The sequence below is a fragment of the Caulobacter sp. RHG1 genome, assembly GCF_013181195.1.
In the GTDB taxonomy this organism is placed as follows: Bacteria; Pseudomonadota; Alphaproteobacteria; order Caulobacterales; family Caulobacteraceae; genus Caulobacter.
Map to the genome: position 1 here is coordinate 1 of NZ_SMZP01000009.1, position 230,686 is coordinate 230,686.

164 protein-coding genes (1 of these 164 cut by a window edge) are annotated in these 230,686 nt (G+C 67.4%); 93 read left to right on the forward strand and 71 right to left on the reverse strand.

The window, feature by feature from the left end:
* Both E1H18_RS26545 and E1H18_RS27420 read left to right on the forward strand, forming a co-directional pair.
* A partial coding sequence (locus tag E1H18_RS26545) for a hypothetical protein (RefSeq protein WP_206679115.1) occupies positions 1–198 on the forward strand: 198 nt, incomplete at its 5' end.
* Between the two features lie 188 nt (positions 199–386).
* A complete protein-coding gene (locus E1H18_RS27420; RefSeq protein ID WP_206679116.1) occupies positions 387–5,249 on the forward strand; it encodes a hypothetical protein in 4,863 nt (1,620 codons plus the stop codon).
* A gap of 76 nt (positions 5,250–5,325) precedes the next feature.
* On the opposite strand, the gene E1H18_RS22075 is transcribed toward E1H18_RS27420, so the two are convergent.
* On the reverse strand, positions 5,326–5,781 hold the full coding sequence (locus tag E1H18_RS22075; protein WP_172272854.1) for an Lrp/AsnC family transcriptional regulator: 456 nt from the start codon (positions 5,779–5,781) through the stop codon (positions 5,326–5,328).
* A 135-nt stretch (positions 5,782–5,916) separates the two neighbouring features.
* Between E1H18_RS22075 and alr the strand changes: the two genes are divergently transcribed.
* From alr to E1H18_RS22135, 12 genes are all read left to right on the forward strand, one after another.
* Positions 5,917–7,083 carry an alanine racemase gene (gene alr, locus E1H18_RS22080; protein ID WP_206679117.1) on the forward strand — a complete coding sequence of 389 codons (1,167 nt, stop codon included), beginning with the start codon at positions 5,917–5,919 and terminating at the stop codon, positions 7,081–7,083.
* On the forward strand, positions 7,080–8,336 hold the full coding sequence (locus tag E1H18_RS22085) for a D-amino acid dehydrogenase (RefSeq protein ID WP_172272860.1): 1,257 nt from the start codon (positions 7,080–7,082) through the stop codon (positions 8,334–8,336). Before alr ends, E1H18_RS22085 begins: the two co-directional genes overlap by 4 nt.
* Before the next feature lie 32 nt (positions 8,337–8,368).
* On the forward strand, positions 8,369–8,716 hold the full coding sequence (locus E1H18_RS22090; protein ID WP_172272863.1) for a RidA family protein: 348 nt from the start codon (positions 8,369–8,371) through the stop codon (positions 8,714–8,716).
* Positions 8,717–8,897: 181 nt separating this feature from the next.
* Entirely contained in the window at positions 8,898–11,246 is a 2,349-nt protein-coding gene (locus E1H18_RS22095; protein ID WP_172272866.1) for a prolyl oligopeptidase family serine peptidase, read from the forward strand.
* 36 nt (positions 11,247–11,282) lie between these two features.
* A complete protein-coding gene (locus E1H18_RS22100; protein WP_172272869.1) occupies positions 11,283–13,448 on the forward strand; it encodes a CocE/NonD family hydrolase in 2,166 nt (721 codons plus the stop codon).
* 331 nt (positions 13,449–13,779) lie between these two features.
* Positions 13,780–15,891, forward strand: coding sequence for a TonB-dependent siderophore receptor (locus tag E1H18_RS22105; protein ID WP_172272872.1), 2,112 nt, complete (start codon positions 13,780–13,782; stop codon positions 15,889–15,891).
* Positions 15,892–16,059: 168 nt separating this feature from the next.
* Positions 16,060–17,070 carry a dipeptide epimerase gene (locus tag E1H18_RS22110; RefSeq protein WP_241736153.1) on the forward strand — a complete coding sequence of 337 codons (1,011 nt, stop codon included), beginning with the start codon at positions 16,060–16,062 and terminating at the stop codon, positions 17,068–17,070.
* Positions 17,067–18,374 (forward strand): peptide MFS transporter, encoded by a 1,308-nt coding sequence (locus E1H18_RS22115; RefSeq protein ID WP_172272875.1) that lies wholly within the window; start codon positions 17,067–17,069, stop codon positions 18,372–18,374. Before E1H18_RS22110 ends, E1H18_RS22115 begins: the two co-directional genes overlap by 4 nt.
* Complete coding sequence (locus E1H18_RS22120; RefSeq protein WP_172272878.1) at positions 18,371–19,954, forward strand: serine hydrolase; 1,584 nt, start codon at positions 18,371–18,373, stop codon at positions 19,952–19,954. Before E1H18_RS22115 ends, E1H18_RS22120 begins: the two co-directional genes overlap by 4 nt.
* Positions 19,955–20,159: 205 nt before the next feature.
* Complete coding sequence (locus tag E1H18_RS27425; protein ID WP_172272881.1) at positions 20,160–23,405, forward strand: amidohydrolase family protein; 3,246 nt, start codon at positions 20,160–20,162, stop codon at positions 23,403–23,405.
* A gap of 311 nt (positions 23,406–23,716) precedes the next feature.
* The gene (locus tag E1H18_RS22130) at positions 23,717–26,299 is read left to right on the forward strand and encodes a TonB-dependent siderophore receptor (RefSeq protein ID WP_172272884.1); all 2,583 of its coding nucleotides are present in this window, start codon (positions 23,717–23,719) and stop codon (positions 26,297–26,299) included.
* Positions 26,300–26,438: 139 nt separating this feature from the next.
* Positions 26,439–27,716 carry a D-serine ammonia-lyase gene (locus tag E1H18_RS22135; RefSeq protein WP_172272887.1) on the forward strand — a complete coding sequence of 426 codons (1,278 nt, stop codon included), beginning with the start codon at positions 26,439–26,441 and terminating at the stop codon, positions 27,714–27,716.
* A 13-nt stretch (positions 27,717–27,729) separates the two neighbouring features.
* Here the strand turns inward: E1H18_RS22135 and E1H18_RS22140 are convergent, their stop codons facing one another.
* Genes E1H18_RS22140 through E1H18_RS22150 form a run of 3 tightly spaced genes read right to left on the reverse strand, consistent with a single transcriptional unit; the run spans position 27,730 to position 30,778 of the window.
* Entirely contained in the window at positions 27,730–28,221 is a 492-nt protein-coding gene (locus E1H18_RS22140; protein WP_172272890.1) for an Lrp/AsnC family transcriptional regulator, read from the reverse strand.
* Positions 28,222–28,244: 23 nt separating this feature from the next.
* The gene (locus tag E1H18_RS22145) at positions 28,245–29,426 is read right to left on the reverse strand and encodes a Xaa-Pro peptidase family protein (protein WP_172272893.1); all 1,182 of its coding nucleotides are present in this window, start codon (positions 29,424–29,426) and stop codon (positions 28,245–28,247) included.
* Positions 29,423–30,778: a peptide MFS transporter gene (locus E1H18_RS22150; protein WP_172272896.1), complete on the reverse strand. Its 1,356-nt coding sequence runs from the start codon at positions 30,776–30,778 to the stop codon at positions 29,423–29,425. The genes E1H18_RS22145 and E1H18_RS22150 overlap by 4 nt, the downstream gene beginning before the upstream one ends.
* Before the next feature lie 113 nt (positions 30,779–30,891).
* On the opposite strand from E1H18_RS22150, the gene E1H18_RS22155 reads away from it, so the two are divergent.
* From E1H18_RS22155 to E1H18_RS22165, 3 genes are read left to right on the forward strand one after another with little or no spacing between them, the layout of a single operon-like run.
* On the forward strand, positions 30,892–32,460 hold the full coding sequence (locus E1H18_RS22155) for an NAD-dependent succinate-semialdehyde dehydrogenase (RefSeq protein ID WP_172272899.1): 1,569 nt from the start codon (positions 30,892–30,894) through the stop codon (positions 32,458–32,460).
* Positions 32,461–32,465: 5 nt separating this feature from the next.
* Complete coding sequence (locus E1H18_RS22160) at positions 32,466–33,869, forward strand: aminotransferase (protein WP_194248151.1); 1,404 nt, start codon at positions 32,466–32,468, stop codon at positions 33,867–33,869.
* A 9-nt stretch (positions 33,870–33,878) separates the two neighbouring features.
* On the forward strand, positions 33,879–35,009 hold the full coding sequence (locus tag E1H18_RS22165; RefSeq protein ID WP_172272902.1) for an alanine racemase: 1,131 nt from the start codon (positions 33,879–33,881) through the stop codon (positions 35,007–35,009).
* Positions 35,010–35,056: 47 nt separating this feature from the next.
* Here the strand turns inward: E1H18_RS22165 and E1H18_RS22170 are convergent, their stop codons facing one another.
* The 9 genes from E1H18_RS22170 to E1H18_RS22210 form a co-directional block, all read right to left on the reverse strand.
* Positions 35,057–36,013, reverse strand: a complete 957-nt coding sequence (locus tag E1H18_RS22170) for an ornithine cyclodeaminase family protein (protein ID WP_206679119.1) — start codon at positions 36,011–36,013, stop codon at positions 35,057–35,059.
* A complete protein-coding gene (locus E1H18_RS22175; protein WP_172272905.1) occupies positions 36,010–37,107 on the reverse strand; it encodes a DUF2817 domain-containing protein in 1,098 nt (365 codons plus the stop codon). The genes E1H18_RS22170 and E1H18_RS22175 overlap by 4 nt, the downstream gene beginning before the upstream one ends.
* Positions 37,108–37,283: 176 nt before the next feature.
* On the reverse strand, positions 37,284–38,504 hold the full coding sequence (locus E1H18_RS22180; protein WP_172272908.1) for a PepSY domain-containing protein: 1,221 nt from the start codon (positions 38,502–38,504) through the stop codon (positions 37,284–37,286).
* A 3-nt stretch (positions 38,505–38,507) separates the two neighbouring features.
* Positions 38,508–40,613 (reverse strand): TonB-dependent siderophore receptor, encoded by a 2,106-nt coding sequence (locus E1H18_RS22185; protein WP_172272911.1) that lies wholly within the window; start codon positions 40,611–40,613, stop codon positions 38,508–38,510.
* A gap of 122 nt (positions 40,614–40,735) precedes the next feature.
* Positions 40,736–41,893: a glycosyltransferase gene (locus E1H18_RS22190; RefSeq protein ID WP_172272914.1), complete on the reverse strand. Its 1,158-nt coding sequence runs from the start codon at positions 41,891–41,893 to the stop codon at positions 40,736–40,738.
* Between the two features lies 1 nt (position 41,894).
* Positions 41,895–42,998 (reverse strand): glycosyltransferase family 4 protein, encoded by a 1,104-nt coding sequence (locus tag E1H18_RS22195; RefSeq protein ID WP_172272917.1) that lies wholly within the window; start codon positions 42,996–42,998, stop codon positions 41,895–41,897.
* Between the two features lies 1 nt (position 42,999).
* Positions 43,000–44,322, reverse strand: a complete 1,323-nt coding sequence (locus E1H18_RS22200) for a lipopolysaccharide biosynthesis protein (RefSeq protein ID WP_172273639.1) — start codon at positions 44,320–44,322, stop codon at positions 43,000–43,002.
* Positions 44,315–45,517: a hypothetical protein gene (locus E1H18_RS22205; protein ID WP_172272920.1), complete on the reverse strand. Its 1,203-nt coding sequence runs from the start codon at positions 45,515–45,517 to the stop codon at positions 44,315–44,317. Before E1H18_RS22205 ends, E1H18_RS22200 begins: the two co-directional genes overlap by 8 nt.
* Positions 45,518–45,598: 81 nt before the next feature.
* On the reverse strand, positions 45,599–46,507 hold the full coding sequence (locus E1H18_RS22210) for a formyl transferase (RefSeq protein WP_172272924.1): 909 nt from the start codon (positions 46,505–46,507) through the stop codon (positions 45,599–45,601).
* Between the two features lie 135 nt (positions 46,508–46,642).
* Here E1H18_RS22210 and E1H18_RS22215 point away from each other — a divergent pair, with 135 nt between their 5' ends.
* Positions 46,643–47,557: a DUF4861 family protein gene (locus E1H18_RS22215; RefSeq protein WP_370526572.1), complete on the forward strand. Its 915-nt coding sequence runs from the start codon at positions 46,643–46,645 to the stop codon at positions 47,555–47,557.
* On the opposite strand, the gene E1H18_RS22220 is transcribed toward E1H18_RS22215, so the two are convergent.
* Positions 47,554–50,001 (reverse strand): glycoside hydrolase family 3 N-terminal domain-containing protein, encoded by a 2,448-nt coding sequence (locus E1H18_RS22220; protein ID WP_172272930.1) that lies wholly within the window; start codon positions 49,999–50,001, stop codon positions 47,554–47,556. The genes E1H18_RS22215 and E1H18_RS22220 overlap by 4 nt on opposite strands.
* A 141-nt stretch (positions 50,002–50,142) precedes the next feature.
* Here E1H18_RS22220 and E1H18_RS22225 point away from each other — a divergent pair, with 141 nt between their 5' ends.
* A complete protein-coding gene (locus E1H18_RS22225; RefSeq protein ID WP_172272932.1) occupies positions 50,143–51,297 on the forward strand; it encodes a glycoside hydrolase family 105 protein in 1,155 nt (384 codons plus the stop codon).
* Positions 51,294–52,559, forward strand: a complete 1,266-nt coding sequence (locus tag E1H18_RS22230; RefSeq protein ID WP_172272934.1) for an alginate lyase family protein — start codon at positions 51,294–51,296, stop codon at positions 52,557–52,559. Before E1H18_RS22225 ends, E1H18_RS22230 begins: the two co-directional genes overlap by 4 nt.
* Before the next feature lie 99 nt (positions 52,560–52,658).
* Here the strand turns inward: E1H18_RS22230 and E1H18_RS22235 are convergent, their stop codons facing one another.
* Positions 52,659–53,726, reverse strand: coding sequence for an alginate lyase family protein (locus E1H18_RS22235; protein WP_172272936.1), 1,068 nt, complete (start codon positions 53,724–53,726; stop codon positions 52,659–52,661).
* Between the two features lie 178 nt (positions 53,727–53,904).
* Here E1H18_RS22235 and E1H18_RS22240 point away from each other — a divergent pair, with 178 nt between their 5' ends.
* The 16 genes from E1H18_RS22240 to E1H18_RS22315 all read left to right on the forward strand — a co-directional run bounded on the left by E1H18_RS22240 (position 53,905) and on the right by E1H18_RS22315 (position 81,738).
* Complete coding sequence (locus tag E1H18_RS22240; RefSeq protein WP_172272938.1) at positions 53,905–57,000, forward strand: TonB-dependent receptor; 3,096 nt, start codon at positions 53,905–53,907, stop codon at positions 56,998–57,000.
* A 156-nt stretch (positions 57,001–57,156) separates the two neighbouring features.
* On the forward strand, positions 57,157–59,859 hold the full coding sequence (locus tag E1H18_RS22245) for a TonB-dependent receptor (protein WP_172272940.1): 2,703 nt from the start codon (positions 57,157–57,159) through the stop codon (positions 59,857–59,859).
* Between the two features lie 90 nt (positions 59,860–59,949).
* Positions 59,950–60,480 carry an RNA polymerase sigma factor gene (locus E1H18_RS22250; protein WP_172272942.1) on the forward strand — a complete coding sequence of 177 codons (531 nt, stop codon included), beginning with the start codon at positions 59,950–59,952 and terminating at the stop codon, positions 60,478–60,480.
* 3 nt (positions 60,481–60,483) lie between these two features.
* On the forward strand, positions 60,484–61,455 hold the full coding sequence (locus tag E1H18_RS22255) for a FecR domain-containing protein (protein WP_172272944.1): 972 nt from the start codon (positions 60,484–60,486) through the stop codon (positions 61,453–61,455).
* 98 nt (positions 61,456–61,553) lie between these two features.
* Complete coding sequence (locus E1H18_RS22260; RefSeq protein ID WP_172272946.1) at positions 61,554–63,392, forward strand: hypothetical protein; 1,839 nt, start codon at positions 61,554–61,556, stop codon at positions 63,390–63,392.
* Between the two features lie 48 nt (positions 63,393–63,440).
* Entirely contained in the window at positions 63,441–66,254 is a 2,814-nt protein-coding gene (locus tag E1H18_RS22265) for a TonB-dependent receptor (protein ID WP_172272949.1), read from the forward strand.
* A gap of 181 nt (positions 66,255–66,435) precedes the next feature.
* Entirely contained in the window at positions 66,436–67,593 is a 1,158-nt protein-coding gene (locus E1H18_RS22270) for an alginate lyase family protein (protein WP_172272952.1), read from the forward strand.
* A complete protein-coding gene (locus tag E1H18_RS22275; RefSeq protein ID WP_172272955.1) occupies positions 67,586–68,701 on the forward strand; it encodes an aldose epimerase family protein in 1,116 nt (371 codons plus the stop codon). The genes E1H18_RS22270 and E1H18_RS22275 overlap by 8 nt, the downstream gene beginning before the upstream one ends.
* A gap of 130 nt (positions 68,702–68,831) precedes the next feature.
* Positions 68,832–69,770 (forward strand): alpha/beta hydrolase, encoded by a 939-nt coding sequence (locus tag E1H18_RS22280; protein ID WP_172272958.1) that lies wholly within the window; start codon positions 68,832–68,834, stop codon positions 69,768–69,770.
* Positions 69,771–69,919: 149 nt separating this feature from the next.
* The gene (locus tag E1H18_RS22285; protein ID WP_172272960.1) at positions 69,920–72,700 is read left to right on the forward strand and encodes a TonB-dependent receptor; all 2,781 of its coding nucleotides are present in this window, start codon (positions 69,920–69,922) and stop codon (positions 72,698–72,700) included.
* Between the two features lie 131 nt (positions 72,701–72,831).
* Complete coding sequence (locus E1H18_RS22290; protein WP_370526574.1) at positions 72,832–73,425, forward strand: RNA polymerase sigma factor; 594 nt, start codon at positions 72,832–72,834, stop codon at positions 73,423–73,425.
* An 87-nt stretch (positions 73,426–73,512) separates the two neighbouring features.
* On the forward strand, positions 73,513–74,508 hold the full coding sequence (locus E1H18_RS22295; protein WP_172272964.1) for a FecR domain-containing protein: 996 nt from the start codon (positions 73,513–73,515) through the stop codon (positions 74,506–74,508).
* 104 nt (positions 74,509–74,612) lie between these two features.
* Entirely contained in the window at positions 74,613–77,561 is a 2,949-nt protein-coding gene (locus E1H18_RS22300; RefSeq protein WP_370526575.1) for a TonB-dependent receptor, read from the forward strand.
* A 64-nt stretch (positions 77,562–77,625) separates the two neighbouring features.
* Positions 77,626–78,180, forward strand: coding sequence for an RNA polymerase sigma factor (locus E1H18_RS22305; RefSeq protein ID WP_172272966.1), 555 nt, complete (start codon positions 77,626–77,628; stop codon positions 78,178–78,180).
* Positions 78,180–79,121, forward strand: coding sequence for a FecR domain-containing protein (locus E1H18_RS22310; protein WP_172272968.1), 942 nt, complete (start codon positions 78,180–78,182; stop codon positions 79,119–79,121). The genes E1H18_RS22305 and E1H18_RS22310 overlap by 1 nt, the downstream gene beginning before the upstream one ends.
* A gap of 118 nt (positions 79,122–79,239) precedes the next feature.
* Positions 79,240–81,738 (forward strand): TonB-dependent receptor, encoded by a 2,499-nt coding sequence (locus E1H18_RS22315; RefSeq protein ID WP_206679120.1) that lies wholly within the window; start codon positions 79,240–79,242, stop codon positions 81,736–81,738.
* Between the two features lie 90 nt (positions 81,739–81,828).
* Here E1H18_RS22315 and E1H18_RS22320 read toward each other — a convergent pair whose 3' ends face one another.
* A complete protein-coding gene (locus E1H18_RS22320) occupies positions 81,829–84,603 on the reverse strand; it encodes a TonB-dependent receptor (protein ID WP_172272970.1) in 2,775 nt (924 codons plus the stop codon).
* A 142-nt stretch (positions 84,604–84,745) separates the two neighbouring features.
* Entirely contained in the window at positions 84,746–86,137 is a 1,392-nt protein-coding gene (locus E1H18_RS22325; RefSeq protein WP_172272972.1) for a metallophosphoesterase family protein, read from the reverse strand.
* A gap of 288 nt (positions 86,138–86,425) precedes the next feature.
* Between E1H18_RS22325 and E1H18_RS22330 the strand changes: the two genes are divergently transcribed.
* The 6 genes from E1H18_RS22330 to mnhG are packed head-to-tail and all read left to right on the forward strand — an operon-like array spanning position 86,426 to position 92,345.
* Positions 86,426–89,308: a monovalent cation/H+ antiporter subunit A gene (locus tag E1H18_RS22330; RefSeq protein WP_241736154.1), complete on the forward strand. Its 2,883-nt coding sequence runs from the start codon at positions 86,426–86,428 to the stop codon at positions 89,306–89,308.
* Entirely contained in the window at positions 89,305–89,649 is a 345-nt protein-coding gene (locus E1H18_RS22335) for a Na+/H+ antiporter subunit C (protein WP_172272977.1), read from the forward strand. The genes E1H18_RS22330 and E1H18_RS22335 overlap by 4 nt, the downstream gene beginning before the upstream one ends.
* Positions 89,646–91,238 carry a monovalent cation/H+ antiporter subunit D gene (locus E1H18_RS22340; RefSeq protein WP_172272980.1) on the forward strand — a complete coding sequence of 531 codons (1,593 nt, stop codon included), beginning with the start codon at positions 89,646–89,648 and terminating at the stop codon, positions 91,236–91,238. The genes E1H18_RS22335 and E1H18_RS22340 overlap by 4 nt, the downstream gene beginning before the upstream one ends.
* Positions 91,235–91,726, forward strand: coding sequence for a Na+/H+ antiporter subunit E (locus E1H18_RS22345; protein WP_194248152.1), 492 nt, complete (start codon positions 91,235–91,237; stop codon positions 91,724–91,726). The genes E1H18_RS22340 and E1H18_RS22345 overlap by 4 nt, the downstream gene beginning before the upstream one ends.
* Positions 91,723–92,004 carry a K+/H+ antiporter subunit F gene (locus E1H18_RS22350; protein WP_172272983.1) on the forward strand — a complete coding sequence of 94 codons (282 nt, stop codon included), beginning with the start codon at positions 91,723–91,725 and terminating at the stop codon, positions 92,002–92,004. Before E1H18_RS22345 ends, E1H18_RS22350 begins: the two co-directional genes overlap by 4 nt.
* Positions 92,001–92,345, forward strand: coding sequence for a monovalent cation/H(+) antiporter subunit G (gene mnhG / locus E1H18_RS22355; RefSeq protein WP_172272986.1), 345 nt, complete (start codon positions 92,001–92,003; stop codon positions 92,343–92,345). The genes E1H18_RS22350 and mnhG overlap by 4 nt, the downstream gene beginning before the upstream one ends.
* Positions 92,346–92,358: 13 nt before the next feature.
* On the opposite strand, the gene E1H18_RS22360 is transcribed toward mnhG, so the two are convergent.
* Positions 92,359–93,057, reverse strand: coding sequence for a hypothetical protein (locus E1H18_RS22360; protein ID WP_206679121.1), 699 nt, complete (start codon positions 93,055–93,057; stop codon positions 92,359–92,361).
* A 107-nt stretch (positions 93,058–93,164) separates the two neighbouring features.
* On the opposite strand from E1H18_RS22360, the gene E1H18_RS22365 reads away from it, so the two are divergent.
* The 8 genes from E1H18_RS22365 (at position 93,165) to E1H18_RS22400 (ending at position 106,726) form a co-directional block, all read left to right on the forward strand.
* Positions 93,165–93,845 (forward strand): response regulator transcription factor, encoded by a 681-nt coding sequence (locus E1H18_RS22365; RefSeq protein WP_172272989.1) that lies wholly within the window; start codon positions 93,165–93,167, stop codon positions 93,843–93,845.
* Positions 93,842–95,182, forward strand: coding sequence for an ATP-binding protein (locus tag E1H18_RS22370; protein ID WP_172272992.1), 1,341 nt, complete (start codon positions 93,842–93,844; stop codon positions 95,180–95,182). The genes E1H18_RS22365 and E1H18_RS22370 overlap by 4 nt, the downstream gene beginning before the upstream one ends.
* A 109-nt stretch (positions 95,183–95,291) precedes the next feature.
* A complete protein-coding gene (locus E1H18_RS22375) occupies positions 95,292–95,861 on the forward strand; it encodes an RNA polymerase sigma factor (protein WP_172272995.1) in 570 nt (189 codons plus the stop codon).
* Position 95,862: 1 nt separating this feature from the next.
* Positions 95,863–96,828, forward strand: coding sequence for a FecR domain-containing protein (locus E1H18_RS26975; protein ID WP_172272998.1), 966 nt, complete (start codon positions 95,863–95,865; stop codon positions 96,826–96,828).
* 103 nt (positions 96,829–96,931) lie between these two features.
* A complete protein-coding gene (locus tag E1H18_RS22385) occupies positions 96,932–100,213 on the forward strand; it encodes a TonB-dependent receptor (RefSeq protein WP_370526576.1) in 3,282 nt (1,093 codons plus the stop codon).
* A 321-nt stretch (positions 100,214–100,534) separates the two neighbouring features.
* Positions 100,535–101,590: a purine nucleoside permease gene (locus E1H18_RS22390; protein WP_172273001.1), complete on the forward strand. Its 1,056-nt coding sequence runs from the start codon at positions 100,535–100,537 to the stop codon at positions 101,588–101,590.
* A gap of 215 nt (positions 101,591–101,805) precedes the next feature.
* Positions 101,806–105,048, forward strand: a complete 3,243-nt coding sequence (locus E1H18_RS22395; RefSeq protein WP_172273004.1) for a TonB-dependent receptor — start codon at positions 101,806–101,808, stop codon at positions 105,046–105,048.
* A gap of 64 nt (positions 105,049–105,112) precedes the next feature.
* A complete protein-coding gene (locus E1H18_RS22400) occupies positions 105,113–106,726 on the forward strand; it encodes an adenosine deaminase (RefSeq protein ID WP_241736155.1) in 1,614 nt (537 codons plus the stop codon).
* Between the two features lie 21 nt (positions 106,727–106,747).
* Here the strand turns inward: E1H18_RS22400 and E1H18_RS22405 are convergent, their stop codons facing one another.
* Complete coding sequence (locus E1H18_RS22405) at positions 106,748–108,106, reverse strand: NCS2 family permease (protein ID WP_172273007.1); 1,359 nt, start codon at positions 108,104–108,106, stop codon at positions 106,748–106,750.
* Positions 108,107–108,278: 172 nt separating this feature from the next.
* Here E1H18_RS22405 and E1H18_RS22410 point away from each other — a divergent pair, with 172 nt between their 5' ends.
* Positions 108,279–109,259 (forward strand): hypothetical protein, encoded by a 981-nt coding sequence (locus tag E1H18_RS22410; protein WP_172273010.1) that lies wholly within the window; start codon positions 108,279–108,281, stop codon positions 109,257–109,259.
* 2 nt (positions 109,260–109,261) lie between these two features.
* On the opposite strand, the gene E1H18_RS22415 is transcribed toward E1H18_RS22410, so the two are convergent.
* Both E1H18_RS22415 and E1H18_RS22420 read right to left on the reverse strand, forming a co-directional pair.
* Positions 109,262–110,389: a PepSY domain-containing protein gene (locus E1H18_RS22415; protein WP_172273013.1), complete on the reverse strand. Its 1,128-nt coding sequence runs from the start codon at positions 110,387–110,389 to the stop codon at positions 109,262–109,264.
* Positions 110,389–112,569: a TonB-dependent receptor gene (locus E1H18_RS22420; RefSeq protein WP_172273016.1), complete on the reverse strand. Its 2,181-nt coding sequence runs from the start codon at positions 112,567–112,569 to the stop codon at positions 110,389–110,391. The genes E1H18_RS22415 and E1H18_RS22420 overlap by 1 nt, the downstream gene beginning before the upstream one ends.
* Positions 112,570–112,757: 188 nt before the next feature.
* Here E1H18_RS22420 and E1H18_RS22425 point away from each other — a divergent pair, with 188 nt between their 5' ends.
* Positions 112,758–114,809, forward strand: coding sequence for a carbon starvation CstA family protein (locus E1H18_RS22425; RefSeq protein WP_172273019.1), 2,052 nt, complete (start codon positions 112,758–112,760; stop codon positions 114,807–114,809).
* Complete coding sequence (locus tag E1H18_RS22430) at positions 114,802–115,026, forward strand: CstA-like transporter-associated (seleno)protein (protein ID WP_172273022.1); 225 nt, start codon at positions 114,802–114,804, stop codon at positions 115,024–115,026. The genes E1H18_RS22425 and E1H18_RS22430 overlap by 8 nt, the downstream gene beginning before the upstream one ends.
* Before the next feature lie 4 nt (positions 115,027–115,030).
* On the opposite strand, the gene E1H18_RS22435 is transcribed toward E1H18_RS22430, so the two are convergent.
* Positions 115,031–115,663, reverse strand: coding sequence for a YitT family protein (locus E1H18_RS22435; RefSeq protein WP_172273025.1), 633 nt, complete (start codon positions 115,661–115,663; stop codon positions 115,031–115,033).
* A 106-nt stretch (positions 115,664–115,769) separates the two neighbouring features.
* Positions 115,770–119,168, reverse strand: a complete 3,399-nt coding sequence (locus E1H18_RS22440; protein ID WP_172273028.1) for a TonB-dependent receptor domain-containing protein — start codon at positions 119,166–119,168, stop codon at positions 115,770–115,772.
* Between the two features lie 411 nt (positions 119,169–119,579).
* Between E1H18_RS22440 and fucP the strand changes: the two genes are divergently transcribed.
* From fucP to E1H18_RS22490, 10 genes are all read left to right on the forward strand, one after another.
* A complete protein-coding gene (gene fucP / locus E1H18_RS22445; protein WP_241736156.1) occupies positions 119,580–120,842 on the forward strand; it encodes an L-fucose:H+ symporter permease in 1,263 nt (420 codons plus the stop codon).
* 5 nt (positions 120,843–120,847) lie between these two features.
* Positions 120,848–121,861: a zinc-binding alcohol dehydrogenase family protein gene (locus E1H18_RS22450; protein ID WP_206679123.1), complete on the forward strand. Its 1,014-nt coding sequence runs from the start codon at positions 120,848–120,850 to the stop codon at positions 121,859–121,861.
* Entirely contained in the window at positions 121,855–122,676 is an 822-nt protein-coding gene (locus tag E1H18_RS22455) for an amidohydrolase (RefSeq protein WP_172273033.1), read from the forward strand. The genes E1H18_RS22450 and E1H18_RS22455 overlap by 7 nt, the downstream gene beginning before the upstream one ends.
* Before the next feature lie 5 nt (positions 122,677–122,681).
* A complete protein-coding gene (locus E1H18_RS22460; RefSeq protein ID WP_172273036.1) occupies positions 122,682–123,449 on the forward strand; it encodes an IclR family transcriptional regulator in 768 nt (255 codons plus the stop codon).
* Positions 123,450–123,555: 106 nt separating this feature from the next.
* A complete protein-coding gene (locus E1H18_RS22465; RefSeq protein ID WP_172273039.1) occupies positions 123,556–124,551 on the forward strand; it encodes an aldo/keto reductase in 996 nt (331 codons plus the stop codon).
* Positions 124,548–124,841 carry a UxaA family hydrolase gene (locus E1H18_RS22470; RefSeq protein WP_172273042.1) on the forward strand — a complete coding sequence of 98 codons (294 nt, stop codon included), beginning with the start codon at positions 124,548–124,550 and terminating at the stop codon, positions 124,839–124,841. The genes E1H18_RS22465 and E1H18_RS22470 overlap by 4 nt, the downstream gene beginning before the upstream one ends.
* Complete coding sequence (locus E1H18_RS22475; protein WP_172273045.1) at positions 124,838–126,043, forward strand: UxaA family hydrolase; 1,206 nt, start codon at positions 124,838–124,840, stop codon at positions 126,041–126,043. The genes E1H18_RS22470 and E1H18_RS22475 overlap by 4 nt, the downstream gene beginning before the upstream one ends.
* Before the next feature lie 11 nt (positions 126,044–126,054).
* A complete protein-coding gene (locus tag E1H18_RS22480) occupies positions 126,055–126,783 on the forward strand; it encodes an SDR family oxidoreductase (RefSeq protein ID WP_172273048.1) in 729 nt (242 codons plus the stop codon).
* 28 nt (positions 126,784–126,811) lie between these two features.
* A complete protein-coding gene (locus E1H18_RS22485) occupies positions 126,812–127,663 on the forward strand; it encodes a fumarylacetoacetate hydrolase family protein (RefSeq protein WP_172273051.1) in 852 nt (283 codons plus the stop codon).
* A 22-nt stretch (positions 127,664–127,685) separates the two neighbouring features.
* Entirely contained in the window at positions 127,686–130,037 is a 2,352-nt protein-coding gene (locus tag E1H18_RS22490) for a glycoside hydrolase N-terminal domain-containing protein (protein WP_172273054.1), read from the forward strand.
* 43 nt (positions 130,038–130,080) lie between these two features.
* On the opposite strand, the gene phoA is transcribed toward E1H18_RS22490, so the two are convergent.
* Complete coding sequence (gene phoA / locus E1H18_RS22495) at positions 130,081–131,469, reverse strand: alkaline phosphatase (protein ID WP_172273057.1); 1,389 nt, start codon at positions 131,467–131,469, stop codon at positions 130,081–130,083.
* 82 nt (positions 131,470–131,551) lie between these two features.
* Positions 131,552–132,646 (reverse strand): sensor histidine kinase, encoded by a 1,095-nt coding sequence (locus tag E1H18_RS22500; protein WP_172273060.1) that lies wholly within the window; start codon positions 132,644–132,646, stop codon positions 131,552–131,554.
* A 287-nt stretch (positions 132,647–132,933) separates the two neighbouring features.
* Here E1H18_RS22500 and E1H18_RS27430 point away from each other — a divergent pair, with 287 nt between their 5' ends.
* The 3 genes from E1H18_RS27430 (at position 132,934) to E1H18_RS22515 (ending at position 134,478) form a co-directional block, all read left to right on the forward strand.
* The gene (locus tag E1H18_RS27430) at positions 132,934–133,587 is read left to right on the forward strand and encodes a Crp/Fnr family transcriptional regulator (protein ID WP_172273063.1); all 654 of its coding nucleotides are present in this window, start codon (positions 132,934–132,936) and stop codon (positions 133,585–133,587) included.
* Between the two features lie 72 nt (positions 133,588–133,659).
* Positions 133,660–134,031, forward strand: coding sequence for a response regulator (locus E1H18_RS22510; RefSeq protein ID WP_172273066.1), 372 nt, complete (start codon positions 133,660–133,662; stop codon positions 134,029–134,031).
* Between the two features lie 63 nt (positions 134,032–134,094).
* A complete protein-coding gene (locus tag E1H18_RS22515) occupies positions 134,095–134,478 on the forward strand; it encodes a response regulator (RefSeq protein WP_172273069.1) in 384 nt (127 codons plus the stop codon).
* Here E1H18_RS22515 and E1H18_RS22520 read toward each other — a convergent pair.
* The 8 genes from E1H18_RS22520 to E1H18_RS22555 form a co-directional block, all read right to left on the reverse strand.
* Positions 134,475–135,209 (reverse strand): Crp/Fnr family transcriptional regulator, encoded by a 735-nt coding sequence (locus tag E1H18_RS22520; protein ID WP_172273072.1) that lies wholly within the window; start codon positions 135,207–135,209, stop codon positions 134,475–134,477. The two genes, E1H18_RS22515 and E1H18_RS22520, sit on opposite strands and share 4 nt — an antisense overlap.
* 43 nt (positions 135,210–135,252) lie before the next feature.
* Positions 135,253–136,281, reverse strand: a complete 1,029-nt coding sequence (locus E1H18_RS22525) for a phosphatidylinositol-specific phospholipase C domain-containing protein (RefSeq protein WP_172273075.1) — start codon at positions 136,279–136,281, stop codon at positions 135,253–135,255.
* Between the two features lie 95 nt (positions 136,282–136,376).
* Complete coding sequence (locus E1H18_RS22530; RefSeq protein WP_172273078.1) at positions 136,377–139,013, reverse strand: TonB-dependent receptor; 2,637 nt, start codon at positions 139,011–139,013, stop codon at positions 136,377–136,379.
* A 127-nt stretch (positions 139,014–139,140) separates the two neighbouring features.
* Positions 139,141–140,127 (reverse strand): FecR family protein, encoded by a 987-nt coding sequence (locus E1H18_RS22535; protein WP_172273081.1) that lies wholly within the window; start codon positions 140,125–140,127, stop codon positions 139,141–139,143.
* On the reverse strand, positions 140,117–140,707 hold the full coding sequence (locus E1H18_RS22540; RefSeq protein WP_172273084.1) for an RNA polymerase sigma factor: 591 nt from the start codon (positions 140,705–140,707) through the stop codon (positions 140,117–140,119). Before E1H18_RS22540 ends, E1H18_RS22535 begins: the two co-directional genes overlap by 11 nt.
* Complete coding sequence (locus tag E1H18_RS22545) at positions 140,695–143,535, reverse strand: TonB-dependent receptor (RefSeq protein WP_172273087.1); 2,841 nt, start codon at positions 143,533–143,535, stop codon at positions 140,695–140,697. Before E1H18_RS22545 ends, E1H18_RS22540 begins: the two co-directional genes overlap by 13 nt.
* A gap of 263 nt (positions 143,536–143,798) precedes the next feature.
* Positions 143,799–144,824 carry a helix-turn-helix domain-containing protein gene (locus E1H18_RS22550; protein WP_172273090.1) on the reverse strand — a complete coding sequence of 342 codons (1,026 nt, stop codon included), beginning with the start codon at positions 144,822–144,824 and terminating at the stop codon, positions 143,799–143,801.
* A 207-nt stretch (positions 144,825–145,031) separates the two neighbouring features.
* A complete protein-coding gene (locus E1H18_RS22555) occupies positions 145,032–145,820 on the reverse strand; it encodes an IclR family transcriptional regulator (RefSeq protein ID WP_172273093.1) in 789 nt (262 codons plus the stop codon).
* A 500-nt stretch (positions 145,821–146,320) separates the two neighbouring features.
* Between E1H18_RS22555 and E1H18_RS22560 the strand changes: the two genes are divergently transcribed.
* On the forward strand, positions 146,321–149,380 hold the full coding sequence (locus tag E1H18_RS22560) for a TonB-dependent siderophore receptor (protein WP_172273096.1): 3,060 nt from the start codon (positions 146,321–146,323) through the stop codon (positions 149,378–149,380).
* 59 nt (positions 149,381–149,439) lie between these two features.
* The gene (ggt, locus tag E1H18_RS22565) at positions 149,440–151,224 is read left to right on the forward strand and encodes a gamma-glutamyltransferase (protein WP_172273099.1); all 1,785 of its coding nucleotides are present in this window, start codon (positions 149,440–149,442) and stop codon (positions 151,222–151,224) included.
* 41 nt (positions 151,225–151,265) lie between these two features.
* On the opposite strand, the gene E1H18_RS22570 is transcribed toward ggt, so the two are convergent.
* The gene (locus tag E1H18_RS22570) at positions 151,266–152,192 is read right to left on the reverse strand and encodes a LysR substrate-binding domain-containing protein (RefSeq protein WP_172273102.1); all 927 of its coding nucleotides are present in this window, start codon (positions 152,190–152,192) and stop codon (positions 151,266–151,268) included.
* Positions 152,193–152,572: 380 nt separating this feature from the next.
* Here E1H18_RS22570 and E1H18_RS22575 point away from each other — a divergent pair, with 380 nt between their 5' ends.
* The 5 genes from E1H18_RS22575 (at position 152,573) to E1H18_RS22595 (ending at position 159,337) form a co-directional block, all read left to right on the forward strand.
* The gene (locus E1H18_RS22575; RefSeq protein WP_172273105.1) at positions 152,573–153,892 is read left to right on the forward strand and encodes an MFS transporter; all 1,320 of its coding nucleotides are present in this window, start codon (positions 152,573–152,575) and stop codon (positions 153,890–153,892) included.
* A 22-nt stretch (positions 153,893–153,914) separates the two neighbouring features.
* Positions 153,915–156,425 carry a zinc-dependent metalloprotease gene (locus E1H18_RS22580; protein ID WP_172273108.1) on the forward strand — a complete coding sequence of 837 codons (2,511 nt, stop codon included), beginning with the start codon at positions 153,915–153,917 and terminating at the stop codon, positions 156,423–156,425.
* Positions 156,422–156,964: a RidA family protein gene (locus E1H18_RS22585; protein ID WP_172273111.1), complete on the forward strand. Its 543-nt coding sequence runs from the start codon at positions 156,422–156,424 to the stop codon at positions 156,962–156,964. Before E1H18_RS22580 ends, E1H18_RS22585 begins: the two co-directional genes overlap by 4 nt.
* Before the next feature lie 70 nt (positions 156,965–157,034).
* Positions 157,035–158,822 carry a CIA30 family protein gene (locus tag E1H18_RS22590; RefSeq protein ID WP_172273114.1) on the forward strand — a complete coding sequence of 596 codons (1,788 nt, stop codon included), beginning with the start codon at positions 157,035–157,037 and terminating at the stop codon, positions 158,820–158,822.
* Between the two features lie 170 nt (positions 158,823–158,992).
* On the forward strand, positions 158,993–159,337 hold the full coding sequence (locus tag E1H18_RS22595; protein WP_172273117.1) for a hypothetical protein: 345 nt from the start codon (positions 158,993–158,995) through the stop codon (positions 159,335–159,337).
* Here the strand turns inward: E1H18_RS22595 and E1H18_RS22600 are convergent.
* From E1H18_RS22600 to cyoA, 5 genes are read right to left on the reverse strand one after another with little or no spacing between them, the layout of a single operon-like run.
* Positions 159,334–160,032, reverse strand: coding sequence for an SURF1 family protein (locus E1H18_RS22600; protein ID WP_172273120.1), 699 nt, complete (start codon positions 160,030–160,032; stop codon positions 159,334–159,336). The two genes, E1H18_RS22595 and E1H18_RS22600, sit on opposite strands and share 4 nt — an antisense overlap.
* A 13-nt stretch (positions 160,033–160,045) precedes the next feature.
* Positions 160,046–160,429, reverse strand: a complete 384-nt coding sequence (cyoD, locus tag E1H18_RS22605; protein WP_172273123.1) for a cytochrome o ubiquinol oxidase subunit IV — start codon at positions 160,427–160,429, stop codon at positions 160,046–160,048.
* Positions 160,426–161,064 (reverse strand): cytochrome o ubiquinol oxidase subunit III, encoded by a 639-nt coding sequence (gene cyoC, locus E1H18_RS22610; RefSeq protein ID WP_172273126.1) that lies wholly within the window; start codon positions 161,062–161,064, stop codon positions 160,426–160,428. The genes cyoD and cyoC overlap by 4 nt, the downstream gene beginning before the upstream one ends.
* A gap of 1 nt (position 161,065) precedes the next feature.
* A complete protein-coding gene (gene cyoB / locus E1H18_RS22615; RefSeq protein ID WP_172273129.1) occupies positions 161,066–163,066 on the reverse strand; it encodes a cytochrome o ubiquinol oxidase subunit I in 2,001 nt (666 codons plus the stop codon).
* Positions 163,067–163,070: 4 nt separating this feature from the next.
* On the reverse strand, positions 163,071–164,204 hold the full coding sequence (gene cyoA / locus E1H18_RS22620; RefSeq protein ID WP_172273133.1) for a ubiquinol oxidase subunit II: 1,134 nt from the start codon (positions 164,202–164,204) through the stop codon (positions 163,071–163,073).
* Between the two features lie 133 nt (positions 164,205–164,337).
* Here cyoA and E1H18_RS22625 point away from each other — a divergent pair, with 133 nt between their 5' ends.
* Positions 164,338–165,669: an MFS transporter gene (locus tag E1H18_RS22625; RefSeq protein WP_172273136.1), complete on the forward strand. Its 1,332-nt coding sequence runs from the start codon at positions 164,338–164,340 to the stop codon at positions 165,667–165,669.
* Between the two features lie 4 nt (positions 165,670–165,673).
* Here the strand turns inward: E1H18_RS22625 and E1H18_RS22630 are convergent, their stop codons facing one another.
* A complete protein-coding gene (locus E1H18_RS22630; protein WP_172273139.1) occupies positions 165,674–166,144 on the reverse strand; it encodes a PAS-domain containing protein in 471 nt (156 codons plus the stop codon).
* Between the two features lie 202 nt (positions 166,145–166,346).
* On the opposite strand from E1H18_RS22630, the gene E1H18_RS22635 reads away from it, so the two are divergent.
* Positions 166,347–166,793 carry a pseudoazurin gene (locus E1H18_RS22635; protein WP_172273142.1) on the forward strand — a complete coding sequence of 149 codons (447 nt, stop codon included), beginning with the start codon at positions 166,347–166,349 and terminating at the stop codon, positions 166,791–166,793.
* On the opposite strand, the gene E1H18_RS22640 is transcribed toward E1H18_RS22635, so the two are convergent.
* Positions 166,790–167,539 carry a 3'-5' exonuclease gene (locus E1H18_RS22640; RefSeq protein ID WP_172273145.1) on the reverse strand — a complete coding sequence of 250 codons (750 nt, stop codon included), beginning with the start codon at positions 167,537–167,539 and terminating at the stop codon, positions 166,790–166,792. The genes E1H18_RS22635 and E1H18_RS22640 overlap by 4 nt on opposite strands.
* 219 nt (positions 167,540–167,758) lie before the next feature.
* Here E1H18_RS22640 and E1H18_RS22645 point away from each other — a divergent pair, with 219 nt between their 5' ends.
* The 7 genes from E1H18_RS22645 to E1H18_RS22675 all read left to right on the forward strand — a co-directional run bounded on the left by E1H18_RS22645 (position 167,759) and on the right by E1H18_RS22675 (position 177,505).
* Complete coding sequence (locus tag E1H18_RS22645; RefSeq protein ID WP_194248154.1) at positions 167,759–168,664, forward strand: iron-containing redox enzyme family protein; 906 nt, start codon at positions 167,759–167,761, stop codon at positions 168,662–168,664.
* Positions 168,665–168,947: 283 nt separating this feature from the next.
* The gene (gene kdpA, locus E1H18_RS22650) at positions 168,948–170,660 is read left to right on the forward strand and encodes a potassium-transporting ATPase subunit KdpA (protein ID WP_172273151.1); all 1,713 of its coding nucleotides are present in this window, start codon (positions 168,948–168,950) and stop codon (positions 170,658–170,660) included.
* A gap of 11 nt (positions 170,661–170,671) precedes the next feature.
* The gene (gene kdpB, locus E1H18_RS22655) at positions 170,672–172,708 is read left to right on the forward strand and encodes a potassium-transporting ATPase subunit KdpB (protein WP_172273154.1); all 2,037 of its coding nucleotides are present in this window, start codon (positions 170,672–170,674) and stop codon (positions 172,706–172,708) included.
* A gap of 35 nt (positions 172,709–172,743) precedes the next feature.
* Positions 172,744–173,538, forward strand: a complete 795-nt coding sequence (locus tag E1H18_RS22660) for a transporter (RefSeq protein WP_172273157.1) — start codon at positions 172,744–172,746, stop codon at positions 173,536–173,538.
* Positions 173,539–173,550: 12 nt separating this feature from the next.
* On the forward strand, positions 173,551–174,129 hold the full coding sequence (gene kdpC, locus E1H18_RS22665) for a potassium-transporting ATPase subunit KdpC (protein ID WP_172273160.1): 579 nt from the start codon (positions 173,551–173,553) through the stop codon (positions 174,127–174,129).
* A gap of 5 nt (positions 174,130–174,134) precedes the next feature.
* On the forward strand, positions 174,135–176,801 hold the full coding sequence (locus tag E1H18_RS22670; protein WP_172273163.1) for a sensor histidine kinase KdpD: 2,667 nt from the start codon (positions 174,135–174,137) through the stop codon (positions 176,799–176,801).
* 8 nt (positions 176,802–176,809) lie between these two features.
* On the forward strand, positions 176,810–177,505 hold the full coding sequence (locus tag E1H18_RS22675; protein WP_172273166.1) for a winged helix-turn-helix domain-containing protein: 696 nt from the start codon (positions 176,810–176,812) through the stop codon (positions 177,503–177,505).
* On the opposite strand, the gene E1H18_RS22680 is transcribed toward E1H18_RS22675, so the two are convergent.
* Both E1H18_RS22680 and E1H18_RS22685 read right to left on the reverse strand, forming a co-directional pair.
* A complete protein-coding gene (locus tag E1H18_RS22680; RefSeq protein ID WP_172273169.1) occupies positions 177,484–178,416 on the reverse strand; it encodes a nucleoside hydrolase in 933 nt (310 codons plus the stop codon). The genes E1H18_RS22675 and E1H18_RS22680 overlap by 22 nt on opposite strands.
* Positions 178,413–179,069, reverse strand: a complete 657-nt coding sequence (locus tag E1H18_RS22685; RefSeq protein WP_172273172.1) for a phosphoribosylanthranilate isomerase — start codon at positions 179,067–179,069, stop codon at positions 178,413–178,415. The genes E1H18_RS22680 and E1H18_RS22685 overlap by 4 nt, the downstream gene beginning before the upstream one ends.
* Before the next feature lie 81 nt (positions 179,070–179,150).
* Here E1H18_RS22685 and E1H18_RS22690 point away from each other — a divergent pair, with 81 nt between their 5' ends.
* Entirely contained in the window at positions 179,151–179,987 is an 837-nt protein-coding gene (locus tag E1H18_RS22690) for a carbohydrate kinase family protein (RefSeq protein WP_172273175.1), read from the forward strand.
* Here the strand turns inward: E1H18_RS22690 and E1H18_RS22695 are convergent.
* Complete coding sequence (locus E1H18_RS22695) at positions 179,974–181,230, reverse strand: NupC/NupG family nucleoside CNT transporter (RefSeq protein ID WP_172273178.1); 1,257 nt, start codon at positions 181,228–181,230, stop codon at positions 179,974–179,976. The two genes, E1H18_RS22690 and E1H18_RS22695, sit on opposite strands and share 14 nt — an antisense overlap.
* A 281-nt stretch (positions 181,231–181,511) precedes the next feature.
* Here E1H18_RS22695 and E1H18_RS22700 point away from each other — a divergent pair, with 281 nt between their 5' ends.
* The 3 genes from E1H18_RS22700 to E1H18_RS22710 all read left to right on the forward strand — a co-directional run bounded on the left by E1H18_RS22700 (position 181,512) and on the right by E1H18_RS22710 (position 186,013).
* The gene (locus tag E1H18_RS22700; protein ID WP_172273181.1) at positions 181,512–183,866 is read left to right on the forward strand and encodes a TonB-dependent receptor; all 2,355 of its coding nucleotides are present in this window, start codon (positions 181,512–181,514) and stop codon (positions 183,864–183,866) included.
* A 69-nt stretch (positions 183,867–183,935) separates the two neighbouring features.
* Entirely contained in the window at positions 183,936–184,949 is a 1,014-nt protein-coding gene (locus E1H18_RS22705) for a LacI family DNA-binding transcriptional regulator (RefSeq protein ID WP_172273184.1), read from the forward strand.
* Positions 184,946–186,013: an esterase-like activity of phytase family protein gene (locus tag E1H18_RS22710; RefSeq protein WP_370526577.1), complete on the forward strand. Its 1,068-nt coding sequence runs from the start codon at positions 184,946–184,948 to the stop codon at positions 186,011–186,013. The genes E1H18_RS22705 and E1H18_RS22710 overlap by 4 nt, the downstream gene beginning before the upstream one ends.
* Here E1H18_RS22710 and E1H18_RS22715 read toward each other — a convergent pair.
* Complete coding sequence (locus E1H18_RS22715; RefSeq protein WP_172273187.1) at positions 186,010–186,885, reverse strand: oxidoreductase; 876 nt, start codon at positions 186,883–186,885, stop codon at positions 186,010–186,012. The genes E1H18_RS22710 and E1H18_RS22715 overlap by 4 nt on opposite strands.
* A 143-nt stretch (positions 186,886–187,028) precedes the next feature.
* Here E1H18_RS22715 and E1H18_RS22720 point away from each other — a divergent pair, with 143 nt between their 5' ends.
* The gene (locus E1H18_RS22720) at positions 187,029–187,904 is read left to right on the forward strand and encodes an AraC family transcriptional regulator (protein ID WP_172273190.1); all 876 of its coding nucleotides are present in this window, start codon (positions 187,029–187,031) and stop codon (positions 187,902–187,904) included.
* On the opposite strand, the gene E1H18_RS22725 is transcribed toward E1H18_RS22720, so the two are convergent.
* Both E1H18_RS22725 and E1H18_RS22730 read right to left on the reverse strand, forming a co-directional pair.
* Positions 187,901–189,490 carry an MFS transporter gene (locus tag E1H18_RS22725; protein ID WP_172273193.1) on the reverse strand — a complete coding sequence of 530 codons (1,590 nt, stop codon included), beginning with the start codon at positions 189,488–189,490 and terminating at the stop codon, positions 187,901–187,903. The two genes, E1H18_RS22720 and E1H18_RS22725, sit on opposite strands and share 4 nt — an antisense overlap.
* A 49-nt stretch (positions 189,491–189,539) precedes the next feature.
* On the reverse strand, positions 189,540–191,408 hold the full coding sequence (locus tag E1H18_RS22730) for an amidohydrolase (protein ID WP_172273196.1): 1,869 nt from the start codon (positions 191,406–191,408) through the stop codon (positions 189,540–189,542).
* Between the two features lie 262 nt (positions 191,409–191,670).
* Between E1H18_RS22730 and E1H18_RS22735 the strand changes: the two genes are divergently transcribed.
* The gene (locus E1H18_RS22735) at positions 191,671–194,055 is read left to right on the forward strand and encodes a TonB-dependent receptor (protein ID WP_172273199.1); all 2,385 of its coding nucleotides are present in this window, start codon (positions 191,671–191,673) and stop codon (positions 194,053–194,055) included.
* 41 nt (positions 194,056–194,096) lie between these two features.
* Here the strand turns inward: E1H18_RS22735 and E1H18_RS22740 are convergent, their stop codons facing one another.
* Entirely contained in the window at positions 194,097–195,536 is a 1,440-nt protein-coding gene (locus tag E1H18_RS22740; protein WP_172273202.1) for a nucleoside hydrolase-like domain-containing protein, read from the reverse strand.
* A 174-nt stretch (positions 195,537–195,710) separates the two neighbouring features.
* On the opposite strand from E1H18_RS22740, the gene E1H18_RS22745 reads away from it, so the two are divergent.
* Positions 195,711–196,580 carry a rhamnogalacturonan acetylesterase gene (locus E1H18_RS22745; protein WP_172273205.1) on the forward strand — a complete coding sequence of 290 codons (870 nt, stop codon included), beginning with the start codon at positions 195,711–195,713 and terminating at the stop codon, positions 196,578–196,580.
* Between the two features lie 10 nt (positions 196,581–196,590).
* On the opposite strand, the gene manD is transcribed toward E1H18_RS22745, so the two are convergent.
* From manD to E1H18_RS22760, 3 genes are all read right to left on the reverse strand, one after another.
* Positions 196,591–197,799, reverse strand: coding sequence for a D-mannonate dehydratase ManD (gene manD / locus E1H18_RS22750; protein ID WP_172273208.1), 1,209 nt, complete (start codon positions 197,797–197,799; stop codon positions 196,591–196,593).
* Between the two features lie 91 nt (positions 197,800–197,890).
* Positions 197,891–198,259, reverse strand: a complete 369-nt coding sequence (locus E1H18_RS22755; RefSeq protein WP_172273211.1) for a hypothetical protein — start codon at positions 198,257–198,259, stop codon at positions 197,891–197,893.
* Between the two features lie 147 nt (positions 198,260–198,406).
* Positions 198,407–201,190, reverse strand: coding sequence for a TonB-dependent receptor (locus tag E1H18_RS22760; protein ID WP_172273214.1), 2,784 nt, complete (start codon positions 201,188–201,190; stop codon positions 198,407–198,409).
* A gap of 370 nt (positions 201,191–201,560) precedes the next feature.
* On the opposite strand from E1H18_RS22760, the gene E1H18_RS22765 reads away from it, so the two are divergent.
* From E1H18_RS22765 to E1H18_RS22775, 3 genes are read left to right on the forward strand one after another with little or no spacing between them, the layout of a single operon-like run.
* Complete coding sequence (locus E1H18_RS22765) at positions 201,561–202,877, forward strand: MFS transporter (RefSeq protein ID WP_172273217.1); 1,317 nt, start codon at positions 201,561–201,563, stop codon at positions 202,875–202,877.
* 2 nt (positions 202,878–202,879) lie between these two features.
* The gene (locus E1H18_RS22770; RefSeq protein WP_172273220.1) at positions 202,880–204,727 is read left to right on the forward strand and encodes a hypothetical protein; all 1,848 of its coding nucleotides are present in this window, start codon (positions 202,880–202,882) and stop codon (positions 204,725–204,727) included.
* Between the two features lie 16 nt (positions 204,728–204,743).
* Entirely contained in the window at positions 204,744–206,252 is a 1,509-nt protein-coding gene (locus E1H18_RS22775) for a nitrous oxide reductase family maturation protein NosD (RefSeq protein ID WP_172273223.1), read from the forward strand.
* Here E1H18_RS22775 and E1H18_RS22780 read toward each other — a convergent pair.
* The 14 genes from E1H18_RS22780 to E1H18_RS22845 all read right to left on the reverse strand — a co-directional run bounded on the left by E1H18_RS22780 (position 206,249) and on the right by E1H18_RS22845 (position 222,297).
* Complete coding sequence (locus tag E1H18_RS22780; RefSeq protein WP_172273226.1) at positions 206,249–207,814, reverse strand: carboxylesterase/lipase family protein; 1,566 nt, start codon at positions 207,812–207,814, stop codon at positions 206,249–206,251. The genes E1H18_RS22775 and E1H18_RS22780 overlap by 4 nt on opposite strands.
* 57 nt (positions 207,815–207,871) lie before the next feature.
* Positions 207,872–208,879 (reverse strand): LysR substrate-binding domain-containing protein, encoded by a 1,008-nt coding sequence (locus E1H18_RS22785; protein WP_241736158.1) that lies wholly within the window; start codon positions 208,877–208,879, stop codon positions 207,872–207,874.
* Complete coding sequence (locus E1H18_RS22790; RefSeq protein WP_172273229.1) at positions 208,876–210,450, reverse strand: aldehyde dehydrogenase family protein; 1,575 nt, start codon at positions 210,448–210,450, stop codon at positions 208,876–208,878. Before E1H18_RS22790 ends, E1H18_RS22785 begins: the two co-directional genes overlap by 4 nt.
* Positions 210,434–211,378, reverse strand: coding sequence for a 5-dehydro-4-deoxyglucarate dehydratase (kdgD, locus tag E1H18_RS22795; RefSeq protein ID WP_172273232.1), 945 nt, complete (start codon positions 211,376–211,378; stop codon positions 210,434–210,436). The genes E1H18_RS22790 and kdgD overlap by 17 nt, the downstream gene beginning before the upstream one ends.
* Positions 211,379–211,551: 173 nt before the next feature.
* Positions 211,552–212,913: a DUF1501 domain-containing protein gene (locus tag E1H18_RS22800; protein ID WP_172273235.1), complete on the reverse strand. Its 1,362-nt coding sequence runs from the start codon at positions 212,911–212,913 to the stop codon at positions 211,552–211,554.
* A gap of 8 nt (positions 212,914–212,921) precedes the next feature.
* Entirely contained in the window at positions 212,922–214,643 is a 1,722-nt protein-coding gene (locus tag E1H18_RS22805) for a DUF1800 family protein (protein ID WP_172273238.1), read from the reverse strand.
* A gap of 79 nt (positions 214,644–214,722) precedes the next feature.
* Positions 214,723–215,706 (reverse strand): P-type DNA transfer ATPase VirB11, encoded by a 984-nt coding sequence (gene virB11 / locus E1H18_RS22810; protein ID WP_172273241.1) that lies wholly within the window; start codon positions 215,704–215,706, stop codon positions 214,723–214,725.
* A complete protein-coding gene (gene virB10 / locus E1H18_RS22815; protein ID WP_172273244.1) occupies positions 215,703–216,806 on the reverse strand; it encodes a type IV secretion system protein VirB10 in 1,104 nt (367 codons plus the stop codon). Before virB10 ends, virB11 begins: the two co-directional genes overlap by 4 nt.
* A complete protein-coding gene (locus tag E1H18_RS22820) occupies positions 216,803–217,546 on the reverse strand; it encodes a TrbG/VirB9 family P-type conjugative transfer protein (protein ID WP_172273247.1) in 744 nt (247 codons plus the stop codon). The genes virB10 and E1H18_RS22820 overlap by 4 nt, the downstream gene beginning before the upstream one ends.
* Positions 217,543–218,721 (reverse strand): type IV secretion system protein, encoded by a 1,179-nt coding sequence (locus E1H18_RS22825; RefSeq protein WP_172273250.1) that lies wholly within the window; start codon positions 218,719–218,721, stop codon positions 217,543–217,545. Before E1H18_RS22825 ends, E1H18_RS22820 begins: the two co-directional genes overlap by 4 nt.
* 2 nt (positions 218,722–218,723) lie before the next feature.
* Positions 218,724–221,096 carry a VirB4 family type IV secretion/conjugal transfer ATPase gene (locus tag E1H18_RS22830; protein WP_172273252.1) on the reverse strand — a complete coding sequence of 791 codons (2,373 nt, stop codon included), beginning with the start codon at positions 221,094–221,096 and terminating at the stop codon, positions 218,724–218,726.
* Positions 221,075–221,362, reverse strand: coding sequence for a type IV secretion system protein VirB3 (locus tag E1H18_RS22835; protein WP_172273254.1), 288 nt, complete (start codon positions 221,360–221,362; stop codon positions 221,075–221,077). The genes E1H18_RS22830 and E1H18_RS22835 overlap by 22 nt, the downstream gene beginning before the upstream one ends.
* A 3-nt stretch (positions 221,363–221,365) precedes the next feature.
* Entirely contained in the window at positions 221,366–221,686 is a 321-nt protein-coding gene (locus E1H18_RS22840) for a TrbC/VirB2 family protein (RefSeq protein WP_172273256.1), read from the reverse strand.
* Complete coding sequence (locus E1H18_RS22845) at positions 221,686–222,297, reverse strand: lytic transglycosylase domain-containing protein (protein WP_172273258.1); 612 nt, start codon at positions 222,295–222,297, stop codon at positions 221,686–221,688. The genes E1H18_RS22840 and E1H18_RS22845 overlap by 1 nt, the downstream gene beginning before the upstream one ends.
* A gap of 546 nt (positions 222,298–222,843) precedes the next feature.
* Here E1H18_RS22845 and E1H18_RS22850 point away from each other — a divergent pair.
* Complete coding sequence (locus E1H18_RS22850) at positions 222,844–223,362, forward strand: MarR family winged helix-turn-helix transcriptional regulator (RefSeq protein ID WP_172273260.1); 519 nt, start codon at positions 222,844–222,846, stop codon at positions 223,360–223,362.
* A 327-nt stretch (positions 223,363–223,689) separates the two neighbouring features.
* On the opposite strand, the gene E1H18_RS22855 is transcribed toward E1H18_RS22850, so the two are convergent.
* The 6 genes from E1H18_RS22855 to E1H18_RS22880 all read right to left on the reverse strand — a co-directional run.
* A complete protein-coding gene (locus tag E1H18_RS22855) occupies positions 223,690–223,872 on the reverse strand; it encodes a hypothetical protein (RefSeq protein WP_172273262.1) in 183 nt (60 codons plus the stop codon).
* Positions 223,869–225,014 (reverse strand): PepSY domain-containing protein, encoded by a 1,146-nt coding sequence (locus E1H18_RS22860; RefSeq protein WP_172273264.1) that lies wholly within the window; start codon positions 225,012–225,014, stop codon positions 223,869–223,871. The genes E1H18_RS22855 and E1H18_RS22860 overlap by 4 nt, the downstream gene beginning before the upstream one ends.
* A 114-nt stretch (positions 225,015–225,128) precedes the next feature.
* Complete coding sequence (locus E1H18_RS22865) at positions 225,129–226,076, reverse strand: UDP-glucuronic acid decarboxylase family protein (RefSeq protein WP_172273266.1); 948 nt, start codon at positions 226,074–226,076, stop codon at positions 225,129–225,131.
* 82 nt (positions 226,077–226,158) lie between these two features.
* The gene (locus E1H18_RS22870; RefSeq protein WP_172273268.1) at positions 226,159–228,441 is read right to left on the reverse strand and encodes an acyl-CoA dehydrogenase; all 2,283 of its coding nucleotides are present in this window, start codon (positions 228,439–228,441) and stop codon (positions 226,159–226,161) included.
* Between the two features lie 80 nt (positions 228,442–228,521).
* Entirely contained in the window at positions 228,522–230,099 is a 1,578-nt protein-coding gene (locus tag E1H18_RS22875) for an MFS transporter (protein WP_172273271.1), read from the reverse strand.
* An 83-nt stretch (positions 230,100–230,182) separates the two neighbouring features.
* Positions 230,183–230,686, reverse strand: partial view of a glycoside hydrolase family 88 protein gene (locus E1H18_RS22880; protein WP_172273273.1) — the end only. The gene runs 606 nt beyond the window's last position; the window shows 504 of its 1,110 coding nt (coding positions 607–1,110); its start codon lies beyond the right edge, outside the window; the stop codon is at positions 230,183–230,185.

Sequence of the window (230,686 nt, forward strand, 5' to 3'; positions counted from 1 at the left end):
GCGGCGGGAGCGGCGAGTTCGCCGGCGGCGGCGGCGGCGGCGGCGGCGGCATCGCTGGCGTGGGCGGCGGCAATGGCGGCGCTGGCGGATATGATTTGGCTAGCTACTCCGGCCATTCAGGAGGCGGTGGCGCGGGTGGTGCGGGAGGCGACTACCAAGGTGGGGCCAAGCACGCAGGGCGCGGCGGAACAGCACTAGGCGCTGGCGGCGCTGGCGGCGCAGCCGCAGGATACGCCAGCGGTGGCGCAGGCGGCACGGCTGGCAATGGTGCGATCTCGATCGGCGGCGGCGGCGGTGGGGCGGCCTTCTCTGACAAAGGCGCAGCGGGAGGCTCGGCGGTTGGGGGTATCTATAACACTGGAACCCTCACCGTTCTAAGCTCCACGGTGTCGGGCAATGTCGGCGGCGGCGGCGGCGGCGGCGCGGGCGGCTTCGGCTCTGGCTATGGCGCTGGCGGCGCTGGGGGCCGAGGCGTCGGCGGCATCTGGAACACCGCGGGCGCGACGCTGAACCTTGATGCGTCCAGCAACAGCGCCATGAGCAACAATGTCGGCGGCGGCGGCTCGGGCGGCAACGGCAATGGGGGCAACGGTGCGACCGGCGGCTCCAGCACCAATATCTACAATCTGGGCACGCTGAACGTGCTGACGTCCGCGACGATCACGTCCGCGCCGGACGTCACGGTCGCGGGTGGGACGACCTATACCGTCCGGATCACCTACGCCGCCGGGAGCGGTACGGTGGCCAGCAGTTCCATCGGGACGAACGACATCACCCTGGGCGGTCAGGCCGCGACAGGCTTTTCGATCTTCTCGGGCGCGGACGCCGCCACCACCGTCGTGGACTACACCTTCGCCGCGCCGGGCGGCAGCTTTGACGCAAGCGACAACGGCACGCTAGCTCTCGCCTTGGGCGCAGGTCCGGTGACCAGCTCCGGCGGGACCGCCGTCGCCTCGCTCACCACCGGGGCGGCCGACGCCAATGTGCAGGTCAAGATCAACGGCGCCCCGACAGGCTCGGTGACGATCGGCGGGACGGCCACGCAGGGCCAGACCCTGACCGCCAGCAACACCCTGGCCGACGCCAACGGCCTGGGCTCGATCAGCTACCAATGGAAGGCAGACGGCGCGAATATCGCCGGCGCCACCAGCTCGACCCATGTTCTGGCCCAGGCTCAGGTCGGCAAGGTCATCACCGTCACGGCCAGCTATACCGACGGCATCGGCACGGCCGAGAGCGTCACCTCCAACGGCACCGCCGCCGTGGCCAACGTCAACGACGCGCCGACCGGCTCGGTGACGATCTCGGGGACGGTCACGCAGGGCCAGACCCTGACGGCCGCCAACACCCTGGCCGACGCCGATGGTCTTGGGGCCATCAGCTATCAGTGGAAGGCCGATGGCGCGGACATCGCCGGCGCGACCAATTCCACCCTGGTCCTGGCCCAGGCCCAGGTGGGCAAGGCCATCACCGTTGTGGCCAGCTATACCGACGGCGGCGGGGCCGCCGAAAGCGTGGCGTCCGGCGCGACCGGCACGGTGGCCAACGTCAATGACGCGCCGACGGGTTCGGTGACGATCAGCGGCGCGGCGACCCAGGGGCAGACCCTGACGGCGGCCAATACTCTGGCCGACGCCGACGGCCTGGGGGCGATCAGCTATCAGTGGAAAGCCGACGGGACGAATATCGCCGGCGCCACCGGCTCGACCCTTGTGCTGGCCGAGGCGCAGGTGGGCAAGGCCATCACCGTCGTCGCCAGCTACACCGACGGCGGCGGGGCCGCCGAAAGCGTGGCGTCCGGCGCGACCGGGACAGTGGCCAACGTCAATGATGCGCCGACGGGTTCGGTGACGATCAACGGCACGGCGACGCAGGGCCAGACCCTGACGGCGGTCAGCACGGTGGCCGACGCCGACGGACTGGGCGTGTTCAGCTATCAGTGGAAGGCAGACGGCGCGAACATCGCCGGCGCCACCGCCTCGACCTTCGTGGTCGGCCAGGCCCAGGTCGGCAAGGCGATCACGGTCGTCGCCAGCTATACCGACGGCCATGGCGCCGCCGAGAGCGTGACGTCCACCGCGACGGGAACGGTGGCAAATCTCAATGACGCGCCGACGGGTTCGGTGACGATCAGCGGCGCGGCGACGCAAGGCCAGACCTTGACGGCCGCCAACACTCTGGCCGACGCCGATGGCCTGGGAACCATCAGCTATCAGTGGAAGGCGGGCGGCGTGAACATCGTCGGCGCGACCAGTTCCACCCTCGTGTTGAGCGAGGCCGAGGTCGGCAAGGCGATCACGGTCGTGGCCAGCTACACCGATGGCTTCAACACCCTCGAAAGCGTGACCTCCACCGCCACCGGCGTCATCGCCAACGTCAACGACGCCCCGACCGGCGCTGTCTTGATCTCGGGCTCGCCGAAGGAAGGCCAGACCCTGACGGCCAGCGACACCTTGGCCGACGCCGATGGTCTGGGAGCCATCACGTACCAGTGGAAGGCCGATGGGACGAACATCGCCGGCGCTACCGGTGCGTCTTACAGTCTGACCGCCACCGAGCTTGGCAAGACGATCACGGTCGTGGCCAGCTATACCGATGGGCACGGCGCAACCGAAAGCGTGACATCGACTGCGACCAGCGCGGTGACCATCGCCAACAACGCCCCGACCGGTTCGGTGACGTTTAGCGGTACCGCGACGCAGGGCCAGACCCTGACGGCCGCCAACACTCTGGCTGACGCCGATGGGCTTGGGGCGATCAGCTATCAGTGGAAAGCCGACGGGACGAGTATCGCCGGCGCAACCGGCTCGACCTTCGTGCTCGCCGAGGCGCAGGTGGGCAAAACCATCACCGTCGTCGCCAGCTATGTCGACGGGCTTGGCGTGACCGAGAGCGTTTCTTCGGGCGGCGGCAGCAAGGTCGCCAACGTCAATGACGCGCCGACGGGGTCGGTGACGGTCACCGGCACGGTGGCCCAGGGCCAGACTCTGACGGCCGCCAACACCCTGGCCGACCTGGATGGTCTGGGCGCGATCACCTATCAGTGGCAGGCTGGCGGCGTCGACATCGCCGGCGCCAGCGGCTCGACCCTCGTCCTGACGGAAGGTCAGGTCGGCAAGGCGATCACCGTGGTGGCCAGCTACACCGATGGCCACGGGATGGCCGAAAGCGTCACGTCGGGCGCGACCTCGACAGTGGCCAACGTCAATGACGCCCCGACAGGTTCGGTGACGATCAGCGGCGCCGTCGCCCAGGGGCAGACCCTGACGGCGGCCAACACCCTGGCCGACGCCGATGGTCTTGGAGCCATCACCTATCAATGGAAGGCCGACGGGGTCGCCATCAATGGCGCGACCAGCGCCAGCCTTGTCCTGGCCCAGGGGCAGGTCGGCAAGATCATCACCGTGGAGGCCTCCTACGTCGATGGTCACGGAACGACCGAGACGATGGTCTCAACCGCGACCGCCACGATCACCAATATCAACGATCTGCCCACAGGCGCCGTCACCATCGGGGGGTCAGCTGTCGAGGGGCAGACCCTGACGGCGACCAACACCCTGGCTGATGCCGATGGTCTTGGAGCGATCAGCTACCAATGGCTGGCCGATGGCAAGGCGATCGCCGGTGCGACCACGGCGAGCTACGCTCTGACCTCGACGGATCTTGGCAAGGTCATCACCCTGACCGCCAGCTACACCGACGGCTTCGGTGCGACCGAGAGCGTTACGTCGACCGCGACTAGCGCGGTCGCATCGCCTCCGCCACCGCCGACCACAACCCCGCCGCAGACCAGTACTGTCGATGGCGTTCAACTGCAGACCTCGACCGTCACAAATGCCGACGGCAGCACCTCGACCCAGGTCGTCATTCCTGTGGTCCAGACCAACCGGCCAGAGCTCACCGGCAACCCGTCGCTGGCCGACATCCCGATCACATCGTCAGGCGTGAACGGCATGGTGGTGCAGGTTCCGACCGGCGTTGGCATGACCGTCAGCGGTCCGGCTCAATCGAGCACCGGCGCTCTCTCGCTGACCGACCTGATCCGCGAGACCCGGGCGCATACGGTCGCGGGTTCGACCGACCAGGCCAACCTCACGGGGGCTGGCGGCGGCTGGCTTTCGACCCTGCCGACGGACACGCCGATCGACGTCAGGTCGATCACTCCGACCTTCACGGCGCCTGATCAGCCCGCCACGATCAATCTCGTGGGCTCGACGTCTCGCGTCGAGGCCTTGGTGATCGACCTGTCGGGCGCGCCGACCAATACCCAGCTGACGCTGAACGACATCGACTACGCGGTGATCATTGGCAACGTGACCGTTACGGGCGGGGCGGGGGCCAATGTGGTCTATGCCGACAGCGGCTCCCAGACCATCATCCTGGGCGCGGACGATGATGAACTGCACGGCGGCGGCGGCGACGACATCATCGGTTCGAAGGGCGGCAACGACAAGCTCTACGGCGACGAGGGAAACGACACCCTGTTTGGCGGCGAGGGCGATGATCTGATGGATGGGGGCGTGGGCCAGGACACGGCGCTGTTGGCCGGTGTGCGCTCGGACTACTACTTCTTCCATGGCGCCGAGGGCTTGAGAACCGCCAGCTTCGAGGGGACGGACACCTACCGCAACATCGAGACCCTCAAGATGTCCAACGGCGAGATCGTGACGGATTTCGCCAAGTTGGTGGCGGGGACGACCTCGGTGGCGGTGATGTCCTATGCCTTCTTCACGGGCAAGACGCCGACCGGCCTGGGCCTGCAGTATCTGCTGCACGCGCCCGACAGCATGAACGCAACCGACCTTGGCGACGCCTACTACGCCAAGTTCAACACCGAGAACCGTTACATCAACTTCGCCGTCAACCTGGCCTCGGCCAAGGGCGAGGCTCACGCAGGCTTCGTCAAGGCCTACGGCGCCCTGACGATGGAGCAGACGGTGTCCAAGGCCTATGCGGAGATCTTCGGCTTTACGCCCAATCAAGCGAAGATCGACATCATCCTCCAGGACAAGGTTGGTGACGGCGGTATCACCCGGCAGAGCTTCTTCGAGGCGGTCGGCGGGTCCATGGATGGGGCCAAGGCGGCCCTGATCGGCTGGCTGTTGGCGATGGCCGTGATCGAGAATACGGGCCGTTACGCTGATGCAAACAACGCCTTCCTGACGGACTTCACCGATGGCGACGCCAAACTGAACGTCGACCTCGTCGGCGTCTATGGCGATGGCCACGCCTGGGCGGGTCTCGCCTAGGCGTTGTCCGGATACGGATGAGCAGAGTCAGCTGGCGCATTCTCGCGCGCCGGCTGACTCCCAAGTCCTGTGGGATCTAGTTGGAGCTGGCGACCAGGACGCTCCTGATCGCGAAGCTGGAATTGATACGGGCGACCCCGGGCAGGCGAGAGAGGATCTCTTTGTGGATCCGCTCATAAGCCGCGGTGCTCGAAGCGGTGGCGCGCAGGATGTAGTCGGCGTCGCCGGTCATCAGGAAGCACTCGGCGATCTCCGGGTGCATCCGCACGGCCTGTTCGAAACGGTTCAGGTAGTCCTCGGTCTGCTTGTCGAGCGTGATGCGAACGATGGCCACGACGCCGTCGTCGGCCACCGCCTCAGAGACTATGGCGGCATAGCCCCGGATAGCCCCCGTTTCCTCGAGAGCCTTCACGCGACGCAGGCACGCTGAAGCCGAGAGACCAATCTGGGCGGCGAGTTCGTTGTTGGGCATTCGCCCATTGACCCGCAGCAGGCCGATGATCTTCCGGTCGAGCATATCCAGGTTCAGCATTTTGTTCGGCCTCTGCTGCACATCATTTCGATGCGTAGCTTATTATGGAGGAATCTGCGGCCAATAGGTCATTCATTCGAACCATATTTTCCTACGGTCATGGTCGAATTCAGCCATGCTGAGGATCGATGCCGAATGACCCACGCGCCTTCCCGAGACATGGCCGGCGGTCTGCTGACCATCGATCTTGCGGCCTTGACGGCCAACTATCTCGACCTCGCCCGACGCGTCTCGCCGAGCAGGACCGCGGCAGTGGTCAAGGCAGACGCCTATGGCCTGGGCGCGTCGTGCGTTGCGTCCGCTCTTGAAGGCGCGGGCTGCCAAGACTTCTTCGTGGCCCATCTCGAAGAAGCCTTAGCCCTCAAATCTGTGCTTTCGCCGAACGTGCGCCTTTACGTACTCAACGGCCTACAGCCCGGCGCCGAAGCGGCCTGCGCGAAGGCCAGCGTCATCCCCGTCCTGAACGGTCTGGACCAAGCCTGGCGCTGGCGTGATCTGGCCATGTCGCTGGGGGCGCCGTTGCCGGCCGCCATCCAGATTGACAGCGGCATGGCTCGGCTGGGCCTCTCGGCAGCGGATCTGGATACGCTGTTGGCCGACGCCGCGTTCTTCAGCCAAATCTCGCTGATGCTGGTGATGAGCCACTTGGCCTGTTCCGACGAGCCGGAGGCGCCCAGCAACGAGGCTCAGCAGGCGTTCTTCGCGCGTCAGGCCGACCGGTTGCCGCCCGCGCCGCGGTCCCTGGCCAATTCAGGCGGGATCTTCCTGGGCGCCGCGCATCACGCAGACCTCGTTCGGCCGGGCGTCAGCCTCTATGGCGTCGCCCCCAATGACGCGCCCAACCCGATGCGCGCGGTGGTGCGGCTCGACGCGAAGGTGATCCAGGTTCGCGACATCGCCGCCGGCGACCGGGTCGGCTACGGCCTGACCTATGCGCGTGAAGCGCCGGGCCGCATCGCCACCATCGCCGTGGGATATGCCGACGGCTGGCCGCGCCATCTCAGCAATGCGGGCGCGGCCTACTCTCACGGCGTCCGCCTGCCGATCGCGGGCCGGGTCTCGATGGACAGCATCACCCTGGATGTCTCGGCGCTGGCCGGACAGGGACTGGACCTGAAGCTGGGCGACCTCGTCGAACTGCTCGGGCCGCACCAGACGCTTGAGGACGTCGCCCGGGCCGCCGGGACCATTCCGTATGAAATCCTGACCGGCCTCGGCCGCCGCTACCACCGGACCTATGTGGAGGACACCACCATGTCGCAGCTCTCCGTAACGCCGCGCCAAGCGACCGTGTTCTCATGAGGGTCGCTGTTCTCGGCGGGGGCGTCGTCGGCGTCACGACGGCCTACTCTCTGGCCCAGGCCGGTCACGAGGTGGTGGTCGTCGATCGCCAGTCCGGCCCGGCGCTGGAAACCAGCTTCGGCAACGCGGGCGAGATTTCCCCAGGCTACGCCTCCCCATGGGCCGCGCCAGGCATCCCCCAGAAAGCCATCAAGTGGCTGATGATGCGGCATGCGCCGCTGATCCTGCGCCCGGCGCTGGACGGCGAGATGCTGTCCTGGCTTTTCTCGATGTTGAGCAACTGCACGGCCAGCCGCTACGCGCTCAACAAGGGCCGGATGGTCCGTCTGGCCGAGTACAGCCGCGATCGCCTGATCGCGCTGCGCGCCGCGACCGGTATTGCCTATGATGAGCGGATGCAGGGCACCCTGCAGCTGTTTCGCACGCAATATCAGCTCGATGGGATCGGCAAGGACATCGAGGTGTTGCGCGCCGGCGGCGTGCCGTTCGAGGTGCTGGACCGCGCCGGCTGCATCGCCGCCGAGCCGGGACTAGCCCATGCGGACGACGATTTCGTCGGGGGGCTGCGGCTGCCTAATGACGAGACCGGCGACTGCTTCAAGTTCACCAACGCCCTGGCCAAGCGGGCCGAGACGCTGGGCGTGGAGTTCCAGTTCGACACTACCGTCGAAGCGATCGAGGCTGATGGCCGGGCCATCACCAGCGTGCGGACCTCTCGCGGCCCGCTGACCGCCGACGCGTATGTCGTGGCGATGGGCAGCTTCTCGGCCAGGCTGGTTCGCCCGCTGGGCCTGCAGCTGCCGGTCTATCCGGTGAAGGGCTATTCGATTACCGCGCCGATCATAGATCCCGAGCGCGCGCCGGTTTCCACCCTGCTGGACGAGACTTACAAGGTCGCCATCACCCGGCTGGGTGATCGGATCCGCGTGGGCGGCATGGCCGAAATCTCCGGCTACAATAATGACCTGCCCGAGCGCCGTCGCGCGACCTTGAGGCGCTCGGTCGGCAGCCTGTTCCCCGGCGCGAGCGATCTGGACGCGGCGACCTTCTGGTCGGGCCTGCGACCGATGACGCCCGACAGCACGCCCGTGATCGGCCCGACGGCGATCGGCAATCTCTATCTCAACACCGGCCACGGCACCCTGGGCTGGACCATGGCCTGCGGTTCGGCCCAGGTGCTCAGCGACATCGTCAGCCGCCGGACGCCGGCGATCGAGACCGCCGACCTTTCGATCGCGCGCTACGGCCGCTAGAGCCTTCATCCCCTCAACAGAAGAGACCTTCCATGACCATCACCCGTCTGCATTCCGGCCCGCGCATGAGCCAGGCCGTCATCCACGGCGACACCGTCTACCTGGCCGGCCAGGTCGGTGCGCCGGGCAAGAGCGTCACCGAACAGACCCAGACGATTCTGGGCCAGATCGACGCCCTGCTGGCCGAGACCGGCAGCGCCAAGTCGAAGGTTCTGTCGGCGACGATCTGGCTGGCCGACATGGCCGACTTCGCCGAAATGAACGCCGTCTGGGACGCTTGGGTCGGCGGCCAGGACGCGCCCGCCCGCGCCACCGGCGAGGCCAAGCTGGCGACCCCGGACTACAAGGTCGAGATCATCATCGTCGCCGCGCGCGACTGACGCCCAAGCGACGTCGGCGCGAGTGCGCCGACGTCGTCACGACGCCTTTCGTTCGATTTCGCGGACATGCGATAACGGCGAAGGTTGTTCGGTTTGGAGAGCGTCGCGCGAAAGTCCTTTCCGCCGACGCGGTTGAAGATCGACGTTCTGGGGGCTTCGACGCCTGATGAGGAATTCGATCATGTCATCGACCGCCAAGCGCTCGTGTTTGACCGGCGTCGCCGCCCTGGCTCTGGGCCTGGCCCTTTCCACCGCGCACGCCGCTGAGCCTTCGCCCACCGCCCTGTTTCCGCCGGGCTGGGACGCGCGCCTGGCCAAGGCCGAGCGCCTGCTGGGTCCGGTCATCCGCCGCGAGTTGGGCGATGTTCCCGTTCAGCGCCGTTTTGACCCCGGCAATCGGCCCATGCTCGATCCGCTGGTCACGCCCGTCTGGGCGGCGGATGGTCAGACGTTCTTCTATTGGGCGCAGGATCGGTCGCTGAAGCACGCCAAGCCGCTGGCGGGCCGTCAGGAGGTTCTGGCCGACAAGGCGCGGATCGCGGAGATTCTCAAGCAGGCCGGTGCGCCGGACGCGGCAAAGGTTTCGCCGGAAGTCGTCCTGGTCACCGGCGCGCCGGTGCTGGACTTCACGCTGGGCGGCAAGATTTGGCGCGTGGACGTCGCCGCCGGAACCGCCAAGCCGCTGGAGGCCAAGCTCTCGACGGTCGAAGGGCTGGCGCTGTCGCGTGACGGTCAGGCCGCCGCCTTCGTGCGCGACCACGACCTCTATGTGCGCTCGCCCGAGGGCATCGAGCGGCGGATCACCCAGGACGCCGACCTCTGGTACAGCTTCGACCCGCGTTTCGCGCGCAGCAATCCCGTCAACAAGGTCAAGCCGGGTCCCGCGGGGCGACCCAATGTCGTCTGGTTGCCGGGTGCGGGCCACCGGCTGCTGGTCGAGCGCTGGGATTTCCGCAAGGTCGGCTCCAACTGGATGATCGACTCCCTCGCCAAGCCTCGGCCCAAGCTGTTCGAGCAGCGCATCGCCGTTCCGGGTGAGACGGAGCTTCCACGTCCCGAGTTCTGGATCGTCGACGCCGACACCGGCGTCTCGCGACGGATAGACGCCGGCGCATGGGCGTTCATGGGCAACATGGATGTCGGCGGCGGCGGCTACTTCCCGGCGCCGGATGGCCGCAGCCTGCTGTTCAACCGCATGACCCGCGACTATGGCGTCGTCGAACTGGTGTCGCTCGATCTGGCGACCGGCGCCGAGCGCGTGCTGGTGCGGGAGACCAATCCCAACGGCTCCAGCATTCGCTACCCGATCGCGACCTTCATCGAGCAGGGCAGGGCGGTGCTTTGGAAGTCCGATCGCAGCGGCCGGACTCAGTTCTGGCGCGTGGACCTGGCCACCGGCGCCGCGCGTCAGGTGACCAAGGGCGATTTCAGCGTCGAGCAGGTTCTCCACGCCGACGACAGGACCGGCAGGCTCTACTTCTCGGCCTATGGCGACGGTGAGGGCGGGGAGGCCGACTATCCCCACACCTGGAGCGCGGACATGCGCACGGGCAAGGCCCGCCGGTTGGACGAGGCCGACACCGCGCACGTCGCCAACTTCGCGCCAAAGGGCGGCTACTTCCTCGACACATCTAGCCGGGTCGACCGCGCGCCACACGCCTACGTGCGGTCGGCGGCGGACGGCAAGGTTCTGCTGGATCTCGGCGCGGCCGACATTGCTCCGCTGGCCAAGCTGGGCTGGCGCGCGCCCGAGCGGGTCAACGTCAAGGGCGCGGACGGCAAGACCGATATTTATGGCGTCATGTGGAAGCCGACCGACTTCGACCCGGCGCGCAAGTATCCGGTCGTCGTGCAGGTCTATCCCGGTCCCTATTCGGAAGGTTTCCCGGTGGGCTTCGCGCCGCACCAGCCCAATACCGCCTTGTCCGAGATGGGCTTCGTGGTCGTGCGGCTGGGCCAGCGTGGTGGCTCGCCGGTCCGCGATCCGACCTATGCGCGCTACTCCAGAACCCAGGGCAGCGTTCGCGACTATCCCCTGGCCGACAACCGCGCCGCGCTGATCGCCCTGGGCGCGGACCGTCCCTACATGGACCTGGGCCGCGTCGGGATCATCGGCGAGTCCGGCGGGGGCTTCATGACCGTCGCGGCCATGCTGGCCTATCCCGAATTCTACAAGGTCGGCGTCGCCGCGGCGGGCAACCACGACAACCTGATCTACGAGATGAACTCCAGCGAGTTCTACTGGGGCACGCCCGGCAAGCCGGGCAGCGCGTCCTACGACACCGTGGCGTCGCAAGCGACCAAGCTGTCGGGCGCTCTGCTGCTGGTGCATGGCGACCAAGACGACGACGTCACCCTGTCCAGCTCCGTCCGGCTGATCGACGCGCTGAACCGGGCGGGCAAGCGCTACGACTTCCTCCTGTTGCCGGGGGCTTCCCACTTCAACTTCGAACCCGCGACCTCGGAATACTACCGTCGGCGGATGTGGGGCTTCCTGGTCGAAAATCTCAAGCCGGACGTCAGGCCCTAGTCTGGACGTTCGCAAGTCAATCGAAAGCATCATCCCATGAGACGATACCTCTTCGGACTGACGGTGGCGCTGCTGGGCCTGACGGGTCTGAGCGCCTCGGCGCTGGCCCAGTCGCCTGCCAGCCCCGCGCCGTCGAAGCCGGATGGCTTCGGCAAGCCACAAGCCGTCAGCGGCACGCCCTATAGCCGCTATCAGCGCCAGTCGGTCTATGTGCCGGTCAAGGACGGCACGCGACTGGCCGTCGACATCTTCCGGCCGATGACCGAGGCGGGCGTCGAGGACAAGCCGCTGCCGGTTATCTTCTACTATGCGCGCTACTGGCGCGCGCGGCAGTTGCCGGACGGTTCGGTGGTCACCGACCTGGGCGTGCTGGGCAAGGGCCAGACGGTCGGTCAGCTGACGCCGCGTGACGGCAGCGGACGCCTGCTGTTCTGGGACACCGGCCGGGAGTCGTTCCCCGAGATCATGCGCCACGGCTATATCTTCGTGCGGGCTGAGGGCCGTGGCACCGGGGCGTCGGAAGGCTTCCGGATCGCCGACTACACGCAGGAAGAACGGCGCGACGGCGCCGACCTGATCGCCTGGATCGCCGCCCAACCCTGGAGCAATGGCAAGGTGGGTATGGCCGGTGGCTCGTACCCCGGCATTACCCAGATCGCCGTGGCCGCCGAAGCGCCGCCGGCCCTGAAGGCGATCTTCCCGGCCGCACCGACCCTCGACTTCTATCGCCTGGGTTCGGCCGGCGTCGGCGCCCTGCACAAGGGCATCATCGGGTTCCAGGCGGCCCAGGCCAAGAGCGACGGCCTGGACGTCACCAAGCCCGTCACCGGCAAGGTCGTCCCCGTGGACGCCGACCCTACCGGCGAGCAACTGCGCGAGATCCTCCGCCTGCGGGTCGAGAAGACGCCGCCAGACGTGCTGCTGCGCGCCCTCAAGGACCTCAGCCCTGACTTCGCCGCGACGGTGCAGGACCTGACCTCCAGCTGGAAGCTCAAGACGGTGGCCGAGGCGCGCGCCACCTTCATGGACGTCGACAAGTTCATCGCCGCCCAGCGCAACAATCCCGAAGCTCAGGCCAAGGCCTTGGCAGGCCTGTCGCTGGACCGTGACGCGCCGATCTACTCGTCGCTCGACACCCCCGGCATGTCGTCGCCGCATCTGCTGCTGCCAGCGCTGAACAAGGTCCAGATCCCGGCCTATGTCTGGTCGGGCTGGTACGACATGGATACGGTGGGAACGACGCAGCTCTACAGAAATCTGAAGGGTCCCAAGAAGCTGACCCTGGGTCCGTGGAGCCATGGCCCCAACGAGGACAACGGCACGCAGAAGAGCCCGCTGATCTTCGCCGAGGCGCGCTCGCGCGAGCTGATGACAGCCGAGGCCATCCGTTGGTTCGACTACTGGCTGAAGGGCGTGGACAATGGCGTGATGTCCGATCCCGCCATCCACTACGGCTATGCCGGCGATCGCGATCTCACCTGGAAGACGGCCGACGCCTGGCCAGCGCCGGGCGTGGAGCAGAAGCGCTTCTACCTGTCCGCCGCCCGCAGCGGTACGGTTGCGTCGGTCAATGACGGCGTCCTGGCGGCATCGGCCGTCAAGCGCGGCGAGGTAGCCTTCACGGTGGACTATCACGCCACCATGGGCGCTCAGACCCGCTATCACGACAGCTTCAGCGGCGCGCGGGAGATGGCCTATCCAGACCTGACGGCTCACGCCCGCAACAACCTGGCCTTCACGACCGCGCCCCTGGCCGAGGATCTGGTCATCTCCGGCCACCCGATTGTGGACGTCACGGCGCAATCGACGGCGGCGGATGGCGATCTGTTCTTCTATCTCGAAGACGTGGGTCCCGATGGCGTGAGCTATGTCACCGAGGCCGTGGTGCGGGCCTCGCACCGCACTCAGGGCGCCGCTCCCTACGACGTCGGCGGTTTGCCGTTCTCTGACTCTCGCAAGGCCGCGGTGGCTGCCACCGCGCCGTTCAATGCTGCGCCTGCGCGTCTGGTCGCCGACTTCCAGCCGACGGCCTATCGCTTCAAGGCGGGGCATCGGATCCGCCTGGTGGTGACAGGCGCGGATGCGGACAACTACATCACCCCGCCGGTACTGCCCGAGCCCAGCATCCGGCTAAGCCTGGGTGGGACAACGGCCGCTTCCATCACGCTGCCTGTGCTGACGTCGAGCCCGGCGCGTCCCTGAAGTCTACAGAGTTGATAATTCAGAAGCCTCGACCAGAAATGGTCGGGGCTTTTCTATTGAAGCCCTGCGTTGAAATGTGACGCCCTGACGCAGATCCTTCACGCATCTTATAAGAAAAGGAAATATCTCGCCGCAAACAGCGTCCCGATCCGCAGCAACTTCCAAGTTGCGTCCCTAAGGTTTGATCTGCGCCATGTCTTGTCCGTCAGCCGGGGGGCTGAGCAAGTTGGCGTCGCGCATGGGGGGAGGGCGTATGAAACTTGCAGTTTGCGAGGGCCTTCCGACGTCTCCTTCAGCGCGGCTTTCCGTCCCCTTATTGCCGGAGAAGTTTATGCGCAGCCTTTTGCTATACGGCGTTGCGGCCGTCGCTCTTTGTCCGGCCATGGCTTTCGCCGCCGACGCGGGCCAAGCCGACGCCAGCCAAAATGAAGTCGACGCCCTGGTCGTGACGACGCGGGTCAACAACAAGGTCGCCGTCGGCAAGTCCGACGCCCTGCTGATCGAGACCCCTCAATCGGTCTCGGTCGTCGACGCCTCGTTCATCGAGACCATCAACACCAAGACCATCAGCGAAAGCTTGGGCTACACGCCTGGCCTGATCACGCAGTCGGCTAGCTTCGCGCGCGCTGCAGACAACGTCTATCTGCGTGGCTTCGCCGTGAACACGGCCGATGGCAGCATTCTTCTCGACGGCCTCAAGCCTCAGTCCTCGACGTACGGCGGCGGCATCGAGCCCTATGCGCTGGAACGTCTGGAGGTGCTACGCGGCGCCACTTCGGTGCTCTACGGCCAGCTCGGCCCGGGCGGCGTCATCAACGGAGTCAGCAAGCGGCCCTCCTTCTCGAAGTTCGGTGAGGTGCGCGCCCAGTACGGTAGCTTCAACCGCAAGGAACTGGCCGCCGACTACACCGGGCCGCTCTCCGACACGGTCGCCTTCCGCATCACCGGCCTGATCCGCGATTCAGACACCGACGTCGACTACATCAAGGATGACAAGCGCTTCCTGGCGTCTGCCGTGACCTGGAATCCGGGCGACGCGACCTCTCTGACGCTGCTGGGCAGCTATCAGGAGATCAACATGAACTTCGCCGCGCCGCTCAGCGTGCAACTGGTCACGGGCGCTGGCCTCCCGCGCGGTCCCATCGCCCGCGACCTTTTCGTGGGCGAGCCGGGCTTTGACCACTACGACGCCAAGCAGTGGACTTTCGGCTATCGCGCCAGCCACCGCTTCTCGGATGCGCTCAGCGTCGAGCACGCGCTGCGCTACTACGAGGGCAAGCTTGATTGGGATTATCTGCAGGTCGGCGCGGTCACGGCGGCCGGTGATCTGGCCCGCACGGTCAGCTATCGCCGCGAAAAGACCTCGGCGCTCTCGACCGACACCCGGGTCAAGTACGACCTGACCATCGGTCGTCTCAAGCATGAACTGCTGGGCGGCCTGGACGTCTATGTGCCGGTTTTCCGGAACGACCGCTTCCAGAACGGCTCGGTGACGCCGATCAACATCTACAATCCCGTCTATGGCGCCGTACCCGTCGTCGACATGCGCCAGAGCCGCAATCGCGGCACCGACGTGCGCGGTCGCCAGGTCGGCCTGTACTTCCAGGATCAGGTGCATATCGACGACAAGTGGATCGTCGTGCTGGGCGGCCGCCAGGACTGGAGCCGCAACCGCACGGGCATTCGCGCCACGAATGCCGAGGTCGAGCAGAAGGACGACGCGTTCACCTGGCGCGCCGGTCTGGTCTACAAGGCCGACAGCGGCTTGGCGCCGTATGCCAGCTATTCGCAGTCGTTCGCGCCGCAGATCGGGACGGACTTCAACGGCGCCGCTTTCGTGCCTAGCCAGGGCGAGCAGTTCGAGGCCGGGGTTCGCTATCAAAAGCCAGGCTCCAAGCTGCTGCTCAGCGCGGCGGTCTATCAGCTGACCCAGACCAACGTCCTGACCACCGACACGACGCCTGGCCGCCCTGCCGGCTTCAGCGTCCAGACCGGTGAAGTGCGGGTTCGCGGCGTCGAGGCCGAGGCCCAGGCCCAGGTCGCGCCGGGCTTGAACCTGTTGCTGGCCTATGCCTGGTTCGATCCCGAGATCACCAAGTCGAACATCGCCGCCGAACTGGGGCAGCGTCCGACCTTCGTGCCCAAGCAGACCCTCTCGGTGTTCGCCGACTACAAGTTGGCGTCGATCGGTCTGCCTGACGTGAAGCTGGGTCTCGGCGCGCGCTACACGGGCTCCAGCAACATCATCGGCGCCACCTTCGACAACAAGGACTACACCTTGGTCGACGGCCTGATCGAATGGTCGCCGGGGCCCTGGCGCGTGGCGTTCAACGCGCGGAACCTGCTGGACAAGAAGTACGCGGGCTGTCTGTCGGCCGGCGTCAACGCGTGCCGCTATGGCGATCCTCAGCAGTTCGCTCTGACGGTCGGCTACCGCTACTAGCCTATCCGACCAACCGGCCGTCGAGCGCGGTCGGTTGGTCGAAAGCGCCGTGGGACCTTTCGTGGCCCGGCGCCATGAGCGCGCATTATTCGGCCCTCGCCTTGAGGGCGGCAAGGCTTCCCGGACGGGGCTGGCGATGGTGGTCCCGTCAACTCAGAGGGTCGCCCGTTGCCTGCTTCCGTTCCGCCTCGCCTGTCGATGCTGCTCACCATCGAGCGCTGGCCGCTGACCACCCCGTTCCGCATCACGGGCTATACCTTCCATGATCTCGAAGTCGTCGTCGTCACTCTGAGCGACGGCGAGCACGTGGGGCGCGGCGAGGCGACCGGCGTCTATTATCTGGACGACATGCCTGCAGGCGTCGTCTCGCGCCTGGAGAGCCTGCGGTCCACGATCGAGGCAGGGCTGGATCGTGAGATGCTGTCGCACCTCCTGCCGGCGGGCGCCGCGCGCAACGCCATCGACTGCGCCCTGTGGGATCTGGAAGCCAAGCGCGCCGGCGTTCCGGTCTGGCGCCTGGCGGGGCTGGAGCCGCCGCGCAAGCTGCTGACGACCTACACGATCGGCATCGACGCGCCGGAGGTCATGGCGCAGCAGGCGGTTACGTTCTCGCAGGCGCGCGCGCTCAAGTTGAAGCTGACGGGTGATGGCCAGGACGCCGAGCGCGTCGCGGCGGTGCGAGGGGCGCGGCCGGATGTCTGGCTGGCCGTGGACGCCAACCAGGGCTTCACACCGACAAGCCTCGCGGCCTTGACCCCGGCCTTGGTGGCCGCTCGCGTCGAACTTCTGGAGCAACCTTTCCCCCGGGGGCAAGACGCCCTGCTGGATGGACTTTGCTCGACGATCCCTGTCGCAGCCGACGAGAGCGTCCAGCATACGGGTGATGTCGCCGCGATGGCGGGGCGGGCCCATGTGATCAACATCAAGCTCGACAAGTGCGGGGGCCTGACCGAGGGCCTGGCCATGGCGGCCGAGGCCCGGCGGCTCGGCTTCCAGATCATGGTCGGCAACATGCTGGGCACGGGTCTGGGCATGGCGCCGGCCTTCGTGCTGGGCCAGCTGTGCGACGTCGTCGATCTGGACGGTCCGCTGCTGCTGGCGGCCGATCGCGCGGATAGCGCGATCTATGAGGACGGGTACCTGACCTGTCCGCCGACCCTGTGGGGCTCGCCCGTATGAGGGCGTCGGAGAAGACCTGGTTTGGTCAGCCGCGCGGCCTGACCATTCTGTTCCTGACCGAGACCTGGGAGAAGTTCTCGTTCTACGGAATGCGTGCGCTGCTGGTCTATTACATGACCCGCCAGCTGATGATGGAGCAGCAACACGCTTCGCTGGTCTACGGGCTCTACACGGCCTTCATCTATCTGACGCCGGTCTTGGGCGGTGTAATTGCCGACCGCTGGCTGGGGCGGCGCAAGGCCGTGATCATCGGCGGTTCGATCATGGCCCTGGGTCATTTCATGATGGCCTTCGAGGGCCTGTTCTATCCGGCGCTCGGCGTGATCGCCCTGGGCAACGGCCTCTTCCTGCCAAGCCTGCCTGGCCAAATCGGCAGCCTGTTCGCGGCCGACGATCCTAGGCGGGGCTCGGCCTACAACGTCTACTATGTCGGCATCAATCTTGGAGCATTCCTTGCCCCGCTGATCTGCGGCGCGCTGGGCGAGATCTATGGCTGGCACTGGGGCTTTGGCGCAGCGGGCGTGGGCATGCTGGTCGGGCTTTGCATCTATCTCGCGGGCCAGCGCTATCTGCCGCAGGAGACCTTGCGCGAAGCGGATCGCACGCCAACCACGGCGGCGTCTGCCGAGCAGGGTCTGAAGCAAAGATTCCTGCTGCTGGCCGGCGTCGGCCTCGCCGTCGTGGTGTTCCGCATCGCCTATGAGCAGACCGGCAACACCCTGGCGCTGTGGATCAACACCAGCGTCGATCGTCGTCTGGCCGGTGACTGGTCGATCCCCGCCACCTGGTTCCAGTCGCTCAACCCCATGCTGGTGTTTCTGCTGACGCCGCCCTTGGTGGCGTTCTGGATCCGAGCTGCTCGGCGAGGCCGCGAGCCGTCGCCTCTGCGCAAGATGGCGTCTGGGGCGTGCGTGGTCGCCATCGCCTATCTGATGCTGGCGGCCTTGAGCGTCTGGGCCGATGGCGCGGGCGCGCAGGTCAGCTGGATGTGGCTGGCCCTGTTCTTCTTCGTGTTCACCGCAGGCGAACTCTACATCCTGCCGGTGGGGCTGGGCCTGTTCGGCAGAATGGCGCCGCCCCGGATGGCCGCCACCCTGATCGCCGCCTGGTTCTCGGCCGCGTTCGCCGGGAACTTGCTTGCCGGCGTAGCCGGCACGGCTTGGGCGCGGATCAGCCATGGCCAGTTCTTCGCCCTGATGGCGGGCGCGACGCTCGTGGCCGGCGGGCTGCTGCTCCTTCTGGATCGACCGATGCGACGCCTCGACCCGTCCTTAACCCAAGCCCCTGCGGAGACTCGTCCATGACCTTAGCGCCGCTCTTACGCGGGGCCGCTTCGGCGCTCGCCTTGACCCTGGCGATGGCGGGAGCGGCTCTGGCCGACCCGCCTGCGGGCTTCGACGCGCGCGCCAAGGCGGTGCTGCGCGCCTCAGGCACGCCGGGCATGTCGATCGCCATTGTCGAGGGCGGCAAGACGACACTGCTGCAAGGCTATGGCGTACGGCGACTGGACCGCCCGGACACCGTGGGCGCCGACACGATCTTTCCGATCGCGTCGGTCAGCAAGGCGTTCACCGCGGCCGCCCTGGCCATCCTCGTCGATGAAGGAAAGCTGGCCTGGGACGACAAGGTGATCGATCGCCTGCCGGGCTTCCAGATGTACGATCCCTGGGTGTCGCGCGAGATCACGGTGCGCGACCTGCTTGTCCATCGCAGCGGCCTAGGCCTGGGCGCCGGCGATCTGCTGTTCTGGCCCCGGTCCACGCGCAGCCGGGCCGATACCGTTCAGGCGCTCAGGCATCTGAAGCCCGCAACCAGTTTCCGCAGCGGCTATGCCTATGACAACGTTCTGTACATCACGGCGGGCCAGCTGATCGAGGCGGTCAGCGGCCAGACCTGGGAGGCCTTCGTGCGCGATCGAATCCTGGCGCCGTCCGGCATGAAGACCGCCGTTACCGAGCCTTCCGGACGCTTCGCCAACCCCGATCGGGCGACGCCGCACGCCAGGCTGGACGGCGCCATCCGCGGTCTCGGGCGCATGGAAGCGCTGGACGAAAAGGATGTGCTCAGCGCCAACGCCGCGCCGGCGGGCGGGGTGGTGGCCAGCGCTCGGGACATGAGCCGGTGGATCGCCCTGCAGTTGGCGGGCGGCGCGCTGCCGGGCGGTGAAAGGCGCCTGTTCAGCACCCAGGCCTCGCAGCAGATGTGGACGCCCCAGACCCTGATGCCGCGCGAACCCAGAAGCGCGCCGGCTGGCGCGGTTCCGTTGTTCTCGACCTATGCGCTGGGCTGGAAGGTGATCGACTACAAGAGCCAGCGGGTTGTCTGGCACACCGGCGGCATCATGGGCTTCCGGTCGATCGCCGTGTTGCTTCCGGACAAGGACGTCGGCTTTTCCATCCTCACCAATGCCGAGGACACCGCGCTGATCATGGGGCTGATGTACGAGTTGCTCGACCACTATATCGATCCCGTTGGCGGCAAGACGGACTGGCCCGCGGCGTGGTCGGCGTTGACCTCGGCGAAGGCTCAGGCCGCGGCGAAGATCGTCGCTCAAGGGCGGCCGGATGGCGCCAGAGCGCCGCTACCGGCAAGAGCCTATGTCGGGGCCTACAGCGATCCATGGTTCGGGCGGATCACCATCACCGAGCGTGGCGGCCGCTTGATGATCGATTTTCCGCAGAATCCGGGCATGTCGGGAGAACTCGAACCCTGGTCGCGAGACACCTTCCGGACGGCTTGGATCGACAAGAGCTTCGAGCCCGCACTTGTCAGCTTTGCGTTTGGTGCGGACGGCAAGGTGGCGCGCATCACGCTGAAGGCGGCCTCGCCGCGGGCCGATTTCAGCTATGACTATCAGGACCTGGACTTCACGCCTGCACCTTGAACCAGGCCGTCTTCGGACGGTTTCAGACCAGATTGGGCGTTCGCCTATCGTTGTTCGAAAGAAGATTTCTTCGCTGATCCTCGGCCTGGAAGCCATCCGTGCGCGGGCGCCCGACTATCGTGGGTGACCCGCGAGCGGTTGGAGCGAAAGACCAGGCATGACCCTTGTTTCCATCCGTCCCCCGCGGCGCAAAACGAAGAGCTTGGTGGCCGCATCATTGCTGGCGTTGCTGACCGCCACGTCCGCGGGCGCTCAACAGCCCTGGGATACGACGGCGCCGCGCGGCGCGGTGAGGGAGCTGGATTTCACCGTCTCCGAGGGGACCGGGATGTCGGTGGACATCTCGCCTGACGGTCAGTGGCTGCTGTTCGACCTGCTGGCCCACGTCTACCGCGTGCCGATCGCAGGGGGCGCAGCGCAGGTCCTGTCCCAGGACAGCGGCGTCGCGCTCAACTACCACCCGCGCTATGCGCCGGACGGCAAGTCGATCGTCTTCATCTCCGACCGGGGAGGACAGGCCAATCTCTGGGTGATGGATGCCGACGGCGGCGCACCGCGCCCGCTCCTGGAGAGCTCGGACAGCACCTTCACCGAGCCCACCTGGAGCGCGGACGGCCAGGCGGTGTTCGCCGTCCGACAATATCCGCATGCCTTGGGGACTTGGACGCGGACCAATCGAATCTGGCGCGTTCCCATCAACGGCGATCCGCCCAAGGAACTGCTGGGGACGGACAGCGACCTGGTGTTTGCGCCCACCGCCTCGCCGGACGGCCGATACCTCTATTATCACCGTAGCTCCGCGCCGGTGACCGCCGATGGCTATTTCAAGACGGCGACCGACCACCAGATCCGGCGGTTGGACCTGCAGAGCGGCCGCGACGAGCCCTTCGATGAAAGCGCTCAGCGGCGCTATTATCACCGCGAGCCCTTCTCGGACTTCGCACCGCGTCTCTCTCCGGACGGCAAGGTCATGGCCTTTGAGCGTCGCATCCCCGGAGGCGTGACCGAGCACGGCGGGGTCAAGCTAGATCAGCAAACCGGGCTTTGGTTGAGAAACCTGGCGACCGGCGAAGAGACGCTGGCCATCGACCGCCTGGCGCCCGACCAGCTGGAAACCCACACGCTGTATCAGATCAGGCTGGCGCCCGGTTACGCCTGGGCCAAGGACGCCGCCTCGATCGTCTATTCCGAAGGCGGCAAGCTGAGACGCGCCTGGCTTGGCGATGGGCGGGTGGAGACCATTCCGTTTACAGCTCAGGTGAAGCGGACGATCTCCGAAAGGGTCAAGCCGCAGCTTCGCATCTCTGACGGACCGCTACAGGTGCGGTCGCCGCGCTGGCCATCCTGGTCGCCCGACGGCAGTTCGGTGGTGTTCGAGGCCGCCGGCAGCCTGTGGCGCAAGAACGCTGGTGACGCCACGTCCAGCCGATGGGGCAAGCCCGACGCGCGGTTCGGCGCACAGTCGGTCGAGCTGTCGCCCGCCTGGTCCCCCGATGGCCGCTGGATCGCGTTCACGACCTGGAGCGACGAGATCGGGGGCCATGTCTGGAAGGCTCCGGCGGCCGGCGGACGTCCGATCCAGCTGACCTCGCTTGCAGGCGAGTACCTCAATCCATCCTGGAGCCCGGATGGGCGGGCCATCGTCGTCGCCAAAGGGACCGGCGCGGGCCTGCGAGGCGAAGGCGTCGGTGTCGGGGGCTGGAATGACCTGATCGTTTTGCCAGCCATAGGGGGCGAGGCGCGCAGCCTGGTCCGGGTCACGACTGATGATGGGTTCTCACGACCAACCTTCGGCCAGGACGGGCGGGTCTATTTCACGGCGCGCGCCGACGCGTCAGACAGGGTGATCGACCGCAGGACTGGCGCGGTGCTGCGGTCGGTTTCGGCCTCGGGCGGCGACGCCAGCACCCATGCCGGCCTTCCGGGCGGAACCAAGGCGGTGATCTCGCCGGATGGCCGCCGTCTGGCTTTCGAGGCCGGCGAGAACATGTTCGTAGCCGAGCTGGATCTGAAAGCGACGACCCCGCCCTACGTCGCCGCCAATGATAGTCGCAGCACGACGCGTCGCCTGACCTCGAAGGGCGGCGGCTTCGCCACTTGGACCGGGGCTGGCAAGCTCGCCTATCTCCAGGGACCGGCGCTGAAACGGTTCGATCCTGCTTCGGGCCAGACCGACAGCCAGGCGATCGGCCTGGAGATCGACCGGGATCCGCCCAAGGGTGACATCGCGCTGACCAATGCGCGCATCCTGACGATGGATGGCCGCAAGGTGATCGAGAACGGCGCGATCCTGGTGCGTGGCCAGCGCATCGTCGCGGTCGGCGACGTCCCTCTGGCCGGCGTGTCAAAGGTGATCGACTTGAAGGGCAAGACGGTCATGCCCGGCCTGATCGACGTCCACGCCCATCATATCAGCGGCTACGACCACGAGATCATTCCGCAGCATCGAGCGCGGTCGGCCAACTATCTCGCTTATGGCGTCACGACCGTCTTCGACCCGGCCGCGCCTTCATTCTCGGTGTTCTCCGTCGCCGAGCAGACTGCGGCCGGCAAGCTTCTGGGGCCCCGACTGTTCAGCACGGGCACGCCCATGTACGGGGCCGGCGCGCTGGTGTTGAAGGACGAGGCGTTCGCAGACGATACGGCTGCCCGGCTTGCCGGGATCGGCGCGATCGGACTGAAGCAATACTACCAGCCGCGTCGCTCGCAGCGGCAGTGGGCCACCCAGGCCGCGCGCGATCACGGTGGGCTGCTGGTCACGGGCGAGGGCATGGACCTGGCCTATGACCTGGGCATGATCATGGACGGCCAGACGGCCTGGGAGCATCCGCTGCTCGACCTTCCGCTGTACGACGACGTGGTGCAGTTCGTGGCGCGCTCGGGCACGCAGTACAATCCCGAATTGATCACGCCAGGGCAGGGGCTGTACCTGATCGAGTACTTTATGGCGGAGGCGGATCTGTCCTCGGACCGCAAGCAGCAGCTGTGGGTGCCGTGGAAGGACCTTTATCGCAAGGGCAACTTCACGCGCCGCCCGCTGTCGCAATATTCGGCGATCCTGTCCGTCCAGGGCGTCAAGGACATCGTCCGCGCGGGCGGCAAGGTCGGCGTCGGCGGTCATGGCCAAGATCAGGGCCTGGGGACGCATCGGGAAATCTGGACGTTCGGTCAGGCGCTGACGCCGATCGAGGCGCTGGAGGCCGCGACGATCGTCAATGCGCGCTATCTGGGCTTCGAGCGTGATCTCGGCTCGATCACGCCAGGCAAGATCGCCGACCTGCTGATCCTGGACGCCGATCCGCTGAGCAACCTGCGCAACACCCTGTCCGTGCGCCAAGTGATGACCGGTGGGCGCCTCTATGACGCCGAGACGCTGGATCAAGTCTGGCCCAAGGCGCAGCCCTATGGTCCTCGGCGGTGGATGATAGCGCCTTCACACCTGAAGAAATGAGGGTTTGGGCGGCGATCGGGCGGCGCGATTTCTTGTGCGAAATCCACGCGATATCCCGCAGTTCAAACGCTGAAAACTTGAGCGCCGGCGCCTCTGAGAGCGCAATCTGCACCGCTCGCGAAATGAAGGAAATTCTTCAAATTCGCGGAGGATATAAGAAATTTCCCCCGGTTTTCCGACGCTCAAGGCGGACAGTCGCCTGTTTCCGGCTCGCTAGCATCTACCTCGCACGGACCGTTTCGCCCAAGCGAACCGCCTGATCCGGCGCCCGCGTAGCCAGCAGGCTCGAGGAACGATTAATGAGGGGAACGATGAAAAAGTGGCTCGGCGGCGCCAGCGCCGCGGCCCTGTGCCTGGGAGTTTTTCCAGCACAGGCCCAAACCCAAAACGATAGCAGTACGGTCGAAGAGGTCGTCGTCACGGGGTCCAACATCGCCACCGGCGGCAAGCTGGTCACCAACGCGACGCCCGTCGATGTGATCAGCGAGCGGACCGTCAAGGCGACCTCGGGCGAAGCCATCTCGACCTTGCTGAGGTCGCAACCGATCGCGACCGGGGCCTCGCTGGCGCCCACCAACAACGAGTACACCGGCGGGGGTTCGTCGGTGAACCTGCGCGGGCTCGGCGCCGTCTACACGCTTGTTCTGCTCAATGGTCAACGCTTTGGCGGCGAGGACATCCCCGACTTGGACGCCGTGCCGGCCGAGGCTGTGCAGAGCATCGAAATCCTGAAGAACGGCGCGTCGGCCATCTTCGGCTCGGACGCCATCGCCGGGGTCGTGAACATCAAGCTCAAGGAGCGCTTCGAGGGCGTTCAGGCGTTTGCGTCCTACGGCAACACCACCGACGGCGACGCCAGCTACAAGCGCGTGGGGATGCTGTTCGGGACCCATACCGACAAGCTAGACTTCGTCGGTAGTCTGGCGTTCCACGAGCGCAACGGCATGGTCAAGGCCGACCGCGAACTGACCGCCAGCCGCGACTATCGCGCCTTTGGCGGCACGGATCGTCGGAGCACCTCGGTGACGACGCCAAACCGCCTGACGGTCCGCGGCGTCAACTACACGATCGACACCTCGCGCTTCCAGCCCGGCCAGACCGGAACCTCGCCCAGTGACTATGTCCTGCGCACGCAGGCGACCGCGGTCTCGACGAACGAAGAGGGGACCTTCCCGCCCCAGAAGGGTTTCTCCGGCCACTGGTCGGCGAAATACGATCTGCTGGGTGATCGCCTGGTGCTGTTCAGCGACGGCTATTTCAGCACCCGCGACCAGAAGTTCGTCGCCCTGGACTCGCCGATCGTCAACGTCGTGGTGCCCGCCAACAACCCCTACAACCCGTTCGGCGTGTCGGTTGCTGCGGTCTACAAGTTCGGCCCCAACGAATTTGGTCCGATCACCGAATATTTCGACACCACGAACCTGCGCGGGACCGTGGGCCTTAAGGGCAAGGTCGGCGACTTCACCTATGAGGGCGGCTACATCCGCTATCAGAAGACCGTCAAGGAACACTACGTCAACGACATCTCGCTGGCCTTGGCCCAGGCCGCTGCGAACCGGACCGACGCGACGGCCTTCAACCCCTTCGGCTACTACGCCAACAGCGCTGCTCAGCTGGCTGGCCTGAGCCCGACGAGCAACTACGAGCTCAAGAACGAGGTCTCGACCCTCTACGCCAAGATGACGGGTTCGCTGTTCAGTCTGCCGGCCGGTCGGGTGCGGTTCGCCGCCGGCGCCGAGTATCGCGAGATCGATTACACCGCGACCTACGACGCGGGGTGGCGCAACACGGTCTACTGGTGGAACGGCGGCGGGCGCACCGATCAGAAGCGTTCGCGCGATAACAAGACGGTGTTCGGCGAGGTTTACGTGCCGATCATCTCCAACACCTCGTCGAAGGGCCTGAGCTCTCTCGAGGCGACCGGGGCGATCCGCTACGAGAACTACAGCGACTTTGGCGGCGCCACGGTCAAGCAGGCCAGCGTTCGCGCGGGCTTCCTGGAGGAAAGCCTCTATGTCCGCGCCTCGTGGGCGGAGTCGTTCCGCGCGCCGTCGCTGGCTCAACTCTATGCGGCGCAGTCGCGTAACACCGAACCGGGCGGCTTCTTCTACGACCCTGTGCGCGGCGGCAATCTGCCGGTCGACCGCATCGTCGGCGGCAACACCGCCCTGAAGCCGGAGCTGGGCGAGTCGTACAATGTCGGCGTGGTCTATCTCCCGACCTTCGTCGATCGTCTGTCGGTGAGCCTCGACTACTGGAAGGTTCAGATTACCGACCTGATCGCCGCCCCCGATGGCCAGGCCCTGCTCAACGGGACGTCGCCCAGCGGTACGATCACGCGTGATCCTGTGACCCGCTACCCCACCCTGGACCTGCGTCTGTCGAACGGTGGCGATCGCACCGCTCAAGGCGTCGATCTGGGTGTCAGCTACGGGCTACCGGAGACCCCAATCGGTCAGTTCACGCTGAACCTCAACGCCACCTACACCTTCGAGTTCGAGGACAAGGCGGGGGCGATCGTCGTTGACCGTCTGGACAACTACAGCGCCGTCTTCGGCCCCATCCCGAAATGGCGTTGGGTCGGCGGCGCGCTCTGGAGCCACGGCGCGGTCGATGCCGCGGCGTTCGTCCGCTACACCGGCAGCTACAAGGACATCCTGCCCGGCGTGGTCAGCCGACGCGTGGGCGACTATGTCACCGCCGATCTCCAGGCCGGCTACACGTTCGCCGAGGATGCGCCCGGCCTTCTGAACGGCCTGCGGGTGTATGGCGGCGCCGAGAACGTCTTCGACGCCAAGCTGCCCTTCGTCGCTTCGTCCACCGATGGCTGGGACCGCTTCCTGGCGGACTATCGTGGTCGCTACCTCTACTTCGGGGTCTCCAAGACGTTCTAGCATCGAGCCCTCTGTCCCGATCTCGGGGCAGGGGGCAAGCCGGCCACCGGCGCCGTTCTTGGGCGGCGCTGGTGAAGGTTGTTCGGTTTAAGGCTGCTTCTTCGAAACACTTCCCGCGTCAGGCCTGCAAAATGGCCTCATGGGATCTCAAGCCAAGCAGACCAAAGTAGACGATCAAGCAGCGTTGCTCTTTGCTCGCCTGCGGGCCGGAGCGTCGACGGTGTGGCTCAACCCCGCAGTCTCCGCACTGAACGTCACCCAATCCGATCGCGACGAAATTCAGTGCGCGGCCGAACGCTTCGCGCGCTTCGAGCCCTTGTTGCGCAAGCTGTTTCCCGGCCAAGGCTGGGATGGCCGGATCGTCTCCGGCCTGGCGCCCTACGCCGATCCGCCGGCCGATATGGCCGACACCTGGATCAAGTGTGATCATGCTCTGCCGATGACGGGCTCGATCAAGGCCCGCGGCGGCGTCCACGAACTACTCTGCTATGTCGAGAAGATCGCGCGTGACGAGGCGTTGCTGGCGCCTGGCGAGCCGATCGAAGCCCTTCTGGAGCCGCAGGCTCAGGCCGTGCTCAACCTGCATTCGGTCGCCGTCGCCAGCACGGGCAATCTCGGCTTCAGCATCGGCCTTGTCGCTCGGGCTCTGGGTCTGAACGCCGAAATCCACATGTCGATCGACGCCAAGGAATGGAAGAAGGAGCGCCTGCGCGCCCTGGACGCCAAGGTCATCGAGCACGAGTGCCACTACACTGAAACCGTAGCCCGGGCCCGCGTCGCATCGACCGGCGGCCAGCGGGTCCACTTCATCGATGACGAGCAGTCGCGGGACCTCTTCTTCGGCTATGCCGTGGCGGCGCAGGAGGTGGCGGATCAGCTGGCCGAACGCGACCTGACGCCCAGCCTTGAACGGCCGCTGGTCGTCTACCTGCCCTGTGGTGTGGGCGGCGCTCCGGGCGGGGTGCTGTTTGGTCTGAAAGCCCTGTTCGGCGCGGCCGTGGTCGGCGTGTTCGTCGAGCCTACTCAATCGGCCAGCATGTTCGCCGCCCTGGCCTTGGGCGGGAGAGAGACGGTGTCGATCCATGAGATCGGCCTGGACAACGACACGATCGCCGATGGTCTGGCCGTGCCGCGCGTTTCCAGCTTCGTGCTGGAGAAGGTCGGGCAGGCGATCGACGCCGTCGTGGCTGTGCCGGACGCCGACATGCTGATCTGGATGCGTCACGCGCACCACGCCAACGGCTTGCGCCTGGAGCCTTCGGCGGCGGCCGCCTTGGCGGCGATGGAGCCGTTCAAAGCCCAGGGGCTGGGCTCTCCATCGCTGGCCGAGCGACTGCCCCAGGCTGTCCATCTGGTCTGGGCGACGGGCGGCTCTGCGCTGCCCGACGAGGAGTTCTACAAGGCGATCGCAGACTAAAGCCGAAAGCCCGTCAGAGCACCGGCTGTCGCGCTTTCTGGGAGAGGTAACTGGCCGCCATGGGCTCCTCCTTTGTCTTGCGCATGACGATGTAGGACGAGAACTGGCTCATCTTGCCGAACGCCTCCATCAGGCCGTCCATGATCGCCAGATAGTCGGTCATGTCTCGCGCGACGACCTTCAGCATGTAGTCGAACTGACCGGCGACGAACAGGCACTCGACCACCTCAGGCGTGGCGCCGACGATCTGCTCGAAGCGGGTCGCCTCATGCTGCCGATGCGATTCCAGCGTCACGCAGGCGACGACAGTGACGAAAGAACCGATGGCCTTATGGTCGAAGTGGGCGGTGTAACGCTGCAGGACCTTCTGCTGCTCCAACCGCTTGACGCGATTGAAGCAGGCGCTTTCCGAGAGGCCGACATCCAGCGCCAGGCGCGCATTGGTGATCCGCCCGTCCTTCTGAAGGATGTCGAGGATCTTCAGGTCGAAACTGTCAATCTGCATGGCAGGCCCCTTCGGTTGCCGGATCAGTCGATCACGAACAGTCGGCGCTCGAACTTGCAAAGCGTGTCGGAGCCGGTCGCGGTGATCACGAACGGCTCGGTGATGACGATGGACGCCGTCTCCTGCCAGACCGCCGGCATCAGGTGGAAGGTCATGCCTTCCTCCAGCACCGTCCTGTCCTCTGGACGCAAGCTGACGTTCAACTCGCCGATCGTGGGCGGATAGGCGATGCCGATGCCGTAGCCGCAGCGCGCGGCCTTGTGCACGCCGTGGCGGCCGGCGGCCTTCTGCCAGGCGTCTTCGACATCGGCGGCCGTTGCGCCAGGCTTGGCGGCCTCAAGCGCGGCTTCGATCCCGTCAAGGGCGGCCTTCTCGAGGTCGACCAGCGCCTGGGGCGGCTTGCCCAGGAACACGGTGCGGGCCAGCGGCGTGTGATAGCGATGACGAGCAGCCACGAGCTCGAAGTTGGCTTGGCCGCCGCGCTCATAGGGCGCGTCGGTCCAGGACAGGTGGGGGGTGTCGACACGGTCGCCGGTGGGCATGAACGGCGGTGAGGCGGCGTACTGGCCGCCGTACTCCGCCGTGCCGCGCATCAGACTGCGATAGATTTCTGCCGCCACGTCGCATTGGCGCACACCGGGGCGGGTGTGATCGACGGCCGTGCGCATGGCGCTTTCGACGATCTTGGCGCCTTGCCGCATCAGGGCCACCTCGGCCGGCGACTTCTTGGAGCGGATCCAGTTCACCAGCAGACTGGCGTCGACCAGAGTGGCGTTGGGCAGCGACGTTTCCAGAACTTGCTGGGTCTTGGCCGTCAGGTAGTAGCTCTGCAGCTCCGTGCCGATGCGGCCCTTGTCCAGTCCGCGTTCGGCCAGGAAGGCCGCCAGGAACTGGGCGGGGTGGCGCTCTGCCGACTGCACATAGGTGTCGGGATAGGTGTGGATGTCCTCGTCTTGCAGCCACGTCGTCAGGCGCGCGCCCCGGGCGTCCATCTGGCGACCCAGCCAGATGGGGCGGCCGGTGTCGGCGGTGACGATCAGGTACTGCTGGACGTAGAACGACCAGGCCTCATAGCCGCTGACATAATAGAAATTACACGGGTCGCTGAGGATAAGGAGATCCAGCTTCTGTTCCGCCATGGCCAGGCGCACCCGGGCGAGACGGGCTTCGAACTCCGCGGTTTCGAAAGTCGGCGACGGGTTCATGCGGCGGATCCTTCTGGGCTCTGGACGGCGGCGCGCAGGGCCGCCGAGCGGGCTCGGATGATGAACAACAGGGCGGCCGCAACGAGCAGGCCGGTCTGGATGAGGGTGAAGTAGGAAGCTAGGCCCAGGCGGTCGGCGTAGACGCCCAGGAAGCCGGCCAGGTAGTTCCCGATGCCGACAGTCACGTACCAGACGCCGATCAGCAGGCCCGTCAGGCGCGGTGGCGCCAGGCGGCTGATGGTCGAAATCTGCGGCGGCCAGATCAGCACGTCGCCGATCGAGAAGCACAGATAGCCGGCGACGATCCACCAGGCGCTGTGCAGGCCCGTGACGGCGTGAGCGCTCTGCGCCACCGCACCTTGGAAGAACGCGTAGCCGATGGCCAGGGCCACGAGGGCGCCGATCTGCTTCAGATAGGGGTCGATGCGAATGGACCGCGCGGCCAGCCGCGTCAGCAGGATCTCAAAGATCGGAGCCAGGATCACGAAGCCGATGGTGCTGACCGTCAGGAACACCGACGCCGGCAACTCGACGCCGCCGATCGTGCGATCCGTTGTGGACTTTACCATCAGGGTCAGGACGCCGGCCTTCTGGTAGAAGGCTGTGGCATAGACGGCGGTGAAGGCGGTCAGCAGCAGGATGGCGGGCAGGGCAAGCGGAGGGCGGGTCGCCTCGGACGCGGTCTGGGCGCTGGCCGCCGTGGGCTTGAGGCCGATATCGCCTAGCAGGGGCGGCGCCTTCAGCGTGTAGAGAACCAGGCCCGCACCCATGCCCAAGGCCGAAACCAGGAAGCCCCAGCGGAAACCGATCATCTCGCCCAGGGCGCCGGCCAGTAGGGTGCCAGCGACCGAGCCCATCCAGATGCACATCAGGAAGATGGTGTAGCCCGCCGTGCGCGGATACTCGGGCTGGCGGTCATAAATCCGCCCGACCAGGGTCGAGATCGCGGGCTTCAGTAGTCCGGTGCCGACGATGATCGCGCCGAGGCCCAGGAACAGCAGGGCGCTGGCCAGGGTGTCCTGCAGCCCCCAGGTCATGATGAAGAGGGTGAGGTTGCCTAGGAATATGCCGAATCCGCCCAGCAGCACGCCCTTGCGCTCGCCTAGCCAACGATCGGCCAACCAGCCGCCGGCGGCGGGAAGGCAGAAGGCCAGGCCGGCGAAGATTCCGTAGGCTTGCAGAGCCTGATCGCGGCTCCAGCCCAGTCCGCCATCGGCCGATGCGCTGCTCAGGAACAGCACAAGCAGGGCCACCATGCCGTAATAGGAGAAGCGCTCCCAGAACTCGGCGGCGGCCACGAGGTAGACCCCGGCCGGTTGTTTCCACAGGCTCGTTGATGGTGTGCGCGTCATGTTTCCTCGCGGCCTGCAAAGCTAGGCCTAGCGCATGATCCCGCTGCGCGCCCGCAATGTCCGCCGTTCGGTGCGTCCTTCACGAAAGAATCTTCTGCGACGGATTGTGCGGAATGAGCCAGGCCCTGGTTTGGGTTTGCGGGGATCAATCTGAAGGGGTTTCTGAAAAAACGCTCAATCGCAGAAGATCGCTTCGTATGCCGTGCGGCGGCTGGAAGTCTTGCGGCGTGCGCCTGCCTAGCCTTGTGGCGAAAGGCGGGATCATGTTGCCATCTACTCTCCAGCAGGCGTCTCAGAAGGATTATGCGGCGACCTTCGCCGTGCATGATCCTGCGACCGGAAGCCAGATCGGGTTCGCACCGGATCAGACTCTGGCCGACGCGGACGAAGCGGTCGCCAGGGCCGCGGCGGCGTTTCCGGCCTGGAGCGCTCGACTGGCCTCGGAGCGAGCGGCGTACCTGCGTCGCTGGCGCGACGCCCTGGCCGCGCAGGCCGACACTCTCGCCGAACTGATCACCCAGGAGCAGGGCAAGCCGCTGGCCGAGGCGCGCGGCGAAGTCGCCTACGGACTGGGCTTCGTCGAGTGGTTCGCGCAGGAAGCCGTGCGCGTGAACGGGTCAATCATCGCCAGCCATCTGCCAGGGTCACGCCTGATGGCGACGCCGGCGCCGCTGGGCGTGGCGGTGGCGATCACGCCGTGGAATTTCCCCCTCGCGATGATCCTGCGAAAGGCCGCAGCAGCCCTTGCCGCAGGATGCACGGTCGTCGTCAAGCCGTCGCCCGAAACGCCCCTGACCGCGTTAGCCATTGCCGAGGCGGCGCAGGAGGCTGAGTTTCCCGACGGCGTTTACGCCACGCTGACCGGCGCCTCGCCGGTGCTGGGCGAGCGCCTCGTCGCTCACCCCCTGGTGCGGGCGGTGAGTTTCACCGGATCGACGGTGGTTGGGCGCCGCATTCTGCGCGACGCTGCCCCGACCGTGAAGCGGGTGCTGCTGGAGCTGGGCGGGCACGCGCCCTTCATTGTCTTCGAAGACGCCGACATGGACGCGGCCGTCGCCGACTGCGTCGGCGCCAAGTTCGTGACGTCCGGCCAGGACTGCCTGGCGGCCAATCGCATCTTCGTCCACCGAAGCGTGCACGATGCGTTCGTCGACAAGCTGGTGACGGCGACCGCCGCGCTCAAGGTCGGACCGGGAACCGACCCCACCGTCGATCTTGGGCCGATGATCCATGCCGGCCAGGCGCAGGTCTGCGCCGACCAGGTCGAGGACGCCGTCGCCAAGGGCGCGGTCGTCCGGTTCCAGGGCTATTGCCCCGAAGGCGAGGCCTATTTCGCGCCCGTCATCCTGGATGGCGTGCGTGAAGACATGCGGATCTTCCACGAAGAAACCTTCGGCCCCGTCGCGCCGGTCATCATCTTCGACGACGAGGACGAGGTGATCCGGCGGGCCAACGACAGCGTCTATGGCCTGGCGGCCTACATCCAGACCGCCGATCTGGCCCGCGCCCTGCGAGTCCAGCAGCAGCTCGACTACGGCATGGTCGCAGTCAACACCGATCGCATGACCGGACCGCCGGTGCCCTTCGGCGGCCGGCGTCAGTCAGGCCTTGGCCGGGAAGGCGCCCAGCAGGGCCTGCTGGACTTCACCGACATCAAATATCTCTGCCTCCATCAAAGGTGAACGCCTTGACCTTCGACTCCGAAATCGCCCCGCTTCGCAACCAGAGCCTCGAGCAACTGGACCGCGCCTCGCTCATCCATCCCTTCACCAATCTGCGAGCTTACGCGGCTGGCGACGCCGGCGATCCGCGCATCGTCACGGGCGGCAAGGGCGCCTGGATCCGCGATCAGAACGGACGCGAGATCCTGGACGCCTTCGCCGGGCTCTATTGCGTCAATGTCGGCTATGGGCGCACCGAGATCGCCGACGCGATCGCCGAGCAGGCCCATAAGCTGGCCTACTATCACGCCTATGCCGGCTCCTCGAACGAGCCAGCGATCCGCCTGGCCGACAAGATGCTGTCGATGGCGCCAGCCGGCATGCAGCGGGTGTATTTCGGCCTGTCGGGATCGGACGCCAACGAGACCCAGGTCAAGCTGGTCTGGTACTACAACAACGTCCTGGGGCGACCCGAGAAGAAGAAGATCATCTCGCGTCGGCGCGGCTATCATGGCGGTACGATCATTTCGGGCGCGCTCACCGGCCTGAACGTCTATCACGCGGGCTTCGACCTGCCGTACGGCCCCATCCGCCACACCACCGCGCCTCACCACTATTGGGAAGCCGAAGCGGGCATGAGCGAACAAGAGTTTTCGGTGCGATGCGCCGAGGACCTTGAGCGCATGATCCTGGAGGAAGGCCCCGACACTGTGGCCGCTTTCATCGGCGAGCCGGTGCTGGGCACTGGCGGCATCGTCCCGCCGCCGGCCGGCTACTGGGAAGCGATCCAGGCGGTGCTGCACAAATACGACATCCTGCTGATCGCCGACGAAGTGGTCACCGGCTTTGGCCGGATCGGCGCCAATTTCGGATCGGACGTCTATGGCATCCGGCCCGACCTGATCACCGTCGCCAAGGGCCTGACCAGCGCCTACCTGCCGCTGTCGGCGGTCATCGTCGGCGAGCGGGTGTGGGAAGTTCTGCAGAAGGGTCAGGATCACTATGGTCCGTTCTCGCACGGCTACACCTACTCGGCGCATCCAGTTTGCGCCGCGGCCGGCCTGGCCAACCTCGAGCTGATCGAGCGCGAAGACATCATGGGCAATGTGCAGTCGGTGGGACCTTACCTGCTGGAGTCGTTGCGCGCCGCCTTCGCCCATCATCCTAAGGTGGGTGAAGTGCGCGGCGTGGGCATGCTGGCGGCCATCGAGTTCGTCGATGACAAGGACCGCAAGGTCCGGTTCGATCCGGCCGAAAAGATTGGCGCGCGCGTCTCGGCGGCCTGCGCCGAGCGGGGCCTGTTGGCTCGCGGCATGCCCGGCGGCGATATCCTCGGTTTCGCCCCGCCGCTGGTGCTGACGCGCGACGACGTCGATACGATCGTCGCGCGCGTGGGCGGCGCCCTGGCCACCGTGTTTCCGAACGCCTAGGTCTGGACGATGAGCGAAAGCCTGACGCAACTGGATACGCCGTGCCTGATCCTGGATCAGGCGCGGCTGGACCGAAACCTGGCCCGCATGCGGCAGCAACTCGCGACCTGGCCGCAGGTGGTGTTTCGTCCGCATATGAAGACCGCCAAGTGTGTCGAAGTCGCGCGGCGGGCTTTGCCGGCTGGCGGCCCGATCATCGTATCGACCCTGCACGAGGCCGAGTACTTCTTCGATCACGGCTTCGACGACATTCTGTATGGCGTTGGTCTGGCTATCGACAAGCTGCCGCGCATCGCCCGCCTGGCGGCGCGATCGGCTCGGCTGACCGTGATCCTCGACAATGTCGTCACCGCCCAGGCCCTAGGCGACTTCGTCCGTGAAAGCTGCTTGTCGATCAGGGCGCTGATCGAGATCGACACCGACGGTCATCGTAGCGGAGTCACGCCAGAGGCCGAGGCGCTGCTGGCGATCGGTCAGGTACTGCAAGCAGCGGGCATCCTGCATGGCGTCCTCACTCATGCGGGCGAGAGCTACAACGCTCGCAGTGAGCCCGAGCTGCACGCCTTCGCCGAGCTCGAGCGGTCGGGCGCCGTCCGCGCCGCCGAGCGGCTGCGCGAGGCGGGCCTGTCCGCCCCTGTGGTCAGCGTCGGCTCGACGCCGACCGCCTTGTTCGCCCAGGACCTTGCCGGCGTCACCGAGGTGCGGGCTGGCGTGTTCATGTTCCAGGACCTGGTGATGGCCGGGGTCGGCGTCTGCACGCCCGACGACCTGGCGTTGTCGGTGCTGACGACGGTGATCGGTCATCAGGCGGAAAAGGGCTGGGTGATCACCGACGCCGGCTGGATGGCGCTGTCGCGCGATCGCGGCACTGAACGCCAGCCGGTCGATCAAGGCTATGGCCTGGTCTGTGACATCGGGGGACGGCGGATCGGCGAGCTGATCGTGATCTCGGCCAACCAGGAACATGGGGTCATCGCCGACCGTCTCGGCGCGCCGATCAGTCCGGACGACTTTCCGGTCGGCACGCGCCTGCGCATCCTGCCCAATCACGCCTGCGCCACTGGCGCCCAGCACGCCAGCTATGTCGTGCTGGAAGATGGCGTGGTCATCGATCGATGGGCCCGCGAGCGGGGCTGGTGACAAAGCCGCCTCGCGCCGTCCCAACGGCGGCGCGAGGCGGGCTTTTCCTAGATCTCGAAGGTCTGGATCAGCTTGGCGTCGATCGCCTTGCGCATCGCCAACTGCGCCATGGCCAGGTCCTGTAGACCCAGGCCGGTGCCGTCGAACAGGGTGATGTCCTGATCCGACACCCGTCCTGGCGCTTGGCCCAGAATGACGTCCCCCAAGGTGGTCAGCCCGCTCTCATGATCCGGAGCGCGCTGGCATTCGCCCAGCGTCCGCGCCTGGACGATCGAGTCCGCGAACAAGCTCGCCATCGCCAGAAGTTCGGCTGGCGTTTCGCCCTTGCCGGCGGTGTCGGCGCCCATGCAGGCAAAGTGGGTTCCGGGCTTGACCGCGCTGACATCGAACAACGGCGTGGTGGCGCCAGTGATCGTGACGACGACATCGCTGGCCTTGACCAGGCCGTTGCTGGACGTGGCGACTTCCGCGCCGTTACCGATCGCAGCAGCCAGTTGAGCGGCGGCTTCGGGCGTGCGGTTCCACACCAGCACGCGGTCGAAGCGGCGAACAGCCAGAGCGGCCTTTGCGTGCCACAGGGCCTGTCCGCCAGCGCCGATGACGCCCAGAACCTTTGCGTCGCTGCGTGCCAGCACGTCGATCGACAAAGCCGCCGAGGCTGCGGTGCGCAAGGCGGTGATCACGTTGCCGCCGACCAGGGCGACAGGCTCGCCCGTCCGTGGGTTGGTCAGCACGACGGTCGATTGATGGCGCGCCATGCCAAGCTCGGTGTTGCCGGGCCAGTAGCCGCCGATCTTCAGGCCCAGCAGGTCATCGGCGCGATTGACGCCGGATTTGACGCCATAGACGCTGTTGGCGATGCCGGGGCGCTCGCGCACGACCGGGAAGTTGTCGGCGTCGCCCGCCGCCATCTGGGAGAACAGGCTGCGCATGCAGTCCAGGGCGTCCGCCGCGGTCAGCAGCTTTTCACAGGTCTTGTCGGAGACGAGCGTTACGTGGCTCAAGACATCACTTCCTTCATTCCGTTCAAGGCCTGGCGGGCTATCTGGCGGGTGCGAAACAGCACCATCTCCTTCCACTCCTGAAACTCGGGGTAGAACTGTCGCCGCATGGCCAGGCGCGCGGCGCGGCCGATCTCGCTGTCGGGCTCGCCGTCGCCATAGGCGTGGTGCCAGTGATCCAGGCGGTAGGCCGCGCGACTGGCTTCTTGGTCGAAGGTGCCGAACTCCAGGCAGATATAGACGTACCGCCCATCGCCCCTCAGGCGCTCCCAGAACAGCTGAAGCGAGCCATTGATCGGCACGGAGAACGAGGTGCCAAGCGCAGGGAAGGTGAGGGAAGGGCCGAACATGCCGACCGCGAGCGCGTGGCTCGCGGTGTCGGGTTCGTTCTCGGATTGAGCTTCGCCGTATCCAAAGGGACCAAGGCCGGTATGGATGTCGATCACGGTGACGAAGCGGCGGTCGGCCAAGCCGAAGTCGCGGGCGATGGCTTCGAGTGTCCGGCTAGCCGCCGCGGGACCAAAACCACCGAAGAACATGCCCCTGGGATCGACATATTGGCCGCTCTTGCGCGCGACTTGGAAGGCCAACTCCCCGACCTTGGCGCGGTAGGCGGCCAAGGCCTCTTCAGCACTCGCCAAGGCCTCTGGCGCCAAGGTCTTGGGAAGGAGGTGAGCAGCTATGGCCTCGTAGCCGGGATTGGCCGGTATGCCCTTGTCAAAGTCGACGAAGTTCCGGTTGAGGTCGCAGCCTTCCTCGGTCACCCGACGATCCCAGGCGAAGCCATAGGGGTTCACCGCGTGTACGAGCAGCAGGGCTTGGTCCTTGTCTAGGTCGCATGCCAACATGAGGTCCAACTGCGCGCCAGAGCCGCAGTAACCCTCGACTCCATGCACGCCGGATAGCACCACGAGGACGTCCTGGGCGTCTTTCGGACCAATCCACGCCACGTCGGTCGACAGCGCTTCGCCGGCCGGGCCGACAGCATTGCTGGGATAGCTTCGGCTGCCTGACTGGGCGGCGAGGCGAAAGTCGGCCCGCGCGGTTGCGTAGCTGTCGGGGAAGCAAGCCGCTGCCGCTTGAATGATGTCCGTCATGATGTCGCTGCGTCTGCCAAGGCGTCGCCTATCATAGGCAGACATAGGGGTATGGCGTCGCCCGTGATGTCTTCACAGCGAAAGGACCCGCCGCAACGACGCAGGTCTGGACGTAGCTTCTTTCGCATGGAGCTGAGAGGCGACGCATCCGGGCAAAGCGATATCGCCGGTCTAGTTCACCCGGCCAGGATGGCCGGCGTTAGCCAGAGAGCGATGATCAGGAGCGCCAAGGCGGGAATGGACCACCAGGACACGCCTCGGATCGCTACGCTCCAGGCCGACCGAGAGCCAGCCTGGGCGGGCTGTAAGCGTGTGGCGTAGATCATTACGCCGGTGACCGAGAGCGCGGTCAGCCCCGCGCCAAACACAAACCAGATCAGCTTTGTGGCCAGGCCGCCAAACGTGCCGAAGTGCAGGGGGTCGGCCATCTCGGCTATCCGCTGGTGGGCGCTCAATTGATCGCCGACCACCTTCAAGGTCACGGCGTTTGAGACCGGATCGACAAAGACCGCGTTGGCTTTCTCGGTGACAAGGGTCGTACCCGCCTCGCCCTGGAAACCGACCGCCTTCATGCCGGGGAACGGAAACAGCACGCGGCTGACCGTCAGCTCTGGATAGGCGGTCGCGGCGCGGGCGGCCAGCCGGTCGAGATCCGCGCCCGACGGCTGGGGCAGGGCGATCTTGCGCTCGGCCTTGCTGACGGTCTGCAACGGCAGGGTTGGCGGGGCTGAGGCCCCGAGCAACTCGACCAGGTACCAGAGGCTGGTGACGACCACGAGGGCCACGAACCACAGGCTCCAGACCCCGAACAGCCGATGCAGGTCGCCGCTAGTTTTGCGCAGGGTCCCGCCGCGCGGACGCTTGAAGAAGCCCTTCCAGAACTTCTTGTAGGTGACGAGGCCAGTGATCAGCGAGGTCAGCAGCACGAAGGCCAGGCTGGTGACCAGCGGGATGCCGATCGCCACCGGCAGCATCAGCCGCCGGTGGAAGTCGCGCAGGAACCGCTCGATGCTGCCGAAGCCCGCCACGCGATTGACCTCGCCGGTGGCCGGGTCGAGCAGCACGCGCCTGCGGTGACCGTCGGCCGCCTTGATCACCACCGTGGTGGCGAACCAGGGATCGGGACCGCGCTCCATCAGGTCGATGCGACCGCCAGGCACGGCGTTCAGCGCATTGTCGGCCAGGGTTCCCCAACTGGCGCTCTGGCCTGCTGCGGGCGAGGCCCGCAGAGCCGGGTCGGCCAGCCAGTCCAGTTCGTTGGCGACGACGGCCAGGGTTCCCGACAGGCAGATGATCGCCATGAACAGGGACAGTTTCAGTCCCAGCCAGGCGTGCACCCGCCACCAGCGCGACCGCGCCTTGGGCGCGCGCGCCGTCCCCGTCGTCGTCGCTTTCATCGGCTAGAAGCGATAGCCGGCGGTGAAGGCGAACTGCTGCGGATCGCCATAGCGGCAGGCGTTGACGCCGCCGGCCAGGCAGGCCGTGTATTTCTTGTCCAGCAGGTTGCGGGCGTTCAGCGCGAAGCGGTAAGGCCCTGGCGTCCATTCGACCAAGGCGTCGACCAGCGTGTAGGCCTTGTTGTCGAAGGTCGCGCCGACGATGTTGCTGGCGCCGATATAGCGCGCGCCTGCGCCGATCTTGACGTCCGACAGGCCCAGCCCGGCCAGGCGATAGTCGGCGAACACCGACAGGGTTTGACGCGGCACGAAGGTCGGGCGCTGGCCCTGCTCGCCCACGGTGTTCGAGCGGGTAATCTCCGGATCGAACCAGGCATAGGCCACCAGCAGGTTCAGGTCCTTGGCGACTTCGGCTTGGGCCTCGGCCTCGACGCCCCGGGTGCGGATCTCGCCAGTCTGGACGCTGAAGCCGGCGGGGCGGCCGGGCGTGTTGTCAGGGGTCAGGACGTTGGTCTGGGTCAGCTGATAGACCGCCGCGCTGAGCAGCAGCTTGGAGCCTGGCTTCTGGTAGCGCAGACCCGCCTCGATCTGCTCACCCCGGCTGGGCACGAAGCTCTCACCGGCGAAGTCCGAGCCGATCTGCGGCGCGAACGAGCGGGCATAGCTGGCATAGGGCGCCAGGCCGTTGTCGCCGACATGCACGACGCCGGCGCGCCAGGTGAAGGCGTCGTTTTTCTGCTCGGTGTCGACGCCGGTGGCGCGCACGTGGGTGCGGTTACGGCTCCAGTCCTGACGGCCGCCCAGCACCACGATCCACTTGTCGTAGCGGATCTGGTCCTGGAAATAGACGCCGACCTGACGGCTGCGGACGTCGGCGCCGCGGTTGCGGCTCTGGCGGTTGTCCACGACCGGAACCGCGCCATAGACGGGGTTGTAGATGTTGATCGGCGTGATCGTGCCGTTCTGGAAGCGATCGTTGCGATAGGTCGGCACGTAGACGTCGACGCCGGCCATCAGCTCATGCGTCAGGGCGTCGGCGTTCAGTTCGTACTTCACGCGGGTGTCGGTCGACAGGGCCGTGGTCTTCTCGCGGCGATAGCTGATGGTGCGGGTCAGATCGCCCGCGGCGGTCACCGCGCCGACCTGCAGGTAGTCCCAGTCCAGCTTGCCCTCGTAGTAGCGCAGGCTGTGCTCCAGCTTGAGGCCTTCAGAGAAATTGTGATTGAAGCGGTAGCCCAGGGTCCACTGGTCGGCGTCGTAGCGGTCGAAGCCGGGCTCGCCGACGAAGCGATCTCGAGCGATCGCGCCGCGCGGCAGGCCGGCGCCCGTGACCAACTGCACGCTGAGCGGGGCGGCGAAGTTCATGCGGATTTCCTGGTAGCTGCCCAGCAGCGTCAGGTCGGTGTCGGCGTCGATCTTCCAGGTCAAAGCCGGCGCGAAGAAGCGCTTGTCGTCCTTGATGTGGTCGACGTCGGTGTTGGAGCCGCGGACCAAGCCAGTCAGGCGCACGGCGACGCGGTCATTGATCGCGCCGGTGTAGTCGGCGGCCAGTTCCTTGCGCTCGAAGCTGCCGTACTGGGCGCGGATCTCGCCCGAGCGGGCAAACGAGGGACGCTTGCTGACGGCGTTGATCACGCCGCCCGGGCCGAGCTGCCCGTACAGCACCGAGTTGGCGCCGCGCAGCACTTCCAGGCGCTCCAGGGCGTAGGGCTCGATACCACCGCCATAGGTCGCGGCCTGGGGTTTGAGGCCGTCCAGCAGGATGCTGCCGTCGGCGGTGTTCACCGGGAAGCCGCGCAGATAGACGTTGTCGGCCGAGCGGGCGAAGCTGGCCGACTGGGTGACAAGACCGGGCGTGTAGCCCAGGCTTTCACTGATGGTCTTGGTGTTGACGGTCTCGATGAACGAAGCGTCGACGACGGACACCGATTGCGGCGTCTCGATCAGCAACGCGTCGGCCTTGCCGACGGCGACCCGATTGTTGACACGAGCGGTGACGACCAACTGGCCGACCACGGTATCGGCTTCTAGGGGAGCGATCTCGGCGGCGGAGACAACGGCGGGGCACAGGGCGGCGATCGCCGCGCCCAGAAGCAACAGGGTACGCATAACATTCCTTTGTTTGCGGCTCTGTTACTGAGAGGCGTTATTATTTGCAAGATCGTGTGGCCGTTTCGGCATTGGCCGACCTGACGTGCTGGCTATGTTGCGTTCCGATGAGATCCAGGACCTCAGGGGCGGACGGGCGCGGTCTCGAGCGGCTGCTGAAGCGGCTGGGGGGCTTGGTTCGCCTGGCGGACGGCGGCTCGGCGAGCCTGAACCGTTCCGAAGAGCTCCAGATAGGCCGAGGCGACCTGAGAGGTCCGATAGCCTTGAACGGCCTGGGACAGGCGCTGCGGATCGGGTGACGGCGTATTCAGTTGCGCCTCGAGCGCCTGGGCCATGCCCTGGATGTCACCGGGCGACACGACGCGGCCATGGGCGGGTGTCCAGAGCAGGTCCTTGACCGCAGGCGTGCAGGCGGTGGCGACCACGGGGCGGCCGCGGCCCAGGGCCTCGACGATCACTGCGCCGAAGCCCTCGTGCCACGAACTGAGCAGCAGCAGTCGCGCCCGGTCGAGCCAGGGGCGAATATCGGGCGCATAGCCGGCGAACTCGACACGATCCCGGACGCCGAGATCGATAGCCAAGGTCTCCAACTCGGCGCGCAGCGGACCGTCCCCGACGAAGGCCAGGCGCGCCTCCGGATCCTGGATCTGCGCAAAGGCCTTCAAGGCGACATCGTAACCCTTCTCAGGGGCCAGGCGGCCCGCCGCAACGATGAGCTTGCCTGAGGCGATGCGGAGCGGATCGACGGCGTCGTCCAGGGCGGGGAGGGGGATGGCCGTCGCGATGGCGCGGCCCAGCAGGCCGTCGATCTCAGGCAGGGTTTGCGGTGACAGCGTCACCATCGCGTCGGCGTCGCGCAGCCGACGGCGGGCGCCGACCTCGAACGCCCACTGCTTCAGGCCGCGCCGGCCGTGGCGGAAGATCGGCGAACTGACCTGGGCCACGATCGCGGGACGGGCGTTCCCGAGGGTTTTGGCGACGGACCGCGCGAGCGACCAATGGAAGTTTCCAGGCACGAACAGCACGTCGGCTGGGTGGAGGCGCAAGTGCTCGGCGACGGCCTCGCCCAACCGGAGGCGTGATCCCACACCGCGTGGAATGGGCGGAAAGCACTCGATCAGGTCGATCGCCGCCGACACGTGACCCGACTGGGCTCCGGTCGCCGATCCACAGAGGAGGGTGACCTGATGGCCCGCCTTGGCCCAGGCGTCGGCGAGGCGCAGGGCGACGCGTTCGGTGCCGCCCAGTGGCAAGTCGTGAAGGACGACGAGAATCCGCATGTCAGGCCATCGCTCGCAAGCGTTGTACGATCGCCGCGCCCCGCGCCACGAACTGCTCTGACCCGAAGCGCGTCTGGGTGCGGGACCGAGCGGCCTGACCCATGCGCGCCAGGCGCTCCGGATCGCTCAGCGCTTCAGCGAGGGCGGCGGCGAGGGCGGTCGCATCGCCCGGAGGCGCCAGGAAGCCGGTTTCGCCCGCGACGATGCTGTAGGGCAACTCGCCGACCGCCGAGGCCAGCACCGGCAGTCCCGCCTGCATCGCCTCATGGGCGGCGACGCACAGGCCCTCCGATCGCGAGGGCTGCAGATAGAGATGCAGGTCGGCCAGAAAGCGCGGCGGCGCGGCGCAGAAGCCGACCAAATGAACATTGTGCAGGCCGGCCGCGGTCTTCTGGGCCTGCAGCCGCTCCATTTCCGCGCCGTCGCCGGCGATCCGCACTTCGAACGGCGCGGGCGGCGAGAAGCCGTCGCGCTTGAGCTGGGCCAGGGCGTCGAGCAGGACGTCGTAACCCTTGACCGGATGCAGACGGCCCAGGGCGCCCAGCCGCAGGGTTTCGCCCTGTCGCCAGGCTGTGGCTTGCGGGGCCTGGGCGTCCATCGCGAAGATCGGCCAGCAGATCAGGCGGTCCGGCGCCGGCGCGATGCGCTCGGCGGTCAGGGCTGTGACGCTCTCGGAATCGCCGATCCACAGCGCCGAGGCCGAGCGCCGCCAGCGTAGCAACGCGCGGTTGGCGGGCTTCAGGAAGGCGGCGTGCTGCCAGCTGACCACCGGCGTGTTCAGCCAGCCGCCGACGATCTGGCCCATCAGGGTGGCGCGCGTCAGGGAGGTCCAGACGACGTCGGGCTTCCAGGTCTTGAGCTGGGCATGCAGCCACCGCAGGGCGGCGACCTGCTGCTTCTCGCCGAATGGACAGACCCGCACGTCGAGACCGGCGGCCTCCATGGCGGGAAGACCGCGGCCGTCCCGGCGCCCCAGGGCGAAGACCGCGATCTCGGCGCCGGCCTGGCGCAGGACTGCGGCGATGGCGGGCACAGGCGACTGGGCGCCGCCGCCTTCCACGGAATTGATCACATAGGCGATGCGGAGATCTGGCTTGGCGAGCATGTCAGGCGGTCCTGGGCGCGGGCGCGGCGGCCGACGGGGCCTGAAGGGCCAGGGCGAGGGCCAGCAGGCTCATGGTCAGCACGGCTTGAGCGACGATACAGGGACCGATGGCGGCCTCGCCCCAGGCCGGTAGGGCGACCAGCAGCATGACCACCAGGCCGAGGCTGGCGGCCAGATTCATGCCGGCCGACAGGCTGGGCCGGCCCAGGGCGGTCAGGGCGGCGCTGAGCGGCGGCGCGCACAGCAGCAGGGTGCGGGCGATGGCCAGCCACAGCATCAGCCCGCCGGCCGCGGCGAAGCCGTCGCCGCCGATCAGCCTGGCAAGGTCGTTGCCGAACAGGCCAAACAGCGCGCAGACCGGGACGGCCACGAGCATGGTCACGGCGCTGACGCGGGCGATCGTCGAAATGACCTGGGCCGTCTGGCCGCGGGCCGCCAGCTTGGCCAGCTCGGCAAAGGCGGCCTGGCCCAGGCTCTGGGCGGGTTGGGCGATGACCGTGGTCGCCCTTTGGGCGATGGCGAACAGGCCCGCGATCGCCGGACCGCCCAGCCAGCCGATCGCCAGCGGCGTCAGGCGTGCGGCGAGGTCGGCGAAGGTCACATCGGCATTGGCGCCCAGCATGAAGCGCAGCAGACCTGGGTTCTCTGCGCGCACGCCGCGAAGGCCGGTCTGCAAGGTCAGGACGCGCAGCGAGCGCGGCGCGGTCGCCAGGGCCATGATCCACATGACCGCCCATTCCAGCACCGCTGCAGCGAGCCAGGCCCACAGGAAGCCGACGAGGCCCCAGCCGCCGGCCCAGACCGCGACAGCGCCGATCAGACGGGCGACGGCGGGGACCAGGCTGTGGGCGCCGAGCAGGTCGAAGCGTCCGGTCACCTGCAGGTAGCCCGCCGCGGTGGCGCGCACAGAGGCCAGCACGGCCAGGCTGTAGGGCAGGCTCAGCGCGATGGCGCGCGGCGACCACCCGAGCTTGGCGCCGATCCAGGGAGCCAGCAGCGCCGCGACGACGACGGCGACGACGCCGCAGGCCAGCTCCAGCACGGCGGCGAACTTCAGAAGGCGCGCCAGCCGCTGTTCGTCGCCGGCCAGCAGGGCTTGGGCGCCATAGCGTACGACGGCGTGCCAGCCGGGGAACTCGATGATCCCGCCAACGGCCAGCACATAGGTATGGACCAGGACGAGGATCCCGTAGTCCGTCGGCCCCAGGGCGCGAGCGGCCAGGGCGATGTAGACGAGGCTGACGACCCCGGCCCCGGCCTTGCCGCTCAGCAGACGCAGCGTATTGCCGAAGATGCCGCGCAGCGCGCCGCGATCCTTAGCCATAGGCGACACGGGCGAACTCGGTCAGCGGTTGCAACAGCGGAGCGGTCAGGCCGGCGAACGCCGCCACGGCCCGCGCCGCCCGCCGCGCCGAGGGTTCGTCCGTCAGGTCGAAGCTGTTCTCGAACAGCTCTTGCTGCACATGGCGATAGCCCGTCGCGTGATCGGCCGAGGCCGTCTCCAGCGCTTGGCCCAACTGGTCGACGCCCTCGATCACCCGGCCCATCCGCCAGTGGCCGAAGTTCTTGTCGTCCTGCCAGTCATGGCCCTGGGGGTTGAGGAAGATGCAGGGGCGCGAGCGCAGCAGGAACTCGTAGACCTGGCTGCTGGCGTCGCCCAGATAGATGTCCGCCGCCTGGGTGTAGGCCATGGTGGTCGAGGCGCGGCTGCCCAGGTCGATATGGATGTTCGGCGCGTTCAGGTGGCGCGCCTCCATCTTGCCCGGACGATCGATGCGCAGCTTGTCGATGCTGATCGTGAACGGCCGCTCGAACAGCATGACGTGTGGCGCGAAGATCAACTGGTACTCGGGATGGTCCACGAACCAGTCCAGCACCTGGCGACCGGCCGTGAACCACGACGACAGGTGCGGCGAGACGTGCGGATTGTAGAGCACCAGCGGTCGGCCGTCGTTGGGCAACGGACGGGGCGGGGCGGCCGGGGCCAGATCGAACTTCGGATAGCCGACGACCGAGATCGCGTCGGGGCGTACGCCGGTGTCGCTGATCAGGCGCTCGCGGATCTTGGGGCCGGAGACCAGCACGTGGTCGAAGAGGGCGCTGGCGGGATCAAAGCCGACGGCCCGGTCGCCCGCGCCGTGGCGGGTGTGCACGATCTTCAGATGATCCAGGCCAAAGCGGGTCTTGAGGATCAGCGAGGTCTTCTCGGCGACCACCAGCACGTCGACCGTGCGGAAGAAGTCTAGGTTGTCGCGGTAGAACAGCAGCTTGCCGGCGGGCAGCAGGCGCTCCAGCATCTGGTTCGCCAACTGGCTGGACCGGCGCGTGAGGCCCAGCTCCACGACCGGCAGGCCCGGTCGGCCGCCGCTCAACCGGGTCACCTCGGCGGTGAGCCGCGGGTTCGAGGTGGCGATGACCACCTCGGCGTCGAGATTGGCGTCCACCATCGCCAGAGCGATCGGCAGGCTGTGCGCCACCTGATGGACTTGGTCGTGATTGAAGAGGAAACAGATCCGCATATGAGAGTGACGCCGCCGATCGACGACCACCCTACACGTTCTTTAAAGTCCTGCTGCGGCGCCTGGTCGCAGATAATATTCCTATAAAGAACGCCTCGCGGCCCGGAGGCGCAGCTTGCGGGCGATGTCGATCGCCAAGCCTTGCGGCGAGGCCTTGATCCACTTGGCGTCGAACAAGGTGACGGGCCCGCAGGCGGCAAGGGTGTGGCGTCCGCCGGTGTAACGACCGGGCGCCGTCGGCCCCTGCAGGATCGGCGAAGCCGAGGCCTCGAAGCGGTCGGGCGTCAGCACGTCGACCACCAGCAGGCGCAGGTCGCCGCCATAGGTGCGGGTGCAGTCCTGAACGGGCAGATGCAGGCGGCCCTCATGCACGAAGGGCGTGCCGCCGGGGCGGCTGCTGGCCAGGTCGATCCGCACGGGATTGCCGGCATGGGGCGTCCAGGGGCCTTGCAGGCTTTCGGCGTAGGCCAGATGCAGCTTGCCCTGCTTGTCGGCTTGCGTCCCGTCCGGCGAATAGGCGCACCACCAGCGGCCCTCCCACTGGAAGAAGGTCGGATCGATGGCTGGCGTGTCGAAGGCGATCGTCGTCACGGGCTCCCAAACGTCCGGAAAGCGCTTGGCCCGATAGAGGGTGAAGGTCCCTGAGCGGAAGGCCTCGGGCGTCATCCAGGTCTCGCCCTCGGCCTCGAACACGACTGGATAGGACAGGTGCCAGGGCTCGCGGATCACCGTGCTGCGGCTGACCGGGCGGAAGTCGGCGTCCAGCTCCAGATGGTCGATGATCCCGTGGCGGGTGCGATAGTCGTAGGCCTCGGCGAACAGGTGCAGACGGCCGTCGCGCCACAGGCCGAAAGGATCAGCCAGGAAGGCGTAGGACGGCTCTTCCGGCAACCAGCGCACGGGGGCCTTGTGCAGGCCGCCGGCGGCGGCGACCGCTTGGATCGGGCTCTCGATGACGCCAATCCGCCAGATGTCGGAAAACAGGGGCATGTCCTGCGCTAGCGCAATGCGCAGGGGATTTTCAAGGCGAATGCGTGGCGACCTCCTTTGGTCTGAAATTGGCTAGACCAGTTTGGCCTCGCGTTGTACCGGTCAGATATCCGGACGTGCTGAATGGAGAGCTCGGTGCTCAAGCGGCTTTCTCTCGCGGGGATCCTCGCGCTGTCCATGGCGTCGGCTCAGGCCCAGGATCATGGCTCCCCAACGCCGCTGACCAAGCCGGACGCCGAGGGGCAAAAGCCCCGCGCGACGGTGGTGCTGGCGCCATATCGCTTCAACGACATCCTGTGGGAAAACGACCGCACCGCCCACCGGATCTACAGCCGCGACCTGGAGAAGAACGAGCCGCCGTCGACTTCAGGCATCGACGCCTGGGGCAAGAGCGAGCGCTGGCCCTATATGGACCGCCAGCTGAAGACCGGCGACCAGCATGCCAACCACGGCGAAGGGCTGGACTTTTATGATGTCGGTACGGGCCGCGGGTCTGGCGGACTGGGCGTCTGGGCCGACAACAAGCTGTGGACCTCGCGCAACTGGGCCGACTGGAAGGTGATCCAGAACGGTCCGGAGGTGGCCAAGTTCAGCGTCGACTACGCGCCCTGGCCCGTGGACGTCGACCGCAAGGTCTGGGAGACGCGGACCTTCACCTTGCCGCTGGGGACGAACTTCACGCGCATGGTCTCGACGATCAGCTCGGACAAGCCCGGGACGCTGGTGGTCGGGATCGGCATCTCCAAGCGCAAGCGGGCCAGCGGCTCGGGTGTGTTCCGCAAGGATCTGGCCCCCGGCCGCGTCACCTTCTGGGAGCCGGCCGACCCGACCAAGGGCTCCATGGCCATCGCCCTGATGGTCGATCCGGCGTCGGTGGTCGAGGTGCGCCAGGACTTCGACAACTACCTGATCCTGATCAAGGTCGAGGCCGGCAAGCCGTTCGTCTACTACATGGGCGCGGCCTGGGACAAAGGCCTCGACTTCCACACCGCCGCCGAATGGGACGCCTATGTGACGTCCCAAAAGCCTGACTTCGACCCCAGTCGCTAGCAGCTGGGAGGCTGCTGGGCGGGGGCCAGGCGGATGTCTTCCAGCGTCAGTGACAGCGGGCCGTTCGTGGTCAGCTTGAACGGTTCGCCGACGGCGCTCAGGTCCGCGCCGGCCTTGGCCAGGCAGGTGAGGGCGATTTCCGTCGTCTTCCAGGCGCCAACCTCCGTCAGGGGAAGGGCGACGCCGCCGCCGCCCAGGCCGAAGGTCGCCGCGTTCGCTGCGGGGGCGTCGAGACGATAGCGGACGCGCAGCGCCAGCCCTTGCTGGGCCTGCGCCGTCAGGCTGACGGCCTTGCCCGACAGCGAAACCTGACCCGCGCCAGCGAACACCAGCGATCGCCCCGACTCCTGCGCCGAGCCGTCGACCACGGCGTAGCGCGAACCGCCGCTCGGCGTGGCAGCCTGGCGCGACTGGCCGGCGCGAACCGTGCCGCTGGCGTCCTTCAGGCTCAGCGACCAGGGCGGGATGATCCGGCCGTCGGCCAGGAACCGCTCGACGCCACCGGCCAGCACGCCGGAGACCTCGGCCAGCTGAGCGACTTGCGCCGGTTGTTTGTAGGAGAGGCCATAGCCATAGGCGAACTGCGGATCGTAGCCGGCCTGGCCGATGTTCAGCGGGCCCTGGACAGCGGTCTTGGGCCAGGAGAACGACAGCTTGCCGGTGAAGTCGTGGCGCGGCTTGCCGTCCTTTCCGGCCACGAGCACGTCGGCGACGCCGCCGCCTTCCGTCCCCGGCAGCCAGGCGGCCACGAAGGCGTCTGCGGTGTTGATCTCGGGGTTGGTCCACAGCGGCCGGCCCGACAGGAACACCGCGACAGTCGGCACGCCCTTGGCTTTCAGAGCTCGCATGAGTGCCAGGGGCTGTTCAGGGACGAAGTCCAGGTTGTCGATATCGCCTTGGAACTCGGCATAGGGCGTCTCGCCGAACACCACGACGGCGACGTCCGGCTTGTCGGTGAAAGCGCCGTCCGGGCTGAGCACGGCCGAGCCGCCGGCGGCGGTCGCGGCGTCGCGCAGGCCGGCCCAGATCGACTGGCCCTGCTTGAAGTCGGCATTGGTCGTGCCCGTGCCCTGCCACGAGATGGTCCAGCCGCCCGAGGCCTGGCCGATGTCATCGGCGGCCGCGCCGGCCACCAGGATCTTTGCGCCGGGCTTCAGCGGCAGCACGCCGCCATTGTTCTTCAGGAGAACCAAGGACTCGCGCACGGCTTCTCGCGCCAGGGCGCGGTGCTCGGGCGAGGCGATGACCTTGAAGTCGCCCTCAGCGGCGGGACGCTTGGCCTCAAACAGGCCGGTCTTGACCTTGACGCGCAGGATGCGGGTCACGGCCTCGTCCAGGCGCGCCATGGGGATCTCGCCCGACTTCACCTGGGCCAGGGTGTTGGCGTAGAGGCCCTTCCAGCTGTCGGGGGCCATGTACATGTCGAGCCCGGCGTTCATGGCCAGGGCGCAGCTTTCCTTGCTACAGCCCGGCAGCTGGCCGTGCGCGTTCCAGTCGCCGACCGTGAAGCCGGTGAAGCCCAGCGGGCCGCGGAGGACATCCGTCAGCAGGCTCTTGTTGCCGGTGTGCTTTTCGCCGTTCCAGCTGGAGAACGAGGCCATGATCGTCAGGACGCCGGTGTCGATGGCCTCGCGATAGCCCGACAGGTGGACGTCGATCAGTTCGCGCTCGCCGCCTTTGTAGTCGCCCTGGTCCAGCCCGGCCTCGGTGCCGCCGTCGGCGAGAAAGTGCTTGGCCGAGCCGGCGATGTGGCCGTTGGCGAGGTGTCCGGTCGTCAGCTTGCCCTGCAGGCCCTCGGTCATCGGGCCGGCATAGCGACGGGCGATGTCGGGGCTTTCGGCGTAGCCTTCGTAGGTGCGGCCCCAGCGGTCGTCGCGCGGCACGGCCAGGGTGGGGCCGAAGGTCCAGTCGGCGCCGGTGGCGGCCACTTCCAGAGCGGTGGCGCGGCCGATGCGTCGGATCAGGTCGGGATCGTGCGCCGCGCCCAGGCCGATATTGTGCGGAAACAGCGTCGCCCCGACCAGGTTGTTGTGGCCGTGCACGGCGTCGATGCCGAACATCAGCGGGACGCGCGCGCCGGGGCGCTCGGACGCCGCTTGGCGGAAGCCGCGAACAGCCTCCAGCCACTTGGCGGCGTCACCGCGTTCGTCGCCGAACGGACCCGAACTGCCCCCGGCCAGCAGCGAGCCCAGCGGGTAGGTCAGCAGGTCTTCGGGTTTGATGTAGGTGATGTCGGCCTGGATGGTCTGGCCGACCTTCTCCTCGACGCTCATGCGCTTGAGGAGATCGGCGACGAAGGCCTCGGTCCTGGCGTCGGTCAGCGCCTTGGGGCTGGCGGCCTTGGGCCAGTTCGTCGGCTGGGCCTGGCTCGAAGCGGCGACCGCTGGTGCGGCCGCCAGGATCGCGGTGGCGCACAAACCCGCGGCGAGTTCGAACCGGACCATAAGCACTCTCCCTAACGCTGTTCTTTCGGCCTCGTTAGCGGAGGAAGCGCATCGTGGCCAGACCAATTTGAAATGACTTCGAAATGGCTTGACCAAATTTGGTCGACCGTTAGTGATGGTCCCAAATCGTGGGAGGTTTCGATGCAACGACGCAGCGGCGGCGCAGCCCTGGCGCTTGTTCTTTTGGCCGCGACGGCGCCGTTCGGGAGCGCCCAGGCCGCGCCCGCGGCCGCCGCCCGGGCTGCCTCGCCGCTGGCCGTAGCGCGTCCGGTGGCCGACTGGCAGTTGGCCCACATGGACCGCTTCGACTACGTCAGCAGCTTCCGGCATCACACAGAGGCGCCGCGCGACTGGATCCAGGCGACCTTCTATATCGGCCTGTCCGACTTCGCCGACGCCACCAAGGATCCGCGCTACGCCGCCGCCCTGCAGGCCCACGGGGCCAAGGAGGGCTGGGGCTTCGACGGCCGGCCGCGCCACGCCGACGCTGACGTCACTGGCCAGGTCTGGCTGTGGACGGCCGCACGATCGGGCAACCGCAAGCAGTTGGCCCCGATCACCCAGCGCTTCGACGCCGTGCTCGCCGCGCCGTCGACGGTGTCGATGGACTTCGGGCCCAAGCCCCCGCAAGGCGGCGACCCCTACTGCCAGGCCCGATGGTGCTGGAGCGACGCCCTGTTCATGGCTCCGGCCGCCTGGGTCGGGCTGTCGAAGGCCACCGGCGATCCCCGCTACCTGGCGCACGCTGACCGCGAGTTCTGGGTCACGACCGACGCGCTCTATGATCCGGTCGAGCACCTCTATTTCCGCGACAGCCGCTTCATCGAACGCCGCGACGCCGGCGGCCGCAAGATCTTCTGGGGACGCGGCAACGGCTGGGTGTTCGGCGGCCTGGTGCGCATCCTGTCGGCCTTGCCGGCTGACCATCCCAGCCGTCCACGTTACGAGGCGCTGTTCAAGGACATGGCCGCCAAGCTGATCACCCTGCAGGGCGCGCAAGGCTATTGGCCGGTCTCGCTGCTGGAGCCGCAGGACATCCCCGAGACCAGCGGTACGGGCTTCTTCGTCTATGGCCTGGCCTGGGGGATCAACAACGGCCTCTTGCCCGCCAAGACCTACAAGCCGGCGACGGTGAAGGGCTGGGACGCCCTGCAGCGCGCCGTCGGTCCTGACGGCAAGTTGGGCTGGGTGCAGCAGGTCGGCGTCGCGCCGGACAAGGTCGCTGCGACCGACACCCAGCTCTACGGCGTCGGCGCGTTCCTGATGGCCGCGACCCAGATGGAAAAGCTCAAGTGAAAGCAGCCTATGCTTTGACAGCCGTCCTGGCCGCCGTGGCGTTCGTGGCGCCGGCGAAGGCCGCCGAGCCCGGTCCGCAATGTGTCGGCGCTCAGGGCTATGCGGCCAGCTTCGGTGAGCGGCGCACGTTCCGCTGGCGGCCGGAATGGCTGGCGGCCAGCAAGGCCCAGCGCACCGATACGCCGGCCTACACAGCGCTGATCAAGCGGGCCGACGCGGCGTTGACCGGTCCCGTCTACACCGTCACCGACAAGCTGCGCACGCCGCCGAGCGGCGACAAGCACGACTACATCAGCATGGGCCCGTACTGGTGGCCCGACCCGGCCAAGCCGAACGGTGAGCCCTATGTGCGGCGCGACGGTCAGGTCAATCCGGAGCGCAACACCAGCGCCTTCGACGTCACGTCGCTGGAAGCGATGAGCGGGGCGGTCGAGGCGCTGTCGCTGGCCTACTACTTCACCGACGACCCGCGCTACGCCGACAAGGCCGCTCAGCTCCTGCGGGTGTGGTTCCTTGATCCCGCTACGCGGATGAACCCCAACGCCCGCTTCGCCCAGGGCGTGCCGGGCCGCACGCCAGGCCGCGCCGAAGGCGTGTTGGACACCTTCCGCCTGTTGCGCGTGGTCGAGAGTGTTGGCGTGCTGTCGCCGTCCAAGACGCTGTCGGCCGCCGACCAGGCTGGACTGGAGCGCTGGTTCGCCGACTACGCCCGGTGGATGCAGACCAGCCCGACCGGCCGCGAGGAGCGGGCGGCCACGAACAACCACGGCAGCTGGTACGACTATCAGCTGGCGACCTTCGCCCTGTTCGCGCGCGACGACGCCTTGGCGCGCAAGGTCATCTCGGAGGTCGGCAAGACGCGGATCGCGCCTCAGGTCGCGCCCGACGGCGGCCTGCCCGAAGAGCTGAAGCGCACCCGCGCGCTGCACTACAGCTATTTCGCGCTGGAGCCGCTGGTCGGCCTGGCGGACCTGGGTCGCTGCGTCGGCGTCGACGTCTGGGGCTATCAGACCAAGGACGGGCGGGGCCTGCGCAAGGCCATGAGCTTCTTGGCCCCCTATGTCGGACGCGAAGCCAGCTTCCCGCACAAAGAGATCAATCCGGCCGGAGCGGCGGGGGAGGGCGCGCCGCTGTTCACCCTGGCGGCGCGCGCCTATGGCGACGCCGGCTTGGCCAAGGCCGCCGCGGTCTCGGCCGCCGCCAGTCCCACCGCGCTCGATCGGCTGCTGATCGCGCCTTACGAGCCCAAAGAGCGCTTCTGAAATCTGTCGATCAAACCGGGCGATGCGTATCCTTCGCCCACCCTCCCGTATCGATGGAACGGGCGGCTGGATCCTCCTCCAGCCGCCCAATTTTTTGCGTCAGCGGGTCGCGGCGAACAGGGTCAGCCAGGCCGGCGGCGACTTGGTCGTGGCGCTCGACACCGCCTTCAGCACCGGTGCGTAGCGCGCGTCCAGCTGCGTCGCCAGGGCGAAGGTCTGGACGCCGTTCGACCGATCCCAGGGATGAGGCTGGTACTCCTTCTGCCCGGCCGCCGCGCGCTGGGCGTCGAAGGCGATCTTGGAGCGGGCGAACTCCTGGTGGGTCTTCTCGCCTAGCGCATAGGGCGCCAGCCAGTCCAGCGCGCCCGGCAGGCTGGAACCCGCGGCGCTCTTGCGGCTGAACCAGTCCTGGCCGTGCGCCTTGGCCGTAAGGGCGGCCATCATCAGTGGGTCCAGGTCGTAAGTGACGTAGTGCAGGGCGTCGCGCTCGTGGAAGTCGAACACCGTGCCGTCGGGATTGATGTTGGCGCCGATCTGCCGGTCATAGGCGTCGCGGGCCCTTGTGATCAGCTTGGCGTCTCCGGTCAGGAAGGCGGCCATGGTCGCCAGCTTGACGCGGTGGCTTTGCCAATTGGTCTCAGGCTTGTCGCGTGGTTTGTCCATCGCGTCCAGATAGCCCTCGGCCATGGCGCGGGCGAAGCGCTGGATCTTCTCGCGTCCGGCCGGCGACATTTCCGAACAGGTCAGGTCACAGGCCATCACGACCTGGTCGAAATGGGTCTCGTCGATTGGGTTGAGCGAGATCTTGTAGACATCCGCCCACGCAGTGAGGAAGCGCTCGGCCGACTCGAGATAGCGGCGCTCGCCGGTCATCCGGTAGGCCAGAGCCAGGTTCAGCATGATCGGCAGGTCCTCGCGGGCCTTGGTGCTGATCTCGCGAATACCCTTTCCGGGTAGGGTGCCTTCGGTGTGAACCACAGGCAGCGGGCCGGGTTGACGGGCAAGGCCAGCCTGGGCGCGGCGCACGATCTCGACCGCCGCAGGGCGGTCGCTGAGGCCGGGCAGGGCGGTGGTGAAGCGCTCGTCCAGAAGCGCGAAATCCTGGGCGTGAGCGGTGTTTGCGAGCGCCAGCGCAAAGGCCGCGCTGGCGAGAAGATATCTGACCATCTGAAAAGCCTCCTCCGTGCGTGGTCGCTTCGTTTTGAGACGCGCGCCCACATTATGGTCTGACCATATAGCGATGGTCACAAAGATTGGCATTACCAATTCTTGACAACGTTGGACAGTCGTCAGATACGTCATCCCAAGGGAGCCGCAAAAGCGCACCCAGGGAGGGAATTTTCAGATGATCCAAGATCGTAGACTCGTGCGCCGCGCCACGCTGCTGGCGTCCTGCGCCGTTCTGGCCGTGAGCGCGTCGGCGCAGGCGCGTCAGACCCAGCCGACCGCGCCCGCCGAAACCGAGACCGTCGACGCGGTCGTCGTCACCGGCTTCCGTCAGGCCTATGCCAACGCCATCGCCACCAAGCGCGACACCCTGCAGATCTCGGATGGCATCTCGTCCGACGGCCTGGGCCGCTTTCCCGACCTGAACGTCGGCGAGGCCATCCAGCGCATCCCGGGCATCCAGATCAACCGCGAGGCCGACAGCCGCAACGCCACGATCAGCCTGCGCGGCCTGCCGGGCACCTTCGCCCGCACCACCCTGAACGGCGGCGCTTTCGCCGACCCGATCCTGAACGGCTCGACCCCGCTGGGCGCCTTCAACTCGGACATCTTCTCGTCGATCAACGTGATCAAGTCGCCGATGTCGACCGACTTGGCCGGCGGCCTGTCGGGCAATATCGACCTGCGCATCGCGCCGGCGCTGCAGCGCAAGGACGGCGGCTTCGCCAAGGTTTCGTACGAATACAACGACCTTGGAAACCTGGGCAGCCCGCTGGCCTCGATCGGCTACAACAAGCACCTGACCGACGACTTCGCCGTGTTCGGCGTGGTGGCCTGGAAGGACGAGAAGTTCCGCCGCGACTCGATCACGGTGAACTCGTGGGCCAACCGCCTGGGCTCGATCCAGGTCGGCAATCAGGCGACGCCGGGCAACAACCCGACCTATGACGCGCTGATCGCCCAGTATCCGGGCGGGGTCTACTATCCCAGCCAGACCCGCCAGCTGGTCAAGTTCAATCGCGGCACCACCCTGTCGGCGGCGACCGGCTTCGAATGGCGTATGAACGAGAACTGGAAGTTCGGCGCCAACGGCTTCATCACCAAGCGCAAGCTGGACGAGGCGACCAACAACCTCCTCTACATCGACGCCGGCGGCGGGCAGGGATCCAACACCGCCCTGACGGCGACCTCCGCCGTGGCCGTGATCAGCAATATCGGCACGCCCTTCGTGGTGAAGACGCCGAATGGCGATCGCGCCTACATCAACAAGTTCTCGGCCGCCAACATCAACACCTTCGACTCGATCCGCTCGGAGCCGGCCACCAACCAGACCTGGGCGATCAACCCGACCGTGGAGTTCAAGAACGACGACTGGCGCGCCACCGCCAACCTGACCGTCTCGCGCGCCAAGGCGATGGCCAACCAGATCGAGTTCGACATCGTCCAGAATCCGTACCGCAACTTGGGTGCGGGCGGGCTGAACGGCATCACCACCTCGGTCAATCTGGGCGGCACGGACCTGTCGAACTACACGGCGGTCCTCAACACCCCGCGCGCTACCCACCTGCCGACGGGCGGCTTCACGATCCCGGCCGCGGCCAACGCCGCCACCCAGGCCGGCGCCCAGATGCCCGGTCAGGCCGCCAACGTTCCGGCCGACCGCTTCGGCGTCACCGGCACCAACGGCCAGGCCGACAACAAGCTGGATTCGCTGCAACTGGACCTGGAGCGCTCGTTCGCCGAGAACCCGTTCCTGACCAGCTTCCAGTTCGGCGGCCGGATCGAGCGCGGCGAGTTCACCTCGACCGGTTCGCGTAACACCTCGCTGGGCTCGCAGACCCAGAACATCACCCCGGCCATGGCCTCGCAGCTGTCCTATGCGCGCGACTTCTTCGGCGGCAAGGCGAGCGGCGCGACGTCCAACTGGATGGGCGTCAATGTCGACGAGATCCTGAAGGTGCTGACGCCGATCAACACCAACCCGCGCTCGGCGACCAATCCCAACGGCCTGCCCGATCAGTTCACCCTTGGCGCGCCTGGGGTGTTCCTGACCCCCTACGGCTTCATCAATAACTACTGGGACGGCAACTACTGGAACAACAACTTCAGCACCCGCAACGACGTCTATTCGCTGTACCTGACGGCGAAGTTCAAGGCCGATGTGCTGAGCATCCCCGTGCGCGGCGCCGCGGGCGTCCGCTACGAGTATACCAAGAACGACATCACGGCCCTGGACTGCAAGAACTGCTCGGCTGCGACCTCGGTGGTGGCCGGTCCCATCAACCACAGCCTGAGCACCCGCAAGACCGGCCAGAACTACGACTACTGGCTGCCGTCGCTGATCGTCGCCGCCGATCTGCGCGATGACCTGGTCCTGCGCTTTGCGGCCTATTCGACCTATGTCCGCCCGCAGCCGCGCGACAACGTGCCGACCTCGTTCGTGCAGACGCCGATCGACCTGACCCCGCCGGTCGACCCGATCTACACGGTCACCATCGGCGCCACCGACATCAAGCCCTACACCTCGGACTCGTTCGACGCCTCGCTGGAATGGTACAACCGGCCCGGCGGCCTGGTCTCGCTGGCGGCCTATCGCAAGAAGATCGACGGCTATATCGGCCCGATCACCGACCAGTCGGTGCTGTGCCCGTCCAGCGGCGTGATCCCCGGCCTGGACGTCGCCCTGGGCACGCTGACCATCGACAACTCGGCCGGCACGCCGCGCTGCATGAGCTCCAACCAGTTCATCGGCGCTGGCGGGGTGCTGAAGAACGCCCAAGTCAATATCAGCGGCCGCACCAACCAGAACCCGATGACCGTCACGGGCCTGGAGTTCAACATCCAGCAGAACCTCGACTTCCTGCCGGGCTTCTGGAAGGGCTTCGGCGGCGCTTTCAACTACTCGCGCACAAAGATCGAGGGTACGGATACGGCGGGCAACAAGATCACCCTGCCCAGCGTGTCGAAGAACAATATCAACCTGATCGGCTACTACGAGGCCAAGTGGGGCGGCGTGCGCCTGGTCTACAACTGGCGCGACAAGTACGACCTGGCCGCCGGTAACTCGTTCGTCGGCGACGCCCGCACCGTCAAGGCGCGCAGCCAGCTGGACGCCTCGGCCTCGTTTAACGTGACCAAGGACCTCACCGTCTCGCTCGACGCCTTCAACCTGACCGACGCCACCCGCTCGGAATATGAGAACGACCCGATGCTGCCCCGCCGCATCGACTACGACGGCCGCACCTACCAGGTAACCGTCCGGGCCAAGTTCTAGCGCTTCGTTCCCCCGAAGGCCTCGCGGCCCAGGCGCTTCCTGCGCGCCTGGGCCGTGATTTTTTTGAGGAGCAAACCGGCCAGCGCGTCGTAAGGAAAAGGATCGTCATTTCCGATGACGCGCACAGCGGCCGAAGAGCCGCGAGGGGAGGTGAAGATGTATCGGCGCACCGCTCCAGGTCGCCGCGTTGACTACTGCGCTTTGGCGCTTTCGAGCCTCTGCGTCCTTGCGCCGGTAAGCGCTGTCTCCCAGACGATTTCCCGTCCTGTCGCTCCGCGTATCCTCGACCAGGACGCCTCCAGCCTGACCCTGGCGCTACAGCGGCTGAGCCAGTCTACGGGCGCGCAACTGCTCTACGGTCCCGATCTCGTCGCGGGTCAGTCCGCGCCGGCCCTGAGGGGGCGGATGGGCGTGGAACGGGCGCTGACCCAGCTGCTATCTCGCACCGACCTGGCCTTCCGCCGGACGCCGTCCGGTGTGTTCGTGATCTATCGCATGCGGCCGGCCGCGCGCGTCGCTCACGACGCCCCGGCCGTTCGCCAAGCGCCGTTGAGTGAACCGGTCGTAGGCCTCGAAGCTGTTGTGATCACCTCGGGTAAGCGCCTGGAGACGCTGGGCCGCTCCGATGCGTCTGTGCAGGCGCTGTCGGGCCAGATGATGGACCGCACCGGCGTGCGTGACTTCGAGGATCTGGCCAAGCTGGCTCCGTCGCTGACCATCTCCAAAACTACCCAGCCGGGCAACAACAGCATCAATATCCGCGGCGTAGGGACCTATTCCTACTCGATCGGCACCGAGCCCAGCGTGGTGGTGGTGGTCGACGACGTGCCCCAGGCCTTCCAGGCCATGGCGTTTTCGGCCTTGGCCGACGTGCAGCAGGTCGAGATCCTTCGCGGTCCGCAGAGCACCCTGTTTGGCAAGTCCTCGGCGGCGGGTGTCATCTACATCACGACCAAGCCGGCCAGCGACGTGTTAGGCGTCCAGGCCGAGGCCCTGATCACCAACGACCACGAGGAGCGGATGCAGGCGGCCGTCACGGGGCCGATCAGCGACACCCTGAAGTTCCGCGCCGTCGCCGCCTACAGCCGATACCGCGGCACGGTGTTCAACCTGGCGACCCGTCGCTGGCTCAATGGCCAGTCGGACGTCAATCTGCGGGCCAAGCTGGTCTGGACCCCGGGGGATGACTGGACGGTGTCGGTCTCGCCCCACCTGACCCGCACCCTCTCATCGTGCTGCGTTGGAGCCGACACCTATATCTCGGCCAACGCCACCCTGACCCGGGCCGAGCTGAACCGCGAGGCGGTGCTGCGGGGCATCGTACCGGGGCCGGACAACCGAGAAGCCCGCTACAACATCAACGCCCGCGGCAATTCCACCGATGTCGGCGTCAATGTCCGCACCGTTGGTTCGGTCGGCTCCTGGCGGCTGACCTCGATCACGGCCGTGGACCGCTACACGCTCTACGATCGCCAGGACACCGACGCCACCGATCTGGACTACAGCCTGCTGGACCCGCGGCTGCCGCGCGGCGGCTCGGCCAACGGCGGCGATTTTCTCATCCGGGCCGAGAGTCAGGAGGTGCGGCTGAACAGTCCCTCTGGCGGGCGCTGGGACTATGTTGGCGGGCTCTATCTGGGCCGGACGCGGTCGGAGCGCTACTTCGTGCGCGGCTCCGATACGCTGGGCGACTACAACGGCCTGCCGGCGCTGCCGACCACCAACAGCACGCTCTATTCGCGCTATTTCGCCCGGACGACCTTGCGCACCTTCGCCGCGTTCGGTCAGGGCAGCTATGCGGTCAACGATCGGCTCTCGATCCTGTCGGGCCTGCGGCTGGCCCACGAGCGGATCGCTTATCGCTTCGACGACCTGGGCGCGGGCGTCACCTATGGCGCGCCGGCCTGCTCGCGCATGACGCCCTCGGTGGCCATCGAGACCTGCCATGCCGACACCGCGCTGAGCGGCCGGATCGGCCTGCAGGGCAAGGTCTCGCCAGGCCTGACCGCCTATGCGACCTACTCGACGGGCTACAAGGGCAGGGCTTACGACCTGACCAGCAGCCTGACCATGCGCACGCCGTTGGCCAGCGGTCCCTATGCCGGCCTTCCGGCCGCCGACGTCGTGGCCGCTCAGCAGCCGATCGCTTCAGAAACGGTGGGAAGCTACGAGGCCGGGCTGCGGGCGATCTCGACCGATCGCAATCTGAGCTGGAACCTCACCGTCTATCAGGAGCGCTTCAACGGCTTCCAGGCCCAGAGCCGCGACGACGCCATCGGCCTCAATGTGCTCAATAGCATCGGCAGCATGCGCGCCGAGGGCGTGGAGAGCGAGTTCAGCGCCCGCCTGACCCCGCGCCTGACCCTCGCCGGCGCAGCCAACTACAACCGGGCGATCATGCGCGATTTCGCCAACGCCGCCTGCTACTTCGGCCAGAGCGCAGCGCAGGGCTGCGTGGGCGGACGTCAGGACCTGTCGGGCAAGACCTTGTTCAATGCGCCGCGCTGGTCGCTGAACCTCAACGCCTTTTACCAGCGGCCGCTGGCCGGTGACCGGCGGCTGGAGATCAATGCTGGTTATCGCTGGCGCTCACGCGTGGTCTACGGGCTGCTGCAGGACCCGGCGTCGCGCGACCAACCCCAGGGCGTGCTGGACGTTTCGGCTGCGGTCGGAGGGCCGGGCTGGCGGGTGACGGGCTTCGTCGACAACGTCCTGGACCAGCGCATCGCCCTGACGCGCGGTCGCGACGTGCAGTGGAACCTGATCGGCGCCGATGGCCGTCCCGCCCAGGCCACGCACTGGAAGCCCTCGCGCGACAGCGGCCGCCACCTGGGCCTGCGCCTGGCGGTGGACTACTGACGTGTGGTTTTCTTTGAGGGTCGGTCGGGGTAGCGCGTCGGAACGGAAGAGCGGACGAGAGAGCCGTCTTAGGGAGGTACCGGTCTAGGCATGGTCGCGCAGCCCAAACTCGATCCGCGCGAGCACGCCTTCTTCGAGCGCCTGTCGGCAGCCTATCGTGGCCCGCTGATCGCCTATTTCGAGCGCCGCGTGCGCTCGCGCGAGGAGGCTGAGGACCTGACGCAGGAGGTGTTCCTGCGCCTGGTGCGGCGACCGGAGGGCGCGGACCTCGACAATCCCGAGGCCTTCGTCTTCAGCACGGCGGTCAATCTGCTGCGCGACCGGATGCGGCGGGACAAGACCTTCCGCAGCCACCTGAGCGAGACCGAGCACCGGCAGGAACGCTTTGAGGGTATTTCGCCCGAGCGCGTCTTACAGGATAGGCAGGCGCTGCAGACAGTGATGCAGCGGCTGAACCAGCTGGACGAGCGGACCCGCGACGCCTTCATCCTGCACCGGCTGGAGGGCTGGAAGCACGCCGAGATCGCCCGCGCTTTCGGTGTGTCCGTCAGCTCGGTCGAGAAGTACATCATCAAGGCCCTGGCGCACCTGATGCGGTCGCCCGGTCCCTACAAGAGCTGAGCCGTGTCGAACCCGTTGCAACAGTCCCTGATCGACGAAGCCGCCGCCGGCTGGGCCGCGCGGCGTCTCGGCGGCGACGCCGTGGACGAGGCGGGCTTCACGCGCTGGCTGGACGAGAACCTGGCCCATGCCGAAGCCTATGACCGCGCCGAGGCCGCCTGGCGGCTGATCGGGGAGGGGGCTGGGACTTCCGAGCTTCTGGCCGCGCGCCGTGACGCCCTGGCCCGCGCGCGACGGCCCAAGGTCACACGCTTCGACCGGCGTCTGGTCGCGGCTGGCCTGATCGCCGCCGTGGCTGCGCCGACCGCCTGGTGGCTTGGCCGGCGCGGCGAAGAGGACCAGCTGATCCAGACCGCGCTGGGCGAGCAGCGCACCCTGACCCTGGCCGACGGCAGCCGCGTGACCCTGGACGCCCTGACGGTCATGCGGGTTCGCTACACGCCCGGCCTGCGCTCGGTCGATCTGGTCGCCGGCCGCGCCTATTTCGAGGTGGCCAAGGACGCGTCCCGGCCGATGCGGGTCCGCGCCGGCCCGCGCACGGTCACCGCCCTGGGCACGGCCTTCTCGGTTCGCCGCGAGCCGCGCGAGACCATCGTGGTCCTGGCCGAGGGCAAGGTGTCGGTCAGCAATCACGAAAGCGCTGCGACCCTGGCGGTGATGCGCCCCGGCCAGACCATGGTGCTGGGCGACGGTCTCGCTGTGAGCGCGCCGGTCGCCGCCGATCTCGACCACGCCCTGGCCTGGCGGCGCGGGCAGGTGGTGCTGGACAATGTCGCCCTGGCCGACGCGGCCGCCGAGATGAACCACTACTCGACCCTGCAGGTGGTGGTCGCCGACGCTCGCCTGCGTGGCCTTCGGGTCAGCGGCACCTTCAACGCCGGCGACAGCGCCGCCTTCGTCGAGGCCGTGCAGTCCTACTTCCCCGTGCGGGTCGAGAAGACCGCCACCAGCGTCGAGCTGCACGCTGCGCGATAAAATGCGGGGCGCCTGAAAAAACTTTTGAGGAGGTCGCCGGCCAGCGCGTCGGAACGGTCAAGAGCAAGGTCGAAACGACCATCTCGGGAGGATCGTTCTTGAAGCTGACACCGGTTACTGCGCTTTCGAGCCTCATCCTGCTGGGCCTGGCCGGTCCGAGCCTTGCCGCTCAAACCGCGCCCATCCCCGCCTTCGACGCCACGGTCCGCGACCGCATCCAGCCCCAGACCGAGCAGCTGCTGATCAAGCTGGTCAAGGACGGCCGCAAGCTGGAGCTGGACGGCACCCCGGTGTTCAACGGCAGCGACAAGTTCCTGCCCGGCAAGATCGCCCTGGGCCTGGTGGACTATCTGATCGCCCTGCCGGCCGACGATCCGCGCCTGCCCAAATACCTGGCCGACTTCCGCAAGATCGCCAAGCTGACCGCCGACGACGCCAACGACAGCTGGGGCGCCTACTACTACCTGTCGGCCCTGAACAAGCTGCGCGAGGCCGGTCGCCTGAAGGAGGCCGTCGATCCGCTGACCCTGGCGAAGCTGCGCGTGCGGCTGGACTGGCGGATGTTCGTCGACGTCGACACCTATGCGCTGATCGACCACCCCAACAACTACTACTGCGTGGCCTTCGCCATGGCCCGCCTGCGCGCCACCATGGGCTGGGATGACGGGGCGCCCGCCGAGAAGCTCTACGCCAAGATCGCCGAGCACTACGACCTCTATTCGGGCCAGTACGGCTTCGCCGACGAGACCGACGGCGACGGGCGCTTCGACCGCTATAGCGTCCTGTTGGCCGGCGAGATCGCCCAGCGCTACATCGAGACCGGCGGCAAGCCGCCGGCCGAGACCCTGGCCTGGCTGCGCAAGTCGGCAGACGTCATGCTGATGCGCCTGGACGCGCAAGGGCGCGGCTTCGAGTACGGCCGCAGCATCGGTCCCTACGGCGAGACGGCGATCATCGAGACCCTGACCGCCGCGGCGGTGCTGGACCTGCTGACGCCGCAGCAGAAGGATCTGGCCTATGCCTACGCGGCCCGCGCCGCCCAGCGCTATGTCGAGTTCTGGCAGGACCCCAAGACCGGTTCGGTGAACCTGTGGGACGGCGGCCGCCGCACCGACGACTATCGCGGCAAGTTCCGGATCCTGGGCGAGAACCTCTCGCTGGCCCACCAATATGCCTACACCAGCGCCCACTGGGCGCGGATGGGCTATGCGAACAAGGCCCCGGCCGCCGACTGGGCCAAGGGCCTCGCCACCCTGCCGCGCCGCCAGGTCACCTGGTTCGCCAAGGGAAAGTACGACCGCCTGCTGGTCAGCACCCGCGACGGCGAGCGGATGATCAGCCTGCCGGTGATCAATGGCGGCGCCAGCCAGCACATGCACAATCCGTACTTCCCGATCCCGTTCTCGCCGGGAATGCTGGAAGCCTCGCCCGACGGCGTCGCCCCGTTCCTGACCCCGCGCCTGACGCTGGACGACGGCGCGCAGCTGATGCCGCTGGCCTACATCAAGGACGTCAAGGTCGACGCCAAGGGCGCGCGCACCACCGTCTCCTGGCGCCAGGACGAACTGGACCGGATGGGTGACCGCGCGCCCGTCGCCGACGCCCGGGTCTCGGTCGCCACGACCTACGTCCTCGAGCCCGGCCGGATCACCCGCACCGACGTCTTCACCCCGGCCAAGGGCGTGACCGTCAAGGACGTCGAGCTGCAGCTGGGCTCGTTCTCCACCGGCGCCACTCAGGCCGGCGGCGTAACCACCTTCGCCGACGGCGCGGTGCGCCGCTTCGCCGTCGAGGGGATCAAGGCCTGCGCGGCCAGCGCGCCGGGCGAAGACAAGGAATACCGCGCCGCGACCGGGGCCATGGCGACCAAGGTCGTCTGCCAAGGCGCGCCGGCCGCCGGTCCGTTCAAGATCACCTGGCGGATCGACTACCGCTGAGGCGGAAACCATCAACAAAAACAAAGATAAGTAAGAGGGGAAGAGCCTATGAAGTCCCAATTCTATCGCGGCCTGCTGCTGTCGGCGGCCATCATCCTGCCGGCCCACGCCTGGGCCCAGACCGCGGCGCCGCAGGCCGAGGAGGCCGCCGTCGACGAGATCGTCGTCACCTCGGCCCGCGCCACCCAGCGCAGCTCGATCGAAACCAAGCGCACCGCCAGCGTCATCGTCGACGGCATCGTCAACGATGAGATCGGCGCTCTGCCCGACAACTCCGTGGCCGATACGCTGGAGCGCATCACCGGCGTCACCGCCGACCGCTTCAAGGGCAACGCCAACGAGCTGTCCGTCCGCGGTCTTGGCCCGACGCTCAGCTTCTCGACCTTCAATGGCCGCGAGGTCTCGACCGCCGGTCCCGACCGCTCGGTGGCCTTCCAGCAGTTCCCGTCGGAGCTGGTCAACGGCGTGCTGGTCTACAAGTCGCAACAAGCCGACTTCCTCGAAGGCGGCCTCGCTGGCGTCATCGAGCTGAAGTCGATCCGCCCGATCGACTACGGCAAGCGCCGCATCCAGATGGAAGTCCGCGGCGCCTACCTGCCCAAGGACGCCGACATCCGCGGCCGCAACGGCCTGGGGTATCGCGGCAACATCTCCTACACCGACAGCTGGGACACCAAGCTGGGCGAGATGGGGGTGAGCCTGGGCTACCAGCGCCTGGATCAGGCCACGCCCGAAGACTACTACATCACCAACTCGGCCTTCGTGCCGTGCACCACCTATGCCGCAGCCCCGGGTACGGCGACGGCCAACTGCTCGAACGCGACGACCGCGCCGGCCGGCTCGACCGTCGGCCCGCGGTACTTCGCCACCAGCGCCCGCACCTTCCAGGCCAAGGTCACCGACGAAGTTCGCGAAGCGGTGATGGGCACCTTCCAGTGGAAGCCCACGCCGAACCTCGACATCAGCCTGGACGGCCAATACTCGACCCGCAACAGCGGCGAACGCCGCAACCAGCTGGCCATCACCGAGGGCCTGCGCGGCATCCAGCCGCTGCTGGTCGGCGACGGCGGCGACTACAGCAACGGCGCCCTGATGCGCTACAGCGGCAACTCCAACCTCGAGATCCAGCTGGAGAACCGCCAGCGTAACGAGAAGTACATCGGTGGCGGCGGCGCGGTGACCTGGACGCCCACCGAGCGCCTGACGGTCAGCGGCGACCTGTCATACTCGCAGTCGCACCGCACCGAGCTGCAGAAGGCCACCAACATGCGCTCGGCCAACCGCGTGGCCTATACGCTGGACGCGACGGGCGACGAGGTCCCGTCGGTGACCTTCAGCAATTTCGACGTCAACGATGCGTCGAACTTCCTGATCGCCACGCCGACCAACAACAGCAACTACGCGCGCTATCGTCAGGTCACCGACCGCTTCGACAAGATCGGCGCCGTGCGGGCGGACGTGACCTACGAGCTGGGCGACGGCTTCTTCCAGAGCGTCAAGTTCGGTGGCCGCCTGTCGGATCACCGCCGCACCCAGGACGCCAACAACAACGCCGACGTGAACCTGCCGGTCGCCTATGACGGCCGCACGCCGGCCCAGCTGGTCGCCGCCGCCAACGCCAACTGCCGCACGCCGTTCGTCAACAGCAACTTCATGGACGGCAAGGGCAATGTCCGCTCGTGGGCGCTGTTCGACAACGACTGCCTGTTCCGCACCTATACCGGCCGCGACAGCAACCCGCTGCCGGCCAACGCCCCGGGTCCGGAAGACTCCAACATCCGTGAGCGGATCAGCACCGCCTATGTGATGACCAACTTCCGCACCCAGCTGGGCGACACGCCGGTCTCGGGTAACGCGGGGGTTCGCTATGTGCGCACCCGCGTGCTGTCGAAGGGCTTCCGCGGCGAGGTCACCGTGACGCCGTCGACCGGCGGCTCGGCCGCCATCGTGATCCGCACCCCGGGCACCCCGCTTGAGGAGATCGAGGGCACGGGCGGCTACGAGTACTTCCTGCCCAGCGCCAACGTCGCCTTCGACCTCAGCGACGTGATCAAGCTGCGCCTGGCCGCGTACAAGGGCCTGTCGCGCTCGGGCATCGAGGACTTCAACGTCGGCATCACCCCGGTCGCCGACGCCAACGGCACCACGGTCGAGTCCGTCCTGGTCAACAGCACCACCGGCAACCCGAACCTCAAGCCGATCCGCGGATGGAATCTGGACGCCTCGCTGGAGTTCTACGTCAATCGCGACACCTCCTTCGCCGTGGCCACCTATTACAAGCGGCTGAAGGGGGCCGCGTTCGACGCCCGCGAGCCGCTGCCGACCACGATCATCGCCAACGGCCAGCCGGTGACCTTCAACGCCATCGCCCCGGCCAACGACCCGAACACGCGCGAGCTGTACGGCATCGAGTTCAGCGGCAACCACGCTTTCACCTACCTGCCGGGTCTGCTGAGCGGGTTCGGGGTTTCGGGCAGCCTGGCGATCACCGAGGCCGACTTCGAGTTCGCCGATCCGTCGACGGTCGGTCCCTACGTCGATCCGGCCAACCTGATCGGCCTGTCGAAGTATACGGGCAACGGCTCGGTCTACTGGGAGAACGACAAACTCTCGCTGCGGGCCTCGTACCGCTACCGTTCGAACTACTTCAAGCCCAACAGCGGCTCGAACCGCAGCGTCAAGGGCTCGGGCTTCCTGAACCTGTCGGCGACCTACGACCTGACCAAGCAGGTCCAGCTGAAGCTGCAGGCTCTGAACGTCACCAACACCCGGGACATCATGTTCAAGCCCGGCGAAGACTCCATCACCGAGGTCAGCGACAACGGCTCGCAGATCTATTTCGGCGTCCGGATGCGCTTCTGATCTGACCCCCTCATCGGCGCGATCTAATCTTCGTTCCCATCGCGCCGACACTGTCCCGCCGCCGAACGCGGTCCGTTAGTTTGACAGATGCGCCGTCCCTCCCGGCGGCGCATCTGATCACGGATGTTCCCGCGCAGGCGGGGCGCGGGATTTCTTTATTCGCCCGCTCAGGAGCCGTTTCATGAATCGACGCGACTTCTGTCTGGGGACGGCCGGTGTCGTCGGGGCCTTCGGGACCTCGGCGCAGGCTTTGGATCTGGCCGCCATCGACCGCGGCCGGATCCTGAAGGCCGCCGATCGCTATCTGGCCGAGCGCCCGGTGACGATCACGGCCTTCGCGGCCGAGCGTAGTCCAGCCGGCCCTCACGACTACTATTCCGAGGCCGACTACTGGTGGCCCAACTCCGCCCATCCGGCCGGGCCCTATGTCCGCAAGGACGGCTTCTCCAATCCCGACAAGTTCACCGCCCACCGGGACGCGGTGATCCGCCTGGGCGTCCAGCTGCCGGCCTTGGCGGCGGCCTACCAAGTAACCGGACAGGCCCACTACGCCGAGCATGCCGAGAAGCATCTGCAGGCGTGGTTCGTCTCGCCTAAGACCAAAATGAACCCGCACCTGGAGCACGCCCAGGCGATCATCGGCGTGAACACGGGGCGCGGGATCGGGGTCATCGACACTCTCCACCTGGTCGAGGTCGCCCGCGCCGTTTCCGTGCTCAGGGCCGCGCGGCCCAAGGCGGCGGTCTATGCCCCGACCGTGGCGTGGTTCGACGCCTACCTGACCTGGATGACCACCTCGGCCAAGGGGATCGACGAACGAAACCAGAAGAACAACCACGGCAGTTGCTGGGCCCTGCAGGCCGCCGAATTCGCCAAGCTGACGCACCGCCCGGTCGAGCTGGACGTGGCGCGGGGCCGGATTAAGGCGCTGGTCCCCGGCCAGATCGCCGCCGACGGGTCCCAGCCCCTGGAGCTGGCCCGCACCAAGCCCTACGGCTACTGCCTGTTCAACCTGGACGTCCTGGCGGCCTGCGCTCACGTGCTTTCCACGCCGGGCGACGATCTCTGGACCTTCAAGGGGCAGACCGGCGGATCGATCGCAGATGCGCTGGCCTGGATGGCGCCGTTCATCGCCGACAAGACGACTTGGCCCAGGCCGCCCGACGTCGAGGCTTGGGACGGTTGGCCTGTTCGTCAGCCCAGTCTGCTGTTCGGCGGCCTGGCCTTGGGGCGAACGGATTATCTGGATCTGTGGAAACGTCTGGACCCGGACCCGACCGACGCCGAGATTGTCCGCAATTATCCGCTTCGCCAGCCGGTGCTCTGGATCGATGCTTAAGCTCGCCGTGCTGTTGCTGTCCGTTGCAGGGCTGGCCCAGGCCGCCGAGGTTCGACGTGAGCCGTTTGGTGAGACGAAGGCCGGCGTCGCCGTCGTCAGGACGGTTCTGCGCAACGACCTGGGCATGACCGTCGCGGCCATCGACTTCGGCGCGACCCTGACGGCGATCAGGACGCCGGATCGCCAGGGCCGGTTCGCCAACGTCGTGCTGAACCGGCCCGATATCGCCGCCTACGAGACCAACCAGCGTCGCTACGGCGCGGTGGTCGGGCGCTATGCCGGCCGGATCACCGACGCGCGCTTCACCCTGGACGGGACGACCCACCAGCTTGAGGCCGGCCGCAACAACATGACCCTGCACGGGGGGGCGAACGGCTACGACAAGCGCGTCTGGAGCAGCAGTCTCGTCTCCGATCGCCGCTCGGTCGGCGTCCGCTATCGTCTGCTCAGCCCGGCCGGCGACCAGGGCTTTCCGGGCGCGGTCGAGCTGACTGTGACTTACCGCCTGATGCGCCAGGCCAATGAACTTCGCATCGAATATGAGGCTCGCACCGACGCGCCCACGGTGATCAACCCGACCAACCACGCCTTCTTCAACCTAGCCGGGGCGGGGCAGGGGACCGTGGCCGACCATCGTGTCCAAATCGACGCCGCTCGCTACGCCGAGGTCGACGCCCGCAAGGCCCCGACGGGGGCGTTGCCCTCGGTGGCCGGCACGGTGCTGGACTTCCGTACGCCCCGCCGGGTGGGCGACGTGCTGAAGCTGGACGACCGGCTGCTGGCTTCGTCGAACGGCTTCGATCACAGCCTGGTGCTGGCCGACGCCGCCACGCCGGCGCCCAGGCTGGCCGGCTGGATCGAGGACCCGTCCAGCGGTCGCCGCATGACCATCCTGACCACCGAACCCTCGGTGCAGTTCAACACCGGCAACGGCTTCGATGGCGGCGAGACAGGCTCGGAGGGCGTGGCCTATCCCCGCTATGCCGGCCTGGCCTTCGAAACGCAGCACCTGCCAGACAGCCCCAACCAGCCAACATTCCCCACGACGGTGCTGCGGCCGGAGAAACCGTTCCGCTCGATCACGGTGCTTCGCTTCACGGGAAGATGAAGGTAGGCGGGCGACAACCCCGGTCGACGGTATTATGTGGACCGCCGTCCCGGCGCTCGTTTTCCTGAGGTGGTCTTTGCAAGCGCGTAAGGTTGGCCTGGCTTTAGCGCAGGCCCTCTCACTGTTCGTCTTGAGCGCCGGCAGCGCGGCGTCCGCCCAGAGCGGGGCATCGGCGCCGTTTACGGTCGAGCGGGTGCTTGGCGAGATGCGCAGCGCGGGCATCGCCGTCTCGGTCCCGACCGATCCGCCCGCCGGCGCGATCCAAGCTCGCGAGGACCTGGAATACCTGAGACGCGGCGACGACGTCCTCCGCCTGGACGTCTATCGTCCCAGCGCGGCGGGACCGCGGCCCGCAGTGCTGATCCTGCACGGCGGGGGCTGGGAGTCCGGCTCGCGCCAGATGGAAAGAAATCTGGCCAAGGCCTTGGCCGCCCGGGGCTTTGTCGCCATTCCGGTCAGCTATCGCCTGGGCGCGGCCGGACGTTTCCCCGGCGCGGTTCATGATGTGAAGGCGGCCGTGCGCTGGGTGCGCGCCAACGCCAAGACGTTCGGCGTCGACCCTGAGTTCATCGCCATCGCCGGCGGCTCGGCCGGCGGGCATCTGGCTGCCTTGGTCGGGGCCAGCAATGGTGTGGCGGCGCTTGAGGACAGCCCGAGGTTCGAAGCCAAGGCCAGCGCCGTGCAGGCCATGGTCGATATCGATGGCGCGGCCAGCTTTCCCGACGCGGCCCTGATCGCCCAGGAACAGAAGCGGCAGGGCGCGACCTCGCGGTTCCTGGGCGGCAACTATGTCGAGCGCCGCGAGACCTGGTTCGCCGCTTCGCCCCTGACCTATGTCGGCCCTGCCAGCGCGCCGTCGCTGTTCTTCGCCACCAACGGCAAGTCGCCCATCCTGCCTGGACGGCCTGAGATGGCCGCGCGCCTGCAGGCTCTGGGCCTGGTCGCCGAGATCCACGATCTGCCGCCGGGTACGCCGCACCCGTTCTGGCTGCTCGAGCCCTGGTTCACGCCGCTGGTCGACCAGATCGCGACCTTCCTGGACGCCCGCTATCAGGCGACCAAGCCCTAGGGCGCGGGCTTCGCCGGGCGTGAAGTTTTGATGAAATCAGACATTCCCCGCTGAGGCCCCTTGGGGCCGCGTCGTTGAGGGCGTCGGGGGCGTGGGTTGGACAGCATGTCCAATGACCCCGCCGTCGCCACAAAGACCAGGGGATAGCGATGATCGAACTGAACACGAAGGGCCGCCGCGCGCGCCATACGGCCTGGCTGATGACCAGCTGCGCCGCCGTCGGCCTGTTCGCCGCCACGGGCGCCCACGCCCAGGCCGCCGCGCCGCAAGACGCGTCGATCGAAGAGATCGTCGTCACCGGCAGCTATCGCCGCAGCCTGCAGAAGGCCGTGGACATGAAGCGCGAAACGACCGGCTTCTCGGACTCGATCGTCGCCACCGACGTCGCCAACTTCCCGGAACAGAACCTGGCCGAAGCGCTGCAGCGCATGCCGGGCGTCACCATCGAGCGTAACAAGGGCCTGGGCGGCCGCGTCAGCGTCCGGGGCCTGCCCAGCGAGTACACCTTCGTCAGCATCAACAACCTGGGCACGGCCACGGCCTCGAGCGGCGGCGGCCGTGACGTCGAGTTCGACATCTTCGCCTCGGAAGTGATCCAGCAGGTCACCGTCCAAAAGTCGCCGCGCGCGTCGGACGAAGAAGGCGGCATCGCCGGCTCGGTGTTCATCTCGACGGCCCGTCCGTTCGACTACAGCGGCCGCAAGCTGGTCGCCTCGGCCGAGGGCGCGTACAACTCGATCTCGAAGAAGAGCGACCCGAAGGTCTCGTTCCTGGCCAGCGACACCTGGGGTGACTGGGGCGGCCTGGTGTCGTTCTCGGCCGCGCGCCGCACCAACCGCACCGACAGTAACTCGGGCATCAACTTCCGTCCGGCGTTCCGCTTCCTGGAAGCCGGCGGGACGCGCGCTTCCCAGGCCGTCTCCGTACTGGCGCGCGACGCCGGCGTCGTCGTCACCGACGTCCGCAACCGCGACCAGACCGGCCGCATCATCTTCCAGGACAAGGTCGGCGACCGCGCCTATCTGAACACCCAGGACCAGTGGGGCGGCACGGCCTCGCTGCAGTACAAGCCGTCGGCGAACTTCGACATCGCTTTCGACGCCATGGTCGGCGGTTTCGACAACACCGAGGACGAGTATGACGCGGCGGCCTATTCGGCTTCCAGCCGCAGCACGTTCGAGACCATCCACAGCTACGACAAGGAAACCCTGTCGGAGTACGGCATCGTCGTTCTGCGCGACGTCTCCTACACCGCCACCCAGCACGAAATGCTGAGCAAGGAGCGGATCAGCAAGACCGACTACGCCCAGTTCGGCACCGAGTTCAACTGGCGTGGCGACAGCTGGACCCTGCATGGTCTGGCCGGCTATTCGGGCGCCGAGAAGACCATCGACTTCTCCAACCTCAAGCACGTGGCCTACGCCCCGTCGCGCACCCGCTGGACGGAAAAGGGCGGCGAGACCGTCAAGAGCGCCAACCCGGCCTCGATCGACATGTACAACAGCCCCGCCTCGTACCTGTTCGAGGCCTATGAGACCAACGTCGAGAAGATCAAGGACGACAAGTACGCGGCCCAGCTGGACTTCACCAAGGAGTTCTCGCTGAGCTTCTTCCCGGCCCTGAAGGCCGTGCAGGTCGGCGCCCGCTACACCGATCGGTCGAAGGAGCGTCAGTACGGCGCCCTGAACATCCAGGGCCCCAGCGCCGGCAGCTCCGCCTGGCTCAACACCCGCAAGATGTCCGACAGCCCGCTGACGCCGATCGACCAACTGGTGCCGGGCGGCAAGTACAGCATCCGCGACATCACCTGGAGCCAGATCTCCAACGAGTACGCGCGCGAGACCTTCCGCTACGCCGGTTTCTCGACGCCGTTCACGCCGGGCGACTACTATGAGGTATCGGAAGAGGTGAAGAGCCTCTACGCCATGGCCGATCTGGGCTTCGACGTCGGCCCCGTGCCGGTGGCGATCAACGGCGGCGTCCGTTACGTGGACACCTCGGTGACCTCGTCGGGCTACCACCAGATCCAGACCCCGACCGGCGGCACGACCTACACCCCCGAACCGGTGTCCAGCGACGGCAGCTACAACAAGCTGCTGCCCAGCGTGAACTTCACCGCCGAACTGACCGACAGCATCGTGCTGCGCGGCGCCGCGTCGAAGACCCTGATGCGTCCGGGCCTGACGGACCTGGCCTACAAGCGCACGGCCAGCTGGAACTCGTTCCGCTTCACGGACGGCAACCCGAACCTGAAGCCGATCTTCGCCGAGCAGTGGGAAATCGGTCTCGAGAAGTACCTGCCGGAAGGCGGTCTGCTGGCGGTCTCGTACTTCAACAAGAAGCTGGAGGGCGTGATCCGCCAGGCCCTGACGGGTACGGTGCCGAACGTCACCAAGTACAACGCCAATGGCACGATCGACGGCGTCTACGACTTCGACGTCTATCAGCCGATCAACGTTGCCGGGACCAGCAAGGCCACGGGCTTCGAAATGGTGGCGATCGTGCCGTTCGGCCTGTTCTGGGAGCCGGCCAAGGGCTTCGGGATTAACGCCAACTACACGATCCTGGACAGCTCGCTGAACGGTGCGTCGCTGCTCAACGTGCCGATGTCGCTCCCGGGCCTGGCCGACAAGGCCTACAACGTCACCCTGTTCTACGAGAACGCCAAGTTCCAGGCTCGCGTCTCGTACAATCACAAGGGCAAGTACGTCGAAAGCATCGGCTACGAAATGTATCCGGTCTGGCGTAGCGGCTACGGCCAGGCCGATATCTCGGTCAGCTACAACATCAACGACAACGTCCAGGTCAGCCTCGAGGGCATCAATGTCACCGACGCGCGGACCAAGGGCTACACGATGGATCCGTCGTTCCCGGTGATGGACGAGAAGTCGGGCCGTCGTTTCAGCCTGGGCCTGCGCCTGAACTTCTAATCCGTAAACTGACGTCAGGACGGTCGGCGAACGCCGGCCGTCCTGTTCTTTTCGGTCGTCCAGCAGTCGCCCAGAAAAAGTGTCATGCTTTTGGGCGATGGCTGCGACCCATGAAGGCGAAGAGGAATCTGGTGCCAGGTCCAAGCTTGGGCGCGCGGCTTCAATCTCCGGCCGCGGGCGCGTTCGGCGTTCCCGAGCGCGCGGAGAAGGGCGGGGTCGCCACGCGCCCCGACGCCTTGGCGGCTGTTCTGCGTCGCGACCTGATCGCCTATCTCCAGCGCCGCGACCGGGCAGGAGAGGTCGAGGACGTCGTCCAGGAAGCCTTCGTGCGGTTTCATCGTGCGGGCCACGATCTGGCGGCGCCGGACGCGCGGCCGTTGTTGTTCGTCATCGCGCGAAACCTGCAACTCGATGGCTGGAAATCCGGCCGACGGGAGAAGACGCGTCGCAGCGTCGACGACATTCACGATCTGGACGCCGGCCCACGCGCGATCGCCAGTGAAACGCCTTCCGCCGATCAGCGCCTGATCGGCCGTCAGGATCTGGCCGCCGCCGCCGCCGTCATCCGCGCTCTGCCGCCGAAGACGCGCGACGCCTTCCTGCTGCACCGGTTCGAAGCCAATACCTATCGCCAGATCGCCGACCGCCTGGGCGTGTCGGTTAGCATGGTCGAGAAACACATCGCTGAAGCGCTGCGCCAGCTGAAGAAAACGCGACATGACTGAGGTGTCGCGTCCCTGGATCGTTGTGGCTTTTGAGACGGCCGGCGACGATGCGCCAAGCCGTCGGACGCAAGAGGATTTCCGCCGCCTATGCTTGGCCGCCTGACCGCCATGATCGCTGCCCGGCCGAAGACGGCTGAGGCCTGGCTGGCGCGTATGGGCCGACCGGGCGTGAGCGCGCGCGACCAGGCCGCGTTCCTGGAATGGCTGGAAGCCGACGTGGATCATCTGCGTCAGTACGAGGCGGCCAAGGCTGATCAGGCGGCCCTCGAAAGCCTGCGCGGCGACTTCATCACGGACATTGCACGCCTGCGCCGACGCGAGCGTTCGGGGAGCTCCACGCGTCGCCTGGTGATGGCGGGCGGATTGGCCGCCACGGCCGCCGCCGTCGCCATCGTCGCCCTGACCCCGACCTTAGGGCCCGCGCCGGTCGAGCAGTTTTACGAGAGCGCGCCGGGGCAGGTCATCGATGTGGCGCTGGACGACGGTTCTCGCGTGACCCTGGATGCGAACTCTGCCGTCCGTGTCGCCTTTGCCGACGACGTGCGGCGGGTGACGCTGGAGCGCGGCGCGGCCTATTTCGATGTGGCCCACGACGCCAGCCATCCCTTCCAGGTCAGCATCGGCGACCGGCAGGTGATCGTCACAGGCACACGGTTCGTGACCGCCCTGACCGGCGACGGCGCCCAGGTCTCGCTGCTCCAGGGGCGGGTCCTGGTCGGTCGCCGTGATGTCGCCGAGAAGGCCGCGCTGGACGGCGCCCTGGTCCTGTCGCCGGGCGAGCGCGCAGTCTTCCGCCCTGGGCAGCCAGGCATCGAGAAAGCGGTCGCGGACGTGGAGACGACGACGGCGTGGCGTCGTCGCAAGCTGGTGTTCCGCAATGCGCCGCTGACCGATGTCGTCGTCGCCGCTGCGCGTTACTCCGATGCGCCGCTGGTAGTGGCCGACCCCAGTCTCTCGCGCATCAAGGTCACCGCGGTCCTGCCGCTGGAAGGCGAGGGGGCCTTGGCAGATCGCATGGCGGCCCTGCTGCCGGTGCGCACCGAGCGCACCGCGGACGGCCGCGTCCTGATCCGCGCCGAGTAGGCCTGCATCGCAGAGCTGTCACGCCTCCGCGCTAAGGGGGACACGGATCGTCTCGTCGGGGCCTGTCGTCCTTGAAACCGCCTGCTGCATCGCCGCCCGCCGGCGTGCGACGTAGCCTATGGGGCGTCGCCGCCCTGGCGCTTGCCTTGGCGGTTGCGCCAGAGACCTGGTCGCAGTCGTTCAGCGCACGGGTGCAACGCTTCGACATCCCCGCGCAGGACGCGTCCTCGGCGCTGCTGGAACTTTGCCTGCAGGCCGACTGCGAGCTGGCCTTCGTTCCGCAGGCCAGCCATCCCGCGCGGACGCAGGCGGTTCGCGGCCAGATGACCTGGCGCGAGGCGCTGGCGCGGATGCTGGAGGGAAGCGGGCTTCATCACCGGTTCGTCGGCGTGCGCGGCGTGCGGGTCTGGACCGCGCCACACACAGCGAAGTCGCCGCGACCGCCGCCGCCACCCGAGCCGGTCGAGGTCGAGGCGGTCGAAGTCGTCGGTCGCCCGTCACGTCAGATCGCGGAATCTCTGCGCCGAAAGCGCGCCGCGGACGTCATTTCCGATGGCGTCTCCACCGAGCAGATCGGCGGGCTCCCCGCCGCCAATCTGGCCGAGGCCCTGCAGCGCGTCCCTGGCGTCGCCATCGAACATGAGGTCGGCGAAGGCCAGTTCGTCAGCGTGCGCGGCCTGGGACCGCTGTTCCAGTCCGTGACCTTGAACGGCGCGCCGGTGGCCTTCAACGAGAACATCCGCAATTCGACCCAGAGCGGCCGGCAGTTTCGCTTTCGGGCGCTGTCGGTGGATCTGTTGGCGGGCGCGCGCCTGGCCAAGTCCGCCACAGCCGACATGATCGACGGCGGCATCGGAGCCAATATCGACATCGAGACCGCGGGGGGGCTGGATGGGGATCCGTTCGGTTCGATCCGCGTCGGCGGCGACGTCGAGGTGCGAACCGGTGGCTTTGGGCCCGATGTCTCCTTCGCCGGCCGGGTCGTCTCGGCCGATGGCGACAAGGGCGTAGTGGCCGGCTTCTCGCAGGAGGAGCGGTTTGTCCGCTATGACCGTTTCCAGACGATGCGGTTCGGCAAGATCGACGTTGGAGGCGTCTCTCTGGTCGCGCCCAACGATATCCGGACCACGGTCGAAAGCGAGGATCGCCGTCGTCGCAGCGCCTTCATCGGCACCGACTGGCGGGTGTCGCCGGACCTGCGACTGGACTTCGACGGCCTGGTCTCGACCTTTGACAACACCATCCGCGAAGACCGGCTGGTCTACAGCCTGGGTCCGCGCCTGATCGCATCGGACGCGGATCTGCGCATCGAAGATGGGGTGGTCGTCGCCGCACGGGTCACGAACGGCCGCATCGACAACAACACCGAGTTCTCGGACCAGTCACACCTGAACTTCGCCGCCTCGCTGGGCGCGGAGTTGCGCACAGGCGACTGGACGCTGACGCCGCGCCTCAGCGTCTCTAGCGCCTATTCGGTGCTGGACACGCCGTTGCTGCGCCTGTCGGCCCAGTCCCCGGAAGGCGTGGCGTATGCGTTCGACCTGGCCGATGCGGTCGACAGTCGCAAGGCGTCGCGGCTGACCACGGCCTTTGACCTGCAGGATCCGTCTCGTCTGACCCTGGCGCAGCTGAACCTACGGGCCGTGGACTCGCGCGATGACGACGTCACCGCGTTCTTCAATGCTCGCCGTGCGGTCGATCGCCATTGGGGTTGGCTGCACGTCTCGGCGCTGCGCTTGGGCGGTCAATTCAGCGATCGCAGCCGCGACTACCAGCGGCGCGACCGTCGCGCAGCGCCGCGTTCTGCAAATCTCAGTGTCTCCGACATCTATCGCGAGAAGACCGCCGGCAATGTCTTCGCCGACGTCGTGCGCGCCCGTTCGGCGCCTTGGGTCACGGCCGACTACGATCGCCTGCGTTCGGCCTTCGTCGTGCCGGGCGAACGGGATGGCGTCGTTCTCACGCCCGACGATCTGTCACCGACTGGCTCTGATCTGCAGAACTCCTATCGGGTCGGCGAGCAGGTCAGGGCGATCTATGCCCGTCTGGACTTCGACGGTCGCGCGCCGGCCTGGCCGTTCTCCGGCAATGTGGGCCTGCGGCAGGTCCAGACCCGGACCCATGTGGAAGGCGCACGGCTGGAGTTCGTTGGCGGCGCCGGCGTGATCAAGCCGGTGGCGTTCGCCGGCGTGCACGACGTTTTGCTGCCCAGCTTCAACATCGCCTTCGAGACGGCCGACGACGCGATCCTGCGCATGGCCGCCTCGCGCACGATCACGCGGCCCTCGCTCGCCGATCTGCGGGCGTCGACCGTGCCGGCCAGCATCCTGGTGTCGGCGATCTACAACTACGGTCAGGCGGCTGTGGATCGTCCCGAGCCCGGCGTCATCTTCAGCGGCGTGGGCGGCAACCCGGCCTTGACGCCGTATGTCTCCGACAATCTGGATCTGTCCTACGAAGTCACCCGCCGCCGCTTCAGCTACAGCCTGGCGGTGTTCCACAAGACCATCCACGACTTCATCCAGATGGTCGACGCGCCCGAGACCCTGACCTTCGAGACCCTGAGCGGCCCGCCGGTCTCGACGCAGGTGCTGATGGCGCGACCGCAGAACCTTGGCCGGGCGAACGTCGATGGGGCCGAGCTCGGCGTGCACCGCCGCCTGACCGATGACGTCGGCGTCTGGGCCAACCTGACCTGGACGCACAGCCGGGTGGATGGCAAGCGGCTGACGGGGGTGTCGGATCTGGCCTGGTCGATCAGCCCGTACCTGGAGCGGGGACCCTTCACGCTCAACGTCTCGTGGTCCTGGCGATCGGCGTTCCGATCGGAGGCGGACATGCAGGGCGGGGGCGTCTCGGATTTCACGATCGGGTCGGCGGGCTATCTGGACGCCCAGGCCAGCTACGATTTGAGCGAGCATGCCCAGCTGGTGGTTTCAGGTTCGAACCTGACCAACACCCACGATCTGGCCTATGAGGGCTCGAAGGCGCGCCTGCTGCAGATCGGCTCCTCGGGTCGCTGGTTCTCGGTCCGGTTGAACTGGCGCTGGTAGCGGCTTCGTCGCCGTAGCTGGGCCGTCACACGCTTGTCGTCGCACGGTGGCATTCGGCCGCGCCATGTCCTTGCCTGCCTATGATCATGGCGCGACGCGCGAGTCGGCAAACGCGACGGGCGCGGAGCGTTTCGAGGCCCTGACCCGGCGCCTGCGCATTCCGCTGCTGCGCTACTTCACGCGGCGAACGGGCTCTCAGCCCGACAGCGAGGAGCTGGTGCAGGACTTGTTCCTGCGCCTGCTGCGCCGTCCCGGCCTGATGGCCCTGGAGAGTGTCGATGGCTACGTCTTCGAGGCTGCGGCGAACCTGCTGCGCGACAAGGTGCGCCGCGAGCGGACGCGGCCGATGCTGAGCGCCGTGGGACTGGACAGGATCGATCTGGCCGACGACCTGCCGGGCGCTGAAGACGTAATCGGCGGGCGGCAGAGCCTAGAACGCATCGAGGTGGCGTTGAAGTCGCTGTCGCCGCGGGCGCGGACCATCGTCATCCTTCGCCGCTTCGAGGATATGAGCCACGCCCAGATCGCGGCCCGACTGAACATCTCGGTCAGCGCCGTCGAGAAACACCTGGTGCGGTCGATGGCCGTGCTGCGCAACGCGCTGCGGGAGCAGGGCTGATGGCGCGCTTTCATGACGACGAGGCCGCCCGGTGGTTCGCCAAGGCCGACCGCGGGCCCATGTCAGCCGACGATCGGCGGGAGTTTCTGGAATGGCTCGACGAACCTGAGAACGCCGACGCCTATCAGGAGACCGCCGACGCCTGGTCGACCCTCGGCGCCGCCAAACGCGCTGACGGGCTGATGGCGATGCGCGCAGCGGCTTTGCGCGAGGCTTCTGGCGTCAGTCGCCGGCGAGCGATCTTCGGCTTGGCCGGCGCCGCCGCGGCGGCCGGGGCAGGGGGCGCAGCGCTGATGATGGCCAGCGCGGCCGGCGCCACGATCCGCACTGGCGCGGGCGAGCGCCTGACCGCGCCCTTGCCTGACGGATCCAGCGTGACGCTGGCGCCGCTGTCGACCGTGCGCGTTCAGTACGACGATGCGCGCCGCCGCGTGCGGCTGATCGAGGGGCAGGCCTATTTCGATGCGCGCTCGGCCCCCGAGCGGCCGTTCCAGGTCATGGTGGGTGATCAGCGCGCTCAAGGCAGCGGCGGTCGTTTCCAGGTCACCAAGCAGGGCGAGACCGCGCAGATCCTGATCGAGGACGGCGCATTGGATGTCGTCGCCGCCAAGGCCGCCGCGAGCCATCGATTGACGACAGGGCAGATGATCTCCGGTCCGGCCGGCGCCCAGCAGGTGGCGGCCGCCGACCTCGACGAGCTGACTGCCTGGCGTGACGGGCGACTAGTGTTCAGCGACGCGCCATTGCCGCAGGTCGCCGCGGCGTTCAATCGCTACTCCAGCGACCGGTTATCTTTGGCCTCGAGCTCGCAGCTGGATGGCATCCGCATCTCCGGATCGTTTCGCTACGACGGCACGCGCGAGTTTGCTCAGGCCCTGCGCGCGGGCTTCGGCCTGCGGGTTCGCCAAGTGGACGAGACGACGTGGGAGATCGCCGCCTGACATCGCCAGGGCGCTCGGCGTTCGATGAAATTTTCACGACAGGATGAGGCTTTCGGCGACGGCGAAGTTCCTGGGGATGATCGGTCGACGGGGGCCGGCGAATGTCTAGGACATCACGATGACGAACCGAGTTTCCCACGCCGCTGGTCTTCGACGCGGTTTGATGGCCTGCTGCGCCATCGCTGTTCTCAGCGCTGCCGCGCCGGCCCTGGCTCAGGAAGGCGCCGCGCCGCCGGTGGCCTTCACCGTCTCGGCCCAGCCGCTGGAACTGGCCCTGCCGGCCTTCGCCAAGCAGGCCGACGTGCAGCTGCTGTATGCGTCGGGCCTGGTGAAAGGCAAACGCGCCAACGCCGTGGTCGGCACGCGCGCGCCGGCCGAAGCCCTGCGTGACCTGTTGGCCGGTTCGGGCCTGAAGGCGACGGCCACCGGGCCGCGCACCTTCCTGATCTCGGTGCAGGAAAATCCGGTCGTCAGCGAACTCGACGAAGTCGTCGTCACCGCTCAGAAGCGCGTCGCCCGCATCGAGGACGTCCCGCTGGCCGTGACGGTCGTCGACGGCGCCGACGCCCAGCGTCGCGGCATTACCAGTGTCACCGACCTGGTCGACCAGGTTGCCGGCGTCTCGGTCAACTACGCGTTTGGCGGCACCAACTACGGCCTGATCAGCATCCGCGGCATCGGCGGCGCCGACGACTACAAGCCCAACGGCAACCCCTCGGTCGCCATGCATGTCGACGGCGTCTACCAGACCTCGAACGCCTATCTGGGCATGCCGCTGTTCGATCTGGACCGCATCGAGGTGCTGAAAGGTCCGCAGGGCACGCTGTACGGCCGCAACACGACCGCCGGCGTCATCAACGCCATCACCCGCGGCCCCACCAAGACCGTCGAAGGCTCGGGCCGCATCGAGTACGGCAGCTACGACTATACCGAGATGGAAGCCTCGGTCGGCGGCCCGATCAGCGACACCGCCGGCGTGCGCCTGGCCGTGCTGGCCCAGAGCGGCGGCGGTTTCATGGACGGGGCAGGGGCGGGTCTGCTGGCCGGCTTCCGTCCGTCGGTGCGCGGCGTCGTCCAGACCCAGGTCCCGGCCCTGGCCGATCCTGGCCGCCGCAAGGGCTTTGGCGATAAGGACCTGTTCGCCGGCCGCGCCACCTTCGACGTCCAGATGGCCGAGCAGTCGGACCTGACCATCAAGCTGTTCGGCAGCCGTGACCGTGGCGACACCCGCCAGTACGACCGTATCGCTCGCTCGCTGGACGCCACCGTCGCCAACGCTGGTGAGAACGCCGACCCGTTCGAATTCTACTCGACCGGCTATCCGACCCACAGCATCGACATCTATGGCGGCTCGGCGACCTTCAGCCACAAGGTGCGTGAGAACCTGAACTTCACCGCCGTCGGCGGCTGGCAGGGCAGCAAGCGCTCGGTGAAGGGCAATGGCGACGGCTCGCCTTATCCGGCATCGTATTTCGACGCCGACGAGAAGCTAAGCCAATCGTCGCTGGAACTGCGCCTGGCCGACGACACCGGCGGCAAGGTCGACTGGATCGTCGGCGCCTTCTACGTCACCGACGACGTCAAGTTCGACACCAACTGGATCAGCTATTCGGCGCTGACCATGTACGACAACCTGCACCGCCAGGAGCGCAAGAGCTTCGCCCTGTTCGGCCAGGCCGACTATCACCTGACCGAGCGCCTGCAGGTCTCGGGTGGCCTGCGCTACACCCGCGACGACGCTCACTATGTCGGCCGTAACGTCGACCACAATCCCTGGGGCATCAGCACCTTCACGACCACCTTCGCCACCACCAACCCGTTCGCGTGGGACGAAAAGTTCGAGGACGACAACGTCTCGGGCCGCCTGACCGTGAAGTACGACGTCACGCCCAGCCTGAACGTCTTCGTCTCGGCCGGCACCGGCTATCGCGGCGGCGGCTTTGACGGCACCTCGATCTTCACCGTCGCCGAGACCAAGCCGTTCGCCTCGGAAACCGTGCGCGCCTACGAGGCCGGCCTGCGCTGGACGACGCCGCGCCTGCGCCTGTCGCTGGACGCCTTCGACTATCGCTTTAGCGAGCTGCAGGCCACGACGCGCCTGGCCAACGACACCAACGGCCGCGCCAATGTCGGCAAGGCCAGCAGCAAGGGCATCGAGGTCGCGCTTAGCGCCCAACTGCTGCGCACCGAGCGCCAGCAGCTGACCTTCGACGTCAACGCCGCTTGGCTGGACACCGAGGTGCTGTCGTTCACCTCGAACCGCGTGGCCGAGGTGCTGCAGACGGTCGGCGACCCGCTGCCGGGCGCGCCGGACGTCTCGGCGACGGCTTCGCTGAACCACAGCGTCGTGCTGCAACCGGGTTGGGAGCTGCGCTCGCGCTTGGGCGTCACCCACCATGGCGAGGAATCGAACCGTCTGAACGCCACGCCGGGCAACACGGCCAAGGCCTACACCCTGGTCAACGCCCGTCTGGACCTGGCGACCCCGTCGAACTGGACGCTGTACGCCTATGGCCGCAACATCACCGACGAGGTCTATTTCCCCGAGCTGAACGGAGCTGCCCGTCTGGTCGGCGCGCCAGCCACCTATGGCGTCGGCGCCCGTTTCGACTTCTGACCATGAGAAAAGCGATCCGGTCCTTGCGGGCCGGATCGCTCGATTTCGACAGGTTTTCGGCCGCGCCCGCATCGGGCGCGGCCGATTTCGTTAGAACGTCGCCTTGACCCCGAACTTGCCGGTCCAGGAGTATTCTTCGTACTGCAGCAGGCGGTCGCCCTTCGGGCCACGCTGGTAGGCCACATAGGGCTCGTCGCCCATGTTGACGAGGTCGGCGAAGACCTGGACCGACTTACTGACGCGGTACTTGGCCGACAGGTCGTACTGCAGGTGGTCCTTCACGTAGCGATCCTTCTCGGCGCTGGAGCCCAGTTCGTCGAGATAGAGATCGCGGTAAGTGGCCGACAGGCGGATGCTGATCGGACCCTTCTCGTAGCCGACCATGGCGTTGAAGGTGTTCTTCGACGAGGCCGGCAGCGGGATGGTCCGGCCCAGGATGTCACCCTCGGCGTCGGTGTAGGTGTAGTTGAAGCCGAGCAGGGCGCCGCTGAGCAGACCCGGCAGCGAGGTCAGGGCCTGCTGGTAGTTGAACTCGAAGCCCTTGATGGTGGCCTCGTCGCCGTTGATGGGGCGGACGACCTGATTGTAGACAACGCCGTTGAAGGCGTAGTCCTCGTACTCGGCGTCGACGATGAAGTTCTTGACCTTCTTGTAGAACAGGCCGCCCGAGAGCACCGCTTCCTTGGCGAAGTACCATTCCGTCGACAGGTCCAGGTTCCACGCGTCGTAGGGCTTGAGGTCCGGATTGCCGAACTCGCCTTCGTTGTCTTCGACGATGAAGCGCGGGGCCATCTTGCCGATGCCCGGACGCACCACGCTGCGGAACACGCCGGCGCGCACCAACAGGTTCGGCTGGGCTTCGTAGCGCAGGGTCGCGCTGGGCAGCCAGTCGGTGTAGTCGCGCTTGAAGCTGTTGGGCGTGACGATGACGTCGTCGCCATCGACCTCGACGAAGTTGCCGCTCAGACGGTTGCGGGTGTGCTCGACGCGCAGACCAGCCACGGCGCGCAGCGGACCGGCGTGGTAGCGGCCCAGCATGTAGCCGGCCAGGATGTCTTCGTGGACCCGGTAGTCGGTCACGGCGGACTCGTACACCGTGTCGAAGTCGCTTTGCTCCAGCTTGCCGGCGTTGGTTTTCAGGAAATCGGCGACCGCGGTCTTGCCGACCACCGGCGAGATGTCGGCCAAGCCGTAGTCCTGTTGGCCTTGGACGTTGGCCAGGGTGAACGTGCCGTCATAGCCGTCGTAGTAGTCGATCTCGAGGTTGTTGGTCTTCTCGCGCAGGCGGGCCTTGCCGCCGAACTGGATCTCGCCGCTGGCGCCGTCCCAGGCGAAGGCGCGACGGGCGTCGAACTTGAACGTCGCCTCCTCGTCGCGCGACTCCGACAGGCTGGTCTGCTCCAGGCGGTAGAACGCGTAGCGCGAGGCGTCCAGGAAGTTGGCCTGGCCGGTGGTCACGGCGTAGCGCGGCTTTTCCATGTCGCTGTAGTCGAAATTGACGTTCAGCGAATTGCCCGTGAAGCGCTGGCGGAAGCGGGCCGGGTCGATCGAGCCGGCTTCCTTCTCGCGCGCCGCCGAGAAGGCGGCCGAGTAGTCGAAGCGCCAGGCGCCGGCGTCGGTGCGGCCGCCCAGGGCGACCGAGCGGATGGTCTGGCTCTCGAAGCGGTCCTTCACGTCGCGGATGACGGTGATGCGGCCGTCGGCCGAACGGAAGTTGGCCGAGGTCGCCGTGCCGCTGACCGGGTCGCCTTCCATTTCGAAGATGGTGCGACGGCGGTATTCATGGTCGTCGAACTGGCTGGCCAGCAGGCGCAGATACAGGGTGGTGTCGTCGGTCGCGCGATAGTCGAACGACAGCGAGCCGCCCAGGCGTTTACGGGTGACGTCGTAGTCGCGATACTCGAGTGTCTTGGCCGAGACGATGCCGGCGTCCGACTCTTCCCAGTCGTCCATCTCGACATTGTCGGTCGCGAAGGTGCGCTTGTAGTACGACAGGCCGCCGGCCACGCCCAGGCGATCCCCGATCGTGCGCGAGAAGTCGACCGAGCCCTTCGGCGTCGTCTTGCCGGTCATGTCGTTGTAGGAGCCCTCGGCCGAGACGGCGAAGAACGGCTTGCGGCGATCGAAGGCGCTGGTGGTGTTGATCTCGATCGAGGCGCCGATGGTGTCGGCGTCCATGTCGGCGGTCAGCGTCTTCTTGATCTCGATCGACTCGATCAGTTCCGACGGAATGACGTCGAGAGCCACCGAGCGGACGTCGGCCTCGGGCGAGGGAACGCGCACGCCGTTGATCGAGGCGGCGTTCAGGTTCGGGTCCAGGCCGCGGACGGCCACGAAGCGGCCTTCGCCCTGGTCGTTCAGGACGTTGACGCCGGGCGCGCGGCGCACGGCTTCAGCCACGTTCTGGTCGGGGAACTGACCCATGGCGTCACGGGTCAGAACGCTTTGGATGCCTTCGCCGGCGCGTTGACGCGAGATGGCGCTGGCCAGGTTGGCGCGCTGGCCCACGACCAGCAGAGTGTCGACCGCGTCGCCCGCGGGGCTCAGCGAGACGGTGATGCGGGTGTCGGCCTGGCCGACCGTCACGGACGTCTCGGTGGTGGCCGCGCCGGTATAGCGGGTGCGCAGGGTGTAGTTGCCGGCGGGCAGGTCGGCGAAGCGGAAGCCGCCATCCGACTCCGTCTGGGCGACGCGGCCCAGCTCGACGATCGACACTTCGGCGGCCTGCAGGGCGCGCGTGCCGGTGGAATCGATGACACGGCCCGACAGGGTGGCGGCCATGGCCAGGGCGGCCAGGGACCAGGTCCCGATGACGGTGGAGCCCAGAAGCAGAGCGCGCTTCGAAGCGGTGAGTTTGGTCGGCATGAGCAGTGCCCCCATTTGACTGAAACGATGGGGGCGGGTCGTGCAGAGATTTTGCGACAGCGCTGCTACAGCATTATAACGAAATTATATCGAGCGCTGAGGCGTGGCGCCGACACCTCACCGGGTGGCGGCGCCCTCCGACCTACTTCTCGCGACCCAGGCAGCGACCGCCGTCCGGCCCCTTGTCGCCATCGCACATGCGGATCGGCGGCAGCGCGTCGGTCTCGGTCAGGCGATTGCGACCGTCCGCGCCGCGCTTCAGCTCGAAGGCGTCGTAGAGGCGGCCCGTAGCCGTGTGGGCCTCGAAGCGCAGCTTGTCCTTTTCGACCGAGATCACCTGATAGAGCTGGGTGTCGGCGGCCACCCGATCGGGCTGGAACGGGGCGCGGTCGTTCAGGGCGTACATCTTGGTCCCGGTCACCGAGACGACATAAACCGGTCCTTGGGCCTCGCCGGCCTTGTGGCGGCGGGCGGCGTCGGTCTTGCCCAGCACGCTGGTCAGGCGCGAATAGCAGTGGTCGTGACCCTGCAGGACCAGATCGACCTTGTGGCGTTCGAAGACCGGAACCCAGGCGGCTTTCAAGGCCTCGGTGTCCTGCGGGCGGGCGCAGGTGTAGATCGGCTGGTGGAAGACCACCACGCGCCACAGCGAGCCCGGCGCGGCCAGGGCGGCGTCGGCCCAGCGGGTCTGGGCCTCCAGCGTGCCCAGGTTCAGGGCCGAGGTGCCGTCCAGCACCACGAAGCGGACGCCCTGGTAGTCGACGGCGTAGGTGGTCGCGCCAGCGCCGGGCGCGCCATTGCCCGGCAGGTTGAACTGCAGCGGGAAGTGCGGACCCAGCTGGTAGACTTCCTTGCCGTCGGGGCCGACGGCGTCGACATACTCGTGGTTCCCGGTCGCGGGCAGCTGCGGAATGCTGGCGAAGTTGAAGCCGCCGGCCTGGGTCCACTCGCCCCACTCATCGTCGTGGATCATGTCGTCGCGCTGGGCCACCAGATCGCCGGCGTGCAGCATCAGGGCGGGGGCGGCGGTCGACAGATAGGCCTGACGGATCACCCGCGCGCCATGGCTGAGGATGCCGTTCTGGGTGTCGCCCAGATAAAGGAAGCTGAACGGGCGGAACTGCGCCGCGGCGGTCTTGAACTGCAGCCACTCGCCCCAGCCGGCCGCGCCCTTGACGCGGTAGGCATAGACGGTGTCGGGCTCCAGGCCCGTGAAGCGGATCTGGTGGTACAGCGCCGCGCCGTTGTCGGTGTCGATGCGCTTGGAGACGCCCGAGACCGTTTTCGCCTGATCGACCAGGCTGGGACCGTCCAGGCCCTTGAGGATCTGCGCTTCGGTAGTGGTTTGCGCCAGGTCCGTCCGGAAGGCCACGGCCATCTCGCGGGCTGCATCCGCGCCGGGCGTCAGCACGACGCGGTCGGCCAGATTGCGCGCGGCATAGGGCGCGCCGGGCGAGTGGGGAGGCGGCGTCGTCGCGGCGGTGGTGCAGAGGGCGACGGCGAGCAGGGCGCCCAGCTTGAGCGGAAGTTTCATCGTATAGACCTGTGGGCGGCTGCGGGACGGATGGACTGGACCCGGCCGATGGCAGAGTTGTGCGAAGGTTTGACGACGGCCTTCCGGAGCGCCGTGCGCGTCGCGTAGACCGCGGTTTTGGCGGCTCGGATCGCCATCATGTGAAGCCGCTGGCATGTTTTGTCACTTTGATGTGCGGGACCGGCATCTATTCTGGCCATGGAACCTAATGGGCGTGGCTTCGCTCAACTGTATCTCGTGGCGGGGGCTGCCGATCGTTTGTCTTCAAATCTGCTCATACTCCTGATCTTGGCCGCGCCGTTCCTGGGCGCGGCGATCGCGGCCGGCCTTCCGCGCCACGCCCGCACCTCGGCGGCCATTCTCTCGTGGATCGTGGCCCTGGTCTGTCTGGTCAGCCTGGGCGCGCTGTGGCCGATGTTCGCCGACGGCGAGATCCTGCGGCTGGAGATTCCCTGGCTGCCATCGCTGGGCGTGGATCTGGTGCTGCGGCTGGATGGGCTGTCGTGGATCTTCTGCGCCCTGATCCTGGGGATCGGCGCCTTGGTCGTGCTGTACGCACGCTACTACATGTCGCCCAAGGACCCGGTGCCGCGGTTCTTCTCGTTCCTGCTGGCCTTCATGGGCGCGATGCAGGGCGTGGTGCTGTCGGGCAACCTGATCCAGCTGGCCGTCTTCTGGGAGCTGACCAGCCTCTTTTCCTTCCTGCTGATCGGCTACTGGCACCAGAACCCCGCCGCGCGTGAAGGCGCGCGGATGGCGCTGACGGTCACGGCCCTGGGCGGCCTGGCCCTACTGGTCGGCATGATCCTGCTGGGCGCGATCGTCGGCAGCTACGACCTGGACGTCGTCCTGGCCGCCAAGGACCAGATCCTGGCCGATCCGCGCTACGTCCCTGCGCTGGGCCTGATCCTGCTGGGGGCCCTGACCAAGAGCGCGCAGTTCCCGTTCCACTTCTGGCTGCCGCGCGCCATGGCCGCCCCGACGCCGGTCAGCGCCTATCTGCACTCTGCCACCATGGTGAAGGCGGGGATCTTCCTCCTGTTGCGCATGTGGCCGATCTTCGGCCAGACCGACACATGGTACTTCGTCGTCGGCGGGGCCGGCGTGGCGACACTGCTGCTGGGCGCCTGGTGCGCCATCTTCCAGCATGATCTCAAGGGCTTGCTGGCCTATTCGACCATCAGCCATCTGGGCCTGATCACCCTGCTACTGGGCCTGGGTTCGCCGCTGGGGGCGGTGGCGGCGATCTTCCACACGATCAACCACGCGACCTTCAAGGCGTCGCTGTTCATGGCCGCCGGCATCATCGACCACGAGGCCGGCACTCGCGACATGCGCAAGCTGAGCGGTCTTTATCGCTACATGCCCATCACCGGGACCCTGGCCATCGTCGCGGCTGCGGCCATGGCCGGCGTGCCGCTGCTGAACGGCTTCCTGTCCAAGGAGATGTTCCTGGCCGAGGTGGTCTCGGGCGGCAACGGCCATGCGCTGAACAGCGCCCTGCCGGTGTTGGCCACCTTGGCCAGCGCGTTCGGCGTGCTCTATTCGCTGCGCTTCATCCTGGCGACCTTCTTTGGCCCGCCGCCCACCTTGCTGGACCGCACGCCGCACGAGCCGCCGGGCTGGATGCGGCGGCCGGTCGAGATCCTAGTGGCGCTGTGCCTGCTGGTCGGCGTCGCGCCGGCCCTGACCGTTGGTCCGTTCCTGCGCAGCGCCGTGATCTCGGTAGCGGGGCCAAACCCGCCTTACTACAGCCTCGCGCTCTGGCACGGCTTCAACATCCCCTTGTTGCTTAGCGTTCTGGCTCTGTGCGGTGGGGGCGTGCTGTACCTCGTCTTCGGCAAAGCGCTGGCAGCCAACACGCGCGGCGGGCTGCTGCATCTGCGTCGCCTGAATGGCGGCTATCTGTTCGAAAAGGCGATGACCGGCATCGTCAAGGGCGCCCGCTGGGTCGAGCGGGTCCTGGGTGCGGATCGCATGCAGCCCCAGCTGCGGGCGGTGGTGCTGGTCGCGCTGCTGGCCGGCGCCGCGGCGGCCGTGGCCGGCGGCCTGCCGATCACGCCGGACTGGTCCGCGCCCGCACCTTCGGACTACGCCTTCGCTGGCCTGTGGCTGGTCGGCGGCGGTTGCGCCGTCGCCGCGGCCTGGCAGGCCAAGTATCACCGCCTGGCCGCCGTCGTGCTGATGGGCGGGGCCGGGCTGGTCAGCTGTCTGTCCTTCGTCTGGCTGTCGGCCCCCGACCTGGCCATCACCCAGCTGCTGGTCGAGGTGGTCACGACCGTCCTCCTGCTGCTGGGTCTGCGCTGGCTGCCCAAGCGCCTGGAAGAGATGAAGGTCTCCGACGCCGAGCAACGCCGCTCGCGTCGCCGCCGTCAGGTCGACCTGGTCATAGCCGTCGTCTGCGGCCTGGCCCTGGCGATCGTGGCCTATGCCGTGATGACCCGGCCGATGGTCGAGGGCATTTCGCGCTTCTTCGTCGAGCGCGCCTACAGCGAGGGCGGCGGGCGAAATGTCGTCAATGTCATCCTGGTGGACTTCCGCGCCTTCGACACCTTCGGCGAGATCACGGTGCTGGGCATCGTCGGCCTGACTGTTCTGGCTCTGCTGCGCCGCTTCAGGCCCGCCGACGACAGCCTGGCTGCTCCGAACCAGAGGCAGGCCCAGGAACACGCTTTGGCCGACGGACCCACGCCCGGCGACGCCCTGCGCGACACCCTGCTGATTCCGCGCGTTGTCATGCGGTGGATGTTCCCGTTCGTCATCGTCCTGGCGGTGCACCTCTTCCTGCGCGGGCACGACCTGCCGGGCGGGGGTTTCGCGGCCGGCGTGGCGCTGTCGATCGCGGTGCTGCTGCAGTACATGGCCTCGGGCGCGCGCTGGGTGGAAGAGCGGCTGCTGCTGCGGCCCATCCTGTGGATCGGCCTGGGCCTGATCATCGCCGCCGGCTGTGGTCTGGCGGCCGTGGGCTTCAACCGGCCGTTCCTGACCTCGGCCTTCCAGTATGTGCATCTGCCGGTGCTGGGTAAGACGCCGCTGGCCAGTGCGGTCATCTTCGACCTGGGCGTAGTGCTGCTGGTCGTCGGCGCGACCGTTCTGATGCTGGTCGCCCTGGCGCATCAGTCGCTGCGCCGCGCCAAGCGCGATGAAGACGCGGCGGAGGAGGGCGCATGACCGAAATCGTCTTGGCCATCGCCATCGGCGTGCTCTCGACGGCCGGGATCTGGCTGCTGCTGCGCCCGCGGACCTTCCAGGTGATCATGGGGCTGTCGCTGCTGTCCTACGCGGTGAACCTGTTCATCTTCGCAATGGGCCGGCTGCGCTCGGGCGCGCCGCCGGTGACGTCCTCGGGTCTTGCGCGGCCGGAGCTGTATGATGACCCTACGCCCCAGGCTTTGGTGCTGACGGCGATCGTCATCAGCTTCGCCCTGACGGCGCTGTTCCTGGTCGTGCTGCTGGCCGCGCGGGGCGCGACGGGCAGCGACCATGTCGACGGACGGGAGCCGGCCGAATGATCGCCTGGGACGTCCATCTGATCATCCTGCCGATCCTGCTGCCGATGGTCATGGCCGCGGTCATGCTGCTGTTCGACGAGCGTCGCCGACGGCTGAAGAGCGTGATCAGCCTGACCGCCATGGCCGCGATCCTGATCGTCGCCCTGATCCTGCTGTACGAGTGCCTGACCGGCGCGGCCGACGGCGGCGACACCGCGCGAGTCTATCATCTGGGCGACTGGGCCGCGCCCTATGGCATCGTGCTGGTCGCCGACCGGCTGTCGACCATGATGGTGGCCCTCACGAGCGTGCTGGGCGCAGGCGTCCTGGCCTTCGCCCTGGCCCGATGGGACCGGGCGGGACCCCGTTTCCATGCGCTGTTCCTGTTCCTGATCATGGGCATCAACGGCGCCTTCCTGACCGGCGACCTCTTCAACCTGTTCGTCTTCTTCGAGATCATGCTGGCCGCCTCCTATGGCCTGGCGCTGCATGGGTCGGGCGAAGAGCGGATCCGGGCGGGCCTGACCTATATCGCCATCAATCTGACGGCCTCGCTGCTGTTCCTGATCGGGGTGTCGGTGATCTATGGCGTGACCGGCACGCTGAACATGGCCGACTTGGCGCTGAAGGTTCGCGTCATCGCCGAGACCGATCGCGGCCTGCTGCACGTCGGCGCCGCCGTGCTGGGCACGGCTTTCCTGATCAAGTGCGCGGCCTGGCCGCTAGGCTTCTGGCTGGCGCCCACCTATACGGCGGCCAGTGCGCCGGCGGCGGCGATCTTCGCCATGCTGTCCAAGGTCGGGGTCTATGTGCTGCTGCGCCTGTCGCTGCTGGCGTTCGGCGACCAGGCGGCTGGCTCGGCGCATTTTGGCCAGGGCTGGCTGCTGGCGGCAGGTCTGGCGACGCTGGCCTTCGGCACGCTGGGCATCATCGCCGCGCGGGACCTGGCGCGTGCAGCGGCCTATGCCGTCATGGTTTCGTCGGGCACCGTGCTGGCGGCGGCGGGCGTGGGTCATCCGGCCGTACTGGGCGGGGCGCTGTTCTACCTGATTGGCTCGACCCTGGCCTGCGGGGCGCTCTTCCTGCTGGCCGAGGTGCTGCAGCGTGGCGTCGACTCCGGCGCGCAGCGCGAGCGGGCCGTATTCGACGACGAGTATCGTGATCCGTTCGACGATGACGAGCGCAACGAGCCTGGCCTCGTCATCCCCGCAGCCGTCGCGGCCCTGGGCGGGGCGTTGCTGATCTGCACCCTGATGGTCGCGGGCCTGCCGCCGCTGTCGGGCTTCATCGGAAAACTGGCCATGCTCGATGGCCTGGCCAATGCTCTTGATCCGGCCAGCATCGCGGTGATGGTCGCCCTGTCGATCTCCAGCCTGGGCGGGCTGATCGGTCTGACGCGCCTGGGTGTGAAGGCCCTGTGGGCGCGGGACGAGGACGCCCCTGAACTGGTGGTCGGCGCGGCTGAACTGGCCGGCATGGGCGGTCTGCTGGCGGCCTGCGTGCTGCTGGCCATCTTCGGCGGCATGGGTCTGATCTATGCCGAGCACACCGCCGAATGGCTGGGCCGGCCGGACGCCTACATCGAGGCCGTATTGGGAGCGTCGCGATGATCCGGGCGCTGTTTCCCCATCCCATCCTGGCGGCGGGCGTCTTCGCGACCTCCGTGCTGCTGAGTGGGGCGTTCAACCCGCCGTCGATCGCCCTGGCCGCTCTGCTGGCCGTGCTGGCGCCGCAGGTGATGCGCGCCCTGGACCTGCAGCGGGTCCGCGTCCGCGCGCCGTTGGCGATCCTGCAATTGGCCGGACTCGTGGCGGTCGACGTGCTGCGCTCGAACTGGGCGGTGGCGACGATCATCCTGGCGGGCCGCAAGCGCGAACGGACGTCGGGCTTCATCCATGTGCCGCTGGACCTGAAGGACCGCTACGCCCTGGCGGTGCTGGCCGTCATCCTGACCGCCACGCCCGGCACCCTGTGGGTCGAGTACGACAGCGCCTCGGGTCGCCTGCTGCTGCACGTCCTCGACCTCGTGGACGAGGAGGCGTGGGTCCACCTGATCAAGGATCGTTACGAGCGCCGGCTGCGGGAGATCTTCGAATGAGCCAGACGATTTTGGCCTGGAGCCTGCTGGTCGCCCAAGCGCTGCTGGTGGTGGCGATGGCCCTGGCCGCCTGGCGCGTCGTGCGAGGCCCGCGCGCCCAGGACCGCGTGCTGGGCATGGACACTCTCTATCTGAACGGCATGCTGCTGCTGCTGGTCTTCGGCGTGCGCACCGCGGACACGGTCTATTTCTACGCCGCCCTGATCATCGGCATGCTGGGCTTCACCGCCACGGTGGCCCTGGCCAAGTTCCTGATGCGCGGCGAGGTGATCGAATGACCGCCAATCTGCCGACCTGGGCCGCCGTCGTCGTAGGTCTGCTGATCCTGGCTGGCGCGGCGCTGTCGCTGCTGGGCGCGGTCGGTCTCTGCACCTTCAAGACCTTCTACGAGCGCGTCCACGCCCCGACCCTGGGCGCGACCCTGGGCATGGGGCTGATCGTCATCGGCTCGATCCTGTTCTTCACGATCGTAGAGGGGCGGTTCATGCCGCGCGAACTGCTGATCGGGGTCTTCCTGACGGTGACGACGCCGGTGACCCTGATCCTGCTGGCGCGCGCGGCCCTGTTCCGCGACCGGACCGAACCGCAAGAGAAGCAGGGCGCCGCGCCGCCGCCCTAGAGCCACGATGCCCTTAGAACTCCTTGATCAGGCGCAGGCCGACGCGCGGGCGCCAGGCCTCGCCCGTGGCCTTCACCGCGCCCAGGCCGGCCTGGACATTGACGCCTGGGCCCAGGCGCTGGTGGATCTGCGGCATCAGCAAGGTCGTACGGTCCGGGCCGGTGCGCAGATTGTATTCCAGCCCCAGGATCGTGGCCTCCGACGCCTCGAAGAAGGTCGTGTGGTTGAAGATGAAGGCCCGGTCGCCGGGATGCTTCACCGTCACGTCGCCGACCCCGATCATGGTCATGGTGCTGAACCGCTCGCCGAAGCGATGGCCGACCAGGTAGAGGGCGGTGTTTTCCCAACGACCGGTATGGCGGTTGTAGAGGCCCAGATACTGGACGCCGTGCACGCCGCGGCCGTTGTTGAACGATCCAAAGGTCCCCTGCAGGCCCATCTTGTAGTCGGTGACCTTCATATCCTCCATTGGCAGCTCGAACTCGATGGCGAAGCCGTCGGCGAAGGCGACCTCGATCTCCGGGGCCCACTCGACGCCGCGATGACCCGACAGGTTCTGCTGGGCCAGGGCGTTGACCTCCAGTTCGCCGCGGCGCGCGCCCAGCGGCCGGACCATGTCGAACACCATCGGCTCGGGGATGTGCGGTGCGGCGTCGGCGTGGGCGGCCAGCGGCGTCAGGGTCACGAGGAGAGCGAGGAGGGCTATGCGCATGGGAAGCGGGATCCGGTCTGCGCCCGGCGCGTCATGTCGGCCCGGGCTTGTCTGCGCCCGGCAAGGCCCCGCCTGAGATTACGGCGTCCTTACAAGGAGGGACGGGCGTGCGGCTGCTGATCGTCGAGGACCATGACGAGCTGGCCGAACTGATCGTCGGCCGCCTGGCCGACGCCGGCTTTCCCAGCGACCGCGTGGCCAGCGCTGAGGATGCGCGCCTGCTGATCGAGGCTGGCGACCATGGCGGCATGTTGCTGGACTTGGGGTTGCCCGATGGCGACGGCCTGGACCTGCTGGAGTGGACGCGCCAGCGGGACGCCAACCTGCCGGTGCTGATCCTGACCGCCCGCTCGTCGATCGGCGACCGGGTGGCGGGGTTGAACGCCGGGGCCGACGATTATCTGGCCAAGCCGTTCGCCACTGATGAGCTGATCGCCCGCGTCCGGGCCTTGATGCGCAGGGCAGGGGCCAATGCCGGCGCGGCCCTGGCTTGCGGACGGCTGACCTACGACCCGGCCGGTCGGGTGGCGCAGATCGCCCAGACCCCGCTGATCCTGTCGCGGCGCGAGACTCAGCTGCTGGAACTGTTGCTGCGTCATCGCGACAAGGCCGTGCGCAAACGCCAGATCGAGACGTTGTTCTTCGGCTTGGGCGAGGAGTTCTCGTCCAACGCCGTGGAGGTGGGCGTCCACCGGTTGCGCCGGCGCCTGGAGCAACTGGCGGCGGGCGTCGAGATCGTCACCCTTCGCGGCGTGGGCTATCTGCTGCGGGAGGAAGTCGCCGCATGATGATCCGGGCGCGCTCGATCCTGTCGCGGGTGCTGCTGCTGCATGCCCTGGCGACCCTGGTGACGGCCTTGGTCGTAGCCGCCGGGGTGTGGCTGCTGCTGGAGACCACTAGCGAGCGCCTGCAGCGCCAGATCCTGTCGGCCTATGCGGAGACGTTGCAGGGCGGGCTGCGCGCCGCACCGGACGGCTGGATGGTGACCGACGCGGCCCATCCGGCGCTGCACGGCGGCGGCGACAGCTTCACGTTCGGCCTGCTGCAAGGCGAGCGGCTGGCGCCCATTGGCGATCTGGCTGCTCCCCCGCCGTTGCGGCGCGTGCCGGCCGACGGCGGCCCGGCCTTCTTCGAGCGCGTGCAAGGCTCGAAGCTCTACTCGGGGCTCAGCGTGCCGGTGATGGGGCGCGAGGATCTTCGGATCGTCGTGATCCAGAACCTGGACCACCCGGACGTCATCTTCGACGATGTGGTCACCCAGGTGCTGATCATCGGCGCGGGGCTGATCCTGCTGCTGCTGACCCTGCAACTGGCCATCGACATCTGGATCGTGCGCCGCACCCTGGCGCCCGTGCGCAAGGTCTCCGACGCCGTGGCCGCCATCCATCCGACGGCGCTGGAGGAACGGGCCGACGTCAGCGCGCTGCCGGCCGAGGTGCTGCCGCTGGGCCAGGCGTTCAACAGCGCCCTGGACCGGGTGACCGAAGCCTATCGCATCGAGCGCGACTTCGCCGCCGACGCCGCCCACGAACTGCGTACGCCTTTGTCGTTGCTGCAACTGCGCGCCGAGGAGGCGGCTGATCCGGTGCTGCGAGGCCGGCTGCTGACCCAGATCAGTCATGTCCGCGGCATCGTCGAGCGCCTGCTGCTGATCGCCGAGTTGGACGCTCACGCGCCCGATCCCGCCGCCCAGGTCGACCTGCGCCAGGTCGCCGAGGAGCAAGTCGTGGCCATCGTGTCGCTGGCCCTGTCGAAGGGCCAGTCGATCTCCGTCACGGGCCTGGAGCGCGCCGTCGTCGCTGGCGACGGCGAGCGGGTGGGACGGGCGCTGGCGGCCCTGTTGGAGAATGCGGTGCGGCACACGCCTGCTGGCGCGGCGATCGAGGTTCAGGTCGAGGCCTTTGCGGTCCATGTCCGCGACGACGGTCCGGGGATTGGTCCGACCGACGAGCGCGAGCTCTTCCGCCGGTTCTGGCGCAGCGACCGACGCAGCGGCGACGGATCGGGTCTGGGCCTGTCGATCGCCGAGCAGATCATGCGTCAGATGGGCGGATCGGTCAGGGTGAAGCGGGGAGATCCGGGCGTCACCTTCACCCTGGCGTTCCCGGAAGCCGGCGCCGGCTAGAAAATCTGACACGAACCGACCCTAGAAGCGCCGCCACGCGAGCTCGACCGCGCGGTGTTTCCGGACCGATGTCAGATCTGATTCCAACTTCGACCCGCGTCGGTCTCGGATGACGTTGCGCGCGGATCCCGCCGTGGTGGCTTGGGTCGGGCGGCACGTGCTGCCTTACGAGGCCAAGGTGCGTTCGGCCCTGTCGCGGGCCCGTGTGCCCGAATCGGACATCGACGACCTGCTGCAGGAAGCCTACTGCCGCCTGTGCTCCCTGCGCTCGATCGAGCATGTCGAGAACCCGGAAGGCTATCTTTTCCGCACCGTTCGCAATGTGCTGAACGCCCAGATCCGCCGCCGGCGCATCGTGCGGATCGACTTCGTCAACGCCATGGACCTGCTGGCCCACGCCGATCAGCGGCCGAGCCCGGAAGAGGAAACCAGCTACCGTCGCTATCTCGCGCTGGTGCGCGAGGCCATGACCGCCTTGCCCGAGCGCTGCCGCAGAATCCTGGAGATGCGCAAGATCGAGGGCCTCTCGCAGCGTGAGATCGCCCGCCGGATCGATGTCAGCGAGAGCATCGTCGAAAACGAGGGCGCGAAGGGTTTGCGGTTGATCGCCAAGGCCCTTCGCGACAAACACGGCGAGGACGCGCCCGAGATCCAGTGGCGCAGGCAGGCTAGAGACTAGGGTGAAGCGGCAGACCGCGCAGGAGATCGAGGCTGACGCCCTGGACTGGGTGATGGCCCTGGATCGCAGCAACGACGCTCGTTCGCAGCGGCGGCTGGACGCCTGGCTGGCCGGTGACACGCGCCGTCAGGGCGCCTTCCTGAAGGCGCAGGCGATGTGGGCGACCCTGGGCGAGGAGGCTTCCGGAGCCGAGGTCACGCCGCTGTTTCCTGCCGCCACGCCTCGTAGAGCGCGACGCGGCATCGACCGGCGGACCGCCATGGTCGGCGGCGGTCTGGCGGCCAGCCTTGCCGCCGCGATCGGTTTCGTCCTGAGCCCCCAGGTCTATCGCACCGAGAAGGGCGAGCAGCGGGCCATGCCGCTGGAGGATGGCTCGACCATCCGCATCAACACCGACAGCGCGCTGAGCGTGGCCCTGACCCGCGAACGGCGCAGGATCCGGCTGAAGGACGGCGAGGCCTGGTTCAAGGTCGCCCACGACAAGGCCCGGCCGTTTATGGTCGAGGCCGGCGGCGTGGCCGTCCGGGCCACCGGCACGGCCTTCGCGGTGCGGCGGGCCGAGAACGGCGTCGACGTGCTGGTCACCGAGGGCTCCGTCGACGTCTGGAGCCTCGACGCGCCGGATCGCAAGGTGGCGCTGAAGGCGGGGCAGAGCCTGTTCGTCGCCAATGCCGCGCCGGCCCCTGACAAGGCCCGCATCCTGGACGACGCCGGCGAGGTGCGCCGCAAGCTGGCCTGGCGCGACGGTCGCATCGAGCTGGATGGCGAGACCCTGGGCTTCGCCGCCGCCGAGTTCAACCGCTACAACCGCCTGCAGCTGCGGGTGACCGGCGACGCCCTGGCCGGCGAGCGCCTGTACGGCGTGTTCAGCGTCGACGACCCCGAAGCCTTTGCGCGGGCGGCGCAGGTCAGCCTGCAGGCCTCGGTCCAGCGGCCTTCGTCCGACGAAATCGCCATCTCCCGCTGACCTTCTGAAAAAAAGTTTGCGGCCCGCGTAAGGAAAATCGAGGGCCGGACATCCTTGGGTCAGGCGCCTGGACGGACGGCGCCGACCAACAGGGGATCTCTTCGTGAAATCGTTCTTCATGGCTGGCGTTGCGCCGGTCGCCATCGTCGCCTTCATGGCGGCGACGCCCGCCCTCGCGCAGGACGTTCGCTTCGACGTGCCGGCCCAGCCCGCCGCGTCGGGCGTCGCCGCCTTCGCCAAGCAGGCCGACATCCAGCTGATCATCTCGGCCCGCGACGCCGAAGGCCGCCGGACGAACGCCGTCACCGGGACCTTCACTGTACAGTCCGGCCTTCAGCGCCTGCTGGCTGGCGCTGGCCTGACCACGCGGATGATCGACGCCCGCACCTTCGCCGTCGTGGCCGAAGAGGGCGTGATCCGCACCGCCTCCGCCGAGCCCGAGATGGTCGAGACCGTGGTCGTCACCGGCTCGCGCATCGCCCGCACCGGCTTTGACGCCTCAACCCCGGTCAGCGTGCTTAGCGCCGAGGACTTTCGCATCTCCGGCACGACCAATGTCGAGGAGCTGCTGAACGACTCGCCGCAGTTCGTGCCGTCTACCAATGGCGGCGCCTATGGCAATGTGGTGCCCGGCGGTTCGGCCGACTTGAACCTGCGCGGCTTTGGCGCGTCGCGGAACCTGGTGCTGGTCAACGGCCGCCGCTTCACGGTCAACGGGCCCGAACTGGTCACCGACATCAACACGATCCCGTCGTCGCTGATCAAGCGGACCGAGATCGTCACCGGCGGGTCGTCGGCCGTCTATGGTTCTGATGCGATCACCGGCGTGGTCAACTTCATCACCCGCGACGACATCGACGGGATCGAGCTGAACGCCCAGGCCAGCTTTGACAGCCCGACCCGCACCCCGACCTACAATGTCGACCTCTCGGGCGGCCGCAAGTTCGCCGACGGCCGCGGGCAGGTCATCGCCTCGCTGAACTATCTGGATCGCGGCGCCATGACCCGGGCCGAGCGCGGCGACTTCGCTCCGCAGTGGATGGTTAATGGCTGCGTCACCGCCGCCAGCTGGCGCAAGAACGGGGTGGGCACGCCCATGACCGTTCCGGCCGGCTCCAATTGTCGCGCGGCCGGCGGCCTGCCGGGCCTGATCGCCAGCGGCAGCGGCGACATCCCCAACGGCCGCTTCACCGGCGTGCCGCTGCCCGGCTCGACGGCCTCGAACGCGGCGCTGAACGCGGCCCTGACGGCGGCGGGCCTGGGCGGGCTGGGCTCGCGCGGCTTCACCTTCAACGACGCGGGCAGCACCGTCCGCCCGGCGCTGACGCCGCAGGACGACTACAACCTGCAGCCCGACAACTACCTGATCGTCCCGCAGCAGCGGGTGATGTTCAATTCCTTCGCCCACTACGACCTGAACGATCGCGCGACGGTCTATGGCGAGGTCCATTTCAGCCGCAACAAGGTCGACCAGCAGCTGGCCCCGTCCAGCATCAGCGGTCCGTTCCTGTTCAACATCAACAACCCCAACCTGTCGTCGGAGATGCGCGAGGTCCTTCGTCAGCTTGATCTGAAGGAGACGAGCGCAACCACTGTGGTCACCGGCCCGACCTCGATGGTCAACCGTCCGGGCGACGGCCTGGCGGCCCTGAGCATCGCCCGTCGCCTGCTGGAAGTCGGCGTGCGTCGCAACATGACCAAGCGCGACGTCTTTCGCGGCGTGGTCGGCGTGAAGGGCGACCTGCCCGACGCCTCGACCTCGTTCCTGACCAACCTGTCCTACGACCTCTATTACAGCTACGCCGACACCCAGCAGACCGACACCCAAGCCGGCAACGTCTCGCGCAGCCGCTTCCAGGCGGGCCTGCTGTCGGCCAATGGCGCCGCGCCGCTGCTGAACATCTTCGGCCAGAACCTGTCCCAGGCGGGCGTCGACTCGATCATCATCGCCTCGACCACCAACGAGGTCGAAACCCGCCAGCAGGTGGCCGCCGCCAACCTGTCGGGCGAGGCCTTCCGCCTGCCGGCCGGCCCGGTCGGCTTCTCGCTGGGCGCGGAGTGGCGCAAGTCGTTCGCCGGCGTCTCGCCCGACGCCAACCTGGTGAACGGCGACGTCGTGGGCTTCAATCCCGGCCTGCCGTCCAGCGGCTCGATCACCGCCAAGGAGATCTACGGCGAGGTGCGCGCCCCGCTGTTGGCCGATCTGCCGCTGGTCCAGAACCTGACCGCCAACGCCGCTTTTCGCTATTCGGACTATAGCCTGAAGGGCATCGGCGGGGTCTGGACCTATCTGGGCGGCCTGGAGTGGCGCGTGAACCCGGACGTCGCCCTGCGCGGCCAGTTCCAGCGCGCCGTCCGCGCCCCCAATGTCGGTGAGCTCTATGCCGGTCTGTCGACCAGCAGCAGCGCCGCCGTCGACCCGTGCTCGAACCGTCAGCCGGTCGCGGCCCGCACCGCCGCCGTCCGCGCGCTCTGCATTGCCATGGGCGTGCCGGAAGGTCAGGTGTTTGGCGCCGGCGTTCAGCCCAACGAGACCATCACCGCCGTCTATGGCGGCAGCGATCAGGTCGGCGTCGAGGAGTCCGACACCAAGACCTTCGGCGTGGTGCTGACGCCGCGCATCGTTCCAAACCTGGCGGTCAGCGTCGACTATTTCGATATCGAGCTGAAGGGCGCCATCGCGCCCCTGGGCGGCGGCCTGAACAACACCCTGAACCTCTGCTACAACATCGTGCAGAACCAGAGCAGCGAGTTCTGCCAGGCCATCGCCCGCAACCCGCTGACGGGCGAGATCAGCAATCCCTATTACGTGCAGATCCGCTCGGCCAACACGGGCGCACTGAAGACCTCTGGCGTCGATTTCGCGGCTCGCTATCGTTTCGGCATGGACTGGGGCTTCGACGGCGCGAGCCGCTTCGAGGTGGCCAGTAACTGGACCTGGACCAAGGAGCTGGTCTCGACCCCGGTGCAGGCCTTCCCGAACGTGCAGAACAACTGCGCCGGCGCCTATGGCACCACCTGCGGCGAGCCGGTCCCGCGCCTGAAGGGCGTCACCCGCCTGACCTGGAGCAGCGGCCCGCTGACCCTCAGCCTGCGCGGTCGCTACATCGGCAAGGTCACGGTCGACACCTACGTGCTGCCCAGCCGCTCGGGCCTGCCGACGCCGGACCTGGCCGACCTGACCAACCCGGTGCTCAAGGCGCGCGGCTATCTCGACCTGTCGGGCGCCTGGGACGTCAGCAAGGCCCTGCGCCTGTCGGGCGGGATCGACAACCTGCTGAACAGCGATCCGCCGATCGTCGCCAACCCGCGGGCCAACACCTATCCGACCACCTATGACGCGCTGGGCATGCGCTTCTATCTGGGCGCCTCGATGAGGTTCTGACGGCGAGGGCGGCCGCGGCGTATCTCCCCCTCGCACCGCGGCCGTCCGATCCATCCAGGGGTTGTAGAACGTTTCCAGGCTTGGTGTTGAGGCGAGTCTGATTCTTCTGCGGGCGTCGCTCCGGGACGCCGCTGTATGCAGCAGGCGCAGGCGCCGCCTGCCCAGTCCAAGGTCACCACGAAGTAAGAGTTTATTTCACTTCCCTGCTTGCTTGACCCTGCTTCGGTCGAAGCCTTTGCATCCCATCAGGACACGCCATTGCGACGTCCGGGGGGCCGCGCTCGTGAGTGTTCACGCGGCCGAGTAGGGGAGTGAGTGAGCATGTTGAACCTGTCCGCCTGGACGCGCCGGTCGTTGCTGGCTGCGGCGTTCGCGGGAGTCGCGGCGACGTCCGCGCTCGCACAGGCCCCGGCCGCTCCTGCGCCTGCGCCCGCCACGGCGGCAGCGCCCATTCCGATCCGCGTCGTGGTCGTCACGGCCTACGCCCTGGAAGACAAGGCCTGGATGGCGCAGGCGCCGCAGAAGCTGGATTTCCCCAATGGCGTCGCGCCGTTGGGCTATGATCCGGCCAAGGGCGTCCTGATCCTGCGCACGGGCGTGGGCACCAACCACGCCGCCATCACCACCTTCGCTTTGGGCGCGGACCCGCGTTTCGACCTCTCCAAGGCCTACTGGGTCATCGCCGCTATCGCCGGGGTAAACCCGGACGAGGCTTCGCCCGGCTCGGCCGCGTGGATCGGCAACGTGATCGACGTCGACTTCGGCAAGTGGGTCGATCCGCGCGAAGCGCCGCCGGAATGGGTGGGCGGCTATCCGCCGTTCGAGCCGCCGCGCGCCGACCGGCCCAGCAGCGTCTACTATCCGCTCAACATCGGCCTCCGCGACTGGGCGTTCAACCTGACCAAGGACACGCCGCTGCCGGACACCGAGGCGCTGAAGACCGCCCGCGCGCCGTTTTCAAGCTTCCCGAACGGCTCCAAGCCGCCGTTCGTGCTGACCGGCGATGAAATCTCGGCCCAGGCCTACTGGCACGGCGCGATGCTGACCAAGCGCTACGCCAAGCTCACCACCGACTACAGCGGCGGCAAGAGCCGGTTCATCATGACCGCCATGGAAGACACCGGCGTAGCCAACGCCCTGCGTCGTCTGACGGCCGTCGGCAAGGCCGACTACGACCGCCTGGTCGTGTTGCGCACGGCCAGCAACTATTCGCAGCAGGCCCCAGGCGAGAGCCCGGTCGACAGCATGAACCGTCCCTATGCCGGGGTCGGCGACGCCGCCGCCTACGCCGCCCATGTGGTGGCCGGCAAGGTGGTCAACGAGCTCTCGGGCAACTGGGCCGTCTATCGCGACAAGATTCCCGGCGCCGGGAAGTGAAGACCTGAAACGGCGGACCGGCCTTCACGCCGGTTCAGCCGCGAGGACGCGCAACGGCGTCCCGACCGTTGGGGGAAGCAACCGGAGACTCTGACCTCGTGGCTTGCCGCGCGCCTCGTCGCGCGTGGACGCAGCCTGGGGCGCAGTAGGCGTAACGGCTTCAGTTCGGTGTGGCTCGGGGGGACCGCAGGCGCACCACCATCCAGGGGACCCAGATGCGACACCTATATGCTGCAAGCGCCATTGCGCTTGCCCTGTCAGCCACCGCGACGGCGGTGGTCGCTCAAGAAACGACTTCCTCGATCCGCGGCTCGGTCAGCGCGGCCGGCGCGTCCGCCGTCGGCGCCAGCATCAGCGCGGTGCACGAGCCGTCCGGCACGACCGCCAGCGCCACCACCAACAGCGCCGGCGCCTTCAACCTGACCGGTCTGCGTCCCGGTGGTCCGTACACGGTTACGGTGACCGCGCCCGGCTTTGCGCCGGTGACCTCGCAAAACCTCTTCCTGACGGTCGGCCAACCCTACAACCTGCCGATCGCCATCGGCGAAAGCCAGGTCGACGAGCTGGTGGTCACAGCCAGCCGCGCCGAGCGCTCAGGTCCGATGGTTTCGGTGTTCGACCGCGACAGCATCGCCAGCGTCGCCTCGGTTTCGCGCGACATCCGCGACATTGCCCGCCGCGACCCGTTCGCTTCGTTCAACCCCAGCACGCGTGGCGTCTCGATCGCCGGTCAGAACGGCCGCACCAACCGCTTCTCGGTCGATGGCGTGCGCTTCTCGGACAACTTCGGCCTGAACCAGGGCGGCCTGCCCAGCGCCCGGGGCCCGATCCCGCTGGACGCCGTCGAGCAGTTGTCGGTCAAGATCGCGCCCTACGACATCTCGGAAGGCGACTTCCAGGGCGGTTCGATCAACGTCGTCCTGCGCTCGGGCGGCAACAAGTTCACCGGCGCCGCCGGCTACACCTATTCCGACGACAGCCTGATGGGGACCAAGTCGAAGGGCAGTTCCTTCTCGCAGGAGATGACGTCGAAGACCTATAACGGCTTCATCTCGGGCCCGATCATCAAGGACAAGCTGTTCTTCGCGTTCGCCTACGAGAAGCTGAACGAGACGGTCCCTGCGGTGTTCGGCGCGCCCGGCACCGGCAACGCCGTGCCCAACCTGACCCAGTCCCAGATCGACCAGGTCAGCTCGATCGCCAAGAGCGTCTACGGCTACGACACGCTGGGCGTGGCCACCAGCCGTCCTGAAATGGACAAGAAGTGGACGCTGAAGCTCGACTGGAACATCAACGACAATCACCGCCTGTCGTACTCGACCATCCAGAACAAGGGCGAGACGGTCGCGCTCAGCGGCGGCAGCTCGTCGATCACGTCGCCGGGCCTGGGCCTGGCGTCCTACGCCACCCACGAACCCGAGCGGGTCGAGACCCACGCGCTGCAGCTGAACTCGACCTGGTCGAACGCCTTCAGCACCGAACTGCGGGTCAATTATCGCGACTCGATGAAAGCCCCGATCTCGTTCGGCTCGCCGGGCTACAGCGACATCACCGTCTGTCTGGATCCGACCTCGGTCGGCTCGCTGAACCAGTGCACTCAGACCGGAACGCCGCGCCTGGTGTTCGGCACGGAGGCCTTCAGCCACGCCGACATCGTCGGCCAGAAGCAGTACGGCGCCGAGTTCGTCGCCCGCTACAATCTCGGCGACCACGCCTTCAAGCTGCACGCGGCGTACAGCAAGCTGAAGATCACCAACACCTTCGTGGCCAATTCGCTGGGCACCTACTACTTCGACTCCGTCGCCGACTTCCAGGCGCGCCAGGCGGGCCAGCTGCTCTATCAGTACTCGATCACCGGCTCGCTCGCGGATGTCAGCGCCAGCTTCAACTACGACCAGATCACCTTCGGTCTGCAGGATAGCTACGACATCTCGCCGGAGCTGAACGTCACAGCCGGCGTCCGCTTCGACGGCTACAAGATGGACGACCAGGCGCCGCTGAAGCAGTCGTTCGTCAACCGCTACGGCTTTGCCAACAACGCCAATATCGACGGCAACCTGGTGGTCCAGCCGCGCGTGGGCCTGACCTGGCGCCCGACCGACCGTCTGACGGTTCGCAGTGGCCTGGGCCTGTTCAACGGCGGCTCGCCGGACGTCTTCGTCGGCAACAGCTTCTCGGCGGCCGGGGTGTTCACCAACACCATCACCGTCGGTCGCGCGGTCGGCGGCACCGGCTGCACCATTCCGGCCACCGTGGCCAATGCCGCGGCGATCTGCAACGCGGCGCTGAACAACGTCCAGGGCAACAAGATCGACCCGCTCGTTCTGAGCTATCTGCAAACCAACACCGCGGCCCTGGCTGCGTCGCCGACCTCGTTCATGTCGCCGACCTTCAAGCTGCCGGCGCAGTGGAAGGCCAATCTGTCGCTCGACTACATGGCCGACTTTGGTGAGCGCCTCGGCGACGGCTGGCGCTTCGGGGCTGACCTGTTCTACGGCCAGACCGACAGCGCGGCCTACTACATCGATCAGCGCCTGACCCAGGTCGGCACGGCCCCGGACGGTCGTCCGATCTATGCCGACACCTACACCAACACGGCCAACAGCGACCTGGCCATGAAGTACACCGACAGGGGCAAGTCGCTGATCGCTGTCGCCCGCGCCAGCAAGTCGTTCGACTTCGGCCTGGATACCGGCATCAGCTACACCTACTCGGACGTGAAGTCCCTGTCGGACATGGGCAGCTACGCCTCGGGCGGTTCGACCGCCAGCGGCACCTATGGCGGCCAGCCGATGTTCGACCCGAACAATCCCGCCTACGGCCGGTCGAGCTATGAAGTGCGCGACAACTGGAAGTTCAATATCGACTACAGCCACGCGTTCTTCGGCGACTACAAGACCAGCTTCAACCTGTTCGGCGAGCTGCGCTCGGGTTCGCCCTACAGCCTGACGATGAACACCACGGCGTCCAACAGCCGCTCGACCCTGTTCGGCACGACCGGCGGCACCAACCGCTACCTGCTGTATGTGCCGGACGTCTCCAGCATGACCGCCGACTCCAAGGTCACCTATGCGTCGACCGCGGTGTACGAGGCCTTCCGCGCCTTCGTGCAGGGCAACGATCTGGCCCAGGGCGTGATCGGCAAGAACACCGAAAAGTCGCCGGACTACTTCAAGGTCGATCTGCACATCGAACAGGAACTGCCGGTGCCGCTGCTGCCCTCGGCTCGCTTCAAGCTGTTCGGCGATGTCGAAAACGTCCTCAACCTGATCAACAGCGACTGGGGTTCGTACCGGACCTACAACCCGCTGACCTCGGTGGTGAACGTCGCCTGCGCTCAGCAGGTCGGCAGCAACTGCAACCAGTACTCCTACACCGCCTTCACGGCCCCGACCCTGCAGGCCAACGCTCAACTGGGCGTCTGGCGGATGCGTCTGGGCGCTCGCTTCGAGTTCTGATTGGTATAGCTTAAGCAACGGCCTCGGCGTTCGCGCCGAGGCCGTTTTCATATGGGGGAAGCGCATGACGTCTGCATCGAAGATGGACGCACACAAGATCACTCTGGCGGCGCTGTTCGCCGCGACCTGCCTGGCGTCGGGCGCGCCGGCCTTGGCCCAGACGGCGCCGGATCCCGCGCTGGACGCGGTCTTCGCCAAGGCCGCGGCTTCGCCGCCGCTGCTGCGCCTCCTGCTGACCAAGCTGCCCAAGGGCGCGGACCTGCATAACCACGCGGGCGGCGGCACCTATGCCGAGGACTTCATCGCCTGGTCCGCGGCGGCGGGCGGCTGCTTCTCCAAGACGACCCAATCCCTGGTCGCCGCGCCTTGCGGCGCCGACGGCAACGCCGATCTGGTGGTGCTGAAGGGCCTGCCTGAACGCGACCCCGACCTCTACAGCGACATTGTCGACGCGCTCTCCACGCGTCGGTTCGAGCAAGGCGTGGGCGAGCCGGAAATCTCCGGCCACCGCCGGTTCTTCCGCACCTTTGGCCGTTCGGGCCGGGGCGGGGGCGAAGACAAGGGCGTGCGCATCCAGGCCGAGGCCCTGCGCCAGGCCGCGCTCGACAACACTCTTTATCTGGAGCTGATGGCCGGCTCGAGCGCCTCGCGCGCGGTGATCGAAGCGTCGGCCGCGATCCCGTGGACCGACCCATGGGTCCAGACGAGCGACGGCTCGCCGCCTCAGCGCCTGGATGCGAAGATCCTGCAGGCGCGCCTGGACCAGCTGAAGCCGGTGATCGCCAAGGCTACGCCGGCCGCGACCGTCGGCGCCGACGCCAACGACAAGGCCATCGCCGCTCTCAATCGCTGCGGCACGGCCAAACCGGAGGCCGCTTGTGACGTCACCCTGCGCTATCTGCTGTCGATTTCGCGCCAGCGCCCGCCCGAGGTGGTGTTCGGCCAGATGGCCGCCGCGTTCGCCCTGGTGAAGGCCGATCCGCGCTATGTCGGCATCAACATCCTGGAGCCCGAGGACGGTCCGGTGTCGGTGCGCGACTACCGTCTGCATATGCGCCTGTTCGCCTTCTTCAAGACGCTCTATCCGGACGTGCCCCTGACCTTGCACGCAGGCGAGCTGGCCATGGGCCTGACCCCGCCGCGCGATCTGCGCTTCCACATCACCGAAGCGGTCGAGATCGCCGGCGCCAAGCGCATCGGTCACGGCGTGGCGGTCGCCTACGAGGACGACGCCGACAAACTGCTGGCGCGCATGGCCAAGGACAAGATCGCCGTCGAGATCAACCTGACCAGCAACGACGTCATCCTGGGCGTGAAGGGCAAGGACCATCCGCTGCCGCTGTACATGGCGGCCGGCGTGCCGGTGACCCTGTCGACCGATGATCTGGGCGTCTCGCGCAGCGACCTGACGCACGAGTACATGCGCGCCGTCCTGGAGCAGGGCGTCAGCTACGGCCAGCTCAAGCAGATGTCGCGCAACAGCCTGACCTACTCGTTCCTGCAGGGCGCCAGCCTGTGGGATGGCCCGTGCGCCAGGCTGAACGCTTCGACGCCGACCGCGCCCTGCGATGCGGTGCTGAAGGCCAGCCCCAAGGCGCGCGATCAATGGCGCCTGGAGCGGGCCTTCGACAGCTTCGAGGCCGAAATGAAGGCCATCGTCCCGAAGCTTGCCCCGTAGGGCTTTGAGTGGCGGCGGGCCTCAGCCCGCCGCCATCCAGACGAAGCGGGCCACGAACAGGCCGGCCAGCACGAACAGCAGCCAGTCGCCGCGCTTGGCCTGGCCGCGCACGATCTTCAGCGCCGCGAAGGCGGTGATGCCGAACGCCAGCCCGTTGGCGATCGAGAAGGTGAGGGGGATGATGATCAGCGTCAGGAACGCCGGCACGGCCATATAGGCGTCGTCCCAGTCGACCTCGGCCAGCGGGGCCATCATCAGGCCGCCGACGATGATCAGGGCCGGGGCGGTGGCCGCCGCCGGGGCCAGCTGAGCGTAGGGCGCGACGAACACCGCCAGCAGGAACAGGATGCCGGTCACCACCGAGGCCAAACCCGTGCGACCGCCGGCCTGTACGCCCGCGGCGCTTTCGACATAGCTTGTCACGGTGCTGGTGCCGGCCATGGCGCCGACCATGGTGGCCACCGAGTCGGTGGTCAGGATCTTGTTCAGGCCAGGGATCTTGCCGGCCGCGTCGACCAGGCCGGCGCGCTTGGTCACCGCCACCAAGGTGCCGATGTTGTCGAAGATGTCGACGAACAGGAAGACGAAGATGATCTCGATCAGGCCCAGGCCGTGCCCGCCGCCGAAGCCCAGGGCCCCGGCGATGTCCAGCTTGAACGCCGTCTCGGTCAGGGCCGTCAGGCTGTAGGGCTGGGGCGTGAAGTGCACCTGGCCGCACAGCCAGGCCACGATGCTGGTGACGACGATGCCGATCAGCAGCGCGCCCTTCACCCGCCAGGCGCTGAGGCCGGCGATGACGAGAAGGCCGAGCAGGGCCAGGGCGGGGCCGGGCTGCTTGAGATCGCCGATGGCTACGAAGGTCGCCGGGTTGGCGACCACGATGCCGGCGTTCTTCAGGCCGATAAAGGCGATGAACAGGCCGATGCCGCCGGCGACGGCGGCGAACAGGTGCACGGGAATGGCGGCGATGATCATCTGCCGAATGCCGGCCACGGTCAGCAGCAGGAAGATCACGCCCGACAGGAAGACGCAGCCCAGGCCGACCTGCCAGGGCACGCCCATCTGCAGCACGACGGTGTAGGTGAAGTAGGCGTTCAGACCCATGCCGGGCGCCAGGGCTAGGGGCACGTTGGCCACCAGGCCCATGGCCAGGGTGGCGAAGCCGGCGGCGATGCAGGTGGCCACAGCCACGGCGGCGACCGGCAGGCCCGCGTCCGACAGGATCGCCGGGTTGACCATGATGATATAGGCCATGGCGATGAAGGTCGTCGCCCCGGCCAGGATCTCGGTGCGCACCGTCGAGCCGCGCGCGCTGATCCCGAAATGACGGTCCAGCGCTGCCGTCTTTGCTGGCGCGCCCGGCGCCGTCTCACCACTCATGGCTATTCCCGATCCTTCACCGTGCCCCCGAGGAGGGCGCCGGTACGCCAATAACAGGGCAATTCACGGCAGATGCGCCGCTGGCCCGCGAAGAGGCGCGCGTCTCGGCGACGGGCGGCGGCCTTCGTGGCTAGACACATAGCCGTGTCGCGATGGCGTGGGGTTTTGCATAATGAAGCTGTTACTTACTGGCCTGCGATCGGCGGCCGATGCTGAAAGCGTTGGCGCGGTTCGCTCATCCCGCGGGCGCCTTGCCGGTCTGGCCCTGAAGCTCGCCGCCGGCATCGGCTTGGCCAGCGTGTTGGCGGCGGCCTCGGCGGCCTCGGCCCAGGTCGTGGCGACACCGCCGTGCAAGGCGACGATCGCTGTCATCGGCGGCACCTATCTGAACGACGCGCTGCTGAACTCCAGCTATCTCGGCGCGAAGTTCCGCATCCAGACGCCGGTCGGCGAGTCGCCCGAGATCGTCTGCGGCAAAGCCAATGGCGTCGACTTCTACTATGTTCACGGCCACGGTCAGGGCCGCTGGGTCGAGACCTGGACGGCGCTCTACAAGATGGGCGTCAAGGAAGCGATCGGCGGCGCGACGGCCGGCGGCATCAATCCCGAGATGAAGACCGGCGACTTCGTCGTGCCCAGCGACTTCATCGACTTCAATATCTCGCGCCCGCGCGGCCTGCCCAAGAGCATCTTCCCTGCTGGCGAGACCATCCTGCCGCGCTACGTGCCGGCGACCGATCCGCTGCTGGACGACATCCTGCTGGACGAGACCCGCAAGCGCCTGACCGGCGACGCGACCCGCAAGGTTCACAAGGGCGGGGTGGTGATCCAGGCGGCTGGCGGCCGCTTCGAGACCCCGGCCGAGATCCGCTTCTTCAAGCAGATCGGCGGCGACATGGTGACCATGAACGTAGGCTCGGAGATGTCCTACGCCCGTATGGTCGGCATCAACTACGCCAGCCTGGTGGTGATCTCGAACCCGGCCGAGGGCTTGGGAGAGTGGAAGTTCGAGGACCTGACCACGATCTACCGCGCGCTGAACAAGGTCTCGCTGGACGTGGTGATCGCCGCCTTGCCGCGCATCGCCGGCCTGGCCGGAAAGCCCCGGGTCGGCGACGCGCTTCGGGTGCATCCGGAGATGACCAGCAAGTAGCCTCAGGCCGTCTTGCCGGCGGCGGGCAGGGGTGTTGATTTGCCCTTGGTCGCCGCCTTCTTCTTGCGCTTGGGCAGGCCGCTGGGATTGCCCCAGAAGGTCACCACGGCCAGCGTGCCCAGCAGGGTCAGGGCCAGGCCCGACACCGTCATCACCAGGCGATAGGGCAGGCCGCCGACCTTGGCCGCATGCAGCGGGAAGTCGGCGTTGGTGATCCGCGAGCCCAGGGGCAGGGTCTGGGCGTCGCGGGTGGCGACCATGCGGCCGTCGGCGGGATCGAACCAGGCCATGGTCCGACCATTGGGCAGCCACTCTGCCTGTTGGCGCAGGCGCATCGAGATCAGCCCGCCCGCCTTGGCCGGTGGGGTGATGATCCGCACCTCGGCGCCGGGATAGCGGGCCTGGGCCGCGCCGATGATCTTGGCCCAGTCCAGGTTCTTGGCCGGCTTGCCGCCCTTGATCTTGGGCGCCGCCGAGGCCTTGGCCATCTCCGACGGCGCGGTGAACGGCGCGCGCAAGGCTTGCGAGAACCATTTCAGGTCCATGGTCGCGCCGGTGGTCAGGGAAATGATCAGCAGCGGCGCGACCAGCACGCCCAGGTCGCGGTGATGATGAACGATCGCCGCCCGCTTCATCATCCGCGGCCAGGCGCGCAGGTGGAACATCCGCCGGGTCGGCCACCACAGGATCAGGCCGGTGACGACGAAGGCGAGACCCGCCAGGCCCGCGATGCCGCCGATGGTCTTGCCCGTGTCGCCGGCGAACAGGTGGTGGTGAAAGTCGAGCAGCCAGACCTCGGGCCGCGCCCACTTGGACGTCCAGGCCATAACGATCGCGCCGTCCTGGTCGGTATAGGCGGCGCGTTCGCTGTCCTTGTAGCTGAGCCTGTGCAGCCCCTGGTCGGCGGACGCCAGCACGATCGAGCGCGGACGGTCTTGCGCGGCGAAGACCCGCGTCGCCGCCGCCGCCAGGCTGGCGGTGTCCTGCCGCTGGGCGTCGGCGGCATGGGGCACGGTGGCGCGCAGGAAGGCGTCCTCGTGCACCAGCAGCGCGCCGGTGAAGCCCAGGATCGCCAGCAGGAGGCCGATCAGGCCCCCCGTCCAGCGGTGCAGCAGGCGCAGGGTCTTCATCAGAAGCGCGTTTCCCAGCCCAGGGTCGCGGTGCGGCCGCGGCCGGCGTAGAACTTGTCGCGCGCGGGCAAGGTCGTGTCCGAGTGGTAGGTGATGTACTGCTTGTCCAGCAGGTTCTGGACGCCCAGCGACAGCGCCCCGACCGGCAGTTCGTACCGCACGAAGGCGTCGGCGACCGTGTAGCCGTTGAAATCGTCCTTCACCGTCGCGGTCTGCATGTTGCGCGACATGTACTTCTGCACCTGCAGGCGCAGGGCCCACTTGCCGGTCTGGTAGTCGGCGGCCAGGTTCAGGCGGTCGGGCGAGATGTTGGCGCCGTCCAGATCGGTGTCCATCTTGCCGTCGCGGTTGGTGTCGGTCTGGCCGCGCAGACGGGCATAGCCGGTCGAGACATCCAGGCCGGGCACGGGCGTGCGGGCCCGCACATTGACCTCAAGGCCCTCGATGGCCACGCCCTGGCGCTGGACGTCGAAGATGCCGCTGGCGTTGCGGACCAGGAACTGGCCGTACTTCGACTTCGACCAGAAGTAGGCCACGCTGGCGTCGAACGGGCCGCGCTTGAACTCGGCGCCGATCTCGCGGTTGTTGGACACGATCGGCTCGATCGCCACGTAGGTGTCGACGTCCTGGTTGGGGATGTTGATGCCGCGCAGGATCCGGCCCACGTCTGGCACCGTGTAGCCCTCGGCATAGCTGGCATAGGCGCGCAGGCCCTTGGCCGGCTCGAACACTACGCCGCCATTGACCAGGGTGGCCTTGAATTCGGGCGAGCCGCCGCCGACCTGGCGCGAGCCGTAGGAGGCCAGGGTGGTGAAGTCGTCGACCTTCAGCTTGACGTTCTCGAAGCGCACGCCGCCGGCCAGGCGCAGCTTGCCGTCCAGCAGGGCGTAGTTGCCCTGGATGAACGGGGCCAGGCTCTGGAACTTGGTCGGGGGCACCCAGGCGCGGCCCGTGGCGGTCAGCAACTGGGCGGTGGTGTCGGTCAGGGCGTCCAGGCCGGCGGTGGCGACCAAGCCCTCGATCCCCGGCACGGCGCGCTCATAGCTCATCCGCGCGCCCAGCTTGCGCGAGCGGTTGGCGGACTGGTCGAACAGCGTGCCGATCGGCGCGATGCTGGCGTCCTGGAAGGTGGCGCTGATGTCGCCGCCGAAGGTGTCTCGCGTGCGGTTGAAGAACAGCTGGGCGTTCAGCACGCCGCCGTAGAGGTCGTCATTGACCAGCGACGCCGACAGCGTCTCGACGCGGTTGGCGGCCGGGTCGCCGGGGACCTCGCCGCGGAAGGACGTGGTGGGCAGGCGCGCGGCGATGTTGGCGTCCGTGGGCAGGATCGCGCTGGCCGGCGTGCGCCCGGCGACCGGGGCGGTGATGTAGTCGCCGTCGCCCTTCAGCTCGAAGCGGCTGCCGACCACGTCCAGGCGGGTGCTGGGGCTGAGCTGCCAGCCCACGCGGGCGAACAGCGACAGGGTCTTGGAGTCCTGGACGTCGCCTTGGGCGGTGTCCATGCCGATGCGGCGGCCGTTGCCGTCATAGAAGGCGCCGCGGGTCTCATAGGCGACGCCGGCGGTGGCGTCGAACGCACCGCCGCGCCAGCCGACCAGGCCGGCGACCTTGCCGCCCACCGAGTCGCCCAGGTCGTCGCCGCCGCTGGCCTGGATGAGGGTGCGGCCCGAGACGCCGTCCTGCTTGGGCGGGCCGACCGTCACCTGGTTGACGACGCCGCCGGTGGCGCCGATGCCCTGCAGGGCGTTGGAGCCGTAGATCAGCTCCACGCGGTCGATGAAGAAGGCGTCGATCGTGTAGCCGTCGCGCGAGCCGTCGCGGATCGGCGTCGACTGCGGGATGCCGTTGATGGCGTACAGCGGCGAGCGGCCGCGCAGGCTCTCGCCCGCGCCCGACAGCTTCTGGCGCGTGGGCGAGAACGACGGCGACAGGGTCGAGACGGCGTCGATGATCGAGCCGCTGATCGCTACCTGTTGGTTGAGGGTGGCGTTGTCGACGACGTCCACGGTCAGGGGCAGGGCGCTGGCCGGCAGGATGGTGCGAGCGGCGGTGACCACGACCTGATCGACATCGCTTTCCTGGCCGCGGGTCTGGGCGGCGGCGGCCTGGGCGAGCGCCGCGAGGCTGAGGCCGGCGAGGCAAGCCAGCCGAAGGCGGGTGTGGGAAACTTGCTTGGTCATGACGCCCTCGGAACGGCCTGGATTCAAATGTCGCCGCCGTATGCTGTGATTGCGACTGATTTGCAATATTGAGAAACGCTCATTTGCTGGCCGTGACTTTGAAGCCACGCCTTCCCGGAAGCGGGCAAAACTCTTTAAGAACCTTCGGAGCGCGTCGCGGCCGGCGCGCATCGGGAGGATCCGCGATCGTGGGCAAGGCTAGGACGTATCTGGTGTTCGGGGCGCTGGCTCTGATCGGGGCGGTCTCGTTCGGCGTCGTCGCGCTCAATCGCGGCGAAAGCGTCAACGCCATCTGGTTGGTGACCGCCGCGCTCTGCACCTATGTGGTCGCCTATCGGTTCTATGCCCGCTTCATCGCGACCAAGGTTCTGCGCCTGGACGCCTTACGGCCGACGCCGGCGGTGCGCCGCGACGATGGCCTGGACTATGTGCCGACGCCCCGCAACGTGCTGTTTGGTCACCACTTCGCCGCCATCGCCGGGGCGGGGCCGCTGGTCGGTCCGGTGCTGGCCGCCCAGATGGGCTATCTGCCCGGCGTGATCTGGATCCTGGTCGGGGCGGTGGTCGCCGGCGCCGTGCAGGACATGATGGTCCTCTTCATGTCCACCCGTCGCGATGGCAAGTCGCTGGGCGACATGATCCGCAACGAGATGGGCCCGATCCCCGGCGTCATCGCCCAGATCGGCGTGCTGATGATCATGGTCATCATTCTGGCCGTGCTGGCCCTGGTGGTGGTCAAGGCGCTGGCCGAGAGCCCCTGGGGCGCGTTCACCGTCGCCGCCACCATCCCGATCGCCATCTTCATGGGCCTCTACACCCGCTACCTGCGGCCGGGCCGGGTAGGGGAGGTTTCGCTGATCGGCGTCGTCCTGCTGGTGCTGGCGATCATCGGCGGCGGCCATGTGGCGACGCACCCGACCTTGGGTCCGGCCTTCACCCTCACGGGCCCGACTCTGGCGGTGGCGATGATGGCCTATGGCTTCGTCGCCTCGGTGATCCCGGTGTGGCTGCTGCTGGCCCCGCGAGATTACCTGTCGACCTTCCTGAAGATCGGCGCGATCGCCGGCCTGGCGGTCGGCATCCTGATCGTTCGCCCGCACATCCAGATGCCGGCCGTGACGCCGTTCATCGATGGGACGGGCCCGGTGTTCGCCGGCGCGCTGTTCCCGTTCCTGTTCATCACCATCGCCTGTGGCGCGGTTTCGGGCTTCCACGCCCTGATCTCCTCGGGCACCACGCCCAAGCTGCTGGAGAACGAGAGCCAGATCCCGCTGATCGGCTACGGCGCCATGCTGTGCGAGAGCTTCGTGGCCGTCATGGCCCTGATCGCCGCCACGGTGCTGGATCCGGCGGTCTATTTCTCGATGAACAGCCCGGTCGCGGTGATCGGCAAGGACGCCGCCAGCGCTGCGGCCGCCGTCGCCCAGTGGGGCTTCCACATCATGCCGGGAGAGTTGGAGCAGATCGCCCGCGACGTCGGCGAGCACTCCATCCTGTCGCGGGCCGGCGGCGCGCCGACCCTGGCGGTGGGCATGGCTCACATCCTGTCATCGGTGATCGGCGGCAAGGCGATGATGGCCTTCTGGTACCACTTCGCCATCCTGTTCGAGGCGCTGTTCATCCTGACAACGGTCGACGCCGGCACTCGCGTTTGCCGCTTTATGGTTCAGGACCTGCTGGGTCTGGCCGTGCCGAAGATGCGCGAGACCCAGTCCTGGACCGCCAATGTCGCGGCCACGGCCCTGACGGTCGGTCTTTGGGGCTATTTCCTCTACACCGGCGTGGTCGATCCGCTGGGCGGCATCAACAGCCTGTGGCCGCTGTTCGGCATCGCCAACCAGATGCTGGCGGCGGTGGCGCTGATCCTGGGGACGGTCGTGCTCTTCAAGATGAAGCAACAGCGCTACGCCTGGGTCACCGCTGTGCCGACGGTGTGGCTGCTGATCTGCACCCTGACCGCGGGTCTGCAGAAGCTGTTTCATCCGGACGTTCGCGTCGGCTTCCTGGCCCATGCGCGCCAGTACCAGGCGGCCCTGAGCGACGATCGCGTCCTGGGTCCGGCCAAGACGGCGGCTGACATGCACCGGGTCATCGTCAACGATTATGTCAATTCGGCGCTGACGGCGGGCTTCCTGTTCGTGGTGGTGGTCGTGACGCTGTACGGCGTCGGCGCCTGCCTAAAGGCCCTGCGCGCCGACGGTCCGACGGTGCGCGAGATCCCTGAGGCGGCCCATGCGTGACGACCTCTTCTGCCGTTGCCGGGATGTGGCGATCTCGTGGGGCAAGACGGCGCAGCGGACGGCCAATCTGATGATCGGCCAGCCCGACTACGACGCCTATGTCCGCCATGCCGCCAGCCGCCATCCCGATGATCCGCCGATGGACCGCACCGCCTTCTTCCGCTTGCACGAGGCCCGGCGGTTCGGCGCAGGGGGCGGCGGCTTCCGCTGCTGTTGAGATCTCAGCGCGAGCGGCCCAGATAACGGCCGGGACGATGGTTCAGGGCGATGACCAAGTTCAGCACCAGCGCGCCCAGCGCCGACAGGGCGACCTTGGTTGGCGACAACAGCAGCAGGCCTGAGGCCAGGATCAGGGCGTCGATCGACAGCTGCACATAGCCGGCCCGTAGACCGAAGCGTTCCTGGAGCATCTGCGCCAGGATGCCGACCCCGCCCAGGGTGGTGTGGTGGCGGAACAGCGCCAGCATTCCCAGGCCAGACAGCAGGCCGCCAGCCACGGCGGCGAAGGCCGGATCGACGTTGCTGAAGGTGATGTAGTCGCCCAGGTGATTGGTCATCCACGACAGCAGGGCGACGGCGACGAGGGTGTTCACGCAGATCCGCCAGTCGCGTCTGACCAGGGCCAGCAGATAGAATGGCGCATTGAGGGCGAAGAAGGCGGCGCCGAACGAAACGGGCGTCGCGTAGCTGAGCAGCAAGGCCAGCCCGGCCATGCCGCCGGTCATGATCCCCGCACTGGCCAGCATCTTGACCCCGATCGCGACGGCCAGGGCGCCGGTGAACAGCGCCTGGAGGTCCTCGACCCAGGTGTGGCGGTGAGTTGGGGCGGGCGAGTCGAGGGCGGCTGCGGTCATGGCTCTGGCCCAACACCACGATGGCGCGGCGGGCCATGATCTCGCGCAAAAAAAGCGACGCCGGAGAGAGGTGTCCGGCGCCGCGAAGGAAGGGAAAAGAAGTCGACTAGAAGCGGTAGCGAACCCCGACCCGATAGTTCGGGCCGCTGCCGCCGTACGACTGGATGACCGGGTCGGTGTAGGCGGTGCGTTCAGACATCTGGTCGGTCAGGTTGAGCGCCTCGAACGTGATGCTCATCTGCTTGATCGGCGAGTACCGCATCGAGAAGTCGACATTGGTCGTCGCCTTGGAGCCGCCGAACTCGTTGATCAGCGGGCCGTCGCACGCCGTGCCGTTGGCCTGCAGGCCTGGATCGCAGTTGCCGGCGCTGAGCGGGTACGTCGTGTAGTAGGCGTCGCGCTGAGCGACCGAAGCGCGGGCGCTGAACTTTTCGGTCTCGTAGTAGATCGTGAAGTTCATGCCCTTGGGCGAGGCGCCCAGCCACGGGCCGGAACCATAGGTCGGGGCCTTGGTGACCACGCCGCTGCCGGCCGTGACCGAGCCCGGGTCCAGGATGTAGGTCAGCTTGGTGTCCAATTTCGTCATGTTGAACTGGACGCCCAGGTTCTTGAAGTACCAGGGCAGGAACTTCAGATCCTGCTGGAAATTGAATTCCCAGCCTTGCAGGTAGCCGCCCGGCGCGTCACGGACCTGGCGGGCCAGCATCGGGCTGTCGGCGTCGATATAGGCGCGGCGGAAGACGTCGGCCCCGGTCTCGCCCGGGAACTGCAGCTTCAGCTGGGCGATGGCGTCCGCGTCCAGGAAGTTCGACAGCGGCGCTTCGAAGAAGACCGTCTGCGGGAAGCTGTCGATGTCCTTGCGGAAGAAGCCCAGGCTGAGCAGGCCGCCTTCGGTGAAGTACCATTCAGCGGCGACGTCATAGGCCTTGCCGCGGAACGGCGAGAGCTTGGTGTTGCCGACGGTGAGCGTGCCGCCTGTGACGGCGCCGTCGCCGGGGACGCTGACGCCGGTGATGGCCGGCGACAGGTTGCCCAGCAGAGGCCGGGCCATGACCTTGGCCGCTGCGAAACGGATATAGAGGTTGTCGTAGGCTTCCCAGGTCAGGTTCGCCGACGGCAGGGTGTCGGTATAGCTGTTCTCGCCGGTGATGCGGCGACCCGCGGTGGTCTCGCCGACGGCGAAGACGTCGGTCTGGGCCTGACGGACGCCCAGGTTGCCGAACAGGCGACGGCCGCCCCAGACATTATAGTCGAAGCCGAACTGGACGTAGTAGGACAGGTTTTTCTCATCGACCTCGAACGAGGCTGAGCGGTTGCGCTTTCGCGTGATGCGGAAGTCGCCGTACTTGTTGATGCAGTTGCAGTCGAAGCCGAACGCGCGGCTGAAGGCGTCCAGGTTCGGCGTGAAGAAGCTCGAGGTGGTCCCGGCCGGCACGTCCAGCCCCTGGCCGAACTCGATGACTTGGCCCAGCGAGGCGATCGAGACCTTGGCTTCCTTCTCGGTCGGGTTCAGCAGGTCGTTGTTGCGCTCGTACTGGTCGGTCGAGAAGCCGAACTCGCGCTTGGTGATGCCGCCCTTGATGGTCCAGTGATCGTCAAGCTCGTAGGTCAGGTCGATCTTGCCGCCCTTGTAGTCGTTGGTCGTGGTGCGCTGATAGTGACGCATCCCCGAGAAGCCCTTGACGATGCTCCATTTGTTGGGATCTGCGGCATTGAAGCCAGCGTCGAACTTGGGCATGCCGGTCGCGCCGCGCTCGTCGAAGACGAACGGTTCGGCCGCGTCCATGTAGTTGAACTCGACCAGGGTGCCGACATTGCGGTTCTCGGACCGCGAGGCGCCGACCGAAAACACGCCGCGCAGCTTGTTGCTGAACTCGTGGGTGACCTCGGTCGAGACCTGGCGGAAGTCGGTGGTGTAGGCGCCGCGGTCGGCGGCGGAGCGCCAGTCGACATTGCCCAGCTTCAGATATTCGGCGTTCTGGCCGACGACGTCGGCGTCCAGAACCTTCACGGCCGGGCGGCCGATCAGCTGGCCACGGAAGGGCAGGCCGGATGCCGGACCCAGGTAACCGGGCGAGGCCGGGTTGGTGTAATACTCGTAGGCGTCCAGGTTGTTGGCGTTGAAGCTGTAGGTATAGCCGGGCAGCGGCGTCGCGCCGTTCATCGCCTGGCCGCAGTCGGTGCCGGGGTTCAGATCGGTCTCGTCGGCAAACGTGCAGGTCCCAGGATAAAGGCCGCGGCGCTGGGCGTCGGTCAGGGCCGAGCCGCCCGGGGCGGCCGCGGTTGGGACGTTGGCGCCATACTGATAGGCGGCGTTGGTGTTGTTGCGGTTCAGGCCGACCGGCGAGAGCTGGTAGTTGATGCTGTCGCTTTCGAACCGCGAATAGAGGCCGTCGATGGTGACGCGCGTGCGCGGGCTGATCTCGAACTGCACCGCGGCGGTCAGTCCCAGGCGCTCGGTCTCGACATTGCGCTGGCTCAGCGAGGGCAGGGCGGGGAAGCGGACCAGCGAGTTGTTGCAGCCGGGGCTGGTCGGGGTCAGGCCAGCGACCGGCGCGGTCGCGCACCCAGGATAGAGCTTGGCATAGGCGGCCGGGTCCGAACCGGTCATCGCCGCATAGGCGGCCGGGTTGGCCAGCGGATTGTAGTAGTTGGCCGGATTGGCTTTGTAGGCGTCCAGGGCCGAGCCCGTCAGCGTCGTCGGGATCAGGGCGCTGAATACCGTGCCGGTCGGGGCCGCGAAGCCGGCGCGGCCGGGCAGTTCGTCACCGGCCCAGGTGCTGCCGCGATAGACATAGTCCGACGAGCCGGTGCCGCGAGCGTAGCTGTCGTCCTCGGAGCTGCGCTTGGCGTAGGCGGCCGAAGCCAGCACGCCCAGCTTGCCGTCGAACCAGCGCTTGGAGGCCAGGCCCGTGATGCGCGGGCTGTGCTTCTTGCCGTTGCGGTAATAGGAATCCTCGGCCGAGAAGGCCAGGGCGCTATCCTTGTAGTCGAACGGCCGGCCGGTGATCAGGTCGACGGTGGCGCCCAGCGAGCCTTCGTCGGCGTCGGCCGAGGAAGACTTGCGCACGCGGACGGAGCTGAAGAGCTCGGAGGCGAAGGCGTTGAAGTCGAAGGCGCGCGAACGGTTCGGGCTGCCGCCGGCGTCGTTGGCTGCGCCCGTCGACAGGGCTTCCATGTTGTTGATGCGAACGCGGCTGAAGTCGCCGGACAGGCCCCGGACGCTGATCGTGCGGCCCTCGCCGTTGTCGCGGTCGATCGAGATGCCGGGCAGGCGCTGCAGCGACTCCGCCAGGTTCGAGTCGGGGAAGTCGGCCATGTCCTCCGCGTTGATCGCATCCATGATCACGTCGGCGTTCTTCTTGATGTTCAGGGCGCTGCGCAGCGAGGCGCGATAGCCCGTCACGACCACTTCGCTGACGGTCTGGTCGGAAGAAGAACTGGTTTGGGCGGCGGCCAGGCCTGGCGCCGCGGCGGTCATCGCCGCCAGTGAAATGCCGGCCATCAGGCCGCGCGCAGTTAGAGTCCTGGCGTTCCTCAACGTTTCTCTCCCCCAAGTGTGGCAGCCACTCTTTGTTGGCTGCCTTCTATTTTTACATGTGAAGCATGGTGCGCTAGTGATGCGCAAGGGAAAATGGTTGCGGTACCAAAATTCGCCCTGGTTTCGCCGTTTTCAAGCGATTGCCGGAGGAGCTTTCTCAGGTCTCCAGGCTCGTCTCATTCGAATGTGGAAGGGAGTTCACATGCGAACTGAAATGCGTGTGGCTGAACGGGATTTCGCTCGGCAGATTTTGATTTTCATATTTGACGCAAAAATTCATATGTGATGTTTCTCGTCGCAACGCTCCGGGTGAGAGCGATGTCGGAGGAGGCGCTCATGGCCAAAGGTGAGAGTTCGCGAACGGGGGCAGCGCCGTTGGTTTTGGTTGTGGCGCTGTTCTTCCTGTGGGGCGTCGCCAACAACCTGAACGACGTGCTGATCCCGCACCTGAAGAAGGCGTTCTTCCTGACCGACCTGCAGTCGGGCCTGGTGCAGTCGGCCTTCTATTTGGGCTACTTTTTCCTGGCCCTGCCGGCCGGCTTGCTGATGCGCCGCCATGGCTACAAGGCCGCCGTCATCGTCGGCCTGATCCTGTTCGGGGCGGGCGCGCTGCTGTTCTGGCCGGCGGCCGAGCTGCGCCGCTACGAACTGTTCCTCAGCGCGCTCTTCGTCATCGCCTCGGGTCTGGCGTTCCTGGAGACCTCGGCCAATCCGCTGATCACCGTGCTGGGCGACCCGGCCAAGGCCGAGCAGCGTCTGAACCTGGCCCAGGCCTTTAATCCGTTGGGCGCGATCACCGCCGTCATCGTCGGCGGTCAGTTCATCCTGTCAGGCGTGGAGCCGACCAAGGCGCAGTTCGCGGCCATGAGCCCAGCCCAGCTGTCGGCCTTCCAGGCGGCGGAGGCCAAGTCGACCCAGCTGCCGTACCTGATCATCGCCGGCGTCGTGCTGCTGTGGGTGGTGCTGGTCGCGATCACCAAATTCCCGCCCCAGGCCAATCGCCCGACCGAAGAGGATCGCCGCGACGAGCAGGTCGACCGCCCGATCCTGGGCCTGTTCCAGCGTCCGCGCTTTCTGTTCGGCGTGCTGGCCCAGTTCTTCTATGTCGGCGCCCAGGTCGGCGTGTGGAGCTACATGATCCGCTACGGCCAGGACCAGGTCCCGGGCATGGGCGAGAAAACCGCTGCGGCCTATCTGTCGTGGTCGCTGGTCGGCTTCATGGCCGGGCGCTTCGCCGGCGCGGCGTTGATGAGCCGGGTCGATCCGTCGCGCCTGATGGCCGGCTTCGCAGCGGCCAATGTGGTCCTGACCCTGGTCGCCGCCGTGGTCGGCGGACACACGGGTCTGCTGGCCCTGGCCGCGACCAGCTTCTTCATGTCGATCATGTTCCCGACCATTTTCGCCAGCTCGCTGAAGGGCCTGGGCCCGCTGACCAAGACCGGCTCGTCGTTCCTGGTCATGGCCATCATCGGCGGCGCGGTGCTGACCGCCGTCATGGGCGCCATCTCGGACGCCAGCGCCATCCGCTTTGCGGTGCTGGTTCCTTGTTTCTGCTTCGCCGTCGTCGGCCTCTTCGGGATCACCGCCCGCAAGAACGAGACGACCGCCCACGACGCCGTCCTGGCGGGAGGTCACTAAAGCTCATGATGGATGTCCTGGTCTGCGCCGCGCCCGGTGAACTGAAGATCGAGCGCCGCGATGCGCCCCAGCCCGGACCGGGCGAGGTGCTGCTGCGCGTCCGTCGGGTCGGGATCTGCGGCACCGACATGCACATCTATCGCGGCACCCAACCGTTCCTGAGCTATCCGCGTGTCATGGGCCACGAGCTGTCGGGCGAAGTGGTCTCCGCGCCGGCCGGCAGCGGCCTGGCGGCGGGCGACCACGCCTATGTCATGCCCTATCTGTCGTGCGGGACCTGCGCGGCCTGCGCCAAGGGCAAGCCCAACTGCTGCATGAACATCCGCGTGCTGGGCGTGCACATGGATGGCGGTCTCTGCGAGTTTCTCACCGTGCCCAAGGGTTTCGTGCGCAAGGTCGAGGGCGTGGACCTGGACGAGGCGGCCATGGTCGAGTTCCTGGCCATCGGCGCCCACGCCGTGCGCCGCGCGAACATCGAGCCGGGCCAGTCTGCGCTGGTGGTGGGGGCGGGGCCGATCGGTATCGCCGCGACCTTGTTCGCCAAGCTGGCCGGCGCTGCTGTGACCGTGCTGGACGCCCGCGCCGACCGCCTGGACTTCTGCCGCGACCACCTGGGCGCCGACCACGTGGTGACGCTGTCGGACGAGACGCCGGCCGCGCTGTCGGTCCTGACCGGCGGAGACTTCTATGACCTGGTGTTCGACGCCACCGGCAGTCCCGCGGCCATGCAGAAGGGCTTTTCCTATGTCGGCCACGGCGGGACCTATGTGCTGATATCAGTGGTGTCAGCCGATATCGCCTTCTCGGATCCGGAGTTCCACAGGCGCGAGATGTCGCTGTTGGCCAGCCGCAACGCCACACTGGAGGACTTCGACGTCGTGCTGGCCGCGATCCGCGCCGGCCAGGTGCCGACCGCGGCGCTGAATACGCATCAGGCTTCCCTGCACGATCTGCCGGCCGCTCTGCCAGGCTGGATGGAGCCGTCGGCGGGGGTCATCAAGGCGATCGTCTCTTGCTGATCGACGCCCACTGTCATGTCTGGCGGATCGGCCAGAACGACCACGAGTGGCCGACGCCGGACCTGCCGGCCATCCATCGCGATTTCGACCTGGACGACCTGGTTCGGGTCGGCGCCGAAGTCGGCCTGACCGGTGCGGTGCTTGTGCAATCCCAGCCCAGCCAGCGTGACACCGAGTGGCTGTTGGAGATCGCCGCCGACCATCCGCTGGCGCTGGGCGTCGTCGGATGGACCGACATCGCCTCGGCCGATGCGGTCGAGCGGATCGCCGCGCTGGCCGCCAATCCATGTCTGAAAGGTCTGCGGCCGATGCTGCAGGATCTGGCCGACGACTGGGTCCTGGAGTCGCGCCTGGAGCCAGCCCTGGCGGCCATGGTCGCCGCCGACCTCTCGTTCGACGCCCTGGTCCGACCTCGCCATCTGCCCAGCCTGCTGGAACTGGTCCGCCGCTGGCCGGACCTGCGTGTCGTCATCGACCACGGCGCCAAGCCGGACATCGGGGCAGGGCGCCTTGACCCTTGGCGCGAGCAGATCGCCGCGCTGGCTGCCGCGCCTGGCGTGCACTGCAAGCTCTCGGGCCTGCTGACCGAAGCCGGCGAGACGCCGACCGCTGAAGCTTTGGCACCGTTCGTCGCTCATCTGCTGGAGGCCTTCGGAGCGGATCGGCTGATGTGGGGCAGCGATTGGCCGGTGCTGAGCCTGGCCAGTGACTATCGCGGCTGGCAGGCCATGGCTGACGCCTTTGCAGCGCCTCTGGATCCGACGGGCCGGCGCGCGCTGTTTGGCGAGACGGCCAAGCGATTCTATCGTTTATAGGGGCCATGTCCGAGACCCGCGCCAAGAAGCGAGAATACCGTGCTCCCGCCCTGGAAAAGGGGCTGGATGTCCTGGAGCTTCTGGCCGCCAACCGTAGCGGCCTGACCCTGGCGCAGATTTCCAACGCCCTGGACCGCTCGTCCAGCGAGCTGTTTCGCATGGTGCAGGTGCTGGAGGCGCGCGGCTATGTCGGGCGCGCGGCCGACGAGGATGGCCTGGTCCTGACCAACAAGCTGTTCGCTCTGGGCATGACCCGTGCGCCGGCCAAGGATCTGCTGGAAGCGGCGTTGCCGATCATGCGCGGCGCCTGCCAGCAGATCGGTCAGTCGTGCCATCTGGCCGTGGCCAGTGGCGACCAGATGGTGGTCGTGGCCCGCATCGAGGCCCCGGGCGACCTGGGCTTCTCGGTTCGGGTCGGCTACCGCCGCAAGATCGTCGAGGCCACCTCGGGCTTGGTGCTGTACGCCTTCCAGCCCGAGGCCGTGCGTCAACGCTGGGCCAAGGAGCTGAAGCCCTCCGTCAGTGCCGCAGTCTGGAAAACCTTCGAGGCCGCCGCGGGCAAGGCGCGGTTCGACGGCTTCGTCCGGGGCGACAGCTTCGTGACCAAGGCCGTGGTCGACTTCTCGGTGCCCGTGCATGGCCCGGACGGCGTGGCCGCAGCCCTGACCTGTCCCTATCTCGACAACGTCTCGGCCATCGCGACCTCTGACACCGTGTCGATCCTGCAGCGCGCCGCCGCCGAGATCACCGCCGAGATCCGCCCGACCGCCTGATCGCATAACATTGAAACGCGCTGAAGCGATTGACTTGTCGCGCCCGAGGTGTGATTTCACCAGCAAGATAGATTTTATAAATAAACGGGGTGGAGCGTCTCGCAGCATGAAGGTCAGTCCCCAGCGCAAGGAAGGCCTCTCTCGTCTGCCGCCGCTCGGATTCGGCGGCGCGGCGATCGGCAATCTGTACGCGGCGACGACCGATGCGGCCGCCCGCGCGGTGGTCGAGGCCGCCCTGGCCGCCGGCGTCTGCTATTTCGACACAGCCCCGCACTACGGCTTCGGCCTCAGCGAGACGCGGCTGGGGGATGCCCTGGCCGGCCGCGAGGTGGCCATTTCCACCAAGGTCGGCCGTCGCCTGGAGCCGACCAATTCCGGCGATCGCGAGCGTCATGGTTTCGTCGACGCGGCGCCTTTCGAGCCAGTGTTCGACTACACGCGCGACGGCGTGCTGCGATCGTTCGAGGCCAGCCTGCGCCGCCTCAAGCGCGACCGTGTTGACGTGCTGCTTGCCCACGACCTTGGCCGCGAGACCCACGGCGATGACCACGCGCGCCACATGCGCGACTTCCTCGAAGGCGGCTATCGAGCCATGCGCGAGCTGCGTGGCGCCGGCGTCGTGGGCGCCATCGGCCTGGGGGTCAACGAGCAGGCGGTCTGCGAGGAAGTCCTGGATCACGCAGACGTCGATGTGTTCCTGCTGGCCGGTCGCTACACGCTGCTGGAACAGGCGCCGCTGGATGGTCTGCTGCCGCGCTGCGTCGAGCGTGGCGTGAAGTTGATCGTCGGTGGGCCGTTCAATTCCGGCGCTCTGGTCGAGACTGGCCGGGCGCTGCACTACAACTATGGTCCGGCATCGGACGAAATCATCGCGCGGGTAGAGCGCTTGCGTCAGGTCTGCGCCGCTCACAGCGTGCCGCTAGCCGCTGCGGCTCTGCAGTTTCCGCTGGCCCATCCGGCCGTGATCAGCGTCATTCCCGGACTGGGCTCGGCTCAGCAGGTCGTCGACGCGGCGGCCTGGATGGCGGCTCCGATCCCCGCCGCCCTGTGGGATGATCTCCGCAGCGAAGGCCTGCTGCGCGAGGACGCGCCGACCCCATGAACCTTGTCCTGCTCCATCCTGACGACAACATCCTGGTCGTGGCCATGCCCGTGAGGGCCGGTCAGGCCCTGGCCATCGACGGTGCGACCGTCATGGCTTCTGGCGAGGTCGCGGTCGGCCACAAGGTCGCCCGCCGCGCCCTGGCCGCCGGCGACAAGGTCCTGAAGTACGGTGCGCCGATCGGCTCGATGACCGCTGCGGCCGCGCCCGGCGAGCACGTCCACATGCACAACATGAAGAGCGACTACATCGCCAGCCACACGCGCCAAGCGACGGGTGAGGGCCAATGAGCATCCAAGGCTTCCTGCGCGCAGACGGCCGCAAGGGCATCCGCAACGTCGTGGCCGTGGCCTATCTGGTCGAGTGCGCCCACCACGTGGCCCGCACCATCGTGACCAGGAGCGACGATCCAGACGTCCACCTGATCGGCTTTCCGGGGTGCTACCCCAATGCCTACGCCCTGAAGGTCATGCAGGCGATCGGCACGCATCCCAACATCGGCGCGGTGCTGCTGGTGTCGCTAGGCTGCGAGAGCTTCAACCGCGAGGCCCTGCGCGCCACGATCGCCGCCAGCGGCCGGCCCGTGGAGACCCTGGTCATCCAGGAGAGCGGCGGCACGGCAGAGACCATCCGCAAGGGCGTCGAGGCTGTGGCCCGCCTGAAGGCCGTGGCTGACCAGACGGCGCGCGTGCCGATGGACGTCTCGGAGCTGGTCATCGGCACGATCTGCGGCGGCTCGGACGGCACCTCGGGCATCACCGCCAACCCCGCCGTGGGCCGGGCCTTCGATCGTCTGGGTGCGGCTGGCGCGGCCTGCGTCTTCGAAGAGACGGGCGAACTGGTCGGCTGCGAAAAGATCATGGCCGATCGCGCCATCACGCCGGAGCTGGGCGAGGCGCTGGAAGCCAGCGTCCGCAAGGCCGAGGCTTACTACACCGTCATGGGCTACGGCAGCTTCGCGCCGGGCAACGCCGAGGGCGGCCTGACGACCCAGGAAGAAAAGTCGATGGGAGCCTATTCCAAGTCGGGCTCGGCGCCGATCGTCGGCATCCTCAAGCCGGGCGACCAGCCGCCGACCGGCGGGCTCTACCTGCTGGACGTCGTGCCCGACGGCGAGGTGCGCTTCGGCTTCCCCAACATCTCCGACAACGCCGAGATCGTCGAGTTGATCGCCTGCGGGGCGCACATGACCCTGTTCACCACCGGGCGCGGCTCGGTGGTTGGCTCCGCCGTCTCGCCGGTGATCAAGGTCTGCGCCAACCCCGAGACCTATCGCAAGCTGTCGGGGGACATGGACATCGACGCCGGTCGGATCATGGAAGGCCGCGGTACGCTGAACGAGATCGGCGACGAGATCTTCGACCTGGTGCTGGACGTGGCCGCTGGCCAGCGAACGGTGTCCGAGGCGCTGGGCCACCAGGAATTCATCCTCACCTACAAGGCCTTCGACCCGATCGGTCCGGCCTGCCTGCCGCTGCGGCGCGCGAGTTAAGGGGCGTATCCATGGGAAGACTGACGGGAAAGACCGCGCTGGTGACGGCGGCGGGGCAGGGCATCGGCAAGGCCAGCGCTGAGCTGTTCGCCCGCGAAGGCGCGCGGGTCATCGCCACCGACCTCAACGGGGAACTGCTGAACAGCGTCGAGGGATGCGAAGGTCGCCGCCTGGACGTGCTGGACCCGGACGCCATCACCGCCCTGGCCGCCGAGCTGGGCGCGATCGACGTGCTGTTCAACTGCGCCGGCTACGTTCATTCCGGGACGATCCTGGACTGCGACGAAAAGGCCTGGGCGTTCTCCAACGACCTGAACGTCACCGCCCAGTACCGCGCCATCCGCGCTTTCCTGCCGGCCATGCTGGAGGCCGGCGGCGGCTCGATCATCAACATGGCCTCGGTGGCCAGCTCGATCAAAGGCGTGCCCGGCCGTTTCGCCTATGGCGCCACGAAGGCTGCGGTGATCGGCCTGACCAAGGGCGTGGCCGCCGACTTCGTGGCCCAGGGGATCCGCTGCAACGCCATTTGCCCTGGCACGGTCGACACGCCTTCGCTGAACCAGCGCCTGGCCGACACCGGCGATTACCAAGCCGCCCACAAGGCCTTCACCGCCCGCCAGCCGATGGGCCGCCTGGGCAAGCCGGAAGAGCTGGCCCAGCTGGCGCTCTATCTGGCCAGCGACGAGTCGGCCTTCACCACGGGCCAGATCCACATCATCGACGGCGGCTGGATCAACTGATCCGCGCGCGACTTTCGGGACAGGTTTCATGAAACTGCTTCGCTACGGCCCCGTGGGCCAGGAAAAGCCCGGCCTGCTGGACGACGACGGCGTCGTGCGTGACCTGTCGGGCGTCATCGACGACGTCGCCGGCGGCGCGCTGTCGCCCGAAGGTCTGGAACGCCTAGCGGCGCTTGATCCTGCCAGCCTGCCCAAGGTCGAAGAGCCCGGCCGCATCGGTCCCTGCGTGGGGCGCGTGGGCAAGTTCATCTGCATCGGCCTCAACTATGCCGACCACGCCGCCGAGAGCGGCCTGCCGGTGCCGGTCGAGCCGGTGATCTTCACCAAGGCCACCAGCGCCATCGTCGGTCCGGACGATGATGTCATCCAGCCGATCGGCTCGACCAAGCTGGACTGGGAAGTCGAGCTGGGCGTCGTGATCGGGACCGAGGCCCGCTATGTCTCGGAGGAGCAGGCGCTGGAGCACGTAGCCGGCTATTGTGTGGTCAACGACGTCTCCGAGCGGGCCTTCCAGATCGACGGTACTGGCACCTGGGACAAGGGCAAGGGCTGCGACACCTTCGGTCCGATCGGCCCGTGGCTGGTGACGAAGGACGAGGTTGGCGACGCCGGGAACCTCTCGATGTGGCTGAAGGTCAATGGCCAGACGTTCCAGAACGGCTCGACCAAGACCATGGTGTTCGGTCCGGCCTTCCTGGTCTCGTACGTCTCGCGGTTCATGAGCCTGCAGCCCGGCGACATCATCTCGACCGGAACTCCGCCCGGCGTCGGCATGGGCCAGAAGCCGCCGCGCTATCTCGTCCCTGGCGACGTGATGGAACTGGGCATCGAGACGCTCGGCGCTCAGCGCCAGACCGTCGTCGTCGAGACCCGCGTCTAAACTGAAACTTGGAGGGCTGCCTATGAAGGCGACACGTAGAAGCCTGTTGGCCATTGCCGGCCTGGCTGGGGCGAGCATGACGGGCGCGCGCGGCGCGATGGCGGCGACGGGCAAGACCTCGCCGCAGCGGCTCTGGTACCGCCAGCCGGCCAAAGAATGGGTCGAGGCCCTGCCTGTCGGCTCGGGCAAGCTGGGCGCGATGGTGTACGGCGGCGTCGCGGCCGAACGTCTCCAGCTAAACGAGGACACCCTGTGGGCGGGCGGTCCGTACGAGCCGATCAATCCGGAAGCCAACGGCGCGCTGCCGGAGATTCGCCGACTGATCAATGAAGGTCAGTACGAGAAGGCTACTGAACTGGCCGACGCCAAGTTCATGGCGCTGCCCAAGCGCCAGCAGTCGTACCAGACCATCGGCGATCTGAAGCTGGACTTCCCGGGCCTGGCCGAGGCTGGCGCCGACTATGTCCGCGACCTGGACCTGGACGGCGCGATCGCCACGACCGTCTTTACGGCCGGCGGCGTGCGCTATCGCCGCGAGGTGATCGCCAGCGCCCCGGACGGCGTGATCGCCGTGCGCCTGACCGCCAGCCGCAAGGGCGCGATCACGGTTGATCTCTCCTTCGCCAGCCCGCTGAAGTCCAAGCCGGTCGCCTCGGTCGAGGGAAACCAGTTGGTCTTCACAGGCGTCAACGAAGCCTCGCAAGGCATCGAGGCCAAGCTGAAGTTCGAGACCCGTGTCGACGTCCGCGCCAAGGGCGGCTCGGTCAGCGGGCAGGGCGGTGTACTGTCGGTGAAGGGCGCCGACGAGGTGGTGTTGCTGCTCGCCGCCGCCACCAGCTATCGCCGCTATGACGACGTATCGGGCGATCCCGTCGCGCTGAACAAGGCGACCCTGGGCAAGCTTTCCGCCAAGCCTTGGGCCAAGATCCTGGCCGACCATCAGGCCGATCACCGCGCCCTGTTCCGCCGGGTCACCGTCGACTTTGGCCGCACCCGCGCCGACCTGTTGCCGACTGACGAGCGGATCAAGCAGTCGCCGACCACCGACGACCCGTCGCTGGCGTCGCTGTACTTCCAGTTCGCCCGCTACCTGCTGATCGCCTGTTCGCGTCCGGGCAGCCAGCCGGCAAACCTGCAGGGGATCTGGAACGAGAAGACCTTCGCCCCGTGGGGCGGCAAGTACACGATCAACATCAATACCGAGATGAACTACTGGCCGGCTGAGCCGACCAGCCTGCCCGAACTGGTCGAGCCGCTGATCGCTCTGGTCCAGGACATCGCAGAAACCGGCGCGCGCATGGCCAAGGCCATGTACGGCGCACGCGGCTGGGTCACGCACCACAACACCGACCTGTGGCGCGCCATGGGCCCGATCGACGGCGCCAAGTTTGGCGTCTGGCCGACCGGCGGCGCCTGGCTCTGCAAGCACGTCTGGGACCACTACGACTACAACCGCGACAAGGCCTATCTGGCCAGGGTCTATCCGCTGATGAAGGGCTCGGCGCGGTTCTTCCTCGACACCCTGGTGGTCGATCCCAAGTTCGGCGTGCTGGTCACCAATCCGTCGATCTCACCCGAGAACAATCACGGCCATGGCTCGTCCCTGGTCGCCGGCCCGACCATGGACCAGGCGATCATCCGCGACCTGTTCGACAACTGCCTGAAGGCCGAGGCCGTGCTCGGCGCCGACGCGGCCTTCGTGGCTGAGGTCAAGGCGGCGCGCGACAAGCTGGCCCCCTACAAGATCGGCAAGGATGGCCAGCTGCAGGAGTGGCAGGAGGACTGGGACGCCGACGCCAATGACCTGAAGCATCGTCACGTCTCGCACCTGTACGGCCTGTTCCCGTCCGACCAAGTCTCGGTCGACACCACGCCGAAGCTGGCCGCCGCCGCCAAGAAGACCTTGATCACGCGCGGCGATCTCTCGACCGGTTGGGCCATCGCTTGGCGGCTGAACCTGTGGTCGCGCCTGGGCGATGGCGACCATGCGCACGGCATTCTGAAGCTGTTGCTGGGTCCCGAGCGGACCTATCCGAACATGTTCGACGCCCACCCGCCGTTCCAGATCGACGGCAACTTCGGGGGCGCGTCGGGCATGACCGAGATGGTCATGCAAAGCCGCAACGACCGCATCTATCTGCTCCCGGCCCTGCCGTCGGCCTGGCCGACCGGCCACATCACGGGGCTGCGGGCGCGCGGCGCCATCGGTGTCGACGTGCGTTGGGCGGGCGGCAAGCTGACCGAGGCGGTGCTGACCGCAAAGGCTGACGGTCGCCACACGGTGGTGCTGGCTGGCTCGACGCTGGATCTCGATGTGAAGGCGGGCCAGCGTGTCCGTCTCGTGGCGCGCAACGGCGTCCTGACGCGGGCCTGACGCGGAAGGTGCGGCGGTCTTGTCCGCCGCACCAAGCTCTTCCTCAGCGCAGGCTGAGGGCGTCGCGGATGATGTAGAACAGGTCGGTCTGGTCGATCAGGCCCTGCACGCGCTCGGCGCTGGGGCCGTAGGCGGCGATGCGCAGCTGCGTGCCGGTATGGCCCTGCGAACCGCTCTCGGCAGTGGCGTAGTTCACGCCCATGACCGCGCCGTCCTTGGTGTTCAGCGCCAGGGTCAGGCCCGGCGACGTCGCCTTCGGATCGATGATCTGGCTGGTGTGGGCATGGTCGGCCGTGACGATCACCAGGGTGTCGCCGTGCTTGCGGGCGAAGGCCAGGGCCACCTGCACGGCCTCGTCCAGGTCGACCGTCTCGCCGATCTGGCCGCAGGGGTTGGCGGCGTGATCTTCCTTGTCGATCGAGGCGCCTTCGACCTGCAGGAAGAAGCCCTTCTGACCGGGTTGCAGCAGGTCGATGGCCTTCTGGGTCATGGCCGCCAGGGTCGGAGTCTCGGGACCGCGCGCGGCGTTGACGGCGCAGGTCACCGGCGCCTGGTCCAGATTACCGCGACGCAGCGCCTTGGGACCTTCCCAGCGCACGGGCATGTTGTTGTCGGCGAACAGGCCGATCAGCGGCGCCTTCTGGTTGGCGGCGGTGACGGCGGCCAGCTCGCTGGCGTTGGCGACCAGGCGGAAGCCGCGGGCCTTGGCCTGGTCGTTCAGGGTCTTGCCCTTCCACTCGCCCGCCGTGGTGGTCTCGGCGAACGGGGCGGAACCGCCGCCCAGGGCGACGTCGGGGCGCAGGTTCAGCAGCTGTTCCGAGATGGAACCAGCGCCGCCGTTCTCCAGCGCGTTCTCGGCGCACAGCTTGCTGGTCGCCACGGGACCAAAGCAGCCCCGGTGAACGACGTGCGAGATCTGGGCGCCGGGCGTGGCGTCCTGGATCGCGGCGGTCGAGACAACGCCGGTGGCCAGGCCCTTCTTCTTCGACAGCTCCAGCAGAGTGGGCTGGGCCTTGCGGCGGATGTCGACGCCCAGAGCGCCGTTGTAGGACTTCACGCCGGACGACCACGCCGTGGCCGAGGCCGCCGAGTCGGTGACATAGGCCGGCTTACCGGTCTTGGCGTCGAGCGAATAGTGCGTGTACTGACCGGTCATCGGCAGGGCGTCGATGCCCTCGAAATAGCCGGCGGCGCCGCGGGCGTAGTTGCGGGCCAGGGTGATCTCGGAATCGCCCATGCCGTCGCCGATCAGCAGGATGACGTTGCGGGCCGGCTTGGCCGAGGCGGGCGGGGCGTCGGGCAGGCGACGCGCGCCGCCGGGCTGGCTCAGGTCGCCCTTGGCTTCGCGAACCACCGTGGGGGCGATCGCGGTCGAGGGTTGAGGCGCGGCGGCGAGGCCGGCGGCGAGAGCGACAAGCGACAGGCCGAGCATGGGAAGATCCGTTACAGCGTCAGGAGGATGCCGACGCTCTAGTGGCCTCATGCGACAGATCGGTGACGCGCAAGGCGCGGCTCTAGCCGGCGTCGGTCTGCAGAACGCTACGCATGGGGATCAGCGGGAAGGCGATCTCGCAATGCACGCCGCCAGGGGCGAAGGTCAGGGCCCCCGCACCCATGAGTTCATAAGGGACGCGCTGCTCGATCAGCACGGCCCCAAAGCCCGTCCGGCGTGGCGCTGCGGCGGCGATCTTCACGCCGGCCTCGCGCCATTCGAAGCGGAGCCAGTTGGTCCCGTCGCGCGGCGCGATGGTCCAGCCGATGTCGATCCGGCCCTGGCTGTCGGAAAGCGCGCCGTACTTGGTGGCGTTGGTGGCCAGCTCGTGCACGGCCAGGGTCATCACCTCGGCGGCCTTGGGCGGCAGCAGGATCTCGGGACCTTCGATGGTGATGCGCTGGTCGTCCGCCACCTGGGCCAGCAACTCGTCGCGAACGAGACCTTCCAGGTCGACGCCAGCGCCAGGGCTGCGGGTCAGCAGCACCTGTGTGCGGGCCAGCGCCGCCAGTCGGCCGTCGAGATGAGCCGACAGGTCTTCGACCGTCTCGCTGGTTTCAGCCGTGCGGCTGACGATGGAGCGGATGACGGCCAGAATGTTGCGCACCCGGTGCTGCAGCTCGGCGACCATCAGGTTGCGGGCCTGGCCGGCCCGAATGCGTTCGGTCGTCTCGAGCAGGATCAGAAAGACCCCGAAGACCTGGCCGGCCTCGTCGCGCACAGGCGAACAGGAGAGGGTGAAACAGCCATCTTCGACCGCGCCGTCTCGGCGGAAGGGTAGAGGGTGGTCTTCGAACGTCACAGTCGCACCGCTTCGTACGCTGTCCAGCGCTGGAGCCAGAGCAGCCCTTGCGGGCTCGAGCGCGCCCAGGCCAGCGTGGCCCAGGTCGTCGCGTTCGATCAGCAGCGCATCATAGGCGTCGTTGTAAAGGGTGGTGGCCTGCGGTCCGGCCCACAGGACGGCGGGAAAGCCGCAGCCCAGCATGACGTCTACCGCCGTCTTCAGGCTCTGCGGCCACGCCTGCGCAGGCCCCAGGGCCGTAGCGTTCCAGTCGAAGGCGCGGATACGTTGCGCCATGCCGCCGGACGAGACCCGTTCGCCGCTGTGATCGCGCATCGCTTCCTTTCCAACGCCACTGTGTCGGAAGCCCGACGCAAAATGCGCTGGGCGTTCGTAGGCGATAACGCGAAGCTTGGAAATCGCCACGTTCCACCGAACGTTTCAGGATGAACGCGCGTTTCGTCCTAACGACGCGTCGAGCCTATCAGATGATAAAGACCAGCACGGGGCTCGCTGCTAGGGACGAAGCGAGCCATGACGATATTCACTGTACGGCCAGATTCGGACGGAGCGAGCGCTCCATGTTAGGCGCCCCTGCGCATCGGGCGGTCGAGAAGGCGTATGTGCGCCGACTCAAACGTTTCGGTCCGCTGCAGGATGACGACCTGACGGCGCTGGAGGCGCGTCTGGGCCGTATCGAGGCCTATCCCGCCGGCAAGGATCTGGACCTGGTCGGCTCGCCGCCGATGTTCCTGCTGTCCGGCTGGGCCTGTCTGGCGCATTCGCTACGCGACGGTCGTCGGCAAATTCTGGCCTTCCTGCTGCCGGGCGACGGCATCGGGTTCGATCTCCTGACCCGATCGCAGCGTTCGGTCGAGGCCCTGGCCCTGACGCCGTTGAAGATGCGCCATGCCCAGCCCGGCTTCACCGTCGGGACCGAGCGCCTGGGGCGGGTGTTCGCCGGAGCAGCGGCGGCGCAGCAGGGGCGGATGATCGACCAGATGGTTCGCCTGGGTCGCCAGACCGCCTACGAGCGCATGGCTCACCTGCTGCTGGAGCTGCACGGACGTCTGGCGGAGATCGGCGAAACGCGGGGCGACAGCTTCCATCTGCCGATCAAGCAAGAGATCCTGGCTGACTCCCTCGGGCTCAGCCTGGTGCACGTCAATCGGACATTGCAGCAGATGCGCCGTGACCAGTTGATCGACATGCGCGGCGCTCAGATGACGCTGCTGGACCGCGCCGCTCTGGAAGCAGCCTCCGACCAGAGTTCTTAGAGAATAACATAGGTTATTTGGCGCTCTCGGCGGCTCTCCTATGCCTGACCCTCGTATCTTGAGGGGCGTAGCATGGCGGATGTGCTGAGGGGGGTGGCGGTGCTGATCGTCGAGGACGAGTTCTATCTCGCCGATGATCTGGCGGCCGCCCTGGTCGGCGTCGGCGCCAAGGTGCTGGGGCCGTTCGGACGGGTCGAGGATGCTCGCCGACTGATTGAGGGGGGCGAGGCTGTGGACCTGGCGATCCTGGATGTCGATCTGGCTGGCGATCGCGTGTTCCCCGTTGCCGACTTGTTGCGCGAACGCAAAGCGCCTTTCCTGTTCGCGACCGGCTACGATCCCGAGATCATTCCAGGCCGCTTTGTCGGCGTGCCCCGGCTGGAGAAGCCGGTCACCGCGGCGACGGTCATCAGTCTGCTGGAGGCGCTGCAGGGCGCGCGTTGATGGAAACAGCGTCCTCCCGAAGCGTTCTGGCTTGGGACTGCAGCCGTCAAGGAGGGCTGCCCGATGCCCGCAGCGACGAAGACAGAGCGCCAAAATCTAGCCGGACGACGCATTCTCGTCGTCGAGGACGACTTTTTCCTGGCCAGTGACGCGGCGCGTGCGCTGCGCGAGGCTGGGGCGCAGATCGTGGGCCCCATCCCCCGGTCGGCGCCCGCGCTGGACGTCTTGGCGCGAGATGGCGTCGATGCGGCCGTCGTCGATATCAATCTGGGTGATGGCCCGTCGTTCGAACTGGCGGACGCGCTGAAGCGTCACGGCGTGCCGTTCGTCTTCGTCACGGGTTACGACGAGATCCTGATCCCCGAGCGCCTGGCCGATGTCGTCACCGTGCTGAAGCCAGCCGACATGAAGGCGGTGGTCCTGGCCGTCGCAGGACTGCTCGACTAGATTCGCTCCTTGTGCAGTCGCAGATAGTCGGGATCGAACTCGGCCAACTGGGCCAGGCGTTCCCAATCCAAAATCTCGACATGCTGGTCGCGCCAGACGATCAGGTCGCGGCGGCGCAGCGCCTGCAGGGTGCGGTTGGCATGGACTACCGAGAAGCCCAGCGCCTCGCCAAGTTCCTGTTGGGTCAGCGGCAGGTCCATCTGCCGGTCGCGCGCCAGATCCACGGCTTCCAGGCGGACATAGAGTTCGCAGATCAGCCGCGCCAGGCGGGCGGGGGCGTTCTGTCGGCCCAGCGCCAGAAGCCACTGCCGATGGATCGCCGCGTCGACGACGGTCTCCAGCCATAGCAGGCGAGTCAGATGCGGATGGCGCTCGGTCAGCCGCTTCAGCTGTTCGTGCGGGACATCCAGGACGCGGCAGTCCGAAAAGGCGTGCACCCCGTGATCCAGCCGCTTCATGACGAAGCCGTGCAGGTCGATGAAGTCGCCCGGCACGCCGATTTCGGTAAACTGCCGCGCGCCGCTGACCAGGGCCGAGTAGCGCCCGCACAGGCCGGAGATCAGCAGGGAGCTGACCTGCACCCGCGCCGCCAGGCCGATGATACTCTGGCCGGCGTGGATGTCGCGCAGGCGGCCCGAGAGGCCCAGCAGGGCCTCGCGCTCGACCTCGGAGAGATCGTCCCGGCGCTCGAGCTTGCGGATGAAGGGAGCCATCTGGTTGTCGGCGGTCATGCGCAAACGACGCCGTGGCCCAGGTTAGGTTCCCGATTTTCGTTCAGGGCTTTGGCGCGAACCACGGCGGGCGAACGACAAACTTCAGACCCAAAGGGTCTGGCGCGCCGGGGTAGTAGTCGGTGCTGATCACCTGGGCGCCGGAGCGTACGGCGACGTCCAGGCGGTTCAGGTCGTGCGCGCGCGCCTCGGCAGTGTTGGCGTCGCTACGGGTGCGGACCAGGAAGCCCCGAGCGACCAGCGCCTTGATCCGGGCCTCCTCCGGCTGAGGGTCCTGAATATTGAAGACCGCCGCCTCGGCCTCGGTCTCGGCATAGAGGCCGAACATGACGCGGCCCTTCAGCGACGGATGGCCCGCGCGATAGGCGTCGGCGATGCGGGGATTGGAGTCGAGCACCAGCAGCACCTTGCCGCGCGCGTCGTCCTGCGTGGGCCAGCCGCCTGCCAGGACGCCGTCACGCAAAGTGGCGCGCGCGCCTCGAACATCGTCGGGCGTGATGAGGTGGTCGCGACCGAAGGCCTTCAGCGCGTCGGCGTCGACGCCAGCGAGGTCGGTTTCCGAATAGAGCGGCGGATCGGGAATGGCCGGGTTGTTGAACGGTTCTTCCTTGGTGTTGACGAAGATCACCAGCGGCTGGTGGTCCGGATGGGCCTTGGACCAGCTGGCGACCTCGGAAAAGCAGTCGGACAGGCGCAGGCACAGGGTGCGGGCGTCGACGACCGGGGCGTGCAGAACCTTGGCGCCGGGCTGGCGCATGATCGCCATCTTGGCTGCGTCGCTGGCATAGGGCGCGGCATAGAGGCCGCCCTGGGTGTCGGCGTAGGGATCGAATTCCAGCTGGCGAACGCCGAGATCGAGTTGGGTGGTGATCGAAGGATGGCCGTACTCGACGCCCCGCGAATGCTCTGCGCCCATCACCTGGCGCTGATGGGCGAGGGCGGCAGGGTCGAGGTCGGGTCGATAGCTGTTGTGCGAGCCCAGCCAGCGCAGGGCGTTGATCTTCGGCGCGTCGGCGGCTTCGGCGGCGAAGGCCAGCGTCGACAGGGCGGCGGCGAGTATCAGCTTGCGCATGGCGACCTCGTGGACAGGAAAAAGGCGCGGGCCGGATCCGACCGGCCCGCGCAAGGCGACGCCCCTCTATCGCGAGAGGGCGTTCGGGGATGGGGTTAGAACTTGCCGCGGAGCGTCAGCGAGACCGTGCGGCCCCAGTGATAGGTCTCCATCGGCTGGTCCTTGGTCTTGCCGTAGTGACGACGGATCTCGTTGCTCAGGTTCGAGCCCTCCAGCGTCAGGCCGTATTGCGGCGTGATCTGGTAGGAGAGCGAGCCGTCCAGCGAGCCGTAGGCGTTGACGTAGGATTGGGCGGTGGTGGTGCTGCCGATCGAGGCCAGGTAGCGCGAGCGCCAGAACCAGCCGAGGCGGGCGCTGATCGGGCCCTTCTCGTAGTAGCCGACCAGATTGTAGCTGGTCTTGGACAGGCCCACGAGGTCGTCCTTGATCTGGCGGTTGCCGGCGAAGTAGTTCGCCTTGCTGTCCACCAGGGTGACCGAGGCTTGCACGCCCAGACCGTCCAGCAGACCGGGCAGGAACGAGAGCGACTGGTTGTAGGCCGCCTCGAAGCCACGCACCTCGGCGTCGCCGCCGTTGACGTTGGACGACAGCAGAACGTCGCCGCGGCCCGGCACCTGGATGGTGACGTTCTGAGCGGTGATGTAGTCGTCCATCTTCTTGACGAAGATCGCGCCGGTCACCGCCGTGGTCGGGGCCGGGTACCATTCCAGCGACACGTCATACTGATCGGCCAGGAACGGATTCAGGTCCGGGTTGCCGCCCGATGCCGTTGGCGAGTCGCGAGAAACGCTGATGCGCGGGGCGCTGTCGGTGACGTTCGGGCGGTTGACGACGCGCGAGGCGGCGAAGCGGGCGATCAGGTCGTCGCGCAGGTCGACCTTCACGTTCAGGCTGGGTAGCCAGTTCTCGTAGGTCTTCAGATAGCCGACGGGCACCGGGGTCGAGCCGCTGGTCAGCGTGCCGCTGGCCAGTTGCTTGGTCTCCGAATAGCGGACGCCCAGGTTGCCGCTGACGGGCACGACCAGGTCGAACTTGAAGTCGCCGCGCACATAGGCGCTGCGGATCTTCTGGTCGACGATGAACGAGTTGCGCAGATCGGCCGCCGACCAAGGCTGGGCCGCGACCGCCGGGGTGTACAGGCGATTGTAGTAGGCGTCGCGCGTCGGCGTGACCCAGGTGCGCGGAGTGGCGCCATCGAAGTCCTTCAGGAAGCCGGAATAGGGCATGGGTTCGTAGAAGGTCGAACCCAGCGTCGTCAGCGGCACGTTGAGGATGTCGTTCAGCACCCAGTCGCGACGCAGGTAGTTGCGGTTCATGTTGTGCTGTTCGACGCCGGCCGAGATCTTGGTCAGCCAGCTGGAGAAGACGCGCGAACCGTCCAGGCGAAGGGTCTCGTCGGTGTCGCGCGAGTCCTTCCAGGTGTAGTCGAAGGCCTGGCCGACATAGGCGGCCGGGTTGTTGTAGTCGACCGGCGTGGTCAGCTGGGGGATCTTGTTGAAACCGCGCGAGAAATCGTAGGTCAGCGGCGCGAAGAAGGCGATCCGGTTGCGGGTGGTGGCCTTGCCGTCCGGGTGATAGCTGCGGGCGCGCGAGAAGCCGTATTCCAGGTTGAACGCCCAGGCCCCGGGGGTCCAGGCCTGCTTGACGCCGAAGATCGCCAGGTCGTGGCGGTTGAGGCTGGTTTCGCGCGAGCCCATCCAGCGCACGTTGTTGATGGTGCCGACCACGACCGTGTCACCGACGACCTTCTGGCTGCCGGCCACGAAGCTGGGGACGGCGAAGGTGCTGTCGTCCGGATAGATGTCGAGGCCGAACTCGTCGTAGTCGACGTCCAGGCGGGTGATCAGCAGGTCGACGTCGGTCTGGAAGTCGCCATTGGGCTTCCACTGGCCCGAGATGGCGCCCGAATACAGCTTGCGCTTCTCGGTCTCGACCGTCGGACGCGTGCGCGTGGGCGTGTAGAGGCCCGCGCCCAGCACCGAGGTGAAGCGGTTGAGATTCCAGCCGCTCTGATACAGGCGGTCGGTGCGGTTGTGGCGCTGGTCGTACAGACCCGAGGCCAGCAGGCCCAGGGTGTTGTCGGCGCTGGTCCAGCTGACCAGGCCCGAGGCCGACGGATCGGCCTTCTTGCGCACGTCGTTATAGGTCTCGCGCACCGAGAAGGCGGCCTTGTCGCCCAGATCCAGCGGCTTGAAGGTCTTGATGTTGATGTTGCCGCCCAGGGCGCCTTCGTCCATGTCGGCCGTCGGGCTCTTCACGACCTCAATCTGCGAGATCAGCTCAGCGGGCAGCACCTCGAAGCGGAACTGACGGCCACGGGCGCCGCCGTTCTCGATCAGCTCGTTGACCGCGATCGAGCGGCCGTTCAGCTCGGTGTACTGAAACTGTGGACCCAGGCCGCGGACGCTGACGTACAGGCCCTGGCCGCGCTGGCGGTCGATGGTGACGCCGGTGACCAGCTGCAGCGCCTCGGCGGCGTTGCGGGTCGGAAACTTGCCGATATCCTCGGCATTGACCGCGTCGAGCGCATAGTCGGCCGAGCGCTTCAGCTGGGCGGCGGCCTGCAGGCTCTTGCCGTACGAGGTGATGACGACCGCGTCGACGGCGTCGGCCGGCTCGGCGGCCGGCGGCATGGCGTCAGCGGCCTGGACTTGACCCGCGCCGAGGGCGGCGAAGGCGAGGATGGCGACGGCGCCCGCGCAGCGCGCGGACGGGAACTTCGAGCTGGACATCTATCCCCCGATCTCTGTTTGCCCGCAGGGAGGCGCGGGTCAGGGCAGAAGAACGGGAGCGCGCATGCGCGCCCTCAGTCGGGCATCGGTGAAATATTTGCGACGATCCTGTTGAAAAGTCTCGATTTTATCCGTGTCGGGAAGATCTCTCGCGCGGGGAAATCTCCAGGTCGCCCGTCGGTGAAACCCATGCGCGGACGGGGAGAAGCGCTTCCAGGGCCGCGCCGACATCGCTCATCCGCTCGACGCTCAGCGAGCCTGACAGGCGAAGGCCGCTCAGGCTGGGATCGGTAAGGTCGACGCGCCGTCCAGCCGCCCGCGACAGGCGTTCGGCGGCTTCGCCGAGGCTGGCGTCGCTGAGCACCACGCGGCCGCTGGTCCAGGCACCGTCATTGCCGACATCGGCCGTTTCGGTCTCGCCGCCGACGCCCGCTGCGCCGACATAACGCTGGCCGGGCTTCAGCAGCACATTGGCCGCGCCGGCTTGACTGACTCGCAAGGAGCCTTCGACCAGAGACACGGTCAGGCGTTCGCCGGCGGCCACGTTGAAGCGGGTGCCCAGCACCGTCAGGGCCCGACCAGAGGCGGCGACCTGGAACGGTCGGTTGGCGTCGTGGGCGACGTCGAAGAAGCCGTCCCCGGCCTCGAGCGTCACGTCGCGTGCGCCGCGGGTGAACCGCGTCTTCAGCTTGCCGCCGGGGCTGAGCACCACGTGGCTGCCGTCCGCCAAGGTCAGGCGGGCCGGCGCATGGGCGGGGGCGGCATAGGTCTCGGTCTGCGGCAAGGCCGTCATCGTCACGCCGACCGCAACGGCTGCGGCGGCGAGCGCCAGACCTGCGATCAGGGGGCGACGCCCCGAGGCGCGCGCAGTCGGCGGGTCCATCCGGGCCTCGCGACGGACGCTCTTGCGCAGGGCGCGCACGGTCGGATCCTCAGCGGCTAGGCCCATGGCCAGCCAGACCTCGCGGGTGCGGGCGACCTCTTCGCGGGCTTCGGGCGAGCGGGCTTCCCAAGCGTCGAGTTCGGCCTGCTCGGCCGGGGTCAGGTCGCGGGTCAGGCTGGCGCTGAGCAGGCGGCGGGGATCGGGGGCGGAGTCGTCCAGGCTAGGCGTCATGCGGGGTCTCGATGGCGTCGCGCAGGCGGGCCAGGGCGTTCATCATGTGTTTCTCGACGGCGCTGACCGACAGGTTCAGGCGCGCGGCGGCTTCGGCTTGGGTGAGGTTTTCGAAGCGGCACAGTACGAAGACCGAGCGCGCGTTCGGGTGCAGGTCGTCCAGGGCCGCGATCAGCTTCTGCAGCCGCTCACGGCCGGCGAGGGCGGCCTCGGCGGTGGGCTCGTCGGCGGGCAGGGCGGGATCGACCTCGACATGGCGCTCGCGCTTGCGGGCGCGCTGGTGGCGCTCGTGATCGATCAGGGCGTTGGAGGCCACCGTGAACACCAGCCCGTCCGGGTTGCCCCAGTGCAGGCGCGAGAACCGCTGCGACAGCCGCATGAAGACCTCCTGCGTCAGGTCCTCGGCGTCTTCAATGCCGACCGACCGGCGCTGGAAGAAGCGCAGCAAAGGGCGGCGATAGCGCGACACCAGCGCCTCGAAGCGCGGCGCGTCCAGCGGCGGATTGGCCTCGACCGGGTCGCTGGGCCCGTCTGGCGGATCGACGCGCGTTCCCGCGCCCAGGAAGGTCAGAACGCCCATCTCATCCTCGCGGACAGGTAACGGCCCCAGCTGTGGATTTCCATCGGCTGGTCCCGGCTTTCGCCAAAACTGTAGCGGCGGGCGTCCGTCAGATTGACGCCCTCCAGGGAAAAGGTCGAGCGGCGGTCTAGCCGCCAGGATGCCGCGCCGTCCAGCGATCCGAACGCCGTGGCCGTCGTCGGGGCGGTCACCGAGTTGCCGATTGAGGTCAGGTATGGGCCTCGCCAGTTGTAGCCCACCCGGATCGAGCCGCGGCCTTTCTCGTAGAAGACCAGCGCGCTGTAGGTGGATTTCGAAAGGCCCATCAGGGCGTTGCGGATCACCCGGTCGCCGGCGAAGTAGTTGGCTTGGCTGCGCACCAGGGTCGCGGCGCCCTGGACGCCGAAGCCGTCGAACGGCGCGGGCAGGTCGCTGAAGACGCGGCTGAAGGTCAGCTCCAATCCTTGCAGCCGCGCCTGCCCGCCATTGACGTTGGTCGACAGCAGGATCTGGCCGCGGCCGGGCACCTCGATGAAGGTGTTCTGGGCGGTGATGTAGTCGTCCAGGCGTCGGTCGAAGACGGCGAGGGTCAGGGCTCCGCCTGTCGGGAAATACCACTCGGCCGAGACGTCCAGCTGGGTGGCCAGGAACGGCCGCAGCTCGGGATTGCCGCCGTTGCCCGTCGGGGTGTCGCGAGCGATGGAGATGCGTGGCGCGCTGTCGACGACGTTGGGCCGGCTGATCACCCGCGAGGCGCCCAGGCGCAGGTGCAGGTTATCGGCCAGGGCGATCTTGAGGTTGGCGCTGGGCAGCCAGTCGCCATAGGCGTTGCGCCATTCGGCAGGCAGAGGCTCCGAGCCGCTGGACATCACGCCGCTGGAGACCTGGCGGGTGGCGGCGTAGCGCAGGCCCAGATTGCCATCGATCGGCCGGCCGAACGCCTCGGCCCGATAGTCGAGCCGGACATAGGCCGAGCGGATCTTCTCCTCGACGACGAAGGAGTTGCGCAGGTCGGCGGCCGTGGGCGGGCGCGCAGCGACTTCGGATGTGTAGAGCAGATCGTAGAAGGCGCGTGCGTTCGGCGCGACCCAGCCGCGGGGCAGAGCGGAGTCCACGCCGGTCAGGAAGTCCGAGAAGGGTGTCGATCCGTAGGCTGATGACCCCAGGCTGGTCAGCGGCCGGCCTGTCAGGGTTTCCAACGTCCAGTCGCGGCGTCGGTAATCGCGACCGCGGCGATGCCCGCTGACGCCCAGCCGCAGGTCGAACGCGCCGAGCGGACGGCGCAGGTCGAGCGTGGCGATCTCGTCGACGTCGCGGGAGTCCTTGGAGGTGTAGTCGAACGACTGGCCCACGAAGTTGGCGGGGTCGGCGTAGTCGAGAGTGGTGCGCAGGTCAGGCCCGCCGGACAGGCCGTGGCCAAAGTCGTACTGGAGCGGCGCGAAGAAGGCGACGCGGGCCCGGACCGTGGCCTTGTTGTCCGGATGATAGCTGCGGGCGCGGGAGTAGCCATAGTCGCCGTCCAGCGTCCATGGGCCCGTCGTCCAGCGGCCGTGTAGGCCCAGGGCCACCAGGTCGTGCCGGTTCAGACTGATCTCGTGCGAGGCCATCCAGCGGACATTGTCGATGGTTCCAGCCTGAACCGTCTTGCCTTTGACTACCTGCGTGCCGGGCACGAAGCGCGAGAACGAAACGGACGGATCGTCGGGATGGATATCCAGGCCGTACTCGTCGTAATGGGCGTCCAGGCGGGTGGCCAGAAGGTCGAAGTCCAGGCTCAGGGCGGACGTCGGTCGCCACTGCAGCGTGAAGTCGCCAGACGCCATGCGGCGGTCTTCCAGCTCGACGGTCGGCCGCGTGCGCGTTGGGGTGTAGAGGCCCGGGCCCAGCACCGCGGCGAAGCGGTCGAGATTCCAGCCGGTGTTATAGAGGCGATCGTTGCGCACCCGCCGTCGTTCGACGACGCCGCCGATCAGGACGCCCAGGCGGCCGCTGTCGTCGACCCAGCTCCAGACGCCCGACACCGACGGATCGGTCCCGCCCATGCGACCGTTGGACAGGCGCGCCGACAGCACCGAGCGTCGGCCACGATCCAGTGGTTTGAAGGTGCGCACGTCGATATCGCCGCCGAGGGCGCCTTCGTCCATGTCGGCGGTGGTGGTCTTGATGACCTCGATCTGGTCGACGACGTCGGCGGGCAGCACTTCGAAACGGAATTGCCGGCCCCGGAAGCCGCCGTTCTCGATCAGGTCGTTCAGGGCCACGGGCCGACCGTTCAGCAGAACATTCTGGAACTGCGGTCCCAGGCCCCGGACGCTGACATAGAGGCCTACGCCCCGGTGGCGTTCAAGGCTGACGCCAGGGGCCAGCTGCAGCGCCTCGGCGGCGTTGCCAGCGGGCAGGCGGGCAATGTCCTCGGCGCTGACGGCGTCCAGCGAATAGCTGGCCAGGCGCTTGGCGGTAAGCGAGCGGTCGAGGCTGGCGGCGTAGGTGGTGATAGTGACCGCATCGAGTTCGACCGGACCTGGGTCGACGGCAGGCAAGGCGCGCGGGATGGGTGAGGCGGACGTCCTGCCTGACTCCAGCACGAAGACGCCATGGCGGACTTCGCGCACGGTCGCGCCGACCTCGGCCAGCAGCCACTCGATCGCTATCCGGGGCGAGACATCGCGAGGGAGCGCCCGACCAGACTTTCCGGCGACCAGCTCAGGCGAATAGATGATCTGGATATTCCGCTGCGCCGCCAGCCGCGTCAGGCTTTCAGCGAGACTGACGCGCGAAGACGCGGACGCTTCCGGCGCGACAGCCAGGAGAGCGACCCCGATCGCACAGGCGTGGAAACAGGACGGCATGCCTGGCGTAGAGGCCCAAGGCTGAAACTGGCGGTTCCCTTAGCGGTCCGTCATGACAGTTGGGCGACAACGATCGACGCGCCGGGTCGCATGGCGTGTTCAGGTGATGTTTTGCGGGGAGAGTGCCGGCAGCCCCCCCGAGGACGCCGCCGGCTAGTTGCTCGCCGGTGGGGTGGCGAGAGGCCGGGAACCTACGGCGTGACATCCATGCCGTGCAATCCTGTTCGCGCCTGAAGGGCGGGGAAAACGATTTCGGACCCAAATTAGAGGCTGCGGACCCACGCCCACACGTCGTCAGGGCGCTCCAGCGCCGACAGACCCTCCTTGCGGGCCGACTCACCGACTCGGCGCAGGCGGCCCGGCGTAACCCCGAAACGGCCACGGAAGGCTCGGCTGAAGTGGGCGTCTGAGCGGAAGCCGTGACGATAGGCGATCTCGCCGAGGGTCTGCTGCTCGGCGCGGTCCTGCAGGATGGCGTCGAACGCCTGATCGAGCCGCCGACCCTGGATGAAGGCGCTGATGCCGCCCACCGGTGCGAAGACCTTGTAGACAAGGCTGCGCGAGACGCCGAGGTGTTCGCGTACGGCTTCCGGAGCTAGGTCCGGATCGGCGAGGCGCCGCTCGATATACTGGCGGCCCATGGCCAGCAGCATTTTCTCGACTGGGCGGGCGTCGTCGCGCGCCGCTTCACAGCGGCTGAGGATCGCACCCCCCAGCAGGCTAACCGCAGCCTTGGCGCCGACGGCCGCATCGACGGAGGTCATATCCTCAATGGTGTCCCACAGGGTTCGTAGATGCGCCGCCAAGAGGCGTCCGCTCCCGAGGCGGTCGGAGATCACCAGGCCGTGGAAATCCATGTCGACGGCCTGCGGATCGAGCAGGGCGCGCGGCAGGATCATGTAGAGCGTGCGGTAGGGCGTGGTGGTCACGCTGAACGGCCGAACCATATCGACAACCCGGATCGCGCCATCCTCGCTGCTGACGGTCCGGCCATCGTAGTCGCCGCGCCATTCGCTGCCGTCCAGATCGAGGACGAGCATGATGGTGTCGCTGCCGTCCCCGACGATCTGTGGGAGCCTGCGCTCGAAGCGTTGAGCCACGCCCGCGCATTGGGCGAAGACGACGCCGCCCAGATTGTAGCCTTCCAGACGATTATAGAAGGCGTCCTCGGGCGAGAGCAGGGTGATGTCGAAGAGGTGGGCGCAGGCCTTGCGATATTGTTCGGCCGCGTCGGCCTGCTCGGCGGCGTCCAGAAGCCAGAGATCCTTGCGAAGCCGACTATTCGACACGGGGCGCTCACCACTCCTGCAGCCAAGCCCTGTGGATAGCAGCTGTGGACCGGCGAGCAATAGAATGTGGACCGCCGGTCAATGACAGAGCTGGCGGCGAGCGCGAAAAGAAAGCTTGCCCCGTGCGCCGGTGGGGTTGCCCTTCGGGTTGCTGGGCGCGCGATGTGTGGCCGTCGAGTCCCCGCCGGATTCGACGGTCCGGCAGCCTCAGGCGCTCTTGGCCAGGAATGGGGGCTCCAAGCGGAGAGCTTGGCCAAGAGCGTTCGCAGCGCTCACCACAGCCTTGATCACTCGCTCGCGCTTCTCGTCGAAGCGACTCGTCACGCAGCCGATATCCAGGGCGGCGATTGCTCGGCCTTCGGCGTCCAGCACCGGCGCGGCGACCCCGGTGCCGCCCAAGGCGAATTCCTCGGTCACAACGCAATAGCCCTGGTCGCGGACGTCGCCGACGATCCTCAGCAGTTCGGTCTTGTCGGTCACCGTATGGCGTGTGAGGGGCGCAAGCGGCTCCTCGCCCAGCAGTCGCGGCCAATCGCGTTCGGGTTGGTGTGAGACCAGCACCCGTCCGATGGCCGAGCAGTAGAAGGGGATCGGCCGTTCGATGTTGGTGGCGTAGCGGACCTCGAGGTCCGCTACGATCTGGGCCAGCGCTCGGGCGTGCCCTGGAGAGCCGTACCCGCCGAGGATGACCGTTTCGCCCAGGCTGAGCATCAGCTCTTCCATGATCGGCCTGGCGGCCGCCAGCAGGCGGCCATGCGGTGCGATCTTCCAGCCGAAGACGCCGGTCCGGTACTCCGTGGACAGGGTGTAGCGATCGCTGATCGGATCGCGCTCCACATAGCCTCTGTTCACCAGGGTGCGCAGCAGCATCAGGGTACTGCTTTTGGGGACGTTCAGGCGCTGCGTCGCCTCGCGGAGCAGCACCCCGTGATCCGCCTCGGCGATCAGCTCGATCAGTTCGAGTACGCGTGCGGCCGAAGGAACATTTGCAGTCATGGCTCGAACGGCGTTCCGATGATTGAAAGTGTCGATAGACGATCTCCAGCGCCGTCGGCATGAAGCTGCGACTCTGGAAGTAAAGATGGCGGTGTCGACGGTCTGTTACGCGGAACTGTCACGGACGCAGGGGCGCTGCTGACCGCTGATATCCGACCTAACACTGCATGGCGCGAGACTGAAAACGAAATTTGTTCGTGATATCGACAAGTCTATCGCGTGGATCGGCCTCTCAAGGCGCGTGCTTGAAATCCATTTTGGGTTCAACCCGCAATAGAATTATTGCCGAGATCCCCAAATTTCCTGATCGACGCCGCTTCTGCAGCCGTATTCGCCGCGCGCGTGTCCTGAAAATGATCAGCTTCGGCCTGACCATTACCCTGCATTGTTGAAAGGTCCACGAACCGTTGTTGGACGTGCAGCGGTTTCCCTGCCCACACTCCGAACATCGGGCGGAAACTCAATCCGCCGGAGGGGTAAAGTAGAGCAGGGGATAAGATATGAGTAGCACGTGGTCGCGTAGTCGCGCCGCCATGCTTGCGACGAGCGCGCTGTGCGCCGTCGCCGGTTTCGCTTCCATGGCGCAGGCCCAGGAAGCCTCGCCCGAGACCTCGGTCGAGGAAATTGTCGTCGTCGGTTCGCAGATCAAGGGCGCCAAGGTCACCGCGGCTCTGCCGGTCACGCTGGTCGGCGCCGAGCAGATCGCCGCCGCCGCCGCCGGGTCGGGCGACGAACTGTTCCGGACCATCCCGCAAGCCGGCAACGTCCAATTCAACTCCAGCTTCCTGCCGGGTTCCAGCAATTCGGCCCGCGGCGACGTCAACTCGATCAGCCTGCGCAACCTGGGCACCGGCAACACCCTGGTGCTGCTGAACGGTCGCCGCACGGTCGTTCACCCCACCACCCAGGCCGAGTCCCTGGTGCCGGTGTTCACCTACAACACCAACGCCATTCCGGTGGCCGGTCTGCAGCGCGTCGAAGTGCTGCGTGACGGCGCTGCGGCCATCTACGGCTCGGACGCCGTGGCGGGCGTCATCAACACAGTGCTGCGCGAGGATTACAACGGCGGTCAGATCGAGGCCCAGTACGGCTTCGCCGAAGGCACCAGCATGAAGGAAGGCCGTCTGACCGGCCTGTTCGGTCGCGACTTCAAAGAAGGTCGCGGCAACTTCACGATGTTTGCCTCGACCGAGCGCCGAGCCGCGCTGCTGGATTCGGATCAGGACTACACCGCCTTCGCCGACAAGCGTCCGCTGTTCGCCGGCACCGAGTTCGAGACCGCCACCAGCCTGGACGGCCGCAGCACCTCATCGCCGTGGGGCCAGTTCACCGCCCGCAACACGACGACGGCCATCCGCTCGAACGGCGTGGCGGTCACTGGCGCGACCGGCATCTTCAAGATCGTGCCGACCGCCAACGGCTGCGGCATCACGCTCAGCCCGGGCCTCTGCATCACCAGCGGCGCGCTGAACACCACCACCGATCGTAACCTCCGCCAGGAATCTGCGGCGGTGAAGACCTACACGGTGCCGGAAGTCGAACGGTACAACTTCTTCGGCACGGCCCACTACGACCTGACCGACGACGTCACCTTCTTCTCGGAGCTCGGCTACTACCGCGCCAAGACCCACGGGCTGCAAGGGCCGAGCGCCGTGGCGACCTCGGGCTCGATCACCATTCCGACGACGGGTTACTACAACCCGTTCGGCGCCGCCGTCCTGCCCAACGGTCAGGCCAACCCGAACCGCCTGCCGGGCCTGAACATCTCGGCCGCCGGCGTCCCGGTGACGATCAACACCTACGGCTTGGTCGATGTCGGCGCCACGCCCGTCGACGTGACCAACGACCAGTACCGCGTCCTGGGCGGCCTGCGCGGCCAGCGCTGGGGCTGGAACTGGGAGAGCGCCGCGCTCTACTCCGCCGCTCAGGTGAAGGACGAGTCGGTGGCCGTCAGCGCGACCAAGCTGCAGGCGGCGCTGTCGCTGAGCACGCCGGACGCCTACAACCCGTTCAATGGCGGCAATCTGGCCGGCCTGAGCTACGGCGACGGCACGCCCTCGAACAGCGCCACCCTGGCCAGCCTGACGGTTCCGATCCTCCGGAAGAACAAGACCACCTTGGCCCTGTGGGACTTCAAGGTGAACCGTCCCGACCTGATCCACCTGTGGGGCGGCAACGACCTGGGCGTCGCCGTGGGCGTAGAGGTTCGCAAGGAAACCTATCGCGACGACCGCGACTCCCGCATCGACGGCACCATCGTCTACACCGACGCGGTGACCGGTACGGTGACGGGTTCGGACATCCCCGGCACCAGCACCTCGCCCGACGTCTACGGCAAGCGCACGGTCATGTCGGCCTTCGCCGAGCTGGCCATTCCGCTGGTCTCGCCGGAAATGAACATCCCGCTGGTCAACCGCCTGGAACTGCAGGTCGCCGGCCGCGCCGAGGACTATGACGACGTCGGCAGCGTCGCCAAGCCGAAGATCGCCGGCGCCTGGGACATCATCCCCGGCATCCGTCTGCGGGGGTCGTACTCGGAAGGCTTCCGCGCTCCGAACCTGGAACAGATCAACGTCACCCAGGTCAGCCGCAGCAACACCCGCACCGACTACATCTTCTGCGAGGCCGATCTGCGCGCCGGCCGGATCACCAGCTTCAACGCCTGTGCGCGCGGCAAAGCCACGCGGGCCGTGCGGGCCGGTAACCCCGACCTGAAGCCGGAAACCTCGACCAGCCTGTCCTACGGCTTCGTGTTCGAGCCGCAGTTCATCCCCTCGCGCTTTGGCCGTGCGACCCTCACGGTCGACGTCTGGAAGATCAAGCAGCAGGGCATCATCGGCGTCTTCGGTGAAGGCAACGGCGTCATCCTCGACTACTTCCTGCGCACTCAGGGCAGCTCGAACCCCAAGGTTCACCGCGCTGCGCCGACGCCGGAAGAGATCGCGGCCTTCGCCGGCACCGGCCTCACCGCCGTCGGTGAAGTGCTCTATGTCGACGACCAGTACGTCAACCAGCTGCCGCAGGTGGCTCAAGGCGTGGATATCGGCTTCCAGTACCGCCTGAACACCGAGCGCTTCGGCGACTTCTCGTTCAGCGCCGACGCCGCCCGCATCGACAAGCTGTATCAGCAGCCCACGCCGCAGATCCAGGAACTGCTGGCGGCTCGCGCCTCGGGCAAGATCAACGCCAACACCGTGATCACCGGCGCGTCCGACATCGTCGGCCAGAACGGCACCCCCGAGTGGCGCTGGTCGGGCACCCTGACCTGGAAGAAGGGCAGCTTCAGCGCCGACTGGTTCGCCAGCTATGTGGGCTCGTTCTACAACACCGGCCTGACCTACTCGGCGACCGGCGAGTTCTATGACGTGCCCTCGACCACGTTCCACAACGTGGCGGTCAACTACGCCTTCGAGGATGGCCGCCTGGCCGGCACCCGCTTGCGGGTCGGCGCGCGGAACGTCTTCGACAAGGATCCGCCGCTGACGCCGGGCGGCTATACGGGTTCGGTCTACAACCCCTATGCCCGTTACTGGTACTTCAACATCCGGAAGACCTTCTAACTGTCGTAACCACGGCGCCGTCCCCTACCAGAAGGGGGCGGCGCCGATCGGGGAGCACCATGCGTAAATCGACTCTGCTGGGCCGCTCGGCCCTGTTGCGCGCCGTCCTTGCCGGCGCGCTTGTCACGTCCAGCCTGGCGCCGCCGTCGCTGGCCTTTGCCTTCCAACAGGAAGAAGCCACCGCACCGGCGCTCGCCCAGACCGGCGGCGACCTGATCGGCTACGGCTCGATCCACCATCCCACGATCGGTCGTGACGGCATGGTCGTGAGCCAGAGCAAGATCGCCTCGAAGATCGGCGCGGACATCCTGGCCAAAGGCGGCAACGCCGTCGACGCGGCCGTGGCCGTGGGCATCGCCGAGACCCTGACCCTGCCGCGCGCCGGCAATCTGGGCGGCGGCGGCTACATGCTGGTCTATGACGCCGCCTCCAAGAAGACGGTCGCCATCGAGTACTATGGTCAGGCCCCGCTGGCGGTGAAGCCCGACTTCCTGCTGAACGACAAGGGCCGGGTCGACGGCGAAAAGGTTCAGTCCTTCAAGGGCGTGACCGTGCCCGGCACCGTCGCGGGCCTCTACGAGGCGCACAAGCGTTTCGGCAAGCTGCCCTGGGCCGATCTCGTCCAGCCCGCCATCGACCTGGCTCTGAACGGCCTGGTGATGAGCGACGACGAGGCCGACGCCCTGTCCAAGCGCAAGACGGCGATGTCCAAGGATCCGAACGGCGCGCTCAAGGTGTTCTTCAAGCCGGACGGTTCGCCCTACGGCCCGGGCGAGGTCTACAAGAACCCCGACCTGGCCTGGACCCTGCAGCAGATCCAGGCGCGCGGCGCGGACGGCTTCTACAAGGGCCCCGTGGCCGACAAGCTGGTGGCCGGGATCAAGGCCGGCGGCGGCATCATCAGCCTGAAGGACCTGGCGTCCTACAAGGCCAATGTGCTGGAGCCGATCTGGTCGGACTATCGCGGCTACAAGATCGCCTACATGCCGCCGACCTCGGCCGCGTCCAGCGTCGCCGAGGCCATGAACATCCTCGAGCACTTCCCGATGGACAAGCTGGGGGCCGGCAACGTCGCCACCATGCACGTGATCGCTGAAGCCCTGAAGATCGTCACGGTCGACCGGCGCTATTCCGGCGGCGGGCCGCAGTGGAAGACGCCCGCCAAGGGCATTGCCAGCAAGGCCTTCGCGCAAGAGCGCGCCAAGCTGATCTCGATGGACAAGTCACTGGACTCCAAGTCGCTGCCGGGCCTGGATCCGCATCCCTACGAGAGCCCGGACACGACGCACTATTCGATCGCCGACAAGGACGGGAACGTGGTGTCCAACACCTACACCCTGACCGCGTCGTTCGGGGCGCACGTCGTCGCGCCGGGCACGGGCTTCCTGCTCAACAACTCGCTGGGCAATTTCGACTGGAACCCCAAGCCGACCAGCCTGGGCAACAAGATCGAGCCGGGCAAACGCGCCCAGTCGACGATCTCGCCGATCATCGTGTTCAAGGACGACAAGCCCTGGGTGGCCACCGGCACGCCCGGCGGCGGCACCATCATCGGCACCATGGTGCAGGTGCTGGTCAACCTGATCGACTACAAGCTGAACATGGCCGAGGCCGCCCAGCGCCCGCGGATCTATCAGGCGGGTGTCGACGGGCCGCTGCAGATCGAGGAGTCGATCCCCGAGGATCTGGTCGCAGGCCTGGAGGCCAAGGGCCACAAGGTCGAGCGCTCGCAGATCATCGGCAGCACCCAGTCGATCATGATCGGACCGGACGGCAAGACGTTCTATGGCGCAGCCGACACCCGGCGGCCGGACTCGGCCGCGATCGGGGTCAAGCAGTACTAAGCGAATGGAGGGGGCCGCCGCGAGGCGGCCCTTTTCTCTTTCTAGGCGGTGGCGCGACGGCGGAACGGCAGCGGCTCGGCTTCCGCCTCGAACTCGGCGCCGGGCAGGCACTTCAGGAACATTTCGGCGGCCAGGCTGAGCTTGCGCTCGGAATGGCGAAGCACGCGGAAGTTTCGGCGTGGCAGGTTCACCGCCCGCACCAGAGCGCCTGACGCCAACGCCTCGCGCGCCACCAGGTCGGAGAGGGCGCTGGGACCCAGGCCCGCCACCACGGCCGACAGGATCGCCTCGTTGGTCGGCAGTTCCAGGCGTACGTCCAGCTTCTTCACGTCGGCGCCGAGACCGCGCAGGGCGCGTTCAAACTCCGAGCGCGTCGCCGAGCCTTCTTCGCGCAGAACCCAGCCGCCGCGCACCAGCTCTTCCGGGCGGGGAGGGCGATGCGCCCAGGCGTGGTCGGGTCGCACCAGGATACAAAGTTGGTCGCCCTCGACATCGACACCATCCAGGTCTGGGTCGACGTGCGGGGCGGCGACGAAGCCGATGTCGGCCGCGCCATCCAGGACCATGCGGGCGGCTTCCTCGGTATTGGCGATGTGCAGGTCGATGCTGAGGTGGGGGAAGCGGTTGCTGAACTCGCCGATCACCCGGGGCAGCCAATAGTTGCCGATGGTCTGGCTGGCGTAGATCGTCACCGTGCCGCGACGCAGGTTCGACATGTCCATCAGCGTGCGCTGGGCTTCGCGCACCTGGTTCAGGATCTTGCGCGCCTCGTCCAGGAAAGCCCGTCCGGCTACGGACAGCTCGATGCGTCGGCCGACCCGGTCGAACAACGCTGTGCCGTAGGTGTTCTCCAGGGCGCCGATGGAGGCGCTGACGCCGGATTGCGTGATGTGCAGCGCTTCTGCGGCGCGCGTCATGTTCAGTCGTTCAGCGACGCAGACGAAGATCCTCAGCTGCTCCAGTGTCATAGTGAAACCCCGCTTTTTCCCGCGAAGCCAACTTAGGCACAACGAACAGCCGTTCAGCAAAGAAAATGTCGTTCAGCGTATAGAACGCCTGGCGATGTTGCCGGTACCATCGACCGGCGCCCACCTTGGGGCAATTTATGCCGTTTTGGGTTTCCCTGCGTCGACCTGCGTGCGCCCTGGTGGCTGCGATGCGGCCGTTGGGGGTAGGTCATACCGACTCGCGTCGCGGTGTCCGACCAATTGGGACATCGGCGATCATGAGGTGAGCTTGTAGAAGTAAAAGGCGCGCCTTGTGAATATTTGTGGGTTGCTAGACTGTTGATGGCCAAGTCGTGTTCGGTCATCATCTTTGTATTGGTGGCGTGGGGCTTTCGGGGCGAATGGCGTTGGATTGTGTCGAGCGCCTGTCGCCCGGGGCGGAGCGTGTCGCGCTCGGCCCGGCGACGCGCCGGCGCGCGATCACCGCCTGTCTGGCCGGTAACCTGTTCGAGATCTTCGACTTCGGGGTCTACGGCTATTTCGCCGTCCAGATCGGGCGGGCGGTGTTTCCGTCCGCGGACCCGATTGCTTCTGTGCTGGCCAGTTTCGCCACCTACGGCGTCGGCTTCCTGATGCGGCCCATCGGGGCGATGGTGATCGGCAGCTATGGCGACCGCCACGGCCGCAAGGCGGCGCTGGCGCTGACCATCACACTGATGGCGATCGCCACGGGCCTGACCGGCCTGATCCCGACCTATGCCCAGGCTGGTCTCTGGGCGCCGATCATGTTGCTGCTCTGCCGACTGGTGCAGGGGTTCTCGACAGGCGGCGAGTGGGGCGGGGCGACCACCTTCCTGATCGAGCATGCGCCGCCCGGCCGTCGCGGTTTCTACGGCAGCCTGCAGCAGGTCAGCACGGGTCTGGCCCAAATCCTCTCGATCGGCTCGGCCTTGCTGCTCAACAGCATCCTCGGCGCGGAGGATCTGCAGGCCTGGGGCTGGCGGCTGCCGTTCCTGCTGGGCTTCGTGCTGGCCCCGATCGGTTACTACCTGCGCGCTCGCGTCGAAGAGTCGCCCGAGTTCGCGGCCGTTTCGCGGAGCAAGCGCGTCGCCTCAGCGCCGCTGCGCAGCGCGCTGACCGTCCATCGCGGCGCGGTGCTGACCTGTTTCGGCCTGACCATGATCTGGACGGTGTCCAGCTATGTCTTCATCACCTTCATGCCGACCTTCGCGGTTCACACGTTGGGCATGCAGCCCTCCACCGCGCTGGCGGGGACCATCTGCGCTGTGCTGGTCAATGTCGTCGTCATCCCGTGGGCGGGCTTGGCCTATGACCGCTGGGGCGGCCGTCGCCTGCTGATCGCTGCGGCGGCGGGTTTCGCCCTATTGAGCGTGCCGCTGTTCGCCTTCCTGGCCCATGAGAAGAGCCTGGCCGCCCTGGCGCTGGTCGCCGTCGTCGCCGGCGTATTCTACGGCATCTACAACGGCGCCGCGCCGGCTCTGCTGTGCACGCTGTTCCCGACGGCTGTCCGCTATACGGCGCTGTCGGTCGGCTACAACGGCGCGGTGATGGTCTTCGGCGGCTTCGCGCCCTTTGTTTCCACCGTCCTCGTTCGAGAAACCGGCCTGGCGATCGCCCCCAGCTTCTACGTCGCGCTCTGCGCGGCGGTGAGTCTGGGCGTGCTGACCTGGCCGCGCGGGCGAGGGGCCTTTGTCCACTAGAATGCAATCGAGGGGATCTTTCATGCGGCGTTCGCTCAAGCGCCAGAGCCTGGTCTACGCAGCCGCGATCGCGGCGCTGGCTCTGACATCCTCGGTCCTGCCGTCGGCTTCCTACGCAGCCGACTGGGCGCAGACCGCCGCCGGGGCCGCCCAGCCGCGCGAGGGCCTGCTGCGGACCTTCGTCGACGCCAAGACCGGCAAGGTCTTCGTCCAGGTGCCGCCGGCCGGCGCCGATGGCGTCTCGCTGCGCGTGATCTACCAGGCGAGCCTGGCCTCCGGCCTGGGCTCGACCTCGCTAGGTCTGGACCGCGCCGCCACCGGCCGCGCCCAACTGCTGGCCTTCCGCCGCGCCGGCAAGAAGGTGGTCATCCAGGCCGAGAATCCAGAGTTCCGGGCCAACGGCACCGGCGAGTTGGAAGCGGGCGCGGTGCGCAGCTCGTTCGCGGTCTCCAACCTTTGGAGCGGCGACGCGATCGCCGAGGGCCCGGATGGCGCGGCTCTGGTCGACATCACCAGCTTCCTGACACAGGACACACTGGACGTCGCCGGTCGGATCCGCATGCGCAAGCAAGGCGTCTATCGGCCCGCCGCCAACCTGACCTATGTCGACGCCCCGCGCAGCGGCGTCTTCCCGACCAATCTGGAGTTCGAGGCGGTCCAGACCTTCACCGCCGACGATCCCGGCGCCGAGGTCCGCGCCATCGCGCCGGACGCCCGCTCGATCACCCTGACGGTGCACCACTCGTTCGTGAAGCTGCCCGAGGCTGGCTTCGAGACGCGCCGCTTTGACCCCCGCACCGGCACCTCCGTGCAGGTGCCGGTCGTCGACTTCGCCGCCCCGCTGGACTCGTCGATCGTCTACCGCCTGGCCCGCCGCTTCCGTCTCGAGAAGACCGATCCGAACGCCGCCCGCTCGCGGGTCAAGAAACCGATCGTCTTCTATGTCGACCGCGCTGCGCCGGAGCCGATCCGCACCGCCCTGGTCGAAGGCGCCAACTGGTGGGGGCAGGCGTTCGACGCTGCCGGCTTCATCGACGGCTTCAAGGTCGAGGTGCTGCCCGAGGGCGCCGATCCGATGGACGCCCGCTACAACGTCATCTTCTGGATCAATCGCCAGACCCGCGGCTGGTCCACAGGGCAGACCATCGTCGATCCCCGCACCGGCGAGATCGTCCGTGGCGTGGTGCAGCTGGAATCCCTTCGCGTCCGCCAGGACAAGATGATCTTCGAGGGCCTGCTGGGCGCGGCGGGAACCGGCAAGGGCGGGGTCAACGATCCGGTGCAGATCGCCCTGCAGCGGATCCGCCAGCTGGGCATGCACGAGACCGGCCACGCGCTGGGCTTCTCGCACAACTTCGCCGGCTCGACCTTCGGCCGGGCCTCGACGCTCGATTATCCGGCGCCGCTGATCCACGTGAAGGGCGACAAGCTCGACTTCAGCGACGCCTATGTCAAAGGCGCGGGCGCGTGGGACAAGTTCACGGTCAAGTGGCTCTACAGCCAGTTTCCGACCGGAACCGACACCGCCAAGGCGCTGGACGGGATCGCCCGCGAGGTCGCCAGCCAGGGCATGATGTTTATCGCTGACGACGAGCATCCGGCCAGCACCCAGTGGGACAATGGCGCCGACCCGGTCGACGGTCTGAAGGACACCCTGGCGGTGCGCAAGATCGCCCTGTCGCGCTTTGGCCTTGGCAATATCGCCCCCGGCGCGCCGGTCTCGGACCTGCGCCGGGTGTTCGTGCCGATCTATCTGTTCCACCGCTACCAGATCGACGCGGCCGTGAAGCAGGTCGGCGGCGTCGACTTCAGCTATGCGGTGAACGGGGAGGGGCGCGAGAAGGCCAAGGTCATCGACGTCGCCGCTCAGCGTCGCGCCTTGAAGGCCGTGCTGGAAACCCTGGATCCGGCGCTGCTGGACACGCCGGACGACCTGGTGGCCCTGCTGTCCCAGGCCGCCTCGGGCACGAGCGACCGCCAGTTCGAGATCGAGCTGTTCGATACGCTGGGCGGACCGGTGTTCGATCCCGTCGGCGTGGCCGTCGTGGCCTCAGACATGGCTCTGCGCCAGTTGGTCGAGGCCCCGCGCCTCAACCGGGTGCAGGAGCAGGCCCGTCGCGATGCTGGCCAGCTGACCGTCAGCGAACTGCTGGACGCCCTGTTCGCCCAGGTCCAGGCCAAGCCCAGCGAGTCCGTGCGCTTCGCCGAAATCCGTCGTCGCCAGCAGGCGCGGCTGATCGGCGATCTGGTCGACACCCTTGGCGACAAGACGCTGTCGCCGACCGTGGTCGCGGCGATCGAGGCCAAGCTGGCCGACACCGGCAAGGGCTTGGCGTCTGGCGCCAGCGCCTATGACCGCTACCTGGCGCGGCTGCTGGCCGACGGCGATCGCGAGGCCATGGCGCGCTTCGCCTCCGACCAGGCGCCGGCGCCCAAAACCCCGCCCGGCAGCCCGATCGAGGACTGCTGGTTCTGCGCCCCATCCGACCAGACCCGCGCCGCCGCGCTGCAAGCCACGGAGTTCACGCGATGATCGCCTCTCGTCGAAACGCCCTCGTCGTTCTGGGTGGGGCCGCATTGTCGGTCAGCAGCCTGAGCTCGGCGCGGGCAGACGCTGTTGCGGCGCTGAAGGCCCAGGGCCTGGACCTGCCAAAGGTCGCCGTCCCGATCGGCAGCTATGCGCCATTCGTGCGGCATGGCGATCTGGTCTTCGTCTCGGGTCAGCTGCCGCTGAAGGACGGAAGTCTGATCGCCAAGGGCCGCGTGCCCGTCGAAGTCAGTCTCGAGCAGGCCCAGGCCGCGGCGCGCCAATGCGCGCTGAACGTGCTGGGCGCGGCGGCGGCGGCGGTTGGCGGCGACCTGGAGAAGATCGCCGGTTGCTTGAAGCTGACCGGCTTCGTCGCCTGCGATCCCGGCTTTACCGATCACCCCAAGGTGGTCAACGGCGCCTCGGATCTGATCAAGGCGGTGCTGGGCGACCGTGGGCAGCACGCCCGCGCCGCCGTCGGCGTCGCCTCTTTGCCCATGGGCGCGCCCGTCGAGGTCGAGGCCATTTTCAGCGTCCGGATTTAGCGCCGTCGTTCGTCGTCATGAGGTGAGCCGTCGAACGGCTCGCCCAGTTTCACTCTAGGAGTACGCTCGCATGTCCGCATCTATCCTGCGCATCCTGGCCGGAGGCGTCGCGGTCGCCGCGCTCTCGACCTCGCTGGCCATGGCCCAGACCAAGCCGCTGGCGATCACCAACGCCGAGATCTTCGACGCCACGGGCGCTGCGCCCTATCGCGGGACGCTGGTGGTCAAGGATGGCCGCATCGTCGCCGTCGGCGCCAAGGTGAAGGCGCCCAAGGGCGCGACCGTGATCGACGCGGCCGGCAAGGCCGTGGTCCCGGGCTTCATCGACGTCCACACGCACTGGACGCCCAGCGGCGCGCCGGCCGTCACGCCGAAGATCGCCGACGCCTACCTCGCGGCGGGCATCACCACGGTCAACGACTTCCACCAGCAGCCGGAGTCGTTCGAGCCGCGCCGCCGCTGGCTGTCGACCCTGACCGCGCCGCACGTCAACTTCGTCGCTCGCATGAGCACGCCGGGTGGTCATGGCGCCGACTGGGCCGACGAGAACACCACCCGCTGGGTCGACACGCCCGAGAGCGCTCGCCTGGCCGTCGACGAGATCGCCAAATACAAGCCCGACGCCATCAAGGCCTTCCATGACGGCTGGCGCTACGGCGCTATGGCCGACAATACCAGCATGGATCCCTGGACACTGAAGGCCCTGACCGAGACGGCGCACAAGCACGGTCTCAAGGTGCTGACCCATACGGTGACCGTTGAGCGCGGCGCGGCTGCGGCCGATAGCGGTGTCGACGTCATTGCCCATAGCCTGCAGGACAAGCCGCTGGACGCGGCTACGGTCGCCAAGATCAAGGCCTCGGGCCTGTTCTACGCTCCGACCCTGGCCGTGTACGAGCCGGTCAAGCCGGGTCAGAAGCCGCCGGCCGATCCCGACAGCCCGCGCGCCAGGCAGTCCCAGTTGAAGTTCGGCTACGCCCTGGGCAACACCAAGGCCCTGTTCGACGCCGGCGTGCCGGTGGCCCTGGGCACCGACGCCGGCATGCCGGGCACGCCGCACGGCCCGTCCAGCCTGCGCGAGATGGAGCTGCTGGTGCAGGCCGGCCTGACGCCCAGCCAGGCGCTGATCGCCGGCTCTGCCATCAGCGCCAAGGCCATGAACCTGCTGGCCGATCGCGGCACCCTGGAGGCCGGCAAGCGCGCCGACTTCGTGCTGGTGTCGGGCAAGCCCTGGGAAACGATCACCGACGTGCGCCGCATAGACCGCGTGTTCCTGGACGGCCAGGCGGTGTTCGGTCCCGGTTCGGTTCGCAAACCTGCCAATGACCGCATGACCATGACGGCTCTGAAGGCCAAGGCCCTGATCGACGACTTCGAAGGCGCGGTGGGCCGCACCAGCCTCGACACCAAGCGGCTGGACGATTTCGACGGCGGTCACGACCGCAGCCTGGAGGTCTCGCAGGTGATCGAGCGCGAAGGCGGCGGCAAGGTGCTGAGCGTCGGCGCGCGCATGGCCAGCAAGACCGACGCTTCGGCCGGCGTGCTGCTGCCGCTGAGCCGCGGCTCGGTCGAGCCGGTCGACGCCACGGCGTTCAAGGGCGTGAAGCTGGCCGTGCGCGGCGACGGCGGTCCGTATCAGGTGACCATCCGCAGCGTGGGCGGTCTGTTCCGCGCCGAGGTCGAGGCCGGTTCTGCCTGGAAGACCGTCGAGCTGCCGTTCTCGGCCTTTAAGCCGGTGACGATGCGCGGCCAGACCCCGACCTTGACCGGTGCGGATCTATTGGAGGTCGGCGTAGACGGCGAACGCGCCGCCCGCGCCAAGCTGTGGTTCGAACTGGATGACGTGACCTTCTACTAGGCGGCTTCGGGCCGGGGAGGGCGGACGCTTTTCTCGGCCCGGTTCGCCCCCTGTGGAGCCCGACTTCGATCTGTGAACAAAATCGGAACCTGGGCTTGCGCCTTCGGCCCTTCGAACGCTAAATCCGTCGCTCTGCGGTGTCGGGCTGCGGATCTGTTCTGGGGCGTATCGTGTCGCGTATCGAGGGGACTTTCGTCGAGTTGGCGCTGGAGATCGGCCTGGCCGAAACCATCGCCGAGACGCTGCGCGATATCGACCGCGCCATGGCCGACCTGCCGGCCGACGCCGGCGGTACGCGCTGGCTAAAGCGCCTGCAGGAGCAGAAGACCAGCCTGCGCAATCCGACTCTGAGGACAACGGCCGCCCTGGTGGTGGCCATGTGCGTCAAGGACACGGCCCTGACGCCACGCATCCGTCGCGCCTTCGCCGACCTGATCGAGCGCCATCCGGAACTGGCCTGGTTCTACACACAGCTGCCGGCAGCCTCGGCCGAGCCGTTGCGCCGCGCGAGTTAGGCCTTCTTCGGCCGCAGCGCCAGCGCCACGCCCAGCAGTGACAGTCCGCACAGGGCGAGCCAGGTCAGGGCATAGACCAGGTGGCTGTTGCGGAAGGCGATCACCGTCAGTCCGCCGACCGGGAAGTCGCCCGGCTTGGGATCGGCTTCGGCGTCGATGAAGAACGGAGCGACCTCTTCCGTGAGGCCATGGGCCTTGGCGATCATCACGACGTCGCGCGAGTACCAGCGGTCCAAGGTCGGCTTGTTGGAGCGCAGGAAGCCGCCACGCGGTTCGCTCATCCGCATCAGGCCGGTGATGGTCACGTGTTCGCCGGGAATGCAGCGCGTGCGGGTGGCCGGATCGCGCCACTGCGGCGGCACGAAGCCGCGATTGATCATGATCAGGCCCTGCTTCGTGCGCAGGGGCGTCATCAGCCAGTAGCCGGGGCCAAGTTCGGTGACGGCCTGCACCAGGGTCTCCTGCTCATGCAGGAACTCGCCGTCCACGCGGACGCGACGGTACTCGTCGTCGCGGGCGTTGACCTTGCTCCAGGCGCTGGGCGGAGGCGGCGCGACGGGGCGCGCATGGACCCGGGCGTCGACGCGGGCGATCAGGTCCAGCTTCCAGGCCCGGCGCTCGACCTGCCAGGCTCCCAGCGCGCCGAAGACGAGCGCCAGAAGCAGGCAGCCGAACGCTAGCCACCACTTGTTCAAGACGCTCTCTTGCTCAAGGCGCCGGCGGCGCGCTCGCCGGGTTCATCGGCATCATCATGTTGCTGTTGAGGTGGAACATGATCCACAGCGAGCCGCTGATCACGATCGCCACGATGACGATGGTGAAGATCAGGGCCATCAGCGTCCAGCCGCCTTCGGACTTGGTGTTGATGTGCAGGAAGAAGATCGTGTGGACCACGATCTGGATGAAGGCCAGGGCGACCACGATCGCCGCCGTGGTCTGGGCGTTGGCGATCGCGCCGCTCATGACCAGCCAGAAGGGCAGGGCCGTCAGCACCGCCGACAGCGCGAAGCCGATCAGGTAGCCGCGGCGCGTGCCGTGGCTATGGCCGTCGTCGTGCGGATGATCGTCGTGTGGTGTGTCGTGGGCGCTCATCGCAGCACTCCCAGCAGATAGACGAACGTGAAGACGCCGATCCAGACGACGTCCAGCAGATGCCAGAACATGCCAAGGCACACGAGGCGGCGGCGGTTGTCGGCGTTCAGGCCGCGCTGGCCGACCTGGACCAGCATGACCACCAGCCAGATCAGGCCGAAGGTCACGTGAAGGCCGTGGGTGCCGACCAGGGTGAAGAAGGCCGACAGGAAGGCGCTGGTCTGTGGTGTGGCGCCTTCATGGATCAGGGATGTGAACTCGTAGAGCTCCACCCCGATGAAGGCCGCGCCCAAGAGGCCGGTGATCGCCAGCCAGATCTGGGTGGCGCGCTGGTTGCCCGCCTCCATGTCGATCATGGCCATGCCGTAGGTGATCGACGAGAATAGCAGGAAGGCCGTGTTCAGGGCCACCAGCGGCAGCTCGAACAGTTCGCCCGGACCCGGACCGCCGGCATAGCTGGTGGAGAGCACCCCATACGTCGCGAACAGCGTCGCGAAGATGAGGGCGTCGCTCATCAGGTAGATCCAGAAGCCCAGCAACGTGCTGCCGCCGCTGGCGGCATGGTGATGCCCGGATTCCTCGACCAGGTAGAAGGTTGGCGAGGTTTCGGCCTTGTCGGTGGAGGGAGTGGCCATCTTACGCTTTCTCCGCCAGCAGGCGCGAACGCTGGTCCTCGGTGTCGGTCACCACGTCGGCGGCGATGTAGTAGTCGCGGTCGTAGTTGAACGTGTGGGCGATGCTGAACGCCACCAGGGCCACGAAGCTGACGATCGCCAGCCACCAGATGTACCAGACCATGGCGAAGCCCATGACCATGGCCAGGCCCGACAGGATCACCCCCATGCCGGTGTTGCGCGGCATGTGGATGGGCTGGAAGCCGGCGGTCGGCCGCTGCGCCGCGCGATCCTTCATGTCGTACCAGGCGTCCAGATCATGGACGACGGGCGTGAACGCGAAGTTGTAGTTCGGCGGCGGGGACGAGGTGGCCCACTCCAGCGTCCGGCCATCCCAGGGATCGCCGGTGGTGTCGCGCAGCTTGTCGCGGTTCTTGATGCTGACGGCGATCTGGATGACGAAGGCCACGATGCCGACGCCGATGATCAGCGCGCCGATGGCGGCGAGCACGAACCACGGCTGCAGGCTGGGGTCGTCGAAGTGGCGAACCCGGCGCGTGGTGCCCATCAGGCCGACCACGTAGATCGGCGTCCAGGCCAGCCAGTAGCCGACGACCCAGCCCCAGAACGAGACCTTGCCCCAGAACGGATCCAGCTTGAAGCCGAAGGCCTTGGGGAACCAGTAGGTCATGCCGGCGAACAGGCCGAACACCACGCCGCCGATGATGACGTTGTGGAAGTGGGCGACCAGGAACAGCGAGTTGTGCAGCACGAAGTCGGCCGGCGGAACGGCCAGCAGCACGCCGGTCATGCCGCCCACGACGAAGGTCAGCATGAACGCCACGACCCACATCATCGGCAGCTCGTAGCGGATGTTGCCGCGATACATCGTGAACAGCCAATTGAAGATCTTGGCCCCGGTCGGGATCGAGATCACCATCGTGGCGATGCCGAAGAACGAGTTCACGCTGGCGCCCGAACCCATGGTGAAGAAGTGGTGCAGCCAGACCAGGTACGACAGGATGGTGATGACCACCGTGGCGTAGACCATCGACGAATAGCCGAACAGACGCTTGCCCGAGAAGGTCGAGGTGATCTCCGAATAGATCCCAAAGACCGGCAGGACCAGCACATAGACCTCTGGGTGACCCCAGATCCACACCAGGTTCCAATACATCATCGGGTTGCCGCCGAGATCATTGGTGAAGAAGTTCATGCCCAGATAACGATCCAGCATCAACAGGGCGAAGGCGCCGGTCAGCACGGGGAAGATGGCGATGGCCAGGACGTTGCTGCACAGCGCCGTCCAGACGAACACCGGCATCTTCATCATGGTCATGCCGGGCGCGCGCATCTTCAGGATGGTCGCGACCATGTTGATGGCCGAGAGCGTCGTGCCCACGCCCGCGATCTGCAGGGCCCATAGATAGTAGTCGGGTCCTGTGTCGGGACTGTTCTGCAGGTTGGCGACGGGGACGTAGTTCAGCCAGCCGGCGCGCGAGAACTCGCCGACGAACAGCGAGATCATCACCAGGATGGCGCCGGCCGCCGTCAGCCAGAAGCTGAAGTTGTTGAGGAACGGGAAGGCCACGTCGCGCGCGCCGATCTGCAGCGGCATGACGTAGTTGATCAGGCCGACCACCAGCGGGATGGCCACGAAGAAGATCATGATCGTCCCGTGGGCCGTGAAGATCTGATCGTAGTGGTGGGCGTTGAGGTAGCCCTCGTTGGCCCCGAAGGCGATGGCCTGCTGCAGGCGCATCATGACGGCGTCGGCGAAGCCGCGCAGCAGCATGATGATGCCCAGGATCATGTACATGATCCCGATCTTCTTGTGGTCCACCGTGGTGAACCACTCGGTCCAGAGATAGCCCCACAGCTTGTACTTGGTCACCGCGGCCAGGATGCCCAGGCCCAGCAGCACCACGACGGCGAAGGTGACGAGCAGGATCGGCTCGTGGATCGGGAAGGATTCCCAGGACAGCCGTCCGAAAATGGTTTTCGCGAGGGTCTGATCGAACATTGGCTTAGGCTCCGATCGATCCATCGCGCGCCAAGGCGGGCGAGATAGAAGATATGTCGCGGTTCTTCGGCGAAGCGGGCGCCTGGTTGCCCGGCGGCTTGGGATCACGCGGCTTGGTCACGTTCGTGCCCGGCGCGATCTCGTGCGGCTCCTTGAACACCGCGCCCTCGGGCGGGGCGCCGTGCTGGTGCTCGCCGCCACGCGGCGGGACCAGGCCGTGCTGCTTGCCGTCATGCTTCATCGTCGCGCTCATGCAGGTGGTGCCCGGCGTGATGCAGCGGTTGACGATGCGGCTGAAGATGCCGGCCTCGACGCTGCCGTAGCGCGCGACGGGGACCTTCTCGCTGGGCTTTTCCAGCGCCAGGTATTGTGGGGTCTGCAGGGTCTTGGTGCTGGCCTTGGTCTCGCCGATCCAGCGGTCGAAGCTGGCCTGGTCGACGCCGTGCAGCTTGAAGCGCATGTCCGAGAAGCCCGCGCCGCTGTAGTTGGCCGAGAAGCCCTCGTACTCGCCCGGCTTGTTCAGCACCGCGTGCAGCGTGCTCTGCATGCCCGGCATCGCGTAGATCATGCCGGCCAGGGTGGGCGCATAGAAGGTGTTCATCATGTTGGTCGAGGTGATGTCGAACCGCACCTGGCGATCGACCGGCAGCACCAGTTCGTTGACCGTCGCCACGCCTTGCTCGGGGTAGATGAACAGCCACTTCCAATCCAGGGCCACGACCTGCACCCGCAGCGGCGCGACGTTGCGATCGATCGGCTTCTCGGCCGAGATCCGGTCCAGCGGGCGGAAGGGGTCCAGAAGGTGGGTGCTGGACCAGGTCAGGGCGCCCAGGGCGATGATGATCAGCAACGGCGCCGACCAGATCACCAGCTCCAGCGAGGTCGAGTGATGGAACTGCTTGTCGTAGGTCCCGTCACCACCTTTGCGGTAGCGCCAGGCGAAGACGACGATCAAGATCATCACCGGGACGATGATGAGCAGCATCAGTCCCGTTGAAATGTAGATCAGATTACGCTGTTGCAGCGCGATGTCCCCAGCAGGGTCCAACACAGCCCGTTCGCATCCCGACAAGAGAACGAGAAGCGCGATTGGGATAACGCGGGCATGTCGCCCAAGACCTGGGAAGCTTAAGCGCATGAGGGGACCAACAGGCTGCTCATTCCGGCTGCTTTCAGAGTTGTACAATCTTTTCGCTAGCGCAATATGTAGCGATCAATCGGACCGGTGGATTGCACGATCCGCGCCTTGAGCCAACCCCAGGACGTGACGCATGACTGACTCGATCGCCGCCTCGAACTCGACTCAGCTCGAGCGCGACGCCCGGCTGGTGACCGCTGACGACCACCGCGTCGCCCCCGGAGAGATCGCTATTGGCGTGATTATCGGGCGTACGAGCGAGTTCTTCGACTTCTTCGTCTATGCCCTTGCGTCGGTCCTCGTGTTCCCGGCCGTGGTGTTCCCTTACGTAGACGCGGTGACGGGTACGCTGTTCTCGTTTGCGGTCTTTGCCCTGGCTTTCATCGGTCGTCCTTTCGGGACGCTGCTGTTCACCGCCATCGACCGCAAGCACGGACGAGGCGTGAAGCTGACGATCGCCCTGTTCCTGTTGGGCGGCTCGACCATGGCGCTGGCGCTGTTGCCGGGCTTCGAGACGATCGGCGCGTGGTCGGCTGTTCTGCTCGCGGTGTTCCGCTTCAGCCAGGGCATCGCATTGGGCGGCGCCTGGGATGGCCTGCCGTCATTGCTTTCGCTCAATGCGCCCAAGGATCGCCGCGGCTGGTACGCGATGATCCCGCAGTTGGGCGCGCCGCTGGGCCTCTTGGTCGCCACCGGCCTGTTCGCCTATTTCATCTCGATCCTGTCGCCGGCCGACTTCCTGTCGTGGGGCTGGCGCTATCCGTTCTTCGTGGCTCTGGCCATCAACGTCGTCGCTCTGTTCGCCCGCCTGCGCCTGGTGGCGACGCCGGAGTTCGAGCGCCTGTTCGAGAGCCAGGAACTGCAGCCGTCGCCGCCGTTCAAGACCGTGGCGGTCGAGTGGCGCACGATCGCTCTGGGCGCTCTGGCCCCGCTGGCCAGCTTTGCGCTGTTCCATCTGGTTACCGTGTTCCCGCTGTCGTGGGTGACCCTGCGCGCGGGCGAGGAGCCGATCCGCTTCCTAGCCATCGAGGCCGTCGGCGCGGTGATCGGCATCCTGGCCATGCTGGCTTCGGGCGTCATCGCCGATCGCGTCGGCCGTCGCGCGGTGCTGGGCGTTTCGGCCGTGATGATCGGCGCCTACAGCGGCTTCGCCCCGCAGCTTCTGAACGCCGGCGGCCTGGGCGAGGCGATCTACATGATCGCCGGCTTCGCCCTGCTGGGCCTGGCGTTCGGTCAGTCGTCGGGCGTGGTCAACAGCAGCTTCCCGGCTCAGCACCGCTATACGGGCGCTGCGATCGTCGCCAACTCGGCTTGGCTGATCGGCGCAGGCTTCGCGCCGCTGGTGGCTCTGTTCCTGGCGACGCGTTTCGGCCTGTGGTCGGTGGGGGCCTATCTGCTGTCCGGCGTGGCCTGCACTCTGGCGGCCCTGGTCATCAACAAGGACTGGGCGCCGAAGTCGGAATAGGGGCTCAGGCCTCTTCCAGCGCCATGGCGAGGAGGGGGGCGACGTCGATCTCCTCGTGCATGGCGACATATCCGCCGCCGGCGATCTTGGTGTGCGAGACGCGCACGCGGCGGGTCTCGTTGATCCAGTACTCGCCGATGACGGTGTCCTCGGGACCGGCCTGATCGTCGAGCGCCAGATGATCGCGGACATTGACCGTCGCCCAGGCGAAGCGGGGGGCGCAGAACGCGACGATCTCGGCGCGCGCGGTGCCGGGCTGGGTCAGCCTCGTCGGCAGCCCGTACATCGCCGCGAAGGCTGCGTTGCAGAAGATCAGCCGCGCCTCCTCATCGATCATGCACATCCCGCGCGGCATGCTCGCCAGGGTCTCGGCCAGTTCTTCCAGAAGCGCCCGGTCTGCGTCCTCCAAGCCCTCGTTCTCGTACGCCAGGATCGGGTTTCTGGGCTCGAAGGGGATGATGTTGGAGTGCGTCATGACACGGGTTCCTGCGACCGGGGCAACCTGCGCCCGACGTGCCTAATAGGGCGTAGCTTGCCGGCGTGGCGTTCCGTCGCAGTCCGGCGGAAATGACGTCTATGGGTCGCGGGTTTGCGCCTGCGCAAAGTTCTGTGCGGAGGAAGTTCCTAGAAGGGCTGCACCGGGTCGATGAGCCCGATCGCATAACCCAGGAATTCCCATGTCGAAGTCCGTTCTCGCGCTCGCCGCGATCGCCGGGGTCATCACGTTCGCGAACGTGGCGGGGGCCGCCGAGCTCAAGGTCAAGATGCTCAACCGCGGCGCGGAAGGCATGATGGTCTTCGAACCGTCGACCGCCAAGCTGAAGCCGGGCGACACCATCCGCTTCATCCCGACTGACCCGGGCCATGACGTCGCGTCGATCCCCGGCATGGCGCCTCCGGGCTTCACGCCGGTGAAGGGCGCGCTGAACAAGGAAGTGGTCGTCACCCTGGCCAAGTCGGGCGTCTACGGCTTCAAGTGCACGCCGCACTGGGGCATGGGCATGGTGTTCGTGGCCAAGGTCGGCGACGGCAAGCCCAACGCCGCAGCCGCCGAGGCCAGTGTCGCCACCACCCCCGGCTTGGTGAAGAAGCGCCTGACTGCAGCCTTCAACGCGATCCGCTAGAGCAGGCGCTGCTGAGCGGGCGGCGTCGCGGCCGTCTCGGGAAGCTGGCCGCGACGCCGTAGTTCGGTCTCGGCGCTGAAACGCACGTCGAGATCGCGCTCGCGGGCGAGAGCCTGCAGCGCTTCGGTCCCAACGTCTCGCCAGGGCTTACCGCGCTCGGCCCCACTGGGTGCGCGTGGCAGCAAGCCGGGCTCGCGGCTCCAGGCCAGGAGCTGCTCCACTGAAGCCTCCTTCAGCATGTCGCGCAGATGGTGGGCGGTGACGTAGGCGTCCGGCATGGCCCGGTGCGCCGGCAGGCCGGTCGCATGATCCAGGCCTTCGGGCTGCCGCGTGTAGCGCAGCATCTGGTTGGAGAAGCTTGGCAGGTGCGGCCAAAGGCGAAGCGCGCATTTCCAGGTGCAGATCCACGCCGCGCCGCCAGAGAGGCGGGGCGTGCAGAACCGCTGCTCGAAAGCGGCCCTGTGCGCAGCAAGCGCCAGGACCCCGCCGTCTGGTCGCAATATGCCTGGCGCAACATCCTTCCAGAAGCCCGCGCCGGTCACGTCGTCGTCGCGGATGTGGTGGATAGCCATCGTCCGAGGTGAGATCGGGCCGCCCGGATCGACGAACTTTGCGCCGCGCTCTTTGCTAACGACCCAGCGTCCGCCCTCGTCCTGGAGCACGTCCTGCCAGCCGATTTCGCAGACTTCATGAGGAGCCGTGCCGGCGGTCTCCAGATCGATGACGCGGACGCGGAGCAGGGGCATTTCATCAATATGGTCCGCCTCTGGCGAGATCCCAAGACGGCGTTGCAAACACGGATGCGCACGCCCGGTTCCTGATCGAACTCAATTGCTTAAACCGCTCTGTTGTCGGCCGCCCGACACTGGAACGGCCGCGCCGCAGCCTCGTTTGACCCTCGCCGGGGCGCAGGCCGGCGATGTGATGGAGAGCAGGACGTGTTTGGTGGAGAGCGTCTTTCGCGTATGGGCGCATTCAGCCCACGGTTCCCTGACGCCGAGGCGTTGCACCGGGGCTTGGCCCACTGGAACCACCAGCGCTTGGCGCCGGCCGAGCCGGGCGAGGACTGGCGGCGCGAACTGGACGAGAACTCTCGTATGCTCCGTCTCGAAGGCGAGTTCATCGAGGCCTTCCGCGCGCAGATCGCGCCTCTGGTCGCCGATGTTCCGACCGATCCGGAAGGCTTCATCGCCTGGTTCGAGGCCTTGAAGGAACACGGCCCGGGCCAGTGGGATCCGCTATTCGACTGGCTGGAAGGCGCCGCCTCGCTCGACGACCTGAAGTGGTTCCTGACCCAGGAAGCCGCGGGCGAGGCCGGCTTCGACGACCTGGTGGCCATGACCCAGGTCAAGGTGCCCGACCGCGCCAAGCTGGAGCTGGCCCGCAACTATTGGGACGAAATGGGCCGCGGCAGCGCTCGCGGCATGCATGGTCCCATGCTGTCGCGCACTACCGAGACCCTGGGCCTGACGCCCACCATCGACAGCACGCTCTGGCAGTCGCTGTGCCTGGCCAACGTCATGACGGCCTTCGCCACCACGCGGCGCTATGTTTGGCAGTCGATCGGCGCCCTGGGCGTCGTCGAGCTGACCGCCCCGACCCGCGTGGCCTGCGTCGATGCCGGCCTCAAGCGCGCCGGCGTCTCGCCCGAGGCTCGCAAGTACTTCGCCCTGCATGCTCAGCTGGACATCGAGCACTCCAAGGCCTGGAACGCCGAGGCGCTGATCCCGCTGGTCACCGAGGACCCCTCGCGGGCGCGCTTCATCGCCGAAGGGGCGGTGATGCGATTGATCTGCGGCGAGCAGTGCTTCGAGACCTATCGCGCCCACCTGTGGGCCCACGTCCACCCGGTGGTCTACGCCGCCGAATAGGCGATCTTTACGCGGCCCTTACATCAGGGCCCCGCTTCCACATGGAGCCCTTACGCGGCGCCATGGTCCATCCGGCTCCAATGAAATGGAGGCCGCGATGGCTGATCTGATGTTCCTCGGAGGAGGTCTCGTCCTCTTCGCCCTGTTCGCGGGCTTCGTCGGCGCCCTGAGGCGCGTCTGACGATGCTCGTGAACCTTCTGTGGGCGGCCGGCGCGATCGTGGTCGCCGGTTACATGGTCGCGGCGATGCTGCGGCCCGACAAGTTCTGACGGACCTCCTCAAATGACTTGGCAAGGATGGGCGGAAATCGCCCTGACCCTGGGCCTGGCGGTCGCCATCGGTTGGCCGCTGGGCGTTTTTATGTCGCGCGTCTGGAAAGGCGAGCGGACCTTCCTCGATCCGATCCTGCGTCCGGTCGAGGCGCTCCTGTACGCCGCCTGCGGTGTCGATCCCAAGAAAAGCCAGAGCTGGCACGGCTACGCCCTGGCGCTGCTCGCCTTCAACCTGGTCGGCTTCATCCTGACCTATCTGGTGCTGCGCCTGCAGGGCGTGCTGCCGCTGAACCCGCAAGGCTTTCCCGGTCTGTCGGGGCATCTGGCGTTCAACACCGCCATCAGCTTCGTCACCAACACCAACTGGCAGAGCTATGCGGGCGAGACGACCATGTCGACGCTCAGCCAGATGCTGGTGCTGACGACCCAGAACGTCGTTTCGGCCGCCACCGGCGCGACCGTGGCCGCGGCCCTGGCGCGCGCGTTCGTCGCCAACCGCGGCGAGGGCGTCGGCAACTTCTGGGCCGACCTGATCCGCACCACGCTCTATGTGCTGCTGCCGGTCTCGTTCGTCGTCGCCGTGCTGCTGGTCGCGCTGGGCTTGCCGCAGACCTTGTCGGCCGGCGTCACCGCCACGACCCTGGAAGGCGCCGAGCAGAAGATCTCGCTCTACGCCGTGGCGTCGCAGGAAGCCGTCAAGATGCTGGGCATCAACGGCGGCGGGATCTTCAACGCCAACTCCGCGCACCCGTTCGAGAACCCCACGCCGCTGACCAACCTGATCACGGCGATCTCGATCAATGTGCTGGGCTGGGCGTCCTTCTTCGCCTTCGGCCGCATGGTCATGGCCAAGAAGGAGGTTCGCGCCCTGGTGATGGCCGCTTCGGTGCTGCTGTTCGCCGGCGCGGCGGGCATTTACGCCACCGAGACGCAACCGGCTCCGGCCCAGGTCGCGGCCGGGGTGGATACGTCGGTCAACATGGAGGGCAAGGAGGTCCGCTTCGGCGCGCCGTCGACCGCCGCCTGGGCCGCCATGACCACCGGCGCCTCGAACGGCTCGGTCAACGGCATGCACTCCAGCCTGATGCCGCTGGGCGGCGGCATCGCGATGTTCCTGATGCAGCTGGGCGAAATCCTACCGGGCGGCATCGGGTCGGGCATCGCGATCATGGGCGTCATGGCCCTGCTGGCGGTGTTCGTCGCCGGCCTGATGGTCGGCCGCACGCCGGAATACCTTGGCAAGAAGATCGAGGCCCGCGAGATCCAGTTCGCGATCCTGGCCGTGATCGTCATCCCGCTGTCGATGCTGGGCTTCTCGGCTGTGTCGGCGGTGCTGCCCGAGGCGCTGAAGGGCCTGATGCACGAGGGGCCGCACGGCCTGTCGGAGATCCTCTACGCCTATGTCTCCGGTACGGCCAATAACGGCTCGGCCTTCGCCGGTCTGACCGCCAACGCGCCCTGGTGGAACGTCACCCTGGCCATCGCCATGGCCATGGGCCGCTTCCTGCCGATCGTGGCCGTCCTGGCCATCGCCGGCGCCCTGGTCGTCAAGCCGAAGCTCGCCCCTTCCGCCGGCACCCTGCCGACCGATGGCGGTCTGTTCGTCGGCCTCCTGGTCGGGGTGATCCTGATCCTGGGCGGCCTGCAATTCTTCCCCGCGATGGCGCTGGGACCGATCGTCGAGCACTTCCAGGTGCTCGGCGCGGTCGCGGCCCTCCGCTGAACGGTGACATCATGAGTGTCGTAGACATCCGCGCTGGAGGTCTTTCCAGCGCCGTCCTGGCCCGCGCGGCCAAGGACTCCTTCCTCAAGCTCGACCCGCGCAAGCTCACCGGCAATCCGGTGATCTTCGCGACCTGGATCGTGGCCCTGCTGTCGACCGTTTCGGCGGTCGCGGCGGTTGCCACCCAGCAGCCGGCCGGCTTCGCCATCCAGATCGCGCTGTGGCTGTGGGCCACCGTGCTGTTCGCCAACCTGGCCGAAGCCGTCGCCGAAGGGCGCGGCAAGGCCGCCGCCGACAGCCTGCGCGCCACCCGCGTGACGACCAAGGCCAAGCTGCTGGTCGATCCCACGACCGGGACTTACGTCCCGACCCCGGCCCACAAGCTGGGCGTGGGCGAGATCATTCTGGTCGAGGCCGGCGACGTCATCCCGACCGACGGCGAGATCGTCGAGGGCATGGCCAGCGTCAACGAGGCGGCGATCACCGGCGAAAGCGCGCCGGTGATCCGTGAAAGCGGCGGCGACCGCTCGGCCGTCACCGGCGGCACCACGGTGGTCTCCGACTGGCTGAAGGTCCGCGTCACCGCCGAGGCGGGCAACACCTTCCTCGACCGCATGATCGCCATGGTCGAGGGCGCCGATCGCCGCAAGACGCCCAACGAGGTGGCCCTGGCCGTGCTCTTGGCCGGCCTGACCCTGATCTTCCTGATCGCGGTGGTGACCCTGCTGGGCCTGGGCAGGTTCTCGGGCGTGGTCCTGGATCCGCTGGTGCTGGGCGCGCTGTTCATCACGCTCATTCCGACGACTATCGGCGGCCTGCTGTCGGCCGTCGGCATCGCCGGCATGGACCGCCTGCTGAAGGTCAATGTCCTGGCCACCTCGGGCCGGGCCGTGGAAGCGGCCGGCGACGTCGACACCCTGCTGCTGGACAAGACCGGCACCATCACCTTCGGCAACCGCATGGCGGTCGAGGTGGTCCCGGCCCCCGGCGTGCGTCCCGACGCGGCCCTGAAGGCGGCGCTGATCGCCTCGCTGGCCGACGAGACGCCGGAAGGCCGTTCGATCGTCGAGCTGGCCCGTGGTCGCGGCCTGATCGTCGAGCAGCCGGCCGGCGCCACAGCCATCCCGTTCACCGCCCAGACCCGCCAGTCGGGCCTGGACCACGAAGGTCGCAGCTGGCGCAAGGGCGCAGTCGACGCCGTCTATCGTTCGCTGGCGCTGGAGCCCAAGAGCATTCCGGGCGAGATCGCCGCCGCCGTCGACCGTATCGCCCGCTCGGGCGGCACGCCGCTGGCGGTCAGCGAGGACGGCGTCCTGGTCGGCGTCATCCACCTGAAGGACATGGTCAAGCCGGGCGTCAAGGAACGCTTCGCCGACCTGCGCCGCATGGGCCTGCGCACAGTGATGATCACCGGCGACAACCCGGTGACCGCCGCCGCCATCGCCTCGGAAGCCGGCGTCGACGACTTCCTGGCCGAAGCGACCCCCGAGGACAAGCTGCGGCTGATCCGGGAAGAGCAGGGCAAGGGGCGCCTGGTCGCCATGTGCGGCGACGGCGCCAACGACGCCCCGGCTCTGGCTCAGGCGGATGTCGGCGTGGCCATGCAGACCGGCGCGCAGGCGGCCCGCGAGGCCGGCAACATGGTCGATCTCGACAGCGACCCGACCAAGGTCATCGAGATCGTCGAGGTCGGCAAGCAGATGCTGATCACCCGCGGCGCCCTGACGACCTTCTCGATCGCCAACGACGTGGCCAAGTACTTCGCCATCATCCCGGCGATGTTCGTAGCCTCGCTGCCGGCCCTGGGCGCGCTGAACATCATGAACCTGCACAGCCCGCAAAGCGCGATCCTGTCGGCGGTGATCTTCAACGCCCTGGTGATCGTCGCCCTGATCCCGCTGGCCCTCAAGGGCGTGAAGTACCGCGCCGTCGGCGCCGGCAAGCTCTTGTCGCGCAACCTGACCCTCTACGGGATCGGCGGCCTGATCGCGCCCTTCGTGGGCATCAAGCTGATCGACCTCGTGGTGTCGGCCCTGGGGCTGGCCTGATGCCCCGCTCCAAACCTCTGAAAGCTAGTCCTTCCATGAACTCGAAGTTCGCGTTCCTCGCCCTGGCCACGGTTTCGGCCATCGCCTTCCACGGCGCCGCCTCGGCCCAGGAAGCCCCGATCTGCACGGACCGCCCGACCAAGTCGAACGCCGTCTGCACGGTCCCGCAAGGCGCCTGGCAGGTCGAGGCCGACGGCGTCAACTGGACCCGCAACAAGGTCGGCGGCGTCAAGGCCGACACGACCGCGATCGCCGCCACGACGCTCAAGGTCGGCCTGACCGACAAGAGCGACCTGCAGGTCACCTGGACGCCCTATGTCGAGGCCCGCACCCGCGGTCCCGGCGTCGACGACAAGCTGGACGGCGTCGGCGACGTCTGGGTCCGTTACAAGGCCCAGGTCTATGCCCAGGGCAAGGCGACCATCGCCCTGATCCCCTATGTCAAGGTTCCGACCGCCAGCCGCGGCCTGGGCAATGACAAGGTCGAGGGCGGCGTGGCCCTGCCGGTCAGCTTCGCCCTGGACGGCGCTGTGCTGACCTTCAATCCGCAGGTCGACCTGCTGCTGGACAGCGATGGCAGCGGCCGTCACGCCGGGATGACCAACACCATCAATCTGGCGCGCCCGGTCACCTCCAAGCTGACCCTGATCGGCGAGCTGTGGACGTTCACCAACTTCGATCCGGCCGACACGATCACCCAGTTCTCGGCCGACTTTGCGGCCGCCTATCTCGTCACTCCGACCCTGCAACTGGACGGCGGCGCCAACTTCGGCTTGAACCGGAACACGCCTGACGTTCAGCTGTATGTCGGCGTTTCGAAGCGCTTCTAAGGACGATTCGAAATGATCTCTCATCTGCGACCGGCCCTGGTTTCGATGGGCCTGTTCACCGCGCTGCTGGGCGTGGCCTATCCATTGGCCGTGACTGGCGTCGCCCAGGCGGCCTTTCCGGCTCAGGCCGGCGGCAGCCTGGTCCGCGACGCTGGCGGCAAGGTGGTCGGTTCGGCCCTGATCGGCCAGGTCTTCACCGCGCCCGGCTACTTCCATGGCCGTCCATCGGCGGCCGGCAACGGCTATGACGCCAGCGCCTCCAGCGGCTCCAACATGGGGCCGATGAACGAAAAGCTGATCGAGCGTGAGAAAGCCGATGCGACCGCGCTGCGGGCCGAGAACCCCGGCGCGGCCATCCCGGCCGACGCGGTGACGACCTCGGGCTCGGGCCTGGATCCGGACATCTCGCCGGCCAACGCCCGCTTCCAGATCCTACGTGTCGCCAAGGCGCGCGGCGTGCCGGAAGGACAGGTGTCGGCGATAGTCGAGGCCCAGGTCCTGCCGCCGCTACTGGGCTTCATCGGTCAGCCGCGGGTCAACGTCCTGGCGCTGAACCGGGCGCTCGACGCTCGCTTCCCGAAAGGCGGGTAACTTCGTTGACGGGCGAGCCAAAAAGGCCCGACCCAGAGGCGCTCCTGGCCGCCGCCAACAAGGCGAGCCGGGGGCGCCTCAAGGTGTTTCTGGGCATGGCGCCGGGCGTGGGCAAGACCTACGAGATGCTGCGCGCCGCCCGTCGCCGCAAGGCGCAGGGCAAGGACGTCCTGATCGGCCTGGTCGAGACCCACGGCCGCCGCGAGACCGAGAGCCTGTTGCGCGACATGGAGGTCATGCCGCGCCGGCCGATTGAGCACGGCGGCCGCGTGCAGATGGAGTTCGACCTCGACGCGGCGCTGCAGCGCAAGCCGGCGATCCTGCTGGTGGACGAATACGCCCACTCCAACGCGACGGGCTCGCGCCATCCCAAGCGCTGGCAGGATGTCGAGGAACTGCTGGCGGCCGGCATCGACGTCTGGACCACCCTGAACGTCCAGCACCTGGAGAGCCTGGTCGACGTCGTCCAGCGCATCACCGGCGTGCGCCAGCGCGAGACCGTTCCCGACAGCGCCCTGTCGCGCGCCGACGCCATCGAGTTCGTGGACATCACGCCCGACGAACTGCGCGAGCGGATGGCGGCCGGCAAGGTCTATGTCCCCGAGACCGCGCGCCTGGCCTCGGAGAACTTCTTCAAGGTCGAGAACCTGACGGCGCTGCGCGAACTGGCCTTGCGCCGCGCGGCCCAGACGGTCGACGACCAGCTGGTCGCGGCGATGCGCGAGCGGGGCGTCGAGGGACCCTGGGCGGCGGGCGAGCGGATCTTGGTGCTGGTCGGCGGCGACGCCATGGCCGGAGCGTTGGTGCGGACCGGCCGGCGGCTGTCGGACATGATGATGGACGCTCCCTGGATCGTCGCTCATGTCGAACGCACCGATCGGCCGGCGGCCGGGGAGGGCAGCGCCGCCCGGGTGCGCGAGGCCTACCGCTTGGCAGAGCAACTGGGCGGTTCGACCGTGGCCCTGACCGGCGGCGACATCGTCGCGACCGTGATGGCTTATGCCCGCCGCAACAACGTCACGCAGATCGTGCTGGGCAAGTCGGTCGAGAGCCGCTGGCGCGAGGTCCTGGGCCGCTCGCTGGCCGCCGCCCTGCTGCGCGAGGCGCGCGGCGTCGCGGTCCATGTGGTCACCGAGGCGACGCACGAGCGCGAGCCGCGACCGGTGCGAGCGCTCGGGCTGGGTCGCTGGCAAGGCTATGCGGTCGGGGCGCTGTTCGTGGCCGCCGCGACCCTGGCCGCCTGGGGCCTGGACGTGGCCTTCGACCGCGTCGACCTGGGGATGATCTTCCTGGCCGCGGTGCTGGCCGCCGGCGTGCTGCATGGCCTGAGGCCCGCCCTGGCGGCGGCGACCGTGGCCTTCCTCGTCTACAACTATCTGTTCCTGGCCCCGCGCTACAGCCTGGCGATTGGGGCGCCGACCGACTTCATCACCCTGGTGGTGTTCTGGGCCGTGGCCCTGGCGTCGGGCGGGCTCGCGGGTCGGGTCCGCGACCAGGCCTTGGGCTCGCAGCGCCGCGCCGCCGCCGTGACCACCTTGCTGGCGGCTAGTCGGACGCTATCGGCCGCCACGGGGCGAGACGCCGTCGCCCAGGCCCTGGCCGAGCAGGTCGCGGCCGCCGCCGGTGGACGGGCGCTGGTCCTGCTTCCCGAGAACGGCGAGATCGCGCCCTTCGCTGGCTCGCCCAGCCTGGAAGCGCTGGACGCCGCCCAGATGGCCGCCGCCCGCTGGGCCTGGGAGAAGGGCGAGGCCGCCGGCTTCGGCACTGGAACCCTGCCTCAGGCGCGATGGACGTTCTGGCCGCTGGAGGGCGTGCGCGCCCGCGCCGGCGTGGCCGCCGTCGAGGCCGGCGCGGGCGCGGACCAGGAGCCGCTGATCATGGCGCTGCTGGAGCAGGGCGCGGTGGCGCTGGAGCGCTCGCAACTGGCGACCGAGGCGCTGGAGACCGAGACCCTGCGCCGCGCCGATCGCTTCCGCTCGGCCCTGATGAACTCGGTCAGCCACGATCTGCGCACGCCGCTGTCGACGGTGCTGGGCGCCTCCAGCACCCTGCTCGAGCTCGGCGACAAGATGAGCAAGGCGGTGCGCCAGGACCTGCTGGTCAGCATCCGCGAGGAGGCCGAGCGTCTCAGTCGCTATGTCGCCAACCTGCTGGATATGACCCGGCTGGAAGGCGGGGCCTTGCGGCTGCGCACCGACTGGACCGACGTCCGCGATGTGCTCAACGCGGCGGCCCAACGGGTGGAGCGGCGATTGGGCCAGCGTCCCCTGTCGCGGGACTATCCGGATCGTCTTTCCATGGTGCGGATCGACGCGAGCCTGCTCGAGCAAGTCGTTGTCAACATTCTGGAAAACGCCATCGCCTACAGCGCCGACGGCAGCCGGATCGAGCTGGCCGCCTACGAGGATCGCGGCAATGTCGTGATCAGCATCGAGGACGAGGGCCGGGGCGTGCCGCCGGCCGAGCTGGAGCGGATCTTCGACAAGTTCCGCCGCATGGAAGAGCCCAGCGATCGGAGCCAGGGCGCGGGCCTGGGTTTGGCCATCGCCAAGGGCTTCATCGACGCCATGGGCGGGCGCATCGCCGCCGCCAGCCCGATCCACGACGGCCGCGGCACGCGCATGCTGATCAGCCTGCCCAAGACCATCGCCACGCCGCACGATCTGCTATGAACGGCGCCATGAGCAGCGACCCGCGCCAGCGCATCCTCGTCATCGACGACGAGCCGCAGATTCACCGCTTCCTGGGTCCTGCCCTGGACGCGGCGGGCTACGAGCCGCTGCGCGCCGACAGCGGCCAGGAGGGCCTGCGCGCCGTGGCCCTGTGGTCGCCGGACGCGGTGGTGCTGGACCTGGGTTTGCCCGACATGGACGGCAAGCAGGTGCTGGAAAAGGCGCGGGCCTTCTATGACGGTCCGATCCTGATCCTGTCGGCCCGCGACCGCGAGGTCGAGAAGATCGAGGCCCTGGACAAGGGGGCCAACGACTATGTCGAAAAGCCGTTCGGGGTCGGCGAGCTGCTGGCGCGCTTGCGGGCCGCGCTGAGACACACGGGCAAGGCGGCCGGCCCGCTAGGGCCGATCCGCCTGGGCGAGGTCGAGATCGACCTGGACAAGCGCCTAGTGACCCGCGCCGGCGAGAAGGTCGGTCTGTCGCCCAAGGAATACGCTCTGCTGGCGCGTCTGGCGACGAGCCCGGGCAAGGTGCTGACGCAGAAGGAGCTGCTGGTCGCGGTGTGGGGCGCTTCTCACGCCCAGGACTCGCAGTACCTGCGGGTTTTCATCGGCCAGCTGCGCCAGAAGCTGGAAACCGAGCCCTCGCACCCGCGCCTGATCCTGACCGAGCCGGGGATCGGCTACCGGCTGGTCGAGCCCTGAAGGCTTTCGACGAAGTGCGCGGCCAGCGTTTGTCCACAGGCGGCTAGGCAGGTCTGGACGTTTGAAGGTGCGTTTGTGCGAAGGCTTTGCCCTCGGCGTTCTTTATCCAAGGTGATGGTCACCGGCCCTTCGTGAGCCTCGAACAGATCCGGCCGAACCAGCCAGGCCAGCGCCGCCACGTCGTGCAGCACGCAGCCGTCCAGGCCCTCGTGCTCGGCATAGGCGGCCGCGTAGCCGCGCGAGACGTCGTGGGCCAGCCGTCCGCCGTCGCCGGCCGTGTGGGCGAGCGAAGCGGCGGCTGCGTTCGAGAGGACGCACGACATCGTCGCATCGAGCGGGACGAGCGTTATGGGCCAGTCGGCGGCAAACACCGCGGCGGCGGCGTCTGGATCGTTGTGGATGTTAGCTTCGGCGTAGGGCGTGACGTTGCCGCCACCGAACGCGCCGCCCATGATCACCACCTCGGCGACCTGCCGGGCGATGTCCGGCGCCGCGCGCAGGGCCAGGGCCAGGTTGGTCAGCGGGCCGATGGCGACGAGGGTGACGGCCCCAGGGTGAGCGCGAACGGCCTCGAGGATGCGCTCGTGCGCTGCGCCCGGATCGACGGGAGGCGCTATAAAGTCGCCGAGATCCAGATCGCCCAGGCCATTCTCGCCATGCACATGCAACGGCGAAGGTCCACGCGGGCCCTGCAGCGGCGCGGCGGCTCCCCGGTAGACCGGAACGTCCAGTCCCAGGCGCTGGCGCAGATAGAGGGCGTTGCGGGTGGTGGTCTCGACGTCGGCGTTGCCGAACACGGTAGTGATCGCCAGCAGCGTCAGCTCGGGTCGGGCGCGCAGATAGAGCAGGGCCAGGGCGTCGTCGACGCCGGGATCGGTGTCGAGGATCACCAGCCGGGGCGCGTGGCTCATCCGTAGACCGCGCGGCACACGGCTTCGCACTTGGCTAGGTCGAGCAGGCCGTCGGTGCGCACGCCCGACTCCATGTCGATCCAGTAGAGCGCGCCGTCCGGAGCAGCGATGCGGGCCAAGACGTCCTCGACGGTGTCGGGACCGATGCCGCCGGAATAGCCGCAGAACGGACCCTCGGCCTGCGGCGGAGCGGGCCAACGGTCTGGGCGCATGCCCGTGCCGAACGAGACGTCGTAAAGCCAGTCGACGCCGGTCTGGGCCAGCGGGAAGGCGGCCGAGCACTGCAGCACCGTCCGCACGCCCGTGCGGCGACCATAGTCGCGCGACGCGGCGGCCTGGGCCGGGGTGCTGCCCTTGAAGCTGTGATTGACCTGTACCCGCTGGACGCCGCCGGGGGGAAGGGGCCCGGTCAGCGGGTCGGCGACGATCGCGCGGGCGGCCTCGCCGCACACGTGCGCCGCCCAGCGCAGGTCGCGCTCGGCCAGCAGGGCGTCACGCACCGTCGCTTCCGGAAAGAGGGCGCTTTCGCCTTCCTGCGCCGCATCGACCAGAACGCCCCACTCGATCGGATAGCGCGCCGACAGCGCCTTCATCCCAGGCAGCAGGTCGAGGCGATCGACGCCGGTGAAGGCGATGAAGACGGGGGGCTGCATGGGATGGTCCGGGTCCAGATTGTCCTTGCAAATTAGCAAGTGAAACGTTTCAGTCAAGCGAGCTTCCGAGGATGGGACGGCATGACGGGACCGGTGGTGGTCGCGGGTTTCGCGACGATCGACTATGTGGCGCGGGTCGAGGGCGACTTCACCGGGCGCGGCACGCTGCTCATGCGTCAGGGCGCCGACGACGCGTGGCCGCGGGCCGGCGGGGCGGCGCTCTATGCCAGCGCTGCGCTGGCAAAGGCGGACGTGGCCGCCGCGCCCCTGACCTGGGTCGGCGACGACTGCGACGGTGAGGCCTACCTCGCGGCTTGCCGCGCGGCGGGGGTTTCGCTGGACGGTGTCGCCGTTCAGTCCGGCGCATCCTCGACCCGCTGCCTGCTGATCTACAACGCCGATGGGACCTATGGCTGCCTGCTGCGGCCTGGGCCCGCCGAGCTGACCGAAGCGCAGGTGCGACTGGCCCATGCCGCGACGTGGCTGGTCATCGCGGCGGGGCCGGCGGGGCTGCTGCGCCGCCTGCTGCATGTCTTGCCGCCAACCGCGCGCCTGGCCTGGATCGCCAAGGACGATCCGGCCTGCTTCCCGCCTGATCTCGTCGCGCAGCTGACAGGTCGCGCCGATGTGGTGTTCTGCAACGCCGGCGAACGCGCCTGGCTGGAGGCTGGGCGCGACGGACACGCACCCCATGGCCAGATCCTGTTCGAGACTCGCGGCGCCGACGGGGTCCGGATCGAGGCGGGCGGCGTGGTTCTGGATCTGCCCGTCGAGGCGCTCGAGGTCGACGACGCCACCGGCGCGGGCGACACCTTCGCCGGCGCGGCCCTGGCCGCGCTGATCGTCGGCGGCTCGCCCCGCACGTCCGCCGAGGCTGGGATCGCGGCGGCGGGCGTCCTGCTGTCTACCCGCCAATGATCCCCATCAGCGTGGCCGTCATGCAGATGGTCAAGAACGAGGCGGCCAAGGCCTTGAAGCCTAGCTCGACCACCTCGCCGACCTTTTCCGGGGCCATGGCCGACAGGCTGCCGATCAGGATGGCGACGCTGCCGACATTGCCGAAGCTGCCCAGGGCGTAGGTCAGGATCAGCAGGCTTTTCTCGCTGAGCGCGCCGGGCGGCAGGGCCATCATGTCGCTGTAGGCCACGACCTCGTTGGCGGCCACCTTGGTCCCCAGGATCGCCCCGACGGTCTGCAGCTCGCCCAGCGGCGCGCCGGTCAGCCAGACGATCGGGGTCAGCAGCCAGCCCAGGATCGCGCCCAGCGTCAGGGGCGTTCCGGCGTGAGGCAGGGCGCCCAGGCCCATATTGATCAGGGCGATCAAGCCGACGAACACCACCAGCAGGCCGGCGATGTTCAGCACCATCTTCACCGCGTCCAAGGTGCCGAAAGTCACGGCCTCCAGGCTGCTGCGATATGGGCTGGCGAGCACGATGGGCTCGTGGGTCTCGGAAGAGGCCGCGCCCGGAATGATCAGGCGCGCCATGCCGATCGCCATCGGTGTGCTGATCAGCGAAGCGATCAGCAGGTGGCTGAAGGCGTTGGGCACCTTGGCCGAGATCAACGAGCCCAGCACGATCATCATCGAGCCGCCGATCACCGACAGGCCGTCGACCATGATGATGAAGATCTCGGCGCGCGACAGGCGCGGCAGGAACGGCTTAATCAGCAGCGGCGCCTCGACCATGCCTAGGAACACGCAGGCCGAGGTCGAGACCCCGACCGGGCCGCTGACCCCGAACAGCTTGCCGAACGCCCAGGCCGCGCCGCGAACGATCCAGATCAGCACCTTCCAGTGCCACAGCAGGGCCGACAGCGCTCCGACCAGCAGGATGGCTGGCAGGGCCTGGAAGGCGAAGATGAAGGCCGCGCCGGGATCCTCGACGCTGAACGGCGCGCGGCCGCCGCCCAGATAGCCGAACATGAAGCTGGAGCCCGCGCGCGAGGCCGCCTGCAGGGCGTCGACGGCATGGGTGGCGGCGGCGAAGGCGGCGGTGATCGCCGGGACCTTGGTCAGCAGCAAGGCTAGGCCGATCTGACACGACAAGCCGACCAGCACGGCGCGCCAGGGCAGGGCGCGCTTGTTCTCCGACAGCAGCCAGCCCAGGACCAGGAACACGACGAGGCCCAGCAGCGCCCGCGCGGTTTCATTGACCAGCATGTCCCCTCCGACGACGTTCGGCGTCAGGATATAGAGTGAAACGTTTCAAGGAAATATGGCGAAATTACTGACGCTGGCCGGTGTGGTTTGGGGGCGCTGCATGCGGGGCGATCAGCGCTCCGCTTGGAAATGTCTCATAATAGCAAAGGGTGATGTGTGATTGGGCGTCCAGATCATCCTGGCGGTCTGTGATGAAATTGTCATTGAACTTGAATATGAAACGTTTCACTAAATCAGTACCGACATCCGCCACGGCGGATCCGCCTTAAGGGGGCCCGAGCATGAAGACGTCCACTTGGCTGGTTTCGAGCGCACTGTTCCTGGTCATGGCCGCGCCGGCCATGGCGCAGCAGGCCGCGCCGACCGCTGACACCCTTGAAGAAGTTGTGGTCACCGCCGAGCGCTTCGGCTCGGGCCTGACCCGCGCCACCTTCGCGGTCGGCGCCGAGGACATCCAGGAGCGTCCGCTGGGCGCGGAGATCACCCAGGTCCTGGTCAAGGTTCCGGGCGTGCAGGTCTCGACCGGCGACGCCCGCGGCGGCAGCTTCTCGTTCGAGATCTACATGCGCGGCCTGGGCGACGAGCAGATCGGCCTGACCCTGGACGGCATTCCCACCGGCGACAGCCGCTTCAACGGCGGCTCGCCGCCGCAGCGCTTCATCGAAAGCAGCAACATCGGCCGGATCAACGTCTCGCAAAGCGCAGGCGACATCGGCGCGCCGTCGCGCTTTGCTCTGGGCGGCTTCATCGACTTCGTCACCGACGCCCCGCGCAAGACCTTCGGCGCGACGATCGAGGGCGGCGTCGGCTCGTTCAACTTCCAGCGGCTGTACGGCCGTATCGACAGCGGCGAGATCGCGCCGGGCCTGTCGGGCTACTTCACGCTGTCGCACCAGGAGAACGACGTCTGGACCGGCCGCAAGAGCCGCGGTTCGGAGCGTGATCACTACGAGCTGAAGGTCGTGAAGGACTTCGACAACGGCTCGTTCCTGAAGGCCCGCGTTTCGTACAACGAGCAGACCGACAACGACTTCAACATCGTCACCAAGGGCGAGTTCGAGGCCGCGCCGCGCAGCGACCGGGCGCTGGACGCTCTGACCGGCATTCCGGCCCGCGACATCGACTTTGGCGGCGCGCTGGGCGGCTGGCGCAAGGACTGGCTGGGCTATGCCAACGCGCACATCGTGCTGAGCGACGCGATCAGCTTCGACGTCAATCCCTACTACCAGAACCTCAAGGGCGAGTCGTTCCGCTACCAGGATCGCCAGCGCATCCTCACGGGCGGCGATCCGCGCGCGGTGACCGGCTACAACGCCAACGGTGGGGCGGTGCGCCCGACCCTGACTACCCTGCGCAACAGCAACGTCGTCGGCGGTCCGGCCGACATGCGCGTCACCCCGCGCGATCGCGACCGCTACGGCGTCACCGGCGAGATGAAGGCCCGGTTCGGCGCTCATGCCTTGCGCTTCGGCGGCTGGTGGGAAGGCGGCGACTCCACGGAGAAGCGCAACTTCTTCCCGATCTTCAATTCGGCCGTGAGCACCACCTATGACCGCTCGAAGCTGAACTATGTGGAGTACGAGCGTTCGGCCACGGTCGAGACGACCATGCTGTACGCCCAGGACGAGTTCCGCGCCCTCGACGACAAGCTGAAGGTGGCTCTCGGCGTCACCTGGTACAACGTCAAATACGACGCCAAGTCGCCGCTGGAGTACCGCGCCAACGTCAAGTTCTCGCAGCATTCGGATCTCAATCCGAAGATCGGCGCGACCTACCAACTGGCCCCGGCGCTGGAGCTGTTCGGCGGCTACGCCAAGAACTTCGCCGGCATCCCCGAAGACGCCTTCCTGGGCTCGACGGCGGTGATCAATCCCAAGGATCTTACGCCGGTCTCGACCGAGAACCTGGACATCGGCCTGCGCTACGTCAAGCCGAACATGGCCTTCTCGATCCAGGCCTATGACGTCGACCTGAAGAACAATGTCGGCATCGTCACCCGCGATCCGACGGCGGTTCTCGACCCGCAGGAAGTCATCCGTGGCAATGTCGCGACCAAGGCGGTCAACATCGCCGGCATCAAGACCCGCGGCGTCGAACTGACTGGCTATTACGACTTCGGTCCTGTCGACCTCTACGGCTCGTACTCGCGCCAGGACGCCAAGCACGACAACCCGGCCGTGGGCAGCGACGCCCGCAAGGCGCTGGCCTCGGTGGCGATCATCGGCGGCGCTGGCGTGCGCGACATCCCCAAGGATAGCTTCTTTGGGCAGATCGGCTGGAAGCCGCTGGCGGGCGTGAAGCTGGACGCCAATGTCCGCTATGTGGGCGAGCGCGTCGGCGGCCATCTGGTCGCGCCGACCATCTTCCAGGAACTGGGGATCGAGAAGCTCGACAGCTACGCCCTGGTCGGTCTGACGGCGACCTACGACTGGAAGCGGGCGGGCGCACCGGACCTGCGCATCCAGTTCAACGTCGATAACCTGCTGGACGAAGAGTACATCGGCGCGGTCAGCGGCTCGACCGCCACCCAGCCCGAGTTCGGCTACACGGCGGCGACGCCAAACGCCCGCACTCTGGATCGCTACTTCGTCGGCATGCCGCGCACCTACACCGTCTCGGTGCGGGCGCGCTTCTAACGGCTGCTTGGGCGGGTTGACCTAGACCATGAAAGGTTTCACGTGCTGAGGGCACACGGAATCCGACGCATGGCCAAGACCGACCCGCCCAACGACGTCCCGCGGCGCGCGACCCTCAAGGAGGTCGCCAAGGCCGCCGGCGTTTCGCTGGCCAGCGCCTCCTACGCGATCAACGGGGCCGGCTCGGTGGGCGAGGCCACGCGCGAGCATATCCTGAAGGTCGCCGCCCAGCTGGGCTATCGCCCCAACCAGAGCGCCAAGGCGATGAAGACCGGGCGCACCGGGGCTATCGGCCTGATCGTGCCTGACCTGACCAACCCGTTCTTCCCCAGCCTGGCCCAGGTGGTGATCCAGGCGGCGCGGGCGGCTGGCTACAGTGTGTTCCTGACCGACACCGAAGGCTCGCCCGAGGCCGAACAGCAGGCCGTCAGCCTGATGGTCGACCACGGCGTCGACGGGGTCATCTGGTTCCCGATCGCCGACGACGGTCCCGTGGGGCGCCTGATCGAAGGCGTGCCGACCGTGGTGCTGGACCGTAACCTGCCGGGCTACGACGTCATCCAGGCCGACTATGCCGATGGCGGCCGGCTAGCGGCCGAGCATCTGATCGCAGCCGGCCACACCAACATCGGCGTCATTTCCGGCCCGCATGCGGCCTCCAGCGCCCGCCAGCGGGCCGAGGGGGCGATCGCCACGGTGCGCGAGAAGGCCAATCTGACCTGGCATGTCAACAACGCCTTCTCTTTGGACCTGGAGCCGGCCGTGGCGGCGGCGCTGGAGACCCGGACGGCCACCGCCGTGATCGCCGGCGCAGATTTGATCGCCATCGGCGCCATGCGCCATATCCGCTCGATGGGCCTTGTCGTGCCTGACGACGTCTCGGTGATCGGCTTCGACGACATTCCCTGGGCGCAGCTGCACACGCCGGCCCTGACCACGATCGACATGCCCGTGGAGGATATGGCCGCCGCCGCTGTCGAGACCCTGGTGCGCCGCATCACCAACCGAAGCGAGCCGCGCCGACGGGTGGTGTTCAATGTCGAGCTGGTGGCGCGGGAGTCGGTGACGGGGCCGAAGTCGTGATCGCGGCGCTGCTGGCGGCGGCCTTGCTGGCCGCACCGGACCTCCGCCTCGTCGGAGCGCTGGACGTTCCCAAAGACATTGTGGTCGACGGCGCGCCGTTCGGCGGCATTTCGGGCGTCGACTACGATCGCGAGACCGGCCGCTGGCTGATGATCTCCGACGACCGCTCGGACAAGGCGCCGGCCCGGTTCTTCGTCGGGAGCCTGGACTACGATGCGAGGGGCGTGCGGGGCCTGCGCGTGGAGAAGCAAATTCCGCTGCGGCGAGAAGACGGTTCGACGTTCCCATCGACCGCTGGCGAGGGTGAACGCGCGGACGCCGAGGCTTTGCGGATCAACCCAAGGACAGGCGACCTCGTCTGGAGCAGCGAAGGCGACGCCCCGCGTGGGTTCGATCCGTCGATCCGCCGGATGGACCGCGACGGCGCGGCTAGGGGCGCGATCCCAACGCCGGCAGCCTTTCGGTTCGATCCGGCCAAGACCAAGGGCGCGCGCATCAACCAGACCTTCGAGGGGCTGAGCTTCTCGCCGGACGGCCGCTGGCTGTGGCTGGCCATGGAGGCGCCGTTGATCCAGGACGGCCCCGCGCCCGCGGTTTCTAATGGCGGGCTCACGCGGATCACCCGGCTGGATCGCGAAGGCCAAGTCTCGGCCCAATACGCCTATCGTCTCGACCCCGTGCAGGCCGCGCCGGTCAAGCGCAGCGACAACGGCGTCAGCGAGATCCTGGCGGTGGACGATCGCCGCCTGCTGGTGCTGGAACGATCCGGCGTCGAGGACGGGGAGGGGCGCTTTGTCTTCCTCTGCCGGCTTTATCTCGCCGAGACCGCGGGGGCGGAGGATGTCGCCGGCCGCGACAGCCTGGCCGCCGGCGACGTGCGGCCGATGACCAAGCGACTGCTGGTCAATTTCGATCGCCTGCCCAACACGCCGCCGACCAACCTCGAGGCCATGGCCTGGGGACCGAAGCTGTCGACCGGCGAGCGTTCGCTCGTCCTGTTCGCCGACGACAACTTCGATCCGCACCAGCGCGGCCAGATGCTGGTGTTCGGCTTCAGGCCCTAGCTCCAGGCCATCTCGGTCTGCGGCTCCTCGCGGAAGGCGAAGTCGCCGTCGGTCGAGGCCGAGAGGTCGCGCCAGGCGTTCAGTTCGGCCTGCAGGCCCGCCGCCTTGGCCTCGACCACGCCGATGGCGTCCGTGCCGGCGGCCCAACGGATGGGCGGTTGGTCGGCGCTGGCCAGGGCGACCAGCGCCTGGCCCAGCTTGGCCGGATCACCCGCCTGGTTATGGCTGCGCGCGTCGTAGAAAGCCCGGATCGCGGCCGAGGCCTCGGCATAGTCGGCGATCGGATTGTCGGTGTGGCGCACCGACGAGGAGTCCAGGAAGTCGGTGCGGAAGAAGCCCGGCTCGACGATGGTCACGTGGATGCCGAAGCCCTTGACCTCATCGGCCAGCGACTCCGAGAAGCCTTCGACCGCGAACTTGGAGGCGCAATAGATCGAGCCGCTCGCGCCGCCGGCCAGGCCGCCGATCGACGAGACATTGAAGATGCGGCCCGAGCGTTGGGCGCGCATCACCGGCAACACAGCGCGGGTCATGTCGAACACGCCAAACACGTTGGTGTCGAACTGGGTGCGGGCGTCCTGGGCCAGGGTCTCCTCGAAGAGCCCCAGGTGACCGTAACCAGCGTTGTTGACCAGTACGTCGATACCGCCGAAGCGGGCCGTGGCGGCGTCGACGGCGGCCTGGATCTGGGCCGCGTCAGTGACGTCCAGCGCCAGGGCCAGCACGGTGTCGCTGTTCTCGCCGAAGGCCTCGACCAGGGCGGCGCGGTTACGGCCGGTAACGACGACGCGGTCGCCTGCGGCCAAGGCGGCGCGGGTGATGGCGGCGCCCAAGCCGCGGGCCGCGCCAGTGATGAACCAGGTCTTGCTCATGGGGAAACTCCTCGTTGGGGTGAGGAGACAAGACGCCTTTTCAGGATCCGAGCGTTAGGGCGATCCAGTCGGAAACTTGCACGATCCTGTCAAAGCGGCTCGGCGTGCTTGCGTCCGTGCTTTGGCAGGCGTTGGATAGAGCCATGACGTTCTTGCCCGAAATGAACGAGCTGATTGAGCGGCACGCCCAAGAGGTGGACACGGTCCATCCCGTGCCGGGCCTGGGGCTTTATAGCAGCGACGCGCCGACCCTGATGGTCTCGGCCGCCTATCGGCCGATGCTGTGCCTGGTGGTAGCGGGCTCCAAGCAGACCCTGCTGGGCGAGCGATTGTACACTTACGAGGCCGGCGATTGTCTGGTGGTCTCGGCCGAGCTGCCGGTCTGCGGCAGCGTGATCGAGGCGCCGTATCGCGCGGTCAGCGTCGATCTGGATCCAGCGACCGTCTCACGGATCATGCTGGAGAGCGGCGAGGCCGAGCCGGCCGAACAGCCGCCGCCGTCGGGGATCCAGGTCGCGCCGCTGCCGGACGATCTGCTGGACCCCGTCGCCCGCCTGCTGCGCCTGCTGGACCGGCCCCGCGAGATCCCCGTCATGGCCCCGATGATCGAGCGCGAGCTGATCTGGCGGCTGCTGCACAGCAAGCATGGTCCCACCCTGCGCCAGATCGGCTCGGGCGCCAGCCGTTTGACCGGGGTGTCCCGGGCCATCCGCTGGCTGCGCGCCCACTATGCCGAGCCGATGCGGGTGGACGATCTGGCCGGCATGGCCGGAATGAGTCTCTCGACCTTCCACCGTCACTTCCGCACCGTGACGACGATGAGCCCCCTGCAGTTCCAGAAACAGGTCCGGCTGCAGGAGGCTCGTGCGCGATTGCTGGCGGGTGGTGAGGGCGCGGCTCAGGCCGGGTTCGCCGTGGGCTATGACAGCGCCTCGCAGTTCAGTCGCGAATACGCCCGCCAGTTCGGCGCACCGCCCGCGCGGGATGCGGTGCGGATGCGCCAGGGGCTGGTGGCCTAGGAGATTGCCGGAGCAATGAGGTGGCGGACTTTCGGGGGCGTGTCGCCGATGTGGAAGCGATGCAGGGCTTCTTGGTTGTGGCGATCATCGTGGGTGGCCCGCTCGTGTTGGCGCAGGTGCTCCAGCCAGGAGGCGACCACGAAGGTCTCGACCACCAGGCCCGGCTCTTCGGAGTCCTCGAACACGTGCCAGGTCAGGGCGCCGTCGCGCTTGCGGATGGACTTGAAGCCATGCAACGCCTTGGCGAAGGCTGGCACGTCGGCCGGGGCGACGCGGTACTCGACCTGGATCATCACTGGACCACGATCGGCGGCGTGAGCGCCGGTGACGGCAGGCTCGGCCCAATGGCCCGAAGGTGTCAGGTCGACGGCGTTGGCGGCCGGCAGGCGGAAGCGCAGAGCGATTGCGGTCAACAGGGCCAGGGCGACGGCGGCCACGGTCAGGGCCGTGGCGATGTCGGTGCGGCTGGCCAGCGTGCCCCAGATCAGACTGCCGGCGGTCATCGCGCCTTGGAACACCAGCAGGTAGACGGCCAGGGCGCGGGCCTTGACCCAGGCCGGCACGGCCATCTGCGCAGCGACGTTCAGGCCCGACAGCATGGTGATCCAGGCCAGGCCGGCCACGATCATCACGCCGCCGGCGATCCAGGCGCTGCCCGCATGGGCCAGGGCCAGGGTGGCGGCGGCGAACAGCAGCGAGGCGGCGATCGACAGGGTGTTGGCGCTGACGTGCTTGCGGACCTTGGCCAGCACGACCGCCCCGCCGACCGCGCCCAGGCCCATGCAGCCCAGCAGAGCGCCATAGCCGGCGGCGTCCAGGCCCAGTTCGCGGCGGCCGACCAGAGGCAGCAGGGCCCAGAGGGCGCTGGAGAACAGGAAGAAGGCGACCGAGCGGATCAGGACGAGCTGCAAGGCCGGCGCATGGCGGGCGTAGCGATAGCCGGCCTTCAGCGCGCCGAAGAAGTGCTCGGACGGCAGGGCCGCGACCGTTGGCTGGCGACGCCAGGCATAGAGCACACTCAGCACGGCCAGGATCGAGACCGCGTTCAGGCTGAACACCGCGACGGGACCGGCCAGGGCGACGATCACCCCGCCCAGGGCTGGGCCGATGGCGCGGGCGATGTTGACCCCTAGGCTGTTGAGCGCGATCGCGTCGGCCAGGGCCGGCTTCTCGACCAGCTCGGGCACGATGGCCTGGAAGGCCGGGGCGCTGAGCGCCGCGCCCAGACCCATGACGGCGGTCAGCGACAGCAGCACCAGCGGCGTGGTCAGACCCAGGGCAGTCGAGGTCGCCAGGCCGGCCGCGCCCAGCAGGATCAGAACCTGCGAGGCCAGCAGCAGCTTGCGGCGGTCGACCACGTCGGCCAGAGCCCCGCCGGGTAGGGCGAACAGGAACATCGGCAGGGTGGTCGCCGCCTGGACCATCGCCACCCACAGCGGGCTGGGCGACAACGAGGTCATCAGCCACGACGCGCCGACGTCGTTCATCCAAGTGCCGACGTTCGAGACGATGGTGGCGATCCACAGAGCGCGGAACAGAGGTGTCGCCAGCGGTGAGCGGGCTGTCTGGGGCGGTGAAGCGGTCATATTGAAAGGCTTTCGAAGAAGGGGCGTGGCGTTCGAATAGGATGAGGCTTCAGACAGCCCAGCAGCCGCAGCCCAGCGCGCCCCAGAACGACTTGGCGTCCGAGGTCGGGGCGTCCAGGCGGGCGGTCGCCGCGTGATCGTGGCCATGCACGCCGCAGGCGGCGGTGCAGGCGCAGGCCGCGGCGATCTTGGCGAAGAAGCCGCCGCGGGTCTTGCTCGAATGGTAGCCGCCGAAGGTGCGGACCGGCGACCAGTCCGGCGTCGCCGGCGGGATCGGCGGAGCCTGACGGGCGAAGTCGCCGGCGCCCCAAACGACCTTGCCGCCCAGCAGGGTCAGGTCGCTCTCGATGTGAACGATCTCGTCCTCGGCCACCGAGAAGTAGTCACGGTCCAGGGCCACCAGATCAGCCAGCTGGCCCACGGCGATGCGGCCCTTCTTGCCTTCCTCGTTCGAAAACCAGGTGTTGGCCTCGGTCCACAGGCGCAGGGCTGTCTCGCGGTCCTGGCGCTGGGCGGCGGGATACATGCGCAGGCCGCCCAGGCTCTTGCCGGTCACCAGCCAGGAGAGCGAAACCCACGGATTGTAGCTGGCCACGCGCGTGGCGTCGGTGCCCGCGCCGACCGGCACGCCGGAGGCCAGCATCCGCGATACCGGCGGGGTCTCGGCCATGGCCTCGACGCCATAGCGCTCGGCGAAATCCTCGGCCTGGTACATCATCCGGTGCTGCACGGCGATGCCGCCGCCCAAGGCCGCGATGCGGTCGATGTTCCTTTGGCTGACGGTCTCGGCGTGGTCGAAGAACCAGTGCAGGCCGTCGAACGGGATGTCCTTGTTGACCTTCTCGAACACGTCCAGAGCCCGGTCGATGGTCTCGTTGTAGGTGGCGTGCATACGCCAGGGCCAGCGCTGCTCGACCAGCTGCCGCACGACGGGCTCCAGGTCGTCCTCCATGCCGGCCGGCATGTCGGGGCGCGGCTGGCGGAAGTCCTCGAAGTCGGCGGCGCTGTAGACCAGCATCTCGCCCGCGCCGTTGTGGCGGTAGTAGTCGTCGCCCTGGCCCGGCTTGACCTTGGTCCCCCAGGTCTTGAAGTCCGACAGCTCTTCCTTCGGCTTCTGGGTGAAGAGGTTGTAGGCCAGGCGCACGGTCAGCTGGTCGTCGGCGTGCAGCTTCTCGATGATCTCGTAGTCGTCGGGATAGTTCTGGAAGCCGCCGCCCGCATCGATGACGCTGGTCACGCCCAGCCGGTTCAGCTCGCGCATGAAGTGGCGGGTGGAGTTCAGCTGGTACTCTTCCGGCAGTTTCGGACCCTTGGCCAGGGTCGAATACAGGATCATGGCGTTGGGCTGGGCGATCAGCATGCCTGTCGGCTCGCCCGAGGCGTCGCGCTGGATTTCGCCGCCCGGCGGGTTGGGCGTGTCCTTGGTGTAGCCGACGGCGCGCAGGGCGGCCTGGTTCAGCAGAGCGCGGTCGTAGAGATGCAGGATGAACACCGGCGTCTCCGGCGCGGCGGCGTTGATCTCGGCAAGGGTCGGCAGGCGTTTCTCGACGAACTGGTGGCGGGTAAAGCCGCCGACCACGCGCACCCACTGGGGCGGCGGCGTGTTCTGGGCCTGCTTCTTCAGCATGGCCATGGCGTCGGCCAGGGTCGGTACGCCGTCCCAGCGCAGCTCCATGTTGTAGTTCAAGCCGCCCCGGATGACGTGGGTATGGCTGTCGATCAGGCCCGGCACGACGCGGCGACCGGAGAGGTCGATCAACTTCGTCTGCGGGCCGGCTGTCGGGATGATTTCGCGGGCCGAGCCGACGGCGACGAACACGCCATCCTTGACCGCCACGGCGTCGGCGTTGGGATTGGACCGGTCCAGAGTGGTGAAACGGCCACCGTGCAGGATCAGGTCGGGGGCGGTGGTGGTCATAGTCGGTCCCTCGCGTCTGCCGCGGCGCGGCGTGTCTATGAGGAGCACTTTGCTTCGATTTTTACGTACCGAAAACGGAAACTAATAAAACTCAAAGTTTCCAAAAATGGGTAACCTCGAGCGGGCGATGAGCCGAACTGGTCGCGGCACCATGATAGAAAATCTGGGCGAGGTCCGATCCAATCTCCATTTTGCCGATCGGGTATCTATTGTTTTGTCCTGCCTCAACGAACGAACGCCGTTCTTGAACTGGGGGCAATACGTGACCACTCGTCTTTCGGGCCAGACCCGCCGCCGCGCCGCTCTGCTGGGCGTGCTTCTCTCGACGACAGCCGGCGTCGCCCTGGCGGACGAGGTCGCCGTCACGCCGCCGGAGCAGGTGGCGAGCGCCGCTTCGGATTCCACTTCGGTCGGCCAGGTCTTCGTGACCGCCCGCCGCCGCGAGGAGAGCGCCCAATCTGTGCCGATCGCGCTCAGCGTCACCTCGGCCGAGACCCTGACCCAGACCGGCGTCAACAACATCGTGTCGCTGACCCAACTGGTGCCCACGCTGCAGGTGCTGTCGCCCAACGCGCGGAACACCGCCCTGACCATCCGCGGCCTGGGCGCCTCGTACGGCCTGGCCAACGACGGACTGGAGCAGGGCGTCGGCATCTATGTCGATCAGGTCTATGTCTCGCGTCCCGGCGCGGCGACCCTGGACTTCGTCGACATCCAGCAAGTCGAGGTGCTGCGCGGTCCGCAGGGGACGCTGTTTGGCAAGAACACCACGGCCGGCGCGCTGAACATCACCACCCGCGACGCTACCAACACCTTTGAAGCGGACGCGGAAGCGACCGTCGGCAGCCTGAATTTCCGTCAGGTGAAGGCCACGGCCGCGGGCCCGATCGTCGCCGACAAGGTGGCCGCGCGTCTCTCCGTCGTCGGCACCTGGCGCGACGGCGACCTCTACAATCCAATCAGCAAGCTGCATCAGAACGCCCGCGACAGCGTCGGCGTGCGCGGCCAGCTGAAGTTCACCCCGACCGACAAACTGACCATCAAGCTGGCCGGGGATTACAGCGCCCAGCATCCCGAGTGCTGCACCCAGGTCTATGTCACCGTCGGCACGACCCTGAAGCCGGCCGCCCAGCAATATGCGGCTCTGGCCGCGGGGCGGAACTACAAGGTCGCCAGCACCAATCCCTACGATCGTCTGTCGGACGTGGATGATGACATCCAAGCCGACCAGTTCGCGGGCGGCGGCTCGGTGATCGTCGACTATGACTTCGGCGACGTCACCCTGACCTCGGTCACCGCGCACCGGAACTGGGACTGGGAGCCGCGCAACGACCGCGACTATACCGCCCTGGACGTCACCCGCCGCTCGGCCAACCCCTCGCACCAGAAGCAGGACAGCCAGGAGTTCCGCCTGTCCTCGAACGGCGCCAAGAAGGTCGACTGGACCGTCGGCCTTTATTGGTTCGACCAGAACGTCACGACTCACGGCGTGACCGAATATGGCAACGACGCCTCGTACTGGCTGCTGCCCGGCACCAACTCGCCGGACTCGCTGCTGGCGGGCTACACGGTGTTCAACGACAGCAGCATCGACACCACCAGCTACGCCGCCTTTGGCCAGCTGACCTGGAAGGTCAATGACCGCCTCAGCCTGACGCCGGGCCTGCGCTATACCAAGGAGAAGAAGGACGGGGTCTACGCCCAGCGCGTGGCGGGGGGCTCCAACACGACCGACACCACCCTGATCAACCGTCGTCTGGGCATCGCCCGGGCGCAGAACTTCGCGGCCGAGACCAGCGACGGCTCGTTGTCGGGCCAGATCGCGGCGGTCTATGCGGTCAACGAGAACTTCAACGTGTACGGGACCTATTCGCGGGGCTTCAAGTCGGGGGGCATCAACATGACCGCCCTGCCGCTAAACAGCGCAGGCCAGCCGTCGCTGGCGGCGGCGGTGATCCGTCCGGAGAAGGTCTCGACCATCGATCTCGGCGTGAAGACCCAGTGGTTCGATCGCCTGCTGACGGCCAACCTGGCGGTCTTCGCCACCGACGTGGACAACTTCCAGGCCAATGTCGTCGACAGCGGCCCCGGGGCCCTGCGCGGCTACCTGGCCAATGTCGAGAAGGTCGAGGTGCGCGGCGTCGAGCTGGACACCACCACGCGCTCGATCGGCGGCTTCAAGTTCTACGGCAATCTGGCCTACACCGACGGCAAGTACGCCAGCTTCAGGAACGGCCCGTGCCCGCTGGAGCGGATCGGGACGTCGACGGCGGCCTGCGACCTGTCGGGCAAGGCGCTGCCGGGCCTGTCGAAGTGGGCCGGCTCGCTGGGTAGCGAATACCGCCGGAAGACCAGCCTTGGCCGCCTGAGCGGCGAGGCCTATGCCGGCGTCGACGCCAGCTTCCGCTCTGCCTATTTCGCCGACAGCTCGGACTCGATCTACACGCGGATCAAGGCTTACGAGATCGTCAATCTGCGGGCCGGATTCCAGTTGGACAAGGGCTGGGAGGCGTTCGTCTCGGTGCGTAACGCGCTGGACTCCGAGTACATCCAGAACATCACGGTGGTCTCGGGCAACTCGGGCCTGGTGGTCGGCACGCCGGGCGACGCCCGCGCAGTCGCCTTCACGCTGCGCGCCAGCTACTAAGGAAAAGGGTAGGGGGCCGCACGCGCGACCCCCCGCCTGACCTACGGGCGCACGTCGATGACAAGGCGGCGGTAGCGGGTGATCGGCGGCTTGTCGGCGGGCGCGTCGGTCACGGCCAGGATCACCTGCATCTCGCCCGAGCGGAACACGCGGCTGTTAGGCACCGTCAGCTTGGCGACGGGCTTGTCAGCATCGGCGATCTGGATCGGATAGCCGGTCTTGCCTTGCGAGGTCACGAACGTGCCGGCCTCGTTATAGACGAACCACTTGTAGGTCAGGGCGTCGCCGTCTGGATCGGAAGAGCCTTCGGCGCTGAGCGTGACCACATCGCCTTGGGCGGCCGTCAGGCGATCGGCCGTGGCCAGGCGGGCCACCGGTGGGTGGTTGGCCTCGGCATAGGACTTCACCGTCCACTGCATGCGGGCGGCGAAGTCGTTCTGATAAGCCTCGCGCCAGCGCCAGATCGTGGGCTTGTTGCCGGTGTGCCAATGGCCGTCGACGCCCTGCACTTCGTCCTCGGCGTCGGTCCAGAACGGCCGCGTCTCCGGCTGCAGGAACCAGGCGCGGGTGCGCGGGGTGTAGAGCTCATAGCGACCGCCCCAGCCGCCCAGGTCCGGACGTTCCGGATTGCTCAGCCCGTTGCCGATCAGGTTCAGGAAGCTGGGCGTGTCGCCTTCCATGATGAACTCGGTGTGCGGGTACTGCTTGCCCAGTGGGCCCAGGGCGCGGACGTGGGTGTCCAGCCAGGGATTGTCGACGATGGCGTGGTCGGCGCCGACGAACCTGCCGTGGAACTTGTCGCCGCTTATCCCCGACCAGGTCGCAGAGTGGTAGGCGCCGCCGGCGTGCATGCCGGGGCTGGCGATGTAGAACAGGCCAGGGAACTCGTTGCGGATCCAGGGCCCGGTGTCGTCCTGGTCCGAGATCGCGTAGACGCGCAGCTTCGATATGAAGCGGCGCAGTTCGTCAGGCGAGCGCGTGTCGCGCACCGTCCACAGGGCCTGGGCCAGGGTATTGGGGCCGCCCCAGACCAGCACCCAGAGCGGGCGATCGTCGGCGCGGTCGGCCATCTCGATGATCTGCTTGGAGCCGGCGGTCTCCTTGCCTGCGCCGATGGCGGCCAGGCCGTAGGCCGGCTGGCCTTCGCGCACCAACGACATCAGGCGGTCGGCCTTGGGGAAGCCCTTCTCGTGCTTTTCCAGGTTGTCGCGGACCTTGGCGTAGGCGTCCAGAATCTCGCGGATGCGCCAGGCTGCGGTATGGTCCCGCTTGTGGATCGAGGTAGTGGCGACCAGGCCCTCAACGTCCCATTGGTTCGAATAGACCAGGAAGCGCACCAGCGACTGGGCGTCGTCGGGTTCGTTCTCGATGTCGGTCAGGACCAGGACACGGGGGCGTTCGGGCGCAGCTTTCGCCTGGGCCAAGGCGTTGCCCGCGCTCAGCAGAACCGCGGCGGCCAGCACCACGCGCAAGATCGACATAGCTCTCTCCCTGATCGTCTTCCGGCCCACTATCCGGATTCGAGTTCGATTGGTCACTGGTATAAACTCAGAACCAGCTGGGTGGCGATGCGATGTTACCGGTAGCTTTTCTAGTTCGCGATCCTCGCAGAACGTGGGTATGGACCTATTCCAACTCTGTCTGACGAGGCGACCATGCGTATTCTTGCACCGCTCCTGGCCCTGGCGCTGGTCGCCCCGACCATCGCTTTGGCCCAGCAAACGCCCGTTCCCAATCCGCCGCCGCATTTCAACGCGGTGAAGGTCGTGCTGATCGGCGACTCCACGACGGCGGTGCAGGGCGGCTGGGGGCCCAGCTTCTGCGGCAAGCACCTGACCTCGTTCGCGGCCTGCATCAACCTGGCGCGCGGCGGGCGCTCCAGCGGCAACTACCGCACCGAAGGGTCTTGGGCGCTGGCGCTGCACGAGATCAAGTCCGGCGGCTTCAACGACACCTATGTCCTGGTCCAGTTCGGCCACAACGACCAGCCGGGCAAGCCGGGGCGCTCCACCGATCTGGCCACCGAGTTTCCGGCCAATCTGAAGGCCTATGTCGAGGAGATCCGCGCTGCGGGCGGCAAGCCCGTGCTGCTGACGCCGCTGACCCGTCGCCAGTTCAAGGACGGCAAGCTGATCGACGACCTGGCGCCTTGGTCCGAGGCGGTGCGCAAGGTCGCCACCGAGACCAAGACTCCGCTGGTCGATCTGGCCGCTCGCAGCACCGCGTCGGTGCAGGCCATGGGGGCGGCGGAGGCCACGCGCTTCGCTCAGCGCGCGCCTTCGGCCGAGGTGCTGGCCGCGGCCAAGACCGGCACGACCATCCCGGCCTCGACTGGGGTGGCGCCGGCGCCGAACACGCCGGCTGCGGCGACGCAAAACAACGCCGCCGTCGAGCCGATGGGGCAGGCCAAGCTAGCCTTCGACTACACCCACATCGGCGATGTCGGAGCCGACTATTTCGCGTCGATGGTCACGACCGAGCTGGCCCAGGCGGTTCCGGAGCTGCGGCGCTATCTCATCCCGTAGGAAGCAGGCGTCACCAGTTCCACATCGTGCCATCGGTCAGGCGCGCCACGGGCAGATAGGCGGGCTTGTAGGGGTGCTTGGCGGCCAGGTCCTCGTCGATGTCGACGCCGTGGCCTGGCGCGTCGCCTGGGTGCAGGAAGCCGTCCGCGAAGCTGTAGGCGTGCGGGAAGACCGCGTCCGTCTCCTCGGTGTGGCGCATGTACTCCTGAATGCCGAAGTTGGGCACCCAGGTGTCGAAGTGCAGGGCGGTCCCCATGGTCACCGGCGACAGGTCGGTGGCGCCGTGGCAGCCGGTGCGGACCTGGTACAGCGCGGCGAAGTCGGCGATGCGGCGCAGGTGGGTGACGCCGCCGGCTCCGACGATTGTGGCGCGGATATAGTCGATCAACTGGTTCTGGATCAGGTCCTTGCAGTCCCAGATCGTGTTGAAGATCTCGCCCACGGCCAGCGGGGTGGTGGTGTGTTGGCGGATGAGGCGGAAGGCTTCCTGGTTCTCGGCCGGGGTGGCGTCTTCCATCCAGAACAGGTCGAACGGCTCCAGCGCCTTGCCCAGTCGTCCGGCCTCGATCGGCGTCAGGCGGTGATGGACGTCATGCAGCAGGCGCGGTTCGGGACCGTAGACCTCGCGCAGGCGTTCGAACAGCTTGGGGGCGAAGTTCAGGTACTTGCGGGTGTCCCACACCGTCTCGGTCGGCAGGGCCGCGTCGGCGGGCTCGTAATGCAGGGTGCCGCGACCCACGCCATAGGCCATCTCGATGCCGGGTACGCCAGACTGGGCGCGGATGGCCTTGTAGCCCAGGTCGATGTAGCGGCCGACGGCGTCGACGGTCTCTTCCAGATCGGCGCCGTTGGCATGGCCGTAGACCATGACGCCATCGCGGCTCTTTCCGCCCAGGAGGTCGTAAAGCGGCATGCCCGCCATCTTGGCCTTGATGTCCCACAGCGCCACGTCGACAGCGGCGATGGCGCGCATGGTCACCGGTCCCCGGCGCCAGTAGGCCCCGCGGTACAGATACTGCCAGATGTCCTCGATGCGGCGTGGGTCCTTGCCGATCAGGCAGGGGACGACATGGTCCTCCAGGTACGACACCACCGACAGCTCGCGGCCGTTCAGGGTGGCGTCGCCGATGCCGTACACACCCTGGTCCGTCTGGATTTTCAGGGTGACGAAGTTTCGGCCGGGGCAGGTGACGATAACCTTGGCGGAGACGATCTTCATGGACGGACCTGCGGGAGGAGTAACGACACCCCCTCCCTTGGGCTACGTCAATTGGTCTGTCAATTCGTGAAAATTGGTCAGGCCTATTTTGTCAGCTACGCGCCGCGTTGAACGGGCGGGTGTCGTATCCGTTGTCTCCCAGACATTGGTCCATGGCCGTGCGGAAGGCCTGGTCATGACCGCGACGGACCATCTTCGAGCGCGCCATGCTCTTGTCATACGGGGCTTTCAGCGTCAGGCGCGTATCGCCCGGCGTCGCACCGGTGGCGGCCGGGCTCATCGGCGCCAGCTTGAAGCCAGTGGTCTTACCGGATCGCACTTCGGTCCGGCAGGACGCGAAGGTCGAGGCGAAGGCCTTCTCGTCGGTGGCGGCGCGGGTCGCCGGCGTCCCCGAGGTGGCGCAAGCGCCCAGGACCAGGCTGGCGGCGGTCAGGGACAGTCCAAGTACAGCGACTTTCATGGGGCTCTCCAAGCGGATGTGGAGAAGCAACCCATCCTGGCGTCCAAGGTTCCGGCCCAGCTCAACGGGCGGAGAGGCCAAGAAAAAACGCCGACCCCTGGGAGGAGGGGCCGGCGTGGAGTCCTAGGCGGTAAGAAGGAAGGACGCCTAGAAGTTATAGCGGAGGCCGACGATGAACTGACGGCCGCTGTGGGTGTAGACGTTCAGGCGGTTGTTCCCGACATACTGCTCGTTGAACTCATCGGTCAGGTTCACGCCTTCGATCGACAGGCGCAGGTTGTCGCGGATGTTCCAGCTGGCCTGCATGTCAACGTTCAGGGTCTCGTTGGTGCCCTGGACGCGGTTGCCATCGGCGCCCGGGACCTGGGTCAGATAGCCGTCACGATAGGCCAGCGAACCACGAACGCTCCAAGTCGGGGTCTCATAGTACAGCGTCATGTTCGCGGCGTTCTTCGACAGGCCGATCAGGTCCTCGATGACCACCGGTCCGCCCGCCGCCTGGGTGGTTGGATATTCAATCTTCGAGGCGACATAGGTGTAGTTGGCGATCACGCCGAAGTGGCTCAGCCAGCCCGGCAGGAAGGTCAGGGGCTGCTGAACGTTCAGTTCGAAGCCCTTCAGGTTACCGCCTTTGGTGTTCAGCGGCTTGGAGACCTGGAACAGCTCGGTCGTCTCGACCCGAGTGCCGTCAAGCAGCGAGGCCGGCAGGCCCAGGGTGTTGTACACCAGCTGTTGGGTCTGGGTGGCGACGAAGGTGTCGATCTTCTTGAAGAAGAAGCCGGCGGCCAGCATCGTGCCCGAGGTCGGGTACCATTCCAGCGAGACATCGACGTTCTTGGATTGGGTGGGGCGCAGGTAGGGGTTGCCCGAGCTGTAGTTGCGGTTGGTGCCCTGAACGTTGACGTCGCCGCCCGGCGACAGCGAACCGATGCCCGGACGGGCGATGGTCTTGGCGGCGCTGAAGCGCGTCACGAAGGTGTCGGTGACGTCGGCGGCCAGATTGAACGAGGGCAGGGTGATGTCGTAGTCGCGCTTGACGTCGAGCCGCGAAATCCCGCCGGTGACCGCAGCGTAGCCGGCGGACTCCTGCTCAGTGTGGACCCGGCGCAGGCCCGCGTCGCCGCGGAACGGGAGGCCGAAGGCCTGGAAGCGGTACTCGGCCTGGATGTAGGCCCCGGTGCTTTGCTCCTCGACCGCGCCGTACTGACCGCGGGCCGAGCTGTTGTTGGTGCCGGTCAGGGCGTAGATGCCGGTGTTGCTGTAGATGTTCAGTAGGGCGTTATACTTGTCGATGTCCGGGGTCAGCCACGAGGTGGCGTTGCCGGCCGGCATGCCCAGGCCCTTGCCGAAGCCGCTGAACACCTTCGACACCGAAGCCAGTTCGGCCGGGGTCAGGGTCTGAACGACCGTCTCGGTGGTGCGGTACAGGCCGTAGCTGTCGTACTCGAACTTGCGCCAGTCGACGCCGGCCTTGATCTTCAGGTTCTCGTTGGCTTCCCACTCGCCGTAGATCTTGGCGGTCGAGAATTGGTTCTCGACGAAGGTCGGGCGAATGCGGACTTCCGAGGTGCCGTTGATGGCTGACCAGTTGGCCGGGTTCGTGGCGTCGAAGCCCAGGTCGATCTTCGGGGCGCCGCCGCCGCGGAAGTCGTAGATGTAGTTGTTGGTGTTGGCGCGGTCGAACGTGACGATCGTCGAGACCGGTTGGGTGAAGGTCGAGTCCGCATAGCCGGCCAGGGCGCCGATCACCAGGCGCTGACCGATGTTGCGCTTGGCCGACAGGGTGAATTGCTTGAACTCGGTGTTCAGCTCGTCATAGGCCGACTGGGTGCGCATATCGACATTGTCCATGCGCGCATAGACGAGGTTGCCGTTCTCGACGACGCCGTCGCGAATGATCGTCTGCGGCTTGCCGGCCCCGGTGCGCGACAGGCCGATGGCCTGCAGCTGGGCTTCCTTACGGGTGCCGGCCAGATAGGCGTACAGGGTGTCGAGCGTAATCTCGGTGTTCTCGTCCGGCTTGAACTGGAACGCGCCGCTGACGCCCAGGCGCTTGTTCTCGATGTCGTAGCTGACATAGGCCGGGATGCGCGGGGCGAAGATGCCGGTGGTCGTGTTGGTCTCGTTGATCTGGGCGATCGTGTAGCCCGGGACGGTCGAGGCGGCGTTGAAGGCGCCGTTGCTGCCGCCGACGGCCCAGCGGCTGATATTGGCGCCTTCCTCCTTCAGGCGGCGCTCTTCATAGGCCACCGAGATCAGCGCGCCGAACTTGCCATCGAAGAAGGTGCGGCTGGCCAGGGCCGACAGGCGCGGCGTCGTCTTCTCGGCCAGGGTGTTGTAGCTGGCGCCGGCCGACAGGACGAGCTGCGGCTTGCGGCTGTCGAAGGGGCGGGCGGTCTGCAGGTCGACCGTGCCGCCCAGCGAGCCTTCTTCGATGTCGGCCGAGGCGGTCTTGCGCACGGCGATGCTGTTGAAGAGATCCGAGGCGAAGACGTTGAAGTCGAAGCCGCGGCCGCGGTTGGTGCCGCCGCTGTTGGCCGTGCCGCCGGTCGTCGAGATGGCTTCCATGCCGTTGATGCGGACGCGGGTATATTCCGAACCCAGGCCGCGAACGGTGATCTGGCGGCCTTCGCCATTGATGCGCGAGATCGAGACGCCGGGGATGCGCTGCAGCGATTCCGCCAGGTTCAGGTCGGGGAACTGGGCGATGTCCTCGGCCTTGATGGCGTCGACGACGCCGGTCTCGTTGCGCTTGAGGTTCATCGCGCTCTGCAAGCTGGCGCGGAAGCCGGTGACGACGACGGCCTCGACTTCATCAGAACCGGCGGGGGCGGCTTCCTGCGCGACGGCGGCGCCGGCCAGCGTCAGCGCCAGGGCCGAGGCGCTCAGCGCCAGAATGGAGCGCGCATTGCTCTTGTGGTTGGTCGACATCGTCCCTCCCGTGCCCGCGTTCGCGGGTCCTTGATGGCGAGGGCGCTGTGGCCCTCTTCGTTGCCTGAAAATACGGACGGGCTTTTGGCTAGGGCCAATCTCAATCCGGTATGAACCTATGCGCTTTGGGCACGGATCGATGTGAAACGGCCATCTGACGTCGGTTTTGGCTCCGATTTTGCTCCTCGATCGCCAATTTACGCGGTTGGATGGGGTGTTTCAGACACACTTCGATACACGGGACGTCTTGATCCATGTTGCAAGTGGATCGGTCGATAGGCGAATTGACTTAGACCTGCGAGGCCAGCGGCTCTAGCGTCGCTTGAATAGTCGTCGACGTCAGATCGGCGCCATCAGGGAAGGGACGCGAATGACAGACTCCACCAAGCGGACTCGGGTCCGCTGGCTGATCATCGCGGTGCTCTTCATCATCACCACGATCAACTACGCCGACCGCGCGACCTTCTCGATCGCCGGTCAGTCGGCGTCCAAGGAGCTTGGGCTGGACGCGGTGGCCATGGGCTACATCATGTCGGCCTTCGCGTGGGCTTATGTCCTGGGCCAGATCCCCGGCGGCGCGCTGCTGGATAAGTTCGGATCCAAGAAGATCTACATGCTGGCCCTGGTGATCTGGTCGGGCTTTACCGCCCTGCAGGGCTTTGCCGGCTTCTTCACCGGCCTGATGGCCGCCAGTGTGCTGTTCGTCATGCGCTTTGCGGTCGGCCTGGCGGAGTCGCCGTCCTTCCCCGCCAACGCCCGCATCGTGGCGGCCTGGTTCCCGGGGTCTGAGCGTGGCACCGCCTCGGCGATCTTCAACTCGGCCCAGTACTTCTCGCTGGTCGCCTTCGCTCCGCTGATGGGCTGGCTGGTGCACGAGTTCGGCTGGCGCTCGGTGTTCTGGGTGATGGGCGTGGTCGGCATCGTGGCCGCCGTGTTCTTCGTCAAGCTGATCCACAGCCCGCTGCTGCACCCCTGGGTCAACAAGGCCGAGGTCAAGTATATCGAAGACGGCGGCGGCCTAGTGCGCATGGAGGAGGCCTCGGCCAACAACGGCGCGTCGTTCACCTGGGCCAACGTCAAGCAGGTGCTGACCAACCGCATGCTGCTGGGCGTCTATCTGGGCCAGTACTGCATCAACGTGCTGACCTATTTCTTCGTCACCTGGTTCCCGATCTATCTGGTCAAGGAGCGCGGCCTGTCGATCTTGCAGGCTGGTTTCACCGCGGCTTTGCCGGCTCTGTGCGGCTTCGCCGGCGGCCTTCTGGGCGGCATGATCTCCGACGCCCTGCTCAAGAAGACCGGCAATCTGGACATCGCTCGCAAGACCCCGCTGCTGCTCGGGATGGTCCTGGCCACCAGCATCATCGTCTGCAACTACGTCGAGCAGGAATGGCTGGTCATCGTGATCATGGCCGCGGCCTTCTTCGGCAAGGGCGTCGCATCGCTGGGCTGGGCCGTGGTGTCCGACACCTCGCCCAAGGAAATGGCGGGCGTCACCGGCGGCATCTTCAACACCTTCGGTAACGTGGCCGGCATCGTCACCCCGATCGTCATCGGCTACATCGTCCAGGCGACCGGCTCGTTCGACGGGGCCCTGATCTTCGTCGGCGCCCACTGCGTGATCTGCATCCTGGCCTATTTCCTGATCGTCGGGAAAATCCAGCGTCTGGAACTGAAGGCGGCTTGAGCATGACGACCCGACGCTCGATCCTGGCCGGCGCCTCGGCGCTGGTCTTCGCCGCCCTGGCCCGTCCCGCTGCCGCGGCCGCCCCGACCCTCACCGTCAGCACGCCGATGGCGCCGCCCGAGTGGGCGCTGCTGGAACGCGAGCTGCTCAAGGCCAACGAGGAAGCCTGCACGGCCTTCTTCGAGCGCTATTTCGACGAGCGGGGCTATCTGCTGGCCTTCGCCCGCTGGGGCGCCAACGACGGTCCCGACGACGCCATCGAGAACGTCAACGACTGGCCGACCCTGCACGCTCTGGGCGGCGACGACCGCCTGGTGACGATGGCCAAGAAGGCCTTCGAGGGCAATGTCAGGCAATATACCGAGGCCAAGACCAAGGACGTGCCGTTCGCCCGCGACGGCATGTACTTCAAGGAATTCCCGGTCATGAGCGACTGGCAGCACCTGTCCGAGGGGTTGTCGATGTTCAATCTGCTGGGTCTGTCGGATCCCTATGACGTGCGCTACCGCGACCGCGTGAAGCGCTTTTCGGGCTTCTACACCGGCGAGGACCCCTCGACGCCGAACTACGATCCCAAGCTGAAGATCATCCGCAGCATGATCACCGGCAGCAAGGGCCCGATGCTGCGCAAGGCCACGCCGCTGGACTGGGCCGGCGATCCCTTCGACGTCACCCACTATTTCATGGAGCACGGCGAGAGCTCCTACCAGGAAACCCTGGACCATTATGCCGACTACGGTGACGTGGTGGGCGACGCGCCGCTGAACCTGCAGTCCACCAGCCTGGTCATGAACGCCTACATGCTGGACCAGGAGCCGAAGTACCGCGACTGGATCCTGGGCTATGTCGACGCCTGGATTGATCGCGCCAAGGCCAATGGCGACATCATTCCCAGCAAGGTCGGACTGGACGGCAAGATCGGGGGCCCCAAGGGCCAGTGGTGGAGCGGGACCTATGGCTGGGGCTTCAGCCCCATCGCGCCGCACACCGGCAAGCGCGAGGATCGCAACCGCACGCCGCGCGCCGTGGTCGGCTTCCTGAACGCCTATCTGCTGACGGGCGACGACAAATACCTGGACGTCTGGCGCCGCCAGAACGATGTCATCAACGGTCAGAAGAAGACGATCGACGGCAAGGTCTCGGCCCCGCGCATGTACGGCTCCAAGGGCTGGTATGGCTATGCGCCCGGCGAGTATCGGCTGAACAATCTCGAGATCTGGTACATGTCCCAGAAGGCCTCGGACCGGGCGCGCGCGCCCGACCATCCGTGGGTCGACTTCCTGGAAGGCAAGAACGACGGCTTCCCGGCCAAGGCTCTGCGCGCCGACATCGAAAAGGTCCGCGCCCGCGCCCAGCTGCAGCGTGAGGACAAGACGACGTCCGACACGCGCCTGGCCGACGCCACGCTGGACATCACCCCGGCTCACGTCACGGCGCTGATCCACCTGATGGAGGGCGGCATCAACATCGCCCGCCCGGCCTGGTCGCCCAGCTCGCCGCCGCAGGGCGGGGCGCTGCACTATGCCCGCTTGCGCTACTTCGATCCCGAGCGCCGCCGCGCCGGCGTGCCGTTGGATGTCGGGGCTCTGGTCGAGAAACTGACCGACGACGAGACCGTGGTCAGCCTGGTCAATCTCAGCCAAGTCGCGTCGCGCACCGTGACGGTGCAGGGCGGCGCCTATGCCGAGCACCAGATCCTCAGCGCGGCGATCGGCGAGGGCCCCGCCAAGGCGGTGGACGCCTCGGCGTTCACGATCCGCCTAGCGCCGGGCGCCGGCGCCAGGCTGACCTTGAAGATGAAGCGTCACGTCAATGCGCCGACCCTGAACTTCCCCTGGGACCGCGCCTGATTTTCTGGAGGGGCTGATGATCGGTTCGGTTTCGCGTTTCGCGCTGCTCGCGGCCCTGATCGCCGGACCGGCGATGGCCCAGGATCCCAAACCGATCGCCGCCGTGGCGGCCGGCGGGCCGGCGGCGACCGGTCAGGAGGTCACCGTCGTGAAGGTCGACCGCGAAGCCGATGACGAGGCCCAAGGCTCGCTGCGCTGGGCCATCGCGACCAGCAATGCCGAGCCGGGCCGCTACCGTATCGAGGTCTCGGCGCCCGCCATCGTCCTGAAGTCGGCTCTGCCGCTTATCAAGGGTCCGGTGACCATTGAGGGCGCAGCCTTCGCGCGCTCGGGCGGCCACAACGTCGTCGATGGTTCGGGCTACCTGCCACGCGATCTGAAGTCTTGCCCCGGCATGGTCCAGGGCCAGTACGGCACCAATGTCCGCACCGCCAGCAACCCCGGCTTCGCTCTCGTCGACACCAAGGGCGTGACGCTGCGGGGCCTGCAGATCCGCGGCTTCTGCATCGGCGTGCTGGTGCTGCGCACCTCAAACGCCGTGATCGCCGACAACCTGATCACCCGCAACATCGGCGGGGCAGGGGTGATGCTCAGCGGCGATGACGGGAAGGGCGGCTCGACCTCGCACACCACGCTGGACAACAAGGTCGTCCGCAACACCTTCTTCGAGAATGGCGATGGCCTGGAGCTGACGCGCGGCGCGGCCTTCAACCTGATCGCCGACAACACCTTCGACGGCGGGACCGACAATCTGGAACCCTCCCAGGGCATCGAGATCCTGTGGGGCAACGACAACACCGTCGTGCGCAACCGCTTCCTGCGCTACTCGGATGGCCTGCAGCTGAACTGGGGGGCGCGCAACTACATCGCCGCCAACAGTTTCAACCAGAACAGCTTCGGGATCAGCGTCTCGGGCGCCGACAACATGATCGAGGGCAACGACCTGCGCGGCAACGGCATCGGCATCGCCGTGCGGCCCGAAGCCAAGGTCGCCGCCAACCGGATGAGCCGCAACACCTTCGTCGGCAATGGCGTGCCGTTCACCCACTGTTCGGCCGGCGGCTCGTGCGACCCGAAGATGGCGCGCGGCGCGATCGTGGTCGGCCCGCCGGGGCTGGAGCACGCCCACTTCATCGGCTCGCGCGGCATGGGCGTGGTGTTCGACAAGGCCGGCGCGGCCGTGGCCTGCACGGGCGCGAACGATCCCGCCAACTGCCACGCCACGCCGCAGTTCGGCTTGCAGCCGCCCAGCCTGGCCTCGGCCCGCCTGGCCGGCGGCAAGGTGGCGGTGAAGGGCGAGGCGACCGGGCCGGCGAGCACGGTGGTGTTCGTCGAGCTGTTCGCCGGCAAGACCGCGGGCGAGCGCTATCTCGGCACGGTGAAGGCCGTCGCTGACGCCCAAGGTCGCGCGGCGTTCGCGGGCGAGGTCGACACCGTCGGCGAAGGCTCGATGATCACCGCCACGACCACCACGGCGGCCGGCGCGAGCTCAGCGTTTTCGAAGGCCGTGGCGCTGGGACGCTAGGTCCCTTCCTTCATGAAGGGCGCGCCCGCGAACAGCTCGCGCTCTTCCTTGCGGGGGTCATCGACCATCGCCGAGGTCTCGTTGACCACCAGCGTCGCGCGCTTGGGCAGCGTGTACTTCTCCCAGGCCGGGATCGCCGCGCAGTTCGGGTCGCCCGTGCGCGCGAAACTGGCGAACGCCGCGCTCATCTGATCGCGCACCTTCTGGGCTGCAGGACCTGTCCCGGTCATCGAGCCCTTGGCCGCCAGCGTGCCGAACACCAGGGCGATGTCGTAGCTGTGATAGGCGCCCATCTTCGGATCGGTCTGGGCGCCGAAGTCCAGCTGGTACATCCAGGCCGGCGCATCGATCTGGGCGCGCCGCTCGGCCTGGATCAGGTGACCCGGCCAGGAGCGGCCGGCCGTCGTGGCGGCGAAGAACACGTCCGAGGGGCTGTAGTTCGGATAGAGCTCGCGATAGCGCGCGACGATGTGCTCGGGCGCGACGTCCAGGACCAGCTCGTTCTCCATCTGGCCGGGCAGCTCTTCCCAGGTCAGGGCGAAGTTCTTCGGATTGCCGCCCAGGAAGGCCTTGGTCTCATCGTGGGTGTTGCCAATGATCATCGGGATGTGACCGCTCTCGCGCGGCGCGTCCGGATAGAACGGGTGACGCTTCAGCACATTGTGGTCGACCACCGACCAGAACACGATGCCGCCCTTGCGCTCGAGGGGATCGCGCATCCTCAGCGCCTCGACCAGTTGGGCGGCGGGCAGGGTCTTCAGGGCCTCGGTCTGGTCGGGCTTGAGGCCCAGCTTGTCCATGAAGGCGCGGGCGCGGATCGTGGCGTGGATGGGGCCCATGGCGGTGACGTGCTGGCCGCTCATGGTCGCGACCTTGTGGTAGAGGCCCGCCGCCTGCGGCATGGCCATCAGGGTCACCAGCTTGGCGCCGCCGCCCGACTGGCCGAAGGTCATGACGTTGGCGGGGTCTCCGCCGAAGGCGGCGATGTTGTCGCGCACCCACTGCAAGGCCAGGATCAGGTCCAGATTGCCGACATTGCCGCTGTCGGCCAGTTCCGGCCCGCCCAGCCGCGCCAGGAACGCATAGCCGAAGGCGTTGAGGCGATGGTTCACCGTCACCACCACGACGTCATAGGTCTTGGCCAGCCAAGTCCCGTCGTACAGCGGGCTGGAGCCCGAGCCGTTGGCGTGGGCGCCGCCGTGGACATAGAACATCACCGGGCGCTTCTTCCCGTCGACCAGGCCAGGCGTCCAGACATTGAGGAACAGGCAGTCCTCGCTGGTCGCCTCGTCGGCCTTCAACTGCGGGCTGGCCGCGCCATAGGCCAAGGCGTCGGCGATCCCTTTCCAGGGCTGGGCGGCCTGCGGGGCTTGGAAGCGGCGGGGGCCGGTGTCGGCGCCGTAGCGCACGCCCTTGAAGATCTTGATCCCCTCGACCTCGGCGCCGCGAACCCGGCCGGCCGTGGTGGTCGCCACGGGGGCGGCGCGGCCGGCGGCGTTGACGCGGGGGGCGGTGGCCAGGGCGGCGGTTCCGGCCAGCACGGCGCGACGATCCAGGATCATGAAGTCTCTCCCAAGGTCTTTTTGTTGGGCGTCGGCCCGCCGAGGGAGAGGGGCGTTCTAGCGCACCGTCTCCGCCGGCGAGGCCTCGGCCAGGCATAGGTCGATGAAGGCCTGCAGGATCGGGCTCTCGTTGTCCTTGCGCCAGGCCATATAGAGCTCGACCGGGCGGTCAGGCGTGGTCGCCACGGGGCGGAACTGCACGTCGTCGAAGTGCAGGCTCATGGCGGCTTCGGGCACGATCGCCGCGCCCAGGCCCGCATGGACCAGGGCCAGCATCGAGTGGATCTGGGTGACGTGCTGGATGTAGTTCGGGGCCACGCCGTTGGCGTCGAACAGCGTCGTCAGCATGTTGTAGAAATAGCCCGCGCCCTCGGGCGAATACATGATCAGCGGCGCGCCGTCGAAGTCGGCCAGGGTCAGCGAGGCCTTGGCCAAGCGCGGATCACCGGTCGGCAGGGCCGCGACCAGGGGCTCGGACAGTACGCGGGCGGTGGCGAACTCGACCCGCTCCATCGGCGGGCGGACCAGACCGATGTCGATGCGGCCGGTCAGCAGCGCCTCGACCTGCTCGCGGGTGACCATCTCTCGCAGCGTCAGGTCGGCGTTGGGCAACCGCGCCTTGGACAGGATCACCAGCTGCGGCAGGAAGTTGTAGCCGGACGCCGCGGTGAAGCCGATGGCGATCTGGCCGGCCTCGCCGCTGGCGATGCGGCGGGTGGCCAGGGCCGCGCTCTCGGCCAGGCGCAGGATCCGGCGCGCTTCCAGCAGGAAGGCGCGGCCGGCCGGCGTCAGCCGCACCGAGCGGCTGGTGCGGTCCAGCAGGGTGACCCCCAGGATCCGCTCCAGCAGCTGCACCTGACGGCTCAGCGGCGGCTGGGTCATGTTCAGCCGCTGGGCGGCACGGCCGAAGTGGAGTTCTTCGGCCGTGGCCACGAAACAGCGCAGCTGGCTCAGTTCGAACATCGGAAAGCGCCCATCGACAACACCCTGCAGGCGTGAAGCTAGACGCTCGTTCGGTCCGATGGCCAACGTCTTCTTGCCGGGAAGAGGCGAGAAGGCGTTCATTCCGCCTTCAGCACCCCGTCTACGCGGCGCGTCAGGCCCAGCGGATTGGCCGCTTTCAGCTCGTCCGGCAGGACGGCGTCGGGCAGGTTCTGATAGCTGACGGGACGCAGGAAGCGCGCGATCGCCAGGCTGCCGACCGAGGTCGCGCGGCCGTCGCTGGTCGACGGGAACGGACCCCCGTGGACCATGGCGTGAGCCACCTCGACGCCTGTGCCGAAGCCGTTGACCAGCACGCGGCCGGCCAGCAGTTCCAGTTCCGGCAGAAGCTGGGCGAAGGCGGGCTGGTCGGCGTCGGCCAGATGGACGGCGACGGTCAGCTGACCTTCGAGCTCGGTGAGGATGGCCTGCAGTTCGGCCAGGTCGGCGCAGCGCACCACCAGGCTGGCGGCCCCGAACACTTCCTCGGCCAGCTCGTGCTGGGCGCGGAAGTCGGCGCCGGAGACGCTGAACAGGGCCGGGGAGGCCTTGCCGCCGACGGTTTCGCCGCTGGCCAGCAGGGAGACGCCGCGCCCGGAAGCGACGCGCGCGACGCCTTCCTCGAACGCCGAGCGGATGCCCGAGGTCAGCATGACCTGGGCCGGCGCGCCGCCGACAGCGGCGGCCGCCGCTTGCAGGAACGTGTCGAGGTCGGGACCGTCGATCGCCAGGATCAGGCCGGGATTGGTGCAGAACTGGCCTGCGCCCAGGGTCAGGGCGCCGACGAAGCCGGTCGCGATCGCCTCGGCGCGTTCCGCCAGGGCGGCGGGCAGCAGGATGACCGGATTGATGCTGGCCATCTCGGCATAGACCGGGATCGGGACCTTGCGGGCCTGGGCGGTCTGGACGAGCGCCAGGCCGCCGGCGCGCGAGCCGGTGAAGCCGACCGCCTTGATCCGGTGGTCGGCGACCAGGCCTTGGCCGATCGTGCGGCCACCGCCATGCAGCATGGCGAAGACGCCAGCCGGCAGGCCGCGTTCCGCGACCGCCGCCTGGACGGCGCGGCCGATCAGTTCCGAGGTGCCGGGGTGGGCCGAGTGGGCCTTGACGATCACCGGGCAACCGGCCGCCAGGGCCGAGGCAGTGTCGCCGCCAGCCACGGAGAAGGCCAGCGGGAAGTTAGAGGCCCCGAACACGGCCACGGGACCCAGCGGCACGTTGCGCAGGCGCAGGTCCGGACGGGGCAGCGGCTGGCGATCGGGCAGGGCCGGGTCGACGCGCGTCTCCAGGAAGCCGCCGTCGCGCAGCACGCCGGCGAATAGCCGCAGTTGACCGCAGGTGCGGCCGCGCTCGCCTTCCAGGCGAGGACGCGGCAGGCCGGTCTCGGCCATGGCGCGCACGATCAACTCGTCGCCGATCGCCTCGATCTGGGCGGCGATCGCCTCCAGGAACGCGGCGCGCTCGGCATAGGGCAGGGCGCGATAGGGCTGGAAGGCCGCGTGGGCGGCGGCGCAGGCCTCGTCGAGATCGGCGGGCGTTGCGCCCCCGAAGGGCGGATCCATGCGTTCGCCGGTCGATGCGTCGAAGGCATGGACGACGCCGGCGTCACCTTTGCGGGCGACACCGGCGATCAGGAGATCACCCGTTAGCGGCACGAGGCGCGTCGCTGTTCTGGGCGCGGGCGATCAGGCCCTTCAGGACGTTCAGTTCGTCCGGCGTCAGGTCGGTCAGCGGCAGGCGGACCGGGCCGGCGTCGCGGCCGATGGCCTTCATGCCGGCCTTGACGATCGAGACGGCGTAGCCCTTGCCCTTGTTGCGCAGCGAGATGTACGGCAGCACGAAGTCGCGCAGGCCGGTCATCACCGCGTCACGATCGCGGGCGCGGACCGACTTGTAGAACGACAGCGCCCATTCGGGCATGAAGTTGAAGATCGCCGACGAGTAGGTCGTCACGCCCATTTCCAGATAGGGCAGGGCGAAGGTTTCGGCCGTCGGCAGACCGCCGATATAGGTCAGGCGGTCGCCCATGCGGGCATAGACGCGCATCATCAGTTCCAGGTCGCCGACGCCGTCCTTGAAGCCGACGAGGTTGGGATTGCGCTCGCAGATCTTCTCGAGGGTGTCCTCGTTAATGATCGCATTGTCGCGGTTGTAGACGATGACGCCCAGCTTGGTGGAGCGGCAGACCGCCTCGATGTGGGCGGCAAGGCCTTCCTGGGTGGCGTTGGTCAGGTAGGGCGGCAGCAGCAGGATGCCATCGGCGCCGGCGGCTTCGGCGTCGCGCGCCAGATCCGTGGCGATGGCCGTGCCGTAGCCGACGCCGGCGATGACCGGGGTCTTGCCGGCGGCTTCGGCGACGGCGGCGCGAACCACCTGGCCGACTTCTTCCGGGCGCAGCGAGAAGAACTCGCCGGTGCCGCCGGCGGCGAACAGGCCGGTCAGCTCATGCTGCAGCATCCACGCGCAGTGCTCGCGATAGGGCGCTTCCAGGAACTGGTGCTGGGCGTCGAAGTGGGTGACTGGGAAGGACAGCAGGCCGCCGCCGAGGTGGCGGGCCATTTCCGTCGGCGTCATTCGGCTCATGATGATCCTCCGAGCGGCGGCCTCGTCTCGGGTCGTTCCGGGAGGCCGCTTCTTGATCGTCACGGTAGAGAGCGGGTCGGTCAGGGTCTAAGCCAAAGGCGCTATCGACCAATACAGAAATTGGCTTGATGCAGAACGGGCGGACCTTGTGGGCCCGCCCGTTGTCTTGAGGTCTAGCCGAACAGAGGCACCGGCCCGCGCCCGCCGCCGTTCCAGTTGGCCCAGTTGGGGAAGATGTAGGGCATGTCCGCTGCGCTGACGCCGTACCAGCGGGCGATGGCCCCGACGTATTCTTCGGTTGCGATCGAAGGGATCCAGCGGCCGTCGTTGGAGGTGTCCTCCGCGCCGCCGAAGGTCATGTCCGGATAGCGGCCGTGGACCTTGCCGTTGGCCAGCGCCCCGCCCAGCACCAGGTGGTTCGAGCCCCAGGCGTGGTCGGTGCCGTTGCTGGCGTTGCCTTTGAACACCCGGCCGAAGTCCGACATCGTGAAGGCGGTGACGTTGTCCTGCAGGCCCAGGGCCTTCATGGCGTTGTAGAAAGCGGCCAGAGCGTTGGCCAGGTCGCCATAGAGATTGTTGTGGCTCGCCAGCTGTCCGGTATGGGTGTCATAGCCGCCCTGGCTGACGAAGAAGGTCTGCTTGGCATGACCCAGGGTGTTGCGGGCCTCGATCATCCGGGCCGCGCGCAGCAACTGACGGGAGATGTCCGAGGTCAGGACCGCGCCGGTGGTCGGGTGGACGAAGAACTTGTCGACCGCCGAAGTGGTCGAGGTGATCACCGTATTGGCCTGCACGGCCTGGGCGTAGGCGGTGCTCATGCCCTTGCCGGTCAGGTCGGTGATCGCGCCGTAGGACGAGGCGTCGGCGAAGACGCTCAGCGCCGCCTGGCGGGCCTTCACGGCCGCGTCGGTCGAGGCGGCGTTGTAGCCGTTGCGCACGATCGATCCGCTGGACGGAAGGATCAGCGGCGCGGTGCGGTCGCCGATCAGGCAGAGGTTGGAGCCGGCGATCGAGATCAGCGGCGGCAGGTCGGCGGCCGGCGCGCGGTCGTTGATCCGGCCCATGAAGCCGTTGTTGTTGACCGCGCGCGTGCGCATGCCCTGCCACTGGTTCTGCTGGTCCTCGTGGGACATCAGGTTCAGCGGGCGCAAGTCGGGACGGCTGGTGTAGAGCGCCTTGGTCAGCGGCGCGAACAGGGTGCCGGTGTTCAGCACCGCGCTCAGCGCGCCTTCGTCCCAGGCGGCCTTCAGGGGCGCGAAGGCGCCGTGCAGGGCAAACGCGGTGCCGGTCAGGGGCATCAGGCTGGACTGCTGCAGGGCCACCGTGCCGCGCTGCTTGGCGTAGTCCGTAAAGCGGCTGTCATTGGGCACGACCATGTTCCAGGCGTCGTTGCCGCCGAACAGGAACACGCCGACCATGGCGCGGTAGTTGCCGCTGTCGGCGGCCAGGGCGCTGGACAAGCCCAGCTGGCCGAGGGCCGCAGCGGCCGAGCCGCCGGCCATCAGCTGCATCATTTCACGACGAGAGACGGTCATGGGTACGCTTACCGATCGACTTGGAAGAGGGGGGAGGAGGCGACGATGTAGAGCGCCACCTGCGCACGACGTCGGGCCTGCAGGGCGGGGTCGGTGTTCTTGATGGCGGCCATGGCCGTGACGATCGACTGACGCTGAGCAGCGGTCATCGTGCCGTTCAGCATCACCAGGTTGATCCGGTCGATGGTCTTGGCGTCGTCAGTCCCGTTGGCTTCCCAAGAGGCCCAGTTGGGGACCGTGCCCGTTGGCCCGAGGGTCGGCTTGAACTCGCCTCGCGTGCTGTCGCCGCCGACCGTCCAGTCGTAGAGGAAGTTGTGACGGGCCATGACCGTCGAGGTGGTCATCAGCTTGCTGACCGGGCTGACTAGGCCATCGCCCTGGGCCAGCGGGAAGTCATACGGGTAATAGTTGAACACCGACGGCGCGCGGAACGGGGCCTGGCCCATGCCGGCGTCGCGGGTGGTGAAGGCGTAGCCGTCGGTCGCGTATCCGATGGCGCGGGCCAGGGAGGTGGCCAGCAGCACCGGCTCCTTCACCTTGCCCGGCAGTTGCGAGACGACGCGGGCTTCGCTGTCCAGATAGATCGCCCGGACCACGGCCTTCATGTCGCCGCGCACGCCGGCGCCGTTATTGGCGAACACGGCCGCCACGCGTCCGACATAGGCCGGCGTCGGGTTGGCGACGGTCAGCTGCTGGATCAGACGCTTGCAGATATAGGGAGCGATGTTGGGGTGGTTGAACATCGTGTCGACCACCGTGTCGACATTGGCCTGCTGGGTTGCGCCGGCCGCGATGGTCTTGCCCAGGAAGGTCTTGGAGCCGGTGTCGAAGCGCGCGGCGTTGATCACCATCGGCTTGGTCCAGTCGCGATTGGTGTAGTCGCTGAGCGGCGCGCCGTTCAGGCGGGCCCAGGTCCACCCCGTCAGCGCGCGAGCCACCTCCTTGACGTCGGTGTTGCTGTAGGCGGCGATCGTCGCACCCGTGGCGTCGGTCTGCGGCGTGCCATCCGGGTTCAGCAGGACGGTGCCGATCGCGAACAGTTGCATCAGCTCGCGAGCATAGTTCTCGTTCGGCTGGGTCTTGTTGCTGTCGGCCATGTCCAGGTAGTCGCCCATATACGGGTTCAGGGTGACGGCCTGGAGGATGTCGCGGTAATTGCCGAAGGCGTTGCCCAGCAGGATCTGGTCGAAGGTCGCGAGGCCGGCGGTGTTGCCGACCTCGACCGCCGAGGCGACCACGATCTGAGACAGGGCGAAGGCGACGCGCTGGCGCACCTGATCGTTCTGGCCGATGGCGTTCGAATAGAACCGCAGCTGCATCGGCGTGGCCGAGAAGTTGTCGCGGTTGCAGGTGTTCAGCTCCGCGCCGGCCGGGAACTGGGCCGAGCAGAAATTGCTGGGCACCGGCTTGGTGGCGATATCGGCATAGGTGCTGCTCGACAGGGTGAGCTGGTCATCCAGCCAGGCGGCCGCCGACTTCTTGGCGACGATGGCGGCGATCAGCTCCGGGGTAGGGCCGAAACTGGCCTGCTTGGCCAGGCGCGCGGCCTCGTCGGGCAGGATGTCGCCGCTGGGCGCCACGCCGATGTTGTCGGGCAGAGGGATGCTCGCGCCGCCGGGGGCAGCCGGAGCGCTGGCGGAGCCGCCGCCGTCCGAGCCCCCGCCGCCGCAGGCGGAGAGGAAGAGTGACAAGCTCAGCGCGGCGGCCGAGCCAAAGTCCTGTTTACGCATGACAAGGTCCCTGACGCGCCGAGAGCGAGCGGCGCGCCTTAAGCTGGAAAACCAGAGAAAACTGAGGATTTAGGCGGAGTTAGCGGTCCTGGAAGACGACCTCCTTGACCGCTCGGACGCCGCCTTGGCGATGAAGCTGGATGAAGATATCGACGACGCGCCGCACATGGTCGACGACGTCGGCGCGGCGAAGGTTGGCCCCGGCTTGCAGGGCCATCAGCGCCAGCTGGTCGACCGCGCCGGCCGGATCGTCGGCATGGACGGTGGTCATCGAGCCGGGGTGGCCGCTGGATACCGCGCGCAGGAACGAGAAGGCCTCGGCCCCGCGCAGCTCGCCCAGGATGATCCGGTCGGGCCGCAGACGCAGCGAGGCCTGCAGCAGGTCCTCGGCGCTGACCCGGGCTTCCCCCTGATCGCCGCGCACGGCCACCAGGCCGACGGCGTTGGGATGGATCAGGCGGATTTCCGGCGCGTCCTCGATCAGGACGAGGCGTTGGTCGAGCGGGACTTCCTTCAGGAGGGCGTTGAGGAAAGTGGTCTTGCCGGTCGAGGTGCCGCCGCTGACGACGATGTTCTTGCCGGCCCGCACCGCGGCGGCCAGGAAGTTGCGGACGTCGCCTGCATCCAGGAAGGCTCGCAGGATAGCGTCCGAGTTGGTCTTGGGCGCCAGGACATGATCGAAGGCGCCGTTGGAGGCGTAGTCGGCGAGGCTGAGGTCGCTGACCACATGTTTGCGGATGGCCAGGGCCAGACCCTCGCGGGTCGCTGGCGGGGCCACGACCTGAACGCGGGCGCCGTCGGGCAGCACGGCAGACAGCAGCGGATGCTCGCGGCTGACGCCCTGGCTGGACAGGCTGGCGACCTGGCGGGCCAGTCGCCAAAGGTTGGTCTCGTCAAGGGCCGGAACCTCGACGCGCTCGGCGCGGCCGCCCAGTCGCTCTACCCACAGCTCGCCGGGGCGGTTGACGTAGAGGTCCGTCACCGAAGGATCGTCCAGCCACGGCGCCAGGGGCGCAAGATAGGCCTCGAGATAGACGCCAAATTTCGACGCGAGGGCGGTCATTGGCCGACGCTCGAGAAGTCGAGGTCGCGGGCGACAAAGATCGTCACCGGCGCACCTTGGGCGGTCTTGATGGTCGGGGCGATCTGGTCGCTCTTCATCACCGTTCCGGCCATGCTGGCCGCTTGGGCCGCCGAGCCGATATAGATCTGCGAGGTCGAGCGGGCGTTGCCGACCGCCGCGACGCCGGCGTTCAGCACCGACATCAGGATCGACCCGCCGAAGCGGCCGAAGAAGTGGCGGTCGACCCGGCCCTCGATGCCGCCGCGACCCAAAGGGTCGGCCGCGGGCGAGGCAATCTGGATGGAGACGCCGTCGGGGCGGATCACGCGGGTCCAGATCACGAAGACGCGCGAGGCGCCCTGGGCGACGCCGGACTTGTACTGGCCGATCACCCGGCTGCCGCGCGGGATCAGCACGGTGGAGCCGTCGAAGCTCTTGATGTCGCGCGTGACCATTGCTCTTGCGAGGCCCGGCAGGTCGGAATTGATCGCCGTCTCCATCACAGCGGGGATTACCGCGCCCTGCGGGATGACGGCGTCGAGGTCGCGCATCGCCGTGGCCTTGGCGGGCGAGGCGTCGCCGGCCGACAGGCGATCAGCGAACTTCTCGTCGGGGTTCAGGCCGGTTTCAGCGACCGCCTTGGCTATCGGCGCGGCGGTCTCGGCATTGATCTTGACCAGGTCCGGGGAGCCGCCGAAGTCGACCACCAGGGTGGGCGCGCGGCGGCGCTGATCCATGTCGACGGCGGGGACGGGCGGCAGCGGCTCGGCCGCCATCGCCGAGATCTGAGCCGGCGTTGGTGGCAGGCTATTGTTCTCGGTGAACTGCGGGCCGGGGATATTGGCGACCGGCGCGGGCGGCGTGGTCGTGGCGACCGTCTGGGTCACGACGGCGGCGGCTGCCGTACGCTGCGGACGCGGTTGGGCGTCGGCGCGATGGCTGGCCATCCAGACGAAGACGCCGACCCCCAGCAGGCCGAAGCCGGCCAGGATCACCGGCGTCGGCACGCCGGCATGGGCGCGGGCGACGGCCGGACGGGCCTGGGCGTCGGCGGCGGCGAGGTCTTCCTGCACCTGGGCGTTTTGGCGGGGATCGGTCATTGGGCCGCTCCCGAAGCGAAGGCGTTGTTGGCGACGGTCAGGCTGGCCTTGCCCGAGCGCAGCACGAAGCGCGGGGCCAGCTGATCCACGACCAGGTACCCGTCGCGCACCACGGCGTTGGCCAGGCCTTCGACACCATCGGCGCCGACAACGAACACGGCCGGGAGGTCGGCTTGAGCCGGCCAGGCAAAATAGGTGGCTGCGCCGTCGTCGAAGATCTTCGACGGGCGGATGGCCGCATCGCCCTTCACGCTGTAGGCGGCGTTGCGCTCTGCCGGCGCGGCGGGCGGCGGCGGGGGCGCAGCGACGAACGCCGGCGCGGGAGCGGGAAACAGGAAGCGGACCACATAGGCCAGGTCCTTGGTGGTGGCCTTGGGACCGGCGACGACCAGTTCGAACACATAGCGGCGACGATCGGTGACCACGGTCATGTTCGTGGCGGCCGTCCGATCCAGGGGTTTGAGGAACAGCAGGTTGGCCTTCTTGTTCGGCGTGACCTGCCAGCCCATGGCGTCGCCGATCGAGACGTTCTCGATGCGCTCGTCGGGGGCGAATTCCAGCATGGTCTGGATGCCGAAATAGCCGGTCAGGCGCACGACCTGGTCGGGATCGTAAGCGACGGTGCGGATGCGGGAGTCCACGGCGCCGGGACGCGGGGCGTCGGCGGCCAGCGTCGGGCCGGTCAGGGCCGTGGCGATGGCCAGGGCGGTCAGCAGCATGCGGGGGTAAGCGAAAGTCACTGGTCTCTCCGGGCGCCCGAGGCGGCGCGGCGGGGGGCTGGGGTGCGGCGATAGGTCTGGCCGAGCGGCGCGCTGGGCGCGGCGTAGGCGGCTTGGCCGGCGGTCTGGCTGCGGTTCGAAACGACGGTGAGCAGGCGCGGGCCGATCGGATCTGTGGAGGGGGCGGCGTCGCGACGCTCCATGGCGGCGGCCGCGGCGGCGATGGTCACGGCCCGACTCATCGGCTCGACTTGCGAGGCCGCGTAGCGCGGGGCGTTCGGCGTAGCGGCCTGATCGGCCAGCGGCGAACCTGTCAGGCCGCGCGGCAGGCGCAGGCCCGCTGCGATGACCGCCAGGGCGATGACCGCCAACACCATCACCAGGGCGAAGACCAGGGTCAGGACCAGCACGGTGATGGCCGGATCGATCTCGAAGGCGGCGAACTGCTGGGCCGCGCGCGCCTCGGCCAGGGCCTTCAGCGACGGAGCCAGCATGGCCAGTTCCAGCGACAAGGCCAGGGTCGTCACGAGCGGGATCAAGGCCAGGGCGATCATGGCCTTCAGCCAGCCTTCGACCAGACCGCTGGTGGCTTCGAACAGGGCCAGGCCGCCGATCAGCGGCGCCAGGGCCAAGAGGATCGCCAGGACCACCTTGCTGGCCAGCAGCACGCCCAGAGTCGACAGGACCAGCGTCATGCCGCCGGTGTTGACGGCGAAGGCGCCGAAGCCCGGACCGCCTTGCATGGCCGCGGCGCCCGCGCCGGCCCGGCTGGCCAGCAGCGTGGCCGATTGCTGAAGACCGTCGAAGGCGTCCTGCAGCAGGGCGAACGGGTTGCTGGGCTGGCCTTGCAGGCCGCCCAGAAGCAGGCTGCCGACCTCGGTCGGACCGCGAGTCAGGGTGTCGTAGACCAGGGTCTGGAACAGGTTCCAGTTGGTGGCCAAGGCCAGGATCAGCCCGACCTTGATCACCTGCAGGGTGGCGTCGCCGACCCGCAAGGTCCCGCGGCCCAGCAGCAGTCGGTAGCCGATAAATACGACATACAGGGTCAGCAGGCCGGTCAGCAGCAGACCAACGGGCGAGCCGGGGCCGGCGAGGGCGGCGTAACCGGTCTGGGCCAGATCATGGACTCGGCAGTCGACCGAGCCGATCAGGCCCTGGACCATTCCGGCGTCCGTGGGAGCGCAAGGCTTGGCCATGGCTACGCGGCCTCCTGCAGTTTCGGCATCCAGGCGGCCGGGTCGTCGCCAAGCTGTTCGCGCAGGGCGTCCAGCTTGCGCACGCTGCTCTCCCGGCCTGACAGGACGGTCAGGAGTTCCGGCGCGCCGGCCAGGTTCAGGCGGGCCACGACGCTGTCGGTCCCGTGCTTGATCAGGAAGCAGCGCGAGGTGTCGGGCAGGGTCTTCACCAGCTCGAACTCGTGCTGGGTCAGGCCGAAGCCGTCGCAATAGTCCTTCGCCTGGGCCTTGGGATTGGCCATGAAGATCTGGGTGGCGGCTTGCTCGATGATGGCGCTGGCGATGCGGCTCTCCAAGGCGTCCTGGGCGCTCTGGGTGGCGAAGCCGACCACGCCGTTGCGCTTGCGCAGGGTCTTTTCCCAGTCCTTGATCCGCGCCACGAAGGCGTCGTCGTCCAGGGCCTTCCAGCCTTCGTCGATGACGATCAGGGTCGGATGGCCGTCCAGGCGCTGCTCCACGCGGTGGAACAGGTACATCATGGCTGGCGTGCGCAGGGCCGGGTCGTCCAACAGCTGGGTCATGTCGAAGCCCAGGGTCAGCGCGTCGAGATCCAAGCCGTCGGCTTGGTTGTCGAACAGCCAGGCGTGCTCGCCCGCGCCGTGCCAGGGGGCGAGGCGGGCGGCCAGGTCGGCGGTGTCGGGACGGCGGGCGCCGCGGAACAGTTCGGCGAAATAGCGCAGGCGGCGTAGAGCCGGGGCTTGGTCGTAGCTGGCGTCGACGGCGTCCTTGATCCGCGCGGCGTCGTCGGCTGAAAGGATCTCGCCGGGGATCGACACCAGCTTGGCGACCCACTCGGTCAGGAAGCGGCGGTTGGCGGCGGTGTCTTCCAGGGCCAGCGGGTTGAAGCCCGTCTGCTGGCCCGGACGCAGGGTCTCGTAGCGGCCGCCGATGGCGCGCAGGAAGATCTCGGCGCCGCGGTCCTTGTCGAAGAACACGATGCGCGGGCTGTACTTGCGAGCCTGAGCCAGCAGGAAGTTCAGAACCACGGTCTTGCCCGAGCCCGACGGGCCGATGACCGTGAAGTTGCCCAGATCGCCCTTGTGGAAGTTGAAGTGGTACGGGCCGGCCGAGGTGGTCTCCAGCAGCGTCACCGCGGGACCCCAGTGGTTGCCATCGGCCTGGCCGACCGGGAAGTTGTGGCCGCTGGCAAAGCCGGCGAAATTGGCGGTCGAGATCAGAGCTTTGCGGGCGATGTCCTTGAAGTTGCCCGGGAACTGGGCCCAGAAGGCCGGCTCCAGATTGATGTCCTCGCGCACCGCGATGGCGCCCATCTCTGTGAAGGCCGACATCACTTCCGCTGTTGAGCGGTCGAGCGCTTCCAGCGCTTCGCCGCGCACCAGCACGGTCAGGTGATGCTCGCCGAAGGCGGCGCGGCCGGAGACGACGTCGTCCTTGGCGCGGGTGAGGTCGGCGCGCAGCGAGAGGCCGTCGTCATCGGCGGCCTTCATGCGGCGCAGGGCCAGGTTCATGCGCTCCAGGGTCGGCTGGCGGTCGACGAAGCCGAAGCTCTGGCTGACCACCATCTCGCAGGGCAGGCGCAGCAGGTCGTCCAGCATGCCCGGCGTGGTCTGGGCGGGGTAGTCCTTGACCGAGACCATCGACCCGAAGCCGCGCGCCAGGGCGCCGGCGCGTGACAGTTCGAGGGTCTCGTGGCCAAAGCTGGCGCGGCGATAGGGCAGGTATTCGCCGGCGTCGCCTTGCGGCATGAGCACCGGACGCATCTCGCCGTTGTAGAGGCAGGACAGGAATTCCAACGGCTCGGAGCAGCGGGCGCCGGTGCCGTCATAGCCGCCCAGCAGGCGCGCGCCGTAGGGAGCAAGCGCCGAGATCAGGCTGTCGCGGGCGCTGTCCAGTTCGCGGCGGTCGGCGGCCAGTGTAGCGGCGGCCTCGGCCTTGCCGGTCCCCTTGAGGGCGCGCAGGAGGCCTTCGATGACGCCGCCGTGGCCCTGCAGCGGGCGGCGGACGATCGTCAGGAAGAGGTCGTTGACGTAGAGCTTGCGCGCGGCCAAGCGCTCGCTCCAGGTCGCGTCGAGGTCGGCGCTGAAGGCGTCGTCGAACGCGCCCTCGGTGCGCGCGTCGACCTGGCGGCGGACGATGTGATGGTAGATCGCGAAGCGCGAGCTCGACAGGCCGCGCAGCATCACGTCGCGCACGGCCTTGCGGTAGTTCAGCTCCTCGCTATCGGCCGTCTCGAACGGCAGGCCGGCCAGGTGGATCACCTGCATCAGCAGGCCGTCGCGCGTCTCGATCGTGACGTCGTCCAGGTGGCGGGCATAGGGCAGGCGCTTGCCGGCCGTCATCTCTTTACGCGGGTTCACGCGCTGTAGCTGTTGCATCGCCAGGCTCGGAAATTGGGTACGCGGGGACAGCGGCTGACCTTGGTCAGCCAGAGATCGAAGATGCGGGGCTCGCGCAGGCAGGCCGCGTAGCCGATCGCGTGGATCGCCAGGGCGGCGGCGATGGCCCAGAACGACTTGGTGATCAGGAAGAGCTCGGCAGTGACCACGCCGTTGATCACGAAGTAGCTGTACGTCACGCCCGCGAACATCTGCGGGCGCGTCAGGGCGCCGAACACCACGTCGCGATCCAGCGGGGCGGCCATGGCTTACGCCGCGCCCGAGGCGGCGCGGATGCCGCTGACGATCGTGGTGGCGCCAAAAAGAATGAAGCAGCCCAGGATCACGGTCGCGCCGTAGCGCCAGTTCAGGCGGCCGGTCAGCATCATGAAGCCGACGGCGGCTACGGCCATCACCGCCACGGCGGTGGCGACATTGCCCATCAGCGAGCCTTGCAGCCAGGTGACGCCGGCCAGCAGGGCGCTGGAGCCTTGCGGATCGGCCTGAACGGCCTGGGCGTGGGCCTGGCTGGCGGCGGCCGTCAGGGCGGTGGCGAGCGCGGCGGCTTTCGGGGTGATGAACTTACGCATTACTGGGCTCCGAGGGCGGGGACGGCGAAGGCGGCGCCGGTGGCGGCCATGCGGCCGAGGATCGAGGTGACGTAGGCTTGGGTTTCGGCGTAGGGCGGCACGCCGCCGTGCTTGCGCACCGCGCCGGGGCCGGCGTTGTAGGCGGCCAGGGCCAGGCGCACGTCGCCGCCGAAGGTGGTCAGCATGCGGCGCAGATAGAGCGCGCCGCCGCGGATGTTCTGTGCCGGGTCGAACGGATCGACGCCGAGGTCGCGGGCGGTGTCAGGCATCAGTTGCATGACGCCGATCGCGCCCTTGGACGAGCGGGCGGCGGGGCGAAAACGGCTCTCGCGCCAGGCCACGGCCTCGACCAGGCCGCGATCCAGGGCATAGGCGTCGGCGGCCGAGGACAGTTCGCGGCGCACCGCGTCCGGCGCGCTGCCAGCGACCAGCAGGGCAGTGGCGGGCGCCAAGCGCGCGGCGCCCTCGGCGGTGAACACGGCCGGGCCGTCATAGATGACGACCTCGCCCTGGTCGCCGATCTCCAGAACTTGGGCAGCGGCGGGGCTGGCGCAAAGGCAGCCGACCGCGGCCGCCGCCAGCAGGGCCTGGCGGACGATGTCGAACGTCAATGACGCCCCCTCATACGATCAAATCAACTTGGTTAACTGTGTATCGGGAGAGATCGCAGAGTGTAATGCGGCAGGTTGGCGCATAATGATTTGATGGTGATGTCAAAAATGATGTTTTGAAGTGATATTGTAAGCTTGGCTTGTGCGAAATGTCGGCTTTTGAACTTTTTCAAATCGTTAAATGATGGTTAATTTTGTGCACTCGGCAAAGAAGTACTCAGTGAGTACATCGGTGTTGGTGGATAGTCATAAAAGAATCTTTTCTGGATCTTCGATCGGCGCTTGCCTGTGGATAGAATCGCTCGGCAGCGTACAGTCACGATCAGTTGGGGCGTTCCATGTTGCCATTCATCAAGACCCGGGACCTGTTGGTCCGTAATTTCGCCTTCAGCTTGGTGAGCGGATGGGTGATGATCGTCGCCGTAGCCTGGACGGCGCTTCACTAGGACTCGCTCAAGACTCATCGGCGCCACAAAGCGCCGCGTCGTCGCCATCTTCGGGCGCAGTTCCGCGTTCAAGGTCTAGGACCACCAACGGAATCCAGCCTTGCCGCTCAGTATCGACGACCTCAACCGACTGCTCTACCAGACCGAACAGGCCCGCCGGCTGCTCGTGGGCGAGAAGCTCGGGCGGCACGGACTGGTTTTGGGGCAGTGGCTGGTGCTGGACGCCCTGCACAAGGAGGGCGCCTCGTCCATGTCGATGTTGGCCGGGGTGATCGGCGCCGACCGCACCACTCTGACCCGCACGATCGACGGGCTGGTGGCGGCCAGGCATGTTGTTCGCACGACACCGCTGAAGGACCGCCGCATGGTCCTGGTCGAGCTGACGGACAGCGGTCGGGCCGTCGTGGAGACCATTCTGGCGTCACTGGAAACGGTTCACGCCAGCGTTTTCGCCGACTTCTCGCGCGCCGATCTGGACGCGCTATCCGTCCTTCTTGCGCGATCCCTGGCGCAGATAAAACTGGCCGTCGCCGAAGGTCCCCGCCCCGTGGCCGTCCGGCTTGAACGGAGCAGAGCCATCATGGGCCAGGCGAAGGCTGGCCCGCGTCTGCGCCCGTAGATCGATCTCGGTCAGCACCTTGCCGCGTTCGTCCAGGATCGCCATCGTCCAGGGACCGGACTTGTTGAAGACCTCAGGATAGTCGCGGATCAGGGCGGCTCCCAGCTTCACGGCCTCCAGCTTGGCTTCTTCCAGGTTGCGCAGGAGCATGCCTTCCGGATCCGGAAAGTGCTCTGGCGCTATAACCTCGAACCGAAACCGCTGCATGATGTTCCTGCCGCGACGTCGTGGGTCGCCGCAGAGTTGAACGCATGGCGGTCTAAAAGGCGCCGCAATTGATCAAGGGAAAGTTGAGGCGGCGTTCGCGGCTCGCTCGTGCCGGTGGATCTATGTCCGGCGGGCGACCAAAGCCCAGGCCAGCACGACGACCGCCGCGCCCAGGCCGATCCACGAGATCCAGTCCAGAACGCCATCGCCCAGCAGGGCCGAGACCAGGCCGACGAGGCTGGCGATCGCCACCAGGATCGGGATGGTCCACACGCGGCGGAAGCTGGAGGGCATCTTGCTCATCGCGCCGTTTCCGCAGCCTCAGGGGGCGGGATTACCGCGTCGTGGGCCGGCGTGCGGCGACGGGCCAGCCAAAGATAGAGGCCGCTGCCCAGGACGATGATGGTGACGATGTCCAACACCGCCCATAGCAGTTTCAGCGGCAAGGCGCCGTAGTCGCCGAAGTGCAGAGGCTGCGACAACAGCAGGGCCTGGGCGTACCAGGGCATGCGGCGGACGGCGGTCAGTTGGCCGGTCTCGGCGTCGATCAAAGCAGGGGTCAGCAGTCGCTGGGTGGCCGGCGTGGCGCCCTGCAGGAACACCGCATAGTGGTGGTTGCTGGAGAACGAGCCGCCGGGGAAGGCGACGAACTGAACGCGCATTCCCGGGGCCGCAGCCTGGGCCGTCTTCACCGCCGCATCGATCGAGGCGAGTTGGATGGGGACGGGCTTGCCCTTGTAGGGCGCGGTCATCTCCGCCAGCTGGTCGGTTTTCCAGAATTGAAGGATCGGCGTCGACAGGGTGTTGATCACGCCGGTCAGGCCCACGACGATCACCCAGGCCGCCGTCACGACGCCCAAGAGGTTGTGATAGTCCAACCATTTCAAGCGGGTGGAGCGTGAGGCTCGCACGGTTCCGAAGGCGATCTTGCGCATGAAGGGGGCGTAGATCACCAGGCCCGAGACGATGGCGATGAAGAAGAGAAAGCCCATGAAGCCCAGGAACAGATAGCCGGGCAGGCCCAGGAACATGTCGGTGTGCAGGCGCAGAATGAAGTCCATCACCTTGCCGACAGGACTGGCGGTGCTGGGCGTCAGCATCTTGCCGTTCGTCTGGTCGATGGAGACGAAGTGCATCTGGGTTTCGGGCGCGTCCGGCCGCGGGCCGCTGGTGACATTGACCACCGGGCGGTCGGTGTCGAAGCTCATGAACAGGCCGACCTCGGCTGGGCGCGCCTTCAGGGCGGTGTCCAGCACTTGGTCCAGGTCCAGCAGCGGCTGGCCGGTCTGGGCGACGATCGGCGCTTCATGGCGCGTGAGGCCGTCGATCTCGTCGTGAAAGACCAGCGGCAAACCGGTCACGCACAGCATCAGCAGGAAGACCGTGCAGACCAGGCTGGTCCACTTGTGGACCAGCGACCAGGCGCGGACGGTGTTGCGCGACATCGGCAAGGCGAACTCGAAGCCCTTGAGAGTGAGACTTGTTCGCGTAGCCTCTTCGGGCGGCGGCGACAACACCGCGCCCGGCTTTAGTGGCGCGCGTCCGTTCGCCGACCGTCGCTAGGCGGCCTTCAGAAGCCCGTCGAAATATTCGATGGTCCGCATCAGGCCGACCTTCAGCGGCGCAGTCGGCGCCCAGTCCAGCGCCTCCTTGGCCAGGGTGATGTCGGGCTGGCGCTGGCGTGGGTCGTCGGAGGGCAGGGGGCGGTGAACCAGGCCCGAGCGGCTGCCAGTCAGCTCCAGAACCAGATCGGCCAGTTGTTTCATGGTGAACTCGACCGGGTTGCCCAGGTTGATGGGGCCGGTGACCTCGTCGCCAGTGTTCATCAGTCGCATCAGGCCGTCGACCAGGTCGTCGACATAGCAGAACGAGCGCGTCTGGTTGCCGTCGCCATAGAGCGTGATGTCCTCGCCCTTCAGGGCCTGGACGATGAAGTTCGACACCACGCGCCCGTCATTGGGGTGCATGCGCGGGCCGTAGGTGTTGAAGATCCGGGCTACCTTGATGCGCAGCTTGTGCTGACGCCAGTAGTCGAAGAACAGGGTCTCGGCGCAGCGCTTGCCCTCATCGTAGCACGAGCGGATGCCGATCGGATTGACGTTGCCCCAGTAGCTCTCGACCTGCGGGTGAATGGTCGGATCGCCGTACACTTCCGAGGTCGAGGCCTGCAGGATCTTGGCCTTCACCCGCTTGGCCAGGCCCAGCATGTTGATGGCGCCGTGGACGCTGGTCTTGGTCGTCTGCACGGGGTCAAACTGATAGTGAACCGGGCTGGCGGGGCAGGCCAGATTGTAGATCTGGTCCACCTCGACATACAGCGGCATGGTCACATCGTGACGCAGCAGCTCGAAGCGCGGGTTGGACAGGTTCTGGGCCACGTTGAGGCGCGAGCCGGTGTAGTAATTGTCGACGCAGAGAACCTCCGCGCCGGTTTCCAGCAGTCGGTCGCACAGGTGCGAACCGACGAAGCCGGCGCCGCCGGTGACGAGAATTCTCTGGTTATGCATCGACCGACAGACCTTCAGGGACTCAGCGCCGCTGACCGTTTGTACAGCGGCGCCGGTCCTCGCTCCAAGGTCGTGTTTTCGCTTAGCCCAGCGAGGGTTCGGCGATCGGCTTGGCCCGTGCGCGCTTGGCCGGCAGAGCAGGCTGAGGCGCACTGGGCGAGAGCTCTTCCTGGCTGAAGTCGTCCACCGCGACCACGGCGGCCACGGCGTCGTCGGCGGCGCTCAGGGCGGCGATCTCGTCGGGGCTCAGCAAGCCCTTGGCCAAGCCGTCCTTCCACTGGCGCACGCCCTGGTCTTTCAGCCGGTCGTGAATGGCCTGCGTGGCGACCACGCGGTCGAAGGCGTCGATCAGCTGGCCGATCGCCTCGTCCTTGCCGCCGATATAGACGCCCTCGATCAGGCGGTCGCGGGTGGGCGAGGGGTGCATCAGCAGCTCGGCGCAGGCGCGGGTGACGTGGTCCGGCGGACCGCGGCGGCGCGCGCCGAACGGCAGCACCGCCGCGCGCAGCAGCCAACCGGCGATGCGATTGGGCAGGTTGGCGAACACGTCGTCGAAACGCTGCTCGATCGCAGCGAAGGCGGTCTCGGCGCTCCAGCGCAGCAGCGGGAAGTCGGCGTCCTGGCGGCCCTCGTCCTCCCAGCGCTTCAGGGCGCCGGACAGGAAGTACATCTCAGAGAGAATGTCGCCCAGGCGGGCCGAAAGCATCTCCTTGCGCTTCAGTTCGCCGCCCAGGGTCAGAAGGGCGATGTCCGAGGTCAGGGCGAAGGCTGCGCTGTAGCGGCCCAGCTGGCGATAGAAGCCGCTGGCCCGGCCGGCGTCCGGCGCGGGCGAGAGGGCGCCGTTGGTCCAGGCGCGGGCCGTGGCGCGAATGCCGTTGCGCAGGGCGTGGGCGACGTGGGTCCAGAACACCTCGTCGAACGCGGCCAGACCCTTGGCTTCGTCTTCCTCACCTAGAGCCAGGATCTCTTTCAGCATGTACGGGTGCGCGCGGATCGCGCCCTGGCCGAACACCATCAGGCTGCGGGTCAGGATGTTGGCGCCCTCGACTGTGATGCCGACCGGCACGGCGCGGTACTGGCTGCCCATGTAGTTGCGCGGGCCCTCGATGATCGCCTTGCCGCCGTGGACGTCCATGGCGTCGTTGATCACCACCCGCATCCGTTCGGTGGCGCCCGACTTCAGCAGGGCCGAGATCACCGATGGGTGCTTGCCAATGTCCAGGCCCGCGCAGGTCAAGCGGCGGGCGCCGTCGACGAGGTAGGCGTTGCCAGCGATGCGGGCCAGGCGCTCCTGCACGCCCTCGAACTTGCCGATCGGCAGGCCGAACTGCTGGCGCACGCGGGCGTACGAGCCAGTGGTCAGGGCGCTGAACGCCGCCGCCGCGCCCGACATGGCCGGCAGCGAGATGCCGCGTCCGGCCGCCAGAGCGGTCATCAGCATCTTCCAGCCCTGGCCGACGCGGTCAGCGCCGCCGATCACCAGATCCAGCGGAATGAAGACGTCCTCGCCCCAGTTGGGGCCGTTCTGGAAGGTTTGGAAGGCGGGCAGGTGGCGGCGGCCGATCTTGACCCCAGGGGTGTCCGTCGGGACCAGCGCGCAGGTGATGCCGATGTCTTCCTCGCCGCCCAGCAGGCCGTCGGGGTCACGCAGCTTGAAGGCCAGACCCAGCACCGTGCAGACGGGCCCGAGCGTGATGTAGCGCTTGTGCCAGTTCAGGCGGATGCCGAGGACCTGCTCGCCCTTCCACGTGCCGCGCACGACCACGCCTTCATCGACCATGGCGCCGGCGTCGGAGCCCGCCTCGGGGCTGGTCAGGCCGAAGGCGGGGATCTCGCGGCCGTCGGCCAGGCGCGGCAGCCAGTAGTCCTGCTGGTCCTTGGTGCCAAACTTGACGATTAGTTCGCCCGGGCCCAGCGAGTTCGGCACCATCGCCGTCACCGCCGCCGAGGTCGAGCGCGTGGCGATCTTGCGGACGATTTCGGCATGGCCGAAGGCCGAGAAGCCGAGGCCCCCGTAGTCCTTCGGAATGATCATCCCGAAGAACTTCTCGCGCTTGAGGAAGTCCCAGGCCTCGGGCGGCAGGTCGCGCGTCTCCCAGGTCATCTTCCAGTCGTCGAGCATGGCGCACAGCGTGTCGACCGGCCCGTCGAAGAAGGCCTGCTCCTCGGCCGTCAACTGCGGCTTGGGGAAGGCCAGCAGCTCGTTCCAGTTCGGATCGCCGGTGAACAGCGCCGCGTCCCACCAGGTGTCGCCCGCCTCGATGGCGTCGCGCTCGGTGTCCGACAGGGCGGGCAGGACGCCCTTGGCCCATTGGTAGATGGGGCGGGTGATCGTGTCCCGGCGGAAGGAAGAGCTGCTGGTCATGACGCTGCCTCGGTGGTTACTCGAGGTGTCAAACGCCGGTCACGCCCAGCGGCTCCGAGGAAACTGCGCCTTAAGGGGCTTTAGCCGCGCCCCCACAGCCGTTCGTAGCGCCAGCCGGTCAGGTCCTCGACGATCTTCTTGGACTCTTCGGTCTCGGCCTCCGTCTCGCCGGCGCGCAGGCGCTCGACCTCGGTGACCAGCACCGCGTGGGTGCGGGCGTTGAGGCGGAACGACCACGAGGCGACCAGGCCCGCCAGCATGACCAGAACCGGTCCGCCGACCATGACCAGCACCAGGGCGCGCACGGCCTCCGGCGTCTGGACGATCACCGCGCCGGGGTGGCTCTTGTCGGCGGCGACGAAGCCGCCCAGGCCGATCAGGCTGGTGGTCAGCACGATCGCGCCGGACTGGGCGACCTTGCGGGTCAGGGTCATGACCCCGGCGAAGATGCCCTCGCGGCGCTGGCCGGTGACCGCCTCGTCGATGTCGGGCAGGTAGTTGTAGACGCTCCACGGCACGAAGTTCAGCGTCCCGCGGCCCAGGCCCGCCAGGACGATCGGCACGAACAGCCAGAACAGGACGCCCAGGCTCGCGCCGCCGCCGAACAGGTTGCCGCCCAGGGCCGACAGCCCTTCAGCGAAGCCCGCGGGCTTGATCAGGAAGAAGGCCAGGTACAGCGCCAGGGCCGCGCCGACGAAGCTGATGGCGATGCGATAGGCCACGACCGGGCCGGTGCGGATCACGACATTGACGGCGATCATCACCGAGATCAGCTGGGCGACGTACATGGTCGTCATCAGCTGCGAGATCACCAGGGTCGCCCCCATCATCACCGTGGCCACGAACAGCGGGAAGGCGGTGTTGAAGATGTCCTGGCTGATGTAGCCGCCCAGATACAGCGACAGGTGCTGGCGGAACGCCTTGATCTTCAGGGTCGAGAACAGGTCGCGGAACATGTTGACCGGGATCATCGCCGCCTTGTTCCAGTCCATCGGCTCGGGCTGGATCAGCTTTTCGTCCTCGGTGTAGGGGCGCTCCCACGACAGGAAGACGACCAGGGTCACCACCAGGCTGAACAGCACGCCGAAGATGGCGGCCATGATCAGGAAGGTGTTGGGCGAGTCCTTGCCGCCGAAATTGTTGATGATCAGGGTCGGCAGATACGAGGCCAGGATCGCCGAGGTCTGGGCCACCATCATCCGAGCGCCGGCGAACTTGGCCTTTTCCTCGTACTTCTTGGTCATCTCCGCGGCCAGCGTCTCCCACGGGATCAAGAACATCGTGTAGACGAACTCGAAGAAGATGAACGTCACCAGATAGTAGGTGAAGGTCTGGCCGCTGACGAAGATCAGGGCGAAGGCCGGCAGCAGCGGGATGGTGGCGATCAGGAAGACCTTGCGCCGCCCGATCTTCCGCCCGATCCAGGTGTGGCGCAGGTTGTCGGAGATGTAGCCGATCAGCGGGCAGGTGATCGCTTCCAGGAGGCGCGGCAGGCCCAGGATCAGGCCTGCCTCGACCGGCGACAGCCCGCAGAAGGTGATGAAGAAATAGGCCAGCCAGCCGGTGATCACCGCCTGCGCGCCGGCCCCCAGCATGTCGCCGGAGCCCCAGCCCCAGTAGTTGATCCAGGTGGGCGTGCGGGTTTCCGGCGTGGCCATGTGCGTGTCTTTCCCTTCAAGGCGGGGTCTTCACGCCCCTTCACCGGTCCGTCCCCTTGGGCGGACCGGCTATGTGGTTGTTGTTAGATGAATGCCCGCTGGAACTCGCCGAGCGCCAGCATGGCCAGGGACTGGCCGTACGGCATCGAGGTCAGCGGGATGTCCTTGTAGCCCTGGATGGTGTCGAACACCGGGGTGCCGAACGAGACCTGCTGCAGCTCGCCCGCCTCATCGATATTGGCCAGCACGCCCTTGATGGCGCGGATGGCGACGGCCTCGTATTCCTTGCTGATGTAGCGCTTACGCACGGCCTTAAGGATCCCGTAGGCGAAGCCGGCCGTGGCCGAGGCTTCCAGATACGAGGTCTTGTCGTCGATGATCGTGTGCCACAGGCCGCTCTCGGCGTCCTGGAACTGGGCCAGGGCCTTGATCTGGGCTTCCAGCGCGTCGATCAGGAAGGCGCGCAGGCCGTCGCCCGGCTTGAGGTCCAGGAGCTCGATGAACTCCGGGATGGCGATCGTCACCCAGCAGTTCCCACGCGCCCACAGGGCGTCGGCGAAGTTGTGGCGGCCCTCGAAGGTCCAGCC

Excerpts from the sequence above, each read along its gene's own strand:
- E1H18_RS22075 (WP_172272854.1), bottom strand. The coding sequence starts at position 5,781 with ATGCTGAACCTGGATATGCTCGACCGGAAGATCATCGGCCTGCTGCGG.
- alr (WP_206679117.1), top strand. The coding sequence starts at position 5,917 with ATGACCCACGCGCCTTCCCGAGACATGGCCGGCGGTCTGCTGACCATC.
- E1H18_RS22085 (WP_172272860.1), top strand. The coding sequence starts at position 7,080 with ATGAGGGTCGCTGTTCTCGGCGGGGGCGTCGTCGGCGTCACGACGGCC.
- E1H18_RS22090 (WP_172272863.1), top strand. The coding sequence starts at position 8,369 with ATGACCATCACCCGTCTGCATTCCGGCCCGCGCATGAGCCAGGCCGTC.
- E1H18_RS22095 (WP_172272866.1), top strand. The coding sequence starts at position 8,898 with ATGTCATCGACCGCCAAGCGCTCGTGTTTGACCGGCGTCGCCGCCCTG.
- E1H18_RS22100 (WP_172272869.1), top strand. The coding sequence starts at position 11,283 with ATGAGACGATACCTCTTCGGACTGACGGTGGCGCTGCTGGGCCTGACG.
- E1H18_RS22105 (WP_172272872.1), top strand. The coding sequence starts at position 13,780 with ATGCGCAGCCTTTTGCTATACGGCGTTGCGGCCGTCGCTCTTTGTCCG.
- E1H18_RS22115 (WP_172272875.1), top strand. The coding sequence starts at position 17,067 with ATGAGGGCGTCGGAGAAGACCTGGTTTGGTCAGCCGCGCGGCCTGACC.
- E1H18_RS22120 (WP_172272878.1), top strand. The coding sequence starts at position 18,371 with ATGACCTTAGCGCCGCTCTTACGCGGGGCCGCTTCGGCGCTCGCCTTG.
- E1H18_RS22130 (WP_172272884.1), top strand. The coding sequence starts at position 23,717 with ATGAAAAAGTGGCTCGGCGGCGCCAGCGCCGCGGCCCTGTGCCTGGGA.
- E1H18_RS22135 (WP_172272887.1), top strand. The coding sequence starts at position 26,439 with ATGGGATCTCAAGCCAAGCAGACCAAAGTAGACGATCAAGCAGCGTTG.
- E1H18_RS22140 (WP_172272890.1), bottom strand. The coding sequence starts at position 28,221 with ATGCAGATTGACAGTTTCGACCTGAAGATCCTCGACATCCTTCAGAAG.
- E1H18_RS22145 (WP_172272893.1), bottom strand. The coding sequence starts at position 29,426 with ATGAACCCGTCGCCGACTTTCGAAACCGCGGAGTTCGAAGCCCGTCTC.
- E1H18_RS22150 (WP_172272896.1), bottom strand. The coding sequence starts at position 30,778 with ATGACGCGCACACCATCAACGAGCCTGTGGAAACAACCGGCCGGGGTC.
- E1H18_RS22155 (WP_172272899.1), top strand. The coding sequence starts at position 30,892 with ATGAGCCAGGCCCTGGTTTGGGTTTGCGGGGATCAATCTGAAGGGGTT.
- E1H18_RS22165 (WP_172272902.1), top strand. The coding sequence starts at position 33,879 with ATGAGCGAAAGCCTGACGCAACTGGATACGCCGTGCCTGATCCTGGAT.
- E1H18_RS22175 (WP_172272905.1), bottom strand. The coding sequence starts at position 37,107 with ATGACGGACATCATTCAAGCGGCAGCGGCTTGCTTCCCCGACAGCTAC.
- E1H18_RS22180 (WP_172272908.1), bottom strand. The coding sequence starts at position 38,504 with ATGAAAGCGACGACGACGGGGACGGCGCGCGCGCCCAAGGCGCGGTCG.
- E1H18_RS22185 (WP_172272911.1), bottom strand. The coding sequence starts at position 40,613 with ATGCGTACCCTGTTGCTTCTGGGCGCGGCGATCGCCGCCCTGTGCCCC.
- E1H18_RS22190 (WP_172272914.1), bottom strand. The coding sequence starts at position 41,893 with ATGCGGATTCTCGTCGTCCTTCACGACTTGCCACTGGGCGGCACCGAA.
- E1H18_RS22195 (WP_172272917.1), bottom strand. The coding sequence starts at position 42,998 with ATGCTCGCCAAGCCAGATCTCCGCATCGCCTATGTGATCAATTCCGTG.
- E1H18_RS22200 (WP_172273639.1), bottom strand. The coding sequence starts at position 44,322 with ATGGCTAAGGATCGCGGCGCGCTGCGCGGCATCTTCGGCAATACGCTG.
- E1H18_RS22205 (WP_172272920.1), bottom strand. The coding sequence starts at position 45,517 with ATGCGGATCTGTTTCCTCTTCAATCACGACCAAGTCCATCAGGTGGCG.
- E1H18_RS22210 (WP_172272924.1), bottom strand. The coding sequence starts at position 46,507 with ATGCCCCTGTTTTCCGACATCTGGCGGATTGGCGTCATCGAGAGCCCG.
- E1H18_RS22220 (WP_172272930.1), bottom strand. The coding sequence starts at position 50,001 with ATGGTCCGGTTCGAACTCGCCGCGGGTTTGTGCGCCACCGCGATCCTG.
- E1H18_RS22225 (WP_172272932.1), top strand. The coding sequence starts at position 50,143 with ATGCAACGACGCAGCGGCGGCGCAGCCCTGGCGCTTGTTCTTTTGGCC.
- E1H18_RS22235 (WP_172272936.1), bottom strand. The coding sequence starts at position 53,726 with ATGGTCAGATATCTTCTCGCCAGCGCGGCCTTTGCGCTGGCGCTCGCA.
- E1H18_RS22240 (WP_172272938.1), top strand. The coding sequence starts at position 53,905 with ATGATCCAAGATCGTAGACTCGTGCGCCGCGCCACGCTGCTGGCGTCC.
- E1H18_RS22245 (WP_172272940.1), top strand. The coding sequence starts at position 57,157 with ATGTATCGGCGCACCGCTCCAGGTCGCCGCGTTGACTACTGCGCTTTG.
- E1H18_RS22250 (WP_172272942.1), top strand. The coding sequence starts at position 59,950 with ATGGTCGCGCAGCCCAAACTCGATCCGCGCGAGCACGCCTTCTTCGAG.
- E1H18_RS22265 (WP_172272949.1), top strand. The coding sequence starts at position 63,441 with ATGAAGTCCCAATTCTATCGCGGCCTGCTGCTGTCGGCGGCCATCATC.
- E1H18_RS22270 (WP_172272952.1), top strand. The coding sequence starts at position 66,436 with ATGAATCGACGCGACTTCTGTCTGGGGACGGCCGGTGTCGTCGGGGCC.
- E1H18_RS22275 (WP_172272955.1), top strand. The coding sequence starts at position 67,586 with ATGCTTAAGCTCGCCGTGCTGTTGCTGTCCGTTGCAGGGCTGGCCCAG.
- E1H18_RS22285 (WP_172272960.1), top strand. The coding sequence starts at position 69,920 with ATGATCGAACTGAACACGAAGGGCCGCCGCGCGCGCCATACGGCCTGG.
- E1H18_RS22295 (WP_172272964.1), top strand. The coding sequence starts at position 73,513 with ATGCTTGGCCGCCTGACCGCCATGATCGCTGCCCGGCCGAAGACGGCT.
- E1H18_RS22305 (WP_172272966.1), top strand. The coding sequence starts at position 77,626 with ATGTCCTTGCCTGCCTATGATCATGGCGCGACGCGCGAGTCGGCAAAC.
- E1H18_RS22310 (WP_172272968.1), top strand. The coding sequence starts at position 78,180 with ATGGCGCGCTTTCATGACGACGAGGCCGCCCGGTGGTTCGCCAAGGCC.
- E1H18_RS22315 (WP_206679120.1), top strand. The coding sequence starts at position 79,240 with ATGACGAACCGAGTTTCCCACGCCGCTGGTCTTCGACGCGGTTTGATG.
- E1H18_RS22320 (WP_172272970.1), bottom strand. The coding sequence starts at position 84,603 with ATGCCGACCAAACTCACCGCTTCGAAGCGCGCTCTGCTTCTGGGCTCC.
- E1H18_RS22325 (WP_172272972.1), bottom strand. The coding sequence starts at position 86,137 with ATGAAACTTCCGCTCAAGCTGGGCGCCCTGCTCGCCGTCGCCCTCTGC.
- E1H18_RS22335 (WP_172272977.1), top strand. The coding sequence starts at position 89,305 with ATGACCGAAATCGTCTTGGCCATCGCCATCGGCGTGCTCTCGACGGCC.
- E1H18_RS22340 (WP_172272980.1), top strand. The coding sequence starts at position 89,646 with ATGATCGCCTGGGACGTCCATCTGATCATCCTGCCGATCCTGCTGCCG.
- E1H18_RS22345 (WP_194248152.1), top strand. The coding sequence starts at position 91,235 with ATGATCCGGGCGCTGTTTCCCCATCCCATCCTGGCGGCGGGCGTCTTC.
- E1H18_RS22350 (WP_172272983.1), top strand. The coding sequence starts at position 91,723 with ATGAGCCAGACGATTTTGGCCTGGAGCCTGCTGGTCGCCCAAGCGCTG.
- mnhG (WP_172272986.1), top strand. The coding sequence starts at position 92,001 with ATGACCGCCAATCTGCCGACCTGGGCCGCCGTCGTCGTAGGTCTGCTG.
- E1H18_RS22360 (WP_206679121.1), bottom strand. The coding sequence starts at position 93,057 with ATGCGCATAGCCCTCCTCGCTCTCCTCGTGACCCTGACGCCGCTGGCC.
- E1H18_RS22370 (WP_172272992.1), top strand. The coding sequence starts at position 93,842 with ATGATGATCCGGGCGCGCTCGATCCTGTCGCGGGTGCTGCTGCTGCAT.
- E1H18_RS22375 (WP_172272995.1), top strand. The coding sequence starts at position 95,292 with ATGACGTTGCGCGCGGATCCCGCCGTGGTGGCTTGGGTCGGGCGGCAC.
- E1H18_RS22390 (WP_172273001.1), top strand. The coding sequence starts at position 100,535 with ATGTTGAACCTGTCCGCCTGGACGCGCCGGTCGTTGCTGGCTGCGGCG.
- E1H18_RS22395 (WP_172273004.1), top strand. The coding sequence starts at position 101,806 with ATGCGACACCTATATGCTGCAAGCGCCATTGCGCTTGCCCTGTCAGCC.
- E1H18_RS22400 (WP_241736155.1), top strand. The coding sequence starts at position 105,113 with ATGACGTCTGCATCGAAGATGGACGCACACAAGATCACTCTGGCGGCG.
- E1H18_RS22405 (WP_172273007.1), bottom strand. The coding sequence starts at position 108,106 with ATGAGTGGTGAGACGGCGCCGGGCGCGCCAGCAAAGACGGCAGCGCTG.
- E1H18_RS22410 (WP_172273010.1), top strand. The coding sequence starts at position 108,279 with ATGAAGCTGTTACTTACTGGCCTGCGATCGGCGGCCGATGCTGAAAGC.
- E1H18_RS22415 (WP_172273013.1), bottom strand. The coding sequence starts at position 110,389 with ATGAAGACCCTGCGCCTGCTGCACCGCTGGACGGGGGGCCTGATCGGC.
- E1H18_RS22420 (WP_172273016.1), bottom strand. The coding sequence starts at position 112,569 with ATGACCAAGCAAGTTTCCCACACCCGCCTTCGGCTGGCTTGCCTCGCC.
- E1H18_RS22430 (WP_172273022.1), top strand. The coding sequence starts at position 114,802 with ATGCGTGACGACCTCTTCTGCCGTTGCCGGGATGTGGCGATCTCGTGG.
- E1H18_RS22435 (WP_172273025.1), bottom strand. The coding sequence starts at position 115,663 with ATGACCGCAGCCGCCCTCGACTCGCCCGCCCCAACTCACCGCCACACC.
- E1H18_RS22440 (WP_172273028.1), bottom strand. The coding sequence starts at position 119,168 with ATGGCCGGCATTTCACTGGCGGCGATGACCGCCGCGGCGCCAGGCCTG.
- E1H18_RS22450 (WP_206679123.1), top strand. The coding sequence starts at position 120,848 with ATGATGGATGTCCTGGTCTGCGCCGCGCCCGGTGAACTGAAGATCGAG.
- E1H18_RS22460 (WP_172273036.1), top strand. The coding sequence starts at position 122,682 with ATGTCCGAGACCCGCGCCAAGAAGCGAGAATACCGTGCTCCCGCCCTG.
- E1H18_RS22465 (WP_172273039.1), top strand. The coding sequence starts at position 123,556 with ATGAAGGTCAGTCCCCAGCGCAAGGAAGGCCTCTCTCGTCTGCCGCCG.
- E1H18_RS22470 (WP_172273042.1), top strand. The coding sequence starts at position 124,548 with ATGAACCTTGTCCTGCTCCATCCTGACGACAACATCCTGGTCGTGGCC.
- E1H18_RS22475 (WP_172273045.1), top strand. The coding sequence starts at position 124,838 with ATGAGCATCCAAGGCTTCCTGCGCGCAGACGGCCGCAAGGGCATCCGC.
- E1H18_RS22480 (WP_172273048.1), top strand. The coding sequence starts at position 126,055 with ATGGGAAGACTGACGGGAAAGACCGCGCTGGTGACGGCGGCGGGGCAG.
- E1H18_RS22485 (WP_172273051.1), top strand. The coding sequence starts at position 126,812 with ATGAAACTGCTTCGCTACGGCCCCGTGGGCCAGGAAAAGCCCGGCCTG.
- E1H18_RS22490 (WP_172273054.1), top strand. The coding sequence starts at position 127,686 with ATGAAGGCGACACGTAGAAGCCTGTTGGCCATTGCCGGCCTGGCTGGG.
- phoA (WP_172273057.1), bottom strand. The coding sequence starts at position 131,469 with ATGCTCGGCCTGTCGCTTGTCGCTCTCGCCGCCGGCCTCGCCGCCGCG.
- E1H18_RS22500 (WP_172273060.1), bottom strand. The coding sequence starts at position 132,646 with ATGCGCGATCACAGCGGCGAACGGGTCTCGTCCGGCGGCATGGCGCAA.
- E1H18_RS22510 (WP_172273066.1), top strand. The coding sequence starts at position 133,660 with ATGGCGGATGTGCTGAGGGGGGTGGCGGTGCTGATCGTCGAGGACGAG.
- E1H18_RS22515 (WP_172273069.1), top strand. The coding sequence starts at position 134,095 with ATGCCCGCAGCGACGAAGACAGAGCGCCAAAATCTAGCCGGACGACGC.
- E1H18_RS22520 (WP_172273072.1), bottom strand. The coding sequence starts at position 135,209 with ATGACCGCCGACAACCAGATGGCTCCCTTCATCCGCAAGCTCGAGCGC.
- E1H18_RS22525 (WP_172273075.1), bottom strand. The coding sequence starts at position 136,281 with ATGCGCAAGCTGATACTCGCCGCCGCCCTGTCGACGCTGGCCTTCGCC.
- E1H18_RS22530 (WP_172273078.1), bottom strand. The coding sequence starts at position 139,013 with ATGTCCAGCTCGAAGTTCCCGTCCGCGCGCTGCGCGGGCGCCGTCGCC.
- E1H18_RS22535 (WP_172273081.1), bottom strand. The coding sequence starts at position 140,127 with ATGACGCCTAGCCTGGACGACTCCGCCCCCGATCCCCGCCGCCTGCTC.
- E1H18_RS22540 (WP_172273084.1), bottom strand. The coding sequence starts at position 140,707 with ATGGGCGTTCTGACCTTCCTGGGCGCGGGAACGCGCGTCGATCCGCCA.
- E1H18_RS22545 (WP_172273087.1), bottom strand. The coding sequence starts at position 143,535 with ATGCCGTCCTGTTTCCACGCCTGTGCGATCGGGGTCGCTCTCCTGGCT.
- E1H18_RS22555 (WP_172273093.1), bottom strand. The coding sequence starts at position 145,820 with ATGACTGCAAATGTTCCTTCGGCCGCACGCGTACTCGAACTGATCGAG.
- E1H18_RS22560 (WP_172273096.1), top strand. The coding sequence starts at position 146,321 with ATGAGTAGCACGTGGTCGCGTAGTCGCGCCGCCATGCTTGCGACGAGC.
- ggt (WP_172273099.1), top strand. The coding sequence starts at position 149,440 with ATGCGTAAATCGACTCTGCTGGGCCGCTCGGCCCTGTTGCGCGCCGTC.
- E1H18_RS22570 (WP_172273102.1), bottom strand. The coding sequence starts at position 152,192 with ATGACACTGGAGCAGCTGAGGATCTTCGTCTGCGTCGCTGAACGACTG.
- E1H18_RS22575 (WP_172273105.1), top strand. The coding sequence starts at position 152,573 with ATGGCGTTGGATTGTGTCGAGCGCCTGTCGCCCGGGGCGGAGCGTGTC.
- E1H18_RS22580 (WP_172273108.1), top strand. The coding sequence starts at position 153,915 with ATGCGGCGTTCGCTCAAGCGCCAGAGCCTGGTCTACGCAGCCGCGATC.
- E1H18_RS22585 (WP_172273111.1), top strand. The coding sequence starts at position 156,422 with ATGATCGCCTCTCGTCGAAACGCCCTCGTCGTTCTGGGTGGGGCCGCA.
- E1H18_RS22590 (WP_172273114.1), top strand. The coding sequence starts at position 157,035 with ATGTCCGCATCTATCCTGCGCATCCTGGCCGGAGGCGTCGCGGTCGCC.
- cyoD (WP_172273123.1), bottom strand. The coding sequence starts at position 160,429 with ATGAGCGCCCACGACACACCACACGACGATCATCCGCACGACGACGGC.
- cyoC (WP_172273126.1), bottom strand. The coding sequence starts at position 161,064 with ATGGCCACTCCCTCCACCGACAAGGCCGAAACCTCGCCAACCTTCTAC.
- cyoB (WP_172273129.1), bottom strand. The coding sequence starts at position 163,066 with ATGTTCGATCAGACCCTCGCGAAAACCATTTTCGGACGGCTGTCCTGG.
- cyoA (WP_172273133.1), bottom strand. The coding sequence starts at position 164,204 with ATGCGCTTAAGCTTCCCAGGTCTTGGGCGACATGCCCGCGTTATCCCA.
- E1H18_RS22625 (WP_172273136.1), top strand. The coding sequence starts at position 164,338 with ATGACTGACTCGATCGCCGCCTCGAACTCGACTCAGCTCGAGCGCGAC.
- E1H18_RS22630 (WP_172273139.1), bottom strand. The coding sequence starts at position 166,144 with ATGACGCACTCCAACATCATCCCCTTCGAGCCCAGAAACCCGATCCTG.
- E1H18_RS22635 (WP_172273142.1), top strand. The coding sequence starts at position 166,347 with ATGTCGAAGTCCGTTCTCGCGCTCGCCGCGATCGCCGGGGTCATCACG.
- E1H18_RS22640 (WP_172273145.1), bottom strand. The coding sequence starts at position 167,539 with ATGCCCCTGCTCCGCGTCCGCGTCATCGATCTGGAGACCGCCGGCACG.
- E1H18_RS22645 (WP_194248154.1), top strand. The coding sequence starts at position 167,759 with ATGGGCGCATTCAGCCCACGGTTCCCTGACGCCGAGGCGTTGCACCGG.
- kdpA (WP_172273151.1), top strand. The coding sequence starts at position 168,948 with ATGACTTGGCAAGGATGGGCGGAAATCGCCCTGACCCTGGGCCTGGCG.
- kdpB (WP_172273154.1), top strand. The coding sequence starts at position 170,672 with ATGAGTGTCGTAGACATCCGCGCTGGAGGTCTTTCCAGCGCCGTCCTG.
- E1H18_RS22660 (WP_172273157.1), top strand. The coding sequence starts at position 172,744 with ATGAACTCGAAGTTCGCGTTCCTCGCCCTGGCCACGGTTTCGGCCATC.
- kdpC (WP_172273160.1), top strand. The coding sequence starts at position 173,551 with ATGATCTCTCATCTGCGACCGGCCCTGGTTTCGATGGGCCTGTTCACC.
- E1H18_RS22675 (WP_172273166.1), top strand. The coding sequence starts at position 176,810 with ATGAGCAGCGACCCGCGCCAGCGCATCCTCGTCATCGACGACGAGCCG.
- E1H18_RS22680 (WP_172273169.1), bottom strand. The coding sequence starts at position 178,416 with ATGAGCCACGCGCCCCGGCTGGTGATCCTCGACACCGATCCCGGCGTC.
- E1H18_RS22685 (WP_172273172.1), bottom strand. The coding sequence starts at position 179,069 with ATGCAGCCCCCCGTCTTCATCGCCTTCACCGGCGTCGATCGCCTCGAC.
- E1H18_RS22690 (WP_172273175.1), top strand. The coding sequence starts at position 179,151 with ATGACGGGACCGGTGGTGGTCGCGGGTTTCGCGACGATCGACTATGTG.
- E1H18_RS22695 (WP_172273178.1), bottom strand. The coding sequence starts at position 181,230 with ATGCTGGTCAATGAAACCGCGCGGGCGCTGCTGGGCCTCGTCGTGTTC.
- E1H18_RS22700 (WP_172273181.1), top strand. The coding sequence starts at position 181,512 with ATGAAGACGTCCACTTGGCTGGTTTCGAGCGCACTGTTCCTGGTCATG.
- E1H18_RS22705 (WP_172273184.1), top strand. The coding sequence starts at position 183,936 with ATGGCCAAGACCGACCCGCCCAACGACGTCCCGCGGCGCGCGACCCTC.
- E1H18_RS22715 (WP_172273187.1), bottom strand. The coding sequence starts at position 186,885 with ATGAGCAAGACCTGGTTCATCACTGGCGCGGCCCGCGGCTTGGGCGCC.
- E1H18_RS22720 (WP_172273190.1), top strand. The coding sequence starts at position 187,029 with ATGACGTTCTTGCCCGAAATGAACGAGCTGATTGAGCGGCACGCCCAA.
- E1H18_RS22725 (WP_172273193.1), bottom strand. The coding sequence starts at position 189,490 with ATGACCGCTTCACCGCCCCAGACAGCCCGCTCACCGCTGGCGACACCT.
- E1H18_RS22730 (WP_172273196.1), bottom strand. The coding sequence starts at position 191,408 with ATGACCACCACCGCCCCCGACCTGATCCTGCACGGTGGCCGTTTCACC.
- E1H18_RS22740 (WP_172273202.1), bottom strand. The coding sequence starts at position 195,536 with ATGTCGATCTTGCGCGTGGTGCTGGCCGCCGCGGTTCTGCTGAGCGCG.
- E1H18_RS22745 (WP_172273205.1), top strand. The coding sequence starts at position 195,711 with ATGCGTATTCTTGCACCGCTCCTGGCCCTGGCGCTGGTCGCCCCGACC.
- manD (WP_172273208.1), bottom strand. The coding sequence starts at position 197,799 with ATGAAGATCGTCTCCGCCAAGGTTATCGTCACCTGCCCCGGCCGAAAC.
- E1H18_RS22755 (WP_172273211.1), bottom strand. The coding sequence starts at position 198,259 with ATGAAAGTCGCTGTACTTGGACTGTCCCTGACCGCCGCCAGCCTGGTC.
- E1H18_RS22760 (WP_172273214.1), bottom strand. The coding sequence starts at position 201,190 with ATGTCGACCAACCACAAGAGCAATGCGCGCTCCATTCTGGCGCTGAGC.
- E1H18_RS22765 (WP_172273217.1), top strand. The coding sequence starts at position 201,561 with ATGACAGACTCCACCAAGCGGACTCGGGTCCGCTGGCTGATCATCGCG.
- E1H18_RS22770 (WP_172273220.1), top strand. The coding sequence starts at position 202,880 with ATGACGACCCGACGCTCGATCCTGGCCGGCGCCTCGGCGCTGGTCTTC.
- E1H18_RS22775 (WP_172273223.1), top strand. The coding sequence starts at position 204,744 with ATGATCGGTTCGGTTTCGCGTTTCGCGCTGCTCGCGGCCCTGATCGCC.
- E1H18_RS22780 (WP_172273226.1), bottom strand. The coding sequence starts at position 207,814 with ATGATCCTGGATCGTCGCGCCGTGCTGGCCGGAACCGCCGCCCTGGCC.
- E1H18_RS22785 (WP_241736158.1), bottom strand. The coding sequence starts at position 208,879 with ATGAACGCCTTCTCGCCTCTTCCCGGCAAGAAGACGTTGGCCATCGGA.
- kdgD (WP_172273232.1), bottom strand. The coding sequence starts at position 211,378 with ATGAGCCGAATGACGCCGACGGAAATGGCCCGCCACCTCGGCGGCGGC.
- E1H18_RS22800 (WP_172273235.1), bottom strand. The coding sequence starts at position 212,913 with ATGACCGTCTCTCGTCGTGAAATGATGCAGCTGATGGCCGGCGGCTCG.
- E1H18_RS22805 (WP_172273238.1), bottom strand. The coding sequence starts at position 214,643 with ATGCGTAAACAGGACTTTGGCTCGGCCGCCGCGCTGAGCTTGTCACTC.
- virB11 (WP_172273241.1), bottom strand. The coding sequence starts at position 215,706 with ATGACCGCCCTCGCGTCGAAATTTGGCGTCTATCTCGAGGCCTATCTT.
- virB10 (WP_172273244.1), bottom strand. The coding sequence starts at position 216,806 with ATGACCGATCCCCGCCAAAACGCCCAGGTGCAGGAAGACCTCGCCGCC.
- E1H18_RS22825 (WP_172273250.1), bottom strand. The coding sequence starts at position 218,721 with ATGGCCAAGCCTTGCGCTCCCACGGACGCCGGAATGGTCCAGGGCCTG.
- E1H18_RS22830 (WP_172273252.1), bottom strand. The coding sequence starts at position 221,096 with ATGCAACAGCTACAGCGCGTGAACCCGCGTAAAGAGATGACGGCCGGC.
- E1H18_RS22835 (WP_172273254.1), bottom strand. The coding sequence starts at position 221,362 with ATGGCCGCCCCGCTGGATCGCGACGTGGTGTTCGGCGCCCTGACGCGC.
- E1H18_RS22840 (WP_172273256.1), bottom strand. The coding sequence starts at position 221,686 with ATGCGTAAGTTCATCACCCCGAAAGCCGCCGCGCTCGCCACCGCCCTG.
- E1H18_RS22855 (WP_172273262.1), bottom strand. The coding sequence starts at position 223,872 with ATGAGCAAGATGCCCTCCAGCTTCCGCCGCGTGTGGACCATCCCGATC.
- E1H18_RS22860 (WP_172273264.1), bottom strand. The coding sequence starts at position 225,014 with ATGTCGCGCAACACCGTCCGCGCCTGGTCGCTGGTCCACAAGTGGACC.
- E1H18_RS22865 (WP_172273266.1), bottom strand. The coding sequence starts at position 226,076 with ATGCATAACCAGAGAATTCTCGTCACCGGCGGCGCCGGCTTCGTCGGT.
- E1H18_RS22870 (WP_172273268.1), bottom strand. The coding sequence starts at position 228,441 with ATGACCAGCAGCTCTTCCTTCCGCCGGGACACGATCACCCGCCCCATC.
- E1H18_RS22875 (WP_172273271.1), bottom strand. The coding sequence starts at position 230,099 with ATGGCCACGCCGGAAACCCGCACGCCCACCTGGATCAACTACTGGGGC.